The sequence below is a fragment of the Polaromonas sp. CG_23.6 genome (genome assembly GCF_029892315.1).
Classification (GTDB): domain Bacteria; phylum Pseudomonadota; class Gammaproteobacteria; order Burkholderiales; family Burkholderiaceae_C; genus Polaromonas.
The window spans coordinates 2337844-2563092 of record NZ_JARXUY010000001.1 but is presented as its reverse complement, the minus strand read 5'-3'; the positions used below and the strand labels follow the sequence as shown (position 1 = coordinate 2563092).

214 protein-coding genes, 4 tRNA genes, 1 other RNA gene, 6 pseudogenes, 2 riboswitches and 1 other annotated feature (2 of these 228 cut by a window edge) are annotated in these 225249 nt (G+C 58.0%); of the genes and pseudogenes, 92 read left to right on the top strand and 133 right to left on the bottom strand.

Features of this window, described 5'->3' with window-relative positions; genetic code table 11:
* Both typA and H4V98_RS12140 read left to right on the top strand, forming a co-directional pair.
* Window positions 1-890, top strand: the final stretch of a protein-coding gene (gene typA, locus H4V98_RS12145; protein ID WP_196864650.1) for a translational GTPase TypA. It extends 934 nt beyond the left edge of the window; 890 of the gene's 1824 nt are visible here — the last part of the coding sequence; its start codon lies beyond the left edge, outside the window; its stop codon occupies window positions 888-890.
* A gap of 309 nt (window positions 891-1199) precedes the next feature.
* Window positions 1200-2333, top strand: a complete 1134-nt coding sequence (locus H4V98_RS12140; RefSeq protein WP_196864651.1) for an enoyl-CoA hydratase/isomerase family protein — start codon at window positions 1200-1202, stop codon at window positions 2331-2333.
* A gap of 185 nt (window positions 2334-2518) precedes the next feature.
* On the opposite strand, the gene smpB is transcribed toward H4V98_RS12140, so the two are convergent.
* The gene (gene smpB / locus H4V98_RS12135) at window positions 2519-3076 is read right to left on the bottom strand and encodes an SsrA-binding protein SmpB (RefSeq protein WP_231374863.1); all 558 of its coding nucleotides are present in this window, start codon (window positions 3074-3076) and stop codon (window positions 2519-2521) included.
* Between the two features lie 71 nt (window positions 3077-3147).
* Here smpB and H4V98_RS12130 point away from each other — a divergent pair, with 71 nt between their 5' ends.
* Window positions 3148-3594, top strand: a complete 447-nt coding sequence (locus tag H4V98_RS12130) for a type II toxin-antitoxin system RatA family toxin (protein WP_196864652.1) — start codon at window positions 3148-3150, stop codon at window positions 3592-3594.
* Between the two features lie 22 nt (window positions 3595-3616).
* Window positions 3617-3943, top strand: coding sequence for an RnfH family protein (locus H4V98_RS12125; RefSeq protein ID WP_196864653.1), 327 nt, complete (start codon window positions 3617-3619; stop codon window positions 3941-3943).
* A gap of 21 nt (window positions 3944-3964) precedes the next feature.
* On the opposite strand, the gene H4V98_RS12120 is transcribed toward H4V98_RS12125, so the two are convergent.
* Entirely contained in the window at window positions 3965-4492 is a 528-nt protein-coding gene (locus H4V98_RS12120) for a DUF4124 domain-containing protein (RefSeq protein WP_196864654.1), read from the bottom strand.
* A gap of 142 nt (window positions 4493-4634) precedes the next feature.
* Here H4V98_RS12120 and guaB point away from each other — a divergent pair, with 142 nt between their 5' ends.
* The 7 genes from guaB to H4V98_RS12085 all read left to right on the top strand — a co-directional run bounded on the left by guaB (window position 4635) and on the right by H4V98_RS12085 (window position 12083).
* Window positions 4635-6104 (top strand): IMP dehydrogenase, encoded by a 1470-nt coding sequence (guaB, locus tag H4V98_RS12115; protein ID WP_196864655.1) that lies wholly within the window; start codon window positions 4635-4637, stop codon window positions 6102-6104.
* An 80-nt stretch (window positions 6105-6184) separates the two neighbouring features.
* Complete coding sequence (guaA, locus tag H4V98_RS12110; RefSeq protein WP_196864656.1) at window positions 6185-7807, top strand: glutamine-hydrolyzing GMP synthase; 1623 nt, start codon at window positions 6185-6187, stop codon at window positions 7805-7807.
* Between the two features lie 97 nt (window positions 7808-7904).
* Window positions 7905-8528: an FMN-binding negative transcriptional regulator gene (locus tag H4V98_RS12105; RefSeq protein WP_196864657.1), complete on the top strand. Its 624-nt coding sequence runs from the start codon at window positions 7905-7907 to the stop codon at window positions 8526-8528.
* A 25-nt stretch (window positions 8529-8553) separates the two neighbouring features.
* Window positions 8554-8799: a hypothetical protein gene (locus tag H4V98_RS12100; RefSeq protein WP_196864658.1), complete on the top strand. Its 246-nt coding sequence runs from the start codon at window positions 8554-8556 to the stop codon at window positions 8797-8799.
* A 55-nt stretch (window positions 8800-8854) separates the two neighbouring features.
* Window positions 8855-10090 (top strand): tRNA adenosine(34) deaminase TadA, encoded by a 1236-nt coding sequence (gene tadA, locus H4V98_RS12095; protein WP_196864659.1) that lies wholly within the window; start codon window positions 8855-8857, stop codon window positions 10088-10090.
* A gap of 105 nt (window positions 10091-10195) precedes the next feature.
* Window positions 10196-11134 carry an LD-carboxypeptidase gene (locus tag H4V98_RS12090; protein ID WP_196864660.1) on the top strand — a complete coding sequence of 313 codons (939 nt, stop codon included), beginning with the start codon at window positions 10196-10198 and terminating at the stop codon, window positions 11132-11134.
* A 31-nt stretch (window positions 11135-11165) separates the two neighbouring features.
* Window positions 11166-12083, top strand: coding sequence for an adenylate/guanylate cyclase domain-containing protein (locus H4V98_RS12085; RefSeq protein ID WP_196864661.1), 918 nt, complete (start codon window positions 11166-11168; stop codon window positions 12081-12083).
* Window positions 12084-12089: 6 nt separating this feature from the next.
* Here the strand turns inward: H4V98_RS12085 and H4V98_RS12080 are convergent, their stop codons facing one another.
* Window positions 12090-14255 carry a catalase gene (locus H4V98_RS12080; RefSeq protein ID WP_231374867.1) on the bottom strand — a complete coding sequence of 722 codons (2166 nt, stop codon included), beginning with the start codon at window positions 14253-14255 and terminating at the stop codon, window positions 12090-12092.
* Window positions 14256-14387: 132 nt separating this feature from the next.
* On the opposite strand from H4V98_RS12080, the gene H4V98_RS12075 reads away from it, so the two are divergent.
* Window positions 14388-14945, top strand: a complete 558-nt coding sequence (locus H4V98_RS12075; protein ID WP_280757872.1) for a hypothetical protein — start codon at window positions 14388-14390, stop codon at window positions 14943-14945.
* A gap of 277 nt (window positions 14946-15222) precedes the next feature.
* Here H4V98_RS12075 and H4V98_RS12070 read toward each other — a convergent pair whose 3' ends face one another.
* From H4V98_RS12070 to mltG, 6 genes are all read right to left on the bottom strand, one after another.
* Window positions 15223-15894, bottom strand: coding sequence for an ankyrin repeat domain-containing protein (locus H4V98_RS12070; RefSeq protein WP_196864252.1), 672 nt, complete (start codon window positions 15892-15894; stop codon window positions 15223-15225).
* Window positions 15891-16691, bottom strand: a complete 801-nt coding sequence (locus tag H4V98_RS12065) for a TatD family hydrolase (RefSeq protein ID WP_196864251.1) — start codon at window positions 16689-16691, stop codon at window positions 15891-15893. Before H4V98_RS12065 ends, H4V98_RS12070 begins: the two co-directional genes overlap by 4 nt.
* Window positions 16692-16710: 19 nt before the next feature.
* A complete protein-coding gene (locus H4V98_RS12060; protein WP_196864259.1) occupies window positions 16711-17073 on the bottom strand; it encodes a PilZ domain-containing protein in 363 nt (120 codons plus the stop codon).
* A 62-nt stretch (window positions 17074-17135) separates the two neighbouring features.
* Entirely contained in the window at window positions 17136-18266 is a 1131-nt protein-coding gene (locus H4V98_RS12055; RefSeq protein ID WP_196864250.1) for a DNA polymerase III subunit delta', read from the bottom strand.
* 2 nt (window positions 18267-18268) lie between these two features.
* The gene (tmk, locus tag H4V98_RS12050; RefSeq protein WP_196864249.1) at window positions 18269-18961 is read right to left on the bottom strand and encodes a dTMP kinase; all 693 of its coding nucleotides are present in this window, start codon (window positions 18959-18961) and stop codon (window positions 18269-18271) included.
* 6 nt (window positions 18962-18967) lie between these two features.
* Window positions 18968-19975 carry an endolytic transglycosylase MltG gene (gene mltG / locus H4V98_RS12045; protein ID WP_196864248.1) on the bottom strand — a complete coding sequence of 336 codons (1008 nt, stop codon included), beginning with the start codon at window positions 19973-19975 and terminating at the stop codon, window positions 18968-18970.
* An 85-nt stretch (window positions 19976-20060) separates the two neighbouring features.
* Between mltG and H4V98_RS12040 the strand changes: the two genes are divergently transcribed.
* Window positions 20061-21020, top strand: coding sequence for a folate-binding protein YgfZ (locus H4V98_RS12040; protein WP_196864258.1), 960 nt, complete (start codon window positions 20061-20063; stop codon window positions 21018-21020).
* A gap of 27 nt (window positions 21021-21047) precedes the next feature.
* Entirely contained in the window at window positions 21048-21893 is an 846-nt protein-coding gene (locus H4V98_RS12035; protein WP_196864247.1) for an NRDE family protein, read from the top strand.
* An 81-nt stretch (window positions 21894-21974) separates the two neighbouring features.
* On the opposite strand, the gene H4V98_RS12030 is transcribed toward H4V98_RS12035, so the two are convergent.
* Window positions 21975-22826, bottom strand: coding sequence for a YbgC/FadM family acyl-CoA thioesterase (locus tag H4V98_RS12030; RefSeq protein WP_196864246.1), 852 nt, complete (start codon window positions 22824-22826; stop codon window positions 21975-21977).
* Window positions 22816-23748: an alpha/beta hydrolase gene (locus H4V98_RS12025; RefSeq protein WP_231374810.1), complete on the bottom strand. Its 933-nt coding sequence runs from the start codon at window positions 23746-23748 to the stop codon at window positions 22816-22818. The genes H4V98_RS12030 and H4V98_RS12025 overlap by 11 nt, the downstream gene beginning before the upstream one ends.
* A gap of 208 nt (window positions 23749-23956) precedes the next feature.
* Here H4V98_RS12025 and H4V98_RS12020 point away from each other — a divergent pair, with 208 nt between their 5' ends.
* Window positions 23957-25093 (top strand): iron-containing alcohol dehydrogenase, encoded by a 1137-nt coding sequence (locus H4V98_RS12020; protein ID WP_196864244.1) that lies wholly within the window; start codon window positions 23957-23959, stop codon window positions 25091-25093.
* A gap of 165 nt (window positions 25094-25258) precedes the next feature.
* On the opposite strand, the gene H4V98_RS12015 is transcribed toward H4V98_RS12020, so the two are convergent.
* The gene (locus H4V98_RS12015) at window positions 25259-27643 is read right to left on the bottom strand and encodes a Tex family protein (RefSeq protein ID WP_196864243.1); all 2385 of its coding nucleotides are present in this window, start codon (window positions 27641-27643) and stop codon (window positions 25259-25261) included.
* Window positions 27644-27801: 158 nt separating this feature from the next.
* Here H4V98_RS12015 and H4V98_RS12010 point away from each other — a divergent pair, with 158 nt between their 5' ends.
* Window positions 27802-28317 (top strand): hypothetical protein, encoded by a 516-nt coding sequence (locus H4V98_RS12010; protein ID WP_196864242.1) that lies wholly within the window; start codon window positions 27802-27804, stop codon window positions 28315-28317.
* A 32-nt stretch (window positions 28318-28349) separates the two neighbouring features.
* Window positions 28350-28877, top strand: a complete 528-nt coding sequence (locus tag H4V98_RS12005) for a hypothetical protein (RefSeq protein ID WP_231374809.1) — start codon at window positions 28350-28352, stop codon at window positions 28875-28877.
* A 104-nt stretch (window positions 28878-28981) separates the two neighbouring features.
* Here the strand turns inward: H4V98_RS12005 and H4V98_RS12000 are convergent, their stop codons facing one another.
* Entirely contained in the window at window positions 28982-30205 is a 1224-nt protein-coding gene (locus tag H4V98_RS12000; protein WP_196864241.1) for a PHB depolymerase family esterase, read from the bottom strand.
* 236 nt (window positions 30206-30441) lie between these two features.
* On the opposite strand from H4V98_RS12000, the gene H4V98_RS11995 reads away from it, so the two are divergent.
* Together H4V98_RS11995 and H4V98_RS11990 are read left to right on the top strand one after the other, a co-directional pair.
* Window positions 30442-31398 carry a rhodanese-related sulfurtransferase gene (locus H4V98_RS11995; RefSeq protein WP_280757521.1) on the top strand — a complete coding sequence of 319 codons (957 nt, stop codon included), beginning with the start codon at window positions 30442-30444 and terminating at the stop codon, window positions 31396-31398.
* A gap of 1 nt (window position 31399) precedes the next feature.
* A complete protein-coding gene (locus H4V98_RS11990; RefSeq protein WP_196864239.1) occupies window positions 31400-32143 on the top strand; it encodes a glutathione S-transferase in 744 nt (247 codons plus the stop codon).
* 70 nt (window positions 32144-32213) lie between these two features.
* On the opposite strand, the gene sbcB is transcribed toward H4V98_RS11990, so the two are convergent.
* The 4 genes from sbcB to icd form a co-directional block, all read right to left on the bottom strand.
* Complete coding sequence (gene sbcB / locus H4V98_RS11985; RefSeq protein ID WP_196864238.1) at window positions 32214-33656, bottom strand: exodeoxyribonuclease I; 1443 nt, start codon at window positions 33654-33656, stop codon at window positions 32214-32216.
* A 157-nt stretch (window positions 33657-33813) separates the two neighbouring features.
* Entirely contained in the window at window positions 33814-36150 is a 2337-nt protein-coding gene (clpA, locus tag H4V98_RS11980; protein ID WP_196864237.1) for an ATP-dependent Clp protease ATP-binding subunit ClpA, read from the bottom strand.
* Window positions 36151-36229: 79 nt separating this feature from the next.
* Window positions 36230-36601: an ATP-dependent Clp protease adapter ClpS gene (gene clpS / locus H4V98_RS11975; RefSeq protein WP_196864236.1), complete on the bottom strand. Its 372-nt coding sequence runs from the start codon at window positions 36599-36601 to the stop codon at window positions 36230-36232.
* 173 nt (window positions 36602-36774) lie between these two features.
* Entirely contained in the window at window positions 36775-38028 is a 1254-nt protein-coding gene (gene icd / locus H4V98_RS11970) for an NADP-dependent isocitrate dehydrogenase (RefSeq protein WP_196864235.1), read from the bottom strand.
* Between the two features lie 173 nt (window positions 38029-38201).
* Here icd and H4V98_RS11965 point away from each other — a divergent pair, with 173 nt between their 5' ends.
* A complete protein-coding gene (locus H4V98_RS11965; protein ID WP_280757520.1) occupies window positions 38202-38549 on the top strand; it encodes a cell envelope biogenesis protein TolA in 348 nt (115 codons plus the stop codon).
* Between the two features lie 163 nt (window positions 38550-38712).
* Window positions 38713-39150, top strand: coding sequence for a DUF192 domain-containing protein (locus H4V98_RS11960; protein ID WP_231374820.1), 438 nt, complete (start codon window positions 38713-38715; stop codon window positions 39148-39150).
* Window positions 39151-39240: 90 nt separating this feature from the next.
* Here H4V98_RS11960 and H4V98_RS11955 read toward each other — a convergent pair whose 3' ends face one another.
* Together H4V98_RS11955 and xseA are read right to left on the bottom strand one after the other, a co-directional pair.
* Window positions 39241-39822, bottom strand: a complete 582-nt coding sequence (locus H4V98_RS11955; RefSeq protein WP_196864254.1) for a Fe-Mn family superoxide dismutase — start codon at window positions 39820-39822, stop codon at window positions 39241-39243.
* 56 nt (window positions 39823-39878) lie between these two features.
* Window positions 39879-41198: an exodeoxyribonuclease VII large subunit gene (gene xseA, locus H4V98_RS11950; RefSeq protein ID WP_280757519.1), complete on the bottom strand. Its 1320-nt coding sequence runs from the start codon at window positions 41196-41198 to the stop codon at window positions 39879-39881.
* 340 nt (window positions 41199-41538) lie between these two features.
* Between xseA and H4V98_RS11945 the strand changes: the two genes are divergently transcribed.
* The 6 genes from H4V98_RS11945 (at window position 41539) to adk (ending at window position 45431) form a co-directional block, all read left to right on the top strand.
* Complete coding sequence (locus H4V98_RS11945) at window positions 41539-42171, top strand: MotA/TolQ/ExbB proton channel family protein (protein ID WP_280757856.1); 633 nt, start codon at window positions 41539-41541, stop codon at window positions 42169-42171.
* Window positions 42168-42596 carry a biopolymer transporter ExbD gene (locus H4V98_RS11940; RefSeq protein WP_196864233.1) on the top strand — a complete coding sequence of 143 codons (429 nt, stop codon included), beginning with the start codon at window positions 42168-42170 and terminating at the stop codon, window positions 42594-42596. Before H4V98_RS11945 ends, H4V98_RS11940 begins: the two co-directional genes overlap by 4 nt.
* A gap of 40 nt (window positions 42597-42636) precedes the next feature.
* Window positions 42637-43704: a tetraacyldisaccharide 4'-kinase gene (gene lpxK / locus H4V98_RS11935; RefSeq protein WP_196864232.1), complete on the top strand. Its 1068-nt coding sequence runs from the start codon at window positions 42637-42639 to the stop codon at window positions 43702-43704.
* Window positions 43649-43831 carry a Trm112 family protein gene (locus H4V98_RS11930; protein WP_196864231.1) on the top strand — a complete coding sequence of 61 codons (183 nt, stop codon included), beginning with the start codon at window positions 43649-43651 and terminating at the stop codon, window positions 43829-43831. The genes lpxK and H4V98_RS11930 overlap by 56 nt, the downstream gene beginning before the upstream one ends.
* A 6-nt stretch (window positions 43832-43837) precedes the next feature.
* Window positions 43838-44593, top strand: coding sequence for a 3-deoxy-manno-octulosonate cytidylyltransferase (kdsB, locus tag H4V98_RS11925; RefSeq protein ID WP_196864230.1), 756 nt, complete (start codon window positions 43838-43840; stop codon window positions 44591-44593).
* A gap of 181 nt (window positions 44594-44774) precedes the next feature.
* Complete coding sequence (gene adk, locus H4V98_RS11920; RefSeq protein WP_196864229.1) at window positions 44775-45431, top strand: adenylate kinase; 657 nt, start codon at window positions 44775-44777, stop codon at window positions 45429-45431.
* A 44-nt stretch (window positions 45432-45475) separates the two neighbouring features.
* Here adk and H4V98_RS11915 read toward each other — a convergent pair whose 3' ends face one another.
* Window positions 45476-46441 carry an asparaginase gene (locus H4V98_RS11915; protein ID WP_196864228.1) on the bottom strand — a complete coding sequence of 322 codons (966 nt, stop codon included), beginning with the start codon at window positions 46439-46441 and terminating at the stop codon, window positions 45476-45478.
* A gap of 126 nt (window positions 46442-46567) precedes the next feature.
* On the opposite strand from H4V98_RS11915, the gene lexA reads away from it, so the two are divergent.
* Entirely contained in the window at window positions 46568-47272 is a 705-nt protein-coding gene (gene lexA / locus H4V98_RS11910) for a transcriptional repressor LexA (protein ID WP_196864227.1), read from the top strand.
* Window positions 47273-47477: 205 nt separating this feature from the next.
* Here the strand turns inward: lexA and H4V98_RS11905 are convergent, their stop codons facing one another.
* A complete protein-coding gene (locus H4V98_RS11905) occupies window positions 47478-47747 on the bottom strand; it encodes a hypothetical protein (RefSeq protein ID WP_280757518.1) in 270 nt (89 codons plus the stop codon).
* A 247-nt stretch (window positions 47748-47994) separates the two neighbouring features.
* Here H4V98_RS11905 and H4V98_RS11900 point away from each other — a divergent pair, with 247 nt between their 5' ends.
* From H4V98_RS11900 to H4V98_RS11860, 9 genes are all read left to right on the top strand, one after another.
* On the top strand, window positions 47995-49002 hold the full coding sequence (locus H4V98_RS11900) for a D-2-hydroxyacid dehydrogenase family protein (protein WP_196864225.1): 1008 nt from the start codon (window positions 47995-47997) through the stop codon (window positions 49000-49002).
* Between the two features lie 45 nt (window positions 49003-49047).
* Window positions 49048-50571, top strand: coding sequence for a 3-hydroxyacyl-CoA dehydrogenase (locus H4V98_RS11895; RefSeq protein WP_196864224.1), 1524 nt, complete (start codon window positions 49048-49050; stop codon window positions 50569-50571).
* Between the two features lies 1 nt (window position 50572).
* Window positions 50573-51352 carry an enoyl-CoA hydratase gene (locus tag H4V98_RS11890; RefSeq protein ID WP_196864223.1) on the top strand — a complete coding sequence of 260 codons (780 nt, stop codon included), beginning with the start codon at window positions 50573-50575 and terminating at the stop codon, window positions 51350-51352.
* A gap of 326 nt (window positions 51353-51678) precedes the next feature.
* Entirely contained in the window at window positions 51679-52404 is a 726-nt protein-coding gene (locus tag H4V98_RS11885; RefSeq protein WP_196864222.1) for a Crp/Fnr family transcriptional regulator, read from the top strand.
* A 28-nt stretch (window positions 52405-52432) separates the two neighbouring features.
* Window positions 52433-53524 carry a phosphotransferase family protein gene (locus H4V98_RS11880; protein WP_196864221.1) on the top strand — a complete coding sequence of 364 codons (1092 nt, stop codon included), beginning with the start codon at window positions 52433-52435 and terminating at the stop codon, window positions 53522-53524.
* A 93-nt stretch (window positions 53525-53617) separates the two neighbouring features.
* The gene (locus H4V98_RS11875) at window positions 53618-54877 is read left to right on the top strand and encodes an acyl-CoA dehydrogenase family protein (RefSeq protein WP_196864220.1); all 1260 of its coding nucleotides are present in this window, start codon (window positions 53618-53620) and stop codon (window positions 54875-54877) included.
* Window positions 54878-55068: 191 nt separating this feature from the next.
* A complete protein-coding gene (locus tag H4V98_RS11870; RefSeq protein ID WP_196864219.1) occupies window positions 55069-55773 on the top strand; it encodes a glutathione binding-like protein in 705 nt (234 codons plus the stop codon).
* A 152-nt stretch (window positions 55774-55925) separates the two neighbouring features.
* A complete protein-coding gene (locus tag H4V98_RS11865) occupies window positions 55926-56543 on the top strand; it encodes a fused MFS/spermidine synthase (protein WP_196864218.1) in 618 nt (205 codons plus the stop codon).
* Window positions 56527-57435: a fused MFS/spermidine synthase gene (locus H4V98_RS11860; RefSeq protein ID WP_196864217.1), complete on the top strand. Its 909-nt coding sequence runs from the start codon at window positions 56527-56529 to the stop codon at window positions 57433-57435. The genes H4V98_RS11865 and H4V98_RS11860 overlap by 17 nt, the downstream gene beginning before the upstream one ends.
* A gap of 68 nt (window positions 57436-57503) precedes the next feature.
* Here the strand turns inward: H4V98_RS11860 and H4V98_RS11855 are convergent.
* Window positions 57504-57580 (bottom strand) — tRNA-Arg (locus H4V98_RS11855).
* A gap of 41 nt (window positions 57581-57621) precedes the next feature.
* Window positions 57622-57698: transfer RNA gene (locus H4V98_RS11850), tRNA-Pro, on the bottom strand.
* 166 nt (window positions 57699-57864) lie between these two features.
* On the opposite strand from H4V98_RS11850, the gene H4V98_RS11845 reads away from it, so the two are divergent.
* The 6 genes from H4V98_RS11845 to H4V98_RS11820 all read left to right on the top strand — a co-directional run bounded on the left by H4V98_RS11845 (window position 57865) and on the right by H4V98_RS11820 (window position 63368).
* On the top strand, window positions 57865-58368 hold the full coding sequence (locus tag H4V98_RS11845; RefSeq protein ID WP_196864216.1) for a flavodoxin domain-containing protein: 504 nt from the start codon (window positions 57865-57867) through the stop codon (window positions 58366-58368).
* A gap of 258 nt (window positions 58369-58626) precedes the next feature.
* The gene (locus H4V98_RS11840) at window positions 58627-59814 is read left to right on the top strand and encodes an ABC transporter substrate-binding protein (protein WP_196864215.1); all 1188 of its coding nucleotides are present in this window, start codon (window positions 58627-58629) and stop codon (window positions 59812-59814) included.
* Window positions 59815-59981: 167 nt separating this feature from the next.
* Window positions 59982-60845, top strand: coding sequence for a branched-chain amino acid ABC transporter permease (locus H4V98_RS11835; RefSeq protein ID WP_196864214.1), 864 nt, complete (start codon window positions 59982-59984; stop codon window positions 60843-60845).
* Window positions 60842-61876 carry a branched-chain amino acid ABC transporter permease gene (locus H4V98_RS11830; protein ID WP_196864213.1) on the top strand — a complete coding sequence of 345 codons (1035 nt, stop codon included), beginning with the start codon at window positions 60842-60844 and terminating at the stop codon, window positions 61874-61876. Before H4V98_RS11835 ends, H4V98_RS11830 begins: the two co-directional genes overlap by 4 nt.
* A complete protein-coding gene (locus H4V98_RS11825; protein ID WP_196864212.1) occupies window positions 61873-62637 on the top strand; it encodes an ABC transporter ATP-binding protein in 765 nt (254 codons plus the stop codon). Before H4V98_RS11830 ends, H4V98_RS11825 begins: the two co-directional genes overlap by 4 nt.
* Window positions 62634-63368: an ABC transporter ATP-binding protein gene (locus H4V98_RS11820; RefSeq protein ID WP_196864211.1), complete on the top strand. Its 735-nt coding sequence runs from the start codon at window positions 62634-62636 to the stop codon at window positions 63366-63368. The genes H4V98_RS11825 and H4V98_RS11820 overlap by 4 nt, the downstream gene beginning before the upstream one ends.
* Window positions 63369-63524: 156 nt before the next feature.
* Here H4V98_RS11820 and dinG read toward each other — a convergent pair whose 3' ends face one another.
* Window positions 63525-65711 carry an ATP-dependent DNA helicase DinG gene (gene dinG / locus H4V98_RS11815; protein WP_196864210.1) on the bottom strand — a complete coding sequence of 729 codons (2187 nt, stop codon included), beginning with the start codon at window positions 65709-65711 and terminating at the stop codon, window positions 63525-63527.
* Between dinG and H4V98_RS11810 the strand changes: the two genes are divergently transcribed.
* Window positions 65710-66051: a hypothetical protein gene (locus H4V98_RS11810; RefSeq protein WP_196864209.1), complete on the top strand. Its 342-nt coding sequence runs from the start codon at window positions 65710-65712 to the stop codon at window positions 66049-66051. The genes dinG and H4V98_RS11810 overlap by 2 nt on opposite strands.
* Window positions 66048-66926, top strand: a complete 879-nt coding sequence (locus H4V98_RS11805; protein WP_196864208.1) for a CoA transferase — start codon at window positions 66048-66050, stop codon at window positions 66924-66926. Before H4V98_RS11810 ends, H4V98_RS11805 begins: the two co-directional genes overlap by 4 nt.
* An 80-nt stretch (window positions 66927-67006) precedes the next feature.
* On the opposite strand, the gene H4V98_RS11800 is transcribed toward H4V98_RS11805, so the two are convergent.
* From H4V98_RS11800 to H4V98_RS11775, 6 genes are all read right to left on the bottom strand, one after another.
* Entirely contained in the window at window positions 67007-69247 is a 2241-nt protein-coding gene (locus H4V98_RS11800) for an ATP-binding protein (RefSeq protein WP_196864207.1), read from the bottom strand.
* Between the two features lie 63 nt (window positions 69248-69310).
* Window positions 69311-71542, bottom strand: coding sequence for an ATP-binding protein (locus H4V98_RS11795; protein WP_196864206.1), 2232 nt, complete (start codon window positions 71540-71542; stop codon window positions 69311-69313).
* Between the two features lie 200 nt (window positions 71543-71742).
* Window positions 71743-74127, bottom strand: a complete 2385-nt coding sequence (locus H4V98_RS11790) for a YgiQ family radical SAM protein (RefSeq protein WP_196864205.1) — start codon at window positions 74125-74127, stop codon at window positions 71743-71745.
* A gap of 74 nt (window positions 74128-74201) precedes the next feature.
* Window positions 74202-74414 (bottom strand): hypothetical protein, encoded by a 213-nt coding sequence (locus H4V98_RS11785; protein ID WP_196864204.1) that lies wholly within the window; start codon window positions 74412-74414, stop codon window positions 74202-74204.
* Between the two features lie 11 nt (window positions 74415-74425).
* The gene (locus H4V98_RS11780; RefSeq protein ID WP_196864203.1) at window positions 74426-74899 is read right to left on the bottom strand and encodes a hypothetical protein; all 474 of its coding nucleotides are present in this window, start codon (window positions 74897-74899) and stop codon (window positions 74426-74428) included.
* A gap of 430 nt (window positions 74900-75329) precedes the next feature.
* A complete protein-coding gene (locus H4V98_RS11775; RefSeq protein WP_196864202.1) occupies window positions 75330-75809 on the bottom strand; it encodes a CHRD domain-containing protein in 480 nt (159 codons plus the stop codon).
* Window positions 75810-76014: 205 nt separating this feature from the next.
* Here H4V98_RS11775 and H4V98_RS11770 point away from each other — a divergent pair, with 205 nt between their 5' ends.
* The 4 genes from H4V98_RS11770 (at window position 76015) to H4V98_RS11755 (ending at window position 78354) form a co-directional block, all read left to right on the top strand.
* Window positions 76015-76608: a type 1 glutamine amidotransferase domain-containing protein gene (locus H4V98_RS11770; RefSeq protein ID WP_196864201.1), complete on the top strand. Its 594-nt coding sequence runs from the start codon at window positions 76015-76017 to the stop codon at window positions 76606-76608.
* Window positions 76609-76659: 51 nt separating this feature from the next.
* A complete protein-coding gene (locus tag H4V98_RS11765; protein WP_196864200.1) occupies window positions 76660-77607 on the top strand; it encodes a Ku protein in 948 nt (315 codons plus the stop codon).
* A 226-nt stretch (window positions 77608-77833) separates the two neighbouring features.
* Entirely contained in the window at window positions 77834-78034 is a 201-nt protein-coding gene (locus H4V98_RS11760) for a hypothetical protein (protein ID WP_196864199.1), read from the top strand.
* A complete protein-coding gene (locus tag H4V98_RS11755) occupies window positions 78031-78354 on the top strand; it encodes a hypothetical protein (RefSeq protein ID WP_280757517.1) in 324 nt (107 codons plus the stop codon). Before H4V98_RS11760 ends, H4V98_RS11755 begins: the two co-directional genes overlap by 4 nt.
* A gap of 102 nt (window positions 78355-78456) precedes the next feature.
* Here the strand turns inward: H4V98_RS11755 and H4V98_RS11750 are convergent.
* Window positions 78457-78903, bottom strand: a pseudogene (locus H4V98_RS11750) (PA2169 family four-helix-bundle protein); the annotation flags it as partial.
* 448 nt (window positions 78904-79351) lie between these two features.
* Window positions 79352-79441 (bottom strand): annotated as a pseudogene (locus tag H4V98_RS11745) (glutathione S-transferase); the annotation flags it as partial.
* Between the two features lie 325 nt (window positions 79442-79766).
* On the opposite strand from H4V98_RS11745, the gene H4V98_RS11740 reads away from it, so the two are divergent.
* Window positions 79767-80105 (top strand): hypothetical protein, encoded by a 339-nt coding sequence (locus H4V98_RS11740; protein ID WP_196864196.1) that lies wholly within the window; start codon window positions 79767-79769, stop codon window positions 80103-80105.
* Between the two features lie 12 nt (window positions 80106-80117).
* Here the strand turns inward: H4V98_RS11740 and H4V98_RS11735 are convergent, their stop codons facing one another.
* Entirely contained in the window at window positions 80118-80786 is a 669-nt protein-coding gene (locus H4V98_RS11735) for a DsbA family oxidoreductase (protein ID WP_196864195.1), read from the bottom strand.
* Window positions 80787-80965: 179 nt separating this feature from the next.
* Between H4V98_RS11735 and H4V98_RS11730 the strand changes: the two are divergent.
* The 3 genes and pseudogenes from H4V98_RS11730 to H4V98_RS11720 form a co-directional block, all read left to right on the top strand.
* Window positions 80966-81046 (top strand): annotated as a pseudogene (locus H4V98_RS11730) (3-oxoacyl-ACP reductase); the annotation flags it as partial.
* A gap of 233 nt (window positions 81047-81279) precedes the next feature.
* Window positions 81280-81855, top strand: coding sequence for a chromate transporter (locus tag H4V98_RS11725; protein WP_196864194.1), 576 nt, complete (start codon window positions 81280-81282; stop codon window positions 81853-81855).
* Window positions 81852-82436 (top strand): chromate transporter, encoded by a 585-nt coding sequence (locus tag H4V98_RS11720; RefSeq protein ID WP_196864193.1) that lies wholly within the window; start codon window positions 81852-81854, stop codon window positions 82434-82436. The genes H4V98_RS11725 and H4V98_RS11720 overlap by 4 nt, the downstream gene beginning before the upstream one ends.
* A 25-nt stretch (window positions 82437-82461) precedes the next feature.
* Here H4V98_RS11720 and H4V98_RS11715 read toward each other — a convergent pair whose 3' ends face one another.
* From H4V98_RS11715 to H4V98_RS11705, 3 genes are read right to left on the bottom strand one after another with little or no spacing between them, the layout of a single operon-like run.
* A complete protein-coding gene (locus H4V98_RS11715; RefSeq protein WP_196864192.1) occupies window positions 82462-83325 on the bottom strand; it encodes a DUF6671 family protein in 864 nt (287 codons plus the stop codon).
* A 10-nt stretch (window positions 83326-83335) separates the two neighbouring features.
* The gene (locus H4V98_RS11710) at window positions 83336-85816 is read right to left on the bottom strand and encodes a DUF2309 domain-containing protein (RefSeq protein ID WP_196864191.1); all 2481 of its coding nucleotides are present in this window, start codon (window positions 85814-85816) and stop codon (window positions 83336-83338) included.
* The gene (locus tag H4V98_RS11705; RefSeq protein ID WP_280757516.1) at window positions 85813-87375 is read right to left on the bottom strand and encodes an NADH-quinone oxidoreductase subunit L; all 1563 of its coding nucleotides are present in this window, start codon (window positions 87373-87375) and stop codon (window positions 85813-85815) included. Before H4V98_RS11705 ends, H4V98_RS11710 begins: the two co-directional genes overlap by 4 nt.
* A gap of 98 nt (window positions 87376-87473) precedes the next feature.
* Between H4V98_RS11705 and H4V98_RS11700 the strand changes: the two genes are divergently transcribed.
* A complete protein-coding gene (locus H4V98_RS11700) occupies window positions 87474-88361 on the top strand; it encodes a LysR family transcriptional regulator (protein ID WP_196864189.1) in 888 nt (295 codons plus the stop codon).
* Between the two features lie 27 nt (window positions 88362-88388).
* On the opposite strand, the gene rlmB is transcribed toward H4V98_RS11700, so the two are convergent.
* Together rlmB and H4V98_RS11690 are read right to left on the bottom strand one after the other, a co-directional pair.
* Window positions 88389-89141: a 23S rRNA (guanosine(2251)-2'-O)-methyltransferase RlmB gene (rlmB, locus tag H4V98_RS11695; protein ID WP_196864188.1), complete on the bottom strand. Its 753-nt coding sequence runs from the start codon at window positions 89139-89141 to the stop codon at window positions 88389-88391.
* Between the two features lie 131 nt (window positions 89142-89272).
* The gene (locus H4V98_RS11690) at window positions 89273-90013 is read right to left on the bottom strand and encodes an ABC transporter ATP-binding protein (RefSeq protein ID WP_196864187.1); all 741 of its coding nucleotides are present in this window, start codon (window positions 90011-90013) and stop codon (window positions 89273-89275) included.
* Window positions 90014-90113: 100 nt separating this feature from the next.
* Here H4V98_RS11690 and H4V98_RS11685 point away from each other — a divergent pair, with 100 nt between their 5' ends.
* Both H4V98_RS11685 and mnmH read left to right on the top strand, forming a co-directional pair.
* Entirely contained in the window at window positions 90114-90728 is a 615-nt protein-coding gene (locus H4V98_RS11685; RefSeq protein WP_196864186.1) for an arylesterase, read from the top strand.
* Entirely contained in the window at window positions 90725-91783 is a 1059-nt protein-coding gene (mnmH, locus tag H4V98_RS11680; protein ID WP_196864185.1) for a tRNA 2-selenouridine(34) synthase MnmH, read from the top strand. The genes H4V98_RS11685 and mnmH overlap by 4 nt, the downstream gene beginning before the upstream one ends.
* Window positions 91784-91904: 121 nt before the next feature.
* Here mnmH and H4V98_RS11675 read toward each other — a convergent pair whose 3' ends face one another.
* From H4V98_RS11675 to H4V98_RS11575, 21 genes and pseudogenes are all read right to left on the bottom strand, one after another.
* The gene (locus tag H4V98_RS11675) at window positions 91905-92096 is read right to left on the bottom strand and encodes a hypothetical protein (protein ID WP_196864184.1); all 192 of its coding nucleotides are present in this window, start codon (window positions 92094-92096) and stop codon (window positions 91905-91907) included.
* Window positions 92097-92122: 26 nt separating this feature from the next.
* Entirely contained in the window at window positions 92123-93343 is a 1221-nt protein-coding gene (locus H4V98_RS11670) for a PLP-dependent transferase (RefSeq protein WP_196864183.1), read from the bottom strand.
* A gap of 188 nt (window positions 93344-93531) precedes the next feature.
* On the bottom strand, window positions 93532-94056 hold the full coding sequence (locus H4V98_RS11665) for a phosphoribosyltransferase (RefSeq protein ID WP_196864182.1): 525 nt from the start codon (window positions 94054-94056) through the stop codon (window positions 93532-93534).
* A gap of 77 nt (window positions 94057-94133) precedes the next feature.
* Complete coding sequence (locus H4V98_RS11660; protein ID WP_196864181.1) at window positions 94134-95474, bottom strand: adenylosuccinate synthase; 1341 nt, start codon at window positions 95472-95474, stop codon at window positions 94134-94136.
* Window positions 95475-95566: 92 nt separating this feature from the next.
* On the bottom strand, window positions 95567-96736 hold the full coding sequence (locus H4V98_RS11655) for an ATP phosphoribosyltransferase regulatory subunit (RefSeq protein WP_196864180.1): 1170 nt from the start codon (window positions 96734-96736) through the stop codon (window positions 95567-95569).
* A gap of 148 nt (window positions 96737-96884) precedes the next feature.
* Window positions 96885-97790 carry a protease modulator HflC gene (gene hflC / locus H4V98_RS11650; protein ID WP_196864179.1) on the bottom strand — a complete coding sequence of 302 codons (906 nt, stop codon included), beginning with the start codon at window positions 97788-97790 and terminating at the stop codon, window positions 96885-96887.
* An 11-nt stretch (window positions 97791-97801) separates the two neighbouring features.
* Window positions 97802-99196, bottom strand: coding sequence for an FtsH protease activity modulator HflK (gene hflK / locus H4V98_RS11645; protein ID WP_196864178.1), 1395 nt, complete (start codon window positions 99194-99196; stop codon window positions 97802-97804).
* Between the two features lie 65 nt (window positions 99197-99261).
* Window positions 99262-100413, bottom strand: a complete 1152-nt coding sequence (gene hflX, locus H4V98_RS11640; RefSeq protein WP_280757515.1) for a GTPase HflX — start codon at window positions 100411-100413, stop codon at window positions 99262-99264.
* Between the two features lie 17 nt (window positions 100414-100430).
* On the bottom strand, window positions 100431-100700 hold the full coding sequence (gene hfq / locus H4V98_RS11635) for an RNA chaperone Hfq (RefSeq protein ID WP_196864176.1): 270 nt from the start codon (window positions 100698-100700) through the stop codon (window positions 100431-100433).
* Between the two features lie 57 nt (window positions 100701-100757).
* Window positions 100758-102095: a ribosome biogenesis GTPase Der gene (gene der, locus H4V98_RS11630; protein WP_196864175.1), complete on the bottom strand. Its 1338-nt coding sequence runs from the start codon at window positions 102093-102095 to the stop codon at window positions 100758-100760.
* A 35-nt stretch (window positions 102096-102130) separates the two neighbouring features.
* Entirely contained in the window at window positions 102131-103276 is a 1146-nt protein-coding gene (gene bamB / locus H4V98_RS11625) for an outer membrane protein assembly factor BamB (protein WP_196864174.1), read from the bottom strand.
* Window positions 103273-103965, bottom strand: coding sequence for a tetratricopeptide repeat protein (locus tag H4V98_RS11620; protein WP_196864173.1), 693 nt, complete (start codon window positions 103963-103965; stop codon window positions 103273-103275). The genes bamB and H4V98_RS11620 overlap by 4 nt, the downstream gene beginning before the upstream one ends.
* Window positions 103966-104037: 72 nt before the next feature.
* Window positions 104038-105408, bottom strand: coding sequence for a histidine--tRNA ligase (hisS, locus tag H4V98_RS11615; protein ID WP_196864172.1), 1371 nt, complete (start codon window positions 105406-105408; stop codon window positions 104038-104040).
* 5 nt (window positions 105409-105413) lie between these two features.
* A complete protein-coding gene (gene ispG, locus H4V98_RS11610) occupies window positions 105414-106688 on the bottom strand; it encodes a flavodoxin-dependent (E)-4-hydroxy-3-methylbut-2-enyl-diphosphate synthase (protein WP_196864171.1) in 1275 nt (424 codons plus the stop codon).
* On the bottom strand, window positions 106688-107602 hold the full coding sequence (locus tag H4V98_RS11605) for a helix-turn-helix domain-containing protein (RefSeq protein WP_196864170.1): 915 nt from the start codon (window positions 107600-107602) through the stop codon (window positions 106688-106690). The genes ispG and H4V98_RS11605 overlap by 1 nt, the downstream gene beginning before the upstream one ends.
* Window positions 107595-108404: a type IV pilus biogenesis/stability protein PilW gene (pilW, locus tag H4V98_RS11600; RefSeq protein WP_196864169.1), complete on the bottom strand. Its 810-nt coding sequence runs from the start codon at window positions 108402-108404 to the stop codon at window positions 107595-107597. Before pilW ends, H4V98_RS11605 begins: the two co-directional genes overlap by 8 nt.
* Complete coding sequence (rlmN, locus tag H4V98_RS11595; RefSeq protein WP_196864168.1) at window positions 108401-109549, bottom strand: 23S rRNA (adenine(2503)-C(2))-methyltransferase RlmN; 1149 nt, start codon at window positions 109547-109549, stop codon at window positions 108401-108403. Before rlmN ends, pilW begins: the two co-directional genes overlap by 4 nt.
* Before the next feature lie 79 nt (window positions 109550-109628).
* Window positions 109629-110054, bottom strand: a complete 426-nt coding sequence (gene ndk, locus H4V98_RS11590) for a nucleoside-diphosphate kinase (protein ID WP_196864167.1) — start codon at window positions 110052-110054, stop codon at window positions 109629-109631.
* 276 nt (window positions 110055-110330) lie between these two features.
* Window positions 110331-111926 (bottom strand): pseudouridine synthase, encoded by a 1596-nt coding sequence (locus H4V98_RS11585; protein ID WP_196864166.1) that lies wholly within the window; start codon window positions 111924-111926, stop codon window positions 110331-110333.
* 38 nt (window positions 111927-111964) lie between these two features.
* Window positions 111965-112630, bottom strand: a pseudogene (gene scpB / locus H4V98_RS11580) (SMC-Scp complex subunit ScpB).
* A 114-nt stretch (window positions 112631-112744) separates the two neighbouring features.
* Window positions 112745-113779, bottom strand: coding sequence for an RluA family pseudouridine synthase (locus tag H4V98_RS11575; RefSeq protein ID WP_280757514.1), 1035 nt, complete (start codon window positions 113777-113779; stop codon window positions 112745-112747).
* Between the two features lie 17 nt (window positions 113780-113796).
* On the opposite strand from H4V98_RS11575, the gene H4V98_RS11570 reads away from it, so the two are divergent.
* Window positions 113797-114621 (top strand): outer membrane protein assembly factor BamD, encoded by an 825-nt coding sequence (locus tag H4V98_RS11570; RefSeq protein ID WP_196864163.1) that lies wholly within the window; start codon window positions 113797-113799, stop codon window positions 114619-114621.
* Here H4V98_RS11570 and H4V98_RS11565 read toward each other — a convergent pair.
* From H4V98_RS11565 to H4V98_RS11555, 3 genes are read right to left on the bottom strand one after another with little or no spacing between them, the layout of a single operon-like run.
* On the bottom strand, window positions 114584-116590 hold the full coding sequence (locus H4V98_RS11565; protein WP_196864162.1) for an ATP-dependent DNA helicase: 2007 nt from the start codon (window positions 116588-116590) through the stop codon (window positions 114584-114586). The genes H4V98_RS11570 and H4V98_RS11565 overlap by 38 nt on opposite strands.
* Window positions 116590-116793, bottom strand: coding sequence for a YdcH family protein (locus H4V98_RS11560; protein ID WP_196864161.1), 204 nt, complete (start codon window positions 116791-116793; stop codon window positions 116590-116592). Before H4V98_RS11560 ends, H4V98_RS11565 begins: the two co-directional genes overlap by 1 nt.
* Window positions 116741-116884 carry a hypothetical protein gene (locus tag H4V98_RS11555; protein ID WP_196864260.1) on the bottom strand — a complete coding sequence of 48 codons (144 nt, stop codon included), beginning with the start codon at window positions 116882-116884 and terminating at the stop codon, window positions 116741-116743. The genes H4V98_RS11560 and H4V98_RS11555 overlap by 53 nt, the downstream gene beginning before the upstream one ends.
* 8 nt (window positions 116885-116892) lie before the next feature.
* Between H4V98_RS11555 and H4V98_RS11550 the strand changes: the two genes are divergently transcribed.
* Window positions 116893-117651 (top strand): protein phosphatase 2C domain-containing protein, encoded by a 759-nt coding sequence (locus tag H4V98_RS11550; protein ID WP_196864160.1) that lies wholly within the window; start codon window positions 116893-116895, stop codon window positions 117649-117651.
* Between the two features lie 9 nt (window positions 117652-117660).
* On the opposite strand, the gene H4V98_RS11545 is transcribed toward H4V98_RS11550, so the two are convergent.
* The 5 genes from H4V98_RS11545 to H4V98_RS11525 all read right to left on the bottom strand — a co-directional run bounded on the left by H4V98_RS11545 (window position 117661) and on the right by H4V98_RS11525 (window position 125127).
* Window positions 117661-118308 carry a hypothetical protein gene (locus H4V98_RS11545; RefSeq protein ID WP_196864159.1) on the bottom strand — a complete coding sequence of 216 codons (648 nt, stop codon included), beginning with the start codon at window positions 118306-118308 and terminating at the stop codon, window positions 117661-117663.
* Window positions 118305-119408 carry a cell division protein ZapE gene (zapE, locus tag H4V98_RS11540; protein WP_196864158.1) on the bottom strand — a complete coding sequence of 368 codons (1104 nt, stop codon included), beginning with the start codon at window positions 119406-119408 and terminating at the stop codon, window positions 118305-118307. The genes H4V98_RS11545 and zapE overlap by 4 nt, the downstream gene beginning before the upstream one ends.
* A 12-nt stretch (window positions 119409-119420) precedes the next feature.
* Window positions 119421-120848 (bottom strand): dihydrolipoyl dehydrogenase, encoded by a 1428-nt coding sequence (gene lpdA, locus H4V98_RS11535; RefSeq protein ID WP_196864157.1) that lies wholly within the window; start codon window positions 120846-120848, stop codon window positions 119421-119423.
* 68 nt (window positions 120849-120916) lie between these two features.
* Window positions 120917-122188 carry a 2-oxoglutarate dehydrogenase complex dihydrolipoyllysine-residue succinyltransferase gene (gene odhB, locus H4V98_RS11530; protein ID WP_196864156.1) on the bottom strand — a complete coding sequence of 424 codons (1272 nt, stop codon included), beginning with the start codon at window positions 122186-122188 and terminating at the stop codon, window positions 120917-120919.
* Window positions 122189-122235: 47 nt separating this feature from the next.
* Complete coding sequence (locus H4V98_RS11525) at window positions 122236-125127, bottom strand: 2-oxoglutarate dehydrogenase E1 component (protein ID WP_196864155.1); 2892 nt, start codon at window positions 125125-125127, stop codon at window positions 122236-122238.
* Window positions 125128-125526: 399 nt separating this feature from the next.
* On the opposite strand from H4V98_RS11525, the pseudogene H4V98_RS11520 reads away from it, so the two are divergent.
* Both H4V98_RS11520 and H4V98_RS11515 read left to right on the top strand, forming a co-directional pair.
* A pseudogene (locus tag H4V98_RS11520) lies at window positions 125527-126443 on the top strand (IS3 family transposase); the annotation flags it as partial.
* Window positions 125805-125921 (top strand) — a sequence feature (AL1L pseudoknot). Its footprint overlaps the pseudogene before it by 117 nt.
* 295 nt (window positions 126444-126738) lie before the next feature.
* Window positions 126739-127425: pseudogene (locus H4V98_RS11515) on the top strand (transposase); the annotation flags it as partial.
* 211 nt (window positions 127426-127636) lie between these two features.
* Here H4V98_RS11515 and H4V98_RS11510 read toward each other — a convergent pair.
* The gene (locus tag H4V98_RS11510) at window positions 127637-128257 is read right to left on the bottom strand and encodes a methyltransferase domain-containing protein (RefSeq protein WP_196863128.1); all 621 of its coding nucleotides are present in this window, start codon (window positions 128255-128257) and stop codon (window positions 127637-127639) included.
* A 377-nt stretch (window positions 128258-128634) separates the two neighbouring features.
* Between H4V98_RS11510 and H4V98_RS11505 the strand changes: the two genes are divergently transcribed.
* Window positions 128635-129177, top strand: a complete 543-nt coding sequence (locus H4V98_RS11505) for a glycine zipper 2TM domain-containing protein (protein WP_280757513.1) — start codon at window positions 128635-128637, stop codon at window positions 129175-129177.
* 153 nt (window positions 129178-129330) lie between these two features.
* Here H4V98_RS11505 and H4V98_RS11500 read toward each other — a convergent pair whose 3' ends face one another.
* The 14 genes from H4V98_RS11500 to H4V98_RS11435 form a co-directional block, all read right to left on the bottom strand.
* Window positions 129331-129603 carry a DUF1272 domain-containing protein gene (locus tag H4V98_RS11500; protein WP_196863129.1) on the bottom strand — a complete coding sequence of 91 codons (273 nt, stop codon included), beginning with the start codon at window positions 129601-129603 and terminating at the stop codon, window positions 129331-129333.
* 66 nt (window positions 129604-129669) lie between these two features.
* Window positions 129670-130017 carry a hypothetical protein gene (locus H4V98_RS11495; RefSeq protein WP_196863130.1) on the bottom strand — a complete coding sequence of 116 codons (348 nt, stop codon included), beginning with the start codon at window positions 130015-130017 and terminating at the stop codon, window positions 129670-129672.
* Window positions 129977-130159 (bottom strand): hypothetical protein, encoded by a 183-nt coding sequence (locus tag H4V98_RS11490; RefSeq protein WP_196863131.1) that lies wholly within the window; start codon window positions 130157-130159, stop codon window positions 129977-129979. The genes H4V98_RS11495 and H4V98_RS11490 overlap by 41 nt, the downstream gene beginning before the upstream one ends.
* Window positions 130160-130260: 101 nt before the next feature.
* Window positions 130261-130386 carry a hypothetical protein gene (locus H4V98_RS11485; protein WP_255532155.1) on the bottom strand — a complete coding sequence of 42 codons (126 nt, stop codon included), beginning with the start codon at window positions 130384-130386 and terminating at the stop codon, window positions 130261-130263.
* 282 nt (window positions 130387-130668) lie between these two features.
* Window positions 130669-130851, bottom strand: coding sequence for a DUF2845 domain-containing protein (locus tag H4V98_RS11480; protein ID WP_196863132.1), 183 nt, complete (start codon window positions 130849-130851; stop codon window positions 130669-130671).
* A 335-nt stretch (window positions 130852-131186) separates the two neighbouring features.
* Complete coding sequence (locus H4V98_RS11475; protein ID WP_196863133.1) at window positions 131187-131585, bottom strand: cupin domain-containing protein; 399 nt, start codon at window positions 131583-131585, stop codon at window positions 131187-131189.
* A gap of 598 nt (window positions 131586-132183) precedes the next feature.
* A tRNA-Lys gene (locus H4V98_RS11470) sits at window positions 132184-132259 on the bottom strand.
* 10 nt (window positions 132260-132269) lie between these two features.
* Window positions 132270-132345: transfer RNA gene (locus H4V98_RS11465), tRNA-Lys, on the bottom strand.
* A gap of 75 nt (window positions 132346-132420) precedes the next feature.
* The gene (locus tag H4V98_RS11460; protein ID WP_196863134.1) at window positions 132421-133260 is read right to left on the bottom strand and encodes a tRNA threonylcarbamoyladenosine dehydratase; all 840 of its coding nucleotides are present in this window, start codon (window positions 133258-133260) and stop codon (window positions 132421-132423) included.
* Window positions 133261-133363: 103 nt separating this feature from the next.
* Window positions 133364-134086, bottom strand: a complete 723-nt coding sequence (gene ybgF / locus H4V98_RS11455) for a tol-pal system protein YbgF (protein WP_196863135.1) — start codon at window positions 134084-134086, stop codon at window positions 133364-133366.
* 54 nt (window positions 134087-134140) lie between these two features.
* Window positions 134141-134686 carry a peptidoglycan-associated lipoprotein Pal gene (gene pal / locus H4V98_RS11450; RefSeq protein ID WP_196863136.1) on the bottom strand — a complete coding sequence of 182 codons (546 nt, stop codon included), beginning with the start codon at window positions 134684-134686 and terminating at the stop codon, window positions 134141-134143.
* A gap of 40 nt (window positions 134687-134726) precedes the next feature.
* Window positions 134727-136016, bottom strand: a complete 1290-nt coding sequence (gene tolB, locus H4V98_RS11445) for a Tol-Pal system beta propeller repeat protein TolB (RefSeq protein ID WP_280757512.1) — start codon at window positions 136014-136016, stop codon at window positions 134727-134729.
* Window positions 136017-136030: 14 nt separating this feature from the next.
* A complete protein-coding gene (locus tag H4V98_RS11440; RefSeq protein WP_196863138.1) occupies window positions 136031-136873 on the bottom strand; it encodes a glycosyltransferase family 2 protein in 843 nt (280 codons plus the stop codon).
* The gene (locus H4V98_RS11435) at window positions 136870-137676 is read right to left on the bottom strand and encodes a glycosyltransferase family 2 protein (RefSeq protein ID WP_348535225.1); all 807 of its coding nucleotides are present in this window, start codon (window positions 137674-137676) and stop codon (window positions 136870-136872) included. The genes H4V98_RS11440 and H4V98_RS11435 overlap by 4 nt, the downstream gene beginning before the upstream one ends.
* Before the next feature lie 121 nt (window positions 137677-137797).
* On the opposite strand from H4V98_RS11435, the gene H4V98_RS11430 reads away from it, so the two are divergent.
* From H4V98_RS11430 to H4V98_RS11410, 5 genes are all read left to right on the top strand, one after another.
* Window positions 137798-139057 carry an O-antigen ligase family protein gene (locus H4V98_RS11430; protein WP_231374693.1) on the top strand — a complete coding sequence of 420 codons (1260 nt, stop codon included), beginning with the start codon at window positions 137798-137800 and terminating at the stop codon, window positions 139055-139057.
* A 23-nt stretch (window positions 139058-139080) separates the two neighbouring features.
* Window positions 139081-140823 (top strand): lipid A export permease/ATP-binding protein MsbA, encoded by a 1743-nt coding sequence (msbA, locus tag H4V98_RS11425; protein ID WP_196863139.1) that lies wholly within the window; start codon window positions 139081-139083, stop codon window positions 140821-140823.
* 79 nt (window positions 140824-140902) lie between these two features.
* Window positions 140903-141070 carry a hypothetical protein gene (locus H4V98_RS11420; protein ID WP_196863140.1) on the top strand — a complete coding sequence of 56 codons (168 nt, stop codon included), beginning with the start codon at window positions 140903-140905 and terminating at the stop codon, window positions 141068-141070.
* A 143-nt stretch (window positions 141071-141213) separates the two neighbouring features.
* On the top strand, window positions 141214-141981 hold the full coding sequence (locus H4V98_RS11415) for an amino acid ABC transporter permease (protein WP_196863141.1): 768 nt from the start codon (window positions 141214-141216) through the stop codon (window positions 141979-141981).
* The gene (locus H4V98_RS11410) at window positions 141959-142690 is read left to right on the top strand and encodes an amino acid ABC transporter ATP-binding protein (protein ID WP_231374694.1); all 732 of its coding nucleotides are present in this window, start codon (window positions 141959-141961) and stop codon (window positions 142688-142690) included. Before H4V98_RS11415 ends, H4V98_RS11410 begins: the two co-directional genes overlap by 23 nt.
* A gap of 103 nt (window positions 142691-142793) precedes the next feature.
* Here H4V98_RS11410 and H4V98_RS11405 read toward each other — a convergent pair whose 3' ends face one another.
* The 5 genes from H4V98_RS11405 to H4V98_RS11385 all read right to left on the bottom strand — a co-directional run bounded on the left by H4V98_RS11405 (window position 142794) and on the right by H4V98_RS11385 (window position 147314).
* Complete coding sequence (locus H4V98_RS11405; protein WP_196863142.1) at window positions 142794-143006, bottom strand: DUF3820 family protein; 213 nt, start codon at window positions 143004-143006, stop codon at window positions 142794-142796.
* A gap of 3 nt (window positions 143007-143009) precedes the next feature.
* Window positions 143010-143372, bottom strand: a complete 363-nt coding sequence (locus H4V98_RS11400; protein WP_196863143.1) for a translation initiation factor Sui1 — start codon at window positions 143370-143372, stop codon at window positions 143010-143012.
* An 88-nt stretch (window positions 143373-143460) separates the two neighbouring features.
* Entirely contained in the window at window positions 143461-143895 is a 435-nt protein-coding gene (locus H4V98_RS11395; protein WP_196863144.1) for a surface-adhesin E family protein, read from the bottom strand.
* Window positions 143896-144137: 242 nt separating this feature from the next.
* Entirely contained in the window at window positions 144138-146603 is a 2466-nt protein-coding gene (locus H4V98_RS11390; protein ID WP_196863145.1) for a transglycosylase domain-containing protein, read from the bottom strand.
* 63 nt (window positions 146604-146666) lie between these two features.
* Window positions 146667-147314, bottom strand: a complete 648-nt coding sequence (locus H4V98_RS11385) for a YidB family protein (RefSeq protein WP_196863146.1) — start codon at window positions 147312-147314, stop codon at window positions 146667-146669.
* Between the two features lie 241 nt (window positions 147315-147555).
* Here H4V98_RS11385 and H4V98_RS11380 point away from each other — a divergent pair, with 241 nt between their 5' ends.
* Window positions 147556-148605: an alpha/beta hydrolase gene (locus tag H4V98_RS11380; protein WP_196863147.1), complete on the top strand. Its 1050-nt coding sequence runs from the start codon at window positions 147556-147558 to the stop codon at window positions 148603-148605.
* A gap of 212 nt (window positions 148606-148817) precedes the next feature.
* On the opposite strand, the gene H4V98_RS11375 is transcribed toward H4V98_RS11380, so the two are convergent.
* Window positions 148818-150053 (bottom strand): MFS transporter, encoded by a 1236-nt coding sequence (locus H4V98_RS11375; RefSeq protein ID WP_280757511.1) that lies wholly within the window; start codon window positions 150051-150053, stop codon window positions 148818-148820.
* Between the two features lie 21 nt (window positions 150054-150074).
* Complete coding sequence (locus tag H4V98_RS11370; RefSeq protein ID WP_196863149.1) at window positions 150075-152114, bottom strand: transglycosylase domain-containing protein; 2040 nt, start codon at window positions 152112-152114, stop codon at window positions 150075-150077.
* A 298-nt stretch (window positions 152115-152412) separates the two neighbouring features.
* Here H4V98_RS11370 and H4V98_RS11365 point away from each other — a divergent pair, with 298 nt between their 5' ends.
* Together H4V98_RS11365 and H4V98_RS11360 are read left to right on the top strand one after the other, a co-directional pair.
* Window positions 152413-152625, top strand: coding sequence for a DUF3606 domain-containing protein (locus H4V98_RS11365; protein ID WP_196863150.1), 213 nt, complete (start codon window positions 152413-152415; stop codon window positions 152623-152625).
* A 733-nt stretch (window positions 152626-153358) separates the two neighbouring features.
* Window positions 153359-154618, top strand: coding sequence for a hypothetical protein (locus H4V98_RS11360; RefSeq protein WP_196863151.1), 1260 nt, complete (start codon window positions 153359-153361; stop codon window positions 154616-154618).
* 167 nt (window positions 154619-154785) lie between these two features.
* Here the strand turns inward: H4V98_RS11360 and H4V98_RS11355 are convergent, their stop codons facing one another.
* Window positions 154786-155973: a PLP-dependent aminotransferase family protein gene (locus tag H4V98_RS11355; RefSeq protein ID WP_196863292.1), complete on the bottom strand. Its 1188-nt coding sequence runs from the start codon at window positions 155971-155973 to the stop codon at window positions 154786-154788.
* Window positions 155974-156196: 223 nt separating this feature from the next.
* Between H4V98_RS11355 and nth the strand changes: the two genes are divergently transcribed.
* Complete coding sequence (gene nth / locus H4V98_RS11350) at window positions 156197-156841, top strand: endonuclease III (RefSeq protein WP_196863152.1); 645 nt, start codon at window positions 156197-156199, stop codon at window positions 156839-156841.
* A 21-nt stretch (window positions 156842-156862) separates the two neighbouring features.
* Here the strand turns inward: nth and H4V98_RS11345 are convergent, their stop codons facing one another.
* The 4 genes from H4V98_RS11345 to H4V98_RS11330 form a co-directional block, all read right to left on the bottom strand.
* On the bottom strand, window positions 156863-157639 hold the full coding sequence (locus H4V98_RS11345; RefSeq protein WP_196863153.1) for an enoyl-CoA hydratase/isomerase family protein: 777 nt from the start codon (window positions 157637-157639) through the stop codon (window positions 156863-156865).
* Window positions 157636-158859, bottom strand: coding sequence for a CoA transferase (locus tag H4V98_RS11340; RefSeq protein WP_196863154.1), 1224 nt, complete (start codon window positions 158857-158859; stop codon window positions 157636-157638). Before H4V98_RS11340 ends, H4V98_RS11345 begins: the two co-directional genes overlap by 4 nt.
* Complete coding sequence (locus H4V98_RS11335) at window positions 158859-159836, bottom strand: tripartite tricarboxylate transporter substrate binding protein (RefSeq protein ID WP_196863155.1); 978 nt, start codon at window positions 159834-159836, stop codon at window positions 158859-158861. Before H4V98_RS11335 ends, H4V98_RS11340 begins: the two co-directional genes overlap by 1 nt.
* A gap of 108 nt (window positions 159837-159944) precedes the next feature.
* Window positions 159945-161165, bottom strand: a complete 1221-nt coding sequence (locus H4V98_RS11330) for an aminotransferase class V-fold PLP-dependent enzyme (protein ID WP_196863156.1) — start codon at window positions 161163-161165, stop codon at window positions 159945-159947.
* A 125-nt stretch (window positions 161166-161290) separates the two neighbouring features.
* Between H4V98_RS11330 and H4V98_RS11325 the strand changes: the two genes are divergently transcribed.
* Both H4V98_RS11325 and H4V98_RS11320 read left to right on the top strand, forming a co-directional pair.
* Window positions 161291-161986: a GntR family transcriptional regulator gene (locus tag H4V98_RS11325; RefSeq protein WP_196863157.1), complete on the top strand. Its 696-nt coding sequence runs from the start codon at window positions 161291-161293 to the stop codon at window positions 161984-161986.
* Between the two features lie 3 nt (window positions 161987-161989).
* On the top strand, window positions 161990-165064 hold the full coding sequence (locus H4V98_RS11320; RefSeq protein WP_280757510.1) for an FAD-binding and (Fe-S)-binding domain-containing protein: 3075 nt from the start codon (window positions 161990-161992) through the stop codon (window positions 165062-165064).
* Between the two features lie 134 nt (window positions 165065-165198).
* On the opposite strand, the gene H4V98_RS11315 is transcribed toward H4V98_RS11320, so the two are convergent.
* From H4V98_RS11315 to H4V98_RS11280, 8 genes are all read right to left on the bottom strand, one after another.
* Entirely contained in the window at window positions 165199-166476 is a 1278-nt protein-coding gene (locus tag H4V98_RS11315) for a TRAP transporter large permease (RefSeq protein WP_280757509.1), read from the bottom strand.
* Window positions 166473-167009 (bottom strand): TRAP transporter small permease, encoded by a 537-nt coding sequence (locus H4V98_RS11310; RefSeq protein ID WP_196863160.1) that lies wholly within the window; start codon window positions 167007-167009, stop codon window positions 166473-166475. Before H4V98_RS11310 ends, H4V98_RS11315 begins: the two co-directional genes overlap by 4 nt.
* A gap of 38 nt (window positions 167010-167047) precedes the next feature.
* On the bottom strand, window positions 167048-168061 hold the full coding sequence (locus H4V98_RS11305) for a TRAP transporter substrate-binding protein (RefSeq protein ID WP_348535224.1): 1014 nt from the start codon (window positions 168059-168061) through the stop codon (window positions 167048-167050).
* 143 nt (window positions 168062-168204) lie between these two features.
* Window positions 168205-169083, bottom strand: a complete 879-nt coding sequence (locus H4V98_RS11300; protein ID WP_280757508.1) for a CoA ester lyase — start codon at window positions 169081-169083, stop codon at window positions 168205-168207.
* Window positions 169083-170465 carry an MmgE/PrpD family protein gene (locus tag H4V98_RS11295; protein WP_196863162.1) on the bottom strand — a complete coding sequence of 461 codons (1383 nt, stop codon included), beginning with the start codon at window positions 170463-170465 and terminating at the stop codon, window positions 169083-169085. The genes H4V98_RS11300 and H4V98_RS11295 overlap by 1 nt, the downstream gene beginning before the upstream one ends.
* Before the next feature lie 120 nt (window positions 170466-170585).
* Entirely contained in the window at window positions 170586-171767 is a 1182-nt protein-coding gene (locus tag H4V98_RS11290; RefSeq protein WP_280757507.1) for a CaiB/BaiF CoA-transferase family protein, read from the bottom strand.
* Window positions 171768-171776: 9 nt separating this feature from the next.
* Window positions 171777-172940 (bottom strand): acyl-CoA dehydrogenase family protein, encoded by a 1164-nt coding sequence (locus tag H4V98_RS11285; RefSeq protein ID WP_196863164.1) that lies wholly within the window; start codon window positions 172938-172940, stop codon window positions 171777-171779.
* A 27-nt stretch (window positions 172941-172967) separates the two neighbouring features.
* Entirely contained in the window at window positions 172968-173870 is a 903-nt protein-coding gene (locus H4V98_RS11280) for a MaoC family dehydratase N-terminal domain-containing protein (protein WP_196863165.1), read from the bottom strand.
* Window positions 173871-173974: 104 nt separating this feature from the next.
* Here H4V98_RS11280 and H4V98_RS11275 point away from each other — a divergent pair, with 104 nt between their 5' ends.
* Entirely contained in the window at window positions 173975-174931 is a 957-nt protein-coding gene (locus H4V98_RS11275) for a LysR family transcriptional regulator (protein WP_196863166.1), read from the top strand.
* A gap of 111 nt (window positions 174932-175042) precedes the next feature.
* Here the strand turns inward: H4V98_RS11275 and H4V98_RS11270 are convergent, their stop codons facing one another.
* The 3 genes from H4V98_RS11270 to H4V98_RS11260 all read right to left on the bottom strand — a co-directional run bounded on the left by H4V98_RS11270 (window position 175043) and on the right by H4V98_RS11260 (window position 182541).
* The gene (locus H4V98_RS11270; RefSeq protein ID WP_196863167.1) at window positions 175043-176746 is read right to left on the bottom strand and encodes a caspase family protein; all 1704 of its coding nucleotides are present in this window, start codon (window positions 176744-176746) and stop codon (window positions 175043-175045) included.
* Window positions 176747-176772: 26 nt separating this feature from the next.
* Window positions 176773-179913 (bottom strand): hypothetical protein, encoded by a 3141-nt coding sequence (locus tag H4V98_RS11265; RefSeq protein ID WP_196868283.1) that lies wholly within the window; start codon window positions 179911-179913, stop codon window positions 176773-176775.
* 81 nt (window positions 179914-179994) lie between these two features.
* Window positions 179995-182541, bottom strand: a complete 2547-nt coding sequence (locus tag H4V98_RS11260; RefSeq protein ID WP_196863169.1) for a hypothetical protein — start codon at window positions 182539-182541, stop codon at window positions 179995-179997.
* Between the two features lie 532 nt (window positions 182542-183073).
* Between H4V98_RS11260 and H4V98_RS11255 the strand changes: the two genes are divergently transcribed.
* The 9 genes from H4V98_RS11255 (at window position 183074) to H4V98_RS11215 (ending at window position 190740) form a co-directional block, all read left to right on the top strand.
* Entirely contained in the window at window positions 183074-183514 is a 441-nt protein-coding gene (locus tag H4V98_RS11255) for a universal stress protein (RefSeq protein ID WP_196863170.1), read from the top strand.
* A 10-nt stretch (window positions 183515-183524) separates the two neighbouring features.
* Window positions 183525-183818 carry a DUF4389 domain-containing protein gene (locus H4V98_RS11250; RefSeq protein WP_196863171.1) on the top strand — a complete coding sequence of 98 codons (294 nt, stop codon included), beginning with the start codon at window positions 183525-183527 and terminating at the stop codon, window positions 183816-183818.
* Window positions 183819-184212: 394 nt separating this feature from the next.
* Window positions 184213-184995, top strand: coding sequence for a transporter substrate-binding domain-containing protein (locus tag H4V98_RS11245; RefSeq protein ID WP_196863172.1), 783 nt, complete (start codon window positions 184213-184215; stop codon window positions 184993-184995).
* Window positions 184996-185126: 131 nt separating this feature from the next.
* Window positions 185127-185798 (top strand): amino acid ABC transporter permease, encoded by a 672-nt coding sequence (locus tag H4V98_RS11240; RefSeq protein ID WP_196863173.1) that lies wholly within the window; start codon window positions 185127-185129, stop codon window positions 185796-185798.
* Window positions 185795-186574: an amino acid ABC transporter ATP-binding protein gene (locus tag H4V98_RS11235; protein ID WP_196863174.1), complete on the top strand. Its 780-nt coding sequence runs from the start codon at window positions 185795-185797 to the stop codon at window positions 186572-186574. The genes H4V98_RS11240 and H4V98_RS11235 overlap by 4 nt, the downstream gene beginning before the upstream one ends.
* A gap of 18 nt (window positions 186575-186592) precedes the next feature.
* Window positions 186593-187834 (top strand): cysteine desulfurase-like protein, encoded by a 1242-nt coding sequence (locus H4V98_RS11230; RefSeq protein ID WP_196868284.1) that lies wholly within the window; start codon window positions 186593-186595, stop codon window positions 187832-187834.
* 5 nt (window positions 187835-187839) lie between these two features.
* Window positions 187840-189252 carry a dihydropyrimidinase gene (hydA, locus tag H4V98_RS11225; RefSeq protein ID WP_196863176.1) on the top strand — a complete coding sequence of 471 codons (1413 nt, stop codon included), beginning with the start codon at window positions 187840-187842 and terminating at the stop codon, window positions 189250-189252.
* A gap of 19 nt (window positions 189253-189271) precedes the next feature.
* The gene (locus H4V98_RS11220; protein WP_196863177.1) at window positions 189272-190207 is read left to right on the top strand and encodes a MurR/RpiR family transcriptional regulator; all 936 of its coding nucleotides are present in this window, start codon (window positions 189272-189274) and stop codon (window positions 190205-190207) included.
* A gap of 2 nt (window positions 190208-190209) precedes the next feature.
* A complete protein-coding gene (locus H4V98_RS11215; protein ID WP_196863178.1) occupies window positions 190210-190740 on the top strand; it encodes an ureidoglycolate lyase in 531 nt (176 codons plus the stop codon).
* A gap of 124 nt (window positions 190741-190864) precedes the next feature.
* Here the strand turns inward: H4V98_RS11215 and H4V98_RS11210 are convergent, their stop codons facing one another.
* Window positions 190865-191668, bottom strand: a complete 804-nt coding sequence (locus H4V98_RS11210; protein ID WP_280757506.1) for an NYN domain-containing protein — start codon at window positions 191666-191668, stop codon at window positions 190865-190867.
* 171 nt (window positions 191669-191839) lie between these two features.
* On the opposite strand from H4V98_RS11210, the gene H4V98_RS11205 reads away from it, so the two are divergent.
* Window positions 191840-192739: a dienelactone hydrolase family protein gene (locus H4V98_RS11205; RefSeq protein ID WP_196863294.1), complete on the top strand. Its 900-nt coding sequence runs from the start codon at window positions 191840-191842 to the stop codon at window positions 192737-192739.
* Window positions 192732-193916 carry a glycerophosphodiester phosphodiesterase gene (locus H4V98_RS11200; RefSeq protein ID WP_196863180.1) on the top strand — a complete coding sequence of 395 codons (1185 nt, stop codon included), beginning with the start codon at window positions 192732-192734 and terminating at the stop codon, window positions 193914-193916. Before H4V98_RS11205 ends, H4V98_RS11200 begins: the two co-directional genes overlap by 8 nt.
* Before the next feature lie 21 nt (window positions 193917-193937).
* Here H4V98_RS11200 and H4V98_RS11195 read toward each other — a convergent pair whose 3' ends face one another.
* Window positions 193938-194585 (bottom strand): glutathione S-transferase, encoded by a 648-nt coding sequence (locus H4V98_RS11195; RefSeq protein WP_196863181.1) that lies wholly within the window; start codon window positions 194583-194585, stop codon window positions 193938-193940.
* Between the two features lie 283 nt (window positions 194586-194868).
* Here H4V98_RS11195 and H4V98_RS11190 point away from each other — a divergent pair, with 283 nt between their 5' ends.
* Window positions 194869-195279, top strand: coding sequence for a hypothetical protein (locus H4V98_RS11190; protein ID WP_196863182.1), 411 nt, complete (start codon window positions 194869-194871; stop codon window positions 195277-195279).
* A 316-nt stretch (window positions 195280-195595) separates the two neighbouring features.
* Window positions 195596-198382 carry a PAS domain-containing protein gene (locus H4V98_RS11185; protein WP_196863183.1) on the top strand — a complete coding sequence of 929 codons (2787 nt, stop codon included), beginning with the start codon at window positions 195596-195598 and terminating at the stop codon, window positions 198380-198382.
* 13 nt (window positions 198383-198395) lie between these two features.
* On the opposite strand, the gene H4V98_RS11180 is transcribed toward H4V98_RS11185, so the two are convergent.
* From H4V98_RS11180 to H4V98_RS11060, 25 genes are all read right to left on the bottom strand, one after another.
* Window positions 198396-199925: a cobyric acid synthase gene (locus tag H4V98_RS11180; RefSeq protein WP_196863184.1), complete on the bottom strand. Its 1530-nt coding sequence runs from the start codon at window positions 199923-199925 to the stop codon at window positions 198396-198398.
* 15 nt (window positions 199926-199940) lie between these two features.
* Window positions 199941-201065, bottom strand: a complete 1125-nt coding sequence (locus tag H4V98_RS11175) for an aminotransferase class I/II-fold pyridoxal phosphate-dependent enzyme (RefSeq protein ID WP_231374696.1) — start codon at window positions 201063-201065, stop codon at window positions 199941-199943.
* The gene (cbiB, locus tag H4V98_RS11170; RefSeq protein ID WP_196863296.1) at window positions 201056-202054 is read right to left on the bottom strand and encodes an adenosylcobinamide-phosphate synthase CbiB; all 999 of its coding nucleotides are present in this window, start codon (window positions 202052-202054) and stop codon (window positions 201056-201058) included. The genes H4V98_RS11175 and cbiB overlap by 10 nt, the downstream gene beginning before the upstream one ends.
* 49 nt (window positions 202055-202103) lie before the next feature.
* Entirely contained in the window at window positions 202104-202823 is a 720-nt protein-coding gene (bluB, locus tag H4V98_RS11165) for a 5,6-dimethylbenzimidazole synthase (RefSeq protein WP_280757505.1), read from the bottom strand.
* Window positions 202824-202827: 4 nt separating this feature from the next.
* The gene (cobO, locus tag H4V98_RS11160; RefSeq protein ID WP_196863186.1) at window positions 202828-203409 is read right to left on the bottom strand and encodes a cob(I)yrinic acid a,c-diamide adenosyltransferase; all 582 of its coding nucleotides are present in this window, start codon (window positions 203407-203409) and stop codon (window positions 202828-202830) included.
* Window positions 203400-204179, bottom strand: a complete 780-nt coding sequence (cobA, locus tag H4V98_RS11155; protein WP_196863187.1) for a uroporphyrinogen-III C-methyltransferase — start codon at window positions 204177-204179, stop codon at window positions 203400-203402. Before cobA ends, cobO begins: the two co-directional genes overlap by 10 nt.
* A complete protein-coding gene (locus H4V98_RS11150) occupies window positions 204169-204519 on the bottom strand; it encodes an NAD(P)H-dependent oxidoreductase subunit E (RefSeq protein WP_196863188.1) in 351 nt (116 codons plus the stop codon). The genes cobA and H4V98_RS11150 overlap by 11 nt, the downstream gene beginning before the upstream one ends.
* The gene (gene cobJ / locus H4V98_RS11145; protein ID WP_196863189.1) at window positions 204516-205511 is read right to left on the bottom strand and encodes a precorrin-3B C(17)-methyltransferase; all 996 of its coding nucleotides are present in this window, start codon (window positions 205509-205511) and stop codon (window positions 204516-204518) included. Before cobJ ends, H4V98_RS11150 begins: the two co-directional genes overlap by 4 nt.
* Window positions 205508-206341: a CbtA family protein gene (locus H4V98_RS11140; RefSeq protein WP_196863190.1), complete on the bottom strand. Its 834-nt coding sequence runs from the start codon at window positions 206339-206341 to the stop codon at window positions 205508-205510. The genes cobJ and H4V98_RS11140 overlap by 4 nt, the downstream gene beginning before the upstream one ends.
* A gap of 15 nt (window positions 206342-206356) precedes the next feature.
* A complete protein-coding gene (locus tag H4V98_RS11135; protein WP_196863191.1) occupies window positions 206357-206548 on the bottom strand; it encodes a CbtB domain-containing protein in 192 nt (63 codons plus the stop codon).
* 37 nt (window positions 206549-206585) lie between these two features.
* The gene (locus H4V98_RS11130; RefSeq protein ID WP_196863192.1) at window positions 206586-207020 is read right to left on the bottom strand and encodes a cobalamin biosynthesis protein; all 435 of its coding nucleotides are present in this window, start codon (window positions 207018-207020) and stop codon (window positions 206586-206588) included.
* A complete protein-coding gene (locus H4V98_RS11125) occupies window positions 207017-207778 on the bottom strand; it encodes a cobalamin biosynthesis central domain-containing protein (protein ID WP_196863193.1) in 762 nt (253 codons plus the stop codon). Before H4V98_RS11125 ends, H4V98_RS11130 begins: the two co-directional genes overlap by 4 nt.
* Complete coding sequence (cobI, locus tag H4V98_RS11120; RefSeq protein ID WP_231374697.1) at window positions 207775-208590, bottom strand: precorrin-2 C(20)-methyltransferase; 816 nt, start codon at window positions 208588-208590, stop codon at window positions 207775-207777. The genes H4V98_RS11125 and cobI overlap by 4 nt, the downstream gene beginning before the upstream one ends.
* On the bottom strand, window positions 208583-209920 hold the full coding sequence (gene cbiE / locus H4V98_RS11115) for a precorrin-6y C5,15-methyltransferase (decarboxylating) subunit CbiE (RefSeq protein ID WP_196863194.1): 1338 nt from the start codon (window positions 209918-209920) through the stop codon (window positions 208583-208585). Before cbiE ends, cobI begins: the two co-directional genes overlap by 8 nt.
* Window positions 209917-211014 (bottom strand): cobalt-precorrin-5B (C(1))-methyltransferase, encoded by a 1098-nt coding sequence (locus H4V98_RS11110; RefSeq protein WP_196863195.1) that lies wholly within the window; start codon window positions 211012-211014, stop codon window positions 209917-209919. The genes cbiE and H4V98_RS11110 overlap by 4 nt, the downstream gene beginning before the upstream one ends.
* Window positions 211011-211697, bottom strand: coding sequence for a precorrin-8X methylmutase (locus H4V98_RS11105; RefSeq protein ID WP_196863196.1), 687 nt, complete (start codon window positions 211695-211697; stop codon window positions 211011-211013). Before H4V98_RS11105 ends, H4V98_RS11110 begins: the two co-directional genes overlap by 4 nt.
* A complete protein-coding gene (locus tag H4V98_RS11100; RefSeq protein ID WP_196863197.1) occupies window positions 211694-212701 on the bottom strand; it encodes a sirohydrochlorin chelatase in 1008 nt (335 codons plus the stop codon). The genes H4V98_RS11105 and H4V98_RS11100 overlap by 4 nt, the downstream gene beginning before the upstream one ends.
* The gene (cobM, locus tag H4V98_RS11095; protein ID WP_196863198.1) at window positions 212698-213522 is read right to left on the bottom strand and encodes a precorrin-4 C(11)-methyltransferase; all 825 of its coding nucleotides are present in this window, start codon (window positions 213520-213522) and stop codon (window positions 212698-212700) included. Before cobM ends, H4V98_RS11100 begins: the two co-directional genes overlap by 4 nt.
* Window positions 213523-213717: 195 nt before the next feature.
* Window positions 213718-213953, bottom strand: a riboswitch (cobalamin riboswitch).
* Window positions 213954-214027: 74 nt separating this feature from the next.
* Entirely contained in the window at window positions 214028-214795 is a 768-nt protein-coding gene (locus H4V98_RS11090; RefSeq protein ID WP_196863298.1) for an ABC transporter ATP-binding protein, read from the bottom strand.
* Between the two features lie 23 nt (window positions 214796-214818).
* Window positions 214819-215838: an iron ABC transporter permease gene (locus tag H4V98_RS11085; protein WP_196863199.1), complete on the bottom strand. Its 1020-nt coding sequence runs from the start codon at window positions 215836-215838 to the stop codon at window positions 214819-214821.
* Window positions 215835-216713: a helical backbone metal receptor gene (locus H4V98_RS11080; protein WP_196863200.1), complete on the bottom strand. Its 879-nt coding sequence runs from the start codon at window positions 216711-216713 to the stop codon at window positions 215835-215837. Before H4V98_RS11080 ends, H4V98_RS11085 begins: the two co-directional genes overlap by 4 nt.
* 62 nt (window positions 216714-216775) lie before the next feature.
* Entirely contained in the window at window positions 216776-217351 is a 576-nt protein-coding gene (gene cobU / locus H4V98_RS11075) for a bifunctional adenosylcobinamide kinase/adenosylcobinamide-phosphate guanylyltransferase (protein ID WP_196863299.1), read from the bottom strand.
* A gap of 1 nt (window position 217352) precedes the next feature.
* Entirely contained in the window at window positions 217353-218204 is an 852-nt protein-coding gene (locus H4V98_RS11070) for a cobalamin-binding protein (RefSeq protein ID WP_196863201.1), read from the bottom strand.
* Window positions 218197-219543, bottom strand: a complete 1347-nt coding sequence (locus H4V98_RS11065; RefSeq protein ID WP_196863202.1) for a cobyrinate a,c-diamide synthase — start codon at window positions 219541-219543, stop codon at window positions 218197-218199. Before H4V98_RS11065 ends, H4V98_RS11070 begins: the two co-directional genes overlap by 8 nt.
* 5 nt (window positions 219544-219548) lie before the next feature.
* Window positions 219549-221372 carry a TonB-dependent receptor gene (locus H4V98_RS11060; RefSeq protein WP_196863203.1) on the bottom strand — a complete coding sequence of 608 codons (1824 nt, stop codon included), beginning with the start codon at window positions 221370-221372 and terminating at the stop codon, window positions 219549-219551.
* An 85-nt stretch (window positions 221373-221457) separates the two neighbouring features.
* Window positions 221458-221744: riboswitch (cobalamin riboswitch) on the bottom strand.
* Window positions 221745-221780: 36 nt separating this feature from the next.
* Here H4V98_RS11060 and H4V98_RS11055 point away from each other — a divergent pair.
* The 4 genes from H4V98_RS11055 to H4V98_RS11040 all read left to right on the top strand — a co-directional run bounded on the left by H4V98_RS11055 (window position 221781) and on the right by H4V98_RS11040 (window position 223511).
* The gene (locus tag H4V98_RS11055) at window positions 221781-222029 is read left to right on the top strand and encodes a cell division protein ZapB (protein WP_196863204.1); all 249 of its coding nucleotides are present in this window, start codon (window positions 221781-221783) and stop codon (window positions 222027-222029) included.
* On the top strand, window positions 222026-222370 hold the full coding sequence (locus H4V98_RS11050; RefSeq protein WP_196863205.1) for a cell division protein ZapA: 345 nt from the start codon (window positions 222026-222028) through the stop codon (window positions 222368-222370). The genes H4V98_RS11055 and H4V98_RS11050 overlap by 4 nt, the downstream gene beginning before the upstream one ends.
* Before the next feature lie 51 nt (window positions 222371-222421).
* Window positions 222422-222601: non-coding RNA, 6S RNA (gene ssrS, locus H4V98_RS11045), on the top strand.
* Between the two features lie 88 nt (window positions 222602-222689).
* Window positions 222690-223511: a sulfite exporter TauE/SafE family protein gene (locus H4V98_RS11040; RefSeq protein ID WP_196863206.1), complete on the top strand. Its 822-nt coding sequence runs from the start codon at window positions 222690-222692 to the stop codon at window positions 223509-223511.
* A 13-nt stretch (window positions 223512-223524) separates the two neighbouring features.
* On the opposite strand, the gene rraA is transcribed toward H4V98_RS11040, so the two are convergent.
* Complete coding sequence (gene rraA, locus H4V98_RS11035; RefSeq protein ID WP_196863207.1) at window positions 223525-224037, bottom strand: ribonuclease E activity regulator RraA; 513 nt, start codon at window positions 224035-224037, stop codon at window positions 223525-223527.
* Between the two features lie 237 nt (window positions 224038-224274).
* Between rraA and H4V98_RS11030 the strand changes: the two genes are divergently transcribed.
* Together H4V98_RS11030 and H4V98_RS11025 are read left to right on the top strand one after the other, a co-directional pair.
* Complete coding sequence (locus H4V98_RS11030; RefSeq protein ID WP_196863208.1) at window positions 224275-224691, top strand: SWIB/MDM2 domain-containing protein; 417 nt, start codon at window positions 224275-224277, stop codon at window positions 224689-224691.
* Window positions 224692-225032: 341 nt separating this feature from the next.
* Window positions 225033-225249: the 5' portion of an ABC transporter permease subunit gene (locus tag H4V98_RS11025; protein WP_196863209.1), read on the top strand. It continues 794 nt past the right edge of the window; only the first 217 of its 1011 coding nucleotides appear in the window; its start codon is at window positions 225033-225035; the stop codon falls past the right edge of the window.

The window sequence follows — 225249 nt, the reverse complement described above, 5'->3', positions numbered from 1 at the left end:
CGCTGACCATGAACTTTTGCGTCAACACCAGCCCGCTGGCCGGCCGCGAAGGCAAGTACGTCACCAGCCGCCAGATTTGGGACCGCCTGCAAAAGGAACTGCAGCACAATGTCGCCCTTCGCGTGAAGGAAACCGACGAGGAAGGCATTTTTGAAGTCATGGGTCGGGGCGAGTTGCACCTCACCATCCTGCTGGAAAACATGCGCCGTGAAGGTTTTGAGATGGCGGTTTCCAAGCCGCGTGTCGTGATGAAAGACGTGAACGGTGAAAAGCACGAGCCGATCGAACTGGTGACCGCCGACATCGAAGAGCAGCACCAGGGCGGCGTGATGCAGGCACTGGGCGAGCGCAAAGGCGAACTGGTCAATATGGACCCGGACGGCCGTGGCCGAGTGCGCCTGGAATACCGCATTCCAGCGCGTGGCCTGATCGGTTTCACCAACGAATTCCTGAATTTGACGCGAGGCTCTGGCCTGATCGCCAACATTTTCGACTGCTACGAGCCGCACAAGGGCGACATCGGCGGGCGCAAGAACGGCGTGCTGATTTCCATGGATGCCGGTGAAATTTTCACTTACGCCCTGGGTAAACTCGACGATCGCGGTCGCATGTTCGTCAAGGCGAACGATCCGGTGTACGAAGGCATGATCGTCGGCATCCACAGCCGCGACAACGACCTGGTGGTCAACGCCACGCGCACCAAGCAGTTGACCAACTTCCGCGTGTCGGGCAAGGAAGACGCGATCAAGATCACGCCGCCAATCGAATGCACCCTGGAATATGGCGTTGAGTTCATCGAGGACGACGAATTGGTCGAAATCACACCCAAGTCGATTCGCCTTCGCAAACGCTACCTGACCGAAAGCGAGCGCAAGCGCTCCGGCCGTTAAGTAAAAACGGCTTTGGCCGTTGAATAAAACTGGCTTAAGCGCCTGTAAAAGCTGTTCAAGGCCACTGCATGCAGTGGCCTTTTTACTGTTCTCACTGACACACTTGATAAAGCCAATCTCTTGGCGTGTGGCGGTGTGGTGATCTTGATTACGATTGCGCTGATGCAACCGCCCGATGAATCAAGGCCGGTGATGTCTTATGGGTGGTGTTTGCGTTGACACGGTGCCGCGTTCCAGTGCGCTGACAGGCGATTCGCTGGTCATTTGCGCACTGGTGGTGAATAAATAGATTAAATGGAAACAGAAAGCATGACAACAGAAACTAACAAAATCGATGCAGCCGGCGATGTGCTGGCCGAACGTCAAGGCAATGCCGGGCTGATCACATTGAACCGGCCCAAGGCGCTCAATGCCCTGTCGCTGTCCATGGTTCGTGACCTGTTCAATATCTTGCGTGCCTGGCAAGACGATCCTGACGTGCATCTGGTCGCGATTCGAGGCACCAACAAAACGGGCCGTCCCGGAACACCGGAAAGCCTGTTTGGCGGGTTTTGTGCTGGCGGTGACATCCGGTTTTTTCATCAGGCAGCGCTGGCTGGCGAAGCCGCGCTGGATGAGTTTTTTACCGAGGAATATCAACTCAACCATCTGATCCAGACCTATTCCAAGCCCTATATCGCCTTCATGGACGGTGTGGTGATGGGCGGCGGCATGGGTATCAGCCAAGGTGCGCGGGTACGTATCGTTACCGAGCGCACCAAAATGGCCATGCCTGAGACCAATATCGGCCTGTTCCCGGACGTGGGCGGCGGCTATTTCCTGAGCCGTTGTCCGGGCCACGTGGGCGAATACCTGGCACTGACCGGCGAAGTCATAGGGGCCGAGGAAGCCATCGACTATGGACTGGCAGATGTGAAACTTGATGCGGCTGCCTTGCCGACGCTGTGGGTCGAACTGGGCACCACGCTGTGGGCGTCAGTGGCGCAAGCTGATCAATGGATTACATCAAAATTTATATCTGAAAGTAGCCGTCCAGTCTGCGTAACGGGTCATATTGATCAATTTTTCTCGTTGCTGCGCATCAAGCATATTGTCGATGCGCTTGAAAAAGCCAAGGACGACCGCTGGGCTGCCCGGATCGCCGGGGTACTGCGCAAGCGCTCGCCGTTGATGTTGCATGTCACGCTCGAGCAGATTCGCCGTGCCCGCAGCATGACGCTGGCCGATGACTTGCGCATGGAGCGCGACATGGTGCATCAGTGCTTTTACCTGCGCCCCGGGGTAGAAAGCGAAACTGTCGAGGGTATCCGCGCACTGGCGGTGGACAAGGACTACATGCCGAAATGGAAGCCGGCGCGCATCGAGGACGTGAAGCCAGGCATGGCTGATGCCTTTTTCGTCAGTCCTTGGAGTGCGCAAACGCATCCTTTAGGAAACCTGTAGAAGAATCGATTGGCAGGGCATCTCAGCTGTCACTTGCCAATCTTCACGACGAATGTTATCTACATAAAAAGTTATTAACAAAATAATTTCATCAAACCACTAAGTAAAGAAGAACAACGAACGATTATTCGTTGTCGATCTAATCGGACAAATCTCAAATTTTTTCGAATTCGCACACGATATGTTTATCGGTTCCTTGACTTCATGGCCCGGTCAACTTCGCGCTTGCCTTCGCGGTCCTTGATAGTGTCGCGCTTGTCATGCTCGGCCTTGCCTTTGGCCAGGCCAATCTCGCACTTCACCCTGCCGGCCTTCCAGTGCATGTTGAGCGGCACCAGCGTGAAACCCTTTTGTTCGATCTTGCCAATCAAACGGCGAATTTCTTCCTTGTGCATCAGAAGCTTCTTGGTACGTACAGAGTCGGGCCGGATATGGGTCGATGCAGTGCCCAGCGGGTTGATCTGGCAGCCAATGATGAACAACTCGCCGCCCCGGATCACCACATAGCCGTCGGTGAGCTGGACTTTGCCCTCGCGCACCGACTTGACTTCCCAGCCTTCCAGCACCATGCCGGCTTCGAACCGCTCTTCAATGTGGTAGTTGAAGGTAGCCTTCTTGTTGTCGGCAATGCGCACTGCAGCGGCAGCGGCCTTGGGTGAAAGATTTGCTGCCGATTTGCCCACCGGTTTGCCCGAAGAGGAGACAGCTGGTTTTTTGGAGGAATTTGCTTCTTTGGTGGCCATGACTAAGATATTGGAGCAGAGGGGCGAAGCAGCACTTGTGGCTCATACAATTGCCCCCAGCCTTAGATTGTATGAAAACCGTTCACAAGTCCGTTCTTATCTGGTACAGCCCCGCTGAAATGTTTGCGCTGGTCACCGATGTTGCCAGCTATCCGCAGTTTTTGCCTTGGTGCGACCGTGCCTCGGTGGAAGAGGAGACTGCTCAGGGCATGGTAGCCAAGGTGGGCATATCCATTGCTGGCATCCGGCAAAGTTTCACCACACACAATACACATACGCTTGACCAGAAGGTCATTCTCAAGCTGGTCAAAGGTCCATTTTCCAAATTGGAAGGTGAGTGGAACTTTTTACCTTTAGGCGATGGCAGCCAGCGTGCATGCAAGGTTGAGTTTGCCATGAGCTATGACTTCGATAACGGAACGCTGGCGGCGCTGGTCGGGCCGGTGTTTGACAAGATCGCTGGCAGTCTGGTAGATGCATTTGTGAAGCGAGCGTCTCAGGTCTATGGCGACGCTTGAGGCATCTAAAAAGGCCTTGCGGATGAACATAACACTGGTTTACTCACCCGCACCGCGGCAAGTCAGGGAGTGGGTGCTTGAGTTAGAGCTTGGCACAACCGTAATTCAAGCACTTTTGGCTTGCAGCATCTTTAAAGAATATCCGGAACTTGCCAACAAGCCGACAACAGGCATCTGGGGGCGAAAAATCCGGCTCAACCAACCTTTGGCAGACAAGGACCGGATAGAAATCTACCGACCCTTGCGTGTTGATCCGAAAACCGCGAGGCGTGAGCGCTTTGACCGTCAGGGCGTTAAAAGCGCGGGGTTATTCACCCAAAAGCGGCTTGGCGCAAAAGCCGGCTATTGAATCGGTAAGCGTGCCTGCAGGTTATTTCACGCAATCGCTTTCTGCAATCGACTGCAATCGCTTGGTTTCCGCTGACCGTGCGGCGTCATCCATGTATTCGCGCTCTCCTTTTGTATTGGTCGTGGCGATACGAATGCCTGAATTGAGGGAAGCCTGGGCTTTTTTTGCGCGTTCACAATTGTCCGCCCTGGACTTTGCAAACTCTTCAACCTCAGCCTGCTTTTTAGTTTCATCCAGCATATCGGCCTTTTTTTTCATGGCTTCGAGCTCTTTATCCTTTCCCGAAAGCTTGGGCATGCTGGTTTTCACAGCAGGCGCTGATGCAGCAAGGGCAGGCATACCGGCAGCTACATCCTGAGAGCGAGTGTCAGCCTTGAATTCTGCCTTTTTTATGATATTTTTTTGTGGCGTGTCAATGGGAGGCGGCTGGTCGCTAAATACCTTTCGACCGTCTTTGTCCAGCCATTGCCACTCGGCAAGGGCTGGAATCGTCAATACACAGCCGGCTAAAGCCAGAATCAAGGTTCGCGTCAGAAATTTGAAGTTCATGGGGAAAGTGTATCGCCGTGTTTCGATATCTAATGTATTTTGGTGATGACACTTAACCATGAGGGCTTGAAAGTGTGTGTGGCCACTGTGTGTAAAGTGAATAGTGGGGCAAAGGTACAATCGTGTTTTTGGAGCTTTCTCTATGCGCCTACTCGGCAAAGCGCTCACCTTCGACGACGTATTGTTGGTGCCAGCGTTCTCCCAGGTCCTTCCCAAGGACGCCCTTCTTTCCACCCAGTTCTCCCGCAACATCCGCCTGAACCTGCCGCTGGTTTCAGCCGCCATGGACACGGTTACCGAAGCGCGGCTGGCAATTGCCATTGCGCAGGAGGGTGGCATCGGCATCGTTCATAAAAACCTCACGCCGCAGCAGCAAGCCGCCGAGGTGTCACGCGTCAAGCGCTACGAAAGTGGCGTTTTGCGCGACCCGGTCGTTATCACTCCAACGCATACAGTGCGGCAGGTTATGGCGCTCAGCGAGCAGCTCGGCATTTCTGGCTTTCCGGTAATTGATGGCGGCAAGGTAGTTGGCATCGTGACCGGACGCGACATGCGGTTCGAGTCGCGCATGGACGTGCCGGTCAGCACCATCATGACGCCGCGCGATCGCTTGATCACCATGCCTGATACGGCCACGCTTGCGGACGCCAAGGCGCTGCTGAACAAGCACAGGCTGGAACGTGTGCTTCTGATCAATGACGAGTTCGAGCTCAAGGGCTTAATCACGGTCAAGGACATCACCAAACAAACGACTTTTCCGAATGCTGCGCGCGACCTGCATGGGAAGCTGCGCGTCGGCGCAGCTGTCGGTGTGGGCGAGGGCACCGAAGAGCGCGTCGAGGCCCTGGTCCGCGCAGGCGTCGACGCAATCGTCGTTGATACCGCGCATGGCCACAGCAAGGGCGTGATTGACCGGGTACGCTGGGTCAAGCAAAACTATCCGCACATTGACGTGATTGGTGGAAACATCGCCACGGGAGCAGCAGCATTGGCGCTGGTCGAAGCGGGCGCTGATGCCGTCAAGGTCGGTATCGGTCCGGGAAGTATCTGCACCACTCGCATTGTTGCGGGCGTTGGCATGCCGCAAATCATGGCCATTGACAGCGTCGCGACCGCTTTGCGTGGCACGGGCGTTCCCCTGATAGCCGACGGCGGCATTCGCTACAGCGGCGATATTGCCAAAGCCATTGCTGCTGGCGCCGGCACGGTCATGATGGGCGGCATGTTTGCAGGGACTGAAGAAGCGCCCGGCGAAGTTATTTTGTTTCAAGGCCGAAGCTATAAAAGCTATCGCGGCATGGGCAGCATCGGCGCCATGCAGCAAGGCAGTGCTGATCGCTATTTCCAGGAGTCCAGCACTGGCAATCCCAATGCCGACAAACTGGTGCCTGAGGGCATTGAAGGCCGTGTTCCTTATAAAGGTTCGATGGTCGCCATCATTTACCAGATGGCTGGTGGATTGCGCGCCAGCATGGGCTATTGCGGCTGCGCCACCATCGAGGAAATGCAGAACAAGTCTGAATTTGTCGAGATCACCTCCGCAGGCATTCGCGAAAGCCATGTGCATGACGTTCAGATCACCAAGGAAGCGCCTAATTACCGCGCTGAATAAAGCCTTTTCAATGCATTCTGGGCGTCTGGCGGCAGGCGCCCTTTTTCTTTTTGACTGAACCATCGCCCAAGGCGTCTTTCATGCAGCACCAAAAAATTCTCATTCTTGATTTCGGCTCACAGGTCACCCAACTGATCGCGCGTCGGGTCCGCGAAGCGCATGTTTTCTGTGAAGTCCATCCATGCGATGTGAGCGATGACTGGGTTCGTGAATATGCAAGTGACGGCAACCTGAAAGGCATCATCTTGTCAGGCAGCCACGCAAGCATTTACGAAGAAGCCACAGATAAGGCGCCGCAGTCAGTGTTTAATCTGGGTATTCCGGTGCTGGGCATCTGCTATGGCATGCAGGCCATGGCGTACCAGCTGGGCGGCAAGGTCGAAGGTGGACACAAGCGTGAATTTGGCCATGCCGATGTTCGGGCACGCGGCCACACGGCGCTGCTAAAAGATATTCAAGACTTCGCGACATCAGACGGGCAGGACATGCTCACCGTCTGGATGAGTCATGGTGACAAGGTGACTGAAATGCCGCCTGGTTTCAAGCTCATGGCCAGCACCGACAGCTGCCCAATTGCTGGTATCGCAGACGAAGAACGGCATTTCTACGGCCTTCAGTTTCATCCCGAAGTCACGCATACCAAACAGGGTGCAGCCATTCTCAACCGATTTGTCCTGGACATTTGCGCTACCCGTCCCGACTGGGTTATGGGCGACTACATTGCCGAAGCCGTCGAAAAAATCCGCCAGCAGGTTGGGGATGAAGAGGTCATTCTGGGCTTGTCGGGCGGCGTTGATTCATCGGTGGCTGCAGCCCTAATTCACCGCGCCATTGGCGAGCAACTCACTTGTGTATTTGTCGATCATGGCCTGCTTCGCTTGAACGAGGGCGACATGGTAATGGAGATGTTTGTCGGCAAGCTGCATGCCAAAGTGATTCGCGTCGATGCGGCTGAACAGTTTCTGGGACACCTTGCCGGCGTAAGCGATCCGGAAGCCAAACGAAAGATCATCGGACGTGAGTTTGTCGAGGTGTTCAAGGCGGAAGCTGCGCGGCTAAAGGCGGGACTTGACGGCGCGTATAAAGGTGCAAAATGGCTAGCCCAAGGAACCATTTATCCCGACGTGATCGAGTCAGGCGGCGCCAAGAGCAAAAAAGCCGTCACGATCAAGAGCCATCATAACGTCGGTGGTCTGCCCGAACAGCTGGGCCTGAAGCTGCTCGAACCCCTGCGCGAATTGTTCAAAGACGAGGTGCGCGAGTTAGGGGTAGCGTTGGGGCTGCCGCACGACATGGTCTACCGCCATCCCTTCCCAGGACCTGGGCTGGGCGTGAGAATTTTGGGACAAGTGAAAAAAGAATATGCCGATTTGCTGCGCCAAGCGGATGCTATTTTTATCGAAGAGTTGCGAAACTTCAAGGATGCGGAAACCGGACAGACCTGGTACGACCTGACTAGCCAGGCATTTGCGGTATTTCTGCCAGTAAAAAGCGTTGGTGTGATGGGCGATGGCCGGACGTATGAGTATGTAGTGGCATTGCGGGCAGTGCAAACCAATGATTTCATGACTGCAGATTGGGCTGAACTGCCTTATGCGCTGCTTAAAAAGGTTTCAGGCCGCATCATCAACGAAGTTCGTGGCATCAACCGCGTCACCTACGACGTCAGTAGTAAGCCACCTGCAACCATCGAGTGGGAATAATCTCTTTTGCTGACGAGTGCGCTGGCTTGGCTGTCTTTCAAAAAATGCTTCTGATCTGTTGACAGTTTGGATGTAATTCTGAATTAAGCTTGCGGCCATGTACCTGCCTCCCCATTTCGAAGGTGATCGTGCACAGGCTGCGGATTTGATGCGGCAGCCTCCTTTCGCCAACTTTTTCAGTGTTGACGCGTCGGGTCTTCCTTTCACCACCCATTTGCCGCTGCCTCTGGAAAAGACGGATGACCTTCCAGGTCTAAAGATATTCACCCTGCTGGGAAATTTTGCCGGAGGAAATTCCCATTGTCGATATTTTCGGGACCGACTGCAGGCAGTTGTGAATTTTCTCGGTCCTCACGCTTATTTGTCACCTACGGTTTACCCTGACTTGGCATGCGTTCCGACGTGGAATTATGTGGCCGTGCATTGCACCGTGCAAGCGACGCAGATGGATGACGCTGCGGCCAAAAATAGTTTTCTGAAAAAGCTTATTGATGATCATGAGCCAACCTATGATAAACAATGGCAGGGAATAGAGAATGCATATTCGCAGAAAATGCTGACAGTCATTCTAGGGTTCGAGTTGCAGGTATTGGACTTGCAATTTAAATTAAAACTTAACCAGCACCGACCCGAAGCCTCTTTAGCCATGCAGGCCATTTATGAGAACGGCAAAGATTGCGACCAATACCTTGGGCGCTGGATGAAACGCATCGCCAAATAACCAGCAATAATTCTGAAAGTTTGAAATGCGTCTTGTTCTTGTATGGATAAGTTTGTTGATTGCACTTGCTGTGGTTGGACTCCTGGCAAAAAAATATATGGGTGATGTAACGGCAGCACAAGACCCTGCGATTACTCGAAACACTATCACCGAGTCAGCTGGACTTTCTGATGTCAAAAATTCTGTGTTGCAATCTCAGCAGATTAAAGATCATGTCAGGCAGTCGCTCGAAGCGGCCTTCAAAATTTCCAGAACCTCAGATGAAGAGTAAACAATGATGTCTGTACTTTGCCGTGTGCAGCTTCTGGCTATACTTCAAGTAGCACATGAATGACGCCGACTTCATGAAAATGGCGCTTGAACAGGCAAGAATAGCTGCCTCGTCAGGGGAGGTTCCTGTCGGCGCTGTCATTGTTAGGCTAAAACAAGTGATTGCCAGGGGCCGAAACTCCTTGATTAGTGGCAACGATCCAACTGCACACGCCGAGATCGTCGCATTAAGAGCGGCAGCAAAAATACTTGGAAACTATCGGCTTAATGAATGTGAACTGTTTGTCACTTTGGAGCCATGCGCCATGTGCAGTGGCGCCATACTGAATGCAAGGCTTAAACGTGTGGTGTTTGGAGCCTCCGAGCCAAAAACCGGGGCAGCTGGTTCTGTCATTAATCTGTTTGCACAATCATCACTTAACCATAAAACCGAATGCCAAGGCGGCGTACTTGCCGATGCGAGTCGAGGCCTGATGCAGGATTTTTTTCGTCAACGCCGGTTCGAAAAGCGTGCATCGGAACTACGACGCCATCCCTTACGCGATGATGCACTGCGTACACCCGATGCTGTTTTCGATGATTTGCCTGACTATCCCTGGATTTCGAATTACCGCAGCGATCTGTGCGCACTGGGCGGTTTGAGAATTCACTATCTTGATGAACAGATGGCTTCGTTTGTAAAAGATCCCGAACGGAAACCCATCACCTATCTGTGTTTGCACAATATTCCAGGCTGGAGTTACGAATTTCGAAAAATAATTCCGCAACTACTTCAATCTGGGGACAGGGTGGTCGTACCGGATTTGATTGGGTGCGGCAAAAGCGACAAACCCAAGAAGTCTATTTTTCATACATTTGCACGACATCGCCAGATATTATTGGAATTGGTAGAAGCACTTGATTTAAGTAATATCGTTCTGGTGTTTCCAGAACGGCAAGGACTTATGGGTTTGACATTACCGATGTCTGAACCGAAACGTTATCGAGGTCTAAAAGCAATAAATCTAGCAGGGGAATTCTCCGAAAAAGTGCATTTTATGTGTGAAGGAATTGCCCTGTGGAAACTGGCAACTTGTCGACAAGTTGATCATGATTTAATTTATCCACATAAATTAAAAAATACTGAGTCAAGTTATTCCTCTAAAGAAAAAGAAGAGTCATTTTCGATCTTGCAGAATTATCATGTAGCGTCACTTTCGTTGTCAGACCTGATGCGCAGCCAAAATAGTGAAAATCATCTACAGATATTACAAGAATCTGAAAGATTCTGGAGTTTTCAGAATCTAAGCTGAACGCTAATTATTTTTTAAATGCGCATCAATTGCAATTGAATGTAATCTACAAAATTAATTAAAAATAAAATAGTAATATGCAAAAGTAATAGGAAAATTAGTCTTATGAAAAAATCAATATATATATTCTCCCCTTCGAGCGCAGTAAGCGATAAGCTTGCTTTCAAGCGGGGTGTAAAACGCCTGAAATCATTAGGTTATGAAGTAGAAGTTGACAAAGCTGCATTAGAAATTCATCAACGCTTTGCAGGAGATGACGAAACACGCATCGCGGCCATTTACAGGGCTTGTGCGAGCGGTGCAGATATTGCAATGATTTCCCGTGGAGGTTATGGACTCACACGCATACTTCCGGCAATAGATTACGAAATTGTTTCAACAGCCATAAGTCGTGGAACTCAATTTGTCGGATTTAGCGACTTTACGGCATTCCAAATGGCATTATTTGCCAAGACTGGAGCTGTAAGTTGGGCAGGTCCTTCACTGGGAGAGGATTTTGGAGCCTTAGCTGGTTCTGATGACATTATGGAAGCATGCTTTAATGACATGGTGACAGGTCAAGGGGAGGGTAGCGGCTGGAGAATGCCAAAGACAGTTATTAAACAAAAAGATCCATTTAGCGTAAGCACAGCGTACAGTATCGACAATTCTGTTCTCTGGGGAGGTAATCTGGCGATGCTGACATCTCTGGTCGGAACACCATATCTTCCTGTGGTAGAAAATGGCATCTTGTTTATTGAAGATATTGGGGAGCATCCTTACCGCGTTGAGCGTATGCTTGCCCAGTTGCTCCAAGCCGGTATATTGGCACAACAAAGGGCCATCATATTTGGCCAGTTCACTCAGTATAAATTGGTCCCACATGATAAAAATTATCAAATGGCCAGCGTGATCGAGTGGTTAAAAAAACAGGTAAATGCATTGGTACTTACCGGTCTTCCATTCGGGCATGTTGCTACTAAAATTGTTTTGCCTGTTGGTATGCCCGTAACACTAGCAGTGGAGGGCCGCGACGCATTTTTGCTCTGGGGCCATCAGCATTGAACGATGCGTAAATAATCAATAAATCTAATCCATGGCAGAACTCACCGTCGTTTTTGCAGATCTAACTGGAAGTACTGCCATATTCGAAAAACTTGGCAATACAAAAGCGGTTCAAGTAATCACCAGCTTGACCCATTGGATTGGACATGTCTGTGAAAAGCATAACGGACATGTAGTGAAATATCTCGGAGACGGCGTACTTATCCTCTTTAAGGAAAGTGATAATGCTCTAATTGCTGCAATAGAACTACAGAAAATTCATCACGATCGAATCCGACATTGGCCACTTGCATTAAAAATGCGGCTTCAAATTGGTATGGCGCGAGGGGATGTTGTAGAACAGGATGGTGATTGCTATGGCGATGCCGTTAACGTTGCATCACGGCTAAGCGATCTTTCGGGCTCAGAACAAATACTTATTAATGAAAGCGTTAGTAACCAAATATCTAATTTATCTTCTTTTAGATCACGCTGTCTTGGGCCGATGATAATTAGAGGTCGTGTGGAAACTTGCATTGTTTACCGCGTGGAATGGCAGGATGAAATTCATTCAGAAGTTTTTACCGTACCAGCAAGGTTAATGCCGTCGACCTTTAAAAAAAATGATTTAAAAACGACTTATTTAGAATTATCTTGGCTTGATATTAATGTGAAGTTTAATGTTGCTGATCTTCCTGTTTATCTTGGCCGTGACGATGATGCACAATTTGTTGTTCAAGACCCCCGTGTATCCCGAAAACATGCAGTGATTGAGTGGAGAACTGGAAATTTCTATTTAAAAGATATAAGTAGCTATGGAACCTGGTTACGATTTTCCAATGGGGACTCAACTATTTCTTTACGTCGACAGGACTGTATGCTTCTGCTTAATGGAGAGATAGCTCTTGGTGCATCATTCGAAGATTTTAGTGTACCAACAGTCACATTCAAATTTCAGGGTGAAACTTGATATTTTTTAAGCTGGTACTGCGTCTAGATTAATCCTATTCCAATGACGATGAAACGCAATTTCGGTCTGAAAAAATTCTGATATTTGTCCATCAAGGGCCTTACGTGTGTCGGCCAGTATTACTCCAGGTGTTGGTATAGTAATTGAATCAATGGTTTTGTCTGTACTAAATCCTAAAGTTGTTAGTAATTGACTGCCTTCATTCAAAGCGCAAATTGTCTTTCCGTGCTTATATGCTTCAAGAACAAAATGAATTGCTCCGCCAAAGCTACACAGACCCGTTGTACTTTCCTGACCTCCAGGTATTAACACTGCATCGAACATAATAGATGGCATAGTAAAAAAAGTGTGATCTATGGCAATTCTTTTACCTGTAGTTGTAGATACACTCCCGAGTTCAATACTTATAAACTTGCAGATTCCACCTGCTTCAATCAGATCCATCACAAGACTTCTAAAAGGACTAGCATCAACTCCATTTGTTACCAATATGGCAATTTTTCTTGTTTTTATATTAACTATATTACGTGGTGCCATACTTAAGGTTGCGTCTTCAAGAATCTTTAAAGAATTCCTACAATGTCGAAAACCAATTCGACCGGATGCAGCTTTTAGATCAGGCGCATTAATTCCGAGACCTGAGGCAACACGACCTGCAAATTTCAAATCAACATGGGCAAGGTTGTCGACCACCCTTTGTCTAATAACAGACGACTCTACTTTAGATAACTCAAACTTGAAAGCTGCAACGATGTGTTCCTTTTCAAAAACACTCTGACTGTTCCAAAATAAGGTTGCTTGCGAAAAATGGTCATCAAAAGAAAAATGTCTGTTCCTCGATTTTGATAATCCGATCAGATTGGATTGCGACTTAAATCCAGCAGTATTTCCATCAATACGTAATTCAATATCGTTAGCCAATGTATTGGGTTCATATGCAACCCTGCCTTTATTGATAGTCTGACGATGGAGGCCTCCGCGCTGATAATTGTGAACTGGACAAACACTGCGATTGATTGGAATTTCATGAAAATTTGCACCACCCAGACGTGCCAACTGAGAGTCTGTATAAGAAAAAAGTCTTCCCTGTAAAAGAGGATCATTAGAAAAATCTATACCCGGGACAAGATTTCCTGGGTGAAAAGCGACTTGTTCAGTTTCTGAAAAAAAATTTTCAACATTTCTATTCAGTGTCATTTTCCCAATAATTTGCACGGGTACTTGTGATTCAGGAATTAGCTTTGTTGCATCGAGTATGTTAATACCCAACTCATCTTCGCGTCCAGCATCCACGATCTGTACACCTAACTCCCATTCAGGAAAATTGCCAGTATCGATACACTCCCAAAGATCCCGGCGAAGAAAATCTGGATCTTTGCCTGCTATTTTTTGAGCTTCATCCCAGTCAAGAGCATGTACTCCCAATTTTGGTTTCCAGTGAAACTTCACAAAAAAAGCGTCTTGTCGTGCATTGATGAAACGGAAAGCATGCACACCAAATCCTTCCATCATTCTAAAGCTGCGAGGCAAACCTCTATCTGACATAGTCCACATCAGCATATTCGTTACCTCGGGCTCTAAAGAGGCAAAGTCCCAAAATGTATCGTGCGCACTGCTGGCTTGCGGCATTTCATTGTGTGGTTCTGGTTTTAGGGCATGTATCAGGTCTGGGAATTTAATTGCATCCTGAATATAAAAAACAGGAATGCTGTTACCAACTAAGTCATAATTTCCCTGTTCTGTATAAAATTTTACTGCGAATCCACGCACATCCCGGACTGTGTCAGCCGATCCTTGAGAACCCAACGCACCGGAAAATCGTACAAAAACGGGTGTTTCAATTTCAGGATCTTGCAAAAATGCAGCACTTGTATATTGAACCATTGAAATATATGGCTTAAAAAATCCATGCGCTCCACAACCTCTGGCATTCACAGCACGTTCAGCAATGCGTTCGTGGCCAAAATGCATAATTTTCTCTCTGAGAATAAAATCTTCCACCAGTGTAGGTCCATTATCACTAGCTTTAAGAGAGTTGTGATTATCTGATAACTGAACACCCTGATTGCTCGTTAAATCAGAATTCACTGGAATAGTAAATAATTCAAGTTGTTCTAATTTTTTATTAGAGATAGTATTGCGCGTGTTGGACACATTACGTTTTGGGAGCATTGGCATAAAATTCCTCGATGATGACTGTTTTAAAACGGCTTAGATAATAAGCGGACATGACCTGTCTTTGTCAGAAGAATTTCATGCTATTTTTTTTATCAATTACTTTATATAAGTTTATATCTCTTTTTAGTGAAAGAAAATAGAGCTACTTTTACTAGGTTAATCCTCAGTCAGCTGGAGTCAAAACGTAAGGTACTTTTTTGTTACGTTGTCTTGGCGAATAGTGATTTTAATATTAGTATATTTTCAAAAATCATACAATATTTTTGCGGCATGAAGCGAAATGAGGTTTGCATTATTTACAGCTACAACGCACAGAACGCAGTCGATGAGACGGTTAACCCCACCGTCGCGGTCGTCAAAACGCATATCGGCACAGCGGAGGACTGCGCATTAGCTGATGCGCGCTACTGCAGTCAAGCGGTAATTACTGAATTTTTTGCAACTCAGCCGGAAACCGAGCTGGTGATCGCGCCGAGTGACGTAGGCAACGTATTGGCAGAGCGAGAGAATGCCATGGGTTACCAGCACGCGGTAGCCATGGTCGCTAAGTTTCAACCGGAACACCGGAAACTAGATTACCGCAAACGCAAGTGGACTGCCGATCCGCCCAAAGGCTGGATTAAAAACATTCTAAGTTTTGACAGTTCAGCGTGCAGGTCCTGGAATAGGCAAAAGCCGAGTTAGGGCTCAATCTCTTGGCGGTCTGTCTTCACCGAATGGGGCCGATGCAGACGCTGTGAGTGGCAAAAGGTGCCGAGATGGAACAGGTCTTGGCAGGCAGCGCTCAGGATCCTGTCGAACATGTTCTCCATGCGCCTGAGCGGTCCGTGAACCTCGTCGCGCCGCTTTATATCATTCTGCTACTAGATTCATGAAGCAAACATGGTCTCTAAAGTATCAACCTAACATTCAAAAACTTTAAAAGTTAACATAATATACATCGTGGAATATCAAAAATATTTCACCATTTACCTTTTGGACGTTCATTTCTGATTGATGCAGCGATCGCTTCTATAGAGTCAGGCCTTTTTCCACGCTGGGCAAAATCCAGTGCCGTAAGACCTTGCTGATTTTTGAGTCTTGGATCTGCGCCCTCTTTAAGTAATAGTTTCACTGAGGCTTCCGAGCCATACATCGCAGCCATCATCAACGGGGTTGAACTGTTTGGCGACTCTGCATCGATGTAGGCATTATTTTCAAGAAGTAGACCGATCAGTGCAGTATGTCCGCCGCTAGCTGCGTAATGCAGCGGTGTCCAGTCGGTTTTATTTACATCGGCTCCTTTTTTTATGAGCTTGCTGGCCAATTGCAGCTCTCCTTTGATGGAAGCTAGCATCAAAATGCTTTCACCTTGTGCATTGAGTATGTTGAGATTGGTTTTTGGCCAATCAATCAACACCTGGGTAACTTTTGGCGACGGCTCGCGCAGGGCAAGATACAGGCCGGTTTGGCCCTTTGGATCAATCGTATTTGCATCAAACCCTCTGACAAGAAGCTCATTGACCTTACTTGAATTGTCTTGCCGGATGGCATTGAAAAAATCTTCAAACGAACCTGCACAAGCTACCCCGGTCCCTGCAAAAACAAACGCAACACATAATTTTTTTGCAAACGCAGCAAAAATTTTTGTCATGTGCTGACCTCCGTAAAAAGTTGTTCAAAATTACGACTGGTTGCAAGGGCAATAGTGTCGAGAGATTCGAGTCTTATTTCGGCAAGCTGTTTTGCTACAAAGGGAACATATGAAGGATTGTTTGTTTTCCCTCGATAAGGCATCGGTGATAAATAAGGACTGTCAGTCTCAATTAAAAGTCGGTCAAGTGGAATAAAACGGGCGACTTCTCGAATATCTGCTGCATTTTTAAACGTAATTACGCCTGAAAAAGAAATGTAAAAACCAAGATCTAAAGCGGCTCTTGCTACTTCTTGAGTTTCTGTAAAACAATGAAATACACCACGTACATTTTTTCCCTTTGTCGCGGCAACTGCAATTTCTTCCTTCAAGATAGAAATCGTGTCATTCGAAGCATTTCTGGTATGAATAACAAGAGGCTTTCCAGTCAAGCCAGCCGCTCTGATGTGTACCCGAAAACGCTCGCGCTGCCATTCCATTTCCTTAAGTGTTCTCTCACCTAGTCGGTAGTAATCAAGGCCTGTTTCTCCTATTCCCACCACCCTTTCAAGTTTGGCCCGTCTAACAAGATCGTCAATATCCGGTTCCTGTACTTTTTCATTGTCAGGGTGTACTCCAACCGTGCACCAGAAATTGTCATAGGTTAATGCCAGTTGGTGAACGTCCTGAAATTCTTCAAGGGTGGTACAAATGCATAAAGCTCTTTCCACTTTCGCATCTTTCATAGCCTTACGGATTTCTGATATATTTTCTTTTAAGCTTGGATAACTTAAATGGCAGTGTGAATCTGTAAACATAAATTTATGTAGATGATATTCAAATCGTATCAGTAGCTCGACTGGCGCCCACATTAGGGCCTAAAAGCTCTTCAATTTTTGCTTTAAGTGTGCGTGATTTCTCTTCTACCGGAAACCGAACGCCAATTCCTTGCGTCTGGTTGCCAGCAGCATGGGGAGGTGTAATCCATGCCACTTTTCCGGTGATTGGATGACGTTGCGTTTCATCGGGAAGAGTTAACAAAACATAGACGTCATCGCCAAGTTTGTAATCGCGGGTGGTGGCAATGAATATTCCCCCTTCTTTAAACAACGGAATATAGGCAGTATATAGATCACTCTTTTCTTTGATTGACAACTGAATAATGCTGGGTCGGGATGCTGTGGTGGCAGGGCCTGAGATGGATTTTGTGCTCATGATGCTGATTTGGAAGTTGAATCTATTTTGATTAGCTGAATGCCAAGCTATACGGCAGTGAGTGCTGTCTTGGCACGACTTACCAAGGATTCAATCAGCAATCCCGGGTTATAAGGATGATCTACAGTGCGCGCAATAGCGTTGAGGTCCCTTGACCAATTTGCAAGGGCATACAACCCTGTTTCATCCAACTCTTGAGAAAAACGAACTGTTTTGCCGGCTGCTCTTACGGGAACTGCAGACAAGTCTTGAACACTGAAAAATCTGGGAACACCTCCCACCCGGATTGACCACAAATCATGGCAAAGCTTTTGCAGGGCAACAACCGCTAGGGCTGGTGGAAAATCCGCCAAGGCACTGACATCGCCATTAAGCATCGCTTTTGGGAAATCCTGCCATCGCTGTGCAGTCTCTTTAGCCGGGGTGGCTTGCGTCCAGTTCAGCACATCAGACGGTCTTCCGCCTGCTCTGAGCAAAAGTGTCTTCATGTCAGCCGAGTCTGATGGCTGGACTGCTTTTTGTGGTTTTTTATCTGTGCTACCCAGTCGAGCCGTTTCAGTTCCAAGCCAGCGTAAAGCCAGTTCAAAATCAGGCCACAGCATGGTGTGGCCAATGCATCGACTGCGAATGGTTGGCAGCAGTTGGTGCGCCGCTTCTGTTGCCAGAATGAACTTAACTGCCCCGGGTGGCTCTTCAAGAGTCTTCAGCAATGTGTTTGCTGTCACATGATTCATACGCTCGGCAGGAAATACCACAACCACCTTGGTCGTTCCACGTGAACGGGTGAACTGGGTAAATGAAACGGCTTCGCGCGCCGCATCCACCTTGATTTCCTTGCTGGGCTTGCGCTTTTTTCCGTCCAGCTCATCCTGCGTTTTTTCGTCTAGCGGCCAGCCCAGCGAAAGTGACAGTGTTTCAGGCATCAGCATGCACAGGTCTGCATGGGTATGAACCTCTACTGCGTGGCAACTTCCGCAGTGGCCGCAGGCACCGCGTGAAGTAGGCTGCTCGCACAACCAGGCAGTGGCCAACGCCAGCGCCAGTTCAAACTGCCCAAGACCTGACGGCCCCCCCAGCAGCCACGCGTGACCGCGTTGCGTCAGCAAACTTTCCAGTTGTGTCTGCAGCCATGGGGCCAGGTGTCGGCCTTGAAGAGTGAGTGTATTTGGGGTATTCATGGTCAGGCCACGGACTTTAGCCATCCCTTTTCAATAACCACCTGCATGACGCACTGCCAGACCGCATCCCGCGCCTGGGAAGCATCAATTCGCGCGAAGCGTTCGAAATGATCGCGCTGACGTTCCGCGTAGCCTTGCGCAACACGGCGAAAAAATTCTACCGGCTGCGATTCGAACCTGTCGGGAACACGGGCGTCAGCTAGGCGCAAGGCAGCATCTTCTGGAAGCAGGTCAAACCAGATCGTAAGGTCTGGCTCGATCACCGTTTCAACTTCAGGTTTCATCGGTTGATTGCCTGCCGGGTCGCCCAAAAGACCCTCATCAGTCTGCACCCAGCTTTCAAGTGTGGCCAGCACGCGTAGATTAAAACCGCGCCCCGCTCCTTGGTAGGCGAATGTGGCGTCGGTGAAGCGATCGCACAAGACCACCTCGCCACGCAGCAGCGCCGGTGCAATCACGCGCACCACGTGGTCACGGCGAGCTGCAAAAATCAGCAGCGACTCGGTCAGTGGATCCATGGCTTCTTCGAGGACCAGATTACGCAACTTTTCGGCGAGCAAAGTCCCGCCTGGTTCGCGCGTGAGCGTCACTGTGCGTCCTTCTGACGTGAAGGCGTTGGCCAGTGCTTCGATGTGCGTTGATTTTCCTGCGCCGTCGATGCCTTCAAAACTGATAAATAGGCCGTGATGGGTCATGATGATTTATCGGCCTCGAATGTATTTGTTGACAGCGCGGTTGTGGCCATCAAGGTTTTCGCTGAACTCGCTGGTGCCATCACCCCGAGAGACAAAATAAAGCGCTTTGGTCGATGCCGGCTGCACTGCCGCGAGCAATGCGGCTTTGCCCGGCATGGCAATCGGCGTTGGCGGCAAACCTGTCCGGGTGTAGGTGTTGTAAGGCGTATCCATCTGAAGATCGCGTTTGCGCAAGTTGCCGTCAAACCGGGCGCCCATTCCGTAGATCACAGTCGGGTCTGTTTGCAACGGCATGCCAATGCGAAGCCGGTTGGTAAAAACACCGCTGACCTGTTCGCGATCCGACGGCTTGCCGGTTTCTTTTTCCACAATGCTGGCCAGGATGAGCGCTTCGTCAGCTGACTTGAGTGGTGTTTCAAGGCTGCGCAAACTCCAGGCGGCGTCAAGTCGCCGGTCCATGGCCCGAGCCGCGCGCTTGAGAACGGCCAGATCGCTGGAGCCTTTGGCATAGGTATAGGTATCCGGGAAAAACCGGCCTTCCGGGTACACGCCTGGCTTTCCCATCTTTTCCATGATCATTTCAGGGCTTAGCGCAAGCGTGTCGGGCGTGAGCTGCTCTGCTTTTTGTAGTGCCTGCAAAACCTGGCTAAAGGTCCAGCCTTCCACCAGCGTGACGTTTTTAAGCGTTTCCTCACCGCGAACCAGCATGCTCAGCAATTTTCGGGGCGAGGTGCCGGGAACGATTTCATAACTTCCCGCCTTGATTAGACGGGCCTGTCGCGAGAAACGAAACCACGCCTGCAACAGTTGCACCGGTACTTCCGCACCGCTAGCCACCACAATATCTGCCACGCCATTGGCCGTGGTGCCCCGCTCGATTTCAAGGTCCACGACCTGAATTCCCGGTGGCAGCCGAAGCGGCATGGGAGCGTTGAGCCACCACATTGCCGCACCTAGCAGCAGCAGTGGTGCGGTAAACAGAAAAATCAATAAACTTTTAAAAACACGACGCACGACCCTACTACCTTTTCAACATCAATGCCAACGAACACCGGGCAATGATAATTCAGGCCAACTTCACTTCTATAGCGAATTTCTCATGACCATGACCAGCTCAATTCCTCAAATTTCGGGCGTCGTCAAGCTGACGCATCTCGGAATCATCCGCGCCGTTGGCGAAGACGCCGTCAAGTTCCTGCAGGGACAGCTCACACAGGACGTGGCGCAGTTGGGAACGACGCAAGCGCGCCTCGCGGCTTTTTGCAATGCCAAGGGGCGAATGCAGGCTAGTTTCATCGTTTTCAAGCGCAGTCCGGAAGAAGTTCTGCTGGTGTGCAGCCGCGATATTCTGGCCGCCACACTTAAGCGGCTTTCGATGTTTGTAATGCGTGCAAAGGCAAAACTCACCGACGCCACCGACAATTTTCTGCTGTATGGCTTGACGGGGTCTGCGATTGACCCCGTGGCAGTCAGTGCTCAGCCTGCGTGGACCAAGGTCGATGTTGATGAGGCAAACCTGATTGTTCTGTACCCAGGCGCCAGCCAACCAAGGACCCTGTGGTGCGCACCTGTCCATTGCGCAGTTCCTGATGGCAATCCCATTGACCTGGAAATGTGGAACTGGCTCGAAGTGCAATCGGGAATTGCCATGATCTGCCAGCCGGTATTTGAGTCTTTTGTGCCGCAAATGCTCAACTATGAATCGGTGGGTGGCGTGAATTTCAAGAAAGGTTGCTATCCCGGGCAGGAAATCGTTGCACGCAGCCAGTTTCGCGGCACGCTCAAGCGCCGTGCGTATGTTGTTCATACCGACAGCGATACGTCGCCTGTGCCAGGGCAAGAAGTTTTTCATGGTCAAGACCCTGACCAGCCTTGCGGTCTGGTCGCTGCATCCGCTGCGCACCCTGAGGGTGGTTTTGATGCGATCGTGTCGATTCAAACGGCGGCAGCGGCCGATGCCACAACACATTCGGGCGAAAAACGCCTGAGTTTGGGCAATCCGACAGGTCCGGCCCTGGCCCTGCTGCCACTGCCCTACCCTTTGCTTGAAGACATTTGAAGCCATGCGTCGCAAGGAAATGCAGGCATGTGCCTGATCGCCTTTGCCATCGGAGCTTCAGAGCGCTGCCCTTTGGTGATTGCCTCCAACCGTGATGAGTTTTTGGACCGCCCGACGCTGCCGCTTGGTCGCTGGAAAATGGATGGTGGACAGGAAATCATTTCTGGACGCGACCTGCGAGCAGGCGGAACCTGGCTGGGAACCTCTCCCCAAGGCCGGGTGGCATTTATTACCAACGTTCGCGAAGCCGAACCAAAAGTTGCCGCATTTTCTCGCGGCAAACTGGTGACACGCTGGTTGGAAAGCGACACAGATGCCGCATCATTTGCAGCCCTGCTTGAAAAAGACAGTCCCAACTACGGAGGATTCAACTTGGTCCTGGGTGATGTGATGCGCAATGAATGGACGTGGATGACCAACAGACCGTCCGTTTCTTTGTCTGGACTTCATTGCCAAACGCTGGAACGGGGCATTTACGGGCTGTCGAATGCAGCACTTGATACGCCATGGCTCAAGACACTTGCCCTGAAAACCGCGTTAAAGGTGTCGTTGCAGCAGGAAGCCAAGTCCGACTTGCAGGATGATTCGTGGCAAGACCCGCTTTGGACATCGCTCGCCAATCGCGTGCGATCCTCAATTGACAATTTGCCGATGACCCAATCCCGGCAAGCCATGGAAGCCGCCTTGTCCAGTGCATTTGTGGCGTTCCCGGAACATGGCTACGGCACGCGCACCAGCACGCTTTTGGTGGCCAGAAGCTTGTCAAAACCAATTCCAGGCAAATTCCTGCGAATTGACATGGCAGAACATACGTATCTGCATGACCGCATTGATGAAGTTCCTTCTGTGTCTTTCATATCCTTCAACATTTGATTATTTTCGTATCAAATTTCGAAAATAACCTGTAGATTACATTGAAATCAATTGCATTTGATTTCAACACAGCGTGCGGCCTCAAAGGGATTTGAACATTTCACTGCGCATGCTGTCCGCTTTAAAAAAAGGTTCTGCGCGCGTCATGAATCCTTCGCGCTGATAAAACGCTTGGTCTGCGCAGCGTGTGAGAAGCATTACTTCGTGATCACCGCGTTGCCGGGCCACACCGATAAGGGCCTCCAAAACGGCTTGACCCATGCCTGCACCCCGTAACGCGCGATGCACCACCAAGTGTTCTATCTTGCTCGAACCATTGCATTGCCCGAGCAGCCTGCCTGTCGCTATACGCTGCCCCAGCGCATTAAATCCCACTGCATAAATGGCTGAACTGTCATCTTCCTTCCATTCATTTTCAGGGGCACTTGTTTCCACAATTACAGACGCCTGGATGCTTGCGGCAACCAGCCCCAGTTCTGCCCAGTTGCCAAGCTTGATCTCCAGAATCGATTCACCCGCTTCAAACCTCTCGATCAGGCTGCGCAGACCGGGTGGTACAGGACGTGAGGTTTGCGACACAGGGTCGGCAAATACATACACAAGTTCACAGGTTATGAGCAGTTCATCATCCCTGAAAATCGCGCCGGTGAAAAGCATCGATGAATTACCGATTCGTTCGCACTTCAGCCCCACGACAAGCCGGTCGTCAAAGTGTGCCGAGCCGTGATATTCCACGCTGGCTTTCTTGACATACAGCTCCCCGCCCAGTAGAACCATAGCCTCTTCATAAGGAAGGGCCAAGGCGCGCCAGTAGTCGGTGATGGCGGTGTCAAAGTACATCAGGTAGTGCGCGTTAAAGACGATTTTTTGCATGTCCACTTCGGCCCAGCGAACGCGCAGGCGATGAATCAGCCGGAAATTATCAATCTTCATGGTGGGGTTTCAGGTGAAAGGCATGGCGCAACGCCCGGGCGGCGTCTGCATGGGCAAGGCGCGCCTCCGGAAGGAGGCGGCCCATCTTGATGAATTCATGGGTCACGCCCCGGTAGATTTCCAGGTCCACCGGCACGCTGGCGGCGCGCAGCCTGTCGGCATACAGCAGCCCTTCTTCGACCAGTGGATCGCATTCAGCCAGCCCAAACCAGGCCGGGGCCACATCGTCCATATGGCTGGCGTTGAGCGGCGCGAAACGCCAGTCTTCACGGTCTGCCGGGCTCCGCAAATAATGGTTGAAAAACCAGTTGATGTCCGCTTCGTCGAGCACAAATCCCTTGGCAAACCTGCGGTGCGAAGCCGTTTCCTGGTGGGATGCACAACCAGGATAAAACAGCAGTTGCAATTCCAGTGGCAGGCCGGTGTCCCGGGCCAGCAATGCGCACATCGCGGCCAGCGTGCCGCCCGCACTGTCGCCGCCAACGGCAAGCTGATGCCCATCAAGCCCCAGCTCAGCAGCGTGACCGACCAGCCATTCAAGCGTGTCCCAGGCGTCATGCGCTGCCACGGGAAACTTGTGCTCAGGCGCAAGCCGGTAATCCACCGACATCACAGCACAACCCGCCAGGTGGCTGAGTTGGCGGCACAGCCCGTCATGGGTGTTGATGCTGCCGATGGTGAAACCGCCGCCGTGAAAGTAAAGCAGCACTGGCAGTTTTTGCATCGATGGCGCATACAGCCGCGCGGCCACCACATGGCCGTCTCGCACCGGGATGCCGAAATCAACAACCCGAGGCAACGCCTGCTTGGGAAGCTCCAGAACATTTGATCCAGCTTCGTAAGCTGCGCGAGCCTGGACGGGCGTCAGCGTGTGAAACGGCGGACGATTGGCGCGAGCCATGCGGCTGAGAACATCGCGCATGGCTGGCGTCAACAGACTTTCTGGGCTACGGAAATGCATTTAGCTAAACAGCGTGAATAAAAATGAGGGGCTGGCCGATGCCAACAAACGTTCTATCGCCAAAGTGACCGTCTTCAGGGTTTGCATGTCGTTCAAGGGATGCTCCCGCCTTTAAGGTAAGGTTCACGTCAACAGCATCGCATCGTACAACGCAGAAAGACACACGACCATGGCCTTCATCTATTACGTCACCCAGGTTCAGTTTGAGTTTGGCGCCATCAAACTGCTCAAGCAGGAATGTGAACGTGTCGGCATTACCCGTCCAATGGTCGTGACCGATCCGGGCGTCAAGGCGGCGGGCATTTTGCAAAAAGCGCTGGACGCCCTGCCTGGCTTGAAAGTCACGGTGTTTGACCAGACGCCTTCGAATCCGACGGAAGCCGCTGTACTGGCGGCAGCCGAACTCTACAAGACCAGTGGATGTGACGGCCTGATCGCCGTCGGTGGCGGCTCGGCGATTGACTGCGCCAAGGGCGTGGCGATTGCGGCCACGCACGAAGGCCTACTCACCAGTTACGCCACCATCGAAGGCGGCTCGTCCAAAATCACCGACCGCGTTGCACCGCTGATTGCCGTGCCCACTACCAGCGGCACTGGCAGCGAGGTGGCGCGCGGCGCCATTATCATCGTCAACGACCACCGCAAGCTTGGCTTTCACTCTTGGCACTTGGTGCCGAAAACCGCGATTTGCGACCCTGAACTGACGTTCGGTCTGCCCCCTGGCCTGACCGCTGCCACGGGCATGGACGCGATTGCGCACTGCATGGAAACCTTCATGTCAGCCGCCTTCAACCCGCCGGCCGACGGCATTGCACTGGACGGCCTGACTCGCGGCTGGGCGAACATCGAGCGCGCGACGCGCGATGGCAGTGACCGCGAGGCACGTTTGCACATGATGAGCGCGTCGATGCAGGGCGCCATGGCGTTCCAAAAAGGATTGGGCTGTGTGCATTCCCTGAGCCATAGCCTGGGCGGCGTGGACCCGCGACTGCACCATGGTTCGCTCAATGCGCTGTTTCTTCCGGCAGTGGTCCGCTTCAACGCCGAAGCGGCGTCAGTGCAGAAGGAGCACCGGCTTGACCGCATGGCCCGGGCGATGGGACTGGCCACGGGCAGCGACATTCCCGATGCCATCCGGGCCATGAATGCCCGGCTCGGCCTGCCATCGGGCCTTGCCGCAGTGGGCGTGACCGAGAGCCAGTTCAAAGCCGTGATCGATGGCGCCATGGTCGATCACTGCCATATGACCAATCCGCGCATTGCCACGCGCGATGATTACCAGCGCATGCTGCTCGAATCGATGTGAGACGGCTTCAAGCAGCCATGCGGGAAGCTGGATCAGCTCAATCAATGGCAAGCCAGCGCCAGCGCGGCCATGGTAGCAGTCACATTCCGCGTCTTGAAGTGAAAGTACCCCTGCGCAAACAGCACTGAAACGCGGGGGTGGCGATGCTTGCCAGCTCGCTGACAACTATTTTTTCAATCCGCCCAGCTTGCTGAAAGCCGACGCCATGGCAGAAGGCGAAACGGGCTGCAAAACGCCGGATCGCCCGTCGCCCCGGTTTTGCGCACCGCGCTGGTCACGGTTGGCGCCCTCAAAGCGGTTGTCGCGCGGGCCGTCACGGCGCGCTGGCGCAGCGTCCAGCTTCATGGTCAGGGCGATACGCTTGCGCGCCACGTCGACCTCGGTGACGCGCACCTTGACGATGTCGCCAGTCTTGACGACTTCGCGCGCGTCGGTCACGAACTTGTTGGACAGCTGGCTGACATGCACCAGACCGTCCTGGTGCACACCAATGTCGATGAATGCGCCGAAAGCTGCCACGTTGCTGACTGTGCCTTCCAGCAGCATGCCGGGCTGAAGGTCCTTGATATCCTCCACGCCGTCGTTAAAGCGCGCCACCTTGAAGTCCGGGCGCGGGTCGCGAGCCGGCTTTTCAAGCTCGGCCAATATGTCTTTAACGGTGATGACGCCGAATTTTTCATTCGCAAACAACTCGGGTTTCAGCGTCTTGAGCATCTCGGCGCGGCCCATCAGTTCGGTTACCGGCTTGCCGGTGTGCGCCATGATTGTTTCGACCACCGAATAGGTTTCAGGGTGCACGCCGGTCATGTCCAGCGGATTCGTACCGCCACGCAAGCGCAAAAATCCCGCGCTTTGCTCAAAGGTCTTGGCGCCCAGCCCCGTCACCTTGAGCAGGTCGGCACGGCTGGCAAACGCGCCGTTCGCATCGCGCCAGCGCACCACCGACTTGGCCACCGTCTGACTCAGCCCCGACACACGCGCCAGCAGCGGCACGCTGGCGGTGTTCAGGTCCACGCCGACGCTGTTCACGCAGTCCTCGACCACCGCGCTCAGGCTGCGCGCCAGGTCGCTCTGGTTCACGTCGTGCTGGTACTGGCCGACGCCAATCGATTTTGGGTCGATCTTCACCAGTTCGGCCAGCGGGTCCTGCAGGCGCCGCGCAATACTGGCCGCGCCACGCAGACTCACATCGACATCGGGCATTTCCTGGCTGGCAAACTCGCTGGCTGAATAGACCGATGCACCTGCTTCGCTAACCACTACTTTTTCGATAGCTGCTGGCGCTTGCCCAGCGTGCGCTGACGCCTGTTTTTCCATAATTTTCATCAAATCACCAGCCAGCTTGTCGGTTTCACGGCTGGCCGTGCCGTTGCCAATGGCAATCACGTTAACGCCGTGCTTTTCGCACAGCTTCGCCAGCGTATGCAGCGAGCCGTCCCAGTCCTTGCGCGGCTCATGCGGAAACACCGTGGCGGTTTCGACCAGCTTGCCGGTCATGTCGACCACCGCCACCTTCACACCAGTGCGAATGCCCGGGTCCAGCCCCATCACGACGCGCGGTCCGGCGGGTGCGGCCAGCAGCAAATCGCGCAGGTTGTCGGCAAACACCTTGATGGCGACCTTCTCGGCGTCTTCACGCAGGCGGGTGAACAGGTCGCGCTCCAGCGACAAACTGAGCTTGACGCGCCAAGTCCAGGCAACGCACTTGCGCAGCAGGTCATCGGCCGGCCGCGCCTTGTGGCTCCAGCCCAGGTGCAGGGCAATCTTGCCTTCGGCAATGCTCGGCTTGCCGGCTTCGGGTGGCACCGGCAGCACCAGCTTGGCATCCAGGATTTCCAGCCCCCGGCCGCGAAACACGGCCAGCGCACGGTGCGAGGGCACGCGGCCGATCGGCTCGTCGTAGTCAAAGTAATCGCGAAACTTGGCCGTGTCGGCCTGGTGTTCATCCTTGCCGCTGACCAGCTTGGACGACAACAGGCCTTCGCTCCAGAGCCACTGGCGCAGCGATTGGACCAGCAGCGCGTCTTCTGCCCAGCGCTCGCTCAAAATGTCGCGCACACCGTCGAGCACCGCTTGCACGGTGGTGAAGTCGTCGCCACTTTCATTTTTTTCTGCCTTGACGAAAGCCTGCGCTTCTTCCAGGGGATGGAGCGACGGATTGGAGAACAGCCCGTCAGCCAGCGGTTCAATCCCGGCTTCACGCGCCATCTGGCCCTTCGTGCGGCGCTTGGTCTTGTAGGGCAGGTAGAGGTCTTCCAGATCCTGCTTGGCGGCTGCCGCCTCGACCAGCATGCGCAACGCGGGTGTCAGTTTGCCCTGCTCGTCAATATTTCTCAATACCGTTTCACGCCGGTCTTCGAGTTCACGCAAATAGGACAGCCGTTGTTCGAGTTCGCGCAGCTGAATGTCGTCCAGCCCCCCGGTGGCTTCCTTGCGGTAGCGCGCAATAAAGGGCACCGTGGCGCCGCCGTCGAGCAGTTCCACGGCGGTCTTGATCTGGTGTTCATGGACCCTGATTTCGGCTGCAATCTGGCGAATGATTTTCTGCATGTGGTCTCTTGTTGAGATTTTTCGGGCTGCCGCCAGCAGCCGTTCCTGTGCCTACTGACGCCAAAGGGCGGAATTGTCCCACAGTCAAAAACAGGTTGTGCGCCGATAATTCCGCTTTGCGCCTGCGCCATCCATACCAATTAAAAAGGGAGTTATCCATGCGTTTTCGCACCATTCTTTTGATCGTTGCCATCCTGATGCTGGCCGGCTTCGTGGCCTTGAACATCGATGTCTTTACCCAGCCCAACCCCTTGAGCCTGGGCTTTACGACCATCAATGTGCCACTCGGACTGGTGATGCTGGGTCTGTTGCTCGCGACCCTTATCATTTTCCTGGGCAGCACCATCTACATGCAAAGCCGGCATGTGCTTGAAGGACGCACGCATACCCGAGAACTCAATGCCCAGCGCGAACTTGCCGACAAGGCCGAAGCCTCCCGCTTCACGGAATTGCGCTCCTATCTTGAAGCGCAGGCGCTGACAGAGCAACATCGCGAAACGGCTTTGGGAACCGTCATGGCCGACCGTTTTGCCCAGCAGCAACAAGTCTTGCTGGCCCGCATGGAACAGATGGACAACACCTTGGCCGCCTACATGGGCGAACTGGAACAACGCCTGGGGCAGCGCGCTTCAACCATCAATCTGCCGCACGACAACAGCACCACCTTCAGATAAGCTTCGGCCATGCAAGACATGGCTGAAGTAACTTGATCGCCCTCCTCCAACGGATTTTCAAAGGCATCCTGTTTGCACCCTTGGCGGTGTTCCTGCTGTTCGAGGAATGGGGCTGGGAACCGCTGGCGGCAGGCTTCGCGGCGCTGGGCCGGCTGCCAGTGTGGCGGCAGATCGAGCGGCTGATCATTCGTTTGCCGCCCTGGGCAGCCCTGTTGGCGTTTTGCGTTCCGGTGCTGCTGCTCATTCCCGTCAAGCTGCTGGCGCTGTTCCTGTTGGGCAAGGGTCACATTGGCGTGGGCCTCGGCCTGGTGGTATCGGCAAAAGTCGCAGGCACCGCATTGGCTGCGCGCCTGTTCCAGTTGACTGAGCCGGCCCTCATGCAAATGGGCTGGTTCTCGCGTGTGTACCCACCGTGGAAGGCATGGAAAGACCGGATGCTGCGGCAGGTCCGCGTTTCGTGGCCCTGGCGTTTGGGAAGGCGCATGAGGCATATGACAAAAGGCGCGCTGGTTCGTCTCTGGAATGCCGTCAGGCAAAGAATACCCGAGGAACATAAATAGCCCTGTGTGTCTCAATAGACAAAAATAATAGCAATAAATGTCCGTCTATATTGCGCAAGAGCCATTTTCGGCTTGAAAAAGGCAATGTCGTCAGGCCGGCACGCTCACATCACCACAGGCACTGATTGCTGGCGTTGCTGGCCCGAGAAAAACGTCCACAGCAGCAAGGTGGCGTCCGGTCCTTCAGGCGCGCTGTAGTCCAGGCTGCCTTCGCCGCCGCTCCATGCGTGGCCCAGCCCGTCAATCTCGCACTTGACCAGCATCGGCTTTCGGCCAGCGTAATAGGTTGTCGTCTTGTACGCATGGCGCGGACTTCGGCCGCTGCTGCGCCCGGCGTAGCTGCGCACCACGGGCTGGGCGCTGGTGATCCAGGGCGCGTCAACGATTGAAAATTGCGCGCTCAAGTTGTCCACATTGACGCGGCGCACCACCGAATCGCTTTTGCCCTGGATCAGCATGACCGGCATGCCAGGAAAATGCAGCTTGCTGTCACTGAACTCGCTCACCGCATCCCGGTGGTGCACGCCAGCGCCCTGCTGCATCGCCTGGAAGCCGCTTATCGGCGAGTCACTGGTGCCATAGACCGGCGCCGAATGCAGGCCAGCCGCGGCAATCAATTGCGGATGGCGCAAGGCCAAAATGGTCGCCAGGCCAGCCCCGGCAGACAGGCCCGCCGCATAGGTTCGCTTGGTGTCGAGTTGATGCCGGGCGCGTACCTGCTTGATCATTTCAGCAATCAGCGCGACATCGCCATGGCCTTGCTGGGTGGCGCGCCGGTACCAGTGCCAGCAACGGTTCGCGTCAGCGGCCGCCGACTGCTGCGGATACAGCACTGCGAAGCCCTTGCGCTCGGCCAGCTGGTTCATGCGGGTGGAAGCGGCGAAATCGGTCGCGGTTTGCTTGCATCCGTGCAACATCACGACCAGTGGAAGCGGCGCATTGGCAACGCCTGACGGCAGGTAAAGCCAGTACATCATCCTGCGCGCTGGCGCCAGCCCTGTACCCGGCAAGCTGAAAAATGCTTTCTTCCAGCTTCCGGGCAGTGCCGGCAGGAGCGCGACTGCGGGCTGGGCTGGCACAGCAGCCGCCCTACGGCGTGGCTTTGCAGTTTTTACCACCGGGGGTTTTACCGGCTTCAGCGCCTTGACGATTTTCAGGGTGGCGGGTCGAACAGCCTTGGCCACATTGGCAGGTTTTGTCATTTTGACCTGCGGTGCCCGGGCCGCTGTCGTCAACAGGCTTTTGAAGAGTTGACGACCCTGTGCCTGCTGGGCCTTGCCAACACGGCGCAGATTCTTGAGCCAGAGGCTGGTCAGACTTTTTGTCATGGAAATTTTGGCTTTGTGAACTGTCAAAAGGTCTGAAATGGGGTCGATCTCGTTAACGCCATGCGCCGGCTCCTGATTGCTCAACCGCTGGCTGTATTTTGCTGCAATGCAGCATAATTTTTTGTAAGCACTTTTCCCCAGATACAAGGCACGGCGATAAAAAAACCGGGTGGCGGGATAATTAGCCCATCGCAGCACGACAGCGCTCAACTCTTTTTTCTGCCTGGATTTTTTCTATGACCTCGCCCGACTTCCTGACCGCCGCACTGTATAAATTTGTTGAAATGCCCGATTTTGCTGCGCTGCAGGCACCGTTGCTGGACTGCTGCGAGTCGCACGGCGTCAAGGGCACATTCCTGCTGGCATCCGAAGGCATCAACGGCACGATTGCCGGAACGCCTGAAGGCGTGCAAGCGGTGCTGGGCTTTCTGCGCAACGACCCGCGCCTGGCCAAGCTGGAGCACAAAGAAGCGCATGCCGCGCAGATGCCGTTCTATCGCATGAAAGTACGGCTGAAAAAGGAGATCGTCACGTTGGGTGTCCCCGACGTGAATCCGGCGTTGATGGCCGGCCAGTACGTCAAGCCGCAGGACTGGGACAAGTTGCTGGCCGACCCGGCGCTGGTGCTGGTCGATACCCGTAATGACTATGAGGTGGCCATCGGTACCTTCCAGAATGCGATCAATCCGGCTACCCACAGCTTTTCCGAGTTGCCCGCGTGGGTCGAAAAGCAAATGGCCGAAGGCGGCGCGCTGGCGCCGGTGGATGGCAAGAAGCCACGCGTCGCGATGTTCTGCACCGGAGGCATCCGCTGCGAAAAATCCACCGCCTTCATGCGGGCACAGGGTTTCGAAGAGGTCTACCACCTTGAAGGCGGCATTCTCAAATACCTTGAAACCATGCCCGAGGCAAACAGCCGCTGGCAGGGCGAATGCTTTGTGTTTGACGAGCGGGTCTCGGTCGGCCATGGACTTCAGCCGGGCGACTTCACGCTGTGCCGGTCCTGCCGCGACCCGTTGAGCGCCACAGACCGTCAATCACCGTTGTATGAACTCGGCGTGAGCTGCGCACACTGCCACGACCGCACCACCGACGTGCAAAAACATGGCTACCGTGAACGCCAGCGCCAGGTCGGTCTGGCGGCCAAGCGCCATCAAGCGCACATAGGTGTGCGGCAACCGGGCAGCGACTGACATGACCCCAATTTCGGCCCTGGCGGCTTTTGCCGAACGTACTCAGCCCCTGCCTGTGCTTTATTCCTTTCGCCGATGCCCGTATGCAATGCGGGCGCGGCTGGCCATCGCAACCAGTGGTGTGCGCTGCGAATTGCGTGAGGTCGTGTTGCGCAACAAACCCGCCGACCTGCTGGCAGCGTCTCCCAAGGCCACGGTTCCCGTGCTGGTGCTGCCCGGCGGCCAGGTGATCGAGCAGAGCCTGGACATCATGCACTGGGCGCTGACACAACATGACCCGCACAACTGGCTCGCGTCAGATGGCGATACGCTGAACGCCATGCGCGCGCTGATCGCTGACAACGACGGAGAGTTCAAGCAACACCTGGACCGCTACAAGTACCCGAACCGTTACAGGCACGAGCATGCTGGTGACGAGCAATTCTTTGCCCAGTCGAACCGACTGAACGCAGAGCGTTGGCTCATGACGCTACAAAGCCGTTTAAGCGTTTTTGGCTGCCACGCCTGGTTGTTTGGCGAAGCACCAAGCCTGGCCGACATGGCCATCCTGCCCTTTGTCCGACAGTTTGCGCACACCGACCCAGCCTGGTTTGATGCCCGGCCTTGGCCGCACCTGAAGGCATGGCTGCTTGACTGGCAGACCGGACCGCTGTTCCAGCAGGTCATGGAAAAGTATCCGCCATGGCAGCCAGGCGAAACGGGCATTGCGTTCGGCTTAGTGGCTGAACAGAAGCTTTATTCTTAAGCCTTTCAGGTCAATTGCGCTTATCCCACGGGCATATCCAGCTATTTATTCAATAGCAAATATGAGTTTTCTAAAGCTCTGGCGCAATGGACTCTGCGTACTCACACAAGGCACCCAGAATGGCCTCGCCCCGCTCGTCCGCGGTTTCTGTCAAGGTGTCAATGGCTTCAAACAGCGCATCGACATTGCGCGCTCCACCCTCGCCTTCGAGCAGCCATGCGGCCCGATGCGCGTCCCAACGGGCTGCATCTTGCGGATTGAGGCTTTGCGGAAAATTGCGGGCGCGGTAGCGAAACACCAGTTCGGGCAAACGCTCGTCGTCAAACCCCATGCGGCTGTGCGCCAATTCATCAGCCGACATCGCGCGCAGTTGGTTCAGCCTGCGGCGGTCATCGTTGCCAATGAAGCCGCCATACAGGTCTTCATCCACGTCCGGCATGTCTTGCGCCGAACGCTGGAAAACCTCTGACCACAGCGCGCTCATATCGGGCAGACCAGCGGCAATTTCGGCATGGCGCAGCGCCAGATCCTTGTCAATGCCCCAACGCGCGGCCATCGCTGGGGTTAATGTCTGTAGATTACGTACGACCATGGGCGACTTGTTCAGGTGCACTGACTTGATCGGCAGGCGCGCCACGCCCTCGGGCAATTCAGCCGATTTACTGAACAGCCGCAAGCGTAAAGTGGCCACGTCGAGCAACATCAATTCGCTCGGGTCATGCGCCAGGTCCCAGGCCAGCACTTCATTTTTATTCGCCAGATGGGCAGCCAGCGGAAACATGATCGCCAGACAACCGCGCTCAGGCGAAAACATGCCCGAGACATGCAAAAAAGGCTTGGACAGCTGTGACGTTGCCGGCAGACCCAGTTCAGAAAGCACGCGGGTCTTCTTGTGCAGCCCCAGGCAAAAGTCGAACAGCTTGGGTTGCGCCGAGCGGATCAACCGGGCCAGTGCAATCGTGGCGCGCACATCCGACAGCGCATCGTGCGCAGTTTCATGCATCAAGCCATTGGCGCGCGCCAGATCTCCGAGCTTAAAGCTGGGCTTGCCATCTTCTTTCAGCGGCCATTTAATTCCGTCAGGCCGAAGCGCATAGGCCATGCGCACCACATCGAGCAGGTCCCAGCGGCCACAGTCGTTTTGCCATTCACGGCCGTAGGGCTCGATCAGGTTTCGCCAGAACATGAACCGCGTCACCTCATCGTCAAAGCGAATGGTGTTGTAGCCCACGCCGATCGTGCCGGGCAGCGCCAGCACTTGCTCAATCTGCGCTGCGAACGCATGCTCCGGCACACCCTGCACCAGACAATGCTGTGGTGTGATGCCGGTCAGCATGCACGACGTCGGGTCAGGCAGGTAGTCGTTGGCCGGCTGGCAGTAAATCATCAACGGCTCGCCGATCTCGTTGAGTTCGGCATCGGTGCGAATACCGGCAAACTGTGCTGGCCGATCGCGCCGGGGATTCAGGCCGAAAGTTTCGTAGTCATGCCAGAAAAATGTGTGGGAATCCATGGGCCGGTTTTTCCAGTTTTTTTAATAAAAAGAGCTTTTTTCGCATACGGCACATACGCATACAGCTATTATTTTAATAGCAAAAAGAAAAAGGCCGATAGCTTGATGCTACCGGCCTTTTTTAGCCTGCCAGCCTGTCAAGGCAGGCATCGAACGATCAGCTCGCTTCTGCGGCTTCCGGCTCTGGCTTGGCGCGGCCTTCGCGCTTGGGCAGCGGCTGGATGTCCAACTCGACTTCGCCGTTTTCCACGCCTTTTTCGTCGGTCGTGACCTTCATGTCCACCGTCAGTCGACCGCCTTCGGTCAGGCGGCCAAACAGCAGCTCGTCGGCCAGCGCACGGCGGATGGTGTCCTGAATCAGCCGCTGCATCGGACGCGCGCCCATGAGCGGATCAAAACCCTTCTTGCCCAAATACTTGCGCAGCGTATCGGTGAAGGTCACCTCGACCTTTTTCTCGGCCAGTTGGGTTTCAAGCTGCAGCAGGAACTTGTCCACCACGCGCAAGATGACAACAGCGTCGAGCGCCTTGAAGCTCACCACCGCATCCAGGCGGTTGCGGAACTCTGGCGTGAACAGGCGTTTGATGTCGGCAATCTCGTCGCCGGCTTCGCGCGGATTAGTGAAGCCGATGGTCGCCTTGTTCATGGTCTCGGCGCCCGCATTGGTCGTCATGACGATGATCACGTTACGGAAATCGGCCTTGCGCCCGTTGTTATCTGTCAGCGTGCCATGGTCCATGACCTGCAACAGCACGTTGAAGATGTCCGGATGCGCTTTTTCGATTTCGTCGAGCAGCAGCACACAATGCGGCTTCTTGGTGACCGCTTCGGTCAGCAGCCCGCCCTGGTCAAACCCGACATATCCCGGAGGCGCGCCAATCAGGCGGCTCACGGCGTGGCGCTCCATGTATTCGGACATGTCGAAGCGGATCAGCTCGATGCCCATGATGTAGGCAAGTTGCTTGGCCGCTTCGGTCTTGCCGACGCCCGTGGGGCCAGAAAACAGGAAAGAGCCAATCGGCTTGTCTTCCTTGCCCAGACCGGAACGCGCCATCTTGACGGCTGAGGCCAACACGTCGAGTGCCTTGTCCTGGCCGAACACCACGCTTTTCAGGTCGCGTTCCAGCGTTTTGAGCTTGCCGCGGTCATCATTCGAGACATTGGCAGGCGGAATGCGCGCGATCTTGGCGACGATTTCCTCCACCTCGGTCTTGGTGATGGTTTTCTTGCGCTTGTTAGCCGGCAAAATGCGCTGGGCAGCGCCCGCCTCGTCAATCACGTCAATCGCCTTGTCAGGCAAATGGCGGTCATTGATGTACTTGGCGCTGAGTTCAGCGGCTGCTTGCAGGGCGGCCACGGCATATTTGACACCATGGTGCTCTTCAAAGCGCGACTTCAGCCCCTTGAGGATGTCGACGGTTTCCTGCACTGTCGGCTCGACGACATCGACCTTCTGAAAGCGCCGCGACAAGGCCGCGTCTTTTTCGAAGATGCCGCGGTACTCAGTGAAGGTGGTCGCACCAATGCACTTGAGCTGGCCCGAGCTGAGGGCTGGTTTCAGCAAATTGGACGCATCCAGCGTGCCGCCAGAAGCCGCACCAGCGCCGATCAGCGTGTGGATTTCGTCGATAAACAAGATGCCGTTCGGCTTGTCCTTCAAGGACTTGAGCACACCCTTGAGGCGTTGCTCAAAGTCGCCACGGTACTTGGTGCCGGCCAGCAACGCGCCCATGTCGAGCGAATAGACCTGTGCCTCGGCCAGGATCTCGGGCACGTCTTTTTGCGTGATGCGCCAGGCCAGGCCCTCGGCAATTGCGGTCTTGCCCACGCCGGCTTCACCCACCAGAAGAGGGTTGTTTTTGCGTCGGCGGCACAGGATCTGGATCACACGCTCAACCTCATAGTGCCGGCCAATCAGCGGGTCGATCTTGCCTTCCTTGGCAAGCTGGTTGAGGTTCACGGTGTACTGCTCAAGCGGCGACGCTTTTTCATTCTTCTCGCCACCTTCTTCGTTTTCAGCAGCGCTCTCGCCGGTTTTGGTCGGCTCGGGCGGATCGCTTTTCTTGATGCCGTGGGCAATGAAATTCACCACATCAAGGCGTGTGACACCCTGCTGGTGCAGGTAATACACCGCATGCGAGTCCTTTTCGCCAAAAATGGCAACCAGCACGTTGGCGCCGGTCACTTCCTTTTTTCCACTGCCAGTGGACTGCACATGCATGATGGCACGCTGGATCACACGCTGGAAACCCAAGGTGGGCTGCGTGTCAACATCGTCGCTGCCAGCCACCTGTGGCGTGTTGTCTTTAATGAAATTGGCAAGCGATTTGCGCAAATCATCCACATTGGCTGAGCAGGCGCGCAGCACTTCAGCGGCACTTGGGTTGTCCAGCAAGGCCAGCAGCAAGTGCTCGACGGTGATGAACTCGTGGCGTTGCTGGCGTGCCTCGACAAACGCCATGTGCAAGCTGACTTCTAATTCCTGGGCGATCATAGATTTTCCTTTCGGCTTGCTTGGGTAACTACTTAACTTGTCTGTTCGGGACTTGAAAGAATATTGGCCGATTTTGCCGTTATTCAATGGGCTCGCTGACACATTGCAACGGATGACCGTTTTTTCTCGCGGCTTCGGTCACCTGGTCTACCTTGGTAGCAGCAACATCCCTGGAGAAAACTCCGCAGATTCCTTTTCCGTCAAGGTGAATCTTGAGCATGATCTGGGTCGCGGTCTCACGGTCCTTGCTGAAAAATTCCTGAATGACCACCACCACAAACTCCATGGGCGTGTAGTCGTCATTGAGAAGCACCACTTGGTACATCTGCGGCGGTTTGGTTTTTTGCGGGCGGCGTTCTAGCACCACCGAGTCCGCGCCATTGACATCAGCGGGCCTGACGACAGCGGGACTTGGCGGCTGAGCCGGCGATTTGGGGGGTTTTGTTGCCATGGAATTCATTCTAGCCATCGGTACCGTTCATTGCATCAGACAAATCAATTGGTGGTGTGCAGGCAAAGTTCAAGCCTTGAGTTGCAGGTTCATACTGCGGACATGTCCGGCATAAAAAAACCGCCTCGGGATCGCTCCCGGGCGGTCTGCATGGTTTTTAAAGGGCAATCCGCTTACATATGGTCAACCATGACCTGGCCAAATCCAGAGCAGCTTACCTGCGTTGCGCCGTCCATGAGGCGGGCAAAATCATAGGTGACCTTCTTGGAGTCAATCGAGTGCTCCATTGAACTGATAATCAAATCGGCTGCCTCAATCCATCCCATGTGACGCAGCATCATTTCAGCAGACAGGATCAGTGAACCGGGATTGACGTAATCCTTTCCAGCGTATTTTGGTGCCGTGCCATGGGTGGCTTCAAACATGGCGATGGTGTCACTGAGATTGGCCCCCGGCGCAATGCCGATGCCGCCTACCTGAGCCGCCAATGCGTCGGAAATATAGTCGCCGTTCAGGTTGAGCGTGGCAATCACGCTGTACTCGGCCGGGCGCAGCAGGATTTGTTGCAGGAAAGCATCGGCGATCACGTCCTTGATAACGATATCCTTGCCGGTTTTGGGGTTCTTGAGCTGGCACCATGGTCCGCCATCGATCAGTTCGGCGCCAAACTCCTTTTGCGCCAAGGCATACGCCCAGTCGCGAAAGCCGCCTTCGGTGAACTTCATGATGTTGCCTTTGTGCACGATGGTCACGCTGGGCTTGTCGTTGTCGATGGCGTACTGGATCGCTTTGCGCATGAGGCGTTCAGTGCCTTCACTGGACACCGGCTTGATGCCAATACCCGAAGTTTCTGGAAAGCGAATCTTCTTGACACCCATTTCGTCCTGTAGGAACTTGATGAGCTTTTTGGCCTTGTCGCTGCCTGATTCAAATTCAATACCGGCGTAAATGTCTTCAGAATTTTCGCGAAAGATCACCATATTCGTTTTTTGCGGCTCCTTGACCGGCGACGGCACACCGGCAAAGTACTGTATGGGGCGCAGGCAGACATACAGGTCCAGTTCCTGGCGCAGCGCCACGTTCAGGCTGCGAATACCACCACCCACGGGCGTCGTCAGCGGGCCCTTGATTGACAACACATAGTCCTTCACGGCATGCAGCGTTTCTTCGGGCAGCCACACGTCGGGTCCATAGACCTTGGTGGCTTTTTCACCGGCAAACACTTCCATCCACTGAATTTTCTTCTTGCCGCCATACGCCTTGGCAACCGCAGCATCAACCACTTTGAGCATTACAGGGGAAATATCGACACCCGTGCCATCGCCCTCTATGAACGGAATGATGGGCTCGTCAGGCACATTCAGTGAGTTGTCTGGATTGACAGTGATTTTCTCGCCTTGGGCGGGCACCTTGATGTGCTGGTACATGTGCTGAAGTCTCCGGTAAGCCTGGATGACGCACCTGGCAGGCGCGTTGCTTCAGGGAATTAAGGTGAAAGCCGCATAAATTTTAGTCCCAAAATATTTAGCGAAGATATTTGCGGCGGCTGTCAACGCAATGAAAACTGCCTCGTTATGGAAAGGACTCCGAAAGGTTCGGGGTGTTTTCAAACGATAACTTGCCTTACCAATTTCTCAAGGAATTCCAAATGAACAAGATCCTCGCTGCCCTCGTTGCTACCCTTTTTGCTGTCGGCGCTTACGCACAAACGCCTTCTGCCGCACCAGCGAAGCCCGCAATGCCAGCAGTTACAGCAATGCCAGCCGCCACTGCCACCCCAGCAATGCCAGCGGCCTCAGCACCCATGGCAAAAGCCAAGCCAGCAGCCATGACCAAGGAAGAAAAAGCCGCCGCCAAAGCTGCCAAAAAGGAAAAAACCAATGCTGCGAAGAAAGCAAAGGCAGACGCCGCCATGGCCAAGAAAGAAGCAGCAGCCAAGAAAAGCTGAAAACCAGCAACACAGCCTCCCGCTTCAGTCAAAATGCCCGCCTAGTGCGGGTTTTTTTTGGCCGGTTTTAATGACGGCGATCAAACTTTAAGGGTAGATACGTATGGGGTTCAAGAACTGCTTTTCCAATATACCGGCCAAGGTCTGCCGCTTTGTAGGTGCCATGGTGGCAGTGACCACATTCTTGCTGCCAGGATTAACCGCTGCGCAAGAGGCGCCCCAATTAACGCTTCAGCGTGTCAAGCTCAACGCCGGCATGTATGTGATTGACGCCCAACTGGCAGTAACACCCCAGCAGCGCCAGATTGGCTTGATGCAGCGCAAGGACATGCCTCAGCATGAAGGCATGCTCTTTGTGTTTGAACAAGCCACCGAACAATGCTTCTGGATGAAAAACACGCTGCTGCCCCTGACCGCTGCCTTTGTGGCCGATGACGGCACGATCGTGAACACGGCGGATATGAAACCTGAAACCACTGATTCGCACTGTTCAGCCAAGCCGGTTCGCTATGTCCTGGAAATGAACAAGGGATGGTTCGCCAAAAAAGGCATCAAGCCGGGCAGCAAGTTGTCAGGGACGATGTTTGAGGGTCAGCGCTGAACCACGCACATTGAGAGCCAGCGCAGCAAAAAGCCGACGTTGCGTCGGCTTTTTGCTGGCTAACCAAGGTCAGTCTTTAAGCATCGAATATCAGGAAAAGTTGCTTTCGGCAAATTCCCAGTTCACAAGGCTGGAGAGGTAAGTTTCAACAAACTTGGGGCGCTGGTTGCGGTAATCAATGTAATACGCATGTTCCCATACGTCGACCGTCATAAGGGCCTTATCGCCTGTGGTCAGCGGGGTACCTGCGGCGCCAGTGTTAACAATGTCCACGGTGCCGTCAGCTTTTTTCACCAGCCAAGTCCAGCCTGAGCCGAAATTGCCGACAGCGGACTTGACAAAGGCCTCTTTGAACGCTGCGTAGGAACCGAATTTTGCATTGATGGCTTCAGCCAGCGCACCACCTGGCTCGCCGCCGCCTGCAGGCTTCATGCAACTCCAGAAAAATGTGTGGTTCCATATCTGGGCGGCATTGTTGTAAACGCCACCACTGGATTTCTTGACGATCTCTTCGAGCGTCATCGACTCGAACTCGGTGCCTTTTTGCAGGTTGTTGAGGTTCGTGACGTAGGCGTTATGGTGCTTTCCATAATGGTACTCAAGGGTTTCCTGGCTGTATTGCGGAGCCAGTGCGTCCATGGCATACGGCAGCGGGGGGAGCGTGTGTTCCATATTTTCCTCGTGGGGTTGATGAGATGTCCATTGACATTCAAAGGACATTGTAAAAACTAAATCAGCCGCCGTGCAGCGACCGTCAAATCGACCTGCCCATCGGCAAGGATAGCGCGCACCGGCTGGCCGGGATGAATGGCTTTCACGCTGGTGATGGCATGCCCTTCAAGGTCGGCAATCCAGGCATATCCACGCTGCAGTACCAGATGCGGATCCAGCATGTCAAGCCGCAGTTGGGCGCGTTCCAGACGATGCTGGCAGTGTGTCAAACGGGTCGAAACCAGCTTTGGAAAATCATTGCCGAGGTTTTCCAACCGATACTTTTCCTTGCCCAGTGCCAATTCCATGGCGTGGCTGAGGCTTTGGGCGACAGTACCCAGTCTGCCGTGCTGACGCGTGATCAGATGCGAAGGCTGGCTGGCGCGTGCCGTTGCCCGGTCTATCCGCTGATTGGCCGCCTGTATTTGCCGGTCTACACCGTTTTGCAGGCGAGAAAAAGATTGTTCGAGTGCAGCCAGCCACGAAGTCTGCGGCTGTGCACACAGTTCGGCTGCCGCCGTGGGTGTTGGCGCGCGCACATCGGCACAAAAGTCCGCTATGGTGAAATCCGTTTCGTGCCCGACACCGCAAATCACCGGCATGGGCGAGACGATGATGGTCCGTGCCAGCAATTCATCGTTGAAAGCCCAAAGGTCTTCCATGGCGCCGCCGCCACGAACCAGCAGCAGCACATCGACCTGATCTGTTGCTTGCCGATTGGCCGCCTGGAGCAATGCGCTGCGCAGTTCTCCAGCAGCTTGCGCGCCCTGCACGCGGGCCGGATAGATCACCACGGGGATGTGCGGCACCCGGCGCTGCAAAGCCGTCACCACGTCATGCAGCGCAGCGGCGCCCAGCGACGTCACCACACCAATGGCACGCGGCATGACCGGCAACGGACGCTTTCGGGCGCTGGCGAACAACCCTTCTGATTCAAGCCGTGCCTTGAGTTGCAGAAATTGTTCGAATAAATTGCCTTGACCTGCCTGCTGCATGGATTCAACCACCAGTTGCAGTTCGCCCCGTGGCTCATAGACGCCCAGCCGGCCGCGCAATTCGACCAATTGACCATCACGCGGAGAAAAATCAAGTAGCCCCGCCGCTCGCCGAAACATGGCGCAGCGAATCTGCCCCTGCTCATCTTTGAGCGAAAAATAGCAATGCCCGCTGGAGGCGCGTGAAAAGCCGGACAGCTCGCCCTGTACCGCGACAGGATTAAACCGGCCTTCCAGGCTTTCGGCAATGGCACGCAGCAACGAGCCGACTGGCCAGATGCGCACGCCCACTGCAGACGAAGGGGCCTGCAGGTTTTCGCGCAAAGGGTAAGCATCAGCCACAGCAATCTCCAGAAATGTCTAAAAAATCAGTAGTCCACAGGTGGAGAAAAGTAACTCGGTGCTTATAAGGCACCCGTGGAGAAGTCCAATTAATGGTGCAACCCATTGATTTAAAAAGAAAAAATGCTGCCTAAATTTTCATCGTTTTATCGAAATGACGGGCTGGCGCGGCTTTGGACAAGATCAGCACAGACTTACTCACAAAGTTATCCACAGATTTTGTGCGTTAAATGATTCGCGTATTAAGCCTGGCTACAATCGATTACAGGATGCCACAAATGATTTTCTGACACTGGCGCTGCGCCATAATCCAGCACCCTTATCTGTCTGGAGATCCGCATTGTTTTCGATCATACAAGCAGCTGGCTGGCCCATCTGGCCTCTGCTGGCATGCTCCATCGTTGCGCTGGCACTGGTCATTGAGCGTTTCTCCAGCCTGAAAACCATGAAGATTGCGCCGCCCAAATTGCTCGTTGAAGCCATGGTGGTTTCGAGAACCAACCTTCCACCACCGGAAGTAGTGCTGAAACTGGAACAGAATTCGCTGCTTGGCGAGGTGCTGGCCAGCGGTTTGCGTGCACTTGGCGCCAATCCCCGCATCAGCGAAGCCGATCTTCGTTCTACTCTGGAAGGCGCGGGCCGGCAGGCGGCGCACAAACTTGAGCGTTACCTCGCCGCTCTGGCCACCATTGCGTCAGCAGCTCCCTTGCTCGGCCTCTTGGGCACCGTCATTGGCATGATTGAGATTTTTGGTGCCCAGTCTGGCAATGCAAGCAGCGCTGGCGGTGGCAACCCGGCGCAACTCGCGCAGGGAATATCGATCGCGCTGTACAACACTGCATTCGGCCTGATAGTTGCTATTCCAGCGCTGATCTTTTGGCGTTATTTTCGTCCCCGTGTGGATGGCTATCTGTTGTCGATGGAACTGGCAGCCGAACAGTTCGTACGCCATCTGAACCGATTGCGCAAATGAACTTTCGTCCCCGCGCGCGTCCCGAGCCAGAAATCAACCTGATTCCTTTCATCGATGTGCTGCTGGTGGTGCTCATCTTTTTGATGCTATCGACCAGCTACAGCAAATTCACCGAGCTTCAGGTCAGACTGCCAGCTGCCGACGCTGAACAAATGCGAGACCACCCGAAAGAAGTCATTGTGGCCGTCAGCAGCGACGGGCGTTACATGGTGAACCAGGCGCTGGTCGATGGCCGAGGAATCGAGTTGCTGGGTGCCGCCCTGACACAGGCGGCCAAGGCTGGAAAGGACAGCGTTATTGTTATCAGCGCGGATGCGAGTGCCACGCATCAGGCCGTTATCACCGTGATGGAAGCTGCGCGGCGCCAGGGACTAACGCAGATCACCTTCGCCACACAGGGAACGTCACCGTCAGGTGCCAGATAGGCTTGCAGACCTTGGCCTTCAGACACAACATGGCAGCGGCGTGAAAGATATTCTTTTGCGCGCTTGGCGCACGCGTGGCTGGCTGGCCTGTCTGCTCTGGCCGGTGGCGCAAGTTCACCGCCTTATGGTCAGATTGCGCTGGATCCTGTACCGGCAGGGCATTTTTAAATCCGTGCGCTTTGACATACCAATCATCGTGGTGGGCAACGTTGTCGTGGGAGGTGGGGGGAAAACTCCTCTGGTTATGGCGTTGGTTCGGCATCTTCAGGAACAGGGGCTACAGGTCGGCGTGGTTTCGCGCGGCTACGGGCGCGCCGGCCGGGACAGCCTGGAAGTTACGCCGAATACTGCAGTCGAGGCATCAGGGGACGAGCCTGCGCTTATCCAGCGTGCAACAGGCGCTCCTGTTTTTGTAGCAAATAAGCGAACCGTCGCCTTGCATAATTTGCTGGCGGCTTATCCTCAAACGGAAGCTGTTGTGTGCGACGACGGCCTGCAGCACTACGCCTTGCAGCGCGACATTGAAATTGCAGTGTTCGATGACAAGGGCGCAGGAAACGGCTGGTTACTCCCCGCCGGTCCGCTGCGCGAGGCGTGGCCCGGGCGTCTTGGCCAGGGCATTGATTTGGTTCTGCACACCGGCCAGAAAGCTGCGTTTGACGGCTACACCTCAAGGCGCCGACTGGCCAACCATGCGCTGGATGCCAATGGCACTCGTCTGGCAATCACGTCGTTGACGCACCAGCCGTTGGTTGCACTTGCAGGTATTGCCAATCCTGAAGGGTTCTTTGACATGCTCAGGGGACGCGGGCTTACGCTAGAAAAAACTTTTGCATTTCCCGACCACCATGACTTCAAAAAGGCCGATCTGGAGCCACTGGCAGACCGAATTGTCCTCTGCACGGAAAAGGATGCCGTCAAGCTGTTCGCCCTTTCAATGCCCTCGGGGCTGCAGGTGCTGGCAGTTCCGCTTGAATTCTCGCCCGAGCCCGCGTTCCTCGATGCGCTGGATGTGCTGCTGAGACCCCTGCTTTCTCAATTACCATCAAGCCATGGACACCAAACTCATTGCATTGCTGGTCTGCCCCGTGACCAAGGGTCATCTTGAATACAACCGCGAAAACCGTGAACTTGTTTCGCGCAGCGCACGCCTTGCCTATCCGGTACATGATGGAATTCCGGTCATGCTGGAAAGCGAGGCACGGCCGTTGACAGATGAAGAGCTTGGCCTCTAATCAGGCATGAGCTTTACCGTCCTCATCCCGGCGCGCCTGGCATCCACGCGCCTGCCCAACAAACCGCTGGCAGATATCAACGGTTTGCCGATGGTGGTCCGCGTGGCGCAGCGCGCGCTGCAAAGCAGTGCGCTGAATACCGTCGTTGCTGCTGACAGCGCAGAAATCATTGCGCAATGCGAAGCCTTTGGCATCCAGGCTGTGCTCACCCGCGTTGATCACCCAAGCGGCAGCGATCGGCTTGCAGAAGCCTGCGACTTGCTGGGCTTGGCCGACGACGATATCGTGGTCAACGTTCAGGGTGACGAGCCGCTGATAGACCCGGCCCTAGTCGACGCGGTGGCTGGTCTGCTGCAAAGCCGTCCCGACTGTGCCATGGGAACTGCGGCGCACTTCATCGATGATCTGGCCGATTTTCTCAACCCCAATGTTGTCAAGGTCGTACTGGACATGCAACAGACAGCCATGTATTTCAGCCGCTTACCCATTCCTGCTGCGCGCGACCTGGCCGGCCAGACGTGGTGGGAACAAGGCCGGTTTCCCCGGCCGTTGCGTCATGTCGGAGTCTATGCCTACCGGGTCGGGTTTTTGCGCCTTTTTCCCCAGTTGAGCCAAGCGCCCATGGAGCAGCTGGAGTCGCTGGAACAATTGCGTGCCTTGTGGCATGGCTACCGGATAGCTGTTCACATCACCGAGCAGGCACCAGGCGCTGGCGTGGATACTCCAGAGGATCTGGAACGTGTTAGGCGCCTGACGGCTTAAAAGCCGTATCCAGCGTCATTTGTGTAAGCTTTTGGCAGGGATGCGCATGATATCCTAGGCCGCAAAATTGTCAGGCCAAAAAAATACGGTCAGCACGGCAATAAGCAAAACGACAAAGGGCCAATCGGCCCGTCAAATCTTCGGTTTGGCTTGCAGAATTCACAATAATCAGAGGACTTTCATGAGACTTATTTTGTTGGGCGCTCCAGGTGCGGGCAAAGGCACCCAGGCCACGTTCATTTGCCAGAAATACGGCATTCCACAAATTTCCACAGGTGACATGCTTCGGGCTGCGGTCAAGGCAGGGTCCCCGTTGGGTGTCGAGGCCAAAAAGGTCATGGATGAAGGCGGTCTTGTCAGCGATGACCTGATCATCAACCTGGTCAAGGAACGCATTACCCAGCCTGACTGTGCCCAGGGTTTTCTGTTCGACGGTTTCCCGCGCACCATTCCCCAGGCCGATGCCATGAAGGCAGCCGGTGTAAAAATCGATTACGTGCTCGAAATCGACGTGCCGTTTGAAGCCATCATTGAGCGCATGGGCGGCCGCCGATCACACAGTGCTTCAGGCCGCACCTACCATGTCAAGTACAACCCTCCAAAGGTCGAAGGCCAGGACGACGTGAGCGGTGAGCCGTTAATCCAGCGCGAAGACGACAAGGAAGAAACCGTCGCCAAGCGGCTTGAGGTGTATAGCGCCCAGACACGCCCGCTGGTGGCCTACTACTCCGGCTGGGCAGAAGCTGCATCCGAAGAAGCACCAAAATACCGCGTTATCAGCGGCACGGGCAGTGTTGAAGAGATAACGGAAAGGGCCTTCAAGGCGCTCTCGGACTGAACAGGTTTATACGCCGGACAAGCCATCCCCCAGGATGGCTTTTTTTATGCACTCTTGGAAGTTGAATATCTTGCTTCTTCATTGATCAGAGCGAGCATCAATGCGATCCTGGCCTTGACTGGACTGAGCCCCTGAGAATCTTCAATCGCGTTGGCTGAAAGAGGCAAAATGGGGCCATCAAGGCAACGCGTAGCGCGCACAACCCGAACCCCGGCCCTCTGCGCATCTATCAAACCGGCTTGCAGGTCCTCATGCACCGTGCCGTTGCCGGTTCCCGCCACTACCAGTCCCCGCAAGCCCTGACTGACCAATGCCTGAACCATGAGCGCGTTCGCGCCTGCATAGCTCATGACAATCTCGACACGCGGCCAGCTTGATATTTTTTCAATAGCAAAATAGTCAGCACCTGTCTGCCGAACTGGCCAATTTCTTAGCAATCTGAGTTGGCCTTCCTCAACATAGCCGATGGGACCAGCGTCACCTGAACTGAAAGCGTCGAGCTTGTAGGGATGCACTTTTTGCACATCAAGCGCACTGTGCACAGTTCCGGCACAGACAGCCAGTACGCCACAAGCGCCTGGATGCCTGGCAACGGCCACGGCATCCATCACGTTTTGAGGACCGTCAGGCGTCAGCGCGGTGGCCGGGCGCATGGCGCAGGTAATCACTACAGGCTTGGTTGGCTGGCATGTCAATTGCAAGAAATAAGCCGTTTCCTCAAGCGTGTCCGTTCCATGTGTGATGACGATGCCCTGCACATCATCATCCGCAAGAAAATGGCGTACACGCGCCGCGAGTCTCGCCCAGACTTCAAAGCTCATATCCTTGCTGTCAATCTGGCTCACCTGCTCGCTGATGATCAAGCCGCTTGCAGAAAGCGCGGGAATGGCTTCGAGCAGTTGCTCGATACCTACCTGCGCAGCGGTATAGCCGATGTTGTCGGTGGCGTTATCCGCCTTCCCGGCAATGGTTCCGCCAGTTCCCAAAATGACCAGTTTTCGATGTTTCATAAGATTTAGTTGCTTTTTTATAAAGGCTGTATGAAAATACAGTTACTGGCGATTCATACAGCCATCATGGATTTTTCGAAATTTTGATCTGAGCCAAGTCCCGCTTTAACCCAAGGCCCACAGCTTATGCGCACTTTCAATGATTTTTCCGCTCTGCCGGCTGACAAACCCAAATTGACAGCCCGGCAGACCCAAATTCTGGAATTGATTCAGACCGCCATTGCCCAGACAGGCGCGCCTCCTACCAGGGCGGAAATTGCTGCCCAACTCGGCTTTCGTTCACCCAATGCTGCCGAAGAGCACTTGAAGGCTCTAGCAAAAAAGGGGGTCATCGAACTCGTCAGCGGCACCTCGCGAGGCATCCGACTTCGGACCGATGCATTGCGGGCCTTGAACGAATCGCGGAGAGAACCCTTTTTAAGGGCTCCTGATCGGATTGCCCAGTGGGCCCTGCCGCTTGTAGGCCGGGTGGCTGCAGGAAGCCCGATCCTGGCGCAGGAACACATCGAACAGACCTACTTTTTTGAAAGCTCCCTGTTTGATCAGAAACCAGACTATCTGCTCAAGGTGCGCGGCATGAGCATGCGCGATGTGGGCATCATGGAGGGCGACTTGCTGGCCGTGAAACAGGCTCGGGAAGCCCAAAACGGACAGATCGTAGTCGCACGGCTCGGTGACGAGGTCACCGTCAAACGCTTTCACCGCAATCAGCATCTGATCGAACTGCTGTCAGAAAATCCCGACTTCAAACCCATTGTGGTCCATCCTGGCGAACCTTTCGAGCTTGAAGGGCTGGCTGTCGGCTTGATCCGCGGCAAGTTTTCGATGTAGTACAGCTTGTCTTTCTGGGCAGTGTTCCGACAAAGCCCGCTGTCAACGGTAATGACAGCAAAACTGCCGCCTTTTATTGAAAATATCCGCCTTTCCATTTGGCAGACCCCTGCTCGCTTGTATCCAACCTTTATCAACTGGAGCTCTTCATGCGAATCATCAGCTTTTCACCTGCCCCCATGCAAGCCTTCTGGACGGCACCAGTTCAGACGCTGGTGCCATGGATCACCCGGCTCAGGGATTCGTTCGCACACAGCACCGTTAGATCCAGGGCATTGGGGTCGGCAGGTGCAACACAGTCTTCTTTTAGGCCTCGAACGGCGTCGGCAAGCAATGACGCATGTTTCAAAATACGTCCTGATATTGCCGAATCAACGTGCATTCCCATGCCACATGTATCGCCGCGCAGCGTGTTGCGGATCATTCGTGAATCAGATGCAAACATTCGGCCTGATTGCGCGGGACGAATGGTCATCTCAGGGCGAATGGCCGATGTCTGCGCTGAACTTGACCGCATGGCATTGCAAGCGGCGCACTCTGTGGCGGATTGATGGTTTTTCCAGTGTTGGTCCAAATCGATCAGCATTCTCACAACGAAATAGAACCAGTCTGCCAGCCACGTGCGTAGTACCCTGGCATTAACACGAAACCAGCAAACAGCCTATTCCAAGGGAGAGCGGGTAATCTTCAAAAAACAGGGTTCTTGAAGGCACAATATCTGCATGAATATTGTGATTCTTGATGATTACCAGGACGCAGTGCGAAAACTCGCCTGCGCGGCCAAGCTCGAAGCCTATCCTGCCAAGGTGTACACCAACACTGTCAAAGGCGCTGGCCAGCTGTCGGTCCGACTGAGGGACGCCGACGTGATCGTTCTGATCCGCGAGCGCACCCACCTGACCCGCCAGGTGATTGACAAGCTGCCCAAGCTCAAGCTGATTGTCCAGACGGGCCGGATCGGCACCCATGTCGATGTAGCGGCCTGCACGGAGCGCGGCATTGCGGTGGCAGAGGGCACGGGCTCTCCAACTGCGCCAGCAGAGCTGACCTGGGCGCTGGTCATGGCAGCCATGCGCCGCATTCCGCAGTATGTGTCGCACCTTAAGCATGGTGCGTGGCAACAATCAGGGCTGAAATCAGCGTCCATGCCGCCTAATTTTGGCCTCGGAAGCTTGCTAAAAGGCAAGACACTGGGGATCTGGAGCTACGGCAGGACCGGCCAGCTGGTGGCCGGCTACGGGCGGGCATTCGGCATGCGGGTAATCATCTGGGGTAGCCCGGCCTCGCGAGAACGCGCCCAAGCCGACGGATTTGAAATTGCACCCAGCAAGATCGAGCTTTTCAAGCAATGCGATGTACTGAGTTTGCATCTGAGGCTTGGAGAAGAAACGACCGGCATTGTCACACTGGAAGACATGTCGCGCATGAAGCCGACCGCCTTGCTCGTCAACACGTCACGCGCTGAGCTGATCGAACCCGAAGCATTGATTGCCGCGCTCAACCGGGGACGTCCCGGCATGGCGGCAATCGACGTGTTTGAATCGGAGCCTATCCTGCAGGGGCATGCCCTTTTGCGGCTGGAGAATTGCATCTGCACGCCACACATTGGTTATGTAGAGCAGGACAGCTACGAGATGTATTTTGGCGCTGCCTTTGACAACATCATCAATTTCATCAAGGGTACGCCGACGAATATCGTCAATCCGGGCGCACTGCAAGTCAGGCGCTAGCCCCTGTCATTGCTCCGTTCAATCTTTCTATCCAGTCAATCAACCATGCAAACACCTTTTTACCAAACAGTCGGCATCGTGGGCACGGGCGCCATGGGACGGGGCATTGCCCAGATTGCCGCACAGGCCGGCAGCACTGTCAAACTGATGGATGCTCAAGCGGGCGCTGCGCAGAAAGCGCGCGAGGCGCTGTGTACCCAGTGGGACCGGATGCATGAAAAAGGACGCATCGGCGCCGACATTGCGCAGGCTCACAAAGCCCGGGTTCACATCGCGGACAGGCTCGCCGACCTGTCCGACTGCGACCTGGTCATCGAAGCCATTGTTGAGCGACTGGACAGCAAAAAAGCGCTGTTCGATGAGCTCGAAGCCATCGTTCGGGTACAAACCGTGCTGGCAAGCAATACATCGTCGCTCTCTGTCACGGCGATTGCAGCCGGCCTCAAGCACCCAAACCGCTTTGCCGGCTACCACTTTTTCAATCCGGTGCCGCTAATGAAGGTGGTGGAGGTCATAGCTGGCCTGAAGACCGATGCCGAGACCTGCCATGGACTGAGCGAATATGCGCGCCAGATCGGCCACACGCCGGTGCAGGCGCAGGACACACCGGGCTTTATCGTCAACCACGCCGGCCGCGGCTACGGCACCGAGGCATTGCGCATTGTCAGCGAAGGCATTGCCGATTTCGCCACCATCGACCGCATCCTTCGGGACCAGGCTGGCTTCAGGCTCGGTCCATTCGAGCTGATGGACCTGACCGCGCTGGATGTGTCGCATCCGGTGATGGAATCCATTTATCACCAGTATTATCAGGAAGACCGATACCGGCCCAGCGTCATCACCGCGCAGCGCCTGGCGGGTGGCCTGCTGGGACGCAAGACTGGCGAAGGCTTTTACCGCTACGAAGGTGGTACGGCCCAAGTCCCTGCCGAAATGCCTGTTCCTGAAGTGACTGAAATGCCACCCGTCTGGGTCTCACCCAAGGCAGCACGGCGATCGGAACTTCTGCAGTTGCTGAAAAACCTTGGGGCCCATATCGAGACTGGACTCTCGCCTTCTCCACAGGCACTGACGCTGGTAGCACCTCTCGGATTCGACATCACCACGGTTGCTGTCGTCGAGCGCCTGGACCCGGCGCGCACCGTAGGCATCGACATGCTGATCGATGATGCCGCCACCAAGCGCCGCGTGCTGGCCACGAACCCGGCCACGCGCATCGATATGCGCGATGCGGCGCATGCGCTGTTTGCGCGCGACGGCAAGGCGGTCAGTGTGATCCGCGACAGTGGTGGCTTTGTGACGCAGCGCGTGGTGGCCACCATCGTCAATATTGCCAGTGACATTTGCCAGCAGGGCATCTGCACCCCGAAAGACCTGGAAACCGCCGTTACGCTGGGGCTGGGTTACCCCATGGGCCCACTTGCCATGGGTGACCGTTATGGACCGACCAATATTCTGGAAGTGCTGTTCAACCTGCAAACTGTGTACGGTGACCAGCGCTACCGGCCCTCGCCCTGGCTGCGTCGCCGGGGAGCCATTGGCCTAAGCCTGATGCACGAGGAAAGCTGACATGTCCGGCGCATTGAAAAGTACCTGTGAAAGTGGCACGCTGATCCTGACGCTGAGCGATCCGGAGCACAAGAACGCGCTTGGCCCAGACATGTACGCCGCAGGCATCGAGGCGCTGAACGCCGCTGAGAACAACCCGGAAATCCGCAGCGTGGTGATCACTGGCGAAGGCAACATGTTTTGTGCTGGCGGTAATTTGCTTCGATTACAAGCCAACCGGCGCCTGCCATCCGAAGTGCAAGCTCAAAGCATTGAAGCGCTGCACAACTGGATTGAAGCCATTCGCACCTATCCCAAGCCGGTCGTTGCGGCGGTCGAAGGGGCGGCCGCTGGTGCGGGCTTTTCCCTGGCACTGGCTTGCGATTTCATAGTCGCCGCCGACAACGCCGTGTTCGTCATGGCCTACAGCACCGTGGCCTTGTCGCCTGATGGCGGCGGCAGCTGGAGCCTGGCGCGCGCTCTGCCACGCGCCCTGGCCAGTGAACTGCTCATGGGGGCCGAGCGCATCAGCGCCGATCGACTGCATCAGCTGGGCCTGGTCAACCGCGTCACAGCAGCCGGCGGTGCGATCGGTGAAGCGCTGGTATTGGCCGCACGGCTCAATGCCCGCGCGCCCAATGTGCTGGCCAGCATCAAGGACCTGATCAATGACGCAGCGGCCAACACCCTGAGCCAGCAACTGGACAGCGAACGCAACCATTTCGTGCGCAACCTGCACCATGCCAATGGCGGTGAAGGGATTGAGGCGTTTTTAAAAAAACGCCTGCCGCACTACCGCTGACATATCTCCTGATTTGATGACTCCTGATTCGATAGCTGCTGAAGCATAACCAGCATGCGCTAAATGCTTATTGTGCTTAAATAAGAATTTTCTAATTAGCCACCAGCGTGATGACCAGTATTCCAACTTTGCTGGATTTTGGGCATGCCTTATCGTGCATTCGGCAAAAACTTTCCTGATGTAGCCTGCATGATTCCCGCTTGAAACCGACTGTTGCCTTACCGGCAATGAGATATCGATTCGACACCGTAGCAATTGCAATCAACTTCGCCGCAGGTCGCTAAAGCGACAATGCCAATTTTTGTTAGTCACCCAAAAGACAGACCATGGACGATCCTATTCTTACGATAGACGAAAGAGCGGCCATCAACAGCGGCCGTTGGTTCTCATCCCTCTCACCCTCCCTGAGGCACGACATTCTCCGATGCGCATATGTCAAACGATTCAAAGACGGCGACCTGATTGCGGCGCGCGGCGATCCGCCGGAAGAATGGATTGCATGCGCCTTGGGCGCGGTGCGCGTCAGTTCAACCTCGATTTCCGGCAAGCAGGTGACGCTGACGTATGTCGAGCCGGGAATCTGGTTTGGCGACGTGGCGATTTTCGACGGCGAACGCCGGACCCACGATGCCTATGCGCATGGCGTTACCACGATCTTGTGCGTGGCGCGCGCCGATCTGCGAAAAATATTGACGCAGCACGTCGAACTCTACGAAGCATTGCTGCGCCTGCACGCTCGGCGCATCCGCCAGTTGTTTGGCTTGGTCGAGGACCTCAACACCCTGCCTTTGCGGGCAAGGCTGGCCAAGCAGTTACTGCACCTGGTGCGCAGCTACGGCGTTCCCAGTCTGGCCAATGGAAGCGATACCCGCATCAGCCTGCAGTTGGCGCAGGAAGAACTGGCACAGCTGCTGGGCGCCTCACGCCAGCGCGTAAACCAGGAACTCAAGGCCATGGAACGCGAGGAAGCCATCCGCATCGAGCCGGGTGGCCTGGTGGTGCGCAACCGCCAGACACTGCTGCGTATTTCAGAAGCGGATGCCGACAAATAACCAGAACTGCCCCAAGGAATCCAGCCCCATGAGTAATTTTGACCATTTCATCGGCACCCGTGCCGTCACCGCCGGACAAGCTTTTGACACTGAAGCGCTGGGTACTTACTTGAATACGCATCTGAACGGTTTTAAAGGCCCGCTGAATGTCGAAATTTTTAAAGGCGGTCAGTCCAATCCAACCTACAAACTGATCACACCGCATGCCAGTTACGTGATGCGCGCCAAGCCCGGCCCGGTCGCCAAGCTGCTGCCATCGGCACATGCGGTCGAGCGCGAATTCAAGGTCATGCAGGGTTTGCAAGGCACGGCGGTTCCAGTGCCACGAATGTTCTGCCTGTGCGAAGACGAATCGGTCATTGGCCGGGCTTTTTACGTCATGCAGTTTGTCGAAGGGCGTGTACTGTGGGACCAGTCCCTGCCCGGCATGACGCCCCTGCAGCGCGGCGAAATCTATGACGAGATGAACCGCGTCATCGCGGCCTTGCACAAGGTCGATTTTGCCGAACGCGGTCTGGCCAGCTACGGCAAGCCCGGCAACTACTTCGAGCGCCAGATTGGCCGCTGGAGCAAGCAGTACCAGGCATCCGTCACCCAGCCCATTCCAGAAATGGACAGCCTGATGCAGTGGCTGCCTGCAAACATTCCTGCCAGCGCTCGTGATGAAGGCATGGTGTCCATCGTGCATGGCGACTTCAGGCTTGACAACCTGCTGTTTGACCCTACCCAGCCCCAGGTACTGGCGGTGCTGGATTGGGAACTGTCCACCCTGGGTCATCCGCTGGCCGACTTCAGCTACCACTGTATGGCTTGGCACATTCCGCCTGGCACCTTTCGCGGCATTGGCGGGCTGGATGTTGCGAGCCTGGGCATTCCGACCGAAGCTCAATACATCGCCAAGTATTGCGAGCGCACCGGCCTGACCACACCCGAGGCGCTCAAGGCAGACTGGAACTTTTACCTTGCCTACAACCTGTTTCGCCTGGCCGCCATCCTGCAGGGCATTGCCAAGCGCGTTGAAGCCGGCACTGCATCCAGCGCACAGGCAGTCAGTTCTGCCGCCGGCGCGCCAGTGCTAGCCAGGATGGCCTGGGATTTTGCGCTAAAGGCTCAAGCCTGACTGCGCACGGCCCAACACATCCACTGACCGACAAACCACCGTTTTTTTCCGCCAGCCTTTCTTTATAACAAGCAGCCCTTTCAGGAGATATTCATGGACTTCGACTACACCCCCAAAGTAAAAGAACTTCAGGCGCGCCTGTTGAAGTTCATGGATGAGCATATTTATCCGAACGAAGCACGGTTTTTCCGTGAAATCGCTGAAAACCGGGCCAACGGCAATGCCTGGATTCCCACCACGCTGATCGAGGAACTCAAGCCCAAGGCGCGCGCCGCCGGGTTGTGGAACCTGTTCCTGCCGCAGTCGCCGCGTGCGCCCGAAGGCCTTTCCAATCTTGAATACGCACCGCTGTGCGAAATCATGGGCCGGGTGCCGTTTGCTGCTGAAGTCTTCAATTGCTCGGCGCCTGACACCGGCAACATGGAAACCATTGCCCGCTATGGCTCGGAAGCCAACAAGGACGAATGGCTGGACCCGCTGCTCAAGGGCGAAATCCGCTCGGCCTTCCTGATGACCGAGCCTGAAGTTGCCTCTTCCGACGCCACCAACGTGCAGTGCCGTATCGAGCGTGACGGTGACGACTATGTGATCAACGGCCTGAAGTGGTGGTCGTCCGGTGCGGGCGATCCGCGCTGCGCGGTGTACATCGTGATGGGCAAGACCGACCCCGAAGCCGGCCGCCATGAGCAGCAATCGATGATTCTGGTGCCGGCCAATTCGCCCGGCGTCACCGTGATCCGGCCCTTGACTGTTTTCGGCTACGACGACGCTCCGCATGGCCACATGGAAGTGCGCCTGACCAATGTCCGCGTGCCCGCCAGCAACCTGCTGCTGGGCGAAGGACGCGGCTTCGAGATTGCCCAGGGTCGCCTGGGCCCCGGACGCATCCACCACTGCATGCGCAGCATCGGCATTGCCGAGCGCGCGCTGGAGTTGATGTGCAAGCGGCTCAACAGCCGCATCGCTTTCGGCAAGCCGATTGCCCGCCAGTCGGTGTGGAGCGAACGCATTGCCGATGCGCGATGCATGATCGAACAAGCCAGATTGCTCACCCTGAATGCCGCCTACATGATGGACACCGTGGGCAACAAGGTGGCCAAGGCGCAAATTGCCATGATCAAAGTGGTCGCCCCCACCATGGCGTGCCAGATCATCGACTGGGCCATCCAGGCCCACGGCGGCGGCGGCGTGTCGGACGATTTCCCCCTGGCCTATGCCTACGCCAGCCAGCGCACACTGCGTCTTGCCGACGGACCGGATGAAGTTCACCGTGCATCGCTGGCCAAACTGGAACTGGCCAAGCACATGCTTCTTCCCGGTGAGGTCGAGATGCCGGTGACACGCGGCAGCTGATAACCCGAAGAATCTTTAACGGGCACATATTGCTATTTTTTATATAGCAATATGTGCCCGTTCTGCATGCGCAAAAGGCATGAATCTTCACGTTTTTTTATTTCCAGCCCTCAAGTTGTGCGGTTTGCCGTGACCAATGATTTTTTCACTTCACGTAAAGTCGCTTGACGTCAATACACAAGGAAACTCCTGTGATCAATGTCTATTCCTGGCCCACGCCCAATGGCCACAAGGTTCATATCATGCTGGAGGAATGCGGCCTTCGGCTGGGGCGCGACTGGCAGGTGTTTCCGGTCAATATCGGCGCAGGCGACCAGTTCAAGCCCGAGTTCCTTGCCATCAGCCCTAACAACAAGATACCGGCGCTCATCGATCCGGACGGCCCCGATGGCAAGCCGATGTCACTGTTTGAATCAGGCGCCATCCTGCTTTACATGGCGTCGAAAACCGGGAAATTTTTGCCTAAAAGTGACCGGCTCAAGTTCCAGGTGCTGCAATGGCTGATGTTCCAGATGGGCAGCGTCGGGCCCATGCTCGGGCAAACCCATCATTTCCGAAAATACGCGCCCGAAAAGATCGACTACGCCGTCAACCGCTACACCAACGAAACCAGGCGCCTGTACGGCGTCATGGACAAGCAACTGTCCAAAAGCAAATTCATGGCCTGCAACCAGTACACGGTCGCCGACATCGCCATCTTTCCATGGGTGCGCAGCTGGGAAGACCAGGGCATCGACTGGACCGACTTTCCGCACCTCAAAGCCTGGTTCGACCTGGTCAGCGCCAGGCCGGCCGTCAAACGCGGTGTCGAGGTGCTTGCCGAATTGCGCAAACCGTTCCGGGATGACAAACAGCGCGAAGTCCTGTTTGGCAGCACGCAATACCAGAAGCGCTGAGGTGCTGCGATTGCGTTTTTTTTAATGCCATGCCGGCTTTCCAAACGACCCTTTTTCAGTACGGCCATCTGGATCATGGACGGGCGAGATAACCCTTTTGCACCGAGTCCTGCATGGCGACCCCGGTCCAATCAATTGGAAAATACAGTCGGATGACAGCGTATAAATTTTTTGTCTATCTTCTGGCCGGCTGGTCCGGTTTTTTTGTCATGGCGCTGGAACTGCTCGGAGGACGGGCGCTGGGGCCGTTCTTCGGGACCGGCATTTACGTATGGGGCGCCATCATCACGCTGTTCATGCTGTCGCTGTCCATTGGCTATCTGATTGGCGGATCGTTGTCCGCCCGTCGGCCGAGCGTGGAAAAGTTGAGCGCGATTTTGCTGCTGGCCATGCTGGCAGCGCTTCCGTGCGTGATGGCATCAACCCCCATTCTGGAGTTCATTTTTGACCATGTGGCTGATCCCCGCTATGGTGCGCTGTGCGCATCGGTCGCACTTTTCTTTCTGCCGATCACGGTGTCCGGCGCGGTGTCCCCTTATGCGGTCCGGTTACTGGTGGACGGCCTGGGAACCAGCGGACAGGTGGCGGGCAAAGTCTTTTTCGTATCGACCTTCGGCAGCATGCTGGGCACCCTGCTGACATCTTTTTACCTGGTGCTGTTGTTCGAGCTGGACCAGATTTTGTGGGGAATGATGAGCATTTCCTTTTTGATCGGCATGGCAGGGCTGGTGTTTCACCGGGGAAGGATCAAACATGCCTCGACTGCATGAATGGCTGATGGGCGCAGCCTTGGGATTGACGGCTGCTGCGGCGAGTGCGCAGGACATCTATCAGGAAAAATCCCTCTACCGCAATATTCTGGTGTATGAGGAGCAAGGCCTTCGCTGCATGAAGTTTGGTCGCCAGGGGACGGGTCGGCAAACCTGTATTTCACTGAAGAATCCTGACACGCTGGTACTGAACTACACCAGAATGCTGCTGGGCGCGCTTTACATCAAGCCCCAGCCGAAAAACATCCTGATCATCGGCCTGGGTGGAGGCAGCCTGCCCTCAACACTGAAAAAAATCGTTCCCCAGGCAAGCATTGAAACCGTCGAACTTGACCCGGCCGTGGCAAAGGTTGCAGAGCGCTTTTTTGATTTCAACCCTACCGAATCCAACCGTGTCGCCATTGAGGATGGACGGGTCTTTGTCAAGCGTGCGCAAAAGCTAGAAAAAAAGTACGACATTGTCATTCTTGATGCCTTTGACCATGTCTATGTCCCTGAGCACATGCTGACCCGGGAATACCTGCTGGAAGTCAAGTCATTGTTGGAAAAGGACGGCGTGCTGGCGGCCAACACGTTTTCATCGTCCAGGCTCTATGACGCCGAGTCCGCCACCTATGCCAGTGTGTTTGGCGGCTTTTACAACCTGAAGATTGAAAACCGTGTGATCCTGGCCACAAATGGCAACTTGCCGCCCATGGCGCAAATCCAGGCCAATGCAGGCCGGCTGGAGGCAAAGCTCAATCTTTTTGGAACAGGCAAGGAATGGCTGCTGCCCCTGTTTTCAACAAAAGTCGACTGGCCAGAGGACACCAGAATCCTGACCGACCAATATTCACCCGCCAATTTGCTGAACAAAAGTGAAAATTCAAATCCATGGTGGAAATTATGGTGATTCGGCCATTCGTTTTAACAAGATACGGCCATTTTGCGTAGGCATTGATAAATGCATACATAGTGATCTGGTCTGCCCGGAGGGGATCGAACCCACGACCCTCAGCTTAGAAGGCTGATGCTCTATCCAACTGAGCTACGGACAGATATAAAAAAAGCCCACAACGTGAGCTTTTTTATTGATTGATGGTCGGAGTACAAGGATTCGAACCTTGGACCCCCTGGTCCCAAACCAGGTGCGCTACCAGACTGCGCCACACTCCGACAAGTTGATTATTATAGTCCGTAAAAATGCGCTGCTTTAAGAGACGACTAAAGATTTTTAATGCATCGCCTGACTTTTTCTGTCTTGGACAGGACAAGGAACTCAGTTCCAGCAGCCTTCATTACAAGGTGCGCCATGCACTTCCACTACACCGGACACATCAAAATGAAACTGAAAATCCTCGTCGGCAGCATGACTCACACGGCGGAGCATGTTGCGCAGGCCATTCAGATGGAAAGCGCGGACTTGGTAAGCGCTGTCGAGCTTGAACGGATGGACGGTCTGGACATTCAGGTCTTCGACGCTGAACAAGCTCCAGATACGCTCTTTCTGGTGTGCATTTCCACATATGGCGCGGGTGATGTTCCGGACAATGCACAACTGCTTTTCCAGTCACTGGACGCGCAAGCCCGCTATCTGGGCCATGTCCGTTATGGCGTGATTGCCTTGGTCGACAGCATGTCGCATTCGGAAACCTATGGCTTTGGCGGGATCCGCTTTGACGAACGATTGCAGGACCTGGGCGCCCAACGCCTTGGCGACATCTTATTTCTGGATTCAAGCGATGGCACACCGCCCGAGGCCAAGGCTGCCCAATGGTGCCGCGAGTGGCTGAAAGCCGCCACGCCGGGAGTCAGTGCGCCAGACAACACAGGCGATGGCGACTGAAAATACAGGCATCTGCGTCGTTGCATTGCCGCAGGTTATGCAAGACATGACGCATCCAAAGAGACTCACTTCAACTCCGCAAAGGCCCTGTTCTACGTGAATGTGCCCGCATGAAAAGCAAGTTTCACATAGAAAAAACCTGTATGAAAATACTTCACGACTAAACAATTTAATCTTGAAGCTCGGGTTTTACACTAGGCCGCATTGCCGCCAGTCGCTTTATATTCGATTCATACCTGTCACCCATCAAGGAATTGCATGTCTACTCGTCGTTTGGTCCTCACCCGCAGCGCTGCCCTGGTGGGCGCTGCCTCCACCGCACTGCTGATTCCCGGAATCGTACGGGCTCAGTCTGCCAAAGTGCGCGTGGGCTTCATGCTGCCTTACACAGGAACGTTCAGCCAGCTTGGCGTGGCGATTGAAAACGGCTTTCGCATGGCCATCAATGAGCAAGGCGGCAAGCTGGGCGGGCGCGAGATTGAATATTTCAAGGTCGATGACGAATCCGAGCCGTCAAAGGGAATCGAAAACGCCAGCAAGCTGGTTCAGCGCGACAAGGTCGATGTGCTGGTCGGCACTGTGCATTCGGGCGTGCAGATGGGCATCCAGAAGGTGGCCCGGGACAGCGGTGTGCTGTGCCTGATTCCGAATGCCGGCGTGCATGCCGCCACCCGCGCTCTGTGCGCGCCCAATGTGTTTCGCACATCCTTCAGCAATTCCCAGCCGACCCGGGCGCTGGGCAAGGTCATGATGGACAGGGGCCATAAAAGAGCTGTCTGGATCACCTGGAAGTACGCCGCCGGCGACGAAGCCTTTGAAGGCTTCAAGGAAAGCTACACGGCGGCTGGCGGCACCATCATCAAGGAACTCGGCGTGCCCTTCCCCAATGTTGAATTTCAGGCGCTGCTGACTGAAATCGCCGCACTCAAGCCTGACGCCGTGGCCTGCTTCTTTGCCGGCGGCGGTGCGGCCAAATTCATTCGCGACTATGCTGCGGCAGGTCTGAAGGACAAAATTCCGCTGTACGGCTCAGGGTTCCTGACCGAAGGTGTGCTCGACGCTGCTGGCCCGGCGGCCGAAGGAATTGTCACCACCATGCACTACAGCGATTCGCTCGACACCCCGCGCAACAAGAAATTCCGGCTGGACTACGTGAAAGCTTTTCGCAGCCAGCCCGATGTGTACGCGATGCAGGGCTACGACACGGGCCTGCTGCTCATCCAGGGCGCCAACGCCGTCAAGGGCGACCTGAGCGCCAAGCCCGCCCTGTACAAGGCACTCGAAAGCGCCACCATCGACAGCCCCCGTGGAAAATGGTCCATGAGCAAGGCGCACAACCCGGTGCAGGACATCTACCTGCGCGTTGTTGAAAACAATGAAAACAAGGTGATTGGCATTGCCGCCAAAGCCTTGGCCGACTCGGGCGCGGGCTGCAAGATGGCCTAGAAATGGCCCCCACGGTCGTTCACTGCGTGTAACTCCCTGCCCCCCGAGAGGGCCGCTGCGCCTGCGGTCTGGCAAAGCCAGTCCCGTGGCCCCTGCTTGCAGGGAAACGCCTTTTATCAAACGCTGCTCTGGACTTCTGTCATCCACATTTCACAATAAGCCTGCCGATGGATCTCGCCAATTTTTTCATCCAGCTGCTGAACAGCGTGCAGTACGGACTGCTGCTGTTCATGCTGGCGGCCGGCCTGACGCTGATCTTCGGCATCATGGGCGTGGTCAACCTGGCGCACGGGAGCTTTTACATGCTGGGCGCCTACCTGGCCTGGTCGCTGAGTGCGCAGTTTGGCAGCCTGAGCCTGGCGATTGTGGTCGGCGCAGCGCTGTCGGTGCTGTTTGGCCTGGCGCTGGAATGGCTGCTTTTTCGCCATTTCTATAACCGCGACCACCTGGACCAGGTGCTGCTGACCTTTGGACTGATCTATATTTTTGAAGAGATGCGCTCCATCCTATGGGGCGACGACGTGCATGGCGTGCCAATTCCCGAACTGCTGCAAGCCTCGATTCCGCTGACCGACAACCTGTCCTACCCGGTGTATCGCCTGTTCATGTCAGGCATTTGCCTGGCCCTGGCCGCTGGCCTTTATTTCCTGATTTCAAAGACCCGCCTGGGCATGAAGATTCGCGCCGGCGCCTTCAACCGCGACATGGCCGAATCGCTGGGCGTGAACATCAAGCTGATCCATGCGGTGGTGTTTGCGCTGGGTGTCGGACTGGCGGCAGTGGCGGGAATGATTGCCGCGCCAATCGCCAGCGTCTATCCCAATATGGGCTCGCAGGTGCTGATCATGTGCTTTGTGGTGGTGGTGATCGGCGGCATCGGCTCGGTGCGCGGCGCCCTGATCGCCGCGCTGCTGGTCGGCCTGGTCGATACCTTTGGCAAGGTGCTGCTGCCCCAGGTATCGGGCATGCTGGTCTATGTCCTGATGGCGGTCGTGCTGCTGTACAAACCTGAAGGCCTGTTCAAGCAATGATTCGCTCCAATCTTGAGATTTTGCCGCGCGGCGTGCAGGTCGCGCTGGCGCTGAGCCTGCTGGCACTGTTTGCGTTTCCTTTCACCAGCACCGACTACTACACCGAAATGGTCACGCGCATGATGATCATGGCGATTTTTGCCATGAGCCTGGACTTGCTGCAGGGCGTGACCGGCCTGGTGTCGCTGGGCCATGCCGCCTACTTCGGACTGGCCGGCTATGCACTGGCTTTCCTGACGCCCCCCGGCGAGCCGGTCAGCCTGTGGTGGACCTTGCCGGTGGCCGTGCTGGCGTCGGGGTTGGCCGCGCTGGTCATCGGCTTTTTCGTGGTGCGTACACATGGTATCTACTTCATCATGGTCACCATGGCGTTTGCGCAAATGGTGTTTTTCCTGTTCTTCGACAACAAGGCGCTGGGCGGCTCGGACGGGCTTTACATCAATTTCAGGCCCGACGCGGCGCTGTTCGGCTGGGTGCCGTTCGAACTGGACAGCAAGCGCACGCTTTACTACTTCACCCTGGCCGCCATGCTGGTGGTTTATGTGTTCTTGCGGCGACTGCTCTGGAGCCCGTTCGGCCGGGCGCTGGCGGGCATCCGCGTTAACGAGCACCGGATGCGGGCCATGGGTTTTCGCACCTTCCGCTACAAGCTCATGGCCTTCACGCTGGCGGGCAGCCTGGCCGGACTGGCGGGCTACCTCTGGGGAACGCAGACCGGCTATATCAACCCCGAACTGATGGGGTTTCAGATGAGCGCGCACACCATCATGATGGTCGTGCTCGGCGGCATGGGCAATATTGCCGGCGCCATCGTGGGCGCTTTTGCCTTTGAGTATTTGCTGCATGTCTTCAAGGACCTGCCGCAGGTCGGCAGCGTCAACCTGGGCAAGCACTGGCAGTTGTGGATGGGCCTGTTCATCGTGCTGCTGGTGACGTTCGCGCCGCGCGGTTTGCTGGGGCTTGCCGAGCGGCTGGGCAATGCAGGAAAGCGCAAGCCCGTCGTTCCTGATGATCAAAAGGAAGCGGCATGAGCGAAGTGCTTCTCAGCGCCAAAAACCTGACCAAGCGCTTTGGCGGGCTGGCAGCGGTTAACGACGTGTCCATCGACCTGATGCGCGGCCGCATTCATGCGGTCATCGGTCCCAACGGCGCCGGCAAATCCACGCTGACCAACCTGCTCTCGGGTGACCTGCCGCCGACCTCGGGCTCCGTCTTGCTGGGTGGGCAGGACATCACCGGCTGGAGCCCCGAAAAGATTTCGGCTAGGGGACTCGGGCGCAGCTACCAGAAAACCAATATTTTCCTGCCCTTCACGGTCTGGGAAAACGTACGACTGGCATCCCAGTCGCGCCAGCCAAACGCCTTCAAATGGTTTCATCGTGCTACTGATTTTTCAGCTATCAATGCACGCGCAGCAAGCGCCATCGAGCTTTCAGGCTTGAAAGACCGGGTGCACAGCGTTGCCGCCACGATCAGCCACGGCGAGCAGCGCCAGCTGGAAATCGCCATGACGCTGGCCACCCAACCGCAGGTGCTGATGCTCGACGAGCCACTGGCCGGCATGGGCGCGCAGGAGGCCGAACGCATGATCGAGCTGCTGCACCTGCTGAAAAAAGACCACGCCATGCTGCTGGTGGAACACGACATGGATGCGGTGTTCAGCCTGGCCGACCAGCTGACCGTGATGGTCAACGGCCAGGTCATCGCCAGCGGAACGCCCGCGCAAATCCGGCTGGACGCCGGCGTGCAGGCCGCCTATCTGGGCGAAGACATCGGGGAAGAAAACGCATGACATCGCCGCGCCTCAACCCACAGGAACTGCTGGTCAACGCCCGGCAGATCAACACCTATTACGGCGCCAGCCACATCCTGCGCGACGTGAGCTTCAGCGTGGCGCGCGGCGAGACCATTGGCCTGATGGGCCGCAACGGCATGGGCAAGAGCACCCTGCTCAAAAGCATCATGGGGCTGGTCAAGCCGCGCACCGGCTCGGTCGAGATTGCCGGACAAATGATGACCGGGCGTTCACCGTATGAAATTGCCCGCCTCGGCATGGCCTATGTTCCTGAAGGCCGGGGCATCTTCGGCAACCTGAGCGTGATGGAAAACCTGAAGATGGCTGCACGCGCCGGCACCCGGGGCCAGCGCGACTGGACCTATGAGCGGGTGCTGGACACCTTTCCCCGGCTGAAGGAACGGCTGGGCCACGGCGGTCAGCAGCTCAGCGGCGGCGAGCAGCAGATGCTGACCATCGGCCGCGCACTGATGACGAACCCGGACGTGCTGATCCTGGACGAGGCCACCGAAGGCCTGGCGCCGCTGATCGCCCGCGAAATCTGGCGCATTTGCCAACTGGTGCGGGACACCGGCATCAGCAGCGTTATCGTCGACAAGAACTGGAAACACGTCAGCCAGATCACCGACCGCAACGTGATTTTGGTCAAGGGCGAAGTGGTGTTTCAGGGCAGCTCCCAGGAACTGCATGACCAGCCCGAGTTGCTGCAGCAGTATCTGGGCGTCTAGCGGGCATTCCCCAGAATTGCAAAAACACGCGCCCTGCTTATGAGAGGGTTGACAGGTTTAAGCTACCAAATTTATAGCGACTTACGCATACAGGACATGCGCAAAAGACCTTTTTAATACTTAAAACGGTTCGTCTTTCAGCCTCAACCAGCCCATTCAGCCAGGCGTAACCGTTCCCGCCGCGCTGCGGCGCTGCTGCAGGAATGCCGGCAGCCCCTCCAGCAGGCGCCGTCCATAAGTCGTGTTCACCAGCCGGCGGTCGTAGCAATAGACAAAAGCCCGGTCGGTTTCCAGTCGAATGGCGCGCCCGGCCCACTGCGCCAGCCGGATTGCCGTGGCCGGCACCACCAGTTCGCTGAACGGGTCACGGCCCACCGAGCGCAGCCACTCGGCGCGCGCCTCACCCACCGGATCGTCCGGCGGCGCAAACGGCAGCTTGGCGATGAACACTGACTCGCACAATTGCCCCGGCAAATCCAGGCCTTCGCCAAAAGACTGCATGCCGAAAATGACCGATGCCGCGCCGGCCTCGACGCGCGCACGATGGCGGCTGAGCAGCAGCGCGCGCGGCAGTTCGCCCTGCACCAGCACCGTGTCCTTGAGCACGCCCGACAGCGCTGCTACGGCAACGCGCATCTGCTCGCGCGAGGTGAACAGGCACAGCGCGCCGTGCGAAACCAGCGCCAGATCGCCCAGCAGCGACTGGACCATTTCAGCGGTGAAGGCTTCGGCCTGCCGGGGGTCGGCCACGGTTTCGACCGTGACGAAACGCCCCTGGCTGGCGTAATCGAATGGGCTGGCAACTTCCAGCACACTGGCCGCAGGGTCCTGGTCCAGACCGGATTCGCGCAGGTAAAAGTCGAATTTTCCGCAACTGGTCAGCGTGGCCGAGGTGACCACCGCCGCACGCACCCGCGACCAGAAATGCTGGCGCAGCGTGCTGCCCGGCAGGATCGGGCTGGCATGCGCCTTGATAACCACCAGGCCGCTGTCAAGCCCGCCCTGGCCGGTTTCGAAGGTGAACCATTTGGCCACCGGCACGCTGTCTTGATCGTTCACGGCCGCTTTTAGCAGCAACTCAGTTGTCGCCTGGACTTTTTCCAGCCGGGGCGAGAGCATGCCCAGCTGCGCATACAGGATGGACAGCCGACGCGCTTCGTCGGGCTGGTCGCGCATTGCCGTGCGCAAGGCCTTGGCAATGGTGCTCAGGATGGCCAAAAAGCTTTCGGCCAACACATGGAGCAGCCGCAGCGGCTCGTCCAGCGCTTCGGGCAACACGCCGCGCGGCAGGCGAAAGCGCACCGGCCCCTGCTGGTTTCGCGCTTCCTTGAAAGCCTGGCCATGCAGGTCCATCAGCAGGCGGCTCAGGTCAACCATGCCTTGGCGCAGTTGGGCAGCAAGGCGCGGCACGTCGGCGGATTCAGACACCGTCATCAGCCCGCCGATACGGCGCGCGCGGTTGGCCAGCGTTTCAATCCACAAGGTGCGGCTCAGGTCCATGGAAGCGGCGAAGTGGTCCAGCGCCACGGCCGGCAGGTGATGCCCTTCGTCGAGCACCAGCAGGCAGTTGTCCAGTTCCGGCAGCATGCGCGAACCGAGCGAGGACATCAGCAGGTCGTGGTTCACCACGATCACCTGGGCGCCGACCAGTTCCTTGCGCTTTTCGTAATAGGTGCACTGGTTGAAGACCGGGCAATGCTTGCCGGTGCATGAACTGGCCTCGGCCGCCACCGGCGACCACAACTCGGATTCGGGCGGCTGCTGCAGGTTGTCGCGGTCGCCGTCCCAGGCGCCGCTGCCCAGATCGCGCACCAGTGCGGAATAGAACACCGCGCGCGCTTGCATCACATGCAGCGGTGCGGCGGCGGCCAGTTCGTCGGCAAACAGGTCGTCATCCGCTTCTGCCGCGCTGTCTGCATCGCCTGCATGGCGCGAGAGCTTGAGCTTGCAGACGTAGCGCCCGCGCCCCTTGGCCAGGCCGAAGCGAAAGTCCTGCGGCAAGATGGCCGCCAGCGCCGGCAAGTCCTTGTTGACCAGCTGCTCCTGCAAGGCCACGGTGGCGGTTGAAATCATCACCCGGGTGTTGCGCGCCAGGGCGGCGGCAATGGCCGGCGCGCAATAGGCCAGTGACTTGCCCACGCCGGTGCCTGCCTGGACCACGGCAATTGCGCGAATGGGTTCGTCACCATCGTCATCGGTTTTGCCCAGGGTAGCCATGCTGAAAGTCTGGGCGACTTTTTCGGCCATCAGCCGCTGGCCGGGGCGGTCGCGAAAGGCGCCAGAGGCGTCCACGGCGTGGTCAAAGGCAGCAAGCGCCAGCCGGGCAATGTCGTCAGGGGGCATGGAAAAAGAGGTTGAAAGCAGCGAAAACTGCTTGAGGGACGAGTTTACCCCGCCTGTTTTTTCAGCCCGCCTCGGGGCTGCTGGCTTGGTTCAAAGCAGCGGCACGGCCTGCGCCGGATCGGTGACCGTGCTGAAGGTCAGCCCGGCCAGTGCTGCCGTTTTCGAAACCGGTTGTGAGCCAGGCGCTGACCTCGCTTTCAGCCTTGGCAACCAACTGTTCGCGGCTGAGAATGTCGTCCCTTTTTTCGGGTCCATGCGTTTTTGCGGTAAATTGAGCATTGTTTCAGCCCTTGGCGCTTATCGTTCATGCATAAGCAGCTACTATTTTTATAGCATATGACATCTATATCCACTGCCGCTTTCCAGCCCCTTCACGGTGTCCGCATCCTGAGCCTGGCGCTCAACCTGCCCGGCCCAGCCGCGCTGATGCGCCTGCGCCAGATGGGCGCCACCTGCCTCAAGTTTGAGCCGCCCGGCGGCGACCCGATGCGCCACTACAACCAGGCGGCCTACGAGGAGCTGCATGAGGGCATCGCAGTGCGCAAGGCGGATTTGAAAACTGCCGAAGGCCAGGAATGTCTGCACCGCGAACTGGTTCATAGCGATGTGCTGCTGACCTCATTTCGCCCTTCGGCTTTCAATAAGTTGGGTATTGCCTGGGAAACGCTGCATGCGCGCTATCCGGCACTGTCGCAAATCGCCATCGTCGGCAGCCCCGGTGAACGCGCTGAAGAACCCGGCCACGACCTGACCTATCTGGCCGAAAACGGACTGGTGCCCGGCCTGGAACTGCCCGCCACGCTGTATGCAGACATGGGCGGTTCACTGATGGCCAGCGAAGCGGTATTGCAAGCCCTGATGCACCAGCGTCATCAGGGCGAAGGCGTTTACCTCGAAATCGCCTTGTCCGGCGCGGCCGGCTACCTCGCCCTGCCCCGCGCCTGGGGCTTGAGCCAGCCGGGGGCGACCATTGGTGGCGGCCATGCCGGTTACCGCATTTATCCGTGCCGGGACGGGCGTGTGGCACTGGCTGCGCTGGAGCCGCACTTCGCCCTGAGGCTTTGCGCGGCGGCAGGGATTGCAGCGGCCAGCCAGCAGGCAATGTTCGAGCCGGCCACGCACAAGGCGGTCGCCGCTTTTTTGCTGATGCGAACGCGCGGGGAACTGGATGCACTGGCTGCGGAAAAAGACATTCCGCTGCACACCATGGCTTGAGCCCCGCCATTGATCAGGCGGCAGGTCGTAACTACCTGCATCAGCAGTGCATGGCGCTTGGGCCATGCAAAAACCAGCCTTCAGCTTTTGAAAACTTTATTGCTAACGATCACTTCCTCAACGGTTTTGGCAATGGCGGCCGAGCTGGCCGGCTTGGCAAGGTGGGCGTTGAAGCCTGCCAGTGTGGCGGCCTGCATGTCGCGAAGCTGCCCGAAACCCGTCAGCGCAATCAGCGGAATTGACAGCGTCAAGGGATCAGCCCGCAGCCGCCGGGCAACTTCATAGCCATCCATGTCGGGCAAGCCAATGTCGATGATCACCGCATCAGGCTGCATGGCCAGCACGGCAGGCAGCGCACTGGCGCCATCCTCCACTTCAGTCACCTCGTAATCGAGCAGGCGCAGCAGTTCGGCCATCATGGTTCTGGCATCGGCATTGTCTTCGACATAAACCAGCTTGCGCTGCCGGGGCGCGTTTGCAGCCAGGCAACTGGTTTCTGGAATCTGCGCGGCTGCAGTGGCGACTGCGGCAATGGCGGGAACCCAGAATGAAAAAGTGCTGCCTTTGCCGGTTCCCTCGCTGGCCGCTTCAATGTCGCCGCCGTGCAGGCGCACCAATTGCCTGACCAGCGCCAGGCCAATGCCAAGCCCGCTCTGCAGTCGGTTGGCAGGGGCTGGCCCCTGAACGAAAGGTTCAAACACGCGAGCAAGCAATTCGTGCGCCATGCCGGCCCCCGCATCCTGAACCGTCACGACCGTCCTGTCGGCAACCTCGCTAACCGTGACCCTGACTTCACTGCCAGGCTCGGAAAACTTCAGCGCATTGGTCAGCAAATTGTTCAGTATCTGGTCCATTCGCACGGCGTCACCGCGGAACCATGCACAACTGGCATGTACGGTAATTGAATACCCCTTTGCCAGTTCAGTGGGGCGAAGTGCTTCGACGCATTGGTTCACGCAATCGGCCATGTCCAGCGGCTCTTTTCCCAGCGCAATTTTTCCAGCCATCAACCGGCTGACGTCCAGCAGGTCGTTAACGATATGGTGAAGGTGTTGATTCTGGCGGTTGATGATCGCGATGCAGCGCTCAGCGCCAGGCGTGTCCAGACCGGTTCGCGCCAGCAAGGCCGTCGCGCCAGCGATGGCAGCCAGAGGATTTCGGAGCTCATGCCCCAGCATGGCCAGAAATGCGTCCTTGGTTTCGTTCTGTGCCTGGGCAGCTTCCCGCGCCATGGTTTCATTGCGCAAAAGGCGCTCCCTGTCGGCTTCAGCAGTCCGGCGGAACTTGCGTTCGGCCTCCAGCAAAGCGCCTGCACCGACCAGTTCGTGGTTCAAGGCATCGATTTCTTCGATACCCGTTCGTTCAACGTCAGGCTGCTGGCCGCGCCCGAGCGCCATGGCTGTTCGGCTGGCGCCTTTAATTGCCCTGATAAAACGACGGCCAAACACCGCGACGGCCAGGGCAGCCACGGCAAAGGCCGCCAGCATCCCGGCCACCGCCAGCCAGACGGCGCGATTGGCAGTTCCGTTAATAGAGTTGACTGGTGCAGAAACACCAATAGTCCACCCCGTCAGCTCAGAATGGGTATAGGCTTTGTAGGAGTCAACGCCTTCCATGGACGAGTAACGCACAATGCCCTCTTTGGAAGCCTGGCTAACGGCAACGATGCCAGGGATGCCCGGTTTGCCAACCAACTCGTCTGCTCTGAAGCTGCGAGCAATGAACAGTCCATTGCAGTCTACTACGCCCGTAATCCAATCGGAATTCAGGTTGGCCTGCAAAGCCTGTTTTTTCCAGTAATCAACGGAAAACACTTGGGCAACGACGAACGACCTGCCGCCCGCTGCGGCGGCGGGAAAGTTGACGGCGGTGATCATCTTGCCGGTAACAGTGCCGAGTTCCACATCGGTAGTCAATGGTTTTTGGCTTGAAAGAACGTTTTTGACCATATCCGCCCTGATTGGAAATAGCGGCAATACGGTATCGAAAGGAACGGCAGTGTTCACAAGCTCTACGCCTTTGTCGTCGAACAGCACGATCCACGAATCACCTTGCTGGTAAAACGCTGCAGCCTGCTGGTAAAACGCCTTGAAGTTCCGACTTTCAAGATTTGCTGAGTTGCCTAATACCTTTAGCGCCGACAGTGAGCCTTGTATCTCGCGGTCAACGATAAGGGCCGTGGAATGCGCCGTTTCGCTCAACCCGCGTAATTCCGCCTGTTGTCCGGCGTCCCTGATCTTTTTGAGTGCCATACCGGACACCGCAATGACGGGAATCAGTATGGCCGCAGCCATGAGCAGCAGCTGGGAACGGATTTTCATGGGTGATTTTTCAAGGTTTCGAATTTTCGAATCAAGCTGTTCAGTCCTGAAAGACGGACTGCTTTAAGCAGACGACTGACCGGCAATCACCTTGGAAAAAACCCGCACCAGCGCTTCAGACGTGTAAGGTTTTTGAATCAGCTCAAAGCCGTGTCGTCCCTTTTCGGCCATGGCAGCGCTGTAGCCGCTGGTCAGCACGACCGGCAGGCCAGGGTAGCGTTGACGCACCAGAAGCCCAAGCTCGATGCCGCCCATTCCCGGCATGATCACGTCGGAAAACATCAGGTCAAAGCGGCCTGCATCCTTGGCCAACAGGGCCAATGCAGCCTCTGCGCTGGCCGCCCAGGTTGTGCGGTAATCCAGATCATCCAGAATTTCGCACGTCATTTGTGCCAGGGTTTGGTTGTCCTCGACGATGAGCACGCTGGTGCGATGGCCCTGAACATCCGGTTTTGTCAGCTCCGTTGCATTTTGTAGCGAGAGCAAGGGCATGGCACGCGCCAGGTACAGGGTAAAAACAGAGCCCTTGCCGGGTACGCTGCGCACCTCGACTTCTCCGCCCGATTGTTTGGTGAAACCAAACACCTGGCTCAAGCCCAGGCCCGTGCCTTTGCCGACTTCCTTGGTGGTGTAGAAAGGCTCGAAGATGGCCTGCAGCTTGTCATGCGCAATCCCGCAGCCCGTGTCAGCCATAGAAATGGCAATGAATTCACCCACGCGGCGGTCATGACCCGGGCCAGCCGGAATGCTGTCCACGGCATGCACTTTGAGGGTAAGAAGGCCTTTTGCGTTCATGGCGTCGCGTGCGTTGATGGAAAGGTTCACCAGCGCGGTTTCAAACTGGCTGATATCTGCCATGGCAAAGCAGACACTCCCCCCGGAAGGCTCAAAATCAACCTGTACCTGTGACCCCATCAGGGGACGAACCAGATCAACCACGCTTTTTACCTGCAGGTCGACATCAAACACCTCGGGACTGAGAGGCTGCCGTCGGGCGAAAGCCAGTAACTGGCTGGTAAGTTTGACTGCGCGCGCCACCGTATCGAAAATCATGTCCAGATACAGGCTATGCCGCTCGACAGGTATTTTGTCGCTGCGCAACAACTCGACCGAGGAGCTGATGACAGCCAACAGATTGTTGAAATCATGCGCCACACCACCGGTAAGCTGGCCCAGCGCTTCGAGTTTTTGTGACTGCCGCAGCGCGGTTTCCGTGCGCAGCAGTTCGGTCGTGCGCTGCTCAAGCGCCTGGTTCATTTCGCGCAGGTCAAGCTCTGTCTGCAGTCGCTGCAGCGATGTCCAGGTCCGCTGGGCAATTTCCTCGACCAGTGCTTTTTCGGAAAGCGTCCAGTTGCGCGGCTCAGGATTAAGCACAAACAGGATCGCGGCAAGATGTCCATTCCTGATCAACGGGGTATTGATGATGGCCCTCGCACCGGCAGATTCAAAAGCTGCTGCATAAGCCGCGCCGACAATCGGGTCGGTCAATGCATCGCTCACTGCAACGGTTCGACCTTCTCGCACCTCTGCCATCATCGCGGGACCGTAAATGTCAAGTCGATGGGTTCCTACTATGCTGTGGCAATTCGCAGCGGTCCAGTCCTGGTGAACCTGCATCCACTTGCCCTCGGCATCAACCTGCGCATAGCCGACGCAACCCGCTTGCAGGTGCTGGCCCAGCTTTTCTGCGGCAGTCGCCATCAAGGCTTCGGGCGTGCTGGCATCGCGCAGGGCATCTCTGAGTTCGATCCGGAACGACTGCCGTTTTTGCTCGAACGCCGCCTGCTGTGACAGCAGCATCTGTTCGGTTTTCTCGGTGGTGATGCAATACATGCCAGCGACTGCCCCACTGGCGTCGCGCAAGGGCATATAAGAAAACGACCACCAGGTGGCTTCTTCAAAGCCGTTGCGGGTCAGGGTGAGCGGCAGGTTTTCGTAAAGCGAGCCTTCTCCGTCGAGTGCCTTGCGCACGATCGGCTCAAGATCAGGCCAGGCATCGGACCACAACTCGGCAAATGGCCTTCCCATCGCACCCTCGAGGCGCTTCCCGAGCATGGGACGATAGGCGTCATTGAAAAACGAGAAAAGCTCCGGTCCCCACGCCAGGAATATAGGCTGCGGGCAACTCAGCAGTGATGCCAGCACAACCTTCAAAGCGGGTGGCCATCCCTCAACACCGCCAAGAGAGGTCTTATGCCAGTCACTGGCGCTGATGAGCGCGCCCATTTCACCACCGTTGGCCAGAAAACCTGGCATGGCCGGCGCGGGCACATCATCGGTCAGGTTTGGATTCATGTTTTTACAGTAGGCGCCGGACAGGTTTCAGGATGGACGATTATTGCCATGCAACCTTACGCCTATTTCGCAGCGCTGCCTGTCAGCCAGCCAGCCATGACAGCAAAAAAGACGCTATTGTTTTTGTAGCTACCCGGGCATGCTTTGCATGCCCAGAGCCTTGAAACACCTGAAATTTCTTTTGCTCTTTCAGCAGCTGCCTAGCGCAGCTTGCGCACCAGTTTGCCGGACACCTTGCCCGAGCCGTTGTCCCGTGGCGGCAGGCCGGTGTGCTGCGTGAGCATGCGGCCCTTGACAGGCGCGGCCGGGGCCACGGAAGCCGTCGAATTTTTCCGCCGCGCGCTGGTGTAGGTGCCGTCGGTCATCGGCTGAAAGGTCGGAATCAAATGGTGCTTGCCGTTGCCGATCAGGTCGGCGCGGCCCATCGTTTTCAACGCTTCGCGCAGCAACGGCCAGTTGTTGGCATCGTGGTAGCGCAAGAATGCCTTGTGCAGGCGGCGGCGCTTGTCACCGCGAACAATGTCCACGGTTTCGCTGTCACGGGTGATTTTGCGAAGCGGATTCTTGTTGCTGTGGTACATCGCCGTGGCCGTTGCCATCGGGCTGGGGTAGAAGGTCTGCACCTGGTCGGCCCGGAAACTGTTCTTCTTCAGCCAGATTGCCAGGTTCATCATGTCTTCGTCGCTGGTGCCGGGGTGGGCGGCAATGAAGTAGGGAATCAAAAACTGCTTCTTGCCGGCTTCCAGGCTGAACTTCTCGAACAGCTGCTTGAACTTGTCATAGCTGCCGATGCCGGGCTTCATCATCTTGGTCAGCGGCCCCTGCTCGGTGTGCTCAGGTGCAATTTTCAGGTAGCCACCGACATGGTGCGTGACCAGTTCCTTGACGTACTCGGGGCTTTTCACCGCCAGGTCGTAACGCAAACCCGAGCTGACCAGGATTTTCTTGACACCCCTGAGCGCACGGCCGCGCTTGTAGATCTTGATCAGCGGGCCATGGTCGGTGGTCAGGTTCTGGCAGATACCAGGGTAAACGCAGCTTGGCTTGCGGCAAGCGGCTTCAATTTCCGGGCTCTTGCAGCCCAGGCGGTACATGTTGGCCGTCGGGCCGCCCAGGTCGGAAATGGTGCCGGTGAAGCCTTCGACCTTGTCGCGGATGTCCTCTATCTCGCGGATCACCGATTCCTCGGAACGGCTCTGAATAATGCGGCCTTCGTGCTCGGTGATCGAGCAAAAGGTGCAGCCGCCAAAGCAGCCACGCATGATGTTGATCGAAAAGCGGATCATTTCCCAGGCCGGTATCTTGGTCACGCCGTCGTGGCTGCCGTTGTCGTCGGCGTAGCTCGGGTGCGGGGAGCGTGCATACGGCAGGTCGAACACGTAGTCCATCTCGGCGGTGGTCAGCGGGATGGGCGGCGGCGTGATCCAGACATCGCGCGCGGTCGTGCCTTCGCCATGCGCCTGCACCAAGGCTCTGGCGTTGCCGGGGTTGGTTTCCAGGTGCAGCACGCGGTTGGCGTGGGCATACAGCACCGGGTCGGCCTTGATCTGCTCGTAGCTGGGCAGTCGAATTACGGTACGGTCGCGCGGCGGCACCTTGACATTGCCTTTGCCGTAGAGCGCAGGATTCGGAAAGAAGGTCAGTGGCTTGATCGCCGGGTTGGCCTCTGTCTTTAAGCTTAATTGACCTGTAGCGCTTGCTGGCATTGCACCAGCAGCTACGTTTTCAGCAGCAGCCTTCTCGCCGTCTTCCTTGGCGCAGGTGCTGCCTTGCTCGGCCGCCTGTTCGCTGGTGGTCATGTAAGGGTTGATGTGCGACTCGACGCGGCCCGGCTCATCGACCTGCGTCGAGTCAATCTCGAACCAGCCCCGGCCGGTTTCGTCGTCCTGTCGGCGCACGAAGGCCGTGCCGCGCACATCGGTGATGCTGTGCACCGGTTCGCGTGCGGCCAGGCGGTGGGCAATCTCGACCAGCGCGCGCTCGGCGTTGCCATAGAGCAGCAAATCGCTTTTTGCATCGACGACGATGGAGCGGCGCACCTTGTCGGACCAGTAGTCGTAATGCGCGATGCGTCGCAGGCTGCCTTCGATGCCGCCCAGAATGATGGGTACGTCTTTGTAGGCTTCACGGCAGCGCTGGCTGTAGACGATGGCAGCGCGGTCGGGCCGCTTGCCGCCGATGTCGCCGGGCGTGTAGGCGTCGTCGCTGCGAATCTTGCGGTCCGCCGTGTAGCGGTTGATCATCGAGTCCATGTTCCCGGCGGTCACGCCCCAGAACAGGTTGGGTTTGCCCATCACCTTGAAGGGCTCGGCGCTTTGCCAGTCGGGCTGGGCAATGATGCCGACACGAAAGCCCTGGGCTTCCAGCACCCGGCCAATCACCGCCATGCCGAAGCTGGGGTGGTCAACGTATGCGTCGCCAGTGACGAGGATGATGTCGCAGCTGTCCCAGCCCAGCGCATCCATCTCGGCGCGGGTCGTCGGCAGGAATTTGGCGGTGCCGAAACGGGCAGCCCAGTATTTGCGGTAACTGGTGATGGGCTTGGCGGCGCGGTTGAAAAACGAGACGTCGATGGGGGCGTTCATGGCGGGCGATTCATGGTTGAAATCGCGCGGACGGCCAAATGACAACGTCTGCGATTTTTACTTAACCCATGATTTTAAGGTTTTATCGACGACAGGGGAACCCGGCGTTGATATACGCCTTGGAAATGAAAGTCCATGCCCTGCGGACGACGAAAAATGCAGTCGGCGATGGTGCGCTGAATGCTGTGGATGGCAGCCGTCCATGCCTTGACCACGGTCTTGACACAATGCTGCAAAGAGAGCGCAGCTATCGAATCAGAAACTTTCTGCCGGGGCGCGTCAAACATCACACCGCGCTTTACCTGTCGAGCTGATCCATCAGCAACGTGCTGACCGCTTCAAGGAAGGCGATTTCGCTGTCGGCAATCTCCATGGGCTGGGCGTCGAAATGGCAAAACGTGCCGTAGATCGTCCCAGCTTTGCGAGACAACGGAAGGCCGAAATAGGAATTCAGGATACCCTGGTAAGGATGGCCAAGCAGCCGCATGTCGTCAGCAGAATTGGCCGTATTGAAACCGTTGTCGCGCATCACGAACTGGCAAAAACTGTCGCCTAACGGCAATTCTGACAGGCTGGTGGGGTTTTCGCCATCACGGTCGAACAACAAGATATTGCGCATCATCTGCCCGTCAAGCCGGTAGATGGCGGTGTAGCGAAACGTGGTGCGGGCATTGAGGTACCGAAGTGCACCAAGCAAGCCGCCGTTTTCAAACGCCAGATAAAACTGCGCCAGTTGCTGCTCATGTTTCTGTTGATGGTCATGCGATGCCATGGCGGGTCTCTTTGGTACTGGTCAAAACGTCTGGCCTGTCGGCCAAACCCGGTACGCACGGATTAATTTCAACGCACACAACATGGGCTGTCGGCAAAGGCCACGCCAAAAATCTTATGCTGCTGAAAAGGGTGAAAGCCGATGAACTATTTTCATCGGCTTTATATAACGTGAAGCACTGAACCTGCCTGCCTTGTCGGCAACGGCCATAAGTGCTTTCCATATACACGTTTGCGGTCAACCCCAACGGTCAAACACTGCGGGCGCTGGTACAGCCCGCTCCCATACTGCTGTGCATCCTGCTCCATAGCTGGCAAGGATGCATTCGCAAACCCTGGGTTTTGACTGGTTCTAAGCACAAAAAGCCTACTTCACCCAGTAACTGAATGGTCTCAGCCATGCAAGCAATGGCCAAGACAAAGTTTGCAAATCAGTTTTTCACCATCATCTGGCCGCGGATTTCGCCACCGGGGTGCATGGCGGTGTGAATATTGGCATACCAGCGGCCGGCAACCAACTCGGCTGACTGCGCAGGGGTCAGTGTGGCACTGCCTTCCATCGAACTGGTGACAGGATTTGGCCATGGCAACGCCACGCCGGCATTCGCGCCGACAGCAGCAGGGCCATGGAAATGTGCCATGGAGGCAGGACCACTCAAGCCGGTGTAGCTAACTTTCCAGCGCAGCAAATTGGTTTCCTTGTTCAGCACGGCATCGACGGTTCCAGTGGCTTGACTGGCATTGGGCGGAACCTCATTGCCGGCTCGCAACTGCGTGCTGAGGGCCACCATGTTGGCACTGGCCATGTCGGTAGATGTTGATTTCATCATGCCGCAACCGCTAATGACGGCAAGGGCTGAAACAGTCAGCGTGGCGAGTGAAAGGCGAAGGGCTTGGCGACGTTGAATCATGGGGTCTCCCGATAAATGAAAATTGATTGCGATCCTGCGAACAATACGCAACGACAGAATAAACCCGATTGTTAATGGAAAGCGTTTTATGGGCCTGCACGGTCTGAATTGGGGCCTTTCTCCTACGCCATCGAACTTGGCGCGCCGACAAATACCCCTGAGGGCGCGGTTCAAAGTGAGACCATGGTGAACCCAGGAGAAAACCATGTCCAACACTTCGCAACCCACTTTGGGCAGCCTTTGCATTGGCATCTTTCTTACCGACGGTTTTGAACAGGCAGAGCTGACCGAGCCACGAGCCGCTCTTGAAAAAGCTGGAGCGATCATCCGCATGCTGTCCGATAAAACGGGCCAGGTCCGTGGCGTCCATCACGACCAACCGGGCGATCTTTTTGATGTGGACGCGACCTTCAAGCAAGCTGGGGCTGATGAATTCGACGCGCTTTTGCTGCCAGGCGGCGAAGTCAACGCCAGTCACATTCGAAACAATCCGGATGCGCAGGCGCTGGTCAGACAGATTGATGCGCAAGGCAAACCGATTGCCGTAATTTGCCATGCGCCGTGGCTGTTGATTTCGGCTGGCTTGGTGCAGGGCCGCAAGATGACCAGTGCGCCGGACGTGAAGCGCGACCTGGAAAAAGCCGGGGCTTATTGGGTCGATGAAAAGGTTGTGGTGGACCGTAACTGGGTCAGCAGCCGCACGCCTGACGACATTCCTGCCTTTAATGCGGCGTTCAAAGACATTTTGGTCAAGCATATACGGGGCACGTCGGATGACATTTCGTCTTCAGCGGCTTAAGGTGGACAGGCCACTTTATTAACGTCCCAAAGCCCAACCAAAGGAAAATTCATGGCAACACGTGCGGTGTGGAAAGGCGCCATCAGCTTCGGGCTGGTGCATGTCCCGGTGGCCCTGCATTCGGCCACGGTCAATACCGGGCTCGATTTTGACTGGCTGGACAAGCGCACCCTGGATCCTGTGGGCTACCGGCGCATCAACAAGGTCACAGGTCAGGAAATTGAGGCCGAAAACATCATCAAGGGCATCGAATACAAAAAAGGCTGCTATGTGGTGCTGACCGACGAGGAGATCCGTGAGGCCTACCCCAAGATGACGCAGACCATTGCCATTGACAGCTTTGTGCCCAATACACAGATTCCTTTCGTTTACCTGGAAAAGCCCTACTACCTGGAGCCGATTAACAAAGGCGAGAAGGTTTATGCGCTGCTGCGCGACGCCTTGCTGCAGACCCGGCAGGTAGGTGTGGCCCGGCTCGTGCTGCAAAACAAACAGCATCTGGCCGTGCTTGTGCCGTCGGGCCAGGGCCTGGTGCTGAATCTGCTGCGCTGGGGTGATGAAATCCGCTCTTGGGAAGACCTTGATCTGCCACCCAAAGGACCGAAGGCAGCGGGCGTCAGTGACAAAGAACTGGCGATGGCCGTGGCGCTGATTGAGGACATGCGCGGCAAGTGGGACCCGCACCAGTTCAGCGATTCTTTCAAGGACGAAATCCTGGCGCTGGTTGCACGCAAGGTTGCAGCCGGACAGCTGCAATCCATTGCACAATTTGAAGAGGATGCCGAAGAAACGACTCCTTTTGGCGCGCAAATCCTGAACCTCAGTGACTTGCTGCAGCGCAGCCTGCACAAAAGCGAGGTATCCGACACGCCTGGGAATGGCAACAGTGCAAAAGGCAAGGTCAGGGCAAGCGCCTTGTCAGCCAAGAAAAAAGCACCGGTGCCTGACGAAATCAAGTACGCAACCTCCGGTTTGACAGGCAGTCGCAAGACTGGATAGACGCGTCAAGCGCTTTAAAAAGTGGTAAAAATGCCTTTGCCCTAGCCTGCCAAAATTTCAAAAACAAAGATGAATTTTCACCTTTGGATCCGAACACCAATCGAGCGCTGCCAGGACCATCCAATTCGACTGTAGGCCTTGGCCGCAACATCAGTTCGGTTTCTGTCAGGCCGACAAATGACCGCCTATGATTTGGAGATGCCGAAGAACTGTCTTGGAGAATCTGATGAAAAAACGTCTTTTTTTAGTGCCACCACTGGCTTGCGCAGCCCTGTTGCTTTCAGGCTGTCCTGACGCCAAACTGCCAACGCCTACTCCGATGGTGCCCACGCCCAAGGCACAACTCACGCCTGACCATGGCCAGTCAGCAGCCATAGCGGGACAACAACCATCAGCTTCCATGCTAATCAAAGCTGGTAATTCATGAAACAGTGCATTGCTTGGGCGTTTGCTGTAGCCAGCCTTGGAATAAGTGGTTGCACCCTGCCTGGAGTAACTGCAGAGCCTGCGCCCCGCATGATGACTCTGGACGGCAAATCCTTTCGCGTCCGGCAGATTACCGAAAGCACTTGGACCGCCAGCGCCGCCGGAAACGAAAAAATCCTTGCACAAACGCCCAGCGCCCAGACATCCCTTCGTCAAGCGATCGAGATGGTTTCAGGTTGTCGCGTGACCGACAGTGACTACTCCCGGCAGGGAACACAATTTGATGCCCAGGTCAGTTGCGCCAGAAGTTTGGACAACTGAACACGCAAACTGGAAAAAAGGCCTCAACCGGATAGCCAGTTGAGGCCTTTGGCTTGCCGCATCGCAAAATGTCGGCAGGCAAGCAGGAATTCACGAAATAGTTCAGTGACGCGCCTTGTGTGAATCGCGCAGGGCCTTGATCTCGTCATGATTTTTTTGAGCGCCCTGAGCCTGCTTTTCAACAACATTACGGATGGCCGGTGGCAAGTCCTGCTTGAGCGCCTTGCGGTAACTGGCCACGGCAGAATCCTCGCCCCGCTCGCATTCGTCCAGCATGGCTTGGTCGCTGTGACCGCTCAACACGCCACGCACCGAAACCCATCCACGGTGCAACGCTCCTGACATGGAACCACCTTCATCCGGCTCGCCCCCAAGCTGACGAATCAGCGCTTGCAGTTCTTGGCCAGCGCCCTGGCACTCGCTGGCATGGCGTGTCAACAGAGTTTTGAGGTCAGGCGATTCGGTATGTTCGGCGGAAGTGGTGAATCCATATTCACCGTCGCGGCACGATTCAAGAAGGTCGTTCAACGTGCTGATCACATCGTCGTTGGTAGCTGGCATGGGGTTGGCTCCATCAAGTCAAGGTTGAAAAAATCTGCCGAATTGCGACATAACTGAACACCATCGAAATCAAGCGTTTCAACACCGCAGGCTATCGATGCGTTCGCTGAATACCTGAAAGGTCAGGCCTCTGGGCAGCGTTTTTCGGTTCAGCATCAATACTCTCCCGGATGAAACCCAACACCGGTCAGGCAAGCACAAACAGCGATGTAGGAAAAAACCGTTCCGCCATTGCAGACAACACCCAACCCCAGGCGGCGCGTGTGCCGGTCCAACCAGAATTTTTGACGCCAAATAAACGCTTTGAGCGCGTCCTGTAATCACCAACAGCTATCAAACACGTAGCAGTAGGACTCAGCTCTCCAGTTCCGGAAAATGCCGTCTTCGCTGAACGCAATGCGCCTGTCACTCTGCAGATAACCCCGCATACCATCGCTACATAGGACGCGCCAGCCGCTTCCAACGCCAGCCGCAGGAATTCGCCGCGCCCCTGAATACCGGGCCAGTAATGCAGCGGGTAAGCCATGTGTTGACTTTCAATGGTTTTGTTGAAAATACCACTCCAGCGTATGAACCACCTGATCAACCTGCTACTTATTCGATAGCAATAAAAGCAAGGGGAACTTGGCTCCGTGGCCATATCGGAAAGTCCTGGCTTGTCCTACACCGAGTTCATCCAGGTCCGATTCCTTTAATCCTGAGAACTTCATACATTCAATTCGCGCCCTCATCACAGGCTACTCAAAGTCTGCAACCTGGCACGGCTTTGGGCCGAATGTTTGGCCCAATTCCCAGCATGAAACATGCTTTCTGCATGGTCCCAATTCAACGATTTCATCAAGGAAATTCAAATGAACCCAAGAAAACCAAAGCATCTGGCAGAGCCAGCCACTGAAGTCAGCACCACAACTTCAAATGAATCGGTACCCAGTCAGGAAGTGCAGAGCAGTCCACCGCTTCATCCTGACCAGACAGGTGCGCAATATGGCGGCTATGGCCATGCTGACAATTCGTTCGGCCGGGATGCTGGCAGTTCAAGCAAAGAAGGCGGCCAGGGTGCTGACAAGTCCGGCGCAGACAGGCTTTCTGCTTCCAAACCGCTCAAGGACGCGAGCGATGGCAGCACGAAAACCGGGTCTGCCAGTGCCGCCAGCCAGCATGACCAGGCCAGCGTGAAAAAGCCGGACTGATTTGAATGCAGTTCAGCCTGCCGCAGCGATCTGGCGCAGCGCCTGCTCGAACACCTCAACCGGCTGGCCACCGGAAATCAGGTGGCGGTCGTTGATGATGACCGCAGGCACCGAATGGATCCCCTGGGTCAGGTAAAACGACTCTCGCTCGCGTACTTCTTCGGTATAGGCATCGCTTGCCAGCATTTCGGCGGCCTGAACCGGGTCGAGACCGCACTCGCCAGCTACACGGATCAGCACCTCGTGTGAAGCAGGACTCTGGCCATCGGTGAAGTAAGCCTTCAGCAGACCTTCCTTCAATGCCTTTTGCACGCCGCTTCCCTGAAGTCCGGCCCAATGCAGCAAGCGATGGGCGTCAAACGTGTTGTAAATGCGACTGCGCCCTCCTCCGGGCTGGTCGGCCCGGCTGAACGTGAAACCGACATCCTCGCCGCGCTGGCGAATGTTTTCGCGATTGACGTGGGCCTGCTCCGGCGTGATACCGTACTTTTCGGTGATGTGTTCGGTGATTTCCTGGCCTTCGGGCGCCATCTTCGGATTGAGCTCGAAAGGCTGGAAGTGCAGTTCGGCGGTGATCTCGCCCGCCACACGTGCCAGCGCCTCGTCTAGTGCTTTCAGACCAATGGCGCACCAGGGGCACGAAACGTCGGAAACAAAATCAATCTTTATCAAGGTAGTCATGGGGGTTTTCTGTAAGCCAAAACGCGGCATTCCGGGAATGGCCCGTTTTCCGGTTTTGTATTGAAGTGGATTTCAGGCATTGTCCTCCGATCAACGGAGGGATGCACGTCAACCCGGCAGTCCGCAAGCGCGGTCACTATGGCCTGCTCATTCATCACACGGAGCAGGCCATGTAGCTACGGGGCGTGATTCTCGATGCCAGCTCGGTGGTGGGCATCTTTGGCAACTTTGGTCAGACCAACTGCGACGCCACCAAGTTTGACGCCAGCGCGGGCAAGCGCTTGCCTGCAGGCCACAAGGTTGCGATGGGTGGTGTCGTGAATGGCGTGACCAACAAACGCCCTATCATTCAGTGCGTTCATTTTATTGGTGTTTTATGCCTTTGGCGCATGCTGGACGGGCACAAGCAGCTATGTTTTTTTGATTAGATCAGTGCTCATTCCATCGCCCCGCGCCGACCTTGCTTTTTCAAGCCTGCAGCGATAATTCACGCATGCCTTCCCTGCCGATACCCGACCATCCGCAACCCCAGTCCCTGACTGACCTGTTCGTTTCCTTCACTCTCCTGGCGCTGCAGGGTTTCGGCGGCGTGCTGGCCGTGGTGCAACGCGAAATGGTTGAAAAAAAACGCTGGATGACACGCGAAGAATTCATTGAGGACTGGGCGGTGGCGCAAATCATGCCCGGTCCCAATGTGGTCAACCTTTCACTGATGATTGGCGGGCGCTACTTTGGGCTGAAGGGCGCCATGGCGGCACTGGCCGGCATGCTGGCGGTGCCGCTGATCCTGGTGCTGCTGCTGGCGCTGGTGTATGCCCAGTTTGCCGACCATCCGGGCGTCGCGGGCGCGCTGCGCGGCATGGGCGCGGTGGCCGCCGGGCTGATTGCGGCGACCGGCCTGAAACTGTTTGGCGCACTGCTGAAAAATGTGCTCGGTCTGCGGCTGTGCATCGCTTTTGGTCTGATGTGCTTTGTCTCCATTGCGCTGCTGCGCTGGCCCTTGTTTTATGTGTTGTTCGGTCTGGGCAGCGTGGCCTGCACCGTGGCCTACCAAAAGCTCAAGCCATGACGGAGCCGATCACCCTGGTGTTTGGTCCGCAAGACTGGATCAACCTGTTTTTGCATTACCTGACGCTTTCTTTGCTGTCGATAGGCGGGGCGATCACCACCGCGCCCGACATGCACCGCTTTCTGGTCGATCAGCAGCACTGGCTCACCGACGCGCAGTTCAATGCCTCGATTGCGATCGCCCAGGCCGCGCCTGGCCCGAATGTGCTGTTCGTCGCGCTGCTTGGCTGGAATGTCGGCCTGAATGCCGGCGGCATGATGACCGGCCTGCTCGGCGTGGTGCTGGCGCTGACGGGCATCCTGATTCCCAGCACGGTGCTGACCTATGCCGCTGCCCAATGGGGCTATCGCAACCGCGATTTACCTGCCGTGCGCGCCTTCAAACAAGGCATGGCGCCCATCGTCGTGGCATTGCTTATCGCCACCGGCTGGATTCTGGCAAGCGCCAACGGCAGTTCATTGAAAGACTGGCCGGTGTGGCTGGTGACGATCGTTACCGCCTTGATGGTCTGGCGCACCAGAACGCACCTGCTCTGGCTGCTGGGCGCAGGTGCCTTGCTGGGCTGGTACGGCTGGATTTAAGCGCAAAAATACACAACTGACCTGTTCAGGGATTGCACCTGTCACAGCGTGAAGGATCGGCAAGCAATGCACCGGCCCGGCGTTTTTCTTCGCTTTGACCGCAATGCTGGCACGACCAGATATCGGCCAGCGCTTGCCGGGTGGGGCTTGCACAAAGGGCGCATGGCAGACCAGTAACGGTCCGGGTCATCCAGTAGCCTGGTGCTACGCAAACCGGACAGGATGAACTGAGCTTGTGCGCAAGATTGTCGGTTGCGACCCCAATGAGTTTCTGGCGCGTCGGATTGCAATACGCACGCAGGTCGTTTTCGACGATGACACCACTTTTTACTGACCGGCTGGCTGTTTGTTCATACGCTTTTTGCAACAAGGTCCAGTTGTAAAGACCTTTGTAAATAGGCGAAGCCTGATCGTCTTTTGCCATGACGACAAGGTGATGGGATGGAAATTCAGCCTCTTCTGCAAAAGCCACCACTTCTTCCCAATTATTCACTTCCCGATGTCCACTTTTGGCTGGCCCCTGTGCAATCCCGGTGAGTTCAAGTCCGTTTTCATCGTCGATGAAAACGACCAGCTCGACATCCCAGGGAATCAGACCGGTGTAAGGGTCGGCAACGAAAGCACCTTCGCTTGCCAAGCCGACGCGAGAACTGGCCAGCGTCATGCCGATGCGGGCTTTTTTCAACGCCGTTTCCAGTTGCGAGCCGGAGCGTGGAATATCGCGGGTAAAAGTGCCAAGTTGATCGGTGTCAAACCCTGTCACAAGGTCTACACGGCAGCCTGTTGCCGCCTCCAGAATAGGCCCAATGATGGCTTCCTTGCCGTGTTGCGTCAGCAGAGCAACATGACGGCCCCGGTACAGGTTGCGGACATCCGTAAAATTCTGCATTGCTTGACCCTCAAGATTCGCGTGCCGAATCCGGAGCTGCCACCCAGGTTTGCCAGCGACCGCCAGACCAGGCCTCAACAACATTCGTTTGCGGATCGATGCGAAAAAGGTGAAGCCAGCGGTTGTCCACCAACTGGCGTACCGTTTCATGCTTGCGCATGACCGCTTCAATGCCGGCCCGTGGGGCTTCGATAAAGACCGACAGGCGCAGCGGCGTGTGCAACCATTTTTCGCCGTCATGCAGGGACTGCAATGGCAGGCCAATGCGCAGGTCGCCCCCATTGCCTTCGAACACGCCAATACGGCCGCCGACCACGTTGTGCAGCACCTTGTTGCCACTGCCATAGCGCGCGTTGTCCACGGTCGAGGCAAAGTACTGCATGTTGATCCAGTGCGTCACCACCATCGGCGCGGTCATGATGAGTTCAAGAATGCTGCCCTGGGCATCTCCCTGCCAGTCGTAGTCGTGCAGGAAGGACCGACCGGCCAGATTGAGGTGACGGGAGCGGGAACGTGGCGCGACAATGAAGGCGGCATTGTTGACCAGCCCCCATTCCGGCCGGGTCTGCGCCCAGTCATTGGCCCTTTTTTTCAGGGCTAAAAGCAAGGCATCAGGCTGCGCGCACAGATCACCCAGGCCCAGCAAAGGCGCGCGTTCGGCACGTGTCCTGGCACCGGCTGCAAGCAGCGTCTGGCGCAGACGAGTCAGGTCTTGGGCGTGGCTGGCAGGCACCAGATCAACGTCATAGAGCTGCATCTCATCGGTGGTGGTGTTATGCAGGCCCGCCAGAAAGTGCGTCGTTTCAGGAACCACGAGGTGACGTTCGGAGAGGGCTTGCCGCAGCGCAGGGTCGTTCAGCAGCGACGCCAAAGCGCGGGCATTGACTTCTCCGGTTTGTCCGCAACAGGCGCCGCAGTCCAGCCCCGCCGCATGCGGGTTGTTGGCGCTCTGGCTGCCATGGCCTGCGAGCAGCACCATGCGCGCAAAACCCGAGCGCAAACCCATTGCCTTGAGCACGCCTTCAGCCAGAGAAACACGCTGCGCGAGCGTGTCATCTGCTTGCGCCACCAGCACAGGCCGCGCGGCGTAACGCGCACCCAGGCCGTCATGGTCCGCAGGCGGTGCAACGCTGCTCGAAGGCAGGCTGCGCTTGAGCAGCTTGCCCAGGTAACCCAGACCGATCGATTCCACCAGCGTAAAGGCCGAACCCGGCAGGCGCTCAAAGGGTTGCCACGCTTGCTTGGCAGCAAAATTTGACTGCCTGGCCTTGACCAACGCAGCGTCACGGTCATTGCCGCCGCACGAGTCGGTGACGCACAAGGTGGGAGCCAGCAACCCCGGCAGCTGAGGGCGCGTCGCCGTCGTTCCCAGCGGCGTATAAGAAATTGGCAGGCCAAAGAAACCGGCAAACCCCATCGTCTGCACGTCGGGCCAAGCGCTTTCCAGCGCACGCCTGAACACTTCTGAACGAACATCGATACAAAACACCGCCTGAACCGCGCAACTGTGCCCGGTTGAAGCTGCAGAGGACTTCGCCAATGCGGCAGCCAGCGGCTTTTGGTAAGCTATTTCCAGCGCGCGATGCAGCAACGCGGCGTGGTCCGGTGCTGTGTGGCTGCTGCGAATGCGAGGTCCTTGCCAGGCGTTCCGCCAACGCATCCAGGAAGATTGTTCATCGCGCGAGCCATCGTCCAGCAAATATTCCCAAGAAAGACGAATCGCCAGCAGATCGACGATTTGGTTGTCGTCTTCGCCTTCGAGCCGCGCTTGCCAGCGCAAATAGGCGCACCAGGAGGCCCATCCATTGATTCGTTGCAAGACAGCGCACAGGAAGTCACTCAGGCCGTCGGCAGGCACGGCCAATTTATCAAGAACAAACGCAATCGCCTGCTGGGCATCGGCAGGTAGCGCTTGTGAACGTCGCAGTACTTCGGGCGCTTTCATCAACAGCGCCACGCCATGGTCATGTGCAATCGAATGGCGCCACCCGGCATACAAGCCGCTGCTCAGCGAGGGATGCCAGTCGGCCTGTTCGGCATCAAAATGCGCGGCGCAGAACTGACTGATCTGGTGGGTGATGGTTGAGCACCAGGCAGGTTCGCGTGCCAAATGGCGTTGCGCGTCGTGCATGTCCGACAGCAAGGGAAGCGCGCCGGACGATTCCTGCGCACCATCAAGCGCGGCGATCACTGCCGTTGGGTTCACCGGCACCCCTGCCTCCGCCATGGCCTGGGCCAGGTGTTCGGTTTGAAAAGCCTGGCGCTTCCAGGCATCGCGATAGAACGCCTGCGGCATGTGCATGCGGCTGCCACCCAACTGATTTAGCTGTCCGGCTGCCTCTTCAATGGGACGGTCAACCCATCCCCAGTATGGATTGACTGCGATGAAGCGGTCCAGGGGCCAGGTTGGTGCGATCAGGCGGCAGGCCGAATCGACGGCCAGATCCACAGAAGACTTCACCGGATGGAGCAAGGAGGAAACAGCATTCATGATTTTTCGCTCAGCAGTGCAGCAGTTGAATAAGGGGGCCGCAGCAATACTGCAGGCAGGGATATAGGCCAGAGACGAAACGTCAGCCGCGTAAAGTGCGCGTCAAGGTAAAAGCCGGCATATGCCCATGGATAAAAGGCCTTGGAAAATTGCCCGTTCGGGAAGGCGAGCAACCACACTTGCAGCAGATAAAGCGATAGAAGGCAACTGCCGGCCCAGAGAATCAATGGCAACGGTGCAGAAACAACCGGCGTATTGACCAAGGCGCCAAAGACAAGATGCCCTGCAATGTAGAACTGTCCTAGAACCAGGATAGCGATGACGCCGCGCACCGTGCCCATGCCCCACCCATCGGCGCGCCACAACAAGGGCGCCAGACCCAGCCCCACAATCAGAATGGCTACGGGTGCAATCGTCAGGCCAGGCAAGCCGATTTTCCAGACTGCGAGGCTGCCAGCCAGCAGCACAATGGCAAACGGGACGCAAAGAAGACGCATCACCGCGCGGGTAGCAGGCGAACGCCCGGCCTCGGACGGATAAAACGCACGGCGGCGGCTGTCCAGCACGGCTTCGCCTGCAGCCAGAAAAGCATAGGCCTTGTAGAGCGAATGCGCCACCAGGTGCAGGAAAGCCAGCTCATACAGACCGAGACCGCATTCAAGCAGCATGAAGCCCATTTGCGCGCAGGTTGACCAGGCCAGGCGCACTTTGATGCTGATGCGGGTCATCATCACCAGGCCGGCCAGCACCGCACTGAGGCTGCCAACGACGACCAGCAAGGTTTGCGCCGTGGGCGAAACCGACAAGACATCGGCCAGGCGAATCAGCAAAAAACCGCCCAGATTGACAATACCCGCATGCAGCAGGGCCGACACCGGCGTGGGCGCTTCCATTACCTGAATCAGCCAGCCATGAACAGGCAACTGGGCTGACTTGAGAATCACCGCCAGCACCACCAGCGCCATGGCGGTATTGAGTGCCGCAGACAGGGCATTGGCCGACTGAACGTGATGGGAAATTCCTTGGAATTCAAGCGTGCCGGTTTCCCGATAAATCAGCGCCAAAGCAGCCAGCAGACACACCTCGGCCAGGCGGCTGGCAATAAACTTTTTATGCGCAACCACTACCGCGGCAGGACGGTCGCGGTAAAAGGTCAGCAAATGGTGCAGCGTGATGCTGCTGGCAATCCATGCCAGCACCAGCACACCCAGGTTGTTGGTCACCACCACGACGCCGATGGATGCCAAAGTCAGCAGCATGGCAAGCACGTACCGCTTTTGCCCCTCCTCGCCGTTCAGATACCGCCGGGAATAGCGGATCACCACCCAGCCCAGCAGGCTGACCAGCATCAGCATGGCCAGTCCCAGTTTGTCGATGTGCGAATTGCTGAGTGCTTGCAGCACAGCAGCGGCCAGCGCGATCGCAAGCGCGGCAAGTGCTGCGCCTTCAGCTACAACCCATGTACGAAAAATTCCGGCACCGAGCGCGACCGGCATGCAGGCCAGCACATAGATCAGCGGCACACACCAAAGCAGTGCGCCATTGTTGAATTCGGTCATCCAGCCCCTTCTGTTGATTGAGATGGCGCGACTTTGCCTTCAAGCCAGCAATAAGTAAAATAGATAAATTTTTAAATATCATTCTTTAAAACAGAACCATGCCGTTTTCCCGACTTAACTACCGTCATCTTTACTATTTCTGGATGGTTGCCAAGGAAGGGCACCTGACACGTGTCGCCGAGCAGCTGCATGTGTCCCAGTCAGCCCTGTCGTCCCAGATCCGCCAGCTTGAGGAGCAGATGGAACATGCCCTGTTCCTGCGTCAGGGCCGCAGCCTGCAGCTGACCGAAGTGGGACGTGTGGTGTTGGGATACGCCGACGGCATTTTTGCGCTCGGCACCGAGCTGGTGGCGGCGGTGGCCGCTGGAGGGGGGCAGAAAATACAGCGACTCAAGGTGGGAGGCGTGGCCAACGTATCGCGCAATTTTCAGGAGAATTTTTTGCGCCCCATCATGGGTATGGAAGATGTGCAGCTGGTGCTGGAGTCAGGCAGCCTGGATGAGTTGCTGCCACGCCTGGCAGTGCACAAGCTTGACCTCGTCTTGTCCAATCGCCCGGTGAGCGCAGACGCCGAACAGGCCTGGCAATGCCGCCGTGTTGCGCGCCAGCCAGTTTGTCTGGTGGGCAAGCCGCGCCCTGCGTCGCGTCCGTTTCGCTTTCCCGATGATTTGCCCGGCGTCAAGCTTTTGCTTCCCGGGCACAGCAGCGACATACGTACCGAGTTCGACATGCTTTGCGAACACCTTCAGGTCAAGGTCAACATATTTGCTGAAGTCGATGACATGGCGATGCTGCGTTTGCTCGCCCGCGATTCAGGCGGCGTGGCGCTGTTACCGGCCGTGGTCGTGCAGGACGAACTGCACAGCGGTGTGTTGCAGCAATATTGCGTGGTGCCGAAGGTTTATGAAAATTTTTATGCCATCAGCGTCGAGCGGCAATTTCAGTCGGCGGTACTGAAAAAATTGCTGACAAGCACTTCAGGCTAACCACTGGCTTGGCCGTCCGGCTGGCTTTCAGCGGCGCTGACGCAGCGCTTCGTAAAGGCACACGCCGCTGGCGACCGACACGTTCAGGCTTTCTACCGCACCGTGCATCGGAATGCGCACCAGTTCGTCACAGGTCTTGCGGGTCAACTGGCGCATGCCCTCGCCTTCCGCGCCCAGGATCAAGGCCACGGGGCCGGTCAGGTCCACGTCGTAAATCGTCTTTTCAGCGTCGTCGCTGGTGCCGATGCACCAGATGTTGCGTTCCTTCAATTCCCCCAGGGTGCGCGCCAGGTTGGTCACCATGAAATACGGCACGGTTTCGGCCGCGCCGCTGGCGACCTTGGACACGGTGGCATTGATGCCGGCGGCATGGTCCTTGGGTGCAATCACCGCCTGCGCACCCGCACCGTCAGCCACCCGCAGGCAGGCGCCCAGGTTGTGCGGATCGGTCACGCCGTCAAGTACCAGCAGCAAAGGCTGGGTGGTGCCGGCCGCCTCTAATTGCTCAAGCAATTCATCGAGCGAGGTAACCTGCGCAACCGCATCAACGCGAGCGACAACGCCTTGATGGCCGTGGCTGCCGCACATCTTGGCCAGGCGCAGGCCATCACACTCGACCATGCGAACGCCGGCTTCACGAACGCGGTCGGTGAACTGGCGCATGCGGGCATCGCGGCGCGAAACATCATAAAAAACCTCAAGAACCGACTTGGGCGCGGTCTTGAGGCGGACACCGACGGCATGGAAGCCGAAAAGAACTTTTTGGGGAGAAGAAGACATGCACCAATTATCGCTGCACAGATTTTGAAGGCTGCGCGCGGGCCTGGCGGGGGCAAGGCATCAACGCACTGCATGCTATTTTATGCATAGCACATATCGCATACCAGGTAAGCGCCAGAGGCCTTTTTACCTCAAGAAATAGCGATCTTCCCCGCTTCAATGGTGATGCGCCGCTCACAGCGCGCGGCAATCGCCGGGTCGTGCGTGACCAGCACCAGCGTGGTCCCGATTTCCTGGTTCAGCTCGAACATCAGTTCCATCACGGTTTCGCCGGTGGCAAAGTCCAGGCTGCCGGTCGGCTCGTCGGCCAGCAGCACGGCCGGCTTGACGACAAAAGCGCGTGCCAGCGCCACCCGCTGCTGCTCGCCGCCCGACAGCACCTTGGGATAATGGCCGAGCCGTTCGCCCAGGCCGACCCGCTTGAGCATGTCGGTTGCCAGCGCCCGGGCGTGCTTCATGCCGGACAGCTCCAGCGGCAGCATGACGTTTTCAAGCGCCGTCAGGTTGGCCATGAGCTGGAAGCTCTGGAACACGAAACCGACTTTTTGTGCCCGCAGGGCGGCGCGGTCGTCCTCGCTGATGGCAAAGATGTCCTGGCCGGCCAGGCGTACGGTGCCACTCGTGGGCGTGTCCAGCCCTGCAATGATCGTCAGCAGCGTGCTCTTGCCCGAGCCCGATGCACCGACAATGGCAGCGGTTTCGCGCGGATTCAATGAAAAGTCAATATCGCGCAAAATGGTCAAGGTGCCGGTCGAGTCGGTGACCGACTTGAAAACATGCTCAACGCAAACAATTGGAGAACTGGCAGGCTCCCCTGATTCAGGCAGCCTGGAAGCCACTTCACCCCTACCGGAAACTACAGGTTCAAACATGTCAACCTTTTTTGGAAACGTTAAATCGATTGCTGCCCACTGTAGCAAGCCTCGCCTGGCCACGCGAAACCATTGCGCTAAATCCTTGGGGACCCTGTTGATGAGCGCCGTGCTGGCGGTGCCGGCCTTTGCCCAGGCGCCGGCCGAGGCCAGACCGCAGCCCACCCTCCTCATCGTCGGCGACTCGTTGAGCGCTGAATATGGCCTGAAGCGCGGCACAGGCTGGGTGCCGTTGCTTGAAAAGCAGTTGGCGAGCGAAAACAAAAACGTCCGTGTGGTCAATGCCAGCATCAGCGGCGACACCACTTCGGGCGGGCGTTCGCGTTTGCCGGCTTTGCTGGCGCAGTACCAACCTGCCACCGTGGTGATCGAATTGGGCGGCAATGACGCGCTGCGCGGGCTGCCGCTGGACATGACCGCCAAGAACCTGAGCGCCATGACGCAGGCGTCCAAAAAATCCGGTGCCCGCGTGCTGCTGCTGGGCATGGAGGTGCCGCCCAACTATGGCAGCGCCTATGCCACCACCTTTTCAGGCCTATTCTCGAAAGTCGCCAAGGAAGAAAAAGTCGCACTCGTGCCGTTTTTCCTCAAGGGCATTGCCGATGGCGACAACGCCGCGGACAATTTCCAGGCCGACCGCATCCACCCCAACGCGTCATCGCAAGCCAGAATGCTGGCCAATGTCTGGCCAGAACTGAAGAAAATCATCCCGTGAGCCTTGACCGCATTTCTGCCGAAGACGCCCTGGCCCGATTGAGCCAGTTTTCCACCGTCATCGACGCCCGCTCCGAGGGTGAATATGCCGAAGACCACCTGCCAGGCGCTGTGAACTGGCCCAGCCTGCACGACGACGAGCGAAAGATCGTCGGCACCCAATACAAGCAGATCAGCCAGTTCGAGGCCAAGAAGCTGGGCGCGGCGCTGGTCGCCAAAAACATCGCCGAGCACATCCATAGCGAGGTGCTTGACAAGCCCCGTGAATGGCAGCCGCTGGTGTATTGCTGGCGCGGCGGCAAGCGCAGCGGTTCACTGGCGCTGATTCTGGACCAGATCGGCTTCAAGGTGACACTGGTTGACGGTGGCTACAAAGCCTTTCGTGCAGCGCTGGTAGCGGACCTCCCGCAACTTGCGGTGCAGCACCACTACCGCGTGGTGTGCGGCCCTACGGGTTCGGGCAAGACGCGGCTGCTGCAGGCGCTGGCAGCGCAGGGCGCGCAGGTGCTCGACCTGGAAGCGCTGGCCAACCACCGCAGTTCGGTGCTCGGCTTGATACCCGGGGTGGCCCAGCCCAGCCAGAAAGCCTATGACCGCCGCATCTGGACGGCGCTGCGCAGCTTCGATGCAGCGCGGCCGGTCTATATTGAAAGCGAGAGCAAAAAGGTTGGCAATGTGGCCGTGCCCGAAGGGCTGATTGCCGCCATGCGCGCCAGTCCCTGCCTGCAACTGAACCTGCCGGAGCCCGAGCGGGTAGCGCTGTTGCTAGAAGACTATGATTTTTTTGTCCGCGACATCGATTTCTTCTGCGACCGGCTCGACGCCTTGACAGAGGCACGCGGCAAGGCCACGGTTCTTGACTGGCAGGCGCGCGCGCGCGGTGGCGATGTGGCGTCAGTGGTGCTCGAATTGCTGATCAATCACTACGACCCGGGCTACCTGCAGTCGATGCAGCGCAATTTCATCCAATACAAAACAGCGCAATCTTTGGCGCCGCGCGACCACAGTGTTCAAGCCATGACCGAACTTGCCAGTTTGATGCTGGCCAAGGCGTAACGAAAAAACCCGGCATCACCAATGAGGATAGTGCCGGGTTGACCATCAACTTACTATCAAATCAATAGCTACTTGCGCATATTCACATTGCGCCAGATAGCTATTTTTTTGAATTTTTCGCTCAAGGAGGAGAGCCGGCAGGTGGTATGCCAATTTGCGCTTCGCTGATGTTGTCCTGATCCGGCGCGCCGTCACTGGACACATCGCCGTCTTCCGGCTTGCCTTCACCCTTGCGCTTGAGTTTGTCTTCTTTCTTGCGTTTTTTCGCCAGCTCCTTCTGACGCTTTTCATAGGAGTAATTAGGAGTTGCCACAGCTTGCTTTCGTGAATAGGTAACCCTTACTGTAATGCATTGCCATCTGGCGTTTCGTTAAGGCCGGCCAGCGCATGGGCCAAGTCGGCCTGCAAGTCCGCAACGGCTTCCAGGCCAACGGAAAAGCGCACCAGCCCGCCCGGGTAAGGCCAGGGGCGTACGACACGCAGTGCCGGCATGTCATACGGCACGCACAGGCTCATCGGCCCGGCCCAGCTGTAGCCGAGGCTGAAAAGTTGCAGGGTGTCGCAAAAACGGTCGATCTGCACAGTGGTGAATTCCGGCTTGAAGACAGCGCTGAACAGGCAAGCCGCGCCCTGGCAGTCGCGCTTCCATTCGGCATGGCCTGGCGAATCGGGCAAGGCCGGGTGCAGCACGGCGGCAATCTGCGGCTGGTCCCGCAACCAGGTGGCGAGCTGGCGCGTGGCGGCATCCTGCGCGGCATAGCGCAGGGCCATGCTGTTCAAGCCGCGCAGCACGAGTTCAGCATCATTGCCGCTAACGCCATAACCGACACGCATATGGCAAAAATGCACCAACTGGTGGAGTGCTTCGTTGTTCGTCACCACCGAACCCATCAACACATCGGCGCCGCCGCTCGGGTATTTGGTCAGGGCCTGTACCGAGATGTCTGCGCCCAGCGTGAAGGCATTGAACGCAAGACCTGCGCCCCAGGTGTTGTCGAGCGCCGTGATGGCGGACAGGGGATGCGCTGTACCGGATGCGTTGTGCGTCTTGACGGCGGCCACCAGCGCGGGAATGTCCGGAAACTCCAGCGTGATGGAGCCGGGGGCCTCCAGCCAGACCAGGCGGGTACGCGCATTCAGCCGTACGGCCAGATCAGCCGGATTCATGGCGTCGTAAAACTGGCAGCTGATGCCCCAAGACGCCAGTTCAGACTGCGCGAAGGCCTTGTTCGGGCCATAGGCATTGTCCGGTATCAGGACTTCGTCACCCGCCTTCAGCAGGGCCATGTCCACCAGCACCACGGAAGCCAAGCCGCTCGGAACCAGTGTGCAAAACCTGCCGCCCTCCAGCGTTGCGATGCGTTCTTCCAGCGTGAAAGTGGTCGGCGTTCCGTGCAGTCCGTAGGTGTAGCCGGTCTTGTGCTTCCAGTCACGGCGGCGCAAAGCAGCCACGCTGGGAAAGATGATCGTCGAGGCTTTGTAAACCGGAGGGGAAACCGACTCGAAGCCTGTCGGTGGCGTGTAGGGATGGTGGATCAGTGTGGTGGAGAGTTCGCTCATGCTCCAATAATAGCGACAAGCCCAAGTCGACGAAGAGCCCTCCCGACAACCGCACATAGGAATGCAGTGGTAGCGGGGGCTCCGGCTTAATTTCAGCAGGGGCCACGGATCTGGCTTTGCCAGTCCGCAGGCGCAGTGGCACCCTCGGGGGGCAGGAAGCTACACGAAGTGAGCGACCGCGGGGGCAACTACACGCGCCATTTGTCTATCAATTGCAATGGCGAAAGCGCGTCGTAGCTTTCGAAGGGCTGGTGAATCCACGGGTTGGTTGACAGCGTCTCGACCGAATAGTCCGCCTGGAAGGTCGAAACACCCTTGGTCCAGATCACGGCACTGCGCAGTTCGGTGATCGGCTTGTAATTGTTGCGAAGCTGTTCAATCACCGCATTCAGGGTATGGCCCGAATCGGCCAGGTCATCGACCAGCAGCACCTTGCCGGCGATCTCGCCCTTGGGCGTGGTGATGTAGTGGGCAATGTCCAGCTTTCCCTGCACCGTGCCGGCATCGGCGCGGTAGGAACTGGTGGACATGATGGCCAGCGGTTTGTCAAAAATACGCGACAGGATGTCCCCAGGCCGCATGCCGCCCCTCGCCAGGCACAGGATGGTGTCGAACTGCCATCCAGACTGGTGGATCTTGATGGCCAGTTTTTCAATCAGGTTGTGGTATTCGTCATAGCTGACATAGAGATGCTTGCCGTCTTCGGTCAACATGAAATTGCTCCTGATTTAATAGCTGCAAGCGCTTATGGTTATTGCGCAAGCAGCCTGTTTGTCTAAAATTTAAAGTTTTAGAGGGCGTAGGGGTTGCGAAGCAAGATAGTGTGGTCGCGGTCCGGACTGGTCGAAATCATGTGAACCGGCACACCTGTGACTTCTTCGATCCGCTCAAGGTAGCGCTGAGCGGCAGGCGGCAGCTGATCGTATTGGGTCACGCCCACGCTGCTCTGGCTCCAGCCCGGCATGGATTCATAAATCGGCACACAGCGGGCAATGTCGTCGGCGCCCATAGGCAAAATGTCGGTGGTCAGGCCGTCAAGCTCGTAACCCGTACACAGCTTCAACTCGTCAAGGCCATCGAGCACGTCAAGTTTGGTGATACACAGGCCCGACAGGCCATTGACCTGGGCCGAGCGCTTGAGCAGCGCCGCATCAAACCAGCCACAGCGGCGGCTGCGCCCGGTGGTCACGCCTTTTTCGGCGCCCACGGTGCTCATGTGGTAGCCCGGCGTGCCTTCCACTTCCCAGTCGAGTTCGGTCGGAAACGGCCCGCCGCCCACGCGGGTGCAATAGGCCTTGGTGATGCCCAGGATGTAATGCAACATGCCCGGTCCGACGCCGGCACCGGCCGACGCATTGCCGGCAACACAGTTGCTGGAGGTCACATAGGGATAGGTGCCATGGTCCACGTCAAGCAGCGTGCCCTGCGCACCTTCAAACAGCAGATTGGCGCCGGCCTGGTGCGCGTCATTGAGTTCACGCGACACGTCGGCCATCATCGGCTTGAGCAGTTCGGCATGGCGCATCGCTTCGTCATACACCGTGTCGAAGTCAACCGCTGGCGCATTCAGATAGCCAGTTAACACAAAGTTGTGCAGGTCCAGCAGTTCGCGCAGCTTGGCGGCAAAGCGTTCGGGGTATTTCAGGTCCTGCACGCGCAGCGCGCGGCGGGCAATCTTGTCTTCATAAGCTGGCCCGATACCGCGGCCCGTCGTACCGATTTTCTCAATACCGCCTTTTTCGCGAAAAGCTTCACGGGCAATATCGATGGCCGCGTGGAAAGGCAGGATCAGCGGACAGGCTTCGCTGATGCGCAGGCGCGAACGCACCTCGACGCCGGCTTTTTCCAGCCCTTCGATTTCCTCGAAAAGCTTGGCCGCTGAAAGCACCACGCCATTGCCGATGTAGCACTTCACGCCGGGGCGCATGATGCCGCTCGGAATCAGGTGCAAAGCGGTCTTGACGCCATTAATGACCAGCGTATGGCCTGCATTGTGGCCGCCTTGGAAGCGCACAACGCCTTGCGACATTTCGGTCAGCCAGTCAACAAGCTTGCCCTTGCCTTCGTCACCCCACTGGGTACCCACGACCACGACATTGCGGCCGGGAGCTGCGCTTGGTTTGTTTGTCATCTTCAGTTCTCGTTAAGGATCAAATGGATAAATCCGCCGCCGGGCCAGTCCCTGCGCACGACATTTTTGCCGATGGTCGATGCGGCTCAGGCTCAGGCGCGGGCCTGGACCACCCAGCGGCCAGTGTTCAACACCAGCTCCCGGTCGCAGTCAAATTCATTGACTTCATTTTCATGGCCGGGCAGCACGCAAGTCACGGTTTCACCGCCGGCACGCAACCGGGCGATGGCAGCAACGAGCGTGACATCATTGCCCCAAGGCGCACAAATAGCCGTCTTCAAAGGGCGAGGCGGCAGCACACTGACCAGCTCTTTCAGATCAAGGCTGAAACCCGCAGCCGGTCGGTTGCGACCGAAGACCGCACCAACCTCGTCGTAACGGCCGCCGCGCGCCAGTTCGGCGCCTTGGCCATAAATGGCAAACCGTGTGCCCGTGTAATAAGCATAGCCCCGCAGGTCAGCCAAATCAAAGCTGACCCTGACGTCAGTCGCATGCGATGCTAGCCACTTTAAATTCTGTAGCGCTTCATGCACGCCAGGCATGGGCGGAAGGACTTTTTCAGCCTCAAGCAACACATGTTCGTCGCCGTACAGTTGCAATAATGCCAGCATGCCTTCGCGAGCTTCTGATGACAAGCTGCCGTTGAGTTCGCCCAACAGGATATTGAGTTCGCCTGCATCTTTGGCAGCCAGAGCGGCATGGATGCGTGCAAGCGTCAATGCATCCAGGCTGGATCCGGCCAGCAGACTGGAAACAATTCGCACGTCGGCCATGTCCAGCATCAAGTCGGTAACGCCAGAAGCTTTCAAGCAATTCAGGGCAAGCCGCTGGGCTTCCAGGTCTGCTTCCGGGCCGGCATGACCATAGATTTCAGCGCCGAATTGCAACGGCTCGCGGGTCGCATGTGGCCGGTCTGCACGCGTATGCAGAACCGGGCCGCAATAGCAAAGACGCGCCACGCCACTGCGGTTGAGCAGGTGCGCGTCGATGCGCGCAACCTGGGGGGTGGTGTCGGCACGCAACCCCAGAGTGCGACCCGAGAGCTGATCGACCAGCGTGAAGGTCTGCAGGCCCAAGGCTTCGCCAGTTCCAGTCAACAACGATTCCAGATGTTCCAGCAGCGGTGGAATGACGAGTTCGTAACCGTAGCTACAGGCGGCGTCCAGAAACAGACGGCGTAGCTCTTCGATGTGACGCGCCTCGGAAGGCAGGACATCGGCAATTTGATCAGGCAATTGCCAAGATGACGACCAAGCGGGCATTGTAGATTTTGTAAGCTGTTAAAAGCAGGATTTTACCGGCACGGGATGGATCGAAAACAGAAAAAGGGCAGACCGCCCTTTTTCTGTTGACCACCGCCTGTGGGTGAAGACAATCCAGATTGCCTGGATTCCCCAATATGAAGACTACTTAACGGGAATTAGCCCCTGAAGCGCCGCCAGTGTTCGGTCCCCGCATGGCCTTGAAAAAGTCCGAAGACGGGTCGACCACCATCACATCGCTTTTCTTGCTGAAACTGGCTTTGTATGCATCAAGGCTGCGATAAAACTGTGCAAACTGCGGATCCTGACCAAAGGCCTGGGCAAAAGTGCGAGCCGCCTCGGCGTCGCCTTCGCCCTTGACCTTCTGTGCATCACGATAGGCATTGGCAATGGTGACCTCACGTTGCCGGTCGGCATCTGCACGAATTTTTTCACCTTCTGCTGCGCCGGTCGATCGCAACTCGTTGGCCACCCGCTTGCGCTCGGCCTCCATGCGGCGGTAAACAGATTCGGTAATGGCTTCGACGTAATCGACGCGGGTAATCCGCACATCGATCACATCGATACCCCAAGGCTTGGCTCCCCGCACCACGCTCAGCACTTCTTTCTTGACGTCAGCCATCAGTGCTTCGCGCTTGAGTGAAAGCAGATCCTTGACAGTCCGCCGGTTGATTTCCTCTTGGAACGCATTACGAACCACGCGATTCAATTGGTTCGCACCTGCCCTTTCGTCCAGCCCGACATTACGGATGTATTCGGAAGGGTTGATGATGCGCCAGCGAACGTACCAGTCGATCACCACGCGCTGCTTTTCAAGTGTCAGCATGGGCTCGGAATCAGTGCTGTCCAAGGTCAGCAAACGCCTGTCGATGTACGAAACGTTTTGAAACGGAGGCGGAAGCTTGAAATTCAAGCCCGGCTCAAGAACGACTTCCTTGATTTGGCCAAGGGCATACACCACGCCGAACTGGCGCTGATCGACCACGAACAGCGTGGAACTGAGCAATGCCAGAAGCACCAGCAATGAAGAAACGACAAGTCCAACTCTATTCACTTTTGTTTTCCTTAGCGGGTTTCACGATCACGGGTGCGGGAAGTATCCCGGGCCCGAGAGTCCACAGGCACACTATTCATCGGTGCTTGCGCTGCAGGCACCGTGGACAGAGGCGTAGTTGCATCACTGGTTGTGCCTGCCCCACCCGTTCCGGTCATTTGCATGATTTTGTCAAGCGGCAGGTACAACAGGTTTGAGCCTGAACGTGACTCCACCAGGACCTTGGTCACATTGGTATAGACCTGCTGCATGGCATCGGTGTACATGCGGTCCCGGGTAACCTGCGGAGCCTTCTGGTATTCGGTCAGTACCGAACTAAAACGCTTGGAATCACCCTGGGCCTGCGCCACGATACGGGCTTTGTATGCATCAGCCTCCTCTTTCAATCGGGAGGCCGAACCCACGGCTCGAGGAACCACGTCGTTGGCATAGGCCTGGGCTTCGTTCTTTGCGCGCTCGCGCTCCTGTCCAGCTTTCAGCACATCATCGAAAGCGGCCTGAACCTGCTCGGGAGGACGGACACCACTTTGCTGCAAGTTAATGGCAACCACCTCGACACCAACCTTGTAACGGTCCAGGATCGTTTGCATAAGCTCCCGAACACGTGGGGCAATCTGGTCACGCTCTTCTGCCAGCGCCATGTCCATTTTCATCTTGCCGACGACTTCGCGTACAGCAGTTTCTGCAGCCTGAACGACTGCAGCTGCAGGATCTTTGCTTTCAAACAAATAAGCCCGCGCATCGTTCAGACGATACTGCACCGCAAACTTGATTTCGACGATATTTTCGTCTTCCGTCAACATCGCTGAATCACGCAACCCCGTTGCCTTGATTATGGTGTCACGTCCCACATCGACAGAGCGAATCTGGGTAACCACCACAATCTCATGACGCTGTATCGGATAAGGCAGACGCCAGTTAAAGCCTGCGCCAACCGTAGATTGGTATTTGCCAAACTGGGTGATAACTGCTTGTTGACCTTCCTGCACAATGAAAAAGCCGGTGCCCAGCCATATCAATGCCACCACGCCAGCAATCAGGCCCACGCCAATGCCTGCATTCTTCATGTCAGGCTGAAAACCGCCGCCGCCTTTGTTTCCGCCACCGCCAAATCCGTCACGGTTGCCGCCGTTCTTTGCGCCGCCAAACAAATTACCCAGTTTTCTATTGAAATCACGCCACAACTCGTCAAGGTCAGGCGGCCCCTGATTAGAGCCTTGCGGACGATTGGGTGGCTTGGGGGGTTGACGGTCTTCGCGCGGTGACTCGGGCTTGGAGCCATCCGACGACGACTTGTCTTCATCCCGGCCCCACCGCGGATCATTCAAATTGAATATTCCTTGGGCGCGTTGTCTAAGCCGACCCGGAAAGTTTGTCAGCGTTTGCAGCACGGGATTCAAATTCATGGAAGAAAACTCACTTTTTTGTTACACCTACATTGTGCCTAATGATATTGCCCGGCAGGGCAATATCATTGAGGTGTTTGGGGGCTATTGCCAGGCTCGGCGCGTGAACCTTGGACCGCCAGCGATTCGCGCAGAAGATTCAAGTTTTCACCGCTTTTGGCACTTACGAATACGCGCTCGACACTCCGGCTGGCGCCTTCAAATGCGTCCCTGAGATCAAACTTATCTTGAAGATGCAGGGGGTGATTGCTTTTTTCAATAGCGTCGAGCTTGTTGAACACAAGTATTTGCGGCACATCCGCAGCACCGATCTCGAAAAGTACGCGCTGTACTTGCTCTATTTGCTCAAGGTATTCAGGATTGGAAGCATCGACGACATGAAGCAGTAAATCCGCATCGACCGCTTCCTTTAATGTTGCTGCAAACGCATCAATAAGCCCATGCGGCAAGTCGCGAATGAAGCCTACGGTATCTGACAGCGATGCGAAACGACCCGCTTCGCCAAGATACAGCTGTCGCGTGGTGGTATCAAGCGTTGCGAAGAGCTGATCGGCGGTGTACGACTGGGCTTTTACCAAAGCATTGAAAAGGGTGGATTTTCCTGCATTCGTGTATCCCACCAGGGAAACTGAAAAAGAATTTCGCCGTTCACGCTGTTTTCGCTGCGTCTGGCGTTGCTTCTTGACCTTGGTCAAACGTTCCTTGGTTCGCTTGATAGCTTCGCCAATCATGCGCTTGTCCAGTTCGATTTGCTTTTCACCGGGACCACCTCGCACTCCTGCGCCGCCAGTCTGACGCTCGAGATGCGACCAACGGCGTACGAGTCGGGTTGAAACATACTGCAGACGCGCCAGTTCTACCTGAAGCTTGCCTTCATGGCTGCGGGCGCGTTGAGCGAAAATTTCAAGAATTAACAGGGTTCGATCATTGACGGGCATTTCCAGATGCCGTTCGAGATTGCGTTGCTGAGCCGGGCTGAGTGACTGGTCAAAAAGGACTTCAGTGGCGCCTGTCTCCAGTGCCAACATCTTGATTTCATCGGCTTTGCCCGAACCGACAAAAAGTGCCGCATCTGGCGCCCTGCGTTTGCAAGTGATGCGTGCCACAGGCTCCAAACCTGCGGTTTTCGCCAGCAGACCAAGCTCGAGCAAATCGGTATCAAAGTTGGGTAGACCCAGGTCAACCCCCACCAGAAGGGCGAGTGTTTGTATTTTCACCGAGGCTTCGTGGGTTCTCAGGATGTCGGAGTTTCTTCGGATTCAGCCGCTGAAAAGTTGACGGCTCGGCCTGGGACGATGGTTGAAATTGCATGCTTGTAAACCATCTGTGTGACGGTGTTGCGAAGCAAGACGACATATTGATCGAACGATTCAATCTGACCTTGAAGCTTGATGCCGTTGACCAAATAGATCGATACAGGAACATGCTCGCGACGCAAGGTGTTGAGAAATGGGTCCTGCAAAAGCTGGCCTTTATTATTGCTCACGATATTTTCCGTGTTCAAGAGTTAGTAAGAGTTTGACCATACCACAGCGGTTTACGTGGCCTTGTAATATTAGGTCTATTCCTTGTCCGTGAAAGGATTGTGCTGGCTTTTGAGCTGAATACGCAAAGGCGTTCCGACCAAATCAAACTCTTTGCGAATGCGGCCCTCAAGATAGCGCTTGTAAGATTCGGTCACATGCTCCAGCGAATTGCCGTGAACGATCACGATGGGCGGGTTCATGCCACCTTGGTGGGCGTAGCGCAACTTGGGACGAAAAACGCCTGAACGCTGGGGTTGCTGAAACTGCACAGCCTCCATCAGCAAACGGGTCAAGACTGGTGTGGACATCTTGCGATTCGCTGAAGCATGCGCTTGAATGATGGATTTCCAGACAGGTCCCAGTCCCTGCCGCTTGATGGCCGAAATATGATGGATGGATGCGAACTTCAGAAAACCAAGCCGCGTTTCAATCGAGCGCTGCAGCAATTCGCGCTGGTAGGCATCCACCGCATCCCATTTATTCACAGCCAGCACCACCGCCCGACCGCTTTCAAGGATATAACCCGCAATGTGTGCATCCTGGTCCGTCACGCCTTGAGTAGCATCAAGCAGCAGCAACACGACATTGGCGTTTTCAATCGCCTGCAGTGTCTTGACAACGGAAAATTTCTCGATTGCCTCGAAAACTTTGCCTTTACGACGAAGCCCTGCAGTGTCGATAAGCTCGAACCGCTGGCCTGCATGCTCGAAAGGCACTGAAATAGCATCGCGGGTGGTACCGGGCAAGTCAAATGCCACCAGCCGCTCTTCTCCAAGCCAGGTGTTGATCAAGGTTGATTTGCCGACATTGGGCCGGCCTGCCACTGCCAACTTGATGACCGCAGGGTCTTCCTGTTCAATTGATTCCGACGGATCGGGCAGGTTGAGAGGCGCCAGCGCCAGGTCAACCAGCATTCGCATGCCTTGCCCGTGTGATGCAGACACTGCCAGCATTTCGCCAAGCCCCAGTTCGAAGAACTCTGAAACCTGCGTGCCTTCGGGCAAGCCCTCGGCCTTGTTGGCTGCCAGCACGGTTGGCTTTCCAAGCTTTCGCAGGTATTTGGCGATGTCATAGTCTTGGGCACTGATGCCGGCACGGGCATCGACCACGAAAATCACCACATCGGACTCGGCTACAGCCTGGCGAGTCTGCCTGGCCATTTCCTTGTAGATGCCGGTGACGGCATCTGGCTCGAAGCCTCCGGTGTCAATGACGATGTACTCATGGGGACCCAGTTTCCCGTTACCGTAATGGCGATCACGCGTCAGACCGGCATAGTCGGCCACGATCGCATCCCGCGTCTTGGTCAACCGGTTAAAAAGGGTTGACTTGCCAACATTCGGGCGGCCAACTAGGGCAATGACAGGTTTCATCAAAATGAGTAGATCAGTTTCTGGCGCAGATGCCGTTATTCGGGCTGAAAGCCGTAAATGCCACCGTTGCGGGTGACGGCAACCAAGGTATTGCCTGCCAGCACCGGGGAAGCGGAAATGGGCGATCCATCGGTGCCAATGCGGTTGAGAAGAGAGCCGTCTTCACGCGACAGCAGGTGGATGAAGCCAGCGGCATCGCCAATCACTACAGAGCGGCCAGCGAGAAACGGTGCAGTCAACCCCCGGTAGCGCAGGCGCTCCGTGGACCAGACACGTTCGCCGTCACTGCGCTTCCAAGCCAGTACGGTTCCATCAGCTTCGGTGCCAAACAGCAGCCGGTCATCGCCATTGATACCTTGTACGCCATTGGCAGGACGGGTCCATAGCAGATTGCCACGGGTGGTATTCACACAGCCGATGCTGGACTGGAACGCCCGTACACAGACGTTGTCACCGACCCGGCTGACGCTGCCGACCAAGTCAACAAGCCGCTCAATGTCATTGATACCCCGTGGTGTGGCGACGGGGGCCTCCCACTGAATGCCGCCAGTCGACGGGTTCATTCCTACCAGTCGACCGGCCAGACCAACCACCAGCGTGTCCCCAACGGCCAGCAGCACGCCGGACTGGCGCAGTACCAGTGGTTCACTTGAACGTTGCTGTGTCCACAGCTTTCTGCCGGTCTGCCCGTCAAAGGCATTGACCGAACGATCAGCCGCCAGAACAAACACGCGCTCACCTGCCACGAACGGGGCGGTGAACGCCTGGGCAGTGAGCTTTTGACGCCACAACTCGCGTCCAGCCTGCATGGCAATGACTTCGTTGTCTTTGGTGATGACGGCAAGCACCTTGCCATCGCTTCCAACGCCAGCGGCAATCGGCGTCTTCAATGCCAGGCGCCAGACCTCGCGGCCGGTCTGGGCATCAAAAAGGGCAACCGTTCCGTCATCGCTGGCAACAGCCACACCACTACCGGCAACACCGACATCAAGCGGAAAATTAACCGGACCAATGCGCTGGGTCCAGCTTTGACGCACGGAAACCAGCGCCGTCACCGGTTGAAGCTCCGTGGGTTGGGGCTTTTTAACACCCCCGAAACAACCCGTCAGAAGCGCTACGCTAATAATAGCTATAGGTGCACGCCCGGCAAGCGCCAATGACCAAAAAGACTGAATTTTCATTTGTTTGCTCCTGCATTTTCAGCAGTCGACAGCTTGACCTGGCCAGCGGTGGGATCAACACCCAGCGCATTGAGCTTGACCTCGACTAGGCGACGGTATTCGGTACGCTCGTCAAAAGCCTTCCAGGCCTTTTCGTATTCGGCTCTGGCTTCGGCTTTTTTGCCTTGTACCATCAGGATGTCTGCACGCCGGTCAGCCACCAGCGCTTCGAAGTTTTTCGGAAAAGCAGCGGAAAGCTGCTGAAAGGCTTCTTCATACGATTTCTTTTCAAGCAGCAGTCCGGCGAGCCGAAGTCTGGCAACTGCCTGGTAGCCAGGATCGGATGCCTTGTCGGCCACCCAGACCAGCGCTGCACGGGCTGCATCGGCATTGCCTTTGTCGTGATGCGCCTTGGCGACCAGAAGGCCGGCCTGCTGGGCATATGTGGTGCTGGCGAAACGGTCTTTCATGTCAGCCAGCGCACGGTCAATTCGTTCGGTGTCACCCGACACGATGGCGCGTTCAATCTCGTCGAACATCACCGAGGCCTTAGCCGCCTGGCTGCGCTGCCAATACTGGTATCCGTTCCAGGATGCAAATGCGCCTAAAACGACAATCAGCACCCAGGTGATCAGATTGCCGTACTGCTTCCAGAAATGCTTGATCTCGTCAAGCTGTTCCTGTTCTTCCAAATCAAGGTGCTTTGCCATAAATTTCCGGGAGTTTTTAGCCAATACTGACAGGCTAAATTGAAAAAGGATTGTAGAGCGCTGAACTGCTGCTCAAATCGCGGAGCCGGTGAGCAGCATGTCTGCCCATGCATCTATGTCATCCAGCGTTTGAAGCGACTGGCCATCGGCCAACCCGTCTTTATCGCCGCGGAGCGGTTTGACCGCTACACGGCCTTCGGCAAGTTCGGTCGCGCCAAAAATCAGTGCAAATCGTGCGCCACTTGCATCGGCGCGCTTGAACTGCGACTTCATGCTGCCCATGCCGCCCGAGGTCGCGCTGGCGTGCATCTGTACGCTGACTCCGGCACTTCGCAGAGCCTGCAGGGTTTTCATCACGATCGGGAGAGCAGAGATTTCAGGAACCACCGCATAAACGTCGGGCACCGGAAGTTCGCCGAAAGCACCCTCTTCCTTGATGAGTTCGAGCACACGCTCGACACCCAGCGCCCAGCCGACGGCAGGCGCCGGTTTGCCACCCATCTGCGCGATCAGGTCGTCGTAACGGCCGCCTGCGCAAATGGTGCCCTGCGCGCCCAGCCGGTCGGTGACGAATTCAAAGACGGTCAGGTTGTAATAGTCCAGCCCGCGCACCAGCCGGTGATTGACGGTCCAGGCAATCCCGTTGGCGTCCAGAATAGCCTTGAGACCGTCAAAATGCGCCAGCGACTGCGCGCCGAGAAAATCTATCAGGCGCGGAGCGCTTTCCACCACCGACTTCATTGCCGGATTCTTGGTGTCAAGAATTCGCAGAGGATTGCTATGCAGGCGCCTTTTCGCCTCTTCGTCGAGCAAGTCCGCGTGTTGTTCAAAGTGCGCGATCAGTTGCGTGCGGTGTTGAGCGCGCTCGTCGGGCTGGCCTAGGCTGTTGATTTCCAGACGCCAGTCACTCAGGCCCAGTTCCTTCCAGAGCGCTGCAGCCAGCAGGATCAGTTCGGCATCCACTTCCGGGCCTGCAAACCCCAGCGCTTCAGCACCGATCTGGTGAAACTGGCGGTAGCGACCGCGTTGCGGCCGCTCGCGGCGAAACATCGGCCCCATGTAGTAGAGCCGCTTGCCACCGTCGTACAGCAAGTTGTGCTCTGTCACGGCACGCACCACGCTGGCGGTATTTTCCGGACGCATCGTCAGGTGGTCGTGGTCGCCATGCTTGTCCGAGCGATCTTCAAAGGAATACATTTCCTTTTCGACAATGTCAGTGACTTCGCCAATGCCGCGCACGAAGAGCTGGGTGTGCTCCAGAATCGGCGTGCGGATGTTGCGGTAGGCATAACGCGCCATCAGGTCACGAACCTTGCCCTCCAGCCACTCCCAGCGCGCCGAGTCCGGTGGCAGGATATCGTTCATGCCCTTGACGGCGGCAAGTTTCTCGATTTTGATCGGCAAGGTTTTTTCTGCCGGATCGGCATTCAATTTTTCAGGCATGTCGTTCAGGAAACCTGGGCCAGCGTAGCCGAGCCAAAGCGTTTTTCTATGTAGTTTTCAACAATCACCTGAAACTCCTGCGCAATGTTGTCGCCGCGCAGGGTCAGTCTTTTTTCACCATCGATAAACACGGGCGCAGCCGGAGCTTCGCCCGATCCGGGAAGACTGATGCCAATATCGGCATGCTTGCTTTCGCCAGGGCCATTGACAATGCAGCCCATGACAGCCACGCGCAGGCCTTCGACACCCGGGTACTGCTCGCGCCAGACGGGCATCTGGGCGCGCAGAAAATCGTCGATCTGCTTGGCCAGCTCCTGGAAGGTGGTGCTGGTGGTGCGACCGCAACCGGGGCATGCCGTCACGCTGGGAACAAAGGTCCGCAAACCCAGTGCCTGCAAGATTTCGGCAGCAATGACAACTTCCTGCGTCCGCGCCTCGCCGGGCTGCGGCGTCAGGGAAACACGAATCGTGTCGCCAATGCCTTCCTGCAACAAGATGGAGAGCGCAGTGGCTGAAGCGACCGTTCCCTTTGTACCCATGCCTGCCTCGGTCAGTCCCAGATGAAGCGTGTGATCGGTCCGCCGGGACAGTTCCCGGTACACCGACACCAGGTCCTGGACGCCGCTGACCTTGCAGGACAGGATAATTTGGTCACGCCGCATGCCCATTTCTTCGGCCCGCTTGGCGGAATCAATTGCCGAGGTGATCAGCGCTTCGTACATCACCTGCCGGGCATCCCAAGGTGTGCTGCGAAGGTTGTTTTCATCCATCATGACGGCAAGCAATTCCTGGTCAAGACTGCCCCAGTTGACGCCGATGCGGATGACCTTGTCCCAGCGCATGGCGGCTTCGATCATCTGGCCGAATTGGGCATCGCGCTTGTTGCCTTTGCCAACGTTTCCCGGGTTGATCCGGTACTTGGAAAGCGCCTGCGCACAGGCCGGGTAATCTGTCAGAAGGCGGTGGCCGTTGAAGTGAAAATCGCCAATGAGGGGGACATCGACCCCCATGCGGTCAAGCTGCTCACGGACATAGGGAACTGCGGCGGCAGCTTCAGGCGTGTTGACAGTGATGCGGACCATTTCAGAACCGGCCATGGCCAGTTCCTTGACCTGTATGGCCGTGCCAACAGCGTCCACGGTGTCGGTATTGGTCATTGACTGAATACGCACCGGCGCATCGCCGCCAACAGTAACCACGCGCGAGCCCCAGACGACCCGGGACTGGATGGAATGATGCGGCTTTGGAAAAGCAGAAATGATGGGAAGGCAGTTTTGCACTATTTCACCTCGAAACGGGCAATGTTGTTTTTGGTAACGCTGGCAAGATCAAAGGCCTGGCCACGTATCTGCACCTGTATGACGTTGGCACGGCTCGCCACCACGCCCAGCGGCAGTACGCCCGAGAGGCTGACAGACTCCCCTGCGCGAAGTGAACGGTCAAAAATTACCGTTCCACTGGCATCTGTCACCTTGATTTTCGATGAACCTTTTGCATTGATCGTTATTGGGGGATCAACAGGAGTGGAGTCAGCGTTTGTTGCCATCGGCAGACCCCCCGTTTCCAACGAAGTTAAAGGGGTCTCAGCAGGCGTTAGCGCAGCATCCGAAGATACGCCGGAAACATCGTTACCTGCAAATGTGGGAGTTATTACGGTCGTTGTGGCCGCAGCAGAGCCCACCGCCTGACCCGTAGCAGTTTCAAACTGGCCTGCCTGCCGGTATCTGGAAATTTCTTTCTGGATGGACGGCAAGAACATCAACAAGAGTGCGCCAAGCAGCAAAACCAGACCCAGAAGCACGGCTGGTCGCGAAATACTGGACCAAAATGAAAGCGCATTTTTGCCGGGTCGGGCACGAAACGAGATGTTGATCCCCCGGTTCTGGGAAGTTACCTTGAATGCGGCAATTGCAGGCAGCCGATGAAGCACGGGGCCGGCTTCCAGTTTGAGAATTCGACACATGCTGGCGGCCAACGCTCGTGCAAACACCGGATCGGCCAAAAGCTCAGGCTTGTCCTGCTCAAGCGCCTGAAGTTTGTGAACCGGAACCTTCAACAGTGCTGCCAGTGTGGCGATGTCCAGACCCTGCGATTGACGGGCAGTGCGAAGCATGGCACCAGCGGTGTCCTGCGCGCTTGCCGAATCTTGATTTAACGCAATGGCTGGGTCAACTAGCGCTTCATCCTTACTCATTGAACAGGCCCTTTTCATATGCAGCAGCCTCATGAGACTGCGCAAAGCGTTTCTTCAACTGACTTGCGAGTTGCACCATTGCTTCCTGATTGTTCAGCTTTTTCTCAGTCTTGATGCCCAGCCAGAGCGTCTGGGCATTGGCCAGCTCACTATTGTTCAAGCGGCGTATGTAGAACTGAGCGCGTGTCAAATCGCCACGCGCATACAGCAGCTTGGACAGGTTGTAGCCTGTCACGGGGTTGCCGGCATCCAGTTCGTAGGAATGCATGAAGCTTTGTTCAGCTTCACTTAACTGCCCGGCATTCACTTGACAAACACCCAAGGCCATCAGAGTCTTGGCTTTCCCCGTGTAGGTCGGGTTGCTGGCTGCCTGGGCCAACAATTTGAACGACTCTGGATAGCGTGCCTGCTGGCAAAGCATCCATCCATAGTTATGGGCCACACTGGCATCGCGCGCGTTTAACGCAAGCGCGCGCCGAAAACTGTCTTCTGCGAGCGGAATGTCATTGAGACGCATATAGATCAGCCCCCGCAGGTTGTATGCATCGACAAAGTTTGGATCGGTTGCCAGCGACTGTTTTATTTCATCCAGTGCCACCTTGGTTTGGCCCTGTTCAAAATAACCGCTGGCCAGTTCAACACGCAAGCGTGCACGACGACGCAGTTCGGTTTCATCGGAATCGGTAATCAGGTCGGTTCGGTTGCCCAGACCTTCGACATAACCAGGTTGACTGGCACAGCCGCCCAGCAGCATGGCTGTCCAGCAGGCAAATATCCAGGCATGGGCCCTAATCTTTGTCATGCCGCATCCTTGTTCATCACCACGACCTTGATGCCGGCCAGCCTGCCCAGCCGCTGTGCCGCCATGCGCTGCTCCACGCCAGTGCGATCCTGTACATCGCCCGCCAGCTGACCGCAAGCTGCATCAATGTCATCGCCGCGCGTTTTACGCACGGTGGTCACGATACCGGCATCTATCAGGATTCTGGCAAACGCCAAGACCTGTGGCATTTGCGAGCGGACCAGACCGGAAGCAGGAAAGGGATTGAAGGGAATGAGATTGAACTTGCATGACAGGCCATTTGCAGCGTGGGTCTTCATCAAGGCCACAAGCTGACGCGCATGCTCGGGCTGGTCATTGACGCCATCCAGCATGCAATATTCGAACGTAATGAAATCGCGGGGCGCGGCCGACTGGTAGCGTGTGCAGGCTTCAAGCAATTCGGCAATCGGGTACTTTTTGTTCAGCGGAACCAGGTCGCTGCGCAGCGCATCGTACGGCGCATGGAGCGAAACGGCCAGGGCGACCGGGCAATCGCGGGCCAGGCGGTCGATCATCGGCACCACGCCGGATGTCGACACCGTGACGCGGCGACGCGACAAGCCATAACCGTGGTCATCCAGCATGGTCTTGAGCGCCGGCAGTAACTGCGAATAGTTCTGCAATGGCTCGCCCATGCCCATCATGACGACGTTGGAAATGACGCGTTCGTCCTTAGACAAATGCTTGCGTAAAAAGTGCTCGGCAAACCACAACTGGGAAATGATTTCGCCGGTCGTCAGGTTGCGACTAAAGCCCTGGTGACCGGTCGAACAAAAACGGCAACCCACGGCGCACCCCGCCTGAGATGAAATACACAGCGTGCCACGGTCAGCTTCAGGAATGAAAACCGTTTCAATCACATCGCCAGCACCCACGTCAAACAGCCATTTGATGGTGCCGTCGGTTGACTCGTGGCGCGAGACCACTTTGGGGCCCGTGATGTTGGCTGAGACGGCAAGCTTGTCGCGCAGCGCTTTGGCCAAGTCGGTCATCTGCTCAAAATCGGAGGCCCCTTTTTGGTGAATCCAGCGAAACAGCTGTGTCGCGCGAAAGCGCTTCTGGCCCAGCTGTTCGCAAAACGCTGCCATGCCCTCCAGATCGAAATCGAGAAGATTGACAGTCATTGCAGGCAACGATGCATCAGGTCGCCCCACACAAGCGGCGACCCCGTCAAAGGGTGGCAAAGCATGGGGACGTTACGCATTAACGCGAGTAAACGTTCAGGCCGGCAAAGAAGAAAGCGATTTCTTCCTTGGCGGTTTCGACAGCGTCGGAACCATGGACGGCGTTGGCATCAATGCTGTCGGCAAAGTCAGCACGAATGGTGCCGGCATCGGCCTTCTTGGGGTCGGTCGCGCCCATCAGGTCACGGTTCTTCAGCACAGCGCCTTCGCCTTCGAGCGCCTGGATCATCACCGGGCCGGAAATCATGAAAGACACCAGGTCCTTGAAGAAGGGACGGGCTTTGTGCACGCCGTAAAAGGCTTCGGCTTCGCCTTGCGACAGGTGAACCATTTTGGCAGCGACGACCTTCAGGCCGGCGGCTTCAAAACGCGCATAGATTTGACCAATCACATTTTTGGCGACAGCGTCAGGCTTGATGATGGAGAGTGTGCGTTCGATGGCCATGTTTATTCCTAAAGATATTGGAGTTATTAAGTTTTAAAATTATTCAGGGACTGAATAAAGCCCATGATTTTAACCCGCTGGGTTACCTCTTCAAGGGCAAGTCAGCAAAATGGTCTTGTGCCGCACAAGCTGTGGAACGTATTCATTCTGGCCAATCATCTAATTTACAGTATCAAATCGGCTTTTTACGCAGAATAAATAAGCTTTAGCAGCTATTTATTCAATAGCAAATATTGATTTATTGCTTTCAATGAATGCCAACAATCCGGTTCCACTTTAGCGGTTGCCACCCCGGTTACCACCACCGCGATTGCCACCTGAATTGCCACCATTGCGACGCAGGCCACCGCCGCTGCCACCGCCACCACCAAAGCCGCCCGCATTGCCGCCACCGCCCCGGCGCTGTTGGCCCTGATCCTGCCGCTGTCGGGTAAAGGTATCGGCACCAATATAGCCAAACGAGGTCTTCATGGGATCGGGCTGTGAGGCACCTGCGGATTTGTCAATGCGCGGGCCCCGGTCGTCACGGCGCCTCTGGCCTTGCGGCGATCCTGAACCGGGCGGTCCGAAGCGCGTCGCCGGACCGGCATTTCCGCCCTGGCTTCGGCCCTTTGCGCCGCCAATGCCAGGATTGGCGCCGCGTCGATTGCCGCGCTGCGCGCCGTCGTTGCGGCTCATCGGCGGCTGCGAATCATCAAGCGGCTGGACGATGCCGGTTTGGCCTGCGCCCGCGTTGCGGGGACGGGTGCTGTTACTGCGTGGACCCTCGTTCCTGCGCGGACCGCGGCGCTGCGGGGGTCCGCCGTCACTGTCGGGCTGGCCAGCAACGCCTGCGTTGGCACGCGGATCTGACCGCGCTTCCGACCGGCTGACCGCACTGGTCAATGCGTAGATGTCGTTTTCGTCAAGCTCGACAAACGCGCCGCGTTTCAATCCGCGGGGCAGCACCATGGCGCCGTAACGGATGCGGATCAGGCGACTCACGGCGTGGCCCACGGCTTCAAACATGCGGCGCACCTCGCGGTTGCGACCTTCGGAAATCGTAACCCGGTACCAGCAGTTGGCGCCTTCACCGCCACCAGCATCAATCGAGCCGAACTGTGCCACGCCATCATCCAGCGTCACGCCGTCAAGCAGGCGTTTTTTCTCTTCGTTGCTCAATGCACCCAGCACCCGCACGGCGTACTCACGCTCCAGGCCGAAGCGCGGATGCATGAGCTTGTTGGCCAATTCGCCAGAACTCGTCAGGAGCAACAATCCTTCGGTGTTGAGATCCAGCCGTCCAACAGATTGCCATTTGCCCTGAAACAGCTTGGGCAGGCGCCGGAAGACGGTCGGACGGTTTTGCGGGTCATCGTGCGTCACCACTTCGCCGGCAGGCTTGTGGTAGGCGATGACGCGCGGCGGCGGAGGATCAATCTGCACACGGATGGGCTTGCCATTGACCTTGACGGTATCGCCAAACTGGATGCGCTGGCCGATGTGGGCCGGCTCGGCATTGACAGAAATCCGCCCTTCCAGAATCAGCTGCTCCATTTCCAAACGTGAGCCCAAACCAGCCTGGGCCAGGACCTTGTGCAGCTTGGGCGTTTCTGGCTGGGGCAGCAGAACCCGTTTGGGCAGGCCAAGGGCAACGTCTTCTTCGTCGGCATCGAATTGACCGGTGATCACGTCTTCAAAGCGAATGGTTGACGGCAAGGGCTTCAGTCCCTGCTGCCGCGCACCAGCCTGCGGCGACGTCACGCTGTCACCTGCGAAAATTGCTATTGATTCAGGAGCTTCTCGTGCAGTCAGTCCGTGCGCTGGAGCACTATTTGATTCATTTTCTGGCATGGGCAGTGGCTTGCTGGCGGGATGGTCGTTTGAGTTCATGCTTTTACATTCGTTCGGGTGGATAGCGGGCAGACGGATTACTGCGGATCAGGTGGAGAACTTTTTCCGGCATCCGACGCCAGGTCCTCGCTATAGGTCGAAATTTTCAATTCAGTCGTGGTCAGGGTTGGAAAACTGTCAGGTGTTCCCTACATTCCCAGTTCAAACTGCTCAAGCTTTGCAATCTGCGCCGATGTGTCGTTCATCGACGGCAGTCCGGCAAGGGATTCAACGCCAAGATCATCCAGAAACTGGCGGGTCGTCGCGTACAACGCCGGGCGGCCCACCGTTTCGCGGTGGCCGATGACCTCAACCCAGCCACGGTCTTCCAACTGTCTGAGCAACAAGCTGTTGATGGTCACGCCGCGAATATCTTCCATGTCACCCCGCGTGACAGGCTGCCGATATGCAATGATGGCCAGCGTTTCAAGTGTCGCCCGGCTATAGCGGGTTGGTTTTTCAGGAGTTAGTCGGTCCAGGTGCTCGCGCATTTCCGGCCGGCTTTGAAAACGCCATCCACTTGCCACATGCACCAGTTCAGTGCCTCGGTTCGACCATTCGTCCTGCAACTCGCCAAGCACCAGTTTAATACTGTCGGCCGCCAACCCCCCGTTAAACAAAACCCCAATATCGCGCAAGGTCAGCGGTTGCTGTGCGCAAATAAGGGCGGTTTCGAGAATGCGCCGGGCATCCGTCGTATTCATGATTGGTCGTTCCGAAGTAAACGGGAGGAAAGCGGATAAAGGCGCTTTTGTCAGCGCATCGCATTCAGGCAGGCTTTACCTGGATCAGGAAACCATGGTGCCGGTAGCAGAAAACTACATAGAAGGATTGTATCTCAGGCCCAAAGCGTCTATTGCATGCAGCAGGTCAGGTGGTAGCGGTGACTTGAATTCCATCGGCTCGCCTGTTGCCGGATGGGCAAATGCCAGTCGGCAGGCGTGCAGCGCCTGGCGCGCCATGTCGCCGGCCAACGCGCCGCCGTACACCACATCCGACACCAGCGGGTGAGCCAGAAATGCCATGTGAACCCGGATCTGGTGGGTGCGACCGGTATGCAGCTTGCACTTGACCAGACAATGATTTTTGGCGTTGCCAAGCAAGGAGACCACAGTGGAAGCGGTTTTGCCCGAATTTTTTTCAAGGTCAACCACCGCCATGCGCAGCCGGTTTCTTGGGTCGCGGCCAATGGGGGCTTCAACCTGGCGGGTTTTTGCGCCTTCCCATGCACCATGCGCCAGCGCCATATATTCCCGGCTCACCGTGCGTGCAGCAATCATGCCCACCAGCTGGTCCATAGACTGACGCTGACGCGCCACCACCATCAGGCCACTGGTGTCCTTGTCGAGGCGGTGCACGATGCCGGCGCGTGGCATGAATGAAGCTTGGGGATCGTGTGCAAGCAAGCCGTTGAGCAAGGTGCCGCTCCAGTTGCCGGGGGCTGGATGAACCACCAGCCCGGCAGGCTTGTTAATTACCAGGAGATGCGCGTCTTCATAGACAATGTCGAGTGCCATGACTTCAGGTTTGAAAGCTTGGCTCTGGGCAGTGGGTCGCAACTCGACGGACAGTTCATCCCCCGCCTTGACCTTGGCCGAGGTTTTGACGGTTTTCTGGCCTTTGACGCATACGCCTCCGGCTTCAATCAATTGCTGAAGATAATTGCGTGAAAACTCGGGCACTAATTCGGCCAGCGCTTTGTCAAGCCGGCTGTTGTGGCTTTCGACCGGAACACTGACATGCCGCAGTTCCATTTCGACAGCAGTGTCTGCCTCATCTTGGGCATCGTCTTCAGGCTGCCTGGCATTAACGCTGCCCGATATAATAGATTTTCTCAGTTTTGAATCAGTCATCAAGAGGGTCGATTGCTATGTTTTTTGCCAGATTGTCGGATTTTCCGAAAGCATCGCCGCTTGTAGCAGCAGTTTTCGCAGGTTTGTTTGTGTTGTCGGGCTGTTCAATCGCGCCGGTAGCCGACAAGACCGCAAACTGGAGTCCCAACAAAATTTACGCGGAAGCGAAGGATGAAGCCAGTTCGGGCGCCTACGACAAGGCCATTCCACTTTACGAAAAGCTTGAAGGTCGCGCGGCAGGAACGCCCCTGGCACAGCAAGCGCAACTCGACAAGGCTTATGCCCAGTATAAAGGCGCAGAACAGGCCCAAGCCTTGGCGACACTTAACCGGTTCATCAAGCTTCATCCTGCCAGCCCGGCCTTGGACTACGCCTTGTACCTGAAGGGATTGTTGAATTTCAATGACAACCTGGGTCTTTTCGGATTTATCTCGCGTCAGGACCTTTCAGAGCGTGACCAGAACGCAGCCAAGGAGTCGTTTGAATCGTTCAAGGAACTGGTCACCCGGTTTCCCGATTCTCGCTATGCACCTGACTCACGCCTGCGTATGAACTACATTGTCAATTCACTGGCACAGTCAGAAGTCCACGTGGCACGCTACTACTACTCACGCGGTGCCTATGTCGCTGCCATTAACCGCGCGCAAAGCGCCATAGCAGACTACCGCGAAGTTCCCGCGCTTGAAGAAGCTACTTTCATTCTCTTTAAATCCTACGATGCCCTGGGAATGAACGAGTTGCGTGACGACATGCGCCGCATCCTGGAAAAAAGCTATCCCCAAAGCCAGTTCATGAGCAAAGGCTTCAAAACGGCAGAGAATCCGTGGTACAAGTTCTGGTGAAACTGGCCAGCCTGTCCATCAACGCCTGTTCCGATGCCAGTCTGTGCATTGGCGGCAACGCTTTGATGAGGCGGCGCCCGTATCCCATTGAAACCAGCCGGCTGTCGCAAACCACCAAGACGCCTTGATCTGTCTCCCGGCGTATCAGGCGGCCGGCTCCCTGTTTTAGTGCGACGGCTGCTTCGGGCAGAAAATAGTCATTAAAGGCACTGCGCCCTTGGGACTCCAGCAGCTTTGCACGGGCCTCGGCCAAGGGATCTTTGGGCGGAGGAAAGGGCAATTTGTCGATAATGACAAGTTGAAGTGAATCGCCCGGAACATCAATTCCTTCCCAGAAGGATGCCGATGCCACCAGGACGCAACCTTTGCCGCCGAGTGAATCGCCTTCGCGAAAACGGTCAATCAGCGCACGTTTGGGCATGCTGCCTTGCACCAGCACCAGCGGGTCTTTCAACTGAGTGAAAGCAGCGATCAACACATCTCCAATGGTTCGCAGCGCTCGCAAGGTCGTGGTCAGCACCATGGTACGTCCACCTATCTGGCGTGACCAGATCGCCACCGATTCGGCCACCCTTGCAGAATGCGTTGGGTCGCCGGGCTTGGGAAAGTTTGGTGGAACATAGAGCGCGGCTTGCCGCTGGTAGTTAAACGGACTTCCAATTCGCAGGACGCTGGCATCTTCAAGCCCGCATGGTTTTGTGAACCAGCTTAACTTTTCATCATCGCCCAGAGTTGCAGAAGTAAATATCCATGTCTTTGCGACTTCGGGCGAATTGCCCAGCATTTTGCTTTTTACAGCAGCCGAAATATCGAGTGGCGACTCGACCAGCCGCAGTTGCATGCCCACATCGACCCAGCGTACAAAGCCGGTATGGCAGGTTTTGGCAAAGCCTTCGGCTTGCTCGGCCAACTGCACCGCGCGCTCATGTAGCCGCACAAAATCAGGCGCAATCTCGCTGACGGTGTCAAGCGCTGTGCATGCCTGGAGGCAGGATGAGTGAACCGCTTCCAGAGCTAGCTGCCAATCGTTTGCAGTCAAGCCTTCGGGCACTGAATCAGTCCATCGAAGTTTGGTGCCAGGAGAATGCTGTCCCGCACTAAGGCGCAATTCACGAGCAGCCTGTTCAATGGTAGCCACCACTTCCTGCCAGTCAACCAATCCGCGTGCCAATTGCAAGCCTGCTGCCAGCATATCGCGGGAAAAATCGAGTAGTTGGCCAGTGCTCAGGTTATTTCCCAGAAACTGGACACCTGTTTCATTCAGTTGATGCGCTTCATCAAAAATAGCAATCCGCACAGAAGGCAGCAACTCGGCCACGCCTGATTCACGAACCGCCAGATCGGCAAAGAACAGATGATGGTTGACGACAACAACATCTGCCGCAATGGCTTCCCTGCGGGCAAGGTTGACATGACAGGCACGAAAACGCGGACATTGTGAACCGAGGCAATTATCCCGTGTCGAAGTGATCAGGGGGATCATGGGTGAACGCTCGTCAAGGCCAGGAAGCTCCGCCAGATCTCCTGTTCGTGTGACCTGAGACCACTCTTCCACCCGGGCAAGTGAGCGTACTGATACCCCCGCTGGCAAAAATCGTTCCTGACGCGCCATCTCCATTCGATGAAGACACAGGTAGCTGCCACGTCCCTTAAGCAAGGCTACCATCACTGGCAATTCGAGGGATTCCACAAGACGAGGCAAATCGCGTCCAAACAGTTGGTCCTGCAAGGCCTTGGTTGCAGTGGACAAAAGTACCCGCTCGCCACTAAGCAAGGCCGGCACCAGGTACGAAAAGGTTTTGCCAACACCAGTGCTTGCCTCAACGACCAGAGGATATCCGCCCTCGATAGCTTTCGAAACGGCCAGTGCCATCTCTTTTTGACCGGAGCGCGGAACAAAATATTCGGTCGTCCGGGACAATACACCTTCGGGCGAAAACGCTCGACCGACTTCAGATGCAAGATCCATTAAGCGGGCTCAGGAGTTGTCAACAGAGCTTCCAGTCGTGAGATGCGGTCACGAAGCTGGAGCCGGCGCTTTTTAAGACGCTTGACTAATAATTCGTCAATATGCGGCGCATGTACTGCTTTGTCTGCAAGTGCATTCAAATCTGCATGTTCAATTTTGAGCTGTATCAGCAGCCGTTGAGAGGAGGAATGATTTGGGATCAATGAATTTTTCCGTTTGCGCCGCTTGATAATACGTCGATTGCTGCTGTTGATAAAAACAATGGGGCACCACCTGAATCAGCGGATCTTCCACTGCCAAAAATGACTAAAAGTTATCGCATCACAGCCTCTACGGGTATTCACAAGGGAGACCGTGACTACCAGCAGGACCAAGTCAGTTTGTTAAGCCATCATCGCATTCCTGAATGCCTTCTGGGCATAGTTGCCGATGGAATGGGCGGGCGCAGTGGCGGCCGCAAAGCATCCGACCAAGTGATGTTGACAGCAAAGCAGCTTTTTGACCGCTATTCACCTGACACTGACGACGGACCCTCAATGCTCAGGCAGATTGTCGAAGAAGCTCACATTGTCATCAAATTGACCGCAATCTCCTCAGAACAGGAACCACACAGCACACTGGCAGCATTCCTGATTAATCCGAACGGAGATTGCCATTGGGTTCATACCGGAGATTCCCGTATTTACCACTTCCACATGAGCAAACTGGCTTATAGAACCATAGACCATTCATATGTTCAAACATTGGTGGACAAGGGTGAGATCAATGAAGAAGAAGCCACCAACCACCCGCAGTCAAATATTCTCATGGGCTGCCTGGGGGGTGAAGAAGCACCACCGATCGCCCAGCATTACATTCCAAAACTCCAGCCCGGTGACGTGTTGATGGCTTGCAGCGATGGGGTATGGCATTACTTCAACACAAGTGAAATGGGGTCTGCTTTGTCCATGTTGTCTCCACGTGAAGGTACTGAATTCCTGATTCAGAAAGCATGCAAGCGCGCACGAGGCGTTGGTGACAATCTATCACTGGTGATTGTCAAGTTTGAATCTCTGGAATAACCACCTCGATTACTGAGGCAGAGGTAAAGATCTCAAGGCGGGTTTGAGCCGCTTTGCTTCATCCGTATCATGCTGGACTCTACGTTCCTGTGCTCGAATCTGACGCTCTCTGAATTTTTTTGCGTCTTCCACTGCATCCGCTTGCCTCTCGGCACGTATCTGAATTTTTTTCTTGTGATTTTCAATTCGCGCTGCATTAGCGTCTCGGGCTGCTGATTCATTGGCAACAGCGGCATTTCGCCACTGCGCACTTTCCTGGTCACGTCCTTGCCGGTCTCGAAAATCTTCAATCGCTTTATTCTGGCGTTCACCGTTCTGCTGCAAGCTTTCGGGAGACAACTTTTCTTGATTTTTGCGGATTTGCTGTTCAGCGATGTTTTTTCGCTGCGCGTCATTAAGCAAGATTTCCTGCCGACGCAGGTTTGCCATGGCGACATCCCGTCTAGCGTTCACATTCTCAAGACAACTGTTAACAGCAAATTTTTTGTAGCAAGCAGAATCTTCTGTCAGAAAACTGGCCTCAAGTCTGTTTCGCTCAGCAGCAATGGTGGCTCTCTGCGCATTTATATCGACAGTTTGCGCTTTCACAAGTCCAATTTGCAATGATGCAAAGCCGCCGACCAAAAGCAGTAACAGTGCTGCCGCTTTAGATTTCATGTCAACGTAGTGTCCACCGTTCTGTGCTCAAGAGCTAAAAATTCCATCGATTGCATTTCATTGAGCCGAGAGACAGTCCGTGCAAATTCATGTACCAGAGGGCCCTCGGTGTACAAAGCTTCAGGCGGTACAGCGGCAGAAAGAATCAGTTTCACACGACGGTCATATAAAACATCCACCAGCCACGTGAAACGCCGGGCTTCCGAAGCCATCCTAACCGGCATATTTGGCACATCACTAACCAAAACCGTATGGAACTGGGTTGCAATTTCGAGATAATCATTTTGAGATCGCGGCCCCCCACACAAAGTTTTGAAGTCGAACCACACCAGTCCGCCTGCTTTTCGCCTCGCTTGGATCTGCCTGGATTCGATGTGGAGCACCGGATTTTCATCTTGGGAGGCCGCCAGCCGATTAAAGGTTTCCGTCATTTCAGCATCAGCCTCAAGGCCCAACGGTGAGTGATAAAGCGTTGCCTGTTCCAGCGTACGCCGGCGGTAATCAGTACCGTTGTCAACGTTGATCACGTCAAGGTGGAGCTTTAAAAGTTCGATGGCCGGAAGAATTCGATCCCGATGCAAGCCGTTGGGATAAAGTTTGTCAGGATGAAAATTCGACGTCGTCACGAATCCCACACCATTGTCAAAAAGGGAAACGAGCATTCGATGAAGGATCATGGCGTCGGTGATGTCAGCCACATGAAACTCGTCAAAACAGATCAATCTGAACCGCTTGGCAATCCGCTTTCCCAATGCATCGAGGGGGTTGGGCGTGCCCTGCAGATCCATCAACTCACGATGGACTTCGCGCATGAATTCATGGAAATGAAGCCGTACTTTTCGCTTGAGCGGCACTGCATTGAAAAAGCAGTCCATTAAAAAACTTTTACCTCGCCCTACCCCACCGTACATGTAAACCCCGCGTGGAATAGGTGGACGATTTATCAGCTTTTTAAACGCATTTGACCTTTTCCCTTTATAAGCTGCCCACTCTGTAGCACAGCGCTCCAAAGCATCAATTGCAAGCAACTGTGCGGGGTCACTTGTATAGCCCCGTGCGGAGAGTTCAGCGTTGTAAGCTGAGCGAACCAAATTTGACACTACTCAAAGCCCTCAGAAATTGAGTGTGCGCTTGTCGACAGCAAGCGCTGCCTCTTTAGTGGCCTCGCTTAACGAAGGATGGGCATGGCAGATACGTGCGATATCTTCACTGCTGGCGCGGAATTCCATCGCCATGACGCATTCGGCAATCAACTCACTGGCCATCGGTCCTACGATATGGACCCCAAGAATTTCGTCACTTGCAGCATCTGCCAGCATCTTGACCATGCCGGTAGTGTCGCCCAGCGCCCTGGCCCGGCCATTGGCCATGAAGGGGAAAGTGCCGGCCTTGTAAGCGCGCCCTTCTGCCTTCAGTTGTTCCTCGGTCTGGCCAACCCATGCAATCTCCGGGCTGGTGTAGATCACCCACGGAATGGTATTGAAATTGACATGCCCATGCTGGCCGGCAATTCGCTCTGCAACTGCCACGCCTTCTTCTTCGGCCTTGTGCGCCAGCATTGGGCCGCGCACGACGTCACCCACCGCCCATACATTAGGCAAATTGGTCATGCAGTCGCCGTCCACCATGATCGCCCCGCGCTCATCCAGGCTCAGACCCACGGCTTGCGGATTCAGGCCAATAGTATTGGCAGTGCGGCCGATGGAAATAATGAGCTTGTCAACTTCGAGAGTCTGTGCTTCGCCTTTGGCATTCTCATAAGCAATGGACACGCTGTTCTCGCCATTCTTGATCTCGCCAACTTTCACCCCCAACTCTATTTTCAAACCTTGCTTGGTGAATGCCTTGTATGCCTCTTTGGCAATCTGCTGGTCAACCGCGCCCAGGAAGGTGGACAAGCCTTCCAGAATCGTCACGTCGGAACCCAGGCGGCGCCAGACCGAACCCATTTCCAAGCCAATCACGCCAGAACCGATCACACCCAGTTTCTGGGGAACCGCACCAATGCGCAGAGCGCCGTCATTCGACAAAATGTTGAGTTCATCGAAAGCCATACCCGGCAAGGCTCGGGCATTGGAGCCTGTGGCCACAATGATGTGTTTGCCAGAGATCGTTTCTTCTGCAGTGCCTGCGACCCTGATGTCGTAGACGCCATCCCTGGCAGCCATAAAAGAGCCACGACCGTGGAAAAAAGTGACCTTGTTCTTTTTGAACAGGTAAACGATGCCATCGTTGTTTTGCTTGACGACTGTGTCCTTGCGGCCAATCATCTTGCCGAGATCGAGACCCAGGCCCTTGACCTCTATGCCATGATCGGCAAAGTGGTGCCCTGCATGCTCGAAATATTCCGAGGATTGCAACAGCGCTTTCGAGGGAATGCAGCCCGTGTTAGTGCAGGTTCCACCCAGGGCTGGGCCGCCCTTGGAATTCTTCCACTCGTCTATGCAGGCAACATTAAAGCCCAGTTGTGCAGCGCGAATAGCAGCGATGTAACCGCCAGGACCGCCGCCGATGACGACCACGTCAAATTGTTTGGACATGTGCTTTTCCAGTAAATAGGGGGCGGGGACATGCAGCCGCCTGGCTGTGACCACTGCCCCAACAGGGTTTAGATATCAAACAGCAGGCGGGCAGGATCTTCCAGAGCCTCTTTCATGGCGACCAGACCCAACACTGCTTCACGGCCATCAATGATGCGGTGGTCATAGCTCATGGCGAGGTAATTCATAGGGCGAATCACAATCTGTCCGTTTTCGACCACCGCACGGTCCTTGGTGGCATGCACGCCCAGAATGGCGGACTGTGGGGGGTTGATGATCGGCGTGGAAAGCATGGAGCCGAACGTGCCGCCATTGGAAATCGAGAACGTTCCGCCGGTCATTTCTTCGATGCCCAACTTGCCGTCCTTGGCTTTCTGGCCATATTCGGCAATTTTCTTCTCGATCTCTGCAAAACTCATCTGGTCCGCATTGCGCAGGATGGGCACAACCAGGCCACGCGGCGAACCTACCGCAATGCCAATGTCAAAGTAGCCGTGATAGACGATATCGTTGCCATCCACCGATGCGTTGATCATCGGGAACTTCTTGAGTGCGTGCACGGCAGCCTTGACAAAGAAGCTCATGAAGCCGATCTTGACGCCATGCTCCTTGCTAAAGGCATCCTGGAACTTCTTGCGCATTTCCATCACCGGCGCCATGTTGACTTCGTTGAAAGTCGTCAAAATGGCATTGGTCGATTGCGACTGCAAAAGACGCTCGGCAATACGGGCGCGCAGGCGGCTCATGGGAACCCGCTGCTCAGGTCGGTCACCCAAGTCAGCAGCTTTAACCGGCGATGCAACTTTAGGTAAAGAAACGGTCGGTGCGCCCGTCGGTATTGTATTGACAGCTACTGTTTTAGGAGCTCCTGCAGCAGTCGCTCCCAGAACATCACCCTTGGTGACACGGCCGTCCCTGCCTGTACCTGGCACCGTGCCGGCCGCCAAGTTGTTGTCTGCCATCAACTTGGCAGCCGCGGGCATCGGAACGCCGGCCATGGAGCCGCCAGACGATGTGCCCGGTGCAGATGACGGCACAGAAGCCATTGCCGATGAAGGAGAAGCCACAGCGGGCGCAGGTGCAGCCGTGCCCGCCTTGCCATCGGTATCGATTCTTGCAATCACCTGGTCTGAAACCACCGTGCCGCCGTCGGCAACCACGAGTTCAACCAGTACGCCGGCAGAAGGTGCAGGAACCTCAAGAACGACCTTGTCGGTTTCAATTTCGATCAGGATCTCGTCAATTGCGATTGCGTCGCCGACTTTCTTTTTCCATTGCAGCATGGTGGCTTCCGCTACAGACTCCGACAGCTGGGGAACTTTAATTTCTACGATTGCCATTTTGATTCTTTCGAGTGTTTTCTTATATTTCAGGAAATAGCTTGACCTTATTTGGTCAAGATAAAACCCTTCAACTTTGAAAATGCGCCGTCTACCAGCGCTTTTTGCTGTTCCTGATGCAAATGCGAATACCCGACGGCTGGAGAAGCCGAGGCAGCGCGTCCCGAATAGCCCAGCTTTTGGCCGTTAAGCATGTTCTCGTGGATGTAATGCTGCACAAAGAACCATGCACCCTGATTTTGCGGCTCGTCCTGACACCATACGACATCAGTGGCATTTGGATATTTTTTCAACTCGGCAGCAAAAGCCTTGTGCGGGAAAGGATAAAGCTGCTCAACACGCAAAATCACAGCATCGTCAAATCCTTTTTCGTCACGCTTTTTGACCAGGTCGTAATAAACCTTTCCGGAGCATGCAATGACGCGCTTGACCTTATCGGCGCGCTTGATGACTTCTTCCTTGTTTTCAGGAATGACAGTCTGGAAGGCACCTTTGGTGAACTCGGACAGCGGAGATGTTGCGTCCTTGTTACGCAGCAGAGATTTCGGCGTCATGATTATCAGCGGCTTGCGCAGGTTGCGCACCATCTGGCGACGCAGCACATGGAAAATCTGGCTGGCGGTTGTTGGCTGGACCACCTGCATGTTGGCATCGGCTGACAATTGCATGAAACGCTCAAGACGCGCCGAGCTGTGCTCCGGCCCCTGGCCTTCGTATCCATGGGGCAGCATCAGCGTAATGCCATTTACTCGTCCCCATTTGACTTCACCAGAAGCGATGAACTGGTCGATCACCACTTGCGCACCATTGGCAAAATCTCCAAACTGTGCTTCCCAGATCACCATGGTACTTGGGTCGTTGGAGGCATAGCCGTACTCAAAGGCCAGCACGGCTTCTTCGGACAGGATCGAGTCGATGACGACAAACGGGGCTTGGTTGTCAGCCACGTTCTGCAGCGGCACGTAAGTTCCCGTATCCCATTTTTCACGGCTCTGGTCGTGAATCACGGAATGGCGATGCGTGAACGTTCCACGTCCGCAATCTTCACCTGACAAACGCACCGGGTAACCACTGGCCACCAGGGATGCAAAAGCCATATGTTCGCCCATGCCCCAGTCCACCGGAATATCACCACGTCCCATGGCGGCGCGATCGTCATACACTTTCTTGACCAGATTGTGTGGTGTGACAGTTTCGGGAATAGTAGTGATTTTGGTGGCCAGACGTTTCCACTCGGCCATGGGAATGGCCGTGTCCCCTGCATCGGTCCACTTCTTGCCTACGTAAGGACTCCAATCCACCGCGTACTTGCTCTTGAAATTGGTCAGAACCGGGTCAAACGTGCTCTTGCCGGCGTCCAACGCTGCGCGCGTGGCTTTGACCATGTCGTCGCCCAGCGTTTCGCCAAAGCCTTGCGCCGTCAGTTTGTCGGCGTAGAGGCGGCGTGTGCCGGGATGCTGGGCAATCTTTTTGTACATCAGCGGCTGGGTCAATGCCGGAGTGTCCTGTTCGTTGTGGCCCAATTTACGAAAGCAGATGATGTCGACCACGACGTCTTTCTGGAATTCCATGCGGAACTCAAGCGCCAGCTGGGTGGCAAGCACCACGGCCTCCGGATCATCGCTATTGACGTGCAGCACAGGCGCTTCAATCATCTTGACAACATCGGTGCAATACAGCGTTGAACGGCTGTCGCGCGGATCGCTGGTGGTAAAGCCGATCTGGTTGTTGATCACCAGGTGAACGGTGCCACCCGTGGAATAGCCACGGGTTTCAGCGAGCGCAAGCGTTTCCATGACCACGCCTTGCCCGGCAAACGCCGCGTCACCGTGCACCAGCACGGGCAACACTTGCAGGCCCTTGGGATCAGCGCGTCGATCCATGCGGGCACGAACGGAGCCTTCGACCACAGGGTTGACGATTTCAAGGTGAGATGGGTTGAATGCGAGCGACAGGTGAACCGGACCGCCAGGCGTCGTCACGTCGGAACTGAAACCCTGATGGTACTTTACGTCCCCGCTGGGCAGATCCTCAGGCGCGGTATGGTCGAATTCGGCAAATAAGTTGGCAGGAACTTTGCCAAGAGAGTTGACCAGCACATTCAGACGGCCCCGATGGGCCATGCCAATCACGATTTCCTGCACACCGATTTCGCCACCGCGCTGAATCAACTCATCCATGCTGGCGATGAAACTTTCGCCGCCTTCAAGCGAGAAACGCTTCTGGCCCACGTACTTGGTATGCAAAAAGCGCTCCAGGCCTTCTGCCGCAGACAGACGATCAAGAAGATGCAGCTTTTTTTCTTTAGATAAATTCGGTTTACTGCGAATGCTTTCAAGCTTTTGCTGCCACCAGCGCTTTTGATTCTGGTCGGTTGCATACATGTATTCGGCACCAATCGTGCCGCAATACGTTTCACGCAAGGCATTGAGCAGTTCGCGAAGGCTCATAGTTTCCGTGCCAAAAAATGTGTTGCTGGTGTTAAACACAATCTCTTGGTCAGCATCTGTAAACCCATAAAAAGCCGGGTCCAGTTCAGGAATATTGTCACGCTCGGCACGCTTTAGTGGATCAAGATCTGCCCAACGTGCACCGACATTTCGATAAGCGGCGATCAATTGCTGAACGGAGGTGCGCTTGCGGCCCATTTCAGAATCTGCACCACTTGCGACGACAACCTTGGTTTGTCCTTGCTTGGCACGCTCGGCAAAAGCATTGACCACAGGCAGATGTGGAACGTCTTTGGCGTTGGAGCCATCGGTTGCAGCAACATTCTGGAGGGCATCGAAATACTCACGCCAGCTATCTGTAACGCTTCCAGGATTGGCGAGATAGTTTTCATACATCTCTTCAACATAAGGCGCATTGCCGCCGAAAAGATAGGAATTGCCTTCGTAGGCTGTGTAGACAGACGCAGGTGACTGCGAGTTTGAACTCATATCCGCTGACCTCCGTTTCCCTTGGGGAAACATTAGCTGGTTAAAGCTTGGTTGATTAACCTCCCGCAACACGGCTGAACCGATTAGCGGATGCGACTGTGGCAAGGAAGGACCTTCAGAAACATGTTGGATTGTGCCAGCTCGGCAAGGCATACCAATAAGATGTGCCTTTAACATGTAAAAATTTAGTGTTGTTGATTCTCGCTAATGGAACAAAAAGGTACATATCTAGGATCTCTATGACTGACCTTGCCCCTACAGGGACTTTTCACGCAGTCAAGAGAAATGGTGTTCCTTGCGCCCGAGAAGCACGAAGTGACTAGAAACGAGGAACAGACTGCAAACCTACTGAATCGCTCCGGGTTTTGAGGAGGCTCAAATCTCTGAGAGGATTGAGCCATGAAGAAGTCAAACAAGTTTTCACCCGAGGTTCGCGAACGCGCAGTGCGTATGGTGCAGGAGCACCGAAGCGACTACCCTTCGCTGTGGGCGGCCATAGAATCCATCGCCCCCAAAATTGGCTGCGTGCCGCAGACGCTAAATGAATGGGTCAAGCGCGTAGAGGTCGATACCGGCGTACGCGACGGCCTTACTAGCGCAGAGGCGCAGCGTGTCAAGGAACTGGAGCGCGAGAACAAGGAACTGCGCCGGGCCAACGAGATTCTCAAGCTGGCGAGTGCTTTTTTTGCATCGGCGGAGCCGGGCCGCCGATGCAAGTCCTGAGACAGTTTATTGACAAGCATCGCTATACCCACGGGGTCGAGCCGATTTGCAAGGTCTTGCAGATTGCCCCGTCAGGCTACCGGCGCCATGCGGCACACCAGCGCAACCCTGATTTGCGCTGTGCACGTGCCAAAACCGAGGCCATCCTCAAGCCAGAGATCGAGCGGGTCTGGCAAGCCAACATGCGAGTCTACGGCGCCGATAAGGTCTACAAGCAAATGCGGCGAGAGCGCATCACGGTGGCGCGCTGCACCGTCGAGCGACTAATGAAATTCCTGGGTCTGCAAGGGGCCCGGCGCGGCAAGGTGGTACGCACGACCATTAGCGATACGACCGCTGCCCGACCACTGGATCGTGTCAACCGGCAATTCAAGGCTGATCGTCCCAATCAGCTGTGGGTGTCGGACTTCACGTACGTGTCAACTTGGCAGGGCTGGCAATACGTAGCCTTTGTGATTGACGTCTACGCTCGCCGGATCGTGGGCTGGCGCCAGAGCAGTTCCATGCGAACAGACTTTGTTCTGGACGCATTGGAGCAGGCCTTGTATGACCGCCAACCGCAATCGGGCGATGCCCTGATCCATCACTCCGACAGTAAGAATATCAGTGCCAGTTGTTCCTGGGCGGTCTGACTCACACAGCGATAGACCAACTGGGGTTGGTGCTGCGAATTGCGCCTGGGTGGCTTGACCCCCACTCTGACTGACCGCCTGTGTCTTTCCCCGGACCTGTCGGCCGCCCAGGAGCATCTTGCAGCGGGGCTTTGCCTCGCTGATGCGTGTGACCCAAGAAGGGCCTGACGGTTTTGTCTCCTTACTGTCCTGTTCCCAGGCATTCGGTCGTGGCCAAGCTGTTTTTTTTTGTCTTGTTCAAGCCTGGAGGTTAACCATGGAAGAAAAGTCAAACACTGGCAGGCGCGTGGTCGGCGGGGTCGATACCCACAAGGACCTTCATGTCGCGTCTGTTGTTGATGAGCGTGACCAGGTCCTCGGGACGCAGAGTTTCGCCACCACGCGGCAAGGCTATCGGCAGATGGTGCAATGGATGAGCTCATTGGGCGATGTCTTGCGGGTGGGGGTTGAATCGACCGGCACTTATGGCGCTGGTCTGCTGCGCCATCTTCAAGCTGCCGGGATCGAAGTCCTGGAGGTCACTTCGCCAGATAAACAGGATCGCCGTCGCCGTGGAAAGGACGACGACCTGGACGCTGAGAATGCAGCGCACGCCGCATTTGCCGGCAAGCGCACCGTTACCCCCAAAACGCGAGATGGGATGATCGAATCCCTCAGAGTCCTTAAGGTCTGCCGCAAGACGGCCATCGCGGCGCGCAAGGTGGCCTTGCAGCTCATTCAGAATACGATCATCTGCGCGCCTGATGAACTGCGCGAGCCGCTGCGAAATATGACGCGCATGCAACTGATCAGGACGCTGGCCGCCTGGCGCCCCGATCTGTCGGACTATCGCCGTGTCGCATCTGCCTACCGGATCGGCCTCAAGTCGCTGGGTCGGCGCTATCTTGAGCTGCACGATGAGATTGCCGACCTGGACGTGATGATCGGCGCCATCGTCCAAGATGCGCACGTTCAGAACACTTTCCAGATGCCCTGGATGCGGACAAAAGTCGCCTTCGCCACAGGTCTTTAGTGCCGAACGAAATCGTCTTGCCAGTCAGGCCGAATCTTAAAAGCCTCGATGCTCTGGCCATCAATTCTGTAGCCAACGACGAGTTGGTCGCGTATGTGTAGTGGAGGCCGGCGGCGGGCCATGAAGTCCGTTAAAGCCGTACTCATCTCTCTTGATGAAGCATCAGATGAAGCCCAAGTTCATAGCTGACGTTGGAATTGAGCACTTTTGCATAAGGTGGCTTGGGCCAGACCCAGTCCTGTGCGGAAAAGATAGCCCGCATAGCGTTGATGTCGCAGTGATAAGCCGGACCTGCTATTACCCCTTCGCTGGTGGATTCCGGTCGCGTCATCTGCATGAACAGTGCCCAAATGCTGCCCCGGGGTTTGAGCCACTGGCGAAGCTGCCTGGCGTAGTTAACCCAATGGTCCGGATGCAGTGCGCACAGGCAGGTCTGCTCATAAATGGCATCAAACGGCTTACCCGGCTGATACGTCAGGACATCGGCCTGCACGACATCGCCACTCAAGCCCTGAGCCGTCAACAGGGCCCGGGTCCACTCGTCCGCCGCCGGGGTGTAGCCGATGCCGATTGCCTCGAACCCTCGCCTGGCAAGCTCGGCCACCTCCCAGCCACTTCCGCAACCAGGAACGGCAATGCGGCATGGTTGCAATGCGCCACTCTCCAGCCATGCCAGCAACTGAGGACTGGTCGCATCGCGGTCCCAGCCGGTTTGCTTTTTCTCAAAACGCTCTTGCCAGAAATTGGTTGGGGATCCTGTCATGGTGGGCGCTCGGTCTTTCTTTTGAGGAAATTGAAATTGCTGTCGGCAGTGCACGGTCGGGCCGTCCCGCGACATCTTTTCAGTAACCCTTCATGACGCTCACTCCATCCTTGAGGTCATACAACACATTTGGCAGCTCGTCCAGGCAAGCCCCAACGAACTTGCATACCCAGCCGCGCTGACCTTTGTCGTTGTTCGCCAGTATTTTCATCAATGCAGGCATGCCAGCCGAAAACTTGATGCAAGCAGGCGAGACCTCTGATTTAGGACTTGTTGAACTCCGTTACATCTGAAATGCCTTCTGCGTCACTTTTCCTGCTGAGTCGCGCGTTGTAAAGATTCAGGCGGTTAATCAGCCTCATCACTAGGAGTATTAAATGGAAATAAATAACCCCTCGAACCACATTCACCCATTGATGGCGGGCGCTGCGGTGTCGGTCATTCTCGTGAGTCTCTTGGGCATCGCAACGATGAGTGGTGTTTTACCGAATTCGCATGCAACGGCAGGGGCGCCTACTGCTGTGCAAACTGCGCCTGTTGCCACACAGGCGCTCGCCGCCGCGCCGGCACCTGCCCCCACGCAGCCAGTCGCTCCTCAAGTCGCAGCGGCTACGGCAGTCCACAGCGAAGGCACGAAGCACAAAACCGTCATGCATCACCATTCCGTCCAGCACGCGCAAGTGCATGCGCAGCCCAGCCAACAGTTTTCCCAGGCCCCTGCGTACCAGCAGCCAGCACCCGCCTACCAAAAAGCAGCCCCTGTTGCACAAAATAGCCCTATTGGCATCGGCGTCGGTGCAGTCGTTGGAGGATTACTGGGCAATCAGTTAGGCGGAGGCAAGGGAAAGACCCTGGCAACCATCGCCGGAGCTGTGGGCGGCGGCTATGTTGGCAATGAAATCGCCAAACGAAATCCATAAGCTGGGCACAGGCGGCAGGTAGTCGCAACAGGTAGGCCGTCTGCAGCTATGCAACGGCTAGCATCATTGGCTGCGTGCTTTTGGGCTCACACCGACCCCTTGCCGGCTGCTTTTCGCAGCGATTGAGGCCAATTTCACCCAGTGCCCTTGGCGCTATACACCGGACTCTTGTTCAGCCAATGCAGATTTGGCGCAACCGCCGGGCTTGAAAATGCGCTCTGTCGAGGCTGGATTGTTTTCAAGCTTGGCTGCCGGACTTCTGGGCCTGGTCATAAGTTCGCCACGGCAATTGGGGCAGATGCACATCAGCACTGTCTGTGCGCAGTAAACGCAGAAAGTGCATTCAAACGAGCAGATGTGGGCCTCGCCAGATTCCGGTGGAAGGTCACGGTTGCAGCACTCGCAGTTCGGTCGAAGCTCAAGCATGCTTACGGATTCAAAGGGAAAATAAAAAGACTGACACTGAGCAGGGCTGAGTTGAAGTGCCAGGATTCAAAATCCAAACGGTACGCGCTTCATGCGCTCATTGGCGAACATCATGCCAGCAACGAGGGCACCCAAGCGGTCTACGCGCACAGTACCGGAGGCAAACCGCGGCTGAGTGACGCGGCCCTCACCAAGGCGGGGACCCGTATCATCGACTACAAACGGCACGGCAATGCGCTTTTTGACGTTGTAGTTGACGCCAAACGCCCCCATTGCCACGCATTTAGCGACAAGGCTGCGCGGCGCGACGGCCGCGGCAATGCGAAGCGGGTTCACACAGCGCGACTGCTCGGCTTCGTCAGCGATAGAACGGTCAGCCAGCGTGGTCGGCGAGACATAAAAAAACCAAGCCATCCTCCTGCAGGACTGGCTCGACGGATTGAATGACGCGTTCGTTGACACTGGCAGAACCACGGCCCAAGATGCCGTACCAGTTCACGACGCCTACCGACGGATTGGTCCAGCCGTCAGCACCGATGCGCTTCAAATCCTGCATAAAACGTCCGGTGCACGTCGCGTTGCTCTCAGAGCCTTCATACGAGTTGCCGTCCGCAGGTATACCCGCCCGGCAATGCACAGGTGGGTGAGCGCGCCCGCCTAAGCGTTGCGCAGATGGTAGGCGCGCGCATAGCCATCAATGTTGATGTTGCGCTTTGCAAACGCGGTAACACCTCCATCAAAGAGCAGCCATGAGCGGCGCGCGCCGCCCAGGTTGAACGCCAAGGAGCCGTCACAGTCGGCCGCTAGCGCCGGGACCAGCATTGAGCCCAAGCATGCTGCAATGAAAATGCGCTAGCGAAATAATAATGTGAGACCGTGAACTCTCATGGCTGTGCCCTTTCTGCCAGGTTGGTGGGACAACGATGCTACGCCGCTGCGGGTCAATAGGCAACAACGGCAAAAGGTTGATGAGAAAACAATGGTCGAAATTTGGCTCGCGCTATTCCAAGGGATGTACAAGCCCGCTGGAACTGCGCCTTTGACTTCATCAGCTCGGGCGCGGGATTACGGCGTTGCCCGCGTGCCGTAAGTGATGGATAGCACCACGCCAGCACGAAAGCGCAACGTCGCGGCGAGATTTCCAGGGCCACGGTCGTACAGCCATTCATCGACCACTAGGCAAGGAACGACCGAGCTGGCAAACGGCTCGGGCACCACTGGAATCCAGGGTAAAGTAGACCGGCGCACAGTAGGAGTCCTGAATCAACGGCTCCCGCATTGGTAGCGGACAGACAGGCGCGAGTCGGCTGTTTCAACGATTTAGCCATTGCAGCGCAGCGTTTCCGCAACGCAGGCAGGCAAAAAACAGCGGCAAGGTGAATGCGGACAGGGAATTTCACACCTGCTACTTTCGCACCAAACAGCCGCGGAACGAAATAGTTATCCAGTCGACGTTCATTGCTGGCTACCACTTCTTGGGATGCAAGTTCAAATTTTCTGGAAATTACGGATTCCATCCAGCATGGGCGGCTTTTACCTCACGCCTCTTGCAAGAAACTATCGAGCTGTGGACAGCGCACAAATTACTCGTCTATGACGGTTTCATGCTCTGCAGGAAGAATAAATTCAAGCAGTTCGCAGTCGTCCGACCAGCCAACGACGGTGTGCCGAATATTAGGCGGCTGTATCCAGCACGAGCCTTCTTTCATGGTTTGGACCCCCTGCCCCTCTAAGTCGCTTTTGAACCAGCCTTTGAGCACATAGACGAGCTGAAACTGCACATTGTGATGGTGGCGCTGGCTGAACTGCTCTGAAAATGGTGCGATCATGCGGATGACGTGCGCGGTGGCAACGCCATTTGTTGCCATTGCAATGCCCAAATCCCGATAGGCCGAATAGCTACGAAGGCCGCCAGTTTTGAAGTCTTCTTCATTGAGATGGCTTACCGAGAATTGTTGCTTTGATGAAGTGTCGACTGCCATAACGAACTCCTTTAAATGACCTCACAGCATCAGACCACGGGTAATTGTTAAGCACAAGGCGTTACCCGACCAGGAAGTAACTGCTTTGAAGCTCACGCTCGGTATTCTATTTTTGGCTACTGCCTGCCAGTCGCCCCACGCGCATTTTTCACCTTGCAGTCGCCACTAACCTTCTAAAAATAGGTTGCTAAACGCCTTGTATGACGAAATTTCGTCATCTTGATGCAACCAATTTTGAGGACAACATATGCAAGTTTTTGGAAACGTCGCTTCACCGTACAGCTCCGGTTTGTTTAGCCTTTTTCCGGCCTATGACACGAAGTGCAACGCTGCGCGACGACGACGACTGAAACCGGCGGCGCGCGCACGGCACGGACAAAAAGGGACCTGCACAAGGCGACTTCTGTCTACGCTCGGGGTATGAATTTTTTTTCGGCTTGCATGCAGGGAGCATGCAAGCCGAAAAAAACGCATATGAACCTGTGAGCTGGCGACTATGGCATTCCAATCAGCGCTATCAAAACCGCCTCCAAAGCCAGAAAAAACAAAGGCCTCCGAATGGAGGCCTTTGAAATTAAGTACTTGCGCTTCTTAAAGCTGGTGGGTTCTGCGAGATTCGAACTCGCGACCTACGGATTAAGAGTCCGCTGCTCTACCAGCTGAGCTAAGAACCCAAATAAAACTTGGTGGGACGTGCGGGGGTCGAACCCACGACAAACGGATTAAAAGTCCGCTGCTCTACCAACTGAGCTAACGTCCCAAGATTTTTTCTTGGCTGGGCTGTATGTCTACAGCACAGCCTCAAATTATAGCGTTCTTTGAACGCTTTTCCGAATCAAGCAGAAATTTTGTTAAGTATCCAACCAGCAGCACACATTCCGAAAGTCGCTGTAACGGTAACGATCGAACCATAACCATGACAATTCAATGTTCCATCAGATTGCGGCGCCAACGATTCAGACAAATTTTCTTTTGCGGCAATATCTCCGAAAAGCACTGAAGCACCTTGTACAACTGATGGCTTCGTAACCGGTTCGCGGCTAAACACACACATCACATTCATCTTGCCAGTTCGAGCTGCGGAATGATTCTTACGCAAGCGGGATCGAACTTGCGCCAGCAAGGGATCGTGTGTGACAGCCGATAGATCTTCAATATCTACCTGATGGGCCAGCCGCTTGCCTCCAGCAGCACCAACACTAATAAAACAGGCATTGGTTCGCAGGGCCCAAGCTGCCAATGCAATTTTGGCTTTTACTTGGTCACATGCATCAATGAACGCCGTCTTGTGACAACTGGCTTGAGCATCAAAAGAAACTAGGCCTGGCCAGTTTTCTCCATCGACAAATTCTTCGATGCAATTGACTTGGCATATCGGATTGATAAACGCAATTCGTTCTCGCATGGCCTGGACTTTGGATTGTCCCAAGGTGGTGTCGAGTGCATGAACCTGTCGATTGATGTTGGACTCTGAAATGTGGTCAAGGTCAATCAGCGTCAAGCGGGCCACACCGCTACGCGCCAAGGCTTCTGCGGCCCAAGAACCGACACCACCCAAACCCACTACGACGACATGGGCTGTGCGTATATGAGAAGCCCCAATAACCCCGTACAAACGTGTGAGCCCTCCACTGCGACGCTCAAGATCTATGGCATTCAAGTCGGGCTGATTCATCTTTTTTACTAGCTTCTCATGGGTATGGTCTCACATGGACTGAAGATTTCAACCGCGTGAAACTGACTTTTAATAAAGCAAGATCAGTTCCAAAATTAAGCCGTTACTTGAGCTTAACGAGGCGCTCCTTGGCAGCAGATGCTGCCTCAGACTGCGGGTAGGAAGCAATCAGCTCATCGAGAATTTTACGTGCAGCCTTGGTGTCTTTAAGTTCAACTTGGCAGTTGGCCATTGACAAAAGAGCTTCAGGCGCACGAGGATGCTGGGGGTCAGAAGTGGCCAGCATGCGAAAGTTACCTGCCGCTGATTTGTAGTCCCGCAAGGCATATTGCGCATTAGCCAGCCAGAAAAGGGACGATGACTTGTAACCGCTTTGAGGATAGCGCTTTAGGAAGGCGGTGTAAGCTGACTGGGCAGCCAAAAAATCACCTTTCCGAAGATAGGCGAGCGCCGTTTCGAACTCCTGCTTTTCAGCAGGCTCGGCTTCAAAATCCTTGCCATCTATGGACACCTTACCAGGCTCAATCTTACGCAGGCGCTCTTCCACACCTTGGGCTACATCCTTTTGAGAACGCTGAACATCGGAAACACCACGCGTCAGCTGTTCATTTTGACCGCGCAAAATAGCCATTTCGCTGCGGAGCGATTCGATTTGATTAGACAGTTCCAGAAGACTGCGGCGAAGTTGCACATTTTCTTCATTGCCTCTTCGAAGCTCTTCGGTCGTGCGCAGTTGCGAAGCGTCAACCTTTTGCCGTAAGTCAAGAATTGCCCTGCGAGCATCGTCATCTTCAAACAATGCCGCGCTGGCATTGAATGCCAGCATGCAAGCGACTACAACAAAAAAAATTCTGGATATGTTCACCGTTAGTTCGCCTGGTTAACGGTAGTTAAGTTCTGCACGACGATTTCGCGCCATAGAGTCCTGATCAAATCCGGCAACAGCAGGCTTTTCCTTGCCAAAACTGACGGCTTCAACCTGAGAATCCGTAACACCCAGCAAACCGAGCGCACGACGAACTGATTCAGCGCGTTTTTGACCCAACGCGAGGTTGTATTCTCTGCCACCACTTTCATCGGTATGCCCTTCTATGGCCATGCGGCGAGACTTGTTTGCGCTTAGATACTTTGCATGTGCCTCGATAACGCTCTGGAACTCAGGCTTGACCACAAAGCTGTCGAAGTCAAAATAAACAATTCTTGCAGTGTTGGCTGGACCTGCAACGGATGCATCAGAAGCACCAATCTGCACGGGCGTAACACCCCTGGCTGCAGCTGCTGCTGCTGCAGCAGCATCCGCGTCAGCTTGCGATGTAGTGGATCTGTCTTCGACAGGAACGTCTTGCAGTTTGACATTAGAGCCACAAGCCACCAAGGCAGTTGCAAGGACAAGATATGAAATGACGAAAGAGAAAAAGCGCTTCATTGATTACCTCTGCTAAATAAAATAGTTACGGAATTATTGCTTATCGCTGGAAAGGACCCCAGTCTGGCTCGCGTATGTCTCCGCCTGCGCCTGAAAGACGTGCTTTTATCTTTCCGTCGAGGGTTGTGGTCATTAGCGCCTCTTTGCCCTGCTGTTGCGTTGCATAAACAATCAACCGGCTGTTTGGAGCAAAGCTCGGACTTTCGTCAGCAGAAGTATCTGTAATAGCCGTAGTCGCTCCGCTAGCAAGTTCCATGACGTGCAGTTTGAATGCACCCCCAATTCTTGAAACGAATGCCAGCCAACGACCGTCAGGACTGAGGGCCGGTGATATGTTGTAGTTGCCGGTAAAAGTCACTCGGTCAGCGTTTCCACCGGCAGGGCTCATGCGGTAAATCTGAGGAGAGCCGCCCCTGTCGCTGACGAAATAGATAGAACGTCCATCAGGGGAAAATGCAGGCTCGGTGTCGATGCTGGATGTCTGGGTCAAACGTTTGGGCTCGCCGCCATTGAGTGGCAGTGCGTACAGTTGCGAGCCACCTGCCTGGCTGAGTGTAGCGACCATCTGGCTGCCATCAGGTGACCAAGCAGGGGCGCTGTTGGAGCCGCGAAAGTTCGCCAGCAGACGCCGTTTTCCAGTGGCTACCTCGTGAGAGTAAATCACTGGCTTGCGGGACTCGAAAGACACATAAGCCAGTTGGGCTCCATTCGGCGACCAAGCAGGGGAAATGATAGGCTCAGAACTCGCAAGGGCTGACTGCGCACTTTCACCATCTGAATCTGCAACCCACAGCGTATAACGCTGACCCGCCTTGGTCACATAGGCAATCCGTGTAGAAAAAATGCCTTTTTCACCGGTGAGCTTTTCGTAAACGAAATCAGAAACACGATGCGACGCCAGCCTTAAATCTGCTTTCGCGACGGTGTAACTTTGTCCACCCAGGTCCTGCTCACGAACAACATCCCACAAGCGAAGTCGCACTTCGAACCGCCCGTCGGCAAGCGGTGAAACGCTGCCTGTCACCATGGCATCTGCACCCTTTTGACGCCAGCTTGCAAGATCAGGACGGGTATTCTCGTCCGCCACCACACCCATTGCATCTACGGTGCGAAACATGCCGCTTCGCTCCAGGTCGGCTTTGACAATGCTGCCGATTTTTTGTGGCGATTGCGCTTCACCCTTGAAGGGCGCGATGGCAATCGGAAGCTGGGTCATACCCACACCCGAGACTTCAACACGAAATTGGGCGAATGCCGGAAATGGCAAGACTGCACCTGCGGCCAACAGACTGAAAACCGATCGGCGGTTTAAAGGCGATGTAATGCTCATATATCTGGTTTTTATCAATGTAATTGGGTAAATTTGATGAATGTCGACGTCTTGAGTTCCCGTAAACCTTTTTCTGCAAGGATTAAATGGGAGTTCAGACGCGCCATTACGCGATTTTTATTGACCGACTCACTGTCACGCTTGCTTTCCGGATGCCAAAGGTGAAAAACCTCAGTTGCCAGGAATCCATTTTTCCTTCGAATTCCGAGATGGCTAAGCCGCAGTACAAAATCGGCATCTTCATGGCCCCAGCCTTCAAAGGATTCATCAAATCCATTGACATTGATGAAATCCCTTTTCCACACGCCAAGGTTGCAACCTCGGATGCCACGCCACAGGAATCTTTTTTTTACTCTGAATAAATTTTTTGGCCAACCCAGCAGATGCACTAATTTGTTGGAATCTCCACGCAGCCTTGCACGCAGCCAGAAATTCGCAGGCTGAATGAGAAGGTCTAGTGCATTATCAAGAACAGAGGATGTCAATTGATGGTTTAAGAGCACCCGACTGCCATTGACAAAACAGCCAGGCTGGGCAATTCGCTCATGTTGCGCTACAAAAGCACGGTTTGGAATGCAATCACCGTCAAGAAAAACCAGATATTCGCCTGTGGCATGACTTGCCGCCAAGTTTCGAGCGCGTGAAATGGTGAACCCGCTGTCTGGATGCCACACATGAAGTACCGGACAATTAAAAACAGGACAGAGGTCGAAAAGCATCTGTACCTGATCCTGCCGTGAACCATCGTCCGCAATGATGACCTGATGTCCATCATTGCACTGCCGAGCCAGGGAGCGCAGAACAGCCAGCAATGCATCTGTACGGTTGTAAGTCAGGACAATGAAGCTGATTTTCATGGCGATGTAGACGATGCCTTTCGGTCAATCAACAGCAGCCATAGCTTCAGGTATCGGTAGTAAGTTCCTTCAGCGTTGGAGATGGCCAGTGCCAGGCCCATCCAGCCATCCAGAAACCCCATCTGCAAAAAGTAGGTTCGAATGAATGCCCACAGACCATGGCCGAGCGCTTTGGGAAATGACGACGACTTGCCCTTGCTCAGCAAGCGTTGGGCACCGGCACTGGAATAGCGATCAACTTTGTCCAAGACCGTTTCAAAATCTGGAAAACTTTCATGCAGCAGCTGATTGCGCAACGGGCTGACTTGACCCGTCGAGTCAAGTTTTTCATGGATGATATCGTCTGAAAATCGGGCTGAACCACGCCGAAAGAGCCGCGTGACAAGGTCTGGATACCAGCCTGAATGATGGATATATTGACCGCAATAACTGGATAGACGTGGAAAGCTGTAGGCATCGGCCTCGGGCTGTTCAAGGACCTGCTTGATTTCAGCTTGAAGCGCAACGCTCAAGCGCTCGTCAGCATCAATAGACAGCACCCAGAGGGAACTGGCAAGTGCCAGCGCACGGTTTTTTTGAACGCCAAATCCCTGCCAGTCGGTGTTAATGCTGACCTCTGCACCCAGGTTGCGGGCCAACAGCACGGTTTCGTCAGAACTACCGGAATCAAGCACGATGATCTGATCAGCAAAGTGAACCGAGCGCAAACAAGCCTCAATGTTGTGTGCTTCATTCTTTGTAATCACGATGACCGACAAGCTTGTCAACAAATACCTTTTTAGTTCATTTCCACCGCTGTTCAAGGACTTTGGCAGTCACCCGATGTATGCAAAGCATAGCAGACCGACTTGCAAATTCGCTTTGCGGGAGGGCAAATGGAATCGCCGATAATGCGGGCAAATCCTTTTCCGCACCAAAGCTAATTTGTTTAAAAACACGATCAATTTCCGACTTGCAGTCATTTGCCTGGCAGCAGCTTCCGTCGGATTGTCGATGGTTTTTATCAGTATTTCAAAGTTCTTGTTGATTGTTCTGGGTGCGGGCGTCCTGCTTTTTTCACGCCACTTTCCGACACCAGAGCGCCAGTTGAAAGGCATGGTTACGCCGATTGCGGTCCTGCTGGTGCTGTTGGCATTTGCGCTCAGCCTTTTTTGGACCGTGGCGCCTCAAGCGGATGCTCTTGGCTCGTGGGTCAAGTACGGCAAGCTGATCATGGTGCTTCTTTTGGTGATCCTCATCCGCGACCGGCGCGAGGCAATTTATGCGTTAAGCACGTTTGCTGCTGCGCAAGTCTTTTTACTGGCCAGTTCCTGGATGCTGTTCGTGCACCTGCCTGTGCCCTGGGCAACTTCCCGCATGGCATTGACCGAATATGCCGTCTTTTCCAGCTATCTTGACCAAGGCATCATGAGTGCAGTATTTGCTGCCCTTTGCTGGCATTTGCGCGAACTCGTTCCCGGGCGATTTGGTCGAAGCCTGGCGATTTTTGTGGCATTTGCAGCAGTCGCCAATATTCTTTTTGTTCTCATGGGACGCACGGCCCACGTGGTTTCGATTGTGCTCATATCGTTGGCGATCATGTGGGAACTGCCGAAAAAATACCGACCCTTTATGGTTTTGCTGCCATTCCTTCTTGCTCTCGGCTTGTTTTTTGCCTCCAGCAAGGTTCGGGACAGAATGACCCTGGTTCAAACAGAGGTGTTGGCTTACTCTGCCCAGAAAACGGCCGATACATCATCCGGAATACGGCTTGATTTGTGGAAAACGGCAGTGCAGGCCATCGGTGAACATCCCATTACAGGCTCAGGCATTGGAAGCTGGAGCACGCAATTCAACCGGCTTCAACATGAAAAAAATCCTGCCCACGTCGATATTGACGGCAACGGCAACCCGCATCAGGAATTTTTTCTCTGGGGCGTGCAACTTGGAATTCCAGGCATTCTTATGTTCATGGCCTTGCTGTTTTCAATCTGGCGAGACACGCTGAAATTCCCCACGCCCTATGCGCGCGCAGCACAGTCGACCCTTATTTCGCTGGCTGTTGCCTGCCTTTTCAATTCTTCCCTTTACGATGCGCAGATAGGAGATTTTTTTTGTATCCTGATCGGTTTGCTCTTGGCATTGGGTCGTCTAAGCATTCTTGAACAGCCTATTGCTCAACCACATCTACAACAGCCTGCGTGACAAAGCTGACTTTAAAAGAAATCGTGATACCGGCCCCTAAACAGACCCTGCGGCGCAGGCTGGCGCGCGTGTGGCCTTATTTCAGCGGCTCGCGGGCAGGTTGGGCGCTGGCAATTGGCTCCACCGTCGTCGCCTCTGCGACCGAGCCTTTTGTGCCTGCCTTGCTCAAACCCTTGCTGGATCGCGGTTTCCAGCGGGATGACTTGAATCTTTGGATAGTGCCCGTCACGCTGATGCTGCTGTTCATCATCCGGGGGCTTTCAGGGTTCCTGGCGCAATTGGCATTGGCCAAGGTGACCAACGACGGTTTACTGGAACTGCGCAAAGCCATGTTTGGCAAAATGCTCAGTGCCCGGCTGAGCCTGTTTTCGGATCAAAGCTCCAGCATGATCGCCAATACAGTTGTGTATGAAGTGTTCAATGGCTCGTCAGCACTGATCAATGCGGTCATGCGGCTGGCGCGGGATGTACTGACACTGCTGGCGCTCATCAGCTACCTCGTCTACCTGAACTGGAAACTCACGCTGATCGTCGGTTTTCTGTTTCCTGCAGTTGCCCTGGTCATTCAGGTGCTCTCCAAACGCCTGTACCGCCTGACCAAAGAAAGCCAGACGGCCACGGACAGCCTGGCCTATGTGGTGGAAGAAAATGTGATGGCGCACCGGGATGTTCGCCTGCATGGCGCTCAGGCATCCCAAGCCAGCCGTTTTGACAAGCTGAGCCATTCATTGCGCGGCCTGTCGATGAAATCGACAGCAGCCTATGCCGGCATGAGTGCCATCACCCAGGTACTTGCCGCGATGGCGCTTTCGGCCGTGATTTCGATTGCGCTGATGCAAAGCGCAGAAAACACGACAACCGTGGGAGGCTTCGTGGCTTTTGTCACCGCCATGCTGCTGCTGATTGCCCCCATCAAAAGCCTGTCGGATGCCGCCACGCCCATCACCCGTGGGCTTGCAGCCGTCGAGCGTGGCCTGGACCTCATGGAACTGACACCCGACGAAACCAGCGGACATTTTGTCAAGGCAAGGGCCGTTGGTGAGATTGAATTTTCGGGTGTGGGCGTTTCCTACAAGGCTGATGCACCGCCCGTGCTTCAGGGCTTCAGTATGTCAATTTCTGCTGGAGAAACGCTTGCCATTGTGGGCGCTTCAGGTTCCGGCAAGACGACCCTGGTGAACTTGCTGCCCCGTTTCATCGAAATAACCGAGGGGCGTATTTCCCTGGACGGCGAGGACATTCGCGGCTGGGACCTGGCGTGCCTTCGTTCCCAGTTTGCAGTGGTCAGCCAGCATGTGGTGATGCTCAACAGCAGCATTGCCGATAACGTGACACTTGGACAGCCAGCCGATGTACATCGGGTCAGGGATTGTCTGGAAGCGGCAAACCTTGGGTCCTTGCTGGCCGGACTTCCTGAAGGCCTGAACACCGTGCTGGGCCACAATGCCATGCAGTTGTCAGGAGGCCAGCGTCAAAGGCTGGCCATTGCACGCGCACTCTACAAAAATGCACCGATTTTGATCCTGGATGAAGCCACCTCGGCGCTGGACACTGAATCGGAAATCGCTGTGCAAGAAGCCATCCGGCGCCTGACCAAGGGGCGGACTTCGCTGGTCATTGCGCACCGTCTGTCAACCATCCAGAACGCTGATCGCATCATCGTGATGGATTCAGGGCGAATCATCGAGTCAGGCACCCACAAGGAATTGCTGGCCATGGATGGCACCTTTGCACATCTCTATCGCTTGGGCTTCCAATCCGCATGAGTAGTTCAGGCGCACTGGAGTGCTCTTTGCGCCTGCTCAACGGATTGCCGATCCAAGACACTTACAGTGGTAATGCTGGATGAAAATCGTACTGCATCATGAACGAGATCAGGACGAACAGCAACCTGGTTCATTGATGGGCATGAAGCTTGCACGCGTTAACATGACCTTGGGAATTTTCCAATGCGTTGTGATTCCGCGCATTGCTTGCCCCCTGCCAACAGTTACTTTTATCCCTTCAATTTGATCATGACCCTCAAACAAAAAATTTCGGCGATAGCTGCCTCCTTATGCATGACTCCTGCTACGCGCTTGCGAAAAAAATGCAGAAATGGCATGGACAGCATGGCTCCAGTGCTGCGCATTCGCTGAACACTGGCCAGACTCTTCATGGAGCAAGTTCTCTGGTTCGGCTGGTTTCGCGCCGACATCATTTCCCAATATGCCGGTCTGTTCTGGCGCGGCCTGCAAATGACGATCGCCGTCACCCTGATCTGCATCGTTCAAGGCACAGCGCTGGGCCTGGCCGTTGGCTTGGCACGCGTTGCTGAAGCGCGCCATGCACCGGCCAAACAATTATGCAAATACCTGCTGCAATGGCCGGCCGCCGTATATGTCAGCTTTTTTCGAGGCACGCCATTGTTCGTGCAAATCTTGCTGATTCACTTTGCCTTGCTGCCACTGTTCATCAACCCAACGGACGGATTGCTGATTTCGGGGGAAGCGGCTCGTGATCTGAAGCAAAATTACGGTGCATTTCTGTCTGGCGTGGTGGCTCTCACACTCAATTCAGGCGCCTACATTTCAGAAATTTTCCGGGCTGGCATCCAGTCGATTGACCGCGGCCAAGTAGAGGCTTCCCGCTCGCTGGGCATGTCGTTTCCCCGGACCATGTACCACATCATCCTGCCGCAGGCTTTCCGCCGAATGCTTCCTCCGCTGGGCAACAATGCGATTTCGCTGCTCAAGGATTCGTCACTGATCTCTGCCATTGGCTTGGCTGAACTTGCCTATGCAGCGCGTACCGTGGCGGGGGCTTATTCACGCTACTGGGAACCGTATTTGACCATTTCTCTGATGTATTGGGTATTGACGCTGGGCTTGGCTTACGGCGTGAAACGACTGGAGGCGCGCTATGGACGAGGTGATTCGCGTTAAGGGGCTGACCAAGCTGTTTGGCAAGCTCGCAGTGTTGCGCGGCATAGACTGCGCCATCATGGCGACAGAGGTGGTGTGCGTGATCGGTCCGTCTGGTTCTGGCAAGAGCACGTTTCTTCGCTGCCTGAATGGTCTTGAAGATGCCTCAGGCGGCGAAGTGCTGGTGCATGGCGTGTCGGTGCATGAGCCGAAAACCAATGTCGATGCGCTGCGTTCCGAAATCGGCATGGTGTTTCAACGGTTTAACCTGTTTCCGCACAGGACCGTGCTGGAGAACATCACCCTTGCGCCGTCCAAGGTGCGAGGCCTCACGCAAGCGCAGGCGCGGGTTCGGGCCTGCGAGTTGCTTGAAAAAGTCGGACTGATCGACAAGATCAATGCCTATCCCAGCCAGTTGTCCGGCGGGCAGCAACAGCGGGTGGCGATTGCCCGGGCGTTGGCGATGCAGCCGCGCATCATGCTGTTCGACGAGCCCACGTCTGCACTGGACCCCGAGATGGTCGGCGAAGTGCTGGCCGTCATGCAGGCGCTGGCAGAAGAAGGCATGACCATGGTGGTAGTGACGCACGAGATGGGCTTTGCCCGCCAGGTGGCCGACCGGGTGGTGTTCATTGATGAAGGCGTCATCGTTGAAGAAGGAACGCCGGCTGCGATTTTTGACAACCCCCAGCAAGACCGCACACGCCGTTTCCTGAGCAAGGTATTGTGAATCCGTTATTCTATCGAGATGGTTGGTTAAAAATGGCTTTTGCGCAATATCCACGGGCATATTTAGCTATTATTAAAATAGCAAATTAGCCAGCGGTTCAAGTTCAGCGCTTACGCAGCGGATCAAGCAACGGCGAGAGTCCGTTGTGGTCGATTTCCTGCATCAAAGCCAGCAGGCGGCCAATTTCTCCCTTGGGAAAGCCTTCGCGGGCAAACCAGTTCAGGTAGTTGCCCGGAAGGTCGGCAATCGGCGTTCCCTTGTATTTTCCGAAGGGCATGACACGCGTCAGCAGCAGCGGGAGGTCGTCGGGACTCATCCGTCAGCCGCCTGTCCTTTTGGTGGTGTAGCCCTGTTTGACCAGTGCCTGCATCACCTGCTCGCAATGGTCGCCCTGCACTTCAATCACTCCGTCCTTGACGGTTCCGCCCGAGCCGCAGGCGGCCTTGAGTTGTTTGCCAAGTTGCACCAGTGCTGGCTCGTCCAGGGCCAGCCCCGTCACCAGTGTGACGGTCTTGCCACCGCGGCCCTTGGTGCTTCGGGAAACACGCGCCACACCATCGGATTTGGGCATTGCTTTTGAAAGCCGGCAGACACAGGCGGAAGCCGGCTGGCGGCAGTCGGGGCACATTCGTCCGGTGTCGGTCGAATAGACAAGGCCGGTGGCTGACAAGGATTTTTTCATGGTCTAAGGGTTGCTTGATGCACGGCGCCCATTTTCAGGCCATTTGCAGGCCATTTGCAGGCCCAAGAAAACACCAACATCAAACATTTCAGTTATTGATGATGTTCGAGGTCTGGCAGGCCGCCCGAATGATTCGCCGGTAGGGGTTAGGCTCGACCTCGCGAAAAAGCATCATGCGGGGTTCTGTCTGCGGATACACGCGTCGCAGGTAGGGTTCGCCTTTCCAGGCGGGCAGACGGTAGTAATCAATCGACAGATAGCGTGCCGTAGCTTGAGAGCAATCAAACAGAACGTCAGAAACAAAAGAGCGGTAGGGAACACCGTCCCAGTTCACACGGTCTTCTGAACGGCTTACCCGCACCCGCATGATGCGCGACTCGGGGTTGATTGAAACCGGGCTAGGGTCGACCTCGATGGTGTTAACGCTTTCGTTGGCAGCGTCTCCCATGACGTTGAACCACTCGGTCCCGGCCTGCGCCAGGGTGCAGCACCACAGGCAGCACACCATTATTAAAGTTTTCATTGTTCAGATCACCTGTTTTTCAGGAATCCCAGGTTGAATCTGGTCCTGATTGACTGTGCGAAAGGCAGGCAGCAGATCGGTTTCAATCCATTCGCAAATGGAACAATCATCCATCGCGTCATGTCAGCTCATCCGCAATTGGGTTAACCCGCAAGCAAATTTCAGATGAAACAAATGATGGTCGACTGCATGCAAGCACCGGCAGGGTAAAACTACCCTGCCCTCTACCTGTAAAGGTAATATTAACCAGAAGCCCCTTGCACCGTTTGCGGTGCAAGTTCAAAAGGGTGCAACTGCCGTTTTTCAAGCGGCAACAACTCATTCGCTCTGGGCATGCCTTGCCTTTCCTGCGCCTGACGGTCTTGCGGGGGAGGTGGAACCGTGGGGAAGCGCGCCATGGACTGGGGCGGCAAGCTTTCCGGCGTTATCGCGCCGGACTCGTCCCGGTAAAGCCGATAAGGCCGATAAGGCTGATAAGACCGGTCGTCCCTGTAAACCGGATCTGGCTGCTCGGCACCTTCGAGCGGCGGATCGCCGTTTTGACCGCCACCTTCCTCGGCCTGCAGGGTTGGCGACGCTTCTGATCCGTCCGGAGTGTTTCCCGGTTTGGCAAAACCGGCGGATTTTGGCGCGTCAAACTGCAGCGCTGTGTCAAGCACTTTGGCGCGCAAAGCCTGCTGGAAGAATTCGCCCACCATGGGCAGCGCACTCCGGGCGCCCGGCCCCCAGCCATTGCCCATGGTGATGCGGTTGTCGTTAAAGCCAACCCAGGCGCCGGCCACCAGTTGGGGATGCATCAGGATGAACCAGCCGTCGGTGTTGTCCTGCGTCGTTCCGGTCTTTCCCGCCACGTCGGCCTGAATGCCGAACTGGCGGCGGATACCGGAGCCGGTGCCTTGGTCAATCACGCCGCGCAGGGTGTCGAGCAGTGTTTGCGCCACTTCGGCGGGCAGCGCCATCTCGGGCGTGCGGGGCGCAAAGGCTTCGAGCACCTTGCCGTGGCGGTCTTCAATTTGCGTGACCAATACCGGCTCGATGAAGTTGCCGTCATTGGCTATCGTGCCGTAGGCAGTCACCATTTCCTTCAACGTCACCGGGCTGGTTCCCAGCGCCAGCGACATCACCTCCTCCAGCCGGCTGTCACGAACGCCCATGGAGCGGGCCAGTGCAGCGACATGGGCCGGTCCGACCTGCTGCATGACCTGGGCGGTAATGGTGTTCCTGGAATACATCAGCCCCTGGCGCAGGCTCATGCTGGCGCCACTCGGGCCGCCGCCATCGCTGGGCCGCCAGAAGGCGCCGTTGCCCAGCGGAATTTCGACAGCGCGGTCAAGGAACGTATCGCCCGGCTTGGCGCCGTCCTCGAAAGCAGCACCGTACACAAAAGGCTTGAAGGTCGAACCGGGCTGGCGACGCGCCTGCTGCACATGGTCAAACTGGTCCTTTGCAAAATCCCGGCTGCCGACCCAGGCCCGTACCTGCCCGTTGCGCGGGTCAAGCGCGATGAACCCGGCCTGCAGGCGCGTCTTGTCGCCGTGCAGCTGGCGCATGAAAGCGGCGTCAGCCAGCAATTGCGACATCGCCAGCGCCGGCGTCTGGCCGGAATCCAGCGCGGCCTTGTAGTCGGGTGTGGCGCGCACAAAAGACTGCACCAGGTTTTTCCGCGCCTTCCAGCCAGCGTTCATGCCCCACGCCGCGCTGGCCTGGCGCTGCAAGCTGTCGGCCTGATGCGTCACGGCCTGGTTGGCCATGACCTGCAGGCGTGAATCGATGGTGGTGCGCACCACCAGTCCATCGGCATAAATGTTGTAGCTGTTGCGGTCGGCCCATTCGATCAACCAGCGCTTGAGCTGCTGGGCCAGGTGGGGCGCCGCACCCAGGGTTTCAGTCTGCCGCTCGAAATCAATCTTGAGCGGCTTTTTTTGCAAGCCGGCCAGGCTGGCTTCTGGCAGCGTGCCGTTTTTAACCATCTGCGCGAGCACGATGTTGCGGCGCTGCAGCGAACGTTCGGGATTTTGCACCGGGTTGTAATAACTGGTGCCTTTGAGCATGCCGACCAGCGTGGCGCTTTCCAGCACGTCAAGCTGGCCGGCGGACTTGTCGAAGTAGGTGCGCGCGGCCATCTCGATGCCGAGCGAGTTGTAGAGAAATGGAACGGTGTTGAGATAGGTTTCCAGTATCTCGTCCTTGGTATAGACCGACTCGATCTTCAGCGCAGTGACGGCCTCACGGACCTTTCGGCTCAGGCTGGCCGCACGGCCGATTTCATCGGGGTACAGGTTGCGCGCCAGCTGCTGCGTGATGGTCGAGCCGCCCTGCAAGTCGCCCTTGACGGTCTGAAACAGCGCCGAAGCCGTACGCTTCAGGTCCATGCCGTGGTGCTGGTAAAACCGCCGGTCCTCAGTGGCAATCAGCGCATCAATGACCTTGGGCGAAATCTCGGCCAGACTGACCCATTCACGGTTTGCCCGTTTGAACACGGCCAGTTCGCGGCCGTCGGACGTCATCAACACCGACGCCTTTTCGGCCTTTTCCTTGCGCAGGTCGGAAATACTGGGCGTGAATGGTATCTGGACCAGTGCATAAAGCAGCAGCACCAGTACCGGTACTGCCACGACGCTCCAAGCCACATCGCGCCGGGTAAGACGACGCAAGCTGCCGGGAAGCGAAGCGGCCAATTGCTTGAAGCGGGGCAGAAGCGTTTTCATGGCCGCGATTCTAGGGTGGCGCCAACCCTCACACTTTTTCGTGTTGCCCCCGTTCCCAACGTATTAGCGGCGCTGCGCAGTGTTCATGAGTTGTTCCAGCATCGATGTTCCACGGTTGAGCACTTGGTCGCCATCCTCCGGCACGCGGCCCTGTGGTGTCAGCTGGTTCATCATTTCAGGCAGGATTTGCGCCATGCCCGAAGAGACATCTTCCTGGCTGACGCCCAGTTGCTGCGACAAACGTGACAACTCTTCGGTTCCAACGACGTCACTGACCGCCTGCGGGTGCAATTCCTCGTTTGTACCGCTGGAAACCCAGGAGGCGGCCTGCTGGCTGTAACCCTTGTTCTGGAAACGTTCCAGTACCCCACCAATGCCTCCATTGCGTTGCACCCATTGCATGGCCAGCGGCAGCAGCAGCAGCATTAGCGCACTGCCCTTGTTTCCCATGCCTGAGCCGCCTTGGCCTAAACCGGCCATGCCGCCCAAGTCGGCAGGCCGGTTTGCGCCCTGTCCGGCGCCGCCGCCTATCAAACCGCCAAGCAAGTCGCCCAGGCCACCAGAACTGCCACTGGCCTGCCCTGTACCACCGCCACCCATTAGCCCGCCCAACAGGTCCCCGAGTCCGCCGCCGCCTGTCGGGCTTTGATGGCCGGACTGGGCATTGCCCAGCACGCTGCCCAGAATCTGGCCCAGAAAATCATTTGCCATTGTTCACTCCTGTTTGTTTGTCGAAAACAGAACGTTAAACCCGCGCCGAGCGCACGGGCGTAGGCAAAGGCCGCATGGCATGCATGCTGTATGCTTTTTACAGCTGCTTGCGGAATGTGATGCGTAGGTAACAAAACACATTGTCACGCGGGTAAACACCAATCCCCGTTAGGCTTTATTTTTTGGGTTTGCGTTTGCGGCAACCCTTATTTTTATATCTTTAAACATCCGGAAAGTTTTCATGAACCGTTTCAGTTCAAGCAAGAAATCCGTGGCCTTGTCCCCTTCGATCGCTGTTGCCCTTGCCACTGTCGTGGGCGCGGCCGCCACCGCTGCCTGGGTGGCAGCGCGCGCGCGCCAGGCCGAGCGAAACAACGCGCCCGCTGGCGACATCATCGACATTGACGGCGTCGACCTGCACTATGTCGAGCGCGGTGAGGGCCTGCCGGTCGTGCTGATCCATGGCAATGCCGTGACGCATGCAGACTTCATTGCCAGTGGGCTGATGGATCGGCTGGCACGCACCCACCGTGTGATTGCTTTTGACCGGCCCGGTTTCGGCCACAGCAGCCGTCCGCGTGACCGGCTCTGGACGCCATCGGCGCAAGCCGATCTGCTCATGGCCGCGTTTGAACGCCTGGGCATCGAGCAGCCAGTGGTGGTTGGCCATTCGATGGGCACCATGGTAGCCATGGCCATGGCACTGGACCATCCGGACAACGTGCGCAGCCTGGTGCTGGCGGGCGGCTATTTCTATCCCGGCTTTCGCGTTGATGCACTGCTGACAGCGCCGGTGGCCCTGCCTGTGGTGGGCGATGTGATGCGCTATACCGTCACGGCGATTTCAGCGCGCCTCATGCTCAAGAAAATGGCCCGAAGCATGTTTGCGCCCCGGCATGTGCCCAACAATTTCTTCCCGACCCTTTCGCGCGAGATGATGCTGCGGCCGGTGCAGTTGCGTGCCAATGCAGAAGATGCGGCTTTCATGGTGCCTGCGGCCGATGCGATGTCAAAGCTCTACGGCAATCTCACCGTGCCAGTCACGCTGATTGCCGGAGAAGAAGACGTGATCGTTGACCCGCAAAGCCAGTCCGTCCGGCTGCACGATGAATTGCCGCAAAGCGAGCTGTTTCTGGTGCCCGGCGTCGGCCATATGGTGCATTACGCAGCGCTGGACAGGGTGGCGAATGCCATTGGCGCGCCGCAGCACGCGGTGCCGCTGGACCACTTCACCAGCATGACGAAAGACGACCTGACGCTCGGTAAACAGCCCGAAACGAGCCAGTCGTAAAAATTCAAGCTATTAAATTAATAGCTTGAAATGTATGCAGGGCTTGCGCAAATGGCATTTTTCATGTTGAATTTCAGGTTTTTTAATTAAGACAGCTCCGCGCTGGCCTGCCTGGCGTTTGCAGATGAGTCAGCGGTCAGGCGCAAAGCCGGAGTCAGGTTTTTCACGGCCAAGGCGAAGCGAAGATGCGCCGAGTTGACCCGGAAATACTGTCAGTCTTTCATCATCCGCTCGCGCCGCCGCAGCACCCAGGCAAAGTACACGCCTTCCAGCGCCATCACCGCACCGCCCGCGGCAATTACCGCACTGGTCCCGACACGGTCAATCAAGCTGGCGGCCAGCACCACACCAATCGACTGGCCCAAAAACAGGGACGAGGAAAACAGCGACACCGCCGTGCCGCGCGCATGCGGCGCCATTTGCGTGGCGTTGGTCTGCATGGTGTTGTGGAACATGAAAAACCCGAAGCCCGCCAGCAGGCTGGCCGGAAGGGCCGGCCCCCAATGCGGCGTGTACGCCAGCACCAGCGCACACACGCCCAGGATGGCGCCGCCGAACAGCACCAGTCCCTGCTGGCCGAAGCGGCGTATCAGGTGTCGGCCGACCGCCATGTAGAGCATGCCGCCCAGGCCAAACAGCGCCACGATGGCACCGGCCAGCGACAACGACAGCCCCAGCGAGCGGTGCAGGTGCGAAGCCCAGATCGCCAGCACGCCAAAGCCTGCAGCGCCCTCGACCAGCGCCATCAGCAAGATGATGCGCGACCAGGAGCCGGTCAGGATCAGCAGGGCCTGCGTGACGAAACCAGGACGGACCGCTGTTGCACCCACGGGCGCCTCGACCTTGGCAGCCGGCGTGCGTTGCTGGCGCAGGTTCAGCCAAAGCAGCGAACCCACCACGCCGAACAGCACCGTCATGAACACAAAAGCCCAGCGCCAGCCCAGCGCATCGGTCAGCAGGCCGCCCACCAGCTGGCCACCGACAATCCCCAGGGTGCTGCCCAGCCCGGTGCGCGTCAGCATTTCCTGGAGCTGGTCTGACGGCACCGAGTCGCCGACCCAGGCCATGGACAGCGGAATCAGCGCGGCAGCCCCCAGCGCCATCAGCAGGCGTGCAAACACCAGCATGTCCAGCGTTCCGGCGGCCACCGCCAGCGCACTGCCGATGCTGCACGCCAGCGTGGCAAAGGTGATGACGCGGAATTTGCCGACGCGGTCGCCCAGCGGGCCATAAAAAAGCTGCGCGGCGCCGTAAGCGATGGCAAACACCGACACCACCTGCGCCGCCTGCGCCAGCCCGACCGAGAACACGCGTGACAGCTCAGGCAGCATGGCGTCACAAATGCGCTGCGCCGCCATGCTCGCGAAGCAGGCAAACGACAGCAGCAAGATGGAACGGCGCGTGGCCGGGCTGATGGCCGAAGCCGTCGTTGAAGCACTTGATGACATGGTCGGAACTTGCTCTGGCGGTTATTGGAGCTGCTTCAAAATCTTGCCAAACAGGCCATTCACAATGTCCGCCAGCGAATCATTGCGCTGCTGCGGCGGCGCCTGCGGTGGTGGCGGCCGCCGGCGCGGTATGTCGAACTCGGCGTTCTGGTCCAGCCAGCGGTTGCGAAATGCACCCTGGAAGACTTCGCCAACCATGGGCAATGCACTGCGTGCGCCCTGACCCCAGTTGCCCATCGTCGCACTGTTATCGTTAAAGCCGACCCGGGCGCCGGCCACCAGTTGCGGATTCATCATGATGAACCAGCCGTCAGTGTTGTCTTGCGTGGTGCCGGTCTTGCCGGCCACATCGGCCTGGATGCCGTAGCGCTGGCGAATTGCGCTGCCGGTGCCACGGTCGATCACGCCGCGCATCACGTCCACCAGCGTCAGGGAATCAGCACGCGGCATGGCCGGCGCCGATTCCCTGACGGGCACAAAGGTTTCGAGAATCTTGCCCTGGTGGTCTTCGACACTGGCCACCAGCACCGGCTGCATGTAGTGGCCGCCGTTGGCGATGCTGCCATAAGCCGCGACCATTTCCAGCAGAGTGACCGGGCTGGTGCCCAGCGCGAGCGAAGGCACCAGGTCGAGCTTGCTCTGGCGCACGCCCAGCGCCTGCGCCAGCTGGCCGACGCTGGCAGGGCCTATTTTCTGCATTAGCTGGGCGGTGATGGTGTTCCTGGAATACACGAGGCCGTCGCGCAGCGTGGTGGGCTGGCCGGTGGGCGGCGTGGCATCGCTGGGCGTCCACACGCCGCCACCGCCCGTGTCAATGGCCACAGGCTGGTCGATCAAGGCATATGACGGGCTCAGTCCCTGCATGAAGGCCGCGCCATAGACAAATGGCTTGAAGGTCGAGCCAGGCTGGCGCCGCGCCTGGCTGACATGGTCGAACTGCTCTTGCGCAAAATCCCGGCTGCCGACCCAGGCCCGCACCGCGCCGCTGCGCGGATCCAGCGCCAGAAAGCCGGCCTGCAGCATGGCGCGCTCGGCGCCGGCCTTGCGCTGGCCGTCCGCCAGCTTTTGCAGTTGCGCCAGCTGCCGCGCCACCGCCTGGTTGGCCAGCTTCTGGATATTGGCGTCTAGCGTGGTGCGCACCTTGAGCCCGTCGGAATAAATGTCATAACCCTTGCTGTCGGCCCACGAAATCAGCCATTTGCGCAGGTGCTGGGCGACGTGGGGGGCGATGCCCAGGGGCTCGACCTGGCGTTCGAAATCCAGCCGCAGAGGCAACTTTTCCAGCCCGTCGAGCCGGGCCGCATCAAGCTTGCCATGCTTGACCATCTGGCCCAACACCAGATTACGGCGCGCTTTGGCACGTTCGGGATTAAGCACCGGGTTGTAGTAGCTGGTGCCCTTGAGCATGCCGATCAGCGTGGCGCTTTCCAGCACATCGAGCTTGTCGGCCGACTTGTCGAAATAGGTACGCGCCGCCATCTCGATGCCAAAGGCGTTGTAAAGAAAGGGCACGGTGTTGAGGTAGGTTTCCAGGATTTCGTCCTTGGAATACACCATTTCGATCTTCAGCGCAGTGATTGCCTCCTTGATCTTGCGGGTGATGGTGGCGGCCCGGCCAATTTCCTCGGGGTACAGGTTGCGCGCCAGTTGCTGCGTGATGGTCGAGCCGCCCTGCAGCTCCCCCGACAGCGTGCTGAGCAGCGCACCGGCAGTGCGCCGCAGGTCGATGCCGTGGTGTTCGTAGAAGCGGTGGTCTTCGGTGCTGATCAAGGCATTGACGACATGCGGCGATATCTTGTCCAGCGTGACCCAGCGCCGGTTGCTGCGCCTGTATTCGGCCAGCACCGTGCCGTTGGACGCTAGCAGCACCGAAGGCGTTTCGGACTTGGCCTTGCGCAGGTCGCCGATGCCCGGCGTGTAGGGAATCAGCACCAGCACGTAAAACAGCAGCAGCGCCGGAAGCACCAGGGCGGCCCGGACGGGGTATTGCTTGATCAGGCTGACAAGGCGGTGGAATTGCACGCGGGCAAAGGCGGCGGCGCGCTGAATGATGGGGGACATGGGGGCAGAGTTTAAAGCGGTGCATTGCGCAAGGCTTCAAGTTGCAAGCGCGACGTCTGGCTTCGCACTTGACGCTGCCTAGAAAAAAGCATTTCTAGTCTTAAAGCATAAAAAAATTTTTTCGTTTGATGGGTATGCACTTCAAGCTACGTATTCGATAGCAAATTCAATTTGTATGGCGCAACTTGCTTGCACCACCCATCGCCAAAGGTTGCATATGGGCTGCGGTTTTGGCCTACAGGGTCGCTGCTGCCAAAGCCTTAGTGTTGATCAGTCAGCCACTCTTCAGGAAAACGATATGACAACCCAACCCGGCGTTCAACCCGACCGCATTGATACAAACAACCCAGTTGCATGCGCGAAGTGGGCAAAAAAACTCGATGTTACAGAGGCGCAATTGCACGAAGCGGTGAAAGCCGTGGGTGATGTGGCCTCCGATGTGGAAATGCACCTCAAGGGGAGCCATAGCACCACGAATTCAGACCGCATGGAAGAGCTTGGAGATAGTTGAGTCAAACAAACCAGTTCGCACGAAGGGGCCGCCCGCTTCAGAAAAGTGTTTGATCAATATTTTTGCCATCCACGGAACATGCAATGCTTGCGCAGACACCTATCACTGTGAAGCCATATTGAAGAACTGACAGGTAACAGGCATTGCCACATTTACTTGTTGATGAAACGGGCTAAAAACCTTCACCAGTGCAAACGCAGGAGTGATTGCATTGTGATAAATCGCAATCCGGTCATCGGCCAAGATAAATAATACTGCCGCAATTAAGTGCCGCTGAATTTATGGTTAAAGTAATAACCCGATTTCTATACCAATTGGTTATTTGCCCTGAATTTCACCTGTCTATTGCGACCAATGGTATTGCTTTTTCGTTCTCGCATTCAAGCGCCGGCGAGGTCATGCATTGCACCGTATGTATCAAAATAAAAACCATTACAAGACCATCCGTAAGGGGATAAACCTAAGCTTCCAGCACAAATTAAAATAATATGATCTGTTAATTTTTTGCTAAAAATGCCAAATTTATTAATAAACTTTTCGTAACAAACAAATCAGGAATGAATTTGTTGATCTTATTAATATATTCAGATTAATATTCGAAGAATTTAGTTACTATTGTTTCAATAAATTCTACCCATATCAATTTGATTGCTCGCTCTACAATAAAATTTTTTAGTAATCTGTCGAGATTGAAATTTTTTATAATACTGCCCAACATTTTGATAAGTGATCAATGAATACAAAATTTAAATCCAGAATAAACCAACTCAGTTTTACTGTTTTGTGCCTTTCTATTCTGTCGGCATGTGGTGGCGGGGATAACAATGGCGCGCAGACGGTTTCAACGCCTGCACAACCATCGGGCCCTACTCTGGCCGCTGTAGTCACTCTCGATGATGGCGCCAGCATAGGCACCGCAACTTTTCCAAAAGGTGCCACGCCAACAGGTGGGCTAGGTCAAATTGTTTCGGGACTCAATTGCGAAAAACCTGTCAGGTCTTCTCCGGCTTACGGGTTCACCCATTTAAACCTGATAGTGGACGGTCAAAAAATCGCTATCCCGGAAGACATCGGCCAAATTGTCGCGGGCAGCAGCGGCATTGCCGAACCGGCAACCAGAGCAGTCGGTTGCAACTACCCGCTCACAACCACTGACACCAGCGGAAAGATACGTACAAAACCCGGCAGCGCAACACCCTATACGCTGGGTCAGTTTTTTGCAGTGTGGGGGCAACCTCTCACCACGACGAATGTGGCAGGTTATGCCGGCAAGCCGGTCAAAGTCTTCATCCGGGACAACAGGACCTTGACGGAATATACGGGAGCGCTGGACGCATTGCCACTGATTGAAAACCGTGAAATCACGATCCAGATCGGCTCGTCATTGACAGAAATTCCAACCTACGAGTGGAAAAATCCGCCTGCACTGTCGACCACTGCGCTGAACGTCGTTCGGGGAGAATTCAGAGCCGCGCAGGTCGGCCAGGGCGGTCTGGAAGACAACCGGACCAACGGTCGCGGCGGACAAGGGCAGCCAGTGGACGGACTGTCTTGCTATGGACCTCGCAACCAGTCCACTCTTCAATATATCTATCACGCGCACACCCATCTGGCGATTTACAAAGACGGGGTTCGACTGGCCATTCCACAGCTTATCGGTGTTGTTGGCGACGACGCAGATTTCAACACGACCTGCTTTTATCCGCTGCACACCCACGATGCCACCGGCATACTCCATGTTGAACCGCTAAATTATGACAAGGTGACGCTGGGACAGTTTTTCAATGTATGGGGTCAGCCGCTCACCCGTACGAATGTGGCCGGTCAGCTCAACACACCAGTCGTGATTTATGTCCGGGATGGCGGCAACCTGCGTATTTACCAGGGCGACCCAGCGGCTATCGAACTGAAGTCGTACAGGTCGATCGTCATCCAACTGGGCGCCCCGCTGGCTGAGGTTCCTTTATTCCAACTGTCGGATGAAGCCAACTGAACCCAGGGCCACACACGAGGCAGCCTTCACGGATGGACACCTGGACATCCGTGAAGGCGCCTGAGCAAGTAACCGGATTTTCCATTTGCCAGCCAGTGCCTGGACGCAAATAGCCGAACACCTCAGAGCCTGAAAATCTTCGAGTGAAGCAGGGAAACTGAATGGGCTTAGATGGCCCGCCCCAGCCGCGCCATGCCCTCTTCTATTTTCGATACGTCGGCTGTCGCAAAACTGAGCCTGAAAGTCGCCATATCGGGACTTGCCGCGTAAAACGGCGCTCCCGGCACGAAGGCCACGCCTTGCGCGATCGCCTTCCTGGCGAACTCAGCCGCGTCCTTTATTTTTCCGCCCTCGCCGGTCAAGCGGGCCCAAAAGAACAGACCGCCCTGCGGCTGGTCGAATGCTGCCGCGCTGCCCAGTTCACGTCTCAGGGCGGCGCCCATGGCGGCCGCGCGCTCGCCATAGACCTTTCGCACATTTGCCAGCGTCGCCGGCATGCGATCCGCCTTCAGGTATTGCGCAGCAGTGGCCTGCGCAAACGTGCTGGTGTGGGCGTCGCTGAACTGTTTGCACATGACGGCATTGGCCAGCAGCGCAGGTGGGGCAATCATCCAGCCAATGCGCAAGCCGGGTGACAACACCTTGCTGAGCGAGCCGCAATACGCCAGCAATTCACGGCAGCCGGGCACACTGTCGCTCAGGGCCAGCAAAGACGGCGGCGGCGCTTCGCCAAAGTAGAGGTCGCCGTAGGGGTCGTCTTCCACGATCAGCGTCTGGTGCTTCACGGCCATTTCCAGCACTTGCCTGCGACGCTCAAGGCTAAGCAGTGCTCCACTCGGGTTGCCAAAGGTTGGAATCAGGTACACAAATTTCGGCTGGTGCTTGGCAATCAGTTGCTCAAGTTCGTCGGGTTTCACGCCGTGCGCGTCGGTCGGTGCGCTGATGACCTGCGCGCCATACAGGCGAAAGCACTGGATGGTCGCCAGAAACGTCGGGCCTTCGACGATGACGGTGTCGCCGGGTGAAATCATGGTTTTGCCAAGCAGGTCCAGCGCCTGCTGGCTGCCGGTGGTCACGATCAGCTCTTGCGGCGCAACCGTGGCGCCCTTGCTGGCCATGAAGGTGCTCAGTTGCTCGCGCAGCGGCTGGTAGCCTTCGGTGGCGCCATATTGCAATGCAGCGCCAGGCTCTTCGTTCAACGCTTTGCAGCTGGCGTCCTTGATGCCTTCAATGTCAAACATCGCCGGGTCCGGAAAACCGCCGGCAAAGCTGATGATGCCGGGCTTGCCGAGCAGTTTGAAAAGCTCGCGAATGGCAGAGGTTTCGACGTTGTTCAGGCGTTCGGCAAATTGCAATGGCATGGTTCGGTCTTTGGGTGGAAATGGCTGTGAAGGCTTGGGAAAGGCGCTGAAATTGACGTGCTTCCAAAGCGCTGGCATGCATGGTACTGCGCTCACGGCTTTTTAAAAACCTGCCATCAGCCAATACCGGACTGAAAGCCCGTTTTAGATTCAACACAAAACCACCTTTAAAGCGCATTCAGACAATTAACCGTCTGATCGTCCTACACTTTGCCCCATGAAAACCAGAGACATTGAACCGTTCTTTGCCACGCTGAAAGCCGCCAATCCGATGCCGGTGACAGAGCTTGAATACACCAGCGTGTTTGAACTGCTCGCCGCCGTGCTGCTGTCGGCGCAGGCGACGGATGTGAGTGTGAACAAGGCCACGCGCCGGTTGTTTTCAGTTGCCAACACGCCGCAAGCCGTGCTGGACCTGGGGCTGGAAAGGCTGGAGGGCCACATCAAGAGCATTGGCCTGTACCGCACCAAGGCCAAAAACCTGCTGGCGACCTGCGGCCTGTTGGTTGGGCAGCACGGCGGCAAGGTGCCGCGCAGCCGCGAAGCACTGCAGGCCCTGCCCGGCGTGGGCCGAAAAACCGCCAATGTGGTGCTGAATTCGGCGTTTGGCGAAGCTGTGATGGCGGTGGACACGCATATCTTTCGCGTCAGCAATCGCACCGGACTGGCGCCGGGCAAGACCCCGCTGGAAGTCGAGCTCAAACTGCTCAGGCGAATACCCCCTGGCTACCTGGTCGATGCGCACCATTGGATGATTCTGCATGGCCGTTATGTCTGCATTGCCCGCAAGCCGCTGTGCTGGCAATGCGCGGTGGCGCCATGGTGCGATTTCAAGCCCAAAACCGCCGCCCCGCCAGTCTGAGGTTGGCAGCCCGGATCGTTGTCAGTTGCCTTGCCAGACCGGCCGCCGCTTGCCGACAAAAGCCGCCACGCCTTCGCGAAAATCCTCGCTGCCGTAGCAACGGCGAATCAAATCCTCATCGGCCGGCTGGTTTTGGCTCACCAGCCGGCGCAAGCCTTCCTTGGAGACACTTTGCGTGACCGGGGCCAGAGCGCACAGGCGTTCGCACAGGCTGGTTAGCGCGGCGTCAATTTCGCCAGCATCGCTGAGCTGCAGCAGAAACCCGCAGTGCAGCGCTTCATTGGCCTCCAACGTTTCCGCCAGCATCAGCATGCGCTTGACGCGTGGGATGCCAAACACGGCGGCAAGCCGCGCCAGGTTCGCCACCGACAGGCAGTTGCCCAGCGTCCGGGCAATCGGCACGCCAAAGCGCGACGTCGGCGTGGCCAGCCGGAAATCACAAGCGGTGGCAATTGCCAGACCGCCGCCAATCGCCCAGCCCTCGACAACGGCCACGGTCGGCATGGGCAGCGCTTCGAGCTTCTGGATGCACTGGTCGATCTGCTGTTCGTAGGCCACGCCGTCGTCGCCAGAGCGGAAGGTCGTGAACTGTTCGATGTCGGTGCCGGCAACGAACGCTTCACCGCCCGCCCCGCGAAACGTCACCACGCGCACCGATGCGTCAGCCTGCAACAGGTCGCAGATATGCCCGAGCCGCTCGTACATTGCCCAGGTCATGGCATTGCGCGCTTGCGGGCGGTCGAACACGACCGATGCCACGCCGTTTCGGATGTTCAGGTCAACGGAGCCGGCGTTCATGCCGCAAACGCTCCCTGCGCCGCAAGCTCGGCCTGGTCGTCAGCACTAAGACCCAGTTCAGACAAAACTTCGGCGTTGTGTTCGCCCAGCAGCGGCGGATGACGGCGCACCTGCTGCGGCGTGCCGGACAACTTCACCGGAAAACCGATGTTGGGCACCTTGCCTTCTATCGGGTGGTCAATTTCCATGCGCATCTGGCGTGCCCGCCCATGCTCACCTTCAAAGGCTTCCGGATAGGTCAGGATGGGCCCGGCCGGTATGCCGGACGCGAGCAGCAGTTCCACCCAGTCGTCTTTGGGGCGAAGGCGGAAGGTGCGCTCAAGTTCTTCTTCGAGCGCAGCCCGGTTGGCCAGTCGCAGTGAAATCGTGCCGAAACGCACATCGTCCAGCAGTTCCTTGCGGTCCATCACGGTGCACAGAAGGTGCCACAGTTTCTGGTTGTTGGCACCCATCACGAAATACCCGTCCGATGCGGCCATGGCCTGGTAAGGCGCAGTCATCTTGTTCGAGGTGCCCAGCGGCTCGGGCGGCTTGCCGGTGCCCCAGTAATCGCAGATGTCCCAGACCGAAAAAGCCATCGCCGCATCGAACAGGGCAGCATCAATGTACTGGCCTTCGCCGCTGGTCCTGGCCCCTATGTAGGCCGACAATGTCGCGTAGATGGCAAACAGCGCGCAGCCAATGTCGGCCACCGGCACACCCGCCTTGACTGGCAGACCTCCCGGATAACCCGTCACGCTCATCACACCCGACATGGCCTGCGCCATCAGGTCGAATCCCGGTCGGTCGGCCCAGGGCCCGGTCTGGCCGAAGCCTGAGATGCTGGTGTAGACCAGACGCGGGTTCACGGCCTTGATGTCCTCGTAGCCCAGGCCCAGACGCTTCATGGCGCCAGGCCGGTAGTTTTCAACCAGAATGTCGGCGTCTTTGACCAGTTGCAGCAGCACCTTGCGGCCGGCCCCTGACTTGAGGTTGAGCACAACGCTGCGCTTGTTGCGGTTCATGTTCAAAAAGCCCAGGCTGTCAGGCCCCTTCATCTTGAAGCCCATGGCGCCTCGCGTCTGGTCGCCGGTCCCAGGCGGCTCGATCTTGATCACGTCAGCGCCCATGTCGGCCAGCAGCATGCAGGCGAATGGCCCTGCCATCACCTGGCTGATGTCCAGCACCCGCACGCCAGCCAGGGGCAAGGGGCGTTGTGTGGTGCCGTCCCGGGCATTCATCACGCGTCGCCTTTTACATTCGCGTCCTTCACGACCTTGGCCCACTTCTTCGATTCGACCTTGATGAAGTCGCCGAACTTCTCGGTCGAGCCACCGCCATCCTCGGCGCCATATTGCTCGAATTTTTCCATCACATCGGGCATCAGCAGCACCTTGTTGATGTCCTCGTTCATGCGTTTGGCCAGCACCGATGGCAGCTTGCCGGGGCCGACCAAGCCATACCAGGTCGTGGCCTCAAAACCCGGAAAACCCGATTCGTCCATGGTGGGCACGTTCGGATGGCCCTTGGCGCGCTTCTGGCGGGTTTGCGCCACGGCAATCGCCTTGCCGCTTTTCACATGCGGCGTGGCAGCGGTCATGGTGTCAAAGCTGTAGTCGATCTGGCCGCCGATCAGGTCGGTCAGCATCGGCCCGGAGCCTTTGTACGGCACATGGATGGCGTCGATGTTGGCGGCCAGCTTGAACATTTCCAGGGCCAGGTGTTGCGCCGAGCCATTGCCGGCCGAGCCAAAGCTGACTTTGCCGGGGTTCTTGCGGCACAACTCGACCACGTCCTTGACAGTGCGCGCCGCCTGCCGCTCATTGCAGATCAGCAAGTTGGGCGTAACGCCCACCAGCACGACCGGGGTGAAGTCTCGCTCGACGCTGTAGGTCATCTTCGGTGTCAGTGCAGGGGCGATGGCGTGGCTGTTGATGTGCGCCATCAGCAGCGTTGTGCCGTCGCTGGGCTGCCTGGCCACATACTCGGCAGCAATCATGCCGGCGGCACCTGCCTTGTTTTCAACGATCACGGTAGTGTTCCACAAGGTTGACAGCTTTTGCGCAATGACACGCGCCAGGATGTCGGTGCCGCCGCCAGGCGCAAATCCGACCACGATGCGGATCGGTTGCGTGGGCAAGGCCTGTGCCCACAGCATAGGCGCGGCAAGGGTGGCGGCTGCGGCGCCGGTGGCGCTGATGAAGGTTCTGCGATGCATGGTGTTGTCTCCTTGAGTTTTGAATGAAATATGCTCTTGGCGCAATACCATCGGGCATAAGCAGCTATTACATTGATAGCGTTTTATGGTTTTTGCACTTGAATCGGCTCAAGCCGCCCTGCGCTCGGGCACGACAGCCGCATGGCTTGAAAAATAGTCCATCGCGGCCTGCACGCCAGAGCCGGACAGTTTCACGCCCGCCAGCTTCAGGCCCATTTCGCAGCCACCCAGCGCCGCGATCAGCGTCAGGTCGTTGCAGTCGCCCAAGTGGCCGATGCGGAACATCTTTCCCTTGACCTTGCCCAGGCCCGTGCCCAGCGAGCAGTCGAAACGCTCGTAGATGATCTTGCGCACCGCGTCGGCGTCAATGCCTTCAGGCACCATGACGCCGGTCAACACTGGCGAATAGAGAGCTGGATCGGCGCACTGGATCTGCAGGCCCCAGGCCCGGACGGCGGCGCGAACGCCCTCGCCCCAGCGCTGGTGGCGTGCAAACACCGCCTCCAGCCCCTGCGACAGCAGCATGTCGCAGGCTTCGCTCAGCGCGTACAGCAAATTGGTGTTCGGCGTGGACGGCCAGTAGCCGGTCTTGTTCATCTCGATGATCTCGTCCCAGGCCCAGAACGCCTTGGGCAGCGTGGCCTGCTTGCTGGCTTCCAGCGCCTTGGCGGACACGGCGTTAAAGCTGATACCGGGCGGCAGCATCAGGCCTTTTTGCGAGCCGCTGATGGTCACGTCCACGCCCCATTCGTCATGCCGGTAGTCGGCCGAGGCCAGGCCCGAGATCGTGTCCACCAGCAGCAATGCCGGGTGTTTTGCAGCATCCATCGCCTTGCGCACGGCGGCAATGTTGCTGGTCACGCCTGTAGAGGTTTCGTTGTGCACCACACAGACCGCCTTGATAGCGTGCCCGGTATCGGCTTTGAGCCGTGCCTCGATCTGGGCGGCATCCACGCCGTGGCGCCACAACTTGGCGCCGGGGTGGCGCATGACCTCGGTTTTCAGCCCCAGCCGGTCGGCCAGCTTTTGCCACAGCGCGGCAAAGTGGCCGGTTTCGTACATCAGCACCTGGTCGCCGGGGCTCAGGGTGTTGGCCAATGCCGCCTCCCATGCGCCCGTGCCTGATGCAGGATAAATGATGACCGGTTGTTTCGTCTGAAATATTTTTTTGATGTCGGCCAGCACTTTCAGCCCGAGCGCGGCGAACTCGGGGCCACGGTGGTCAATCGTTGGCAGGCTCATGGCCCGCAGGATACGGTCGGGCACTGGCGATGGTCCGGGAATTTGCAGAAAGTGGCGGCCGGTGGGATGAAAGTCAAGCGTCAGCATATTGAGGGAACTCCTGAAGTGTGTCGCTATTTTTTGCATACAAAATTCATTTGTCAACCAAAAATAATAAAATATATAGTTAATCGCTGTATGAAATATTTATTTTTTGCATACAAAATAGAAGCATGACAGCTGAAATCATTCCTATCCCCCGAGCCGCCCTGCATGAACAGGTGGCCCACCGGCTGCGACAGATGCTGGTTGAAAACCGCATTGCCCCCGGCGCCAAGCTCAATGAGCGCGAACTCAGCGAGATCCTCAACGTCTCGCGCACGCCGCTGCGCGAAGCCATCAAGATGCTGGCTGCCGAAGGGCTGGTCGAGCTGCTGCCCAACCGGGGCGCGATTGCCGTCGAGCTGAGCGAAACCGACGTGCTCAACACCTTCGAGGTCATGGCCGGTCTTGAAGCGCAGTCGGGCGAACTGGCCGCGCAGCGCATCACCGATGCCGAGTTGAATGAGATCAAGGCGATGCATTTTGAAATGCTCGCGGCCTACACGCGGCGGGACCTGACTGGCTACTACCGGCTGAATTCGGCGATTCACCTTGCCATCAACGCCGCAGCCAAGAACCCGGTGCTCATGGCGACCTACAACCAGGTCAACGCCCGCTTGCAGGCGTTGCGCTTTCGTTCCAACCAGAACGAGGAAAAATGGCGCGATGCCGTCAAGGAGCATGAGCTGATGGTGGCCGCGCTCAGCGCCCGCGATCCGGTTGCCATGCGCGCGGTGATGTCCGAACACCTGGCCCACAAGCTTGAAACCGTGATCCAGCAGCTGCGTGATGCCGCCGCTGCCAGCCGCCCTCCTTCACAAGCCTGAACCATGAATGCACCCCTCCCGCTCAAGATCACCCGCGAAGCCGCGAGCCATGCCTACGACGACGTGGCCCGCGCCAGCAATGAAGTCGCTGGCCGGCTGGCCGCACGGCTGGCCGCAGAAACGCAAGGCGAGGTGCTGTTTTCAGCCGCCGACCGGGGGCGTTACGCCACCGATGCGTCGATTTACCAGGTGATGCCGGTTGGCGTGTTCGTGCCGCGCACGGCGGCTGAGGTCAAGACCGCACTCGACATTTGCCGTGACCTGCAGGTGCCCATCGTCGCGCGCGGCGGTGGCACCAGCCAGTGCGGCCAGACGGTGGGCGCGGGCCTGGTCATCGACCACGCCAGGCATGTGCGCAACATCCTGAGCGTGGACGCCGAGTCACGTACCGCCGTGGTCGAGCCTGGCATCGTGCTGGACCATCTCAATGCGGCACTGAAGCCCCAGGGCCTGTGGTATCCGGTTGATGTCTCGACCAGCGCGCAGGCCACGCTGGGGGGCATGGCCGGCAACAACTCGTGCGGCAGCCGCAGCATCGCTTACGGCAACATGGTGCACAACGTGCTGGGTGCCACGGCCTGGCGTTCCGACGGCATCCTGCTGGAGCTGGGCCGGTATGACATGGCAGGTGGACCGGCGCGCCAGCTGGGCGACTACGTCAAGGCGATGTCCGATGCGCTTCAGCCCGAATTGCAGGCGCACTGGCCCAAGGTGCTGCGCCGGGTGGCGGGCTACAACCTGGACATCTTCAACAACCAGAACGAAAAGCCCTACACGACCGACGGTTCGGTCAACCTGTCGCACTTGCTGATAGGCAGCGAAGGCACGCTGGGCCTGACAAAGTCGCTGACGCTGCAATTGTCTGAATTGCCCCGCACCAAGGTACTCGGCGTAGTGAACTTTCCGACCTTCTACCAGGCGATGGACTCGGCCCAGCACATCGTCAGGCTGGGCGACGGCACGTTGACAGCGGTCGAGCTGGTGGACCGCACCATGATCGAGCTGTCGCTGCAAAACCCGGCCTTCGCGCCCACCGTGCGCACCGCACTGATCGGCCGGCCCGACGCCATATTGCTGGTCGAGTTCTCGGGCAATTCCAAAGCTGAACTCACACCCAAGATCAGGCAACTGGTCGAGCTGATGGGCGATCTGGGGCTGCCGGGCTCGGTGGTCGAAATGGTCGACGACGCACCGCAAAAAAACCTGTGGGAGGTGCGCAAGGCGGGCCTGAACATCATGATGAGCCTCAAGGGCGACGGCAAACCGGTCAGCTTTATTGAAGACTGCGCCGTGCCGCTGGTACACCTGGCTGAATACACCGACGCGCTGACAAATGTGTTCCGCAAGCACGGCAGCAAGGGCACCTGGTATGCCCATGCGTCGGTCGGAACGCTGCATGTGCGGCCCATCCTGGACATGCGCCGGGATGGGGCCTCAAAAATGCGCGCGATTGCCGAGGAAGCTTCGGAACTGGTCCGCCACTACAAGGGCGCCTACAGCGGCGAGCACGGCGACGGCCTGTGCCGGGGCGAGTGGATCGGCTGGCAGTTCGGCCCGAAGATCAACGACGCCTTTGCGCAGATCAAGCATTACCTGGACCCGTTAAACCTGCTCAGCCCGCAGCGCATCGTCAATCCGCCGAAGATGGACGACACGCGGCTGATGCGTTTTTCGCCCAGCTACAAGGTGATTCCGATCAAGACCGCGCTCGACTGGCGCGCCTGGGATGTGCAAAACGACCCGGTCACCGAGCAGACCAGCGCACCCGGCACGGGCGGCGACCCGGCGCAGGGGTTTGCCAAGGCGGTGGAAATGTGCAACAACAACGGCCACTGCCGCAAGTTCGACGCAGGTGTCATGTGCCCAAGCTACCGCGTCACGCGCGACGAAAAGCACCTGACGCGCGGCCGGGCCAACACCCTTCGCCTGGCGCTGTCAGGCCAGCTTGAAGGCCTCAAGGCAGAAGACGCCTTCACCAGCGAAGCGGTGAAAGAAGCACTTGACCTTTGCGTCGGCTGCAAGGGCTGCAAGCGTGACTGCCCGACCGGCGTGGACATGGCGAAGATGAAGGTCGAGTTTTTGCACCACTACAAGGGCAAGCACGGCTACACGCTGAAAGACAAGCTGGTTGCTCACCTGCCTGACTACGCACCCTGGGCCAGCCGCATGGCACCGCTGCTCAACCTGCGTGACCGCATTCCCGGCTTGGCATTGCTCAGCGAAAAAATGCTGGGCCTGTCAGCCAAACGCACATTGCCGCAGTGGAAAACGCGTACTTTTTTCAATACAGCACCCGTCAGCGCCACTCGCGAAGAAGTGCTGGCGGCCAGCCAGCCGGTGGTGCTGTTCGTTGACACCTTCAACGGCTATTTCGAATCCGACAACGCCAGTTCGGCCTTAAAAGTGCTGCAAGCGGCCGGCTACACAGTGCATGTAGCTACCAAAACCGTAGCAGACGGTAAAAGCCTGTGCTGCGGCCGGACCTTCCTGGCCAGCGGCATGGTGGACCAGGCCAAGGCCAAGGCCACAGAACTCGTCGCCGCGCTGCTCCCGTTTGCTGAAAAAGGAATCGCCATTGTCGGGCTGGAGCCGTCTTGCCTGCTGACGATGCGCGATGAAATGCTGGTGATGGGCCTGGGCGACGCGGCCCAAACCATCAGCGGTCAGGCACTGCTGCTGGAAGAGTTTCTGGCGCGGGAAGCCGCCGCCGGAAAGCTGGAAACACTCAAGGCCAAACTCAAACCAACGACGCAAGCCATCCTGCTGCACGGCCATTGCCACCAGAAAGCGTTTGGCGCAGTCAGCCCGATCATGGAGGTGCTCAAACTCATTCCGGGCGCAAAACCCGCGCTGATCGAGTCCAGTTGCTGCGGCATGGCGGGCAGCTTCGGCTACGAGGCCAGCCATTACGCAGTGTCGATGCAGATGGCCGAACTCAGCCTGCTGCCCGCCGTGCGCCAGCAGCCCAATGCCATCGTGGTCGCGGACGGGACCAGTTGCCGGCATCAGATCAGGGATGGTGCGCAGCGCGAGGCGGTGCATGTCGCAGTGCTGCTGGCGCAGCAGTTGCAGGCTTGACGCCAAGTGCAGACCGAAACACGATGGTTTTTATAGCCGTTGAAACCCTGCTGGATTGGGCTAAAAAGCTATTTTTTATATTGAATTCTCTGCCCATGCGCTCATCAGCATGGGCAGAGCCGGCGGTACCGGGGTTAGAACAGCAGGTTGGGCAGGAACAGCGAGATCGCCGGGATGTAAGTGACCATCACCAGGAACAGCAGCAGCACCAGGGTCCACGGCAAGGCGGCCTTGGCCACCTGCATGATCGACATCTTGGTGATGCCCGCGGTGACAAACAGGTTCAGCCCGATAGGCGGCGTCACCATGCCAATCTCCAGGTTCACCACCATGATGATGCCCAGGTGCACCGGGTCAATGCCAAGCCGGGAAGCAATCGGGAACAGGATGGGCGCCAGAATCAAAATGATGCCGGTGGGCTCCATGAACATGCCGGCAATCAGCAGCAATATGTTGACCACGATCAAAAACTGCCAGTCCGTCATGCCCCAGCCAATGATGGCCTCGGCAATGGTCTGCGGAATGCGCTCGGTCGTGAGCACATGCGCAAACAGCAGCGCATTGGCGACGATGAACATCAGCATCACCGTGACCTTGCCCGCCTCCAGTATGACGTGTGGCACTTTGCGCATTCCGATGTCGCGGTAAACAAACACCGCGATAAAGAAGGCATACACCGCAGCCACGGCAGCCGCTTCCGTCGGCGTGAAAATGCCGCCGTAAATACCGCCCAGAATGATGACGATCAGCAACAAGCCCCACATCGAGTCACGGCCGGCTTTAAAGATTTCACCAGTCGAGGCACGCGGCTGACGCGGCAAGTCGAGCATGCGGGCGCGTATGTAAATGGCCACCATCAGCATCAGCCCCAGCGTGATGCCGGGAATCACGCCTGCCAGGAACAGCTTGCCGACCGAGGTTTCAGTGGCCGCGCCATACACCACCATCACGATGGAAGGGGGGATCAAAATGCCCAGCGTGCCGGCATTGCAGATCACACCGGCGGCAAACGGCTGTGGATAGCCCGCGCGCACCATGCCGGCAATCACGATGGCGCCCACTGCCACCACGGTGGCAGGCGACGAGCCCGACACGGCGGCAAACAGCATGCAGGCCAGCACAGACGCCATGGCCAGGCCGCCGCGCATGTGCCCGATGCAGGCATTGGCAAAACGGATCATCCGCTTGGCCACGCCGCCGGTGGTCATGAACGCACCGCCAAGGATAAAGAAAGGAATCGCCAGCAGCGTGTAGTGCTCGGAGGTTTCGAACAGCTTGAGCGACAGCGAAGCCATTGAATCCTGGGCAAACATCATGATCGTCAGGATGGACGACAGTCCAAGCGCCACGGCCACCGGCATGCCCAGACCCATGAACACGAACAGCAAAAGAAACAGTGCAGCAATCGTCATTTTTGTACCTCGCCGTCCGGCTCGTCTTGTCTCAGCTTCAAGGCTTCCTTGGCTTCATCGCCCAGAAGATGCGCGTCTTGTCCGGTTGCCAGACGCCACAGCACCTGACTGAAACGGAACGCCAGCAGCAAGAACCCGACCGGCAAAATTGCGCGAGGAATCCAGCTCTGCACCGGCATGTCCTGCATCAGGATGCCGACGTCGTACATTTTCTGGACATACTGGAAACTGCCAAAAGCGACCAGCAGGGCATACAGGATGCACAACGCCGCCGCCAGCGAACCCACGACGCGTGCCGCCGTGCTGCCCAGGGACTTGACCAGCGCATCAACACCGATGTGGGCGCCGACCCGCACACCGTAAGACATGCCGATGAAGATCAGCCAGGCAAACATGACCCCGGTCAATTCAAGGGACCAGACAAAGTTGTAATTAAAAACGTAACGCCCAATCACCTGCATGAAGGTGATCAGCGTCATTGCCGCCATGAGGAAGGTGATCAAACCTTCCTCCAGATACTCAAGTAATCGCATGATAAAAAAAAGGCCTGCTTCAGCAGGCCATTCCTGTTTTACTTGTTGGACTTCAGGGCGGCGTCAATCAGGTCACGCCCGATGTCGCCTTCAAACTTCTTCCACACCGGCTCCATGGACTTGCGCCACACGGCCACGTCTTCCTTTGACAGTTTCTGGATCTTGGCCTTGCCGGCTTCAGCAATCTTCTTGCGGTCGGCTTCGTTGAAGTCGTTTGCGAGCTTGTTGGCATGCGCGGTCGCCTGGACCATGGCTTCGCCCAGACCCTTGCGGATGTCTGCTGGCAACCCATCCCACCACTTGGCGTTGGTGACCACCATGTAGTCGATCACGCCATGGTTGGTTTCGGCGATGGTCTTTTGCACTTCAAAGAACTTTTGCGAATAAATGTTGGACCAGGTGTTTTCCTGGCCGTCCACTACGCCGGTTTGCAAGCCTTGGTAAACCTCGGAGAACGACATTTTTTGAGGACTGGCGTTCAAGGCGCGGAACTGCGCTTCCAGCACGTCGGAAGCCTGAATGCGGAACTTCAGGTTTTTGACGTCTTCAGGCCGGACCAGCTTGTCCTGGTTAGTTGACATCTGCTTCATGCCGTTGTGCCAGTAACCCAGGCCACGCAAGCCGCGGTTCACCATGGAGCCCAGCAGTTCCTGACCCTTGGGGCCGGCCTGAAATGCATCGACGGCAGCAATGTCATCAAACAGGAAAGGCAGATCGAATACCTGGATTTTCTTGGTGTAGCGGTCGAACTTGGACAACGAAGGCGCAATCAGTTGCACATCGCCCAGCAGCAAGGCCTCGAGTTCCTTGCCGTCGCCAAACAGCTGCGAGCTGGGGAACACCTGGACAGTCACCCGACCCGGAAATTTTTTCTCCGCCAGTTCCTTGAATTTCAGGGCGCCCTGGCCCTTGGGCGTCTGGTCTGCCACGACGTGGCTGAACTTGATCACGATGGGCGCCTGGGCCAATGCAACCATAGGCATGGCGAGCGCGCCAGCCATGATGCCGACCGTGGCAAGCAACTGGCGGCGCATGCGATTTGCAATTTTCATCTTGTGTCTCCTGAGTCTCTAAAAAAAAAACGGCCAGCTCGAATGTCTGGCCCGCGGGGAAATGGTAATTCACAAAAGTGCTGAATGTCATGAGTACAAACCGCCATTCCGATTTAAAACGTTGATTTCACTTCTGCGTGCGGTCAGCCAGCCTGGTTATCGTCGCGACGATGCGCCAATGTGCGCTGCGCCAGAAGCATCACAGGCGCATCCACCATGCGGCCGTCCAGACTGAACACACCGCCGCCCGCCGCAGCAAAACCCGCCACCACACGCTGAGCCCAGTCAATCTCGGTGGCGCTGGGCGTGAACGCCGCGTTCACCACCGCCACCTGGGCCGGATGAATGCACAGCTTGCCGCCAAAGCCGCCGCGCCGGCCGCGCGCTGCATCTGAAGCCAGTTGCACGGTGTCTTGCGTGCCGGGCGAGATGCCGTCCACCGGCGCGGGCAACGCGGCGCGGCGCGAAGCCAGCACCAGCGCCAGCCGCACCGGCACCAGCTCGGACTCGTCGGCAGCGCAAGCCAGGCCCGCGTCGGCCTGGAAGTCGAGATGGCCGAACGCCAGCCGCAGCACCTGCGGGCAGGCGGCCAGCGTAGTGGCCGCGTCGAGTCCCGCCACCGATTCGATCAGCGGCAGCAGCGCGCATGGCCCTGCGGCGCGGGCCACGTCTGCCAACCCCGCCACCGACTCGGCCTTGGGCACCATGACCGCCCCGAGTCCCTGTGTGACCCATTCACGCACGCACGCCAGATCGCCGGCATGCCACGGCGTAGCCGCCGCATTGATGCGTACCAGCAAGCGGCCGCGTTGCGCCGGATTGAGCGACAGCATCGCCAGCAGCAACGCGTGGCGCGCCGCGTCCTTGTCGGCCGGGGCCACCGCGTCTTCCAGGTCGATGATCACCGCGTCAGCGCCCGAGGCCAGCGCCTTTGCAAAGCGCTCGGGCCGGGTGGCCGGAACGAACAAAAACGAGCGGGCGCGTGCGAGGTGATGCGTGGAGGTTGCAGTCGCTTCAGTCATCAGGCCTCCGGCAGCAACATGCCGACACGCGGCCATTGCGCCACCTGCCACAGGGAATCGACAGCCAGCTGCATTTCGGTCGGCGTGGCGCCCTGGCTGAAAGCCGCCAGGCGCAATGCCTTGGCGGTGAGTTCTTCGCGGCTCAGCGTGTTGCCGGGGTCGCCCTTGGGCTCGTCGACCCGGCCGTGCAGCACGCGGCCATCAAGGGTGTGCACCGTGACCTTGCCAATCCAGCGCTGCGGGTAGGCGGCATCGACTTCGGCGTCGAGTTCCATCGTGATGCGGTCGCGCAGGCTTTGGGTGGTGTCGTCGCCAAAATGCCGGTCAAACTCAACCAGGCCGGCATGGCCAAAACGGGCCACCAGCGCCAGCACCGTGCCCATGGAAAACTTGGACTGGTGCACGGTCGTGGGCCGAACCACCGGCCCCAGCACGTCAATAGCACCCTGATGCACCCGCGTGACGACACGCGCCAGGTCATCGACCCCAAGCTGGTTTTCCTGCATGACCTGCAGCAACGCATCGGCTGCCGGATGCGTATGGCGGCAGCTGGCGTGGTATTTGAACGAGGTTTCGGCCGTGGCCCAGCGCGTTCCCAGCCGATCGGTCAGGCGCGCGATATTGGCGTCGCTCGACATGCCGGCGGCCATGCCCTGCGGGCCTTCAAAAATCTGTGCCGCGCCGGTGAAACCGTCCTTGGCCAGGTAAGCCGACATCAGGCCGGCGGCGGCGGCATGCGCGGTGTGCAATTGCTTGCTGTCCGACGCGGTGCGCAAAAACTCCCACAGCCCGGCCGACTGCGTGCCGGCGGATCCGAAGGCATGCTGCATCTGCCGCGCATCGAGTTTCAGCAGATGGCCCACAGCAGCGGCAGCGGCCAGCGTGCCGGCCGTGCCGGTGGTGTGAAACACCTTGTAATGCGAGCGGCCAAGGAATTCACCCACGCGGATGCCCACTTCGTAACCCGCCACACTGGCGGCAAGCAGTTGCTGTCCACTGGCGCCCAGCGCTTGCGCCGTGGCCAGTGCCGCCGGAAACACCACCGTCGCCGGATGAAACACCGAGGCGTTGTGTACATCGTCCTGTTCGGCCACATGCGACGCGGCGGCATTCGCCATAGCGGCAAAGTAGGGGCTGGTGCGCGCCCGGCTGACCATCACCTCGGACGGGCCGGCTGGTGTGTCGCCACCCGGCACCGGCTGCGGCCCCATGGCGGCCGCAAAGCGCGTGATGCTGTCGACGGCCCGGGCGCCGTGGCCGGCAACGGCAGAGCCGAACCAGTCCACCAGCAAATCCTCGGTGCGGCGCACCACAGGTTCGGGAATGTCTTCAAAACGCAGGCCGGCGGCAAACGCAGCCAGTTCGGCAGTCGCATGGGTCATGGTGAATCCTTATGAGTCAAATAGGCTTTTTGCGCATACTGCACGGGCGCAAGCAGCTATTTTTTTGATAGCTTCTTAGCGTGATCGAATCACCCCAGGGCGGGAGGCGAGCTGCAAGCCTCAAATGGCTTGCGCCGCGCGCAATGCCGCAATCTGCGCATCGCCCTGCCCCAGCTCGCGCAGGATGGCCTCGGTGTGCTCGCCAACGGCGGGCACGGCATCCATGCGGTAGTCAAACGCGCTGTTGCGGCCGGGCGGCAGCAGTGCAGGAATGTCTCCAGCGGGTGAGCCGACATCCTGCCAGCGTCCCCGCGCCTTGAGCTGCGGATGCGACCACAGGCCGGCCATGTCGTTCATGCGGGCGTTGGCGATTTGCGCCGCATCAAGCCGGGCCTCGACCTGCGCCGTCGTCAGCGTGCTGAAAACACCGAGGATCAACGCTTTCAACGGCTCGCGGTGCTCGTTGCGATTGGCGTTGCTGTCAAAGCGCGGGTCGGTGGCCAGCGCCGCGTCCTGCAGCACGCCGGCGCAAAACGCCTTCCATTCGCGCTCGTTTTGCAGGCCCAGCATCACCGTGCCGCCATCACCCACAGCAAACGGCCCATAGGGATAAATGCTGGCATGCGACGCGGCGGTGCGCGGCGGGGGCGGCGCGCCGTCATAGGCGTAATACATCGGGTAATTCATCCACTCGGCCAGCGATTCAAGCATCGACACATCAATGTGCGAGCCCTGCCCGGTCTTGCCGCGCAGCAGCAGCGCCGACAAGATGCCGGTGTAGGCATACATGCCCGCGGCAATGTCGGCCACCGAATTGCCGGCTTTGCTGGGCGCCTCGGGCGTGCCGGTGACCGACAGAAAACCCGCTTCGCTCTGGATCAGCAGGTCGTAGGCCTTCTTGTCACGGTACGGGCCGTCTTCGCCATAGCCCGAGATGTCGCAGACGATCAGTCGGGGGTGCGCCTGACGCAGCGCCTCGAACGACAGGCCCATGCGTGCGGCAGCGCCGGGCGCCAGGTTTTGCACCAGCACATCGGCCTGGTCCAGCAGCAGCTTCAGCGCAGCCAGCGCATCGGGCTGCTTGAGGTCCAGCGTCAGGCTTTCCTTGGAGCGGTTGGTCCAGACAAAGTGCGACGCCAGGCCCTTGACGCGTGTGTCGTAGGCGCGGGCAAAGTCGCCGACGCCGGGGCGCTCGACCTTGATGACGCGCGCGCCCAGATCGGCCAGCTGGCGGGTGCAGAACGGCGCGGCAATGGCGTGTTCAAGGGAAACGACGGTGATGCCGTCAAGCGGTCGGGTCATGGCCATCCCTTAAAAGGAGCGCGGCATGCCCAGCACATGCTCGGCCATGTAGCTCAGGATCAGGTTGGTGGAGATCGGTGCGACCTGGTACAGCCGGGTCTCACGGAACTTGCGCTCCACATCGTATTCATTGGCAAAGCCAAAGCCGCCATGAAACTGGATGCAGGCATTGGCCGCTTCCCACGAGGCCTTGGCGGCCAGGTACTTGGCCATGTTGGCTTCGGCGCCGCAGGGCTGGCGGGCATCAAACAGCTCGCAGGCCCTGAAACGCATCAGGTTGGCAGCCTCGATTTCAATATAACTTTCGGCAATCGGAAATTGCACGCCCTGGTTTTGCCCGATCGGACGGCCAAACACCACGCGCTCGGTGACGTATTTGGTCACACGGTCGATGAACCAGTAGCCGTCGCCAATGCACTCGGCGGCAATCAATGTGCGCTCGGCATTCAGGCCGTCCAGGATGTATTTGAAGCCCTGCCCTTCCTGGCCGATCAGGTTTTCCTCGGGGATTTCCAGGTTCTCGAAAAACAGCTCGTTCGTTTCGTGGTTCACCATGTTGGGAATCGGCCGCACGGTCATGCCGGTTTTTTCGGCCAGGCGCAAGTCAACCATGAAGATCGACATGCCTTCGCTCTTTTTCTTCACGTCGGCCAACGGCGTGGTGCGGGCCAGCAAGATCATCCAGTCGGAATGCTGCACGCGCGAGATCCAGACTTTCTGGCCGTTGATGACGTAGCGGCCATCCTTTTTCACCGCGCTGGTCTTGATCTTGGTGGTGTCGGTGCCGGTGCTGGGTTCGGTCACGCCCATCGATTGCAGGCGCCACTCGCCGCTCGCAATGCGCGGCAGGTAGAGCTCTTTTTGCGCGGTCGAGCCATGGCGCAGCAGCGTGCCCATGTTGTACATCTGGCCGTGGCAGGCGCCGGCATTGCCGCCGCTGCGGTTGATTTCTTCCATGATCACCGACGCCTCGGCCAGGCCCAGCCCCGAGCCGCCGTATTCCACCGGGATCAGCGCGGCCAGCCAGCCGGCCTTGGTCAGCGCATCGACAAACGCTTCCGGGTAGCCGCGCTCATTGTCAATCTTGCGGTGGTATTCGTCGGGGAACTCGGCGCACAGCGCGCGCACTGCATCGCGGATTTCCTGGTATTGGTCGGGAGTAGTTTTGATCATGAACAGTTTTTAAATAAAAAAAATAAATCAGGCCAGCGCGGCAGTCGCCTGCATGGTCAGCCAGCCTTCGTGGTCCTGAGCCCACAGGCGAACGGTTTTTCCGTCTTCCGAGGGCTGGCCGTGGAGGGTGAACGGATGCAGGTCAAACGTCGGCCGCACCGCCTTGAAACTGAAAGACGTGATGAACGCGCCGGGTGCATGCGCACGCACCAGATCGACCAGCAGCGTGGCAATCAGCGGGCCATGCACGATCAGGCCTGGGTAGCCTTCGACCTCGGTCACGTACTTTCGGTCATAGTGAATGCGGTGGCCGTTGAAGGTCAGTGCCGAATAGCGAAACAGCATCACTTCGTCGGGCACCACGGTGCGCTGCCAGGCGGCGCTTGGCTCGGCCAATACCGGCTGCGATACCGGCTGTGGCAGCGGGTCACCGGGCTGGGTGGCGGCGCGGTAAACGATGTCATGTTCCTCGCGCAAGGCCAGGCCGCTGGCGTTGTGAACCTCATGCTTGACCAGCACGAACAGCAGGTCGCCCGTGCGGCCGGCCTTGTGCGTGACCGACTCAATGCGCGAAATGCGCTTGACGGCATCGCCCACCACCAGAGGATTGTCCTGCGACCACTGCAGCCGGCCACCGGCCCACATGCGGCGAGGCAACGGCACGGGCGGCAAGAAACCGCCACGCCGGGCATGGCCGTCGGGGCCAATCTCGCGCTGCAGCGGCTGCGGTACGAAATAAAGCCAGTGCCACAAGGGCGACAGCGCGAACCCCGGCAGCGGTGCCGGGTCGTCGCGGTCCAGCGTGGCCGACAGCCCGCGCACCGGCGCAGCGCTGATCTCGTCGATCAGGCTCTCGGTCTGGCCGACCCAGCCTTGCAAGTGCGCCAAGGTGGCGGAGTCCAGCGTGCGCGCGTCGTTGTTGAGTGTCATGCCCTGCATGATGGCGGGTTTTCAGTACCACGGCAATCTGCCATTTTAGAACCAAGCCTTCGTCAAAGCCGAACGCTGGCGCGGCATTGCGCTAGCATCGCGCCATGCAATTTGACCTGACCGACCTGCGCCTGTTCGTGCTGAGTGCGGAAGAATCCAACCTGACCCGCGCAGCGCGGCGCCAGAACCTGTCGCTGGCCGCTGCCAGTGCACGCATCAAGGCGCTGGAAACACAAACCGGTCTGCCGCTGTTTTACCGCGAAGCGCGCGGCGTGCGCTTGACGCCGCCCGGCGAAGCCTTCTTGCACCACGCGCGCGGCGTGCTGCGCCAGACCGAGCAATTACGACGCGATTTGCAGGCTTACAGCGGCGGCCTGCGCGGCCATGTCCGGGTGTTTGCCAACACCACCGCCGTGACCGATTTTCTGCCTGAAATCTTGCCGGGCTTTTTGGCGGCCAATCCGAATGTCAACGTTGATCTTCAGGAAAAACCCAACCCGGAAATTGCGCGCGGCGTGTTCGACGGACGCGCCGACATCGGCATCGTGGCCGGCCAGGTCGACACCCTGGGCCTGCAATCGCACCATTTCAGCACCGACCGGCTGGTGCTGGTCACGCCGCGCAACCACCGCCTCGCCAGTCGCCAGCGCATTGCCTTTGCCGACACGCTTGACGACGACGCCGTGGGCATGCACCAGGGCAGCACGCTGCAAACCTTTCTGGCACAAGTCACCGACAAGCTGGGCAAGCCGCTCAAGCTGCGCGTTCAATTGAGCAGCTTTGACGCCATGTGCCGCATGATTGGCGCAGGCGTGGGGGTCGGCATCGTGCCCGAGAGTGCTGCGCGCCGCAACCAGCACAGCATGAACCTGGCGCTGATCGAGTTAATCGACGACTGGAGTGTGCGCGAGCGTTACGTGCTGGTACGGGAAAGCGAAGCGCTGCCCGCCTATGCACAGTCTTTGGTCGAGGCGATCTGCGCGCATTACCAGCCCGGCAATGGCACCGGGCCGGATTGCGCGTCAGCACGGCTTGCGGCGGGCCCAGGCGTTTTGAGCTGACTTGACCCATCGGGCAATTTGCTACTTTTTCAATAGCTGATTACGCAGGCTGCACTTGCGGCAGAAGGCTTTTTCATTCATAAAAATCTTCCAGCCGCGCCGCGGGTCACCTCATTTGTCCGAGTTCTCGAACGACGCCATGTCGAATTCGCGTGACAGCGCAAAACTCGGCGCATTCTGACCCGAGCTGTTGGGTGTCGTGCATCCATGCCCGACCCACTGGGTGGGCGACTCGGTCCACCACATGCGGTAATACAGCCGTCCATTGGTGGCGTTGTCGCGCAGCCGGCTCCAGACATCGGCCGGCAACTCGAAAGCCGCCGGGTACAGGGCCGACGAGCGAAAAGGCGCGACTTTCCAGGAGCCGTAGAAATTGGTGTCGTTGCGCTGCGCGCTGTACTGGTCGGTGAAGTACCAGCTGTTGGTCGAGACCTCGACCGCGTAGTAGCGTCCAGCCCCCGGGTTGACCTGAAAGCGTGGCGCCGCCCCGTTGGCCGGAAAGGTGGTGGGCGCGGTGATGGCCGGCGTGCCGGTGTCACCGCCGCCACTGCCGGGCTGGCTCTGCGCCGTCAGGTCCATGCCGGGGGCGGACTGCGCATCGCTGTCGGGGGTTGTCACCTGGTAGTTGACCCAGGCGGTCGGGCTGGCCGTGCACCAGAGCCGGTAGTAAAGCCTTGACGCCCCCTGCCGCAGCCGGTTCCAGGCGTCCAGCGGCAGGGTGAACGAGTTGCCCTGGCGGAACGGCGCGACCTTCCAGGAGGCATAAAAATTATTGTCATTGCGCTGCCCGCCGTTGGCCGCACTGTTGAACAGGCTGGCATCGGTGGCGACTTCCACGGCAAAGTAATGGCTTGAGGGCACCGACACCGAGAAGCTGACGGGCGTGGCGCCATTGGTGAATGACGCGGGCGCCGAAATCGACAGGCTGCCGCCACTTCCCGTGCCGCCCGTGCCACCCGTGCCACCCATGCTGGCAGCGCCGATGGTGAACGGCTTTTCAGCATCGAACGCCGGGTTGGACACGCCGGTGCGGAACAGGTTGGGGGTCTGGTCCGACGGCATGCGTGCGACGATGGCCGAATGAAACTGCGCATAGCTGCCGCTGAAAGCGCCGCCGTTCCAGACTTCCTTCAGGCGCTGGGTGAACAGGCCGTTGGCATCGCCGTCGGACGACAGCTGGTTGTCCTGGCAGCCCGAGATCAGCGTGACGCTGGCATTGACCGCCGCGCGGTGCGTCCACTGGCTGACTTCATAGTTGGTCTTGTTGGCCAGGTAGTTGGCATGGACGGCGGCCGGATCAGCAGCGCGAATGCGCGGCGGCGCGTTCACCGGGCGGTCGTACTGCGCAGCGAATTCCGCGCTCTTGAACTTTTTCTGAAAGCTCATGACCCGCGCCACCGTTCCGCTGTGGCAGCTGTCAGACAGCAAGAAAATGCGCACGCCGGCGGCAAAGCCGGACCACAGCCCATTAAGTTCATCGTCCAGCAACTGGCGGTCCCACAGCACCCAGGTTTCATCCTTCCCGTCTGGCTCGTCGCCGGTCACATCGGTGATCTGCGAGCCGTGGCCGGAGTACGTGACCAGGCAGATGTCGCCCGCCGCCAGTTGGCGCGCCGCCTGGCCGATGACGCGCGTCACCTCGGCAGCCGAGGCCTGCGCGTCGGTCAGCAGGGTCGCGCTGTAACCGACCTGCGTCGCGATCTGGTACATGTCGCGGGCATCGTTGATGCAACCCGCAAGCTGTCCGTTCCATCCGTTGTAGGCATCCGGATTGACAAAATTCAGCCCGATATTGACAGCAATTCCTTTTGACATTTGAGCGCTCCTTGGGTTGTCTTCGGTTAGGCGGAAATCATGTCCGAGGTGATCGTGACGATGTTGCTGCCGGTCTGCATGTCCCAGGCGCGCCATGCCAGCATTTCCGCAGGCTGGCTGGCAAACACCTTGGTGAGCCGGAATTCAACCATGCGCGCCGCCAGGTAGGTGGTCAGCGGCAGCAGAAAATTGACCGCCCCGCGCCGGCTGTCCATGCCGACCCGGTAAACGCCCGGAACGCCCTGCAGCCGGGCGTCGATGTCCAGCCGGGTGAGCCCGTGGTTCTCATAATTGACGACATCGATGAACACCACGTTGCACTCGATCTCCTCGATCATCGCGCGGACTTCTTCAAGCGTCGGGTTGCCGTCAGCCAGCGTCACGCAATCGGCCTGCGCGGTGGTGTAGCCGGCAGGCGCGGCCACGTCGATCGACGCACCCGCCGCCAGCGACGCCTCGACCGGCACGCGGGCAGGCTCGCCCGGTCCGTTGAACAGGTACACATCCTTCACCGCCACCGAGCTTTCGATGTGGTTGGTCAATCGCAGCGTGTCACCCTGCGGCTGCAGGGTGATCGGGCCAGACAGCCAGGGCCCGGTGATGCGCCCCAGATGCACCGAAAGCGCCGACGTGACCACGCTGCCGTCTTCCAGCACAAAACGGGCGGTGCCGCCCAGGCCGGTGTTCTGGATCAGCGTCTTGAGCAGCAGCGCGCTGGCCAGATCGGTTGACAGCGCAGCATGCAAGCCTTCGGGCGTGGCCGATGTCGCGGCTTGGATCGGCGGCGTCGCGGTCAGGTTCCAGCTGAATTCAATCCGCTGGGCCAGCATGTTCGGCAGTTCGAGCACCGGGCTGGCAGATTCCAGCAGCAGCCGCCGGCGCAGGTCCTCGACATCGTAGGGGGAAATCGACGGGCCCAGCATGGCTTCGAAGCGGATGCGGTTGTTTTCCGGCTGGTCGGCGTCCAGCGCCGCATAGACGATCAGCGCCGGGCGGTATTCGCGCTCCGGTGTTCCGGGCGCGTAGCGGGTCACTTCAAAGCGCAGCGGCACCAGCAAAAAGCGGCCAGGCTGCCGAAGATTGCGAAACACGCGGTAATTTGGCCGGTTCAGCGCCACCACTTCCTGGTAGGTCAGCGAAGAGGCCTGGCCCAGGCGAAAAGCTTCGGCGCAGCCAATCGAGACCGTCGCTGCCGCCTGCTTTTCGCGGTAAAAGGCGCCCAGTTCGGCGCAGGAAAAAAAGGCGTCCAGCGACTGCTGGCGGATGCTGTTGCGCAGGGCATACTGAATCTTCTCGTTCAAGGCAATGGCGGCGGTCGAGCTGCTGATGCGTCCGGCCAGCGTCAGGTCGGGCTTTATGGTCTGCAGCGAACCCGGCCGCACCGCAAATTCGCGTCCGCCCGACACCACCCGGATGCTGTCGGCGTCGTCGCGCTGCCTGGCCAGCAGCACGGCAGAGGAAATCTTGCCGCCGAGCACCAGCGGCGGCCGGTTCACGACCGGTGCATAACCGGAAAACTGAAAAGCCACTTCCAGCCGCGCCGGCTCTGTTTGAAAGCCGGCCGTGGACAACGAGCCATAGGCGGTGCGGGCGGCATCATTCATCAGTTCCACCGTAGCCACCAGCCGGTTGCCTGAACGCACGAGGGAAGCCCGGCAGTCAGACCGCCGGAGTTGGCCGGAAACATCGTCAATGAAAGGCACGCTGAGCGTGACCGAAGGCTGCACCGGCTCGACCATCCGCGCCGTCAGGCCGGGGTTCGCAGACAATGCGGCGCGCGTGGCGGCAGACTGCGACATGTCCAGCGTGAAGCGCAAGCGCGCGCGGATGGCCGGCTGTCCCGAGGCGCTGGTGCCGATGCGTTCCAGGTCAAAAAGGAAGGGGCTGGCGTCAGGCGCTTCGCTGGCCGCAGGCCGGACCAGCGTGATGTCGGGCAAATACCAGCGCAGCCCGGCATTGTTCTTGTCGCTGAACAGCGGCGCGTTCAGGTCACCCAGAACGGGCAGCGACTCTGTTGCAAAGCTTGCCGTCAGGAAAACCGCTTCCGGCAGCAGGTAGTGCGTCAGTTTCGTGACGGCGGGGGTTGGAGCCGTCGAAGCCGGCTGCTGGATGCGGATCGCCTCGGCCGAGATCAGGTGCGCCGTCGCCACGGGCCGGATTGAAGGCTGCAGGGTCGCGGCCACAGTCTGAATCCTGTTGCCGGCGAGCATGGCGCCCATGCCGACAGACCCCCGGGCTGAGCGCGAGCTGCTGCGCGTCAAGGTGTCCAGCAAGGGGCCGCCCTGCAGATTGCCCGAGGGTCCGACCACACTGATGCAAGCCGCGCGATCCACCGCCGTCAGGGCATGGCCAAGAACCGCCTGAAGCGGGCAGTCCACCTCGATAGAGCGCAATCCGCCCTGGCCATTGCCTGTCTTCAAGCGAGCCGCTCCGGGCGCCGGACGGCGGCCCAGGAGAGCGCCGTCCTGGCTGGGCACCAGCAGGCCGTCGCAGGCGCGGCGAAAGTCGGCAAAAGCCTCAGGCGGCAGATTGCACTGGCCGAACACCTGTTGAAAGGCGTTTTCGCCCAGCGCGCCATCCACCGCAAGCGCCTTGAGCCGGTCCCACAGTTCGGCGGGGCAGAGGTTTAGCGCCACGCCGGACGCCGCTGTATCGGGACGGTAGTCGATGCGCGCTGCCAACGCCAGCGGACCCGGCACATCGTCAAGCGCATCGAGCACCGACAGCGTTTGTTCACGCGTCAGTGGCGTGTGCAGCGCCCCGCGCAGCAGCGGTGCATTCAGGCTGGCCACGGCGAAAGCCGGCTGTCCCGGCGCATGCAGCCACACCTGGGCCTGGCGCGCAAAGACCGGCCGGGCCGGATCGGGCTGTCCGGGTGCTGAAGGCAGCCGGTAGTCCAGTTCCATGCCAAGGTAGGCCGACATCAGCAGCGGGCGAATCGAGTCTTCACCGGCCATCGGGGCGCGCGACAGCAGCAGCACCAGGGAGAACTTTGGCGAGGTTTTTCCGGCCACCAGGCGCGGCACCTTCAGGATGCCGTGACGCAAGGCGTCGCCACCGCCGGGCATCTGAACAGATTCCGGAACCGGTTCAGGCATGGCCGCCCGCAACAGCTTTTGCGGCGGCAGGCGCGCCGCCGCAGAATCGAGGGTTGATGACATTGCCATAGAGCACCCCGCAAGGTAACGGGCCATGAAAGCCGGGCAGGCGCGTGGATCGCGCCCGCCCGGTGCCGCTGGCGGGCCAGCTCAGGTGTTGACCCAACCTTCTGGGTCCTGGCCGCCGCTGGAAACGGTCTGGCGCAGGCTGTCTTTTCCCCGACCGCCCTGGCTTGATGCAACCGGCGCATAGTCATTTGCCCGGAAGCCTTCCACCGAATTGTCATCGGCCCGCACGCGGTAGCCACTGACTTCTCCCGCCGATACCGTCTTTTCACGAGGAGCCTGCGGTTCAGCTGGCGGCGACGACGGCTGGCCCATCACCACGGGCTGGGCGGTGGGCGCGGCTGGCGGCTGAGCCACCGGCGTGACCTGCGGAGGCGCTGGCGGCTGGCCGCCCACGCTGGCGGGGGTTCCCACGTCCGGTGGCGCCGGTGGCGCCGCAGTGCTGGCGCCCGACCCTGCGCCGTCCAGGCCATCGGCGGCGCGGACCACTACATCGGAAAACATCTCGCGCTGCGTCAGCGACCGCTTGGTCACGCCGGGGTCATCGGCCATCGGTACGTTGATCATGATCGCGCCATTGCCAATGGCGTTTTCCCATGGCCCGGTCCAGGCCTGGCCCTTGGTGGTCAGGCTGCCGCGCACCGTGACATTGACGCGGTACTGGTAGTCGGTCTTGAAGTCGGCCTGGCCGGTGTAGATGCGCCAGAAGCGCGGCTCCAGCTGGTCGGACGACAGGAAGCGAAAACGCGTGACCTTGTCGGCCCGGTTCTTGCCGTCGGCGCGCTGGCCCTTGCCGCGCATTTCGACCTCGACGATCTCGGCGGTGGACTGGAGTTCAACGCTCAGCGCAATCGGCCCGACATCCAGTGTGCCCGCCGAGTCGGCGCGGGCTTCCATGATGTTGTCATTCGACAGCGTGCCGTTGGCGCCGGGGTCCAGATCGATCACGTTTTGCTCGACATCGATGTGGAAGAACGGAAACTCGCTCTCGGTCGGGGGCTCGAGCAGGTGGATCTTGCGCTTCATGTAGGTGGCGTCGGGCTCCCACGAGGCGGGCGGATTCGACACCTCGCCCTTGCGCCACTGGATCCACACCGGCCGGAAGGTCAGGTCGGGCGAGTCGCTCTTCTGGAAGGTTGCGGGCTTCCAGCCAATCGTGCCGCCCGAGTCGGGGTAGCCAACCTGCGCCGAGATGAAGGCCACCGGCTCGCCGGCCCAGTTCCGGGCTTTGTCAGGCCAGTTGACCACCGGCTTGACGATGCGGAACAGCTTGCGGCTGAGTTCGCCCAGCACCAGGCGCTGGAAGTACTTGCCCTCGGCCTTGGGATCGTTCTTGATCTCGTTGTAGAAGCCTTCGAGCGAGCTGGAAATGGTGTGCGGCTGGTTGTAGCGGAAGTAGCGCGTCTCTTCATACTTCAGGTCAAGCTGTGTTTCGTCACGCCGGAACTTCAGCGCCAGGCCGGCGTTGTAGCCGAACAGCGAGCCGAACAGGCCGCCTCCCGAGGTGGATGCCTGGGCCGGTTCGACCTGCGGAGGGGGCGGGTCGAAAATCACCTTCTTGGCCTGTTCGGTGAACTGCGTGACGATCAGGTCGATGCGCTGGTTGATCATCTTCTCCATTTCCTGCGCGCCCGGCATGGTGCCGTCGATGTCCACTTCCACCTTGATGTCGCCGTTGACGCGCAGGTTGTTGAACTCGGCCTTGATGTCGGCGGAAAACCACAGGTAGCGGGCATTCATATGGGCCGAGAAATGCTGGAAGATGCGATCCCAGCTGCCGACGATCTTCACGCGCATCAGCTGCGACCACATCGGCATGATCAGGTTTTGCGTCACGAACAGCGGGCTGTAGGTGCCGTGAAAGCCGGCCCAGACGATCTCGCTCGGGATCGGGCCGATGACGCCGCCGTAGGCGTTCTCGCCACCCGTGATGGAGCCCGGGCCGCTGCCCTGGATGCGCCAGGCCCAGGCGTCAAGCTGCGCGCCCCGGAAATTGCGGCCGTGCGGCACCGGCGCCCAGGCCGAGCGTGAGCCGAGCTGCATGAAGTCGCGGCTGCGCGGGCCTTCGGGCGCGCCGGGCTCGCCGCCTCCCGCCCCAGGCGTGGGATTGGCCACCCCGCCGGTGCCGCTGCCGGCATTGGCGCCAATGCCAGGCGTGGCGCCCGACGAATCCGGCGCCAGGCTGGAAATGGCGGTCTGGTTGGAGGTGATAGGCGCAATGCGGATTTGCGGGGCAACGCGCGTGCGCAGTCCCCAGTATTTGTCGTTGCGGCCGCTGAAGCGTTCCAGAATCTGCGTTTCCGCCTGTTTCAGGACGCTGGGCGGAAAACGCGATGTCGTGGTCAGCGACAGCACGCCGCCTGAGGTTTCGCCCTTGTCAATGCCGGCGATGCTTTCGTCGAAAACACCGACGAAGTGAATGTGCCGGAACTTGAAGTCGTTGTTGGCAGCATTGCGCGCCAGCCGGACTTTTTCCGGGATGTAATAGAAAACCGGCGGCTTGCGCTCACGCTGCAAGGCGTCGTTGTTGCGATCCGGCAGGAAAAGCAGCGTATGCCCCTCTCCCGCCTCGTCCTGAATGACAAACTCTTCGAAGCCACCGGCAAAAACCGGCCCTACAGGATCGGACATCTCGTGTTCTCCTCTGGTTGGGTTCAGGGTCTCCAGGTATTGAAGGCCCGGCTATCACGAAGGAAGTGTTCAAGCCTAGGGTTCATTCGCGATGGTCAAATTTATACGCTTGCCTTGCACGGGCCTCAAGCGCCAGCCAGCCCAAAAAGTTACAACAAGTGGGCATACCGAATAAGCTGGTTTGCTGAAACCAGTACTTTCAACAGGACAGGTAATGAGCCAAATTTGTGAATTTTTATATAAAACAACAAAGATGGCTCGACAGCAAAATTATTGCTTCTCGCAAAATTTGTTCAAGCTCGACTTGAAATGCTTGTTGCAATTTGCAGCAAAACAGGGTGTTTTGCGAAAGGCATAACGGCTGAATTCACCCCTGCCAGCAAACTGAAACTGGCAGCAGCAAGCCTTTCGAACCAAATGGTCTTGACCTGGCCCGGCACCTGTGACATGGTGGTCAGGACCTTATCGGTTTCTGAAACTTCAGAACTTTCTTAAAACACAAGCAAATTCAAAATCAAAGAAAGAATCCCTCATGTTCAAACACATCCTTCTTGCGACCGACGGCTCCGTCGCCTCTGAAAATGCCGCCCGAATCGCCGTTGACATGGCCCGCACCCACGGCGCCCGCCTGACGTCGCTTTACGCGGTCGACCCCTATCCCTATCTGGGGATCGGTGAGTCCAATCCGCTGGGTTTCCAGTCGTATATGTCCGCCGCCCATGAACATGCCACCCAGGCACATGCCAAGGTCGCCGAACTGTGCAGCCGTGGCAGCGCGCCGGTGGCCCTGGTCACCCGCATTTCGGAGGACCTGACGGCATCCGAAGGCATCGTGACGATTGCCACGGATGAAGGTGCCGACCTGATCGTCATGGGCTCGCACGGCCGCACCGGCCTGGCGCGGCTGGTGGTCGGCAGCGTGACGGCCAAGGTCCTGGCGACGGCTTCGATCCCCGTGCTGATCACACGCTAGCAAGCCACTCATGAGCGACGACATGCGCGCGCTCCCGCCGCCGCCCCGCAAGCTGTGGGTCCGGGCGCTGCTGATGATCCTGCTGGCGGCGTCGTTCCAGCTGGCGGCCTCGGTCCTGCTGTTTCTTTGCGTGCTGCAACTGGTGCTGACCGCCACCAGCGCGCCCAACCCGAGGCTGCAGCAGCTGGGCCGCAGCCTGGGCCGCTACCTGTTGCAAATCGCCGAGTTTGAAAGCTTTGGCAGCGAAGAACTGCCCTTCCCGTTCAGCCCCTGGCCAGCGGGCAACGGTCAGATCAATCTATAGCCATAGCGCGAAATCTCCCTGGCTGCCCCTCACGGCGCACAAGGCGCCTGACCGTCTTTAGCTACTGTATTCATAGCTACTAACGCATGACACGCCTGCGCCAGAGGCATATTTCATGCTGAAATTTCTGCTTTCTGGTTAAAAACGAATCAGCAATGCGCTTTGACGGCCTGCATGCTGTCCGGGCCACTGTTCGTCTGGCCCTCAAATCAATGCACTGGAAGCGTGCAAAAAACACTGCACCGCACCATATTGGCGCAAATAATTCATTATAAAAACTTATTGAATCAAATAATTTACTCTGATAGAGTGACTGCTACCGGACAGCTTTTTTTGTTCTCGCCAAGCCGGCCTCCTGCCCTTTCACCGTTTCCATTCACTGGAGTCAGACAGCATGAAATTCAAACTCTGCGCCGCGATGCTCACCCTGGCCGCTTCTGCTGCCCTCCCGGCCTTCGCCGCCGACTGGACGGTCGGCGCCAACGTCGGCAACGTGCCTTGGGAATTCCAGGACGCCAGCGGCAAGATCGTCGGCTTTGAAATCGACCTGGTGAACGAAGCCGCACGTCGCGCCGGCAAGAGCGTGCAGATTGAAAACATTCCGTTCAACGGCCTGTTCTCGGCGGTGCAGTCGGGGCGCATCCAGATCGCCGTGTCGTCCATCACCATCACGCCCAAGCGGCTGGAGTCGGTGGCCTTTGCCCAGCCCTACTACGACAGCGACCAGTCGCTGTCGGTGCTCAAAGCCACCAAGATCAACCGCCTGGAAGACATTGCCAGCAAGACCATTGGCGTGGACACGGGCTCCACCGGCGACATGTACGCCACGCAAAATACCGCGAAGTACAAGATTGCCACCATCACCCGCTACGAAGGCCTGGCCCCCGCCATGCTGGACCTGGCGGCAGGCCGCATCGATGGCTACATCAGCGATATTCCGGCGGTCGAGTACTACATCAAGGACAAGCCGCAATACCGCATTGCCGCGCGCATTCCCACTGGCGAGCGCTATTCCTTCATGACGGCGAAGAACTGGCCCGAAGGCGCCCGGCTCAACGACATCCTGACGGAAATGAAAAAAGACGGCTTCGTGTCCAAAACCCACCAGAAATGGTTTGGCACCATGCCGCCGGCTGATTCTTCCACCGTCAAGGTCATGGACATTCCGAAGCTGTAAACCGTCATCGCCACCGGCCGCCCAGGCAGCCGGTGCGCGTCAACCCGCAAGGCATCAACCGCAAGGACGGGCTGCCCTGAGCGGCCTTTTTTAAATCCGGCAACGACGCCCCCCACAGCAGGCCCTTCCGCATGGATTTGATCGACACTTTTTTCAACTGGGGCGTGCTGCGCGGCGCGCTGCCCATGCTGATGCAGGGCCTGGGCATCACCGTCATGCTCGGCGTGGTCAGCATCGTGCTGGGCCTGATCGGTGGGCTGCTGCTGGCGTTGCTCAGGCTGTACGGCCCCTTGCCCGTACGCGGCACCGCCCGCATCTACATCGACGTGTTTCGCTCGATTCCGATCCTGGTGCTGCTGGTGCTGGTGTACTACGCCTTGCCCTTCGTCGGCGTGCGCCTGTCGTCGTTCGCCTCGACCGTGCTGACGCTTTCCCTGGTGTCGGCAGCCTATACCGCCGAGATTTTCCGCTCCGGCATAGAGGCCTTGCCCAAGGGGCAGTTCGAGGCGTCCGAAGCCATGGGGCTGAATTTTCTGGACACGATGCGCGATGTTGTGCTGCCGCAGGCCTTTCGCATCGTGGTGCCGCCGCTGACCAGCAACTGCATCAATGTGCTGAAAGACACCGCGCTGGCATCGGTCGTGGCCATGCCCGATCTGCTCAAGCAGGCCACGCAGGCGCAGGCCCTGGCCGCCAACCCGACGCCGCTGATCGGCGCTGCCGTGCTCTACCTGCTTTTGCTGCTGCCGCTGGTGCGGCTGGTCGGCTATTTTGAAGCGCGCCACCGCGCCGCCACCCGATGACCACAGCCACTTCATTGCAGTCCAAACCCCTGACCACTGCCACGCCGCCGCTGATCCACATCAGCCAGCTGCAAAAGCGCTACGGCGACTTCATTGCGCTGCACGACATCAACCTCGACATTGCCGAGGGCGAGGTGGTCGTTGTCGTCGGCCCGTCGGGTTCGGGCAAGTCCACGCTGATCCGCTGCATCAACTTGCTGGAGGACTACCAGCAGGGCCAGATTTGCGTCGATGGCCAGCCTGTGGTGCGCGGCAAGACCCTGGCGCAGGTGCGGGCCGAGGTCGGCATGGTGTTTCAAAGTTTCAACCTTTTTCCGCACCTGACGGCCTTGCGCAATGTGGCACTCGGGCCACTGCGCGTGCGCAAATTGAGCCGGGCAAAAGCTGACCAGCGGGCCGCCGAACTGCTGGCCAAGGTGGGCCTGGCCGACCACGCACACAAACTGCCGGCGCAACTCTCGGGTGGCCAGCAGCAGCGCGTGGCCATCGCCCGTGCGCTGGCGCTGGAGCCGAAGGTGTTGCTGTTTGACGAGCCGACCTCTGCGCTTGACCCGGAAATGGTCGGCGAAGTGCTCGACGTGATGCAGAACCTGGCGAAGTCCGGCGTGACCATGGTCATCGTCACCCACGAGATGGGCTTTGCCCGCCGCGTGGCCGACCGCGTCATCTTCATGGAAGCCGGCCGCGTCATTGAACAAGGCCCGCCCACAGAATTTTTTACCACCCCCCGGGAAGTGCGCACCAAGGCATTCCTGCAGGCCATCGTCAACCATTGAATCCGGAACTCCCAAAACATGAGCCCAATGCAACCCACACTGAACCTTGACCTGGTGCGCGCCGAATTTCCAGGCCTGGCCAGCGGCTACACCTACCTGGACAATGCCGGCGGCTCGCAGGTGCTGGCCCGCGTCGCCGACCGGGTGCGCGACTACCTGCTGACGAGCAGCGTCCAGCTGGGCGCGAGCTATTCCGAATCGGTCGCGGCCGGCGAGCGCGTGATTGCGGCCCGGCGTTCGGTGGCCCAGCTGATCAACGCTGCGCACGAGGACGAAGTCGTGATGGGGAGCGCTTCCACCAGCCTCATGTTCTTGTTCACGCAGGCGCTGCTGCCGGGCATCCGGCCGGGCGACGAAATCATCGTCACCAACACCGACCACGAGGCCAACATCGGCTGCTGGACACGGCTGGAAAAGGCCGGAGCGGTCATCAGGTTCTGGAATGTCAACCTCGACTCGCTGGCGCTGGACCTGGCAGACCTGCAACAGCTGCTGAATCCGCGTACCCGCTGGGTGGCAATGACGCATGCGTCCAACATCCTGGGCACTGTCAACCCGGTGGCCAAGGTGGCCGAGCTGGTGCACCAGGCCGGGGCGCGGCTTATGGTCGATGCCGTCGCCTATGCGCCGCACCGCCTGGTCGATGTGCAGGCCAGTGGCGCGGACGCCTACGTCTTCAGCTTCTACAAGGTCTTCGGTCCGCACTTCGCTGTGCTCTGGGGCAAACGCGACATGCTCTTGCCGCTGCCCAGCCTGAACCATTACTTCATCGGCCCTGAAGTTCTGCCTTACAAGCTGCAGCCCGGCAACGTCAACTATGAGCTGTCGTATGGCTGCATCGGCATTTCAGATTACCTGTGCGCCATGGGCACGGCGCACGGCGCCACAGGCAGCCAGCGCCAGCTGATGCAGGCGGCGTTCGACCTGTTCGAGCACCACGAGGACCTGCTGGCCGAGCGGCTGCTGTCCTTCCTTCGCAACAAAGCCGGCGTTCGCATCATCGGCCTGCCGGCGCAGACGGCTGGAGAGCGCGTTCCGACCATCAGCTTCGTGGTCAAGGGCCGCCCCTCCGAATCGATCGTGCGTCACCTGGACCGGTTCAACATCGGCATCCGCTTTGGCGACTTTTACGCCAAGCGCCTGATCGAAGCGCTCGGGCTGCAAAGCCAGGGCGGCGTGGTGCGGGTGTCGATGGCGCACTACAACACCGTGCAGGAAATTGACCGGCTGGTCCGCCACCTTGACCAAGCCATCGGCTGAACACCATGAACGCCACCCTGATCCGCAACGGCCGCGTCATCACGGCCACCGACGATTACACCGCCGATGTCCTGATGCAGGACGGCGTGATCCATGCCATCGGCAGAAACATGGTCGTGGGCGAAGGCGTGAAGGTGATTGACGCCAGCGGCCTGTATGTGCTGCCGGGCGGCGTGGACACTCATGTCCATCTGCAAAACATCATCGGCCCGACGGTCACTTGCGACACTTTTGCCAGCGGCACGCGGGCAGCGGCTTTCGGCGGCACCACGACGGTGGTCGACTTTGCGCTGCAGACCGCCGACGACTCGCCGTTAGAGGCGATTGCCCGGGCGCAGCGCCTGGCCGACCCGCAGGTCAACGTGGACTACAGCCTGCACGTCATCGTGACGCGCGTCGATGCCCAAGTGCTGGCCGACGTGCGCCACGCCATGCGGCACGAAGGCGTGACCAGCTTCAAGATGTTCATGGCCTATCCCGGCGTGATGATGGCCGACGACGCGGCGATTTTCCAGATGCTGCGCCAGGTCGGCGCTGACGGCGGCATGGTGGCGTTGCATGCCGAAAACGGCACGGTGATCGACCTGCTGATCAAGGAAGCGCTGGAGGCTGGACACGCCTCGCCGCGCTACCACGCGCTGACACGACCGGCCATCCTGGAAGGCGAAGCCACGCACCGCGGCATCCGGCTGGCCGAACTGGCCGAGGCGCAGATCTACTTTGTCCATGTCTCGTCCAACCAGGCGCTCAAGCACATCGTCACCGCACGCGCCGAAGGCATTCCGGTGTTTGCCGAAACCTGCCCGCATTACCTGCTGTTCGACGACTCGGTCTACAACAGCGACGAATTCGAGATTGCCAAGTACGTCATGACGCCGCCGCTGCGCACCCCGGACGACCACAAGCATTTGTGGCGCGCCCTGCGCTACGACGACCTGCAGGTCATCGCCACCGACCACTGCCCGTTTTGCATGAAGGAAGGCCACCTGGGCTACCAGCGCCAGAAGATGAGCGGCCTGCATGATTTCTCGAAAATTCCCAACGGCGCGCCCGGCATCGAAACCCGGCTGGTCAGCCTGTTCGACATCGGCGTGATGCAGGGCAAGCTGTCTCTCAACCGCTTCGTGCAGCTGACCTCGACCACGCCGGCCAAATTGTTCGGCCTGTTCCCCAAAAAAGGCACGATTGCCGTCGGCAGCGATGCCGACGTGGTGCTGTTCGACCCGGGCGCCACACAGGTGATCCATGCCGAACACCTGCACAGCCAGTGCGACTACACGCTGCTTGAAGGCCGAACGCTGCGCGGCCAGGTGAAGAAAGTGTTCCTGCGCGGCGAGCTGATCGTCGACGGCGAGGAGTGGCTGGGCCGCGAAGGCATGGGCCGCTTCGTACCGCGTGGTACGGTACAGGCGTTTTGAACTTCCCCGGCACAGCCCCGTGACACCAACAGTCCAGTCCAGAACACCTGCACCCGCCAGACCCGAACGCCTCGCCCGGCCTGCCAACCTGGCCGAATTGCGCGAGATGATCGGCCGGGAAAGCGAACGGCTGACGCCGCGCCTGCGCGCCGCCGCTCGTTACGCACTGGACCATCCCAACGAGGTGGCACTCAACCCGGTGGCGACGCTGGCCAGAACCTCCAAGGTGGCGGCTGCGACCTTTATCCGGCTGGCCCAGTTTCTGGGGTGCGAAGGCTACAGCGACCTGCAGCGGCTGTTTCGCGAACCGCTCCAGCACGCCGGACAACCCAGCTTTCCGCAACGCATACGGCATTTCGGCGGCGAGCAGACGCTGGACAATCCGGACGATCCGGCCCAGGTGCTGCAAGCGTTCAGCCAGGCCAACATGGTGTCGCTGGAGCATCTGCGCGCCGACGCTGCCAGCCTGCCGTTGCAAGCCGCCATCGATTTGATCGAGCAGGCCACGCTCGTGCATGTGGTGGGACTGCGGCGGTCGTATGCCGTGGCCGCCTACCTGGCTTACGCACTGAACCGGGTAGGCTGCCCGACCGTGCAGATCAACGGCCTGGGCGGCAGCATCCACGAGCAGGCCTCGATAGCCGGCGCCGGCCAACTTTTGATTGCCGTCAGCTTTCCGCCGTATGCCGGCGACACCCTGCAGGTGTGCCAGCAGCTGAGCCGGCGCGGCGTGAAACGGCTGGCCCTGACAGATTCCATTTTCAGTCCCATTGCACAAGGCGCCGAGTTGGTGCTGGAAGTCAACGACGCCGAATTGCTGGGCTTCCGTTCGCTGTGCGCCGCCATGAGCCTGGCGCAAACGCTGGCCATGGGTGTGGCCTTCAGCAAGCGCAGCAAGCAGCGCATGGGGTCCGCCGAAACGTTTGAAACTGTCCTCGAAGACATCGACTGCTAGCCATGACCCCTGTTCTCCTGAAGCCCGAGCCGCTGACCGCCGCCGCATTTGCGCCGTTTGGCGATGTCATTGAAGCGTGCGACAGCGCACAGCGCCTGCAAATCAACCAGGGCCATGCCGAGCGCTACCACGACCTGGCCTGCGTCGATCTGGCGGGCCATGGCGCCAAGGCACTGATCAGCATCTTTCGCTCGCAACCGCGCCAGTTCCCGCTGTTCCTGAACGTCCTTGAACGTCACCCGCTGGGCAGCCAGGCCTTCATGCCGCTGGCGGCCCTGCCTTATCTGGTGGTGGTGGCGCCCGGCCTGGAAGCGCCTGATCTGCAGGGGCTGCGCTGCTTCATCGCCGCTCCCGGACAGGGCGTCAACTATGCGCGCGGAACCTGGCACCATCCGCTGCTGTCGCTGGACGCGACCACTGATTTCCTGGTGGTCGACCGGGGCGGACCGGGCGTCAACCTGGAAGAATACGCCCTGCCGCCCGAACTTATCCGGATTCTTGCGCCGGCTGATGGCCTATCCAGCTGGTCCTGAAGGCCACGGAAGGCATGGCGCTATGAATTGATCTGTTTTCAGCACAAAAAAGGCACTATCCGCATACCCAGCTTGCATAATCAGCTATCTTTTTTATAGTCCCTTGAGAACAAGAAAGCGGCTATCAGCGCAGCCGCAGCACGGGCGGCTGGCCATCTTCGCTGACTTCCAGCAGCGCGCCGAAAGCCGACAGCATGGCCGGAAAATTCGCGTGGCCATGTTCTTTCGGATCAAAGGTCGAGTCCAGCCGCAGAATCATCTGCCAGACGGCTTGCGGACTGACCCAGGCATCGCCCTGGGCCTGGGCCAGCAGGCGAACCGCCCGTGTCAAGAGCCCGGCGGCGGCATCGTCGGCAAGCAACTCCGCCGATGGCGTTAGCGCGTGTTCAGGTGCCTGCAGGTTGTCCAGCAGGGCTTCGTAGTAATGGAAGGCATGGCAACTCTTGGCCCAGTGGCGATTGGTCGATTTGCGCGTGCCGATGCCGATCAGGGTTCGGCCAGCGGCCTTGACTTTTTGCGACACCGGCATGAAGTCACTGTCGCCACCGACGATGATGACCGTGCCAATATGGCCAAAGCGCGCCATGTCTTCCATCGCGTCCAGGCACAGGCTGATGTCGGCGCCATTCTTGGCCGAGCCGCCAGGCGGAAAAAGCTGGATCAGCTCGACTGCGCATTGCAGCAACGCGTCGCGATAGCGGCTGAAATACTGCCAGTTGCAGTAGGCGCGATTGATGGCAATCGGCCCGAAAGAAGCCGCCAGCTCGACCACCGCCTGGATGTCGATCAGCGGCTCCTGCACCCGAAAGCGGTTGTCCTGCTTGCTGTAGGCGCCTTCCTGGCGGGCTTCGCACAGGCTGGCGTGCAGGTTTTCAAAGTCCCAGTAAAGGGCGACAGAGGCTTGGGGTTCGCTGGCGCGCTGGCGCATGGGGGCTCCTGGCAAAGCCATGATGCTAACGCGCCGCACACTGACACAGGCGCGGCCGTTCCATCGGACTCGCCCGGCGATAACCCCATGGCTTGCTGCCCATGAAAAGACCGCACGGCGGCTGATCGGCGCGCGGCGTATTCTGCTATTTTTTTAACCAAGGAACGCCCCATGCCGCCACGCCTGACCGCGCAAGACTTTGACCAGGAATTGCTGATTCTGTTTGATGCCTACGTCCACGGCAGCCTTGACCGGCGCGGCTTTCTGGGCAAGGCGCAAAAGTTTGCCACGGCGGGGGTGACCGCCGTCGGCCTGCTGGCAGCACTGAGCCCCAATTTTGCGTTGGGCCAACAGGTTCCGCAGGACGATGCACGGCTCAAGAGCGAGCGGACCAGCGTTCCATCGCCCGCCGGCAATGGCAGCATCAACGGCTATCTGGTACGCCCCGCAAGCGCCGACAGGACCAAATTGCCGGCCGTCCTGGTAATCCACGAAAACCGGGGCCTGAACCCGCACATCGAAGACATTGCACGGCGTCTGGCATTGGACGGCTTCATGGCCTTTGCGCCAGATGCACTGACGCCGCTGGGCGGCTATCCGGGCGATGAAGAAAAGGCCCGGACGCTGTTTGCCACGCTGGACCAGTCCAAGGCGATGGAAGATTTTCTGGCTGCCAGCCAGTGGCTCAAGTCACGACCCGACGCCACCGGCCAACTTGGCGCGGTAGGCTTTTGCTACGGCGGTGGTATCGTCCATCAAATGGCAGTTCGCATGCCGGATCTGGGTGCAGCCGTGCCGTTTTACGGCAACACGCCCGCGCCGCCGGCAGCAGCCCAGGTCAAGGCGCCGCTGCTGGTTCACCTGGCGGCCGTTGACGAGCGCATCAATGCCGCCTGGCCGGCGTATGAAACCGCGCTCAACGCAGCGGGTGCTCAATACACGGCGCACCAATACGCCGGGACGCAGCACGGTTTCAACAACGACACCACGCCGCGTTACGACGCTGCGGCGGCACGGCTGTCGTGGGACAGGACCGTGGCCTTCTTCAAAACCAACCTGAAGAATGGATGAGCGGTATCTGGACCAGGCGTTGGGATTCACGAAACGAGACCCGGGAATCTTGATAAAACAGCATTTCTATGTCTGCGCTGCAACCATTGCCATAGTGGGTTTGTCGGCTTGCGGCGCCAGTCCGCACAACACGTCGCATGCCCAACAGGCCACCACCGCGCCCCTGCCCGCCCGACTGGTGATCGGCCACCGGGGCGCCAGCGCATTTCGTCCCGAACACACGCTCGAAGCGTATGCCCGGGCGATCGACGATGGCGCCGATGCGATCGAACCTGATCTGGTGAGCACGCAGGACGGCGTCCTGGTGGCGCGACATGAGAACGAGATTTCCGGCACCACCAACGTCGCCGAAAAACCGGAATTTGCTGCGCGGCGTGCGACGAAGCTGATTGACAACGTCAGCACCACCGGCTGGTTCACCGAAGACTTCACACTGGCCGAACTGCAGACGCTGCGTGCCCGAGAGCGCATTCCACTGAACCGTCCGGCCAGCATGGCCTACAACGACCAGTTTGCGGTGCCGACGCTGCAAGCCGTCATGGATCTGGCCCAAGCCAAAACACTGAAAACCGGCCGGACGATTGCCATTTACCCCGAGATCAAGCATCCGGGCTATTTCAGGTCGATCGGCCTGCCGCTGGAAAAGCGGCTGGTCGATGCGCTGCATGCCAATGGCTACCGGGGCCGCTTGGCGCCGGTGTTCATCCAGTCATTTGAAGTGGCCAGCCTGAAAGAAATACGCACGCTGACCGACCTGCGCAGCGTGCAACTTCTGGCGGGACGCGGCAGGCCTGAGGACTTCAGGCTGGCAGGCGATGCGCGCACCTTTGCCGACATCGGCACCGCCTCCGGCCTGCGCGAGGTCGCCAGCTATGCCAGCGGCATCGGACCCGAGAAAAGTATGGTGATTCCCCGCGACGCAAAAAACCGCCTGGGCAAGCCGACATCGCTGGTGGCGGATGCGCATGCAGCGGGCCTGTTCGTGCACCCTTACACATTTCGCCCCGAAAACCCCTTCCTGCCAGCCGAACTGCAACTAGGCGATGCGGCGTCGCCAAGCCAGCATGGCAAGCTGGCTGACGAAATCAGTACCTTTTTGCGGGCCGGCGTTGATGGTTTCTTCACCGACGACCCGGCCACCGGTCGCGCAGCGCTTGATGCCTTCAACAGCCGCTGAACGCCTGGCCTTGCATCCGGTTCAGGCGGCGGGCTTGGCCTGGTAGGCCTTGCGGTCAGCCAGCACTTTCTTGGCTGATGGCCGTTCACTGACCAGGCGGATGTAGGGCTTGTAGTCAATACCAGCCGCCAGCAGCAAATCCTCGCCCAACACCGCCCGGGTGGCCATGCCGACCAGGGGCAGGCTGGCAAAAGCAGAACAGTCGGCCTGGGTGAACAGCTCGCCCGCCACATAAGGCGAAAATTTTGCCAGTTGCTTGAAGGCAGAAATGTTTTTTTCAAGCTGCTTGCGAACCCGCACCTGCGTTGATTCACTGACCGTTCCGCCAAAAAAAGCCTGGCCGTAAAGTTCCCGCGCGACGAGTTCCAGGTGCAGTTCGATATAGGTGATGAGTTCGCGCACCTTGGCGGCAGCAAACGGGTCGGCCGGCAGCAGCGCCGGTTCGGGATAAGCCGATTCGATGAACTCCATGATCGCCTGGCTTTCGCACAGGCCGCCCTCGGGCGTGCGCAAAAAGGGCACCTTGCCCAGCGGCGAAGCCTGCAGCGCCGCAGCGTCGGTTATGGGCAGCGTCACCACCTCTTCGTTAAAAGGCACGTCTTTTTCAAGCAGCGCCAGCTTGACCTTGTTGTAATAGTTTGAAACCGGAAAGCCGCAAAGGGTTAGCATGAAATGGATGTCTCCTCAAGTTGGGACTGCCAGTTTAGGTGGAGTCTGGCCAAAAGCCGGCAACGGCTGCGACAACGGCGCGGGTGCAGGGTCATTCACCACCGCGATTTCAGCGATACGGCCTGGCCAGAACTCTTGATTTGTTGTGATTCGCAGGGCAGGAAAACCCAGCGTCCGATGCTCCGTTCTTTCAACTTCCTGATAATCAGCGTCACAGTCCAGGCCGGCTTGGTCCCCTTTCCATCATTCATCAGGAGTCACCCGTTTGCGAACACCCTTGTTTATGGCCGTCATCCTTGGCAGCTTTTTTTCAGCCCATGCAGCCAAGCCGCTAACGCCTGCGGTTGCATCGCATCCCCTCATTGCAAGCTGGTCCTGGACCTTGCCAGGCAAGTCATGCACCGAGCAACTCCACTACCGTGCCAATGGCACGCGCCAGGGCAGCAGCGGCGAAGAAACGACGAAAAGCCGCTACGAAGTCACGCGCATTCCCAGCCTGCTGGGCTTTTACCGCTTGAGCGAAACCGTGACCGACAGCAACGGCAAAAGGGATTGTTCGGGCGACCTGCATGAGGCGCCTGGCGAGCCGCTGACGCGATACATTCAGTTCAGCCCGAAAAAAGACCAGTTCATCGTTTGTCGCGAAGAGTCGCTGGAGGCTTGTTTTGGTCCCTTCAAGCGCCTGCCAGGCTAGGCTGTCCGGATTGAGACGGCCCCGCATAAAAGTCTTGTCCTACAGGCAAATCATGCCTGCGGTGCTACAAGGATTTTTAAAGCAATACATGAATATTTGGCTACCCTGCAAACAGCAAGAAGGCGAATTTCAGACAGCGCCTGGCTGCAAGCAACTGCCTACAAGCAACCTAAGGGAAGTCCCCCTCAATGCCCATAACGCAAGCAGGTAAAGATATGATCGGGCGTTTTTGCCCAGAAACCACTGGGCACATGGACTGGTTTGTGCAACGCACGACATGACAAATCCAGCCTCATCCTGAAGCAGTCTTTACTTTATGTACCAAACATCCCCTGCAGCTTCCCTGCCCATGCGTTACCTGGGCCTGTCCTATGCCCAGCGCATGACCGAAGCCTCAAGATGGAAGCGGTATGCACTGGCAATACTTTTCTTCCTCGTTGCATTTGCTGCACGCTTTGAGTTGATTGATGTTTTGCCTGCCAAAGGTTTTCCTTTCCTGACCTTTTTTCCGGCGGTGCTGCTGGCGACTTACCTGGCAGGTCTCGGCCCCGGGCTGCTCGCATCTGGACTGAGCTTTCTGGCGGCCTGGCTCTTTTTCATCCAGCCGGATCGGTTAGTCCCCCTGACCGGTGCCGACATGGTCGCCTTGACTTTTTTCTCGGCTATCTTGCTCATTGACTGCCTGGTGATTAATGTCATGAAGTCTGCACTGGTTCGTGTAAACCGCACCGAGCAGCAGTTGCGCGAATCCAGCCAGAGGCTGCGACTGATGCTGGACAACCTGTATGTCTATGTCGGCATTCTCGACCTTGACGGCACGCTGCAGGAGGTGAATGAGGAATTTCTGCTGGCGGCCAATGTGCGCAGGGTTGACGTAATGGGCCGTCCACTGTGGGAAGCCTCGTGGTGGGCCAGCGATGCAGGAAAGCAACAGCTGCGCGCCGCCATCGGACGTGCATCGGCCGGAGAAACCGTGCGTTTCGACATCGAATTGGCGCGTTCCGGAAACACCTTCACGATTGATTTCCAGGTCGGCCCGCTGCGCGAGAGCAACGGGCAGATCACGACCCTGGTGGCCAGCGGGGTGGATGTGACGGCCCGGGTGCTGGCCATGGCCGCGCTCCACGCGAGCCGCAAAGAGGCCATTAGCGCGGCCGAAGCGGAACAAGCCGAGCGCCGTGTGCTCAATGCCACCTTCAACGCGGTGCCCGCGGGCATTATCGTGGCCAACGCGGAAGGCAAGCTGCTGCGGATGAACAAGGCCACCGAAGATATCTGGGGCATGGCGCCATTCTCGGAAAATGTCAGTAACTACGGTGAGTGGAGGGGCTGGTGGGCTGATGGGTCGGCGCGGCACGGACAGCGGATACTGGCGCATGAATGGGGGCTGGCGCGCTCGTTGCAGGGGGAAACCTGCCATGAAATCATCGAGATTGAGCCCTTTGGCCAGCCGAACGAGCGGCGGTTCACCGTGCTGTCGTCAGCGCCGGTTCTCGGCGCTGACGGTCAGGTAGTCGGCGGCGTCGTGGCGCAGGTAGACATCACGGACCGCATCCGTGCCGAGAAGGCGCTTCGCGAGCGCCAACAGTTGCTGCAAAGCACCATGGACAACTTTCCCACCGTGATTGCGTACAAGGACATTGACGGCCGTTTCCTAGACGTGAACCACAAGGTGGAAAAAGTCCTCGGAATGAGCCGGCAGGCCATCTGCGGACTGACGATGTATGACCTGGTGCCATCAGCCTATGCCGATGAGTCGCGCCAGCAAGAGCTGAAAGTGATGCAGACCCTGCAGGCCATCCAGACCGAACGGATAACACCACTTGACAGCGGCACGTTGTACTACCTTGACACCAGTTTTCCCCTGATCGACATTGACGGACGTGTCTACGGCACCGGCCATATCTCGCATGACATCACAGCCATCCGGCTTGCCGAACAGGCGCTGAACGCCGCCAACGAAAAACTGCGCGAAGCCGATCGTCAAAAAGACGAGTTTCTGGCGACCCTGGCGCATGAGCTGCGCAATCCGCTGGCGCCCATCCGCACCGCCGTCGAGGTGATACGGCTTCGCAATCCGGCAGACCTGGCGGTGCAGCGGGCGCGCACCGTCATTGAGCGCCAGGTGCTGCATCTCACGCGACTGGTGGACGACCTGCTCGACGTTGCCCGCATCACGCGCGGCACGGTTCATCTGCAGCTCGAAACGCTGAACCTGCGTGCGGTGGTGCAAAGCGCCATCGATTCAGTGCAATCCACGCTTGATGCCGCCGGACTGACGCTTACCTACCCGACCGACCAGCAGCCGATCACCATTCGCGGCGATGCGACACGGCTGGTCCAGTGCGTCGTCAACCTGCTGACCAATGCCATCAAGTTCACACCGTCTGGCGGCTGCATCTGTGTTCGGGTTGCCCAGGAAGGCGGCACGGCCGCCATCGAGGTCAGCGACAACGGCAGCGGCCTGCCCGCAGGAAGTCTGGAAAGAATCTTTGAATTGTTCATTCAGGACCGGCCCAGCGGCCTGCATGGCAACACCGGTCTTGGCATCGGCCTGGCATTGACGCGCAAGCTGCTGCTGCTGCATGGCGGCAGCGTGCAAGCCACCAGCGCTGGACCCGGTCAGGGAAGCACCTTCCGCATCGAATTACCCGCTGGTGGCACGTCCGAAAGCGTGCCGGCGCCGTCAGCCGAACTGCCGTTTGTTGACGGTGCCGGCGCACGCGTGCTGGTGGTGGAAGACAACCGCGACGCGGCTGACCTGCTGGCCGAAATGATGGACATGATGGGCTTTCGGGTCAGCGTGGCCTACACCGGGGAGTCGGCACTGGCCGCCATGACCAAAGACATGCCCGACGCTGTGCTGATGGACATTGGATTGCCGGACATCAACGGCTACGAGGTCTGCCGCCGCATGCGCCGCATTGCGGTCGCACGGCAGCCAGTGGCGATCGCCCTGACCGGATGGGGCAACGACACCGACCGTGACCAGGCCACCGAGGCGGGGTTCAACGGACACCTGACCAAGCCCGCCGAACCTGACCAGATCGTCGCCCTGCTGCACGAACTGATTGCCGCAGCGGGCGGCCCTGTAGCACCCTGAAAAACCGTTGAGATCAATCAGCGTTGGACTGGCTTGATTTGCTGCCAACCACTGGCACTTTTTCACGCGCGTCAATCAGCGATGCCAGCATGCCGGGCTCGAAATGCTGCTCGACATAGTCGGCCAGCCCGTCAAACACCGACTCCAGCGTTGGGGTGGCGGCGCCAAACAGCGCTTGCAGCACACGCGGGTCTTCGAACATCCCGTGCACGTAGAGGCCCAGCACATTGCCGGCAGCGTTTTGCCAGGCCAGCCCGTCGCGCATGACCGGATACGCAATGTCGCCCGCAGCCGCCATCGCTGTGTGCGGCGCAGTCTGGCCGTGGTGGATTTCATAGCCCTGCACGTCAACCCCTGACAAAGCCCTCCATACCCCGCGCACTGGCTCGAATCTGGCCTGACGGTGCTGCACGGTCTTGGTTTCGTCAAACAGCGTGACCACTGGCAGCAATCCCAGGCCGGGGCCATTGCCGTCGATGCCGTGCGGGTCGATCAGCGCTTCGCCCAGCATTTGCAGGCCGCCGCAAATGCCCAGCACCGCGCCGCCACGGTGGGCATGTGCAGCAATCGCCTGGTCCAGCCCCTGCGCGCGCAGCCAGGCCAGGTCGGCGCTGGTGGCTTTGGAGCCGGGCAGTATGACCCAGTCGGCCGCGTCCAGACCGGCCAGCCCGGACGGGCTGCGCACCCATTTCAGGCGCACGCCGGGAACGTTTTTCAGCGGCTGGAATTCATCCAGGTTGCTGATGCGCGGATAGGCGATCACCGCCACGGTCCTGGTGACCATGCCGGCGGCTGTGCTTCGGTCGTCAAACACGCCGTCTTCTTCAGGCAAGCCGTGCTGCCACCACATCGGCAACGTGGCGACGGTGGGCACGCCGGTCAGATCCTGCAGCATCTGCGGGCCGGGCGCCAGCAGGCTGGCGTCGCCCCGGAACTTGTTCAGCACAAAACCCTTGATCAGCTTTTTTTCGGCGTCATCGAGCATCGCCCACGTGCCGTACAAATGGGCAAAAGCGCCGCCCCGGTCGATGTCGGTGACCAGCAGGCAAGCGGCGTTGGCGTGCAAGGCCACGCGCATGTTGACGATGTCGCAAGACTTGAGATTGATCTCGGCCGGCGAGCCCGCGCCCTCAATCACCACCACGTCGTTTTCCGCCCGCAACGCATCCAGCGCCTGCGCCACCACCGGCCAGACCGACAGGCTGCGGCCGCGCCATTCCATGCGCGAGAGTTCCGGGCTGACCTGGCCCATGAGCACGACCTGGCTTTGCGTGTCTTTTTCGGGCTTGAGCAGCAATGGGTTCATGCGTACTTCGGGCGTGGCGCGGGCCGCCAACGCCTGAAAATACTGCGCGCTGCCGATCTCGCCACCCGCCACCACGCGTGCGTTGTTGCTCATGTTTTGCGCCTTGTAGGGCGCGACCTTCAGCCCCTGGCGCGCGTAATAACGGCACAGCGCGGTGGTCAGCCAGCTCTTGCCGGCGCCGCTGGTGGTGCCCAGCACCATGACGCAGCGGGCCAAAGGCGATTTATCGGGAATCATGCAAGCCTTTATTGATCAATTGGTGATGGCGGTTAACGATGTCCACGCCATTTTCAACGCAGCTTGCGCCTGCGGTGGCTGCACACTCATGCGCACATGGCCGGGCAAGCCGAACGAGGCGGTGTCGCGCAGCTGGATGCCTTGGGTTCGCAATCGGGCCAGTGAGTCTTGCAAACTCAGGCCTTCAGGCAATGCCGGATTCGCACAGAAAAAATTCGCATCGCTGGGCAGGCAAACCCAGCCCAGGGACTCGCACAAATGGATTTGCCGGGCTTTCCAGTCACGCAGCGTGACCAGGCTTTCGGCCAGCCAGGCTTGCACATCGGGGCGGGTCCAGGCTTGCAGCAGCGCCACGCCATGCGCGCCCACGGGCCAGGACGCACTGAGCTGGTCGAGGGCGACAATGGTTTCTTCGGCGTTCACCGGCGCAATCGCATACGCGGCGCGCACGCCGGTCAGGCCCAGCGCCTTGTTTGGCGTCCAGAGTTGCCAGACGCTTTGCAGTTGCGCCGTACTCAATGTTGGTGCGCCGCCCAGGCGCAGCGGCTCATAGGCACGGTCCAACACACACAGCGCGTCAGTGCCCGCGAATGAATGCCGCGACTGGCCGCCCCAAGCAAGTTCAGCCCCGCAAAGGGACGGCGAACTAGGCGAAGCGAGTAGCGTAGAAACCATTTTCTCCAGCTCCGCCTGTGCAAGACCCAGCGGGCTGGACGGCTCGCAGGCCCAGAGCAATTGCGCGGCATCAGGTTCGGCGGCTACCACCAACTTATGCGCACGGGCGGCTTGCGCATAGTCGCCGTAGCTGTGCGGCGGCAGCCAGACGGTGCCGCCCTGCCCTTTGGTTTGTGCCGTTTGCGCGGCCAGAGCCGTGATGCGGAAAATGAATTCGCTGGCGCTGGCGGCCAGCACCACGCGCAGCACATCGACCCCATGAAAATCGGCCAGTTGCTGGCGCAATGTGCTGTAGCTGGCGTCGGGGTACTGGCTGGCATCGGCTTGCCGGACGGCCGCTTGTGCCGCTGGGCACGGCGCGCAGGCGTTGCCGTTGGTGGAAAAATCGTATGGCGCCGCGCCGAAGCGGTCAGGGCCGCCATGAAGGCGCAGTGGCAGCGGAAGCATCGCGTTTTTCATATCCATGAAATGACTACAAAAATAATAGCTGCCAGAGCAACTGCAGCATGCGCAAAGACCACTTTTGATGCATATTTCTGCGCCAGAAGCACATCCTCGGCTTGCGGTGCGCGCCCGGTGGCGTTCAGGGTGTACACGCCGGGCTTGCTCACGCTGATGCCCAGCGCCAGCGCCATGGCCGCCATTGGCCAGCCGCTGTTGGGCGAAGGGGTTTTTGCCGCTTGACGTTGCATTTCGCCCGGCCAGAAGTTGCCCGTGACGCCCATCAGCAGCACGCCCGTCAGCCGCGCCGGCAACCACGACAGCACATCGTCGGCATGCGCCGCCCATTTGCCGGCCCATTCCCAATATTGACCTTTGTAAGTGCCGCGGTAGCCCCACATAGCATCGGCGGTGTTGGCAAAACGGTAAACGGCTGCGCCCGGCAGGCCCAGTAGCACGAACCAGAAAATCGGTGCCACCACCGAATCATTGAGGTTTTCAGCCAGGGTTTCGATGACGCTTTCGCGCACCTGCACCGCCGTCAGCGGCGCGGTGTCGCGGCTGACCAGCCACGACAGGCGCGCGCGTCCGGCGGACAACGACTGCTGCAGGGCCGTCTCAACCGCGCCGGCTTCGTCATGCAACATGCGCCACGACAGCATGGACTTGGTGAGCCAAGCCATTGCCATGAGCAGTGCGGCGGCGGCCAGTCCGGTTTCCAGTGCCGGTTGCAGGATGAACAGGGCCAGCTGCCAGAAGGCCAGCGCCTGAAGCGCCCAGGCCAGTGCGGCAACGCCCAGCGCGCCCACACACCACGCCAGCGCGCCGAGAACAAACGCCAGCGCAGGCGGGCAAGCCACGCTGACACGGCCGCAGGCCTGGAGGTAATGGCCCATCCAGACCACCGGGTGAAACGTCGCCGGCGGCTCGCCAAAACGGCGGTCAATCCACAAGGCCAGCAGTAAAACCGCCAGCCACACCAGCGCCAGCGCGGACGCGCTCAATCCGGCCATGCCGCCGGAACTCAGAAACGGGAAAAAACTCGCCCAGCCCATCAGCATGTCAGGCGCCCGGGCCTTGGCCTTGCGGGATGTCTCCGGCGGCGGGCGTTGCCAATTGACCCCAGCAGTCGTCAAACACCATGTCCGACAGCGCAGCCCGACGCGCCCATTTTTCAGCCTGCAGCATGGGCTGGTCGTAAAAGGCGTGGACCGGACCGAGGCACAACATGGCGATGGGCCTGCTGCCCTCGGGCATCTTCAGCAGTTCGGCCAGCTTCACGGGGCAAAAAATCGACACCCAGCCCATGCCCAGCCCCTCGGCACGGGCGGCCAGCCAGAGGTTTTGAATCGCACAGGCGGCAGACGCCAGGTCCATCTCGGGCAGGGTGCGGCGGCCAAACACGTGGGCTTCTCGCCCCGGCGGCAGGGCCACCACCAGCAGCTCGGCGGCGTCAAGCACGCCCTGCACTTTCAGCGTCATGAATTCGTCTTCACGCGCGCCCAAAGCCTGCGCGGTCAGCACACGTTCCTGTTCGACCAGCGCGTGCATGGTTTCGCGCAGCGACTGGCTGCGCACCCGGATAAAGCGCCACGGCTGCATGAAACCGACACTGGGCGCATGGTGCGCGGCCGACAGCAGGCGCTGCAGCAGGTCGTCGGCCACGGTGCCGCCACTGAAATGGCGCATGTCGCGCCGTTCGTGAATGGCGCGGTACACCGCCTCGCGCTCGGGCAGGCTGAAAGCGTGGGTGACCTGACCGGTGTCAGCAGGCGCGTTCACACCCTCAGTCTTCAATGCCGCGCTGGGCCGGAATGCCCGCGTTGAACGCATGCTTGATCTTGGTCATTTCAGTCACGGTGTCGGCCAGCGCAATGATCTCGGGCGGGCAGCGCCGGCCGGTGATGACCACATGCACGTCTTTGGGACGGTTTTGCAGCGTCAGCAGCACGTCGTCGAGCGGCATCCAGCCGTAGATCAGCGGATAGGTCATCTCGTCGAGCACGACCATGAAGTTCTCGCCGCCCATGATTTCGGCCTTGGCTTTTTCCCAGCCATTGCGCGCGAGCTGGGCCGAATGCTCCAGGTCCTGGCTTTTCCAGCTGAAACCATCGCCCAGCCCTTCAATCGGAATGCCCAACTGCTCGAACATGCGGTGCTCGCCGAAGCGGGCGCTGGGCACCTTCATGAACTGGAAAATCTTAACGGCCCGGCCATGCACATGGTGGCGGCCGTGGGCGCGCAGCGCCAGGCCAAAGGCGGCGGTGCTTTTGCCCTTGCCGTCGCCGGTGTTGACGATCAGCAGGCCCCGGCGTTCGCCTTCGGGTTTTTCGTAGGGCTTGTCTGACGGTGGGGTTTCTATTTGCATGGGGCTCGCTGTGCAGGAGGGTGGAAATCAGGGCTGAGTTGTACGGTCTCGCCAATGATAAGCAAGCCGGGCTGAGGACCATACCCTGTGGCACGCGCAACCAGGTCGCGCAAGCCGGTGGCAATGATGGTCTGGGTGGGGCGCGCGCCATCGCGAACGATGGCGGCAGGGGTATCAGGTGCCAGGCCGTGTGCAATCAATTGATGGGCTATTTGTGGCAGGCGCTGCAGGCCCATGTAAAAAACGCGCGTCTGGCCGGCCTTTGCCAAGGCTGTCCAGTCGTGCGTCGCGTCGTCGTCGGCCAGGTGGCCGGGCAAGAAAACACAGCTGCCCGCCAGGTCGCGGTGGGTCAGGGGAATACCCGCCGCCGCCGAACACCCACTGGCCGCCGTGACGCCCGGCACCACCTCAAAGGCAATGCCTGCCGCCTGCAAGGCCTGCACCTCTTCGCCGCCGCGTCCGAACACATAGGGGTCGCCACCCTTGAGCCGAACGACTCGCCGGCCCCTGCGTGCATGCTGAACCAGCAGCGCATGGATGCCGGTTTGCGGCACGGCGTGATTCCCCAGGGCCTTGCCCACATACACGCGCTCTGCCGCCTCGGGGATCAAGGCCAGCACCTCGGGCGTGATCAGGCGGTCATACATCACCACCTCGGCACGCTGGAGCCGGTCACGAGCCCGCAGAGTCATCAGATCGACCGGGCCGGGACCGGCGCCCACAATGGACACAAACCCCTGACCGGACGGCCGCAGGGCCTCAGCTTGCATCGCAGCCATCCGGTCCCTGGTGAAACACCAGATCGGCCACAGGCTGGCCGCCGACCAGATGCTGATCGATGATGCGGTCCATGTTGGCCGGGGTGACGTTGTAGTACCAGACGCCATCAGGCTGCACACACATGACCGGTCCGCCCTTGCAGGCGGCAAAGCAGCTCACCCGGCTGCGCTTGACGCGCATCTCGCCCTCGTGCAACCCCGCTGCCTTGAACTTGTCGCCCAGACTGTCATACAGGTGCTGGGAGGCGCCATCTTGCGTGCAGCGCGTCCCGGTGCAAATCAGCAGGTGGCGTTTGTAGTTGCCAATTTTTGGCTTGACCACCTCGTTCATGCTTCAGATTCCTCGGTGCTGGCCGCGTCTTCCTTGAGCGCAACTTCTTCTGCCGGCGTCATGAGCACGGCCTCGATATAGTCTGCTGGCAGTTTGTGCCGCAGCGCCAGTGCCGCAATGCTTTCGCCCTCGGTATGGTCAGCCTTCAGGTTTTCCATCCAGCCCAGCAAGCCGGTGGACAACGAACGTCCAGGCCTTTCGCCCTGGCGGGTACTGCCGTCGCCATGCAGCTCGTACTTGTTGGCGTAACCGCGCGGAGTCACCATCAAGCCGTGACGGATAAAGGTGTTGCTGTTGCCAATCAACACCGTCGTCAGCATGCCGATGTCGCAGTCCGACATTTTGTCCAGTGTGGTGAACTCAATACGCTCGCGGCGTCGATACGCTGACTTGACCACCGCCACCGGTGTGTCTGGCCTGCGGTGCCGAAGAAAAAGTCGCTGCGCTTCCACGATTTGCTGGGTACGCCGGCCGCTTTTGGGGTTGTACAAGGCGACCACAAAGTCAGCGGCGGCTACCGCGTCCAGGCGGCGGGCTATCACTGGCCAGGGCGTGAGCAGGTCGGACAGGGAAATCGAGCAAAAGTCATGTGTGAGCGGCGCACCCACCAGCGCCGCGCAGGCGTTGATGGCCGACGCGCCCGGCACGACTTCAACCTCCACGTCAGACTCGGGCGTCCAGCCAGCTTGAAACAGCACCTCGTAGGTGGGCCCGGCCATGCCGTACACGCCGGCATCGCCGCTGGAGATCAGCGCCACCTTCTTGCCTTCGCGGGCGCTGGCCAGCGCATGCACGGCACGGTCTAGTTCTTCGGTCATGCCCTTGCGCACGACTTCCTTGCCTTCCAGCAAATCAGCCACCAGCTTGATATAGGTGACATAACCGACCACCACGTCAGACTCGGCAATGGCTGCGCGCGCACGGTGCGTCATGTGGTCGTGGCTGCCGGGGCCAATGCCCACCAGCATGATTTTTCCTTGCGGGCGGGTCATGGGTTCACCGCCTTGCCGGCAGATGCAAGCGGCCTGGCGCGTTGAATCGTTGCCTCCATTACCGGACGCAGCCAGCGCTGGAACGCCGCGCCGCACACCATCCCCATCGACACCCAGAAAGACAGTGACAGCCAGGTGGTGGCCCAGATGAACTGCGTGCCGAGTTCGCGCAATTGCGCCTGAGCCTCACCGCTAAAACCGGCCAGCGGGTCAGCGCTGATGTGCGGCGCACCCACGACAAAAGGCAAGGCCAGCCACGCTGCCGCTGCCGCCCAACGCCATGCACCCCGCAGACCGGCCAGCGAAACACAGGCCAGCGCTGCGCTGCCTGCCGCCAGCATCCACCAACCCTGGCGAGAGCCCAGGCGGGCCGCGTCCATGCCGGGAATCTCGGCATGCAAGCCGAGCGAGGGCCAGAAATGGAAACTGAGCCAGCCTGCAGCCGCCACCAGCAAACCCAGCGGCAGGGAACGCATTACCGTGCCGCGCCACAGGCAGACACCCATGACGGCATACACCAGCAGCGCCATGCTGAAGGCATGGAGGACATTGGCCACCCAAGTCCATGCATTGCGCTCGACACCATCTGCCGGTGACCATGCCTCTGCCGTGCCGTGTTCATCATGTGAAGACGCAACACTTTCGGCGTGGACATGCGTCATGGTGGCGGCTGGTGTTGCCAGCGCGTCCGGTGCTTCGGCCTTTTGCCCCTCATACACTTCGGCGGCATGAACAATCGGCACGGCCTGCCACTGCTGCACACCGGACTGCACACTGCCAACCATCATTGCGGCTACCAGTGCGGCCCAGATCAATCGTTGAAAAATCATGGTTGATTCCTTGGTTCAATGGCAAGGCTTGACGGTGACGTGGCGCACGTCATGCGCGGCGTTGTGCGCCAGTGGGCTTTCGGCAAACGCCACGCCGTACAACACCACCAGCCCCAGGGCGGCACCCGCGGCAAGTTGCAGCAACAGGCTGCGGGTTGCACTGACAGGCAACAAAGCAGGAGAGGCAGAAGAGGCAGATGTGTTCATGGGTTGCTCCATTTCGGGGTTAAAAAAGCTGAAGAAATTAATGTGAAAAACGATGGCAGCGGGCCAGTGACACCGTGGCGTTGCGTCCGTCAGTGCCCCGGCACTTGTGCTTTTCCACCAGCAATGCCGTGCCGGGAAGCACTTGCCCTGCCGCCGATCCGGCCAGCAAGGCAGCAGCTTCGCTGACTGACGGGCTGCCGGTGTACATGCGCACCGTCTCGGACGGGTTGGGCACGGGCACAGCGGCCAGTTGCGCGGGGGTGTAGAAGTTCAGCGTCCAGCCGTGTTTGGCAGCCAGGGCCAGCAGCCCCGGCTCGTCAGCCTTGAGGTCGATGCTGGCGGCTGCCGCCACGTCGGCCAGACGCGCACCCGCCAGCGCCAGCGCCTCGTCCAGCGCTTGCTCTAGCGTCGCCAGCGGCGTGCCACGGTCGCAGCCCAGACCGACGGCAATGCGCTTCGCCTCAGCGCTCATGCGGCTTGCGGGGGGCGGTAGACCACCAGACGCTCGTTGAGCTGTTGCCAGCGTTCAGCTGTCACTGGCGCATGGGTGATCCACAGCACCGCCTTGAAATGATTCAGATCAACGTCTTCAAAACGCTCGAATTTGTGAATGGTGGACGGCAATGGCGTGGGCCGCGTCCACCAGTTCGGGCTGCCCGCTTCCTGCACCACGGCCACCGGCTCGCCATTGACGACATGGGCCGAGACGCGGGTGATGTTGATCTTGGGCGCTTCGACCTTCCAGCCGAGTTCACGGCCCAGAATATCGACCGGAATGGTCTTGCCCACATCAGAAGCCGTGGTCAGCACGGCAGTGGCACCCAGCAACCCGGCCACCTGCTCGGCCATGGCGTTGGCGCCCCCCACATGGCCCGACAGCACCGGAATCACAAACTGCCCCGCATCATCGACCACCAGCACACCGGGGTCTTCGTCCTTGCTTTTCAGGTGCGGCGCAATCAGCCGCACCACGGCGCCCAGCGAGACAAAGAAAACAACCTGGTCAAACTCGGTGAAAAGCGTAGCGATTTCGTCGCGAAAAGCACCGCTGTAGGCGCGCACCGGGTTGGGCAAGCCGGCCATGAGCGGCGCGAATTTTTCCGCCACGCAAACGCTGGCTTGCGGCATTCGACGTGCCAATCCGGCGGTTTGCTGCGCACCGTGTTTGGTGATGGCGACCAGGACGATGCGCAGGGCGGCATCGTTGTCAGGCAAGGGGTTGATGGTCATCCTAAAGTTTCCTCTTCGATTTCAGTGCTTGTTTTCTTGCGGCAGCCGCGCTGCATGTCGCCGCGCACGCGGCCCGGGTTCTTGACCAGCAGCAACGACAGGTAATTGACCTGCGTGCCTTTCAGTTCGGCGACGTCGTGAACAATCCGCTCGACCGGCGAGCCGGCTTTTTCAATGAAACGGCTGTGTGCCAGCAAGCCCCGGCGCGCCAGCAGATCGATCAAATCGTCCAGCAGCGGCTTGACCTTCATCAGCACCAGCGTGTCAAAGTCGTCCAGCATTTTTTCGACCGCCGCAATGCCATAGGCAGCGGGCACGATGGCGATGGTGTCGTCCTGCTCCGACAGCGGCAGCTGCAGCCGGGCGCAGGCCGCGTTAAAGGACGTGACACCCGGAACGATGTCGATGCGTGCCTCGGCATCAAGCTCGCGCAGCACCCGGGCCAGGTAGCAAAAGCTGGCGTAGGTAGAAGCGTCGCCTTCAACCAGGAACAGCACGTCCTGGCCCGTTGCCAGCAGTGCCTTGACGGTTTCGGCAGCCTTGAGCCAGTGGCGGGCGAGTTTTTCCACATCGTGTGTCATGGGAAACAGCAGCGGCTGGTGCTGCGCAGGCAGCGCCAGCCCGCCGCGCAGTGCAATGTCAAGCGCGTAGCTTTCCTTGCGCAGGCTGCGCACCGGGTAGGTCCACACTGCGTCGGCACGCTCGAGCAAAGCCCAGGCGCGGCGCGTGATCAAACCCGGGTCGCCGGGGCCCAAAGACACGCCAAACAAGCGGCCCGGCGCAGGCACGGCAGCAGTATGCAGTTCAGTCATCGCTTTTCTCCCTGGAGGCGGCTTGGGGCGCGATGGCCTTTTGCGCGCACACCAGCCACACCGGGTTTTCGGCCGCCATGCGGTTCATGTGCAAGATCGGCTTGCTGCGTGAGGCTTGCAACTGCAAAACGTCCCAGGCCACACCCAGCGACTTGAGCGTCTCGACGGCGGTGGCCAGGTTTTCCAGCGTGACGAAATTCATTACCAGCCAGCCCTCGGGCCTCAAGCGCTGCAATATCAGGCCGATCAGTGCAGCCAGTTCGCCACCCGAGCCTCCGATGAACACGGCGTCCGGGTCGGGCCAGTGCTGCAAACCGTCGGGTGCCTTGCCATGCACCAGCGTGTGGTTGCTGACGCCAAGTGCCCGGCGGTTGTCGCGCACATTGGCGCCGTCGTCGATATTTTTCTCTATCGCGTAGACATGTCCCTGGCTGCACAGCCGCGCGGCCTCCAGCCCCACGGAGCCCGAACCCGCGCCAATGTCCCAGACCACGCTGCTGGCACGCAATTGCATGCGGGCCAGCGACACGGCGCGCACTTCCTGCTTGGTGAGCAGGCCTTTTTCGGGGTAGCGTTGTTGGTAGCGGGCATCGGGCAGGCCCAGCAGCACGGGCTCGGGGCGCAAGGACGTGCGCCAGAGCAGCACCACGTTCGGGTCGGCAAACGGCATCTGCGCAGCAGCGCTGATGCGCATGCCGCTGACAATGCGTTCCTCGGGCTGGCACAGGCGTTCAGCCACGGCCATCTCGAAATCATCGGCCAGGCCCTCGGTGACCAGCATGCGCGCAATACAGTCCGGCGTGTTGGTGGGGCTGGTCAGCACGGCCAGGCGGTCATTCTGGCGAATATCGCGCAGCAGCGCATACAGGCCGTGGCTTGGCTCGCCGCCTTCTACCCAGTCGCCGGCGTCCTTGCTGTGCACCGATGAAAACTTCATGTCCTGCCACGGCAGGCCCAGCCGGGCGCAGGCCAGTTGCAGCGTCGAGACATTGGGCATGACCTCAATCGCTTCGATGCACAGGCGCGACGCCAGGTAGGCGGCGATGCCGTGGCACAGCGGATCGCCGGTGGCCAGCACCACCACGCGCTGGTGTTCGCTTTGGGCGGTACGAATCCACTCGGGAACCTGCGACAGCGCACCTGTCAGGTCGCGCTGCAGGGCGGATGGATCCATCTGCCCTGCCAAAAGCTGCAGTGCACGCGTGCCGCCAATCACCAGTTGCGCTTGCGCCAGGTGCGCCAGTGCGGTGCGGCTCAGGCTGGCGATGCCGTCGTCGAGCACGCCGATGATGCGGCATTTTTCAATCAGGTTTATCGTTTCGGAATTCAAGGGGCCTCCGCTATCTTGCGACCGTCAAAGTCGCAAACCAGCACTTTCAAATCAAATTTATCGGGATAACGCGCTTGCAGGGTCTGGATCACACGCTGGGCCAGCGCCTTGTGAAAGGCCGCACCCAGACCGAGCGCATCCATGCGTTCACCGGCATAACGCGCGGTTTCGTTTTGGCGAATGGCATCGCACACCTCGGACTCGGCGCCCAGGCTGGCCGCAATGTCGGCCAGCAAGCCGGTATCAACCTCGGCACGGCCGGCGTGGGTGATGGTTTCGCCCTGCGCTATCTTGGTCAGCTTGCCGACCATGCCGCCAATCACCACCTGTTTCAAACCGGCCTTGACCGCCGCGCTCATGGCGTAGCGCAAAAAGTCGCCCATCTGCACAAAAGCCGGTTCAGGCAAATGCGGCATTTCGGCCATCACGAACTTCTCGGTGCGCCCGCCCGTGGTCAGCACCACCACGCCATGGCCCAACGTGCCCGCCACCTGCACGCCCTGCACCACGCTGGCGCGGTAGGCGGCTGTCGAGTACGGTTTGACGATGCCCGAGGTGCCCAGAATGGAAATTCCGCCCAGAATGCCAAGCCGCGCGTTCAGGGTTTTTTTGGCCATTTCCAGCCCTTGCGGCACGGAAATGCAAACTTCAAACCCGGTTTCTTCCAGCAATTCCCCTGCGGCAGCCTGTACGTTGGCCGTGATGTTGCGGCGCGGCACCGGGTTGATCGCCGGCCCCCCCACCGCCAGACCCAGGCCGGGCATGGTCACCGTGCCCACGCCAAATCCGCCGGTCAGCAACACCTGGCCGGGCAGGTCACGGCGCAGTGTCACGTCGGCAGTAAGGTGCGCTTTGTCGGTGCAGTCCGGGTCGTCGCCCGCGTCCTTGATGACCATGGCATGCGCCGTGTCTGCATTGACAGCGCCGTCCAGCACGTCAAACGTCACCAGGTCGCCGTTGGGCAAAAGGCATTCAATGCGCCCAGGCACCTGTCCGGTCAGCAGCCCCAGCGTGGCGGCACGCGCCGCCGCAGCCGAACACGCGCCGGTAGTGAACCCGGTGCGTGTGCCGCGTGGCGCGTTTTTTTCCATCATGCAGACGCCTTGTGCAGCACCTCTTGCGCCTCGGCCAGCCCGAGCAGCGCATGAATCGCAGCCACTACCAGCGTCGAGCCGCCTTTTCGGCCGCGAATCACGATCCACGGCACGGCGTTTTCCAAGGCCATCAGGTCTTTCGATTCCGCCGCCGAAACAAATCCAACCGGCATGCCCACCACCAGCGCCGGGCGCGCGCCCTCGTCATGAATCAGCCGCACCAGCTCGATCAAAGCCGTGGGCGCATTGCCGATGCCCACGATGGCGCCATCAACCAGACCCAGCCGGTGCGCCTTGCGCATGGCCTGCACGGCGCGGGTCGTGCCTTCAGCCTTGGCGGCCTCGATCACATCGGCGTCCGAGATGAAGTGGTGCGTGGCCATGCCGAAGTGGCCCAGTCGCGGAGCCGAGAGGCCAACGCAAATCATCTCCACATCGGCCACCACGCGTGTGCCGCGTGACAGCACAGCCGCCACGCCAGCCGCAACCGCCTGCGGATGAAAGTCGGTCATGCCGTTGAAGTCAAAGTCGGCATTCGCGTGGATCATGCGACGCACGATGGGCCACTGGTCCGATGTGTAGCTGTGCGATGACACTTCACGGTCAATCACGGCAAAAGAATCGTGCTCAATAGCCCGGCCTGCAGCCGTGAGCTGCTCGGTGACGATGTTGGCATGGCTCATGAGTGAGCCACTTCGTGCGGATGGGCGTGGTCATGCGGATGCGGATGCGGATGCGGGTGCGGGTGCGGGTGCGCATGAATTTGAATCGTGGCCTGGGCAGGAGAATGCGCATGTTCATGGGCATGGTCGTGCGCGTGATCATGGTCGTGGTTGTGCGCAACGGCGTCGTCGTGGTGGTGGCCACCCATGCCGTTTGCGACCCCGAACTCGCGGTATTTGCAACCATCGCACGGCATGCGTGACGCGGTGACGCCACTTTTCAAGTCATTCACCCGCTCTTCCAGCAGTTCAAAAATTTCCCGCTCAAAACCGAAGTAGTCGGTTGAGGTGAACCGGATGGTCGGGTACTGGATTTTCAGATTGTCGACCTGCCGGGTGATGCGCTCGACCAGCGTGCCGTTGAACAGGTAGTAAGGCAGCACCACCACCTGCGTCATGCCGAGCAGGCTTTGCCGCTGCACCGCTTTTTCAAGGCGCGGCCAGGTGATGCCGGTGAAGGCCAGATCGACCAGTGGATGATCGGTTTCCTCCATCAGCCAACGCGCCATCTTGGCCATTTCGCCATTGGCCTGCCGGTCTGACGAGCCACGCCCCAGCATCACCACGCCGGTGGTCGTCGGGTCCGGCATGTCCAGCACTTTCATCGCACCCTTCAGGCGGCGTTTGACAATCGACAGGATGTGATCGCACGCCGTCAGGTGCGGTGCGTACAAGAACTGCACCCCCGGAAACTTCAGCCGCGCACCATCGATAGCCTGCGGAATGTCCATCTTGACGTGCCCGGCGGCATTCAAAATCAGCGGCACCACCATCACGCGCTGCGAGCCGCTGGCGGCGCGGCGCAGGCCTTCGCTCATGGTAATTTCGGAAAACTCGATGAAGCAAATCTCGATGCGCCAGCCCGGCTGACGCGCCCGCCACTGCTCCGCGAACGCTTCAATCTCGTCGTTGCCTGATTTTTCGCGCGAGCCGTGGCCCACCAGAAGAATGGTGTCTGCTGTCATGTTGTCTCCGGAAGATTGGGGGATGTATCGGTTGTCAAACCGGTGCTGGCGCGCCGGAATTTGTGCGTGAAGCTGGCGTCGTAAAGCTTCGACTTGGCCAGTGTTTGCCAGTGCCGGGAACCCAGCGTCGGGCTGGCGATGATCATTGACTGGCTGACGATTTTGGCGTCGCGGCACAGGCCCTGAATGGTGGCCACAGTGCCCCGGATGATTTTTTCTTCGTCCGGCCAGCTGGCCTTGTGAACCACCACCACCGGCGCATCAGGCGACCAGCCGGCCGCCGTCAACGCTGCCGTGACACGCCCCATCAGCGTGATGCTCAGGAAAATGCACAGCGTGCTGTGGTGCGCTGCAAGCGCTTCGAGCGATTCGCCTTCAGGCATCGGCGTACGCCCTTCCACCCTGGTAAATATCACGGTCTGGGTGACTTCAGGCAGGGTCAGGCTTTCGACCGCGGCTGCAGCCGAAGCCATGGCCGACGACACGCCCGGCACCACGGCAATCGGCACGCCGGCCGCGTCCAGCGGCTGCACCAGCTCAATCAGCGCGCCATACAGGCCCGGGTCGCCGGTCTGCAGGCGCACCACGGTCCGGCAGCGCCCGGCCTGCAAGATCAGCCAGGCCGACATCTGCTCCAGCGTCATGTCCTTGCTGTCGGCGATCACGCAGCCCGCCGGTGCCCAACGCGTGGCGGCTTCGCTGACCAGGGAGCCGGCAAACAAAATGGCGCCCGCGCGCTCGATCAGCGCCCGGCCCTTCACGGTGATGAGTTCCGGGTCACCCGGCCCTGCACCCACAAACCACACAGTGCCGCCGCTCATGACACCAACGCTGAAAAACGTTGCCTCAACATATCGTCTCCTCCACGCCCATCGCGCGACAGATTAAATGGGTGTGATGAAGCGAAGGGAGGAAAAAAGGAGAAAGAAGGCGAAGCCGCAAAAGCAACGGATGCCGGTGCAAAAATGCCCGAAACCGCTGTGGACTGACGCCTGCTGACCCTTGCCCATCGCAAGATCACGCGCAAAAAATCAGGCCGGTCTCCGGGCTCACGAGTGAACAAGCACAAAGCTTGTTTGCCGGATCCCCTTCCCATGCGTTGGCACAGTGGTGATGGATCTGGCTTTGACTCGTTTACCGTTGCGAGGGCAGCGTCGGAATGGCGTGGATTAATGACTAACCCGTGCGCACCGACTTCCCGTTTAAGCCTGCAAACCGAAGTCTGCAGGCCACCTGAAGTTCTCTTTCAGTTTAGCACCCGAAAATTGAGTTTTCTGAAAATCAGGTTCGTAAAGTGCATGGGGCATGGCTGAGCAGAACGAAAAACTAGATTCGGGGCAAAGCCAGCCATTGCCCGCCCAAGTGAAGCACGGAAATGCGGTGGTCAAACACGTTCTCAACGGCCCGGTGCGTCGCGACGTCGGCGCAGGCGCCCTGGTGCGTGACGCGGCCCTTGTCCATCACCACCAGCGCATCGGCCTGCAAGGCGAAAGAAATTTCGTGCAGCACGCTGACCACAGTCTTGCCGCTGGCGACCAGATGACGCACCATCAATAGCCAATCGGTCTGGTGCGGCGGGTCAAGGTTGGCCAGGGGCTCGTCCATCAGCAGCACCGCAGCCTCGACCGCCAGCGCGCGCGCCAGCAGCACGCGCTGGCGCTCTCCACCCGAGAGCTGGCCCAGCGCCCTGCCGCGCCAGTCCCAGGCCTGCGTCGCGCGCAGGGCACGCTCGACGGCGGCGTGGTCGGCGGGGCTGGGCGGCGCCAGCCAGGCCTGGTGCGGCAGGCGACCGAGCATGGCCACGTCGTACACCGTCAGGTCGTCGGCCGAGCTTTCGTTCTGGCCCAGCCATGACAGTTGCCTCGCCCGATGGCGTCCGCGCATCGCGGCCATCGACTGGCCCAGCAATGTGACTTCGCCGCTGTGCGGCAGCAATCCCGCCAGCACCCTGAGCAGCGTTGATTTGCCCGCGCCATTGGGGCCGACGATGCTGGTCCAGCGGCCATGAGGCAACGCCAGGTCAATGCCATGCAAAATTTCATCATTTCCGAGCTTTGCGCTTATGGATCGGGCATTTATAGCTATTGAATCCATAGCGACATCGACTGCCGGAGCCGTCACAGTCCGTTCCCCCGCCCGGTATTTCTGTGCATCAGCCAGAGCAAATAAGTGCCACCGAGAACGGCGGTCAGCACGCCGACCGGCAACTCCTGCGGCGCCACCAGCCACCGGGCCAGGATGTCGGCGCCCGTGAGCAGCACCGCACCCGTCAGGCTGGCCAGGCCGATCAGGCGGCCGTGCGTGGTCTTGACGACGGAGCGCACCAGGTGCGGCGCGGCCAGGCCGACAAAGGCGATCAGCCCGGTTTGCGCCACCGCCGTGCCGGTGGCCAGCGCCAGCACCGCCACCAGCGCCGCGCGCATCTGCGGCAGAGGCAAACCCAGGCTGTGCGCGGTCGATTCGCCCAGCGCCAGGCCGTCGAGCGCGTGGCTCATCATCCAGGCAGCGAGCATCATCACGGCAAACACCGCCGCCATGATGGCGCAGGCACTCCAGCCGACAAAAGCGGTGCTGCCCAGCATGAAAGACTGCATCGCCTGCATGATTTCAGGTGTGAGCAGCAGGATCAGCGACGTGACGGCGCCCAGCACCACACCCACAATCACGCCCGCCAGCAGCAGCCGCAGCGTGTGCTGCACGCCCTTGGCCAACACCAGCGTGAGCAGCACGGCGAGCACGGCGCCAACAAAGGCGGCCCCCGTCAAGCCGAGGCGCGCCAGCCAGTGCGTGGCCAGCGGCGACATGCCAAACAGGGCCATTGCCAGCGCCACGCCGAGCGAGGCGCCCGACGCGCTGCCAAGCAAATACGGATCGGCCAGCGGGTTGCGAAACAGGCCTTGCGCCACCGCGCCGGCCAGTCCCAGCAGCGCACCGGCAAGCCAGGCGCCCAAGGTGCGCGGCAGGCGGATTTCCGACACGATCAGCAACGCCTGTGCATCGTTTTGCATGTTCAGCACGCTGTCAAAACCGGTGCTGCCCACGCTCATGCCGAGCAGCAGCAAAGCCACCGACGCGACCGCCAAACCGATCGCCAGCCAAAACGCCTTGCGGTGCTGGCGGGTGAAGGTCAGGCTCATCCAGCGCCTGCGTTGTCGGCGATGCACTGGGCCATGATGCGTGCCGCTTCAGCCATGCGTGGACCGGGCCGCACCAGCACATCGGATTGCTCGGGGTTGAAGAGGCAAATGCGCTGATCGCGTATCGCTTTGATGGCGCCCCAGCCGGGATACGCTTTCATGGCATCGGCGTTGCGGCTGCTCACCATGATGAGGTCCGGATTGGCGCGCACCACGAATTCCGGGTTGATGCGTGGAAACGGTCCCAGTGCGGCGGGAATGATGTTTTTCACGCCCAGCCGGGTCAGCGTTTCGCCCATGAAGGACGACTCGCCGGCGGCATAAGGCCCGCGGCTGACTTCAAAGTACACGCGGGTGTTACGGACCTTGGCCGGCAGCGACTGCGCGGCCGCCGAAACGCCGCTGTCGATGATGCGCCAGACTCGGCCAGCGCCCGCAGCGTCGGGAATATCGAGCAGCGCGCCTAGCTTTTTCAGAACGCGCTGCACATCGGCATGGGTCTTGGGCTCCAGCGCCACGACCTTCAGGCCCAGCGATTCCAGGCGTTGGCTGGCGCGCGATGAAGTGGCCAGGACCACCACGTCGGGTTTGAGCGCGACGATGGCCTCGATGTTCGGGTCCAGTCCACCGCCTACTCCAGGCAGGCTTTTGACACTGGCCGGGTAATTTGAATAGCGGTCCACTCCGACCAGACGCTGGCACTCCCCAAGCGCGCAGATGCTTTCAGTCAGCGAAGGCAGCAGGCTGACAATGCGCTGCGGGCTTTGCGCCAGGGTGACGCTGACGCCTCTGTCATCGGTGAGTTGCAAGGCGTGGGCCGGGGCCAGCACGGCCAGGCTGAGCAGCAGGATGAAAGCTGTGGTGAAAGTTTTCATCCTGCTAGCCCTCACCCCAGCACTTTCCCGGAGGGAGGAAAAGCAAGATAAATCCTTCATGCTTAGCCTTTAAGAGTGAGCGGTAAACCGGCCGCCATGAAAGTGACACGCTGGCAAGCCTGCGCCACGTCCTGGTTCATCAGTCCCAGCGCATCGACAAACGCCCGCGTTTCGCGCCCGAGCGGAATCACACCCAGGCCAATTTCGTTGCCGACCAGCACGACCGGGCCGGCGGCGTTTTCGATTGCTCTTAAAAGCATAGCTACTTGCGCCCGTGGATCGTGCGCCAGAGCCTCATTTTGCTTGGAATTCTCCATTGGCATGAGCAAATTGGTCAGCCACAGCGTCAGGCAGTCCACGACAACGAGGGTTTGCGGCTGGCTATGACGGGCCAAGGTTGGGCCCAGCGCCAGCGGCTCTTCCACGGTTTGCATGCCCGGCACCCGCTCGGCACGGTCGGTCTGGTGGCGCGCGATGCGCTCGCGCATTTCGGCGTCCCAGGGCTGGGCGGTGGCGATCAGCACCGCTTGATGCGCCGGCGACTGCGCCAGCCAGCTGCGCGCGAGCAACTCGGCGCGGCGCGACTTGCCGCTTTTCTGGCCACCCAAAATCAGTTCGCTGCGGGCAGCGGACAGCATTTCATCCATGGGCTGCATCCCAACCCAGGATGAACTTGTGCAGCTTTTCCACGCCTTCGGTCAGCGCGGCCGGGCCGGGCTGCAGGATTTCGGACGACTTGATCTCGAACAGTTGATTATTTTTGACAGCCGGTACGCTCTCCCACCCAGGACGGGCGGCGACCAGCTCGGGCCGGAATTTCTTGCCGCACCAGGAGCCAAAAATGATGTCGGGCGCGCGCTGCACAATTTCCAGCCCGTCGGCAATGATGCGCCCCTTGCCCATCGGTTCTTTTGCCAATTCGGGAAAGCAGTCGTCGCCGCCGGCAATGCCGACCAGCTCGGACACCCAGGCAATGCAGCTGATGTGCGGGTCGTGCCATTCCTCGAAAAAAACCCTGGGGCGGCGCTTGAGTGAGCGCGCCGCCTGCTCGATGTCCAGCAGCCGCTGCTGCATCTGCCCGATCAGCAGCATGCCGCGCTCGACCTGCCCGACCATTGCGGCGAGCTGGTACATCATCGAGAAAATCTCGGCCACGCTGCGCTGGTTGAAGATGGTGACCTGGATGCCATGGCGAATCAGCTGCGCGGCAATGTCGGCCTGCAGGTCTGAAAAGCCGATGACGCAGTCGGGCTTCAAATCAACAATCTTGTCGATCTTGGCGCTCAGGTAGGCGCTGACCTTGGGCTTTTCCTCCCTGGCACGCGGCGGGCGCACGGTGTAGCCCGAGATGCCGACGATGCGGCGCTCTTCACCCAGCATGTACAGCCACTCGGTGGGCTCTTCGGTCAGGCAGACGATACGCTGCGGGCCATAGGCCGTGGTGTCTTTGCTGGCGGCCAGTGCGCGCCAGTCGTTTGCTGCTTCAGTCATGGTGTTCCTTTAAAAACAAGCGCGCCGCCGCAGCCGGGCTGGACGCAAACCAGGCATGGAAATAACTCGCCTTGACGGCGCCTGTCGAACCCGACACAAACAGGGCCTCGCCTTCGCCGCGCAAGGTGCGTCCCGGCGCAGCTTGGGTGCGGTTGGCGGCGGGTAGCGACGTTGCGCAGGTGGAATAGTGAAAGGTGTGGCCGCGCAAGGTGCCGCCCGGCATGTCAAGCTGCTGCGGCCCCAGCGCAGCCAGCCGCTTTTGCATCGTCACGCTGCCAGGCAGGACGCCCCACACCGGATTGCTGACGCCGTTGGCATCGATGATTTCATCAAACAAGGCCATCATGCCGCCGCACTCGGCCCAGACCGGCTTGCCGGCCTGAACGTGTGCGGTGATGCTGCTTTTCATGGCCGTGTTGGCACCCAGTGTTTCAGCATGCAGTTCGGGGTAACCGCCGGGCAGCCAAAGCGCGTCGCATTCCGGCAGTGAATCCTCTGCAAGCGGTGAAAAATAGGCCAGCTTGGCGCCCATTGACTGCAGGCAGTCGAGGTTGGCGGCATACAAAAAACAGAAGGCTGCATCGCGGGCGACAGCAATCGTCAGACCCTGCAATGCGCCTTCAGGAAACTTCTGCGCTGGTGCATCACCAGGCTGAAAGTCAACGGCCCAGGCTTGCAGGTCGTCGTCTGTCATCTGCCCCAGCCGCGTGCCCGCCAGTGCATCGGCCGCTGCATCCAGCCTGCCCATGGCATCGCCCAGTTCATGGTCCATGACCAGGCCCAGGTGTCGTTCGGGCAGCGTCAGGGCTTCATTGCGCATCAAGGCGCCCAGCCATTGGGCCGGGTCGCGCAGGCTGTCTTCCAGCATCACTGCGTGGCCGGGCGAGGCGACGCGGTTGGCCAGCACGCCGGCAAAATTCAAGCCTTCAATGTAATGCTGCAAGCCCCAGGCCAGCGCGCCAAAGGTTCCGGCCATGGCACTGGCATCAATCACCGCGACCACCTTCAAGCCAAAGCGCTGCGCCAGATCAGCCGCGCTCGGCTGTCCGTCAAACAGGCCCATCACGCCTTCGACAATGATGAGGTCAGCATCTTTCGCCGCATCGTGCAGACGCTGCGCGCAGTCCGCCTCGCCGGTCATCCACAGGTCGAGCTGATGCACCGGTGCGCCGCTGGCCAGCGCCAGCCAATAAGGGTCCAGGAAATCCGGACCGCACTTGAAGACGCGCACCCGCCGGCCCTGCCGCGCATGCAGCCGCGCCAGGGCGCATGCCACCGTGGTCTTGCCCTGGCCGGAAGCCGGAGCGGCAATAAGGATGGCAGGGCAGCGGGCGGTCATCCAGCTTACCGCTTGGGCTGGTAATTCAGCGTGACATACACGGCGCGTCCGGGCTGGTTGTAGCCATAAATCGTTTCATACTGTTTGTCGGTCACGTTGTTCAGCTTGGTCTGGACTTTCCACTCCTTGTTGACCACGTAATCCACATACAGGTCCGCAGTGGTGCGGCCAGCCAGTTCGCGCGTGTTGGCTGAGTCGTCAAAACTTTTGCCGGCATGCAGCAGGGAGCCACCAAAAGCCCACACACCCACCGAATAGTCAGCCCCCAGCGTGGCCAGATTGGCGCTGCGGCGCGCCAGTCGCTTGCCCGTCAGCTCATTGCGCGGGTCCATTGCATCAAGCGATGCATTGAGCGACAGCGGGCCAAAGCTGCCGTTGTAGGACAGGGTATAGCCATCAATCCGGGCACGCGGAATGTTCGAGGCAATCGTCGTATTGCTGATAAAACCGCGAATCTTGTTGTCGAAGTGGACCAGCTTCACCGTTTGCCCCGCATCACTCCAGGTCACGCCCAGGTCAGTGTTGCGGCCGCGTTCCGGCTGCAAGTTCGCATTGCCAAAATTGGGGAAATAAAGCTGATTGAACGACGGTGCGACAAAGCTGGTGCCGTAGGATGCGTTGACACGCCACTGCGGCGTGAGGGCAAAACCGTAGCCGCCGAAACCGGTGGTGCTTCCGCCAAATTGCGAATTCTGGTCGCGGCGCAGGTTGGCCTGCCAGCTGTGCGGACCCGCGCTGCCGTTCAAACCGGTAAAGTAAGACGATACAGTGCGGTCAGTGATTGTGTATTGGGTGCTGCTGTCAACTTTTTGCTCCAGACGCTCCACGCCTGCCAGCGCAACGCCTATGGGAGTGTCCACATCGTTTTGCCAGCTCAGCTGATTCTGGGTGGTTTTGAACAGGCTGGGCAAGAAGGAGGCGACCACTGCACGGCTGCTGTCCGATGCTTCGCTGTAGCGCAACTGGGTTTTCCAGCCGGGCAGCACGCGGCCTTCGACGCCCGTGCGGACCACACGTGACTTGCCTTTGTAAAAGGTATCGCGGTTGGGGCCATCGTCGGTGTGGCTGGTGCTGTTCGACGCCAACAAACCGGCATCGATTTTCCAATCAGCATTTAATTGGTAAGCCACCGATGCGTTAAGTGAATCCTGGTCAAAGCCATCGGTATCGGGGTTGTAATTGCCAAACAGCACTTTAGGATTGGTGGCTGAAAATCCGGCCTCGCGGGTCTTTTGCAAGCCAAGCGAATAGGTCACCGGTCCACTGCCACCACTGACACCGGCCGTTACCTGGCGATGCGCATAGCTGCCCAGCGTCAATGAAGCATACGGGTTGAAACCCTGAACACCCTTGCGCAGGAACACCTGCACCACGCCACCCACAGCTTCGCTGCCATACAGGGCAGACGCCGGACCTTTGAGGATTTCGATACGCTCGATCATGTCCACCGGGATGGTGTCCCAGCTCGGGCTGCCGGTGGTGGCCGAGCCAAAACGCACTCCGTCAATGAGCAATACCGTGTGCCGCGCTTCGGCGCCGCGGATGTTCACGCTGCTGTTTTTCCCAAGCCCGCCATTGGCGCTGAACTGAATCCCAGGAACGCGGGCCAGGATTTCAGGAAGCGTACGGCCGGTGGATTTTTCTATATCAGCACGGTTGATGATCACCACGTCACTGACCAGCTCGTCAGCCCGCTGGGCAGTTCGGGAGGCAGTGACGACCATTTCCTTGAGTTGAGGCGCTGTTTGCGTTTGCGAAAAAGACGGAAATACAGCAGCCAAAGCCAAAGGCAGCGCGGCCATACGCACGTTGGAAATACAGATTTTCATGGGATCAAGCTATCAACAAAATGCTCTCACTGGGTTCCCCGCCAGTGCATGAGCGTTAAGAACACGCCAGTTCGTTTAAAAAAACGTGCGTGTCCACCTTGTTGGCCGGTATCCGGGCTCGCGGAACTGCTTTCATCGCCTTCCCAAACGCGTGTTCAAAACGCTCAGTGGCTCATGATGAAAACTGAAAGAGACCCTGACTTGCTCAGTGCACTGCATTCGTCCGTTTACCGTTGCGGGGGCAGCGCAGGTTAAAAGTCGCAGCGCTTGGCAAACCGGTTGTACGGCGCTCATGACGTTGACTTCCCCCTGCTTCCCGTTGAACTGCAGCATGTGAACCATGCGGCGAGCACCAACAGCGGGCATTCTACGCGGCAAAATACGCCTGACCCTACAATCGCAAATGCCATGCTGAACCAACACCCAATCGATCCCATCGACCAAATTACCGAACGCGTAGAGCAGCTTTTGCTGCGCTACGAGCAATTGCAGCGCACCAACGCCCAGCTGCTCGAACAGGTCACAGCCTTGTCGCACGAGCGGGACTCGCTCAGGTCCCGTCTCAGTGCGGCCCGTGCCCGCGTGGATGCCCTGATCGAACGCCTGCCCGAAACCACCGACTCCGTTGTCAACCCCTTTGTGGACCCTGCGCGATGAAACAGCTAGAAGTGCAAATCATGGGCCAGAACTACATGCTGGGCTGCCCGGAAAACAGCGAAGCGCGTCTGCGTGAAGCGGTTGAAACCGTCGATTCGGCCATGTGCAAGATCCGTGATGCCGCCAAGGTGAAGGCACGTGATCGGATTGCCGTCTTGGCGGCACTGAATCTGGCTTATCAATTGCTGGAGCCTGCGCCCCCCATGCCTGAGCGTGTCTTGCAGAATCCAGACCCGCTGTCCGATGCCGCTGATGGGGTGAGCGGTGCGTCCCGCGCGCAACTGCAGTCATTGCTTCAAAAACTGGATGCCGCGCTGGCCAGCCAGAATTTGGCAGCGTGACCTTTTCGGTCAGTCCTGCGGCCATCGAATCGCCGTATGGGCCTACAATTGACTTGTCTGCGGTGCGCGCCGGGCTTTATATTTCCTTGAACCAATGCTCCACGAGCACGGGCTTGGTAAATTGTCAAACAGGCGTGATCGTCTCGCGTCAGACGAACCCGAAGTTTGACTGCCCTCGCCCACCTGAACCCCGGTTCAGGATGACGGTCCGGTGGCATTCGCAGACACCTAATTTTTTTAACAAGACTTCTCGTTTCAGGCACTGCCGCTGTGACCCGAATACGGCGGCCGTCCTGTTTCACCAACGTTTGCTGCCTCGATGATTCTCGAACCTTTGCTGATCGCTGAACTGGCCGTGCTTGGCGTGGGAACCGGCTTCCTGGCTGGCTTGCTGGGCATTGGCGGTGGCATGCTGATGGTGCCGTTCCTCACCATCATCCTGGCCAATCGCGGGGTTTCGGCAGACCTGGCAGTGAAAATGGCCATAGCCACCTCGATGGCAACTATTATTTTCACGTCACTTTCAAGCGTGAGGGCGCACCACAAGCGCGGCGCCGTGCGTTGGGACATCGTCAGGCGACTGGCGCCCGGCATCGTGGCGGGCAGCATCATTGGCAGCCTGGGCGTGTTTTCACTGCTCAAAGGATCTTACCTGGCGATTTTCTTTGGCGTATTCGTGAGTTTTTCAGCCACCCAAATGTTTCTGGACAAAAAACCCAAAGCTACGCGCCAGATGCCAGGGACGGGTGGTCAGTTGGCCGCTGGAGGCATCATCGGCTTTTTGTCTGGACTGGTCGGCGCAGGCGGTGGATTTATCAGTGTGCCCTTCATGACATGGTGCAATGTTCGCATCCACAATGCCGTCGCCACCTCTGCGGCGCTGGGTTTTCCGATTGCCCTGGCCAATGTGCTGGGCTATGTCATCAGCGGACAAACCGTGCAGAACCTGCCGGCAAACTCCCTGGGCTACATCTGGCTGCCAGCGCTGGCTGTTGTTGCCACGTGCAGTTTCCTCACTGCACCACTGGGCGCCAAGTCAGCGCACAATATTCCGGTCGGCAAACTCAAGCGGGTATTTGCCAGTATCCTGTATTTACTGGCAGCCTACATGCTGTACAAAGGGCTGAGCAGCTTGAACTGAGGTTTGCATACCTTTATTCATTCGTCGGTGACGCAATGACGACCATGCCGTCTTCATCGGCATACAGCCAGTCTCCCGGATATATCCACACCCCCTGAACCTGGACGGCTATGTCCCGTTGCCCCTGCTGCTTTTTTTCAGTGGGCAGTGGCATGGCAGCGAGCGCACAAATTCCGATGTCGCACTGCGCAAGCTCGACAACATCACGCACGCAGCCGTCCACCACGATGCCCACCCAGCCGTTTTTAGCCGCTGCAGCGCCCAGGTTACCGCCAACCAGCGCGCGGCGAAGTGAAGCGCCGCCGTCAATCACCAGCACCCGGCCTTCCCCGGGGGAATCCACTGCATCCTTGACCAGTGAATTGTCTTCAAAGCACTTAACAGTCGACACAGGTCCGCTAAAACGGGCAAGTCCCCCAAAGTTTTTGAACACGGGCAGCATCACCCGGAATTGGCCCGAGACGTCGTTTTTATGAATATCGCAAAGATCAGAGGTTGCGAATGCAGGGGAAGGTATGGGGGTCATTTCGACTTCACCTTAAAAAAATGTTGAAAAATTTTCCGTATGTCCATGCCGCCGTATTCGGTTGACTTCGATACTCAGGCATTGATTTTTTGATTTTCATGGGTAAATCTTCCAAACGAAGCCGGAAATAAAGTGTTTTCCCGCTTTCAAACATGATTTTCTCCAGTAGCATGCGTTAAGCCACGGAGAAGTTGTTCTTCGGATGGCGATCTGTCCACTGTCTAGAAGGAATCAATCATGGCAACTGCACCAAAAGCGCCAGCAAAAAAAGCGGCTCCAGAAAAAACTGTCGCTGCAAAAAAAGCGGCACCTGCCAAAACGGCTGCCGCCAAAAAAGCCGGCCCGGCCAAAGAGGCTGCAACGGCCAAATCAGCAGAAAAGAAAGTCGCTGTGCCTGCCAAGAAGCGCACACCAAATCCAGCTTTCATGAAGGCGCTGACCTTGAGCCCCGAGTTGTCCGCAGTGGTCGGCGACAAGCCCTTGCCGCGTACTGAAATTGTGAGCAAATTGTGGGTCTACATCAAGGCCAACAATTTGCAGGACCAGGCGAACAAACGCATGATCAATGCAGACACGAAACTGCTTGCTGTTTTCGGCAAGCCACAAGTGTCCATGTTTGAAATGGCCGGCCTGATTGGCAAGCACGTCAAGTAAACGTCTACACACCAGCCATCCTAAAAGCCGCAATTCAGCGGCTTTTTTCATGCCTGTTTTTTGGGTTGCCAATAGGTGCCGACGCCGATCCGGCTGATTGCTTGCGCAGCTAGGGTAAACAAGGAGAAATGACGCACCAAAATCGGTCGGGACAGAAAATTATTGGCTAAGATTAAAAAAAGACTTGCGCATTTATTGCTACATTGCAATTGCTTCAGGTTAAGTTCAAGCGTTCTGGCACTGAAAAAATGTTGCCTGTCGAGCCAGCTGCAGTTTGTCCTTATATTCAATCATTTGCTGGCCCTGTCCCCCACGAACCAGACCAGTAGTTTTTCAAATCCATGCTGCGCTTTATTTTCACCCGCCTGAGCCTGATCATTCCTACCTTCCTGGGCATGACATTGCTGGCTTTTTTCCTGATCCGCATGGTGCCGGGAGACCCGATTGAAACCATGGCGGGCGAGCGCGGCATTGATCCGGCGCGCCATGCCCAATTACTCAAGGAGTTCGGCCTCGACAAGCCGGTGCTGGTGCAGTACGGCATCTATATCGGCCGGG

What these genes read in the sequence shown, in the direction of transcription:
- H4V98_RS11785 (WP_196864204.1), bottom strand. Translation starts at nt 74,414, where the DNA reads ATGTTTGACGCGCCCCGGCAGAAAGTTTCTGATTCGATAGCTGCGCTC.
- rlmN (WP_196864168.1), bottom strand. Translation starts at nt 109,549, where the DNA reads ATGACTGTCAATCTTCTCGATTTCGATCTGGAGGGCATGGCAGCGTTT.
- H4V98_RS11365 (WP_196863150.1), top strand. Translation starts at nt 152,413, where the DNA reads ATGACAACCCAACCCGGCGTTCAACCCGACCGCATTGATACAAACAAC.
- H4V98_RS11720 (WP_196864193.1), top strand. Translation starts at nt 81,852, where the DNA reads ATGACGGAGCCGATCACCCTGGTGTTTGGTCCGCAAGACTGGATCAAC.
- H4V98_RS12070 (WP_196864252.1), bottom strand. Translation starts at nt 15,894, where the DNA reads ATGACAAAAATTTTTGCTGCGTTTGCAAAAAAATTATGTGTTGCGTTT.
- H4V98_RS11210 (WP_280757506.1), bottom strand. Translation starts at nt 191,668, where the DNA reads ATGCGCCAGCGCGCCAGCGAACCCCAAGCCTCTGTCGCCCTTTACTGG.
- cbiB (WP_196863296.1), bottom strand. Translation starts at nt 202,054, where the DNA reads ATGGCCGGATTGAGCGCGTCCGCGCTGGCGCTGGTGTGGCTGGCGGTT.
- guaB (WP_196864655.1), top strand. Translation starts at nt 4,635, where the DNA reads ATGCGCCTACTCGGCAAAGCGCTCACCTTCGACGACGTATTGTTGGTG.
- hydA (WP_196863176.1), top strand. Translation starts at nt 187,840, where the DNA reads ATGAACGCCACCCTGATCCGCAACGGCCGCGTCATCACGGCCACCGAC.
- H4V98_RS11330 (WP_196863156.1), bottom strand. Translation starts at nt 161,165, where the DNA reads ATGCTGACGCTTGACTTTCATCCCACCGGCCGCCACTTTCTGCAAATT.
- H4V98_RS11700 (WP_196864189.1), top strand. Translation starts at nt 87,474, where the DNA reads ATGCCGTTTTCCCGACTTAACTACCGTCATCTTTACTATTTCTGGATG.
- H4V98_RS11050 (WP_196863205.1), top strand. Translation starts at nt 222,026, where the DNA reads ATGAAACAGCTAGAAGTGCAAATCATGGGCCAGAACTACATGCTGGGC.
- H4V98_RS11835 (WP_196864214.1), top strand. Translation starts at nt 59,982, where the DNA reads ATGGATCTCGCCAATTTTTTCATCCAGCTGCTGAACAGCGTGCAGTAC.
- H4V98_RS12020 (WP_196864244.1), top strand. Translation starts at nt 23,957, where the DNA reads ATGGCCTTCATCTATTACGTCACCCAGGTTCAGTTTGAGTTTGGCGCC.
- H4V98_RS11860 (WP_196864217.1), top strand. Translation starts at nt 56,527, where the DNA reads ATGCCTCGACTGCATGAATGGCTGATGGGCGCAGCCTTGGGATTGACG.
- H4V98_RS11915 (WP_196864228.1), bottom strand. Translation starts at nt 46,441, where the DNA reads ATGAAACATCGAAAACTGGTCATTTTGGGAACTGGCGGAACCATTGCC.
- H4V98_RS11055 (WP_196863204.1), top strand. Translation starts at nt 221,781, where the DNA reads ATGCTGAACCAACACCCAATCGATCCCATCGACCAAATTACCGAACGC.
- H4V98_RS11605 (WP_196864170.1), bottom strand. Translation starts at nt 107,602, where the DNA reads ATGAGTAAGGATGAAGCGCTAGTTGACCCAGCCATTGCGTTAAATCAA.
- H4V98_RS11545 (WP_196864159.1), bottom strand. Translation starts at nt 118,308, where the DNA reads ATGAAATCTAAAGCGGCAGCACTGTTACTGCTTTTGGTCGGCGGCTTT.
- H4V98_RS12090 (WP_196864660.1), top strand. Translation starts at nt 10,196, where the DNA reads ATGAAAAAATCAATATATATATTCTCCCCTTCGAGCGCAGTAAGCGAT.
- H4V98_RS11390 (WP_196863145.1), bottom strand. Translation starts at nt 146,603, where the DNA reads ATGAAAACGCTTCTGCCCCGCTTCAAGCAATTGGCCGCTTCGCTTCCC.
- H4V98_RS11280 (WP_196863165.1), bottom strand. Translation starts at nt 173,870, where the DNA reads ATGACACTCAACAACGACGCGCGCACGCTGGACTCCGCCACCTTGGCG.
- H4V98_RS11820 (WP_196864211.1), top strand. Translation starts at nt 62,634, where the DNA reads ATGACATCGCCGCGCCTCAACCCACAGGAACTGCTGGTCAACGCCCGG.
- H4V98_RS11250 (WP_196863171.1), top strand. Translation starts at nt 183,525, where the DNA reads ATGAGCGACGACATGCGCGCGCTCCCGCCGCCGCCCCGCAAGCTGTGG.
- H4V98_RS11400 (WP_196863143.1), bottom strand. Translation starts at nt 143,372, where the DNA reads ATGAAAAAATCCTTGTCAGCCACCGGCCTTGTCTATTCGACCGACACC.
- H4V98_RS11130 (WP_196863192.1), bottom strand. Translation starts at nt 207,020, where the DNA reads ATGAGCGCTGAGGCGAAGCGCATTGCCGTCGGTCTGGGCTGCGACCGT.
- H4V98_RS11795 (WP_196864206.1), bottom strand. Translation starts at nt 71,542, where the DNA reads ATGAATCCAAACCTGACCGATGATGTGCCCGCGCCGGCCATGCCAGGT.
- H4V98_RS11990 (WP_196864239.1), top strand. Translation starts at nt 31,400, where the DNA reads ATGACCCCAATTTCGGCCCTGGCGGCTTTTGCCGAACGTACTCAGCCC.
- H4V98_RS11040 (WP_196863206.1), top strand. Translation starts at nt 222,690, where the DNA reads ATGATTCTCGAACCTTTGCTGATCGCTGAACTGGCCGTGCTTGGCGTG.
- H4V98_RS12065 (WP_196864251.1), bottom strand. Translation starts at nt 16,691, where the DNA reads ATGTTTACAGATTCACACTGCCATTTAAGTTATCCAAGCTTAAAAGAA.
- H4V98_RS11735 (WP_196864195.1), bottom strand. Translation starts at nt 80,786, where the DNA reads ATGACTACCTTGATAAAGATTGATTTTGTTTCCGACGTTTCGTGCCCC.
- H4V98_RS11500 (WP_196863129.1), bottom strand. Translation starts at nt 129,603, where the DNA reads ATGCTTGAGCTTCGACCGAACTGCGAGTGCTGCAACCGTGACCTTCCA.
- hisS (WP_196864172.1), bottom strand. Translation starts at nt 105,408, where the DNA reads ATGCCTGAAAAATTGAATGCCGATCCGGCAGAAAAAACCTTGCCGATC.
- cobM (WP_196863198.1), bottom strand. Translation starts at nt 213,522, where the DNA reads ATGAGCGGCGGCACTGTGTGGTTTGTGGGTGCAGGGCCGGGTGACCCG.
- H4V98_RS11105 (WP_196863196.1), bottom strand. Translation starts at nt 211,697, where the DNA reads ATGAGCCATGCCAACATCGTCACCGAGCAGCTCACGGCTGCAGGCCGG.
- H4V98_RS11260 (WP_196863169.1), bottom strand. Translation starts at nt 182,541, where the DNA reads ATGTCCGATCCTGTAGGGCCGGTTTTTGCCGGTGGCTTCGAAGAGTTT.
- H4V98_RS11420 (WP_196863140.1), top strand. Translation starts at nt 140,903, where the DNA reads ATGAAAATCGTACTGCATCATGAACGAGATCAGGACGAACAGCAACCT.
- H4V98_RS11840 (WP_196864215.1), top strand. Translation starts at nt 58,627, where the DNA reads ATGTCTACTCGTCGTTTGGTCCTCACCCGCAGCGCTGCCCTGGTGGGC.
- H4V98_RS11510 (WP_196863128.1), bottom strand. Translation starts at nt 128,257, where the DNA reads ATGACAGGATCCCCAACCAATTTCTGGCAAGAGCGTTTTGAGAAAAAG.
- H4V98_RS11575 (WP_280757514.1), bottom strand. Translation starts at nt 113,779, where the DNA reads ATGACTGATTCAAAACTGAGAAAATCTATTATATCGGGCAGCGTTAAT.
- H4V98_RS11930 (WP_196864231.1), top strand. Translation starts at nt 43,649, where the DNA reads ATGGACACCAAACTCATTGCATTGCTGGTCTGCCCCGTGACCAAGGGT.
- H4V98_RS11375 (WP_280757511.1), bottom strand. Translation starts at nt 150,053, where the DNA reads ATGTCATCAAGTGCTTCAACGACGGCTTCGGCCATCAGCCCGGCCACG.
- H4V98_RS11030 (WP_196863208.1), top strand. Translation starts at nt 224,275, where the DNA reads ATGGCAACTGCACCAAAAGCGCCAGCAAAAAAAGCGGCTCCAGAAAAA.
- H4V98_RS11310 (WP_196863160.1), bottom strand. Translation starts at nt 167,009, where the DNA reads ATGCGATTACTTGAGTATCTGGAGGAAGGTTTGATCACCTTCCTCATG.
- hflK (WP_196864178.1), bottom strand. Translation starts at nt 99,196, where the DNA reads ATGAATTTGAATCCCGTGCTGCAAACGCTGACAAACTTTCCGGGTCGG.
- guaA (WP_196864656.1), top strand. Translation starts at nt 6,185, where the DNA reads ATGCAGCACCAAAAAATTCTCATTCTTGATTTCGGCTCACAGGTCACC.
- H4V98_RS11875 (WP_196864220.1), top strand. Translation starts at nt 53,618, where the DNA reads ATGGACTTCGACTACACCCCCAAAGTAAAAGAACTTCAGGCGCGCCTG.
- H4V98_RS11410 (WP_231374694.1), top strand. Translation starts at nt 141,959, where the DNA reads ATGGACGAGGTGATTCGCGTTAAGGGGCTGACCAAGCTGTTTGGCAAG.
- H4V98_RS11690 (WP_196864187.1), bottom strand. Translation starts at nt 90,013, where the DNA reads ATGTTTGAACCTGTAGTTTCCGGTAGGGGTGAAGTGGCTTCCAGGCTG.
- H4V98_RS11380 (WP_196863147.1), top strand. Translation starts at nt 147,556, where the DNA reads ATGAACCGTTTCAGTTCAAGCAAGAAATCCGTGGCCTTGTCCCCTTCG.
- H4V98_RS11135 (WP_196863191.1), bottom strand. Translation starts at nt 206,548, where the DNA reads ATGAACACATCTGCCTCTTCTGCCTCTCCTGCTTTGTTGCCTGTCAGT.
- tadA (WP_196864659.1), top strand. Translation starts at nt 8,855, where the DNA reads ATGAATGACGCCGACTTCATGAAAATGGCGCTTGAACAGGCAAGAATA.
- H4V98_RS11185 (WP_196863183.1), top strand. Translation starts at nt 195,596, where the DNA reads ATGTACCAAACATCCCCTGCAGCTTCCCTGCCCATGCGTTACCTGGGC.
- ndk (WP_196864167.1), bottom strand. Translation starts at nt 110,054, where the DNA reads ATGGCCATCGAACGCACACTCTCCATCATCAAGCCTGACGCTGTCGCC.
- H4V98_RS11880 (WP_196864221.1), top strand. Translation starts at nt 52,433, where the DNA reads ATGAGTAATTTTGACCATTTCATCGGCACCCGTGCCGTCACCGCCGGA.
- H4V98_RS11140 (WP_196863190.1), bottom strand. Translation starts at nt 206,341, where the DNA reads ATGATTTTTCAACGATTGATCTGGGCCGCACTGGTAGCCGCAATGATG.
- H4V98_RS11110 (WP_196863195.1), bottom strand. Translation starts at nt 211,014, where the DNA reads ATGATGGAAAAAAACGCGCCACGCGGCACACGCACCGGGTTCACTACC.
- H4V98_RS11395 (WP_196863144.1), bottom strand. Translation starts at nt 143,895, where the DNA reads ATGAAAACTTTAATAATGGTGTGCTGCCTGTGGTGCTGCACCCTGGCG.
- cobU (WP_196863299.1), bottom strand. Translation starts at nt 217,351, where the DNA reads ATGCTGTCCGCTGCCCGCAGCGAACTGATTTTGGGTGGCCAGAAAAGC.
- H4V98_RS11865 (WP_196864218.1), top strand. Translation starts at nt 55,926, where the DNA reads ATGACAGCGTATAAATTTTTTGTCTATCTTCTGGCCGGCTGGTCCGGT.
- H4V98_RS11320 (WP_280757510.1), top strand. Translation starts at nt 161,990, where the DNA reads ATGAATGCACCCCTCCCGCTCAAGATCACCCGCGAAGCCGCGAGCCAT.
- H4V98_RS11230 (WP_196868284.1), top strand. Translation starts at nt 186,593, where the DNA reads ATGAGCCCAATGCAACCCACACTGAACCTTGACCTGGTGCGCGCCGAA.
- H4V98_RS12035 (WP_196864247.1), top strand. Translation starts at nt 21,048, where the DNA reads ATGTGCCTGATCGCCTTTGCCATCGGAGCTTCAGAGCGCTGCCCTTTG.
- H4V98_RS11765 (WP_196864200.1), top strand. Translation starts at nt 76,660, where the DNA reads ATGGCAACACGTGCGGTGTGGAAAGGCGCCATCAGCTTCGGGCTGGTG.
- H4V98_RS11205 (WP_196863294.1), top strand. Translation starts at nt 191,840, where the DNA reads ATGCCGCCACGCCTGACCGCGCAAGACTTTGACCAGGAATTGCTGATT.
- H4V98_RS12040 (WP_196864258.1), top strand. Translation starts at nt 20,061, where the DNA reads ATGACCATGACCAGCTCAATTCCTCAAATTTCGGGCGTCGTCAAGCTG.
- H4V98_RS11665 (WP_196864182.1), bottom strand. Translation starts at nt 94,056, where the DNA reads ATGTTGACCGAAGACGGCAAGCATCTCTATGTCAGCTATGACGAATAC.
- H4V98_RS11810 (WP_196864209.1), top strand. Translation starts at nt 65,710, where the DNA reads ATGGAAAAAGAGGTTGAAAGCAGCGAAAACTGCTTGAGGGACGAGTTT.
- H4V98_RS11325 (WP_196863157.1), top strand. Translation starts at nt 161,291, where the DNA reads ATGACAGCTGAAATCATTCCTATCCCCCGAGCCGCCCTGCATGAACAG.
- H4V98_RS12085 (WP_196864661.1), top strand. Translation starts at nt 11,166, where the DNA reads ATGGCAGAACTCACCGTCGTTTTTGCAGATCTAACTGGAAGTACTGCC.
- H4V98_RS11215 (WP_196863178.1), top strand. Translation starts at nt 190,210, where the DNA reads ATGACCCCTGTTCTCCTGAAGCCCGAGCCGCTGACCGCCGCCGCATTT.
- H4V98_RS12025 (WP_231374810.1), bottom strand. Translation starts at nt 23,748, where the DNA reads ATGCGCGATGTTCTCAGCCGCATGGCTCGCGCCAATCGTCCGCCGTTT.
- H4V98_RS12140 (WP_196864651.1), top strand. Translation starts at nt 1,200, where the DNA reads ATGACAACAGAAACTAACAAAATCGATGCAGCCGGCGATGTGCTGGCC.
- H4V98_RS11200 (WP_196863180.1), top strand. Translation starts at nt 192,732, where the DNA reads ATGGATGAGCGGTATCTGGACCAGGCGTTGGGATTCACGAAACGAGAC.
- H4V98_RS11955 (WP_196864254.1), bottom strand. Translation starts at nt 39,822, where the DNA reads ATGGAACACACGCTCCCCCCGCTGCCGTATGCCATGGACGCACTGGCT.
- H4V98_RS11885 (WP_196864222.1), top strand. Translation starts at nt 51,679, where the DNA reads ATGGACGATCCTATTCTTACGATAGACGAAAGAGCGGCCATCAACAGC.
- H4V98_RS11360 (WP_196863151.1), top strand. Translation starts at nt 153,359, where the DNA reads ATGAATACAAAATTTAAATCCAGAATAAACCAACTCAGTTTTACTGTT.
- H4V98_RS12010 (WP_196864242.1), top strand. Translation starts at nt 27,802, where the DNA reads ATGCGTTTTCGCACCATTCTTTTGATCGTTGCCATCCTGATGCTGGCC.
- H4V98_RS12120 (WP_196864654.1), bottom strand. Translation starts at nt 4,492, where the DNA reads ATGAACTTCAAATTTCTGACGCGAACCTTGATTCTGGCTTTAGCCGGC.
- H4V98_RS11800 (WP_196864207.1), bottom strand. Translation starts at nt 69,247, where the DNA reads ATGAAAATCCGTTCCCAGCTGCTGCTCATGGCTGCGGCCATACTGATT.
- H4V98_RS11070 (WP_196863201.1), bottom strand. Translation starts at nt 218,204, where the DNA reads ATGACTGAAGCAGCAAACGACTGGCGCGCACTGGCCGCCAGCAAAGAC.
- H4V98_RS11620 (WP_196864173.1), bottom strand. Translation starts at nt 103,965, where the DNA reads ATGGCAAAGCACCTTGATTTGGAAGAACAGGAACAGCTTGACGAGATC.
- H4V98_RS11080 (WP_196863200.1), bottom strand. Translation starts at nt 216,713, where the DNA reads ATGAAAACTTTCACCACAGCTTTCATCCTGCTGCTCAGCCTGGCCGTG.
- H4V98_RS11370 (WP_196863149.1), bottom strand. Translation starts at nt 152,114, where the DNA reads ATGTCCCCCATCATTCAGCGCGCCGCCGCCTTTGCCCGCGTGCAATTC.
- H4V98_RS11175 (WP_231374696.1), bottom strand. Translation starts at nt 201,065, where the DNA reads ATGGATATGAAAAACGCGATGCTTCCGCTGCCACTGCGCCTTCATGGC.
- bamB (WP_196864174.1), bottom strand. Translation starts at nt 103,276, where the DNA reads ATGAAAATTCAGTCTTTTTGGTCATTGGCGCTTGCCGGGCGTGCACCT.
- H4V98_RS11780 (WP_196864203.1), bottom strand. Translation starts at nt 74,899, where the DNA reads ATGGCATCGCATGACCATCAACAGAAACATGAGCAGCAACTGGCGCAG.
- smpB (WP_231374863.1), bottom strand. Translation starts at nt 3,076, where the DNA reads ATGGCCACCAAAGAAGCAAATTCCTCCAAAAAACCAGCTGTCTCCTCT.
- H4V98_RS11440 (WP_196863138.1), bottom strand. Translation starts at nt 136,873, where the DNA reads ATGAAAATCAGCTTCATTGTCCTGACTTACAACCGTACAGATGCATTG.
- clpS (WP_196864236.1), bottom strand. Translation starts at nt 36,601, where the DNA reads ATGGCAACAAAACCCCCCAAATCGCCGGCTCAGCCGCCAAGTCCCGCT.
- H4V98_RS11845 (WP_196864216.1), top strand. Translation starts at nt 57,865, where the DNA reads ATGAAACTGAAAATCCTCGTCGGCAGCATGACTCACACGGCGGAGCAT.
- tolB (WP_280757512.1), bottom strand. Translation starts at nt 136,016, where the DNA reads ATGAGCATTACATCGCCTTTAAACCGCCGATCGGTTTTCAGTCTGTTG.
- H4V98_RS11385 (WP_196863146.1), bottom strand. Translation starts at nt 147,314, where the DNA reads ATGGCAAATGATTTTCTGGGCCAGATTCTGGGCAGCGTGCTGGGCAAT.
- H4V98_RS11895 (WP_196864224.1), top strand. Translation starts at nt 49,048, where the DNA reads ATGCAAACACCTTTTTACCAAACAGTCGGCATCGTGGGCACGGGCGCC.
- lexA (WP_196864227.1), top strand. Translation starts at nt 46,568, where the DNA reads ATGCGCACTTTCAATGATTTTTCCGCTCTGCCGGCTGACAAACCCAAA.
- H4V98_RS11290 (WP_280757507.1), bottom strand. Translation starts at nt 171,767, where the DNA reads ATGACCCGACCGCTTGACGGCATCACCGTCGTTTCCCTTGAACACGCC.
- H4V98_RS11085 (WP_196863199.1), bottom strand. Translation starts at nt 215,838, where the DNA reads ATGAGCCTGACCTTCACCCGCCAGCACCGCAAGGCGTTTTGGCTGGCG.
- H4V98_RS11150 (WP_196863188.1), bottom strand. Translation starts at nt 204,519, where the DNA reads ATGAACGAGGTGGTCAAGCCAAAAATTGGCAACTACAAACGCCACCTG.
- H4V98_RS11570 (WP_196864163.1), top strand. Translation starts at nt 113,797, where the DNA reads ATGTTTTTTGCCAGATTGTCGGATTTTCCGAAAGCATCGCCGCTTGTA.
- H4V98_RS12080 (WP_231374867.1), bottom strand. Translation starts at nt 14,255, where the DNA reads ATGCTCCCAAAACGTAATGTGTCCAACACGCGCAATACTATCTCTAAT.
- H4V98_RS12055 (WP_196864250.1), bottom strand. Translation starts at nt 18,266, where the DNA reads ATGAATACCCCAAATACACTCACTCTTCAAGGCCGACACCTGGCCCCA.
- pal (WP_196863136.1), bottom strand. Translation starts at nt 134,686, where the DNA reads ATGAAGCGCTTTTTCTCTTTCGTCATTTCATATCTTGTCCTTGCAACT.
- H4V98_RS11300 (WP_280757508.1), bottom strand. Translation starts at nt 169,083, where the DNA reads ATGACTGAAGCGACTGCAACCTCCACGCATCACCTCGCACGCGCCCGC.
- H4V98_RS11905 (WP_280757518.1), bottom strand. Translation starts at nt 47,747, where the DNA reads ATGACCATTCGTCCCGCGCAATCAGGCCGAATGTTTGCATCTGATTCA.
- H4V98_RS11270 (WP_196863167.1), bottom strand. Translation starts at nt 176,746, where the DNA reads ATGTCAAAAGGAATTGCTGTCAATATCGGGCTGAATTTTGTCAATCCG.
- H4V98_RS12100 (WP_196864658.1), top strand. Translation starts at nt 8,554, where the DNA reads ATGCGTCTTGTTCTTGTATGGATAAGTTTGTTGATTGCACTTGCTGTG.
- H4V98_RS11335 (WP_196863155.1), bottom strand. Translation starts at nt 159,836, where the DNA reads ATGCATCGCAGAACCTTCATCAGCGCCACCGGCGCCGCAGCCGCCACC.
- H4V98_RS11705 (WP_280757516.1), bottom strand. Translation starts at nt 87,375, where the DNA reads ATGACCGAATTCAACAATGGCGCACTGCTTTGGTGTGTGCCGCTGATC.
- H4V98_RS12030 (WP_196864246.1), bottom strand. Translation starts at nt 22,826, where the DNA reads ATGAAGATTGATAATTTCCGGCTGATTCATCGCCTGCGCGTTCGCTGG.
- H4V98_RS11255 (WP_196863170.1), top strand. Translation starts at nt 183,074, where the DNA reads ATGTTCAAACACATCCTTCTTGCGACCGACGGCTCCGTCGCCTCTGAA.
- H4V98_RS11245 (WP_196863172.1), top strand. Translation starts at nt 184,213, where the DNA reads ATGAAATTCAAACTCTGCGCCGCGATGCTCACCCTGGCCGCTTCTGCT.
- H4V98_RS11340 (WP_196863154.1), bottom strand. Translation starts at nt 158,859, where the DNA reads ATGAATGCCCGGGACGGCACCACACAACGCCCCTTGCCCCTGGCTGGC.
- ybgF (WP_196863135.1), bottom strand. Translation starts at nt 134,086, where the DNA reads ATGCTGGCATTCAATGCCAGCGCGGCATTGTTTGAAGATGACGATGCT.
- H4V98_RS11585 (WP_196864166.1), bottom strand. Translation starts at nt 111,926, where the DNA reads ATGAACTCAAACGACCATCCCGCCAGCAAGCCACTGCCCATGCCAGAA.
- H4V98_RS11790 (WP_196864205.1), bottom strand. Translation starts at nt 74,127, where the DNA reads ATGAACGCCCCCATCGACGTCTCGTTTTTCAACCGCGCCGCCAAGCCC.
- H4V98_RS11740 (WP_196864196.1), top strand. Translation starts at nt 79,767, where the DNA reads ATGAACCCAAGAAAACCAAAGCATCTGGCAGAGCCAGCCACTGAAGTC.
- H4V98_RS12015 (WP_196864243.1), bottom strand. Translation starts at nt 27,643, where the DNA reads ATGCAGAAAATCATTCGCCAGATTGCAGCCGAAATCAGGGTCCATGAA.
- H4V98_RS11285 (WP_196863164.1), bottom strand. Translation starts at nt 172,940, where the DNA reads ATGATCAAAACTACTCCCGACCAATACCAGGAAATCCGCGATGCAGTG.
- clpA (WP_196864237.1), bottom strand. Translation starts at nt 36,150, where the DNA reads ATGATCGCCCAGGAATTAGAAGTCAGCTTGCACATGGCGTTTGTCGAG.
- H4V98_RS11660 (WP_196864181.1), bottom strand. Translation starts at nt 95,474, where the DNA reads ATGACAAACAAACCAAGCGCAGCTCCCGGCCGCAATGTCGTGGTCGTG.
- cobO (WP_196863186.1), bottom strand. Translation starts at nt 203,409, where the DNA reads ATGCAAATAGAAACCCCACCGTCAGACAAGCCCTACGAAAAACCCGAA.
- odhB (WP_196864156.1), bottom strand. Translation starts at nt 122,188, where the DNA reads ATGGCAATCGTAGAAATTAAAGTTCCCCAGCTGTCGGAGTCTGTAGCG.
- cobA (WP_196863187.1), bottom strand. Translation starts at nt 204,179, where the DNA reads ATGCAAGCTGAGGCCCTGCGGCCGTCCGGTCAGGGGTTTGTGTCCATT.
- H4V98_RS11460 (WP_196863134.1), bottom strand. Translation starts at nt 133,260, where the DNA reads ATGAATCAGCCCGACTTGAATGCCATAGATCTTGAGCGTCGCAGTGGA.
- H4V98_RS11265 (WP_196868283.1), bottom strand. Translation starts at nt 179,913, where the DNA reads ATGGCAATGTCATCAACCCTCGATTCTGCGGCGGCGCGCCTGCCGCCG.
- kdsB (WP_196864230.1), top strand. Translation starts at nt 43,838, where the DNA reads ATGAGCTTTACCGTCCTCATCCCGGCGCGCCTGGCATCCACGCGCCTG.
- H4V98_RS11715 (WP_196864192.1), bottom strand. Translation starts at nt 83,325, where the DNA reads ATGCAGAATTTTACGGATGTCCGCAACCTGTACCGGGGCCGTCATGTT.
- H4V98_RS11295 (WP_196863162.1), bottom strand. Translation starts at nt 170,465, where the DNA reads ATGACCCATGCGACTGCCGAACTGGCTGCGTTTGCCGCCGGCCTGCGT.
- H4V98_RS11830 (WP_196864213.1), top strand. Translation starts at nt 60,842, where the DNA reads ATGATTCGCTCCAATCTTGAGATTTTGCCGCGCGGCGTGCAGGTCGCG.
- H4V98_RS11670 (WP_196864183.1), bottom strand. Translation starts at nt 93,343, where the DNA reads ATGAGCGAACTCTCCACCACACTGATCCACCATCCCTACACGCCACCG.
- H4V98_RS11505 (WP_280757513.1), top strand. Translation starts at nt 128,635, where the DNA reads ATGGAAATAAATAACCCCTCGAACCACATTCACCCATTGATGGCGGGC.
- H4V98_RS11190 (WP_196863182.1), top strand. Translation starts at nt 194,869, where the DNA reads ATGGCCGTCATCCTTGGCAGCTTTTTTTCAGCCCATGCAGCCAAGCCG.
- H4V98_RS11760 (WP_196864199.1), top strand. Translation starts at nt 77,834, where the DNA reads ATGAAAAAACGTCTTTTTTTAGTGCCACCACTGGCTTGCGCAGCCCTG.
- H4V98_RS11960 (WP_231374820.1), top strand. Translation starts at nt 38,713, where the DNA reads ATGGTGGCAGTGACCACATTCTTGCTGCCAGGATTAACCGCTGCGCAA.
- H4V98_RS11090 (WP_196863298.1), bottom strand. Translation starts at nt 214,795, where the DNA reads ATGGATTCAATAGCTATAAATGCCCGATCCATAAGCGCAAAGCTCGGA.
- H4V98_RS11195 (WP_196863181.1), bottom strand. Translation starts at nt 194,585, where the DNA reads ATGCTAACCCTTTGCGGCTTTCCGGTTTCAAACTATTACAACAAGGTC.
- H4V98_RS11685 (WP_196864186.1), top strand. Translation starts at nt 90,114, where the DNA reads ATGAGCGCCGTGCTGGCGGTGCCGGCCTTTGCCCAGGCGCCGGCCGAG.
- tmk (WP_196864249.1), bottom strand. Translation starts at nt 18,961, where the DNA reads ATGACCCATCACGGCCTATTTATCAGTTTTGAAGGCATCGACGGCGCA.
- H4V98_RS11125 (WP_196863193.1), bottom strand. Translation starts at nt 207,778, where the DNA reads ATGACCATCAACCCCTTGCCTGACAACGATGCCGCCCTGCGCATCGTC.
- H4V98_RS11755 (WP_280757517.1), top strand. Translation starts at nt 78,031, where the DNA reads ATGAAACAGTGCATTGCTTGGGCGTTTGCTGTAGCCAGCCTTGGAATA.
- H4V98_RS11405 (WP_196863142.1), bottom strand. Translation starts at nt 143,006, where the DNA reads ATGAGTCCCGACGACCTCCCGCTGCTGCTGACGCGTGTCATGCCCTTC.
- H4V98_RS11775 (WP_196864202.1), bottom strand. Translation starts at nt 75,809, where the DNA reads ATGATTCAACGTCGCCAAGCCCTTCGCCTTTCACTCGCCACGCTGACT.
- H4V98_RS11305 (WP_348535224.1), bottom strand. Translation starts at nt 168,061, where the DNA reads ATGAAAATTGCAAATCGCATGCGCCGCCAGTTGCTTGCCACGGTCGGC.
- icd (WP_196864235.1), bottom strand. Translation starts at nt 38,028, where the DNA reads ATGTACCAGCACATCAAGGTGCCCGCCCAAGGCGAGAAAATCACTGTC.
- cobI (WP_231374697.1), bottom strand. Translation starts at nt 208,590, where the DNA reads ATGACTGAACTGCATACTGCTGCCGTGCCTGCGCCGGGCCGCTTGTTT.
- H4V98_RS11315 (WP_280757509.1), bottom strand. Translation starts at nt 166,476, where the DNA reads ATGACGATTGCTGCACTGTTTCTTTTGCTGTTCGTGTTCATGGGTCTG.
- pilW (WP_196864169.1), bottom strand. Translation starts at nt 108,404, where the DNA reads ATGACAAAGATTAGGGCCCATGCCTGGATATTTGCCTGCTGGACAGCC.
- adk (WP_196864229.1), top strand. Translation starts at nt 44,775, where the DNA reads ATGAGACTTATTTTGTTGGGCGCTCCAGGTGCGGGCAAAGGCACCCAG.
- H4V98_RS11525 (WP_196864155.1), bottom strand. Translation starts at nt 125,127, where the DNA reads ATGAGTTCAAACTCGCAGTCACCTGCGTCTGTCTACACAGCCTACGAA.
- H4V98_RS11065 (WP_196863202.1), bottom strand. Translation starts at nt 219,543, where the DNA reads ATGACCGCCCGCTGCCCTGCCATCCTTATTGCCGCTCCGGCTTCCGGC.
- H4V98_RS12130 (WP_196864652.1), top strand. Translation starts at nt 3,148, where the DNA reads ATGAAAACCGTTCACAAGTCCGTTCTTATCTGGTACAGCCCCGCTGAA.
- H4V98_RS11240 (WP_196863173.1), top strand. Translation starts at nt 185,127, where the DNA reads ATGGATTTGATCGACACTTTTTTCAACTGGGGCGTGCTGCGCGGCGCG.
- H4V98_RS11655 (WP_196864180.1), bottom strand. Translation starts at nt 96,736, where the DNA reads ATGCCCGCTTGGTCGTCATCTTGGCAATTGCCTGATCAAATTGCCGAT.
- H4V98_RS11345 (WP_196863153.1), bottom strand. Translation starts at nt 157,639, where the DNA reads ATGAACGCCGGCTCCGTTGACCTGAACATCCGAAACGGCGTGGCATCG.
- H4V98_RS11060 (WP_196863203.1), bottom strand. Translation starts at nt 221,372, where the DNA reads ATGAAAATCTGTATTTCCAACGTGCGTATGGCCGCGCTGCCTTTGGCT.
- H4V98_RS11180 (WP_196863184.1), bottom strand. Translation starts at nt 199,925, where the DNA reads ATGATTCCCGATAAATCGCCTTTGGCCCGCTGCGTCATGGTGCTGGGC.
- H4V98_RS11710 (WP_196864191.1), bottom strand. Translation starts at nt 85,816, where the DNA reads ATGAATGCTGTTTCCTCCTTGCTCCATCCGGTGAAGTCTTCTGTGGAT.
- H4V98_RS11725 (WP_196864194.1), top strand. Translation starts at nt 81,280, where the DNA reads ATGCCTTCCCTGCCGATACCCGACCATCCGCAACCCCAGTCCCTGACT.
- H4V98_RS11490 (WP_196863131.1), bottom strand. Translation starts at nt 130,159, where the DNA reads ATGCAGGATTTGAAGCGCATCGGTGCTGACGGCTGGACCAATCCGTCG.
- cobJ (WP_196863189.1), bottom strand. Translation starts at nt 205,511, where the DNA reads ATGACCCGCCCGCAAGGAAAAATCATGCTGGTGGGCATTGGCCCCGGC.
- H4V98_RS11995 (WP_280757521.1), top strand. Translation starts at nt 30,442, where the DNA reads ATGACCTCGCCCGACTTCCTGACCGCCGCACTGTATAAATTTGTTGAA.
- H4V98_RS11275 (WP_196863166.1), top strand. Translation starts at nt 173,975, where the DNA reads ATGCAATTTGACCTGACCGACCTGCGCCTGTTCGTGCTGAGTGCGGAA.
- H4V98_RS11940 (WP_196864233.1), top strand. Translation starts at nt 42,168, where the DNA reads ATGAACTTTCGTCCCCGCGCGCGTCCCGAGCCAGAAATCAACCTGATT.
- H4V98_RS11415 (WP_196863141.1), top strand. Translation starts at nt 141,214, where the DNA reads ATGGAGCAAGTTCTCTGGTTCGGCTGGTTTCGCGCCGACATCATTTCC.
- H4V98_RS11495 (WP_196863130.1), bottom strand. Translation starts at nt 130,017, where the DNA reads ATGGCTTGGTTTTTTTATGTCTCGCCGACCACGCTGGCTGACCGTTCT.
- H4V98_RS11805 (WP_196864208.1), top strand. Translation starts at nt 66,048, where the DNA reads ATGACATCTATATCCACTGCCGCTTTCCAGCCCCTTCACGGTGTCCGC.
- H4V98_RS11565 (WP_196864162.1), bottom strand. Translation starts at nt 116,590, where the DNA reads ATGGATCTTGCATCTGAAGTCGGTCGAGCGTTTTCGCCCGAAGGTGTA.
- lpdA (WP_196864157.1), bottom strand. Translation starts at nt 120,848, where the DNA reads ATGTCCAAACAATTTGACGTGGTCGTCATCGGCGGCGGTCCTGGCGGT.
- rraA (WP_196863207.1), bottom strand. Translation starts at nt 224,037, where the DNA reads ATGACCCCCATACCTTCCCCTGCATTCGCAACCTCTGATCTTTGCGAT.
- rlmB (WP_196864188.1), bottom strand. Translation starts at nt 89,141, where the DNA reads ATGTCTTCTTCTCCCCAAAAAGTTCTTTTCGGCTTCCATGCCGTCGGT.
- H4V98_RS12105 (WP_196864657.1), top strand. Translation starts at nt 7,905, where the DNA reads ATGTACCTGCCTCCCCATTTCGAAGGTGATCGTGCACAGGCTGCGGAT.
- H4V98_RS12125 (WP_196864653.1), top strand. Translation starts at nt 3,617, where the DNA reads ATGAACATAACACTGGTTTACTCACCCGCACCGCGGCAAGTCAGGGAG.
- H4V98_RS11475 (WP_196863133.1), bottom strand. Translation starts at nt 131,585, where the DNA reads ATGGCAGTCGACACTTCATCAAAGCAACAATTCTCGGTAAGCCATCTC.
- H4V98_RS11900 (WP_196864225.1), top strand. Translation starts at nt 47,995, where the DNA reads ATGAATATTGTGATTCTTGATGATTACCAGGACGCAGTGCGAAAACTC.
- der (WP_196864175.1), bottom strand. Translation starts at nt 102,095, where the DNA reads ATGAAACCTGTCATTGCCCTAGTTGGCCGCCCGAATGTTGGCAAGTCA.
- H4V98_RS11100 (WP_196863197.1), bottom strand. Translation starts at nt 212,701, where the DNA reads ATGACAGCAGACACCATTCTTCTGGTGGGCCACGGCTCGCGCGAAAAA.
- sbcB (WP_196864238.1), bottom strand. Translation starts at nt 33,656, where the DNA reads ATGGATTCCCACACATTTTTCTGGCATGACTACGAAACTTTCGGCCTG.
- H4V98_RS11825 (WP_196864212.1), top strand. Translation starts at nt 61,873, where the DNA reads ATGAGCGAAGTGCTTCTCAGCGCCAAAAACCTGACCAAGCGCTTTGGC.
- dinG (WP_196864210.1), bottom strand. Translation starts at nt 65,711, where the DNA reads ATGCCCCCTGACGACATTGCCCGGCTGGCGCTTGCTGCCTTTGACCAC.
- H4V98_RS12000 (WP_196864241.1), bottom strand. Translation starts at nt 30,205, where the DNA reads ATGACAAAAAGTCTGACCAGCCTCTGGCTCAAGAATCTGCGCCGTGTT.
- H4V98_RS11235 (WP_196863174.1), top strand. Translation starts at nt 185,795, where the DNA reads ATGACCACAGCCACTTCATTGCAGTCCAAACCCCTGACCACTGCCACG.
- H4V98_RS11770 (WP_196864201.1), top strand. Translation starts at nt 76,015, where the DNA reads ATGTCCAACACTTCGCAACCCACTTTGGGCAGCCTTTGCATTGGCATC.
- H4V98_RS11550 (WP_196864160.1), top strand. Translation starts at nt 116,893, where the DNA reads ATGACTAAAAGTTATCGCATCACAGCCTCTACGGGTATTCACAAGGGA.
- H4V98_RS11890 (WP_196864223.1), top strand. Translation starts at nt 50,573, where the DNA reads ATGTCCGGCGCATTGAAAAGTACCTGTGAAAGTGGCACGCTGATCCTG.
- nth (WP_196863152.1), top strand. Translation starts at nt 156,197, where the DNA reads ATGAAAACCAGAGACATTGAACCGTTCTTTGCCACGCTGAAAGCCGCC.